Below are 230,686 nucleotides of genomic sequence, written 5' to 3' on the forward strand. Positions count from 1 at the left end.
CACCATATTGCTTTATTTACCCTTATTCTCACAGGGTTGGGACAATTGCTCGTGTATGTTATTTCCAATCCTCTTTTACAATGGCCCTTAGCAGTAGTGATTGCAACTTTTGATATTATGGCATTTGCCTGCTTACTTACTTTATTTTCTAATGCTGTCGATGCGCAATCGCAAGGATGGGTAATGGGAATATCCGGTGCGGTAATGGCATTTGCCTGGATGGTCACAGGTTTTGGTTCCAACTTATTATCCATTCTTTCCAGTGCCGGGTTGATCGCTATGGGTGGAATGTTGCTGATTGCTTCAGCGTTACTTTTGCTAAAAAACAAAACCATGAAATGAGCGTAGTGACCACTTGAGGTAAGGAAGAATGAAAGCATTTGCTTATAAAACACTGCCTTTTGGAACATCATGACTACGATGCCTTTTGAACACGCTTCTTATCGAGCACAGGCCAGGAGATTAAGGGCTTTGGCCATAGAAGCGCTGAAGCACTATCCATTGATTCCCCATAACATTGAATTGATAAAATACAGTGCTAACGCAATTTTTAGAATTACAGACAGCCAAAATAAACGTTATGCATTAAGAGTTAATCCCCATGGCCATCATCAACATGCTGCGATTCAGGAAGAAATACAGTGGATAAATCATATTCTTGCAACTACAGACCTTGTTGTGGCTGCACCTGTAAAAACAATTTCTGAGCGCTACTTCATTGAGGTGCACCATCAGGTGATACCTTCAAACCGATTTTGTCTCTTATTTGAATGGTTACCCGGTAAGACAAAATGGAGAAGTATCAACGAACAATATGCCAGGAATTTAGGGAAATTGATTGGTACCTTACATCAGAGTGGACAAAGTCTCTCGATGAAACACCGTGATTACTGGCGAGCAGATGGCTTGATTGGCGCGCAAACAGCAAAATTTTATAATATTGAACAACTCTCTGATGTATCTGCTCATGAACAACAGCTTCTCACTGCAGCGAGAAGAATGGTTTATGAGCTTTTAAAAGATTTGGAAAGTAAACATCCGGACAAAACCGGCGTGATCCATTCAGATACCCAGCCTAATAATATTCTGGTGCATCAAGGCCAATTTGCGATTATTGACTTTGATGACTGTGGGCTTGGATTTTATAACGATGATTTGGCTGTAGCTTTGTGTGCATTTGAACATGTATCCGAAGGCAATCAGCATAAGTCGTTTAATCAATTAAAAGATGCTTTATTGGATGGCTACAATGAATCCATGCCCGTGTCAGCAGACGATATTCGATTACTCCCGTATTTTATGCTGGCAAGAAAACTCGTAACGATTGCCTGGCTGGAAGCACGCAAAACCAATCCCGGGATTCATTATTATTTTCCAATAGCGATTGAGCGAGCCATCCAGTTTTATCAACACCTTGTTTGCAAATAAATCATTGTAGGCAATGAGGTGAAATTTTTTATCCTACGTGCGAAAAAAACAGTTACTGTAATTTAGGTGCAGGCGATGCATTGTCTAAATGTTTTGCGGGTTTACGCGAAAAAAAAGCGCCCAGATAACCCGAAAGAGAACGATTAGACCCTGTTTCAGAGTGCTCCTCACCGTCTGTTATTTCTGGTTCTGGTTGAGGATACAAACTATCTCGAACCATTCCAAAACCCGAAAAAACACTCTTGAGAACCAAAGGTAATAAGCTCAACATAATGAGCATGCTGGTTAAATTGGTAGATTCACCACACAGCGCGTAATTGGCCAAGGATTGCAAGACCGCAATAATCAAAGAAATTCCTATGGTATTTGAAATCAGTCTTGAAGCATTAATATTTCGATTATCCATGGGTAAATCTGTGCTTTGATTGATTTCATAAAATGCAATCCATAGCCACAATAAGTCAAAAGCAACGCTATACCAATGTTGCTGATTCATTTCTTTGACGTCAGCACCTACCGCTTTAGCCAAATCAAAAGTCATTTTTCCACTTTTAAACGCTAAGGCCATGCTGGATTTTTCCTGGGTATTTGCTAAAGGAGCAAGTTGCTGTACAAATAAGCTTTTGGGAAGATGAATATCAAAAAGTTCATAAAAGGTTTTCTCGGAACCAAATAATCGTCGCAGTTGCTCTTCACTGATATTCGATAAAGCATCTACCCCAGGAGCAAAAGTGCCATCATCTGAATGATGGGCAATGACTACATTTGAATTTTTCATCATCATGACATCATTTGTACCATCCCCGTTTGCGACAATAAAATAATGTTGGTCCTTGAGATAACGGGCAAGGACCCCTTTTCCTTCGGTACTCATTTCTGCAAAAATAATGACTGGACGCTTTGTTTTGTTTCTATCCATTAATTGCTGAAAGTAGGTGAGTATCGTTTCATTGACACCGGCAAATATAACTGTGGAATCAGCGGGGCAATTTTCTTCACTTAAAACGACACGATCATCGCTTTCAGCCTGATTGGCACGAAGGGTAATGATGTTTTTTGCATTTTCCGGACATAATACTTTGGCAATATTCACCGCAGCTTTCGTGGTATCGCCTGTTGCTACAAATACCGGAACTGATATTTCCCGACATTGAGCGATGAATTTTTCAGCTCCTTTTTTTACTGGGTTATCAATAATAAAAGTTCCGTAATATTCTAAGCTTTTAAGTAATATGGCGTGTTTTATAAGAAAATTCTCAATCTCCTTTTTATCATCCTTATCAAATAATTCTCTTAAAGTCGCAAACTCAAATTCATTGACCTTGGTGCGTGCAATACACCAATCGCGTGATAAGACTGCTGTACGACTTTGCATCATGGTATAGGCTTGCAATAAAGGAGTTTCTTGAAATGCGTCTGCTTTAGGCACCCCGCAAAAAACAAGAGAAGATTCTTCACCCTTCTGAACCAGAGTAAAGCGGCCACCAAACGTCCGATATAAGCCCAGGTGAAACGTCTCGATCTCTTGTTTCGCTTCTTTGATGGCAATTACTTTTTTAAAATGATTATTCCCTAGAGTGGTAACTTCCAAACACTGCTGATGACCTAATAAAGATTTGAAAAATTCCAAAATAGCATGTTCTTCTGGTTCTAATTCTTTTTTACTATGTGTAAAGGCATGACAAAATACTTCAAAGGATTTAAGCCATTGGGCTTCTTCAGGTAGAAGCAAACTTCCTTTTTTTTCTTCGAGTACGTGTTGTACCTTGGTAGGCATATTAGTAGTCCATAGACCAAGTACATCCATCCGGGTCGTAGTTAGGGTGCCGGTTTTATCGGAAATAATGGCAACTCCATTGGGGAATTTGTCACGATAATATCCTCCCAATGCATTACACAAATCCACAAGACGGAGCGCGTCAATTGTTTCAAAAGGCTGATCTCCCAAATTGCTGTTTAATTTTTTCATCAAGCGACTATTTACTGTTTCGCGTAAAAAAGCTTCAGAAAAGGGAATCAATGTTTGAAAAAGCGTGAACATGAGCCTGAGTGTTTCGGCAGGCATTAGAGTAATGTCTCTTTGTAAAAAAGCCGCCATAATAATGGAGCCCAAAATCGAATATAAAACATTTTTTTGCTTACGTTTGGCAATTATTTCATTAATGACTGCTTTTTTCTCGTAATTACTATTTAATAAAAGCTCTTTCTCAGGTTTAATCTGAATAAAAATGTTGTTGTGGCCATATATGTTTAACTTATCACCAACCAATACGCCCGCCTGTTTGCCATCCCTTACTGCATATAAGTCCACTTTTTTGTAATTGGACGTAAAATTAGGTTTGGTATGATGTTCGATCCAGACGTCTTCACCATTTTGTGCTTTAAGATTGACGCTAAATTTTTTTCGTTCCAAGGTTTGGGTAAAAGTACTATCTACATTACGTTGTAGGGCAATCAACTCTCCAGAGATTGGCACACAATCCAAATTGATGCTTTCATCGCAAAGAACCAAATCTCCAGTACGAAGCTGATACCGAGGAACATGAACAAACAGCGGACCTGTAGTTGTAAATTTTAAAACCTGATGTAACTTATGGTTGTATTCATAATCATGATCCAGTTTTTCTTGCTGGACACGCATTTTTTTTATGGTTGATGGAGTTAAATCAGCCAATAATGCAGGGAGGTTACGAAATTTCTGTACTATCTTGTCAGCATAACGAATATTGTGCGCAATCAATCCCAACTGAAAGGCACGCGAACTGACCATAAGCTCACTGGCGATAAAGTGATTGATTTGAAAATACAGATTGGATAATGGGGTTAGCCCACTGGAAATCACTGCAGTGTCTGAACGCTGTGCTCCTCGACTGTATTGGAAGCGGACCAGTAACTCTTGAACTTTTTGCGTGAGGTAAGAAATTCCACTCGGAACAACCAATGCACTGGCTCCTAAACTAGCAATTAATGAATATTCATCAGGAATTTGGTCATTGAGTAAAAAAGTAGTCCCTTTAAAAACAGAATGGTACATATAAATTATTGCAGTCACTTCACTGGCTACTGCAACAGACAGTGCTGCTTTAGAATCAAGTTTTTTATCCGTAATTCGGTTTAATGCGCAATATCCTAATACTGCTGCGCCAAAAAGAAATTGGACCACAAAATCATATTCAGCGCTTCCTGTTAAGAATTCACTGAGGTATGGCGTGAGATAATTTCCCACAAGTAATGCAGCTCCGGAAGAGATCGTAGGCCAAACGTATTTTTTAAACGTACTCCAATCCATAGAGTCCAATGAAAAGGTCCAGGCTAGGGTGTTATATAGTTCTTTGACGCGCAGCGAAAAGAAGTTGCTTATTCCTTTTGCCGTGCTTCTTAAATAATAAGTTCGATCCGGTTCGGCATATTGTATTAATTGAAAGGGTAAGGCTCTGCTGTCTTCTGGATTTGGATTTTTTTCTTTTTTTTGTGTCGGTATCTTTGTCTTCATGTCGAAAATCCTTTTTTGCGCACCAATAAACTCCATTGGATATTTAGGGTCCATCTTGATAATTAACTTATCTCTATAAAAGGTTCAAGAGGATTTGCTAAAAAAATAAAGAGAAAGTGGTAAAACATATAAGATCGAATTCAATGTGATTTTGAATTTAAGTTAAAAATCGCTTTGAGAAATAAAAAGCCGGCATAAGTTTGGTCTTATCCCGGCTACTTCATATTTTTATTTAGGGTTGCATATCCTCAAAACGGAGAGTTTGCTCTTTTACAGTAGGCTGTGACTGTGGTTGTGCGGAGTGCAAAGAATCCTCTTTCACCAACAAAAAGTCTCTGTGTTTGAGGAACTTCTTTTTCCCCGCGATGAAAGGTAACATCCTCAATGCTTTTGGCTTGATTGATACGCTTCAGATCAACAAGAGTCTGCTCTTGCAAAACACTCAGGAGATCGCTGGAAACTTCCTTTATCTTATAAGCGTTGTCTTTATCAAACTGAGAGAGTTCGCCGTTGTCATTGATGCCATAACGTGTAAAAACAATTCCTTTATTAGTATCGTATACAGTGGTAAATGTGATCATTCCTTCTACCGTGGCACTACTTTTACGTACCGCAAAGGGAAAATGGGGATTTTTGTTCAGAATTTTGGTAACTTGTTCTGCATCCTCAACAAAATAAGGACTCCCTGTAATTTGCTGGTATAAAGCTTGGCCTGTTGACACTTTTATAAGCTGGGGTTCGGGTGAGCAATGAGCTCGTCCAAGTTCTCTTCTTCGACTAGTTGTGTCGCCTGTTCCGCATACATTGTCAGGGTAGCTACTAATCGAAGATTGATTATCAAGAAAAACAAGCCATAATAATTAAAGGAACACTAGGGATGTAAGTTAATGAATACTTTTGATAGCATAGCAATTGAATTTGATTTAACCCATCACAGCATCAAGCACGTTGCTCTTGAGGAGTTGAGGATCGATACTCAAGAGAAAAACAAAATTTATTGGATCCATAGTAATTTAAATCAAGAGGATGCTTTTAAGCAATTAGTAAGAAAACTGAAATTACCTGCAGACGTAATTCAGTTATGTACTGAAGAAAATAATTTATCCAATCTTATTGATAATGACAATGCATTAACATTGCAAATTAAGTGTTTGGCTTCACTTGAGTTAAATGAGAATAATGAAATAAATTTAGATAATCTTGTGGTTCACCTTACGCCGAATTATTGTTTTACTGCTGCAGACAAACCTTTGCCTGTTCTATTTGAGTTTTTCAATAGTTGTTCGAAATCAGTTCATTATGCTAAAACGCCTTGCTTCATCTTATTTTTATTCCTTGAGGGTATTATTAATGATTATGCTAGGGTTCTTTTTCATTATGAAGAAATTGCAGAGCAGTTTGATTCTTTAATCCAAAAAACACAGGAAAATATTTATAAAGAGGTTGCAGAGGTAAAGCACCAAACGTTGCAAATTAAACGTGATATGATTGCAATAAGAGAAATTTTAATGCGGATCACCAGTCGAAATATCTTGGTTATCTCAGAAAAATGCCGTTCTTCCTTATACAACTTATCAAATCATAGTCATCTCATAATCAATGAAGTGGATTCGATTCGCGAGTTATTAAATAGCCTATTAGGACAAATCGATAATGAGTTGATGCAAAAAATAAGTGAGACTATGGCTGTGCTTGCAGCATTTGCGGCTATTTTTTTGCCGTTAAATTTAATTACTGGAATTTACGGAATGAATTTTGAGTGGATTCCTGAATTGCGCTGGAAATACGGATATTTTGGTGCGCTCGGTTTAATAATTGTCTGCGCCATATGTCTCTATCTTCTTTTTAAAAAGAAGAAATGGATGTAATCAAATGAGAGTTAAGATGAAGAAGTCTGCCAGGTTAACCTAATGAATGACTTGATTATTCAATTCATTTTGTGGCTTCTTTATCATGGATTCAAATGCAATGACCGGTCGGAATCTCCCAAGTAACGGATCAAAAAATATCGCTAAGCTGGGGTGCTACCCATTTATCGCAAGTATCCTTTACATTAAGGTAATCCTGTTTACTGAATCAGCGCATTCCGACGTGGTGTTAAACAAGCCAAGATAATTGCGATGAGAAATAAAGCAGGAACATCTCCATATAAATGAGCAAAATGCTGTGGATAGTAAAATGATTGAATCGCCATAATGCCACCATGCACGATACTGGACCAAACAGTAAACCAAATTAAACTTAAATGCTGTATCGGATTTTTTGCCGCCAAGAGCAAGAATACTCCTAATGTTGCATAAACCCCGATTATCATTTGCAAATAGACGTTTTGTCCCGCAGGATGCCAAGCCCAGCCAGATGGCCACACAATGGTTAAAGGATATACGGCAAAGATAAAAACCAGTCCAAAAATAACCAATGCTATTCGAAGCAAGGTGTACTCTTTTTTAGCGTCCATAATATAAGCTCCGTTCGAAAATATCCTATCTCTTTTTAATTATAGTAACGAACCCGGTAGAATACGGGGAAACCCGGGTTTCAGCCCTGAATGCTTGCATTCGGGCTACATTTTTAGACGTAGAGAGATTTAAATGAAAAACTGGCGATCCCTCAGGGGTAATTATCTAATTGAATTTTTACAAGTTTGGTCATTGCATCCATCATTTGGTGGCATGCTTCAGGACTTTCTGGAAATTGTTTATAGATGATATTGGCCAAAAATGCAGATAAAGCTTGAGAGATAACGTTACTGTTACGCAAATGGGGGGGAAGCTTTTCCAAGGATTGAACTAAGGCTGACAATAAATTTTGGCCTATAAAATTCATCGCTTTGGAATAATCTTCATTGGTTAATGTTTCGGCTGTCTTGGTGTTTTCATCGAGTTTCATGTTTGTTCCTGTAATTTTTGATTTTAAGCGAAATTATAGAGTCTGCCCCAACTCACTTCAATGTTTGTAGAGATATAGGAGACTTTCTATCATTTTTTAGGAATTAATGCGATAAACTTCTGACTTTTTCTTTTTAGATACAGTCTGAAAGCGAGGAAAACCCATATTATGCTCGGTAAATATGGGTTGCACTTTTTGGCAGATTTGAATTTACAATTTACTCATAATAAATTGGTTCATATAAGGGAAATCATTATCTAGAATTGCATCTGAAATTTGTTTTTCAATCGTTGTACTTAATTCTGAATCGTCTAAATTATTAACCGGAGAATAGACTCCATGTCCTGCTCTTGGCAGTTTGGATTCACTACCTTCATTTAATCGCCCTAGAGGGTCTAATACGATTAAATCCCCTTTTCCCGTTAAGTTAAAAGCGACACTACTGCCAAATAATAGATTGGGTTTAGCCCCTTTTTGAGTCAATAGTTTAAATGTTTGCTTATAGCACAAACTGGGTTCATCGGTGCTGCTTCCAGGACCCACTAATGTTACTTGTTCCGCTAAGTCGGACCATTTAAGTTTTTTGTCTGTAAGTCTTTGCACGTCAGCAAGAGTTCTATCAAGCTCTTCTTTTACTGTTACATAAGTTTCACGTTCGCCGAATATATGGCCTACATAATAACAAAGTTTTCCTTGTTCATCCTCTGTAGCGACCAAAATACCAGTACAGTGTAAGAGACCCTCAGTTCCTAAAACGTCTAGATCGCCTTCTTTAAATCCTGCACCTGCATCAGCTCCTACTCGATAACAACTTAGACTTTTCATGCTTGAAAGTTGTTCCGAATTGGGTATATAGGATGTTGAAAAATCATTGCACTGTTCTATGAGTGAATGGATTTCTTGTTCTTCAGCATCGGCTTTCTTCTTGATTAGGCTTTTAAGGAGTATTGCTGCCCGCCAATACTTTTTTTCATCAAGACTCGAGAGTAATTTTAAAGCTTCATCAAGTTTCTTGTAGTGTGACAGGTTTTTATAATATGTAGACATTTCGCCTAACCTGATGTTTTCTGTATCCAACAGAACCAGTTCATGATTACCTTCAGTTACAATTATTTTTGCCATTGATGTTGCCTTTCTTACATATTGGCACGACATTATACATTTGCGGTGCTTAAATTGCAAAAAAATAAATCACTATGGTCTGTTTAAGGCCTCTTGGGTGGATAGGACAATAGGCAATAGGTCTGTGGTAATTTTTTGTCTTAGACAAGCCGAAGCTTTTATCCTGAGTTGTCAATCACAACTCCATTGATTATGATTTGAATCAATTTAAGTGAATCACCTAGTTTCTTATAAACTAAATAATGGTCTAAATTCAGTGGATTATCCAATACTTTATACCTTCAGACGCTGCCCTTACGCGATTAGAGCAAGAATGACGCTCGCCTATTCTAAGATTAAAGTAGAACCGCGTGAGGTCGAACTTAAAAATAAGCCTCAGGAAATGCTTCTTGCCTCTCCAAAAGGGACTGTTCCTGTACTAATTTTAGAAAATGGTCGTGTGATTGATGAAAGCATTGAGATTATGATTTGGGCCTTAACACAATCTGATCCTGATGGTTGGCTATCTGTCGGACACAAAGATAAGTGTCATGAATTAATTCACTTGAATGATATAAAATTTAAACCCATTTTGGATAATTATAAATACCCACAAAAATCAGAGAAAAAAGATCCGCTTTATTATAGAGAGAAAGCCCAAGAATACCTCTATAAATTAAATTCGCTACTAATGAAAAATCACTTCCTTTTAGGAAACCATATCAATATGGCCGATGTTGCTTTATTTCCCTTCATAAGGCAATTTTACATGGTTGACCCACAGTGGTTTGCACAAAGTGGCTATAAGTATCTACATGCATGGTTGCAATTTTTTCTAGATTCAGAATTGTTTCTTACTGTGATGAAAAAACGTTAAATAACCCTAGGTTCCGTGAACCAATTTTTTTAATTACTTGAAAAGTAGGCAGTTTTTATAGTGAAATTCGATTGCGATCGTTAACAACACTAATGGAACTGCCTACATGTATAATAATATATCAGAACGAGTCTGGGATACAATTTATTCTTTTCTGCAAGGAGTAAAAGGATTGCACATTAAGAATAATGAGAAGACAAGATGCTTTGTGGAAGGAGTCTGGTATGTATTACGTACAGGCTGTCAATGGCGCCTGCTCCCGCCCTATTACGGACATTGGCGTAAAATTCACAAGCGATATAAAATGTGGTCAGATCGCGGCATTTGGACTGGCTTAATGTCTTCAGTTAGCGATGTTGATGATCAAGCCGTCATGATTGATGCCACCATAGTGCGCGCGCATGCGTGTGCATCTGGTTACGACAAGGAAGGGAATGATGCTCAGGCATTGGGGCGCAGTAAAGGAGGTTTTACCACTAAAATTCACGCTTTGGTGGATGGACTGGGGAATCCGATTAAGTTTATCCTGACCGGGGGACATCGAAACGATATTACTCAAGCAGCAGAGCTATTGAAGGAGCAGCGTGACACGATAGTTCTTGCAGATAAAGGATATGATTCACAGGCACTTGTTGACACACTGGAGAGTCAAGGCTGTATTGCAACCATTCCGTCAAAAAAGAATGCGAAGAACCCAAGAAAAATCGATAAAGAGCAGTACAAAGAGCGGTTTTTAGTTGAAGCTTTTTTCTCCAAAATCAAACACTTTCGGCGTGTTTTTTCTCGTTTTGATAAAACAACGACCGCTTTTTCCGGGTTCTTACATTTGGCCGGAGCGCTTATATGGATGCGCTAGAAAATTGGTTCACGGAACCTAGGGTCTGTCTCCTATCTTGGGCAATCTGTATTCGCATACAGCATGTATGCTGAGCCTCGGTACTCGAAAATCAGGCCATTTTGATTCAAGCTAGCGAAGGCCCTAAAGGATAATGATTTTTACTCCATCTCAGGATGAGCGTTTTGTATAATTACAGCCATTGCTTGTATGCTCGCAAGGTTTGTTTTCAAACTGCAGTGTGGTGTGATAAACCGAAAATTTGGTGGCAAGCATTTCTTGAAGCACGGGTAATAACTCTTCTGAATGATTATAAGCACTATCATAAACCACATGGGCAGTAAGGCTGGATTTCCCGCTGGTTAGTGCCCAAAGATGGAAATCATGTACACTCAAAATCCCGGAAACTCGGCACATTTCAGATTTTATTTCCTCAACATCCATACCTTCCGGAACTCCCTCAAGAAGGATGTTAATTGTTTCCTTTAATAAGATCCAGGTCCGAGGCAAAACCCATAAACCAATTGCGATAGCAATGACAGAGTCTACCCATGCATAACCAGTCCAGTAAATAATTAGAGCACCAATCAATACACCAATAGAACCCAGCATATCGCTCCATACTTCAAGATAAGCACTTTTAACATTGAGGCTTTTGTCTTTTCCACTTGCAAGCAGTTGCATGCTGATTAGGTTAATCAACAATCCAATTGCTGCAATCACAAACATGCCTACCGTCTGAATGCTCGCAGGTGCATACAGGCGTTGATACGCTTCATATAAAATGTAAATGGCAACAAAAAAAAGTAAAATTGCATTAAAAGCAGCGGCAAGAATTTCGAAACGGTGATAGCCAAATGTTTTTCGTAAATTGGCAGGGCGGTCGGCTAGATAGACTGCTGTCAGAGAGATGACCAGTGCACTGGCATCGGTCAACATGTGTGCTGCATCCGAAAGAAGCGCTAAGCTGCCAGTAATAAGTCCTCCAACTACTTCAACAATTAAATAAGTCGATGTGAGAATCAAGGCCAACCAAAGATATTTTTTATTCTGATTGGTTGGAATTGCATGACTATGGTCGTGAGACATCCACTTGCTCCTGTTCTTAAAACGTTTTTTCTTAGTAATAGACTAGATGAACTATCGTATTTGACATCTGAAGTGGAATTGTAACACACAGGATCCTTGTTATGTTGCTTAGGCTGTAAAACCCTAGTCAAATTGTTTCCTTGACAATAGTTTCCTAGGAAACTAAAATTGAAATCCTTGGGAGACACAAATGCTGAAAGTTAAAAAAAGAAAAGAAGTAAGTAAGCTGACGGATCATATCGGTTATTGGATGCGGCTGGTTTCCAATGAGGTGTCGCATGCATTTGCAAGGAAGCTGGAGCAAACAGGCGTTACAGTTGCCGAATGGGTGGTACTCAGAAAAATGTATGACTGCAATAACATCATATCTCCGAGTAAGGTTGCTCATATTACAGGACTCACTCGCGGCGCGGTTTCAAAATTGATTTCACGACTCCTTGAAAAAGGTCTGGTAAATCGTAAAGAATCTGCTGAGGATCGACGTTATCAAGACATAGAGCTTACCGCAACAGCTGTTGTGCTCATACCTAAACTGGCAGATCTTGCAGATCAAAATGATGAAGAATTTTTCTCAATACTTACCTACGCACAGCGAGAACAATTCGTGAAACTTTTGAAAAAACTTGTTTACTCCCATCAAATTAAAACGGCACCAATTGAATAGACTTCTTTTGAAACGCTACTGCAGCGAGTTTCGAAAGAAGTCTAATAAAAAAATGGAGATTAAACGTGAGTGAAGCAATTGATAATTTAATGAATGCAATCCAATCTGCGGTGGCAATTCGTCCTAGAGTAGGAGGGTTTCCTGTTTTAGCAGAAGTGATGCGTCAAGCAGGAGTGAAACATAATCTTTGGTATTTACCGTCTTGTCAGAGTGTCTATATCACCAAAAAAGGGAATGTTGTTTCTCAAGAATCTTCTTTAGTTACAGGACAAGTCGATATTCCTGAGTTTAATAAGGCTGCACTTATAAAAGCTATTCGTATTGATCAAGCGGGTGAAAGTACCTTTCCGGAGTTTCTTCGCGCATCTTGGGAGGCTGGAGTAGTCCATTATCATGTTGATTTAGAGAAGCGCACCGTCACTTATTATGGTGTACTTGGTGAGTCGTATGTTGAAGTTTATCCTGCTGTAGAAGTGAATTAATAAAGTTTTATTTTAATTGGACGTAGCTGCACTCAGTTTAGGAGTGCAACCATTGAGCTAAAGCATGGATTCCTGCTGTTAAATCCTCTTCACTCCCCCCAAAGGATAAGCGCACATAACCTTCTTTGCCAAATGCGATTCCTGGTACAAGAGCTACATGTGCTTCTTCCAATGCTTGTTTACAAAACTCTGCAGAACTCTGTTTTTTAAAACCTAGGCTGCTTAAGGAAATAAATACATAAAGAGATGAAACGGGTGGCTTTATGGTGAGATCAAAATATTGATGCAAGGCATTAATGAGTGTATCTCTTCTTTTTTGCATGCATTGTTTCACCCAGGAACTGACATGATCTACTTCATTTAATGCAGCAACAGCCGCCCATTGACTTAAAGTAGTCACGCCGCTGGTGCTTTGACTAATTAATGCGCTGAGTGGCTGGATAATATATTGAGGAGCAAACACAAAACCAATTCGCCACCCGGTCATGGCAAAATTTTTTGAGCAACTTTGAATAATAATGACGTGATCCTGAAATTGGGTAAAAGAACCACAAGAAACATAATTGTGCTCATTGTAGGTCAGGGCGCTATATACCTCATCAGCAATTACTAAAAGTCCCTGCTCATGAGCAATTTGCAATAATTCGGCAAGCTCGGATTCAGTATATAAAGCACCGGTTGGATTCGTGGCATTATTCAGAATAAGGAGTTTACTTTTAGGAGTACATGCGTTTTTGAGTGCTTGAGGGGTCAGCTTCCAACCTTCAGTTTCGTTCGTTTCAACCATAACGGGCACACCACCAAACAATTTGCTCATGGCTGGATAGGAAACCCAATAGGGGGAGGGGATAATGAGTTCATCGTGCTCTTGTACTAATAATTGCATCAGTAAGTAGATTCCAAATTTTCCACCATTTACTACAAGACAGTTCTCTTTTTGGAATGAACATCCATACACTTCATTCATCCATTCACTTGCCAAAATCCGTAGTTCTGGAATTCCTGATACTGGAGGATAAAAAGTATGTCCTTGTTCTAAAGCCTGTGTCACCGCAGTGACAATTGATGGATGGGGTGGGAGTTTGGGTTCACCAGCGCTTAGATTATAAATTTTAATGCCTGCATTGATTTTCTGCTGAGCTAATGAATTGATCACAACTGTGGCTGAATCTTCAGGTAAAATTTTCATTATTTTTGTACCTTTCTTGAGTTTGATATGATTATTTTGAATAAACGATTGATAAATTCTTCTGGTAAATGATACTGCTTGGATAAATGCTCATAAAACTCAAACAATTGTTTTTCACGCGAACGGTCTACTATTTTTTTCCCTTCTTTGGATTTTAAAACGCCAATTTGTTTCGATAATTCTTGACGCTTTGCTAAGATTTCAATGATGCACGCATCTGTTTGTTCAATTTGTTTTCTCAATTCTTCGAGTGTATGCATGATTTTCTCCTTACTTGAGAAGACTTGCGTTATCGCGATACTTTTTTACCAGGATAAAAGCGGTTCGATTCGGATGGCCGTCTTGAATGTTTTCCGCTTTTATTTCTAAACCATAGAGTTCGGCGCACCGTGCCGGGGCAATGACTGCCGCATGAAAAGGCAGTATTCCTTCCGCTAAATCCTTTGCTGCTTTTGCTGTGTCAATCCACTCTAATTGTTCGGTGCCTTTAAATTTATTTTGTAGAAATTGGTTGCATTGAGCTAATCCTTGCGGATGGGACACGATGTGAGTAATTTGATCCTGTTGAATTCCAGGATTTACAAGCAAGCATTGATTAATTTCATGCCATAATTCATCAACGGGAGTAAATAAATGTTTTCCCATCGCTTGGAATGTAGGTTTTACTAATCCCCCTAAGAGATTAACAACAGGCACGATGCCCAGATCAATGGAGCCGTTTTCAATGGCATTGAGAACTCCTTCCATATCCAGCAAATGAATAAGAGTGGGATCAATTCCTTTTTGTCTGGCATAAATTAGGGCTGCTTCTTCAGAAAACGAGCCTACATCACCGGAAATACCAAATAAAGTGCTCATACGAGTTCCTCCATGCGTAATTCCTTTTTCTCTAAAGACCTCAACTTGGCTAATTCCAATAGAAAAGATTCTGTTTGCTCCCAGCTTAAGCAGGGGTCGGTGACAGATAGCCCGTTTAAATCAAGGGATTGTGGGGCCATCGGATCTACTTTTTGACTCCCCTCTTTGATAAAGCTTTCAACCATGAACCCTTTGACCAATGACTTTAAATCAGGATGCCTTTTCAGGCTATCCAAAACACTTAAAGCAATGGAGGGCTGTAAGTGATGATTTTTTTTGCCATCGACCAGACAATTATCATGGCTGACATCAACAATGACTGAAGGGTTGGCTATCTTATGGAGATCCATATAGCACTTCACTTCTTTAAGGTGCGCAATAGAATAATTAGGGGCATGGTTTGAGCCACGTAACACCAGATGAGCGTGCTGATTACCATGCGTTTGCACTTCGTAGCCATCAAATACAGCGACATGATCATGCTGTGAGGCAACAATACTATTTACCCCCACAGCTAACGAACCGTGTGTGGGATTTTTTAATCCTACAGCGCAATCTAGAGCGGAAGCAAAAATCCGATGCTCTTGATCCTCTGAACTGCGAGCACCGATTGCTACCCATGAGAGAAGCTCAAGAAATCCTTTGGCATTATGGGTAAATAAAGCTTCATCGGCAATTGGAAGTCCCATTTCGATGACTTTAATCATCATATCGCGTGTGTATTTTATTCCAGCTGCGATATCTGGGGGAGAAAATAAATCGGGTTGGTTTACAGGTCCGGTCCATCCCTTAGTTGTACGGGGTTTTTGAATGTATACCCTCATGATTAATTTTAATTCGTGTTTTACTTGCTCATTGAGTTTCACTAAACGTTTGGCGTATTCCAAAACAGCTTTTTTAGGCCAGGCAGAACAAGGCCCCACGATCATTAAAAGACGATGATCACGACCTTCTAAAATTGCTTTGATTTCTTCTCTATCGTGAGCAATTTGCAAAGAGGCAGCACTTGATAAAGGGATTTCCTGAATGATTTCTTCTACGGGAGGTAGTTTTTTTAAAACGGAGTAGCTCATAATCCCCTCCTGCAACCGGTGGGTATTACTTTGGATAGGTCATGAGAACGATGTCGCGATTGATGTTGCATAATGTACACTCCTCTTTGGTTCTATCCAACCCCCATGCTTTTTATTGTCTGGGAATTCGGGTACCAAAACCCCCAGACTATGCTGGGGGTTGGAGTGTTAGTTAATTCTACCTACCCACCAGCGCCGGGCTAAAAAAGCTAAAATAAAAAAAGCAAGCAACGGCTTGTGTAAAAGCTGCTTTTCTATTTAACTTGTGGTGTACGGTAGAATGAGACATGAAAAAATCATAAAAATTTATCTGTACTATTAATATACAGTTTAGTGAGGGGGCTGTCAATACCCTAAGCGCATTGAAATTATTTGCGAGCAGAACTTATAAACCTCTTTGTGATTACGGTACATCTCATTTTGCTGCCGTTTTCTATGACTTGCCAGCGACGTGCAATAGGGCTATATTTTTTACTTCTCTTCCTAAAATAGTAAAAAATGACCAAAATCGCGCTTTACTTAGCTGGTGGCGGGGCCCGTGGAGCCTATCAGGCAGGGGTGCTTAAAGCGATCAGCACCATTCTGGATACAAAAAAAATTCCTTTCCATATGATTAGTGGGGTGAGTGTTGGTAGTATTAATGCTGCCGTAGTCGCTGAAAATGCACTGGATTTTACTGCGGGTACGAACAAATTAAATGAATTATGGAATAATATCACCTGTCAGCATATTTTCAAGTCCAGCAATTATGCGTTGAGCATATCGGCTATGCGGAATATGAGCAGCATGCTGACCAAGCAACGTCTTTTAGGCCATATTCTTGATACCTCGCCTTTGCGTCAATTTATTAATAACATTATTAATTTTGAGGTTCTGGAAGGTGTTATCAGGGATAAGCACTTAGAAATGATGGAAATCATCAGTAACTGTTATGAAATGCAAAAAACCATCTCCTTTTATCAACATCATGCAGAAGATTTTGAGGATTGGGATGATCCCCTTCATAGCAGCCAGCGGGTTACCCTGCAAATGAAGTATTTTCTGGCGTCGACCTCGTTACCTTTATTCTTTCCGCCTGCAAAAATCGATGGACTGCATTATGGAGATGGTCATGTGGGGTTAGCGGCTCCTCTACGTGGCGCTATCCGTTGCCAGGTAGATAAAATTTTAATTATTGGTACGCGTACCTTACCGAGTATAAGTGACCCAGAAAAATTACGAGGCGGTGACATTGATTTTTCGCGTGTTTTGGGGGGGATGGTTAATGGGTTGTTTTTAGATAATCTTGAGCGTGATCTTGAGATGGTGAGTCATATGAACCATATGGCGTACATGGTTCCCACGCGGGAACGTTCTCATTGGCGACCCATCCAAACCTTACATCTGCGCCCCAGTGTGGATGTAGCCAATCTGGCTCAATCTCAATACAATAATATACCGATGCTCTTGCGTGTTCTGCTTAATTTTCTTGGTGCCAAGCGTCATTCCGGTGATTTACTCAGCTTTCTTTTATTTGAAAAAGCATTTACCCGCGAATTAATAAAATTAGGCTTTGACGATACGATGGCAGCACATGACTCTGTTTTAGATTTTTTTAATGAATAACCACTATATGCTTAAATCGATTTGGCTCTCATGTTCATGTTGAGGAGGTGGGCTTGTCATCTGCTCATACGAAGTCATGTTAACTTTGCCCTGTTGATGAAGTGATTCTACTGTTAATATTAAAGCGATATGAGCGTGTTTAAATTATTGGGTCAAAATGCCCTGAGGAATCGTCAGTTTTTTGATGAGAAACCTCCACTAATTTTTTCGCCTTGGTACCACGCATAAAGCGCGGTACCAAAAATGACTCAATTACTAACCCCAAAAAAGCAGAATCACTTTATGATCATGAGCCATTTTGAGGATGGATCAATCTTTTGATTATTATTAGGGTTTCCCGCCGTATAATGTTTGCTCATTAAAGTGCTGGTGGCGCTATCAAATTTATTTCTACCAAGGTGTTTTTTGAGACAATTACTTACTGTTTCAGTAGAAGTACCTGAACAGAATGCTTGGTTGAAATCATAATATTGATTGAGTTGGCTTTTACCCGCACTAGTTCCAATAAAATGGTAGGTTATATAATCTTTTAATTGCCATGGGGCACTTTCATTCTGCCTCGATAAAACTAAGGTTTTAAAGGAAGACGCATTGCCGTGATCCGGTCCAAGAGACGCTGAATAAACGATAGGAATGACATCACCTTTATTTTCAATCTTAATCGCATGGATTTCATCAAAATGAGTATGGGCGGCGACCATACCGATAATAATGTCTGGATAAGTTTTTATGATTTTTTTGAATGGCTCTTTGTATTTTGACTCCCAGCTCTGAGGTGGGATGTGCATGGCTAAAATAACTTGCTCATGCTTTGCTTTACTTGTTTTCAGTTCTTCTTCTAACCATTGCAGTTCTTCCGGAGCTCCTTCCCTAGAGGGGGAAAATTGAGGTCTTGAGACAAATACAACACTATTTAATGAAATAAGCTTGAGATGATCTCCTAGATAAGCAGTGTAATAGCCATATTTTGGGTTTTGATTCTGAATACACGTTTCTCCATTAAAGGGACATTGGCGTCCAGTGGATAAAAATCCATCATTATTACCTGTTATCGCTTTTAACAAATCGGAAACAGATTCATCACCATAGGTGAATTGACCATAATCTCTTTGCAACGAATCATTATTACCAAACACATATAAGTAAGGGGATGGATTTATTTTTTCAAACAGTTGTTCAAAAACTAAATTAATATTCTCTCTGGTTTTCTTACGTTTATATGCATTATGGGCGGGTAGGTCACCAAGCAATAGAACTGCATGACGTCTTTCTTGATGTAAGTCGATTTGTTCGCCAATTTTCGCGATTAATGTTTTGAAACTTTGTGGATCCAATTCTTCGGAAGTATTAGGTAGCGGATTTATATGAGCCGTTTGCCGTTTTGTAATATCCACATGAGGGTCAGAAATTAAAAGCACATCCATTTGATTTTGATTGCTTTCGCTTGCTGCCATTGAAGAGAACGAAACCCAACAGAGTAATGCTGTGGCCCAAGCCATTATGAATTTATTGAAGGACATCTTTTATCTCCTTGTTTTTGATTTAAAGTGACTTACTGCATTTGAAAAATGCTGCAAGTTTTCATTTTCTCCACAATGATAGTGCCGTTGATCTCGGTGGCGATTAAAATAATGCAAAATTTTCTGTAAATTACTATTTATTTACAGGGATATGTTCAAAAATTGTAAAAATTAAGTGATGATTCATATATCAGACTTTTTTGAAAACTCCTCCATAGGCATTGATTATAGTTTTTGAGGAGCGTTCGGTTCCAGTTAGTTCTCAATCAAGCATGTTGTAACGAAAGAAGATTTAACTCTATTCGACTCCATTGAAGTGTTTTACAATCGATAGGAGTATAGGTGATTAACTATTTGGGTAATTTTGAGTTGGCAGTATAAAGGACTCCAGCTTTGTGAACCCGGAATTTTCCTATAACGAAAATTCAATTTGAATCATCAAAACAATTCATCGTAAATAAATCTCGGAGGAATAAGAGCAATGGAGGGTGTGTTCATTTGTTTAGTACTTCTTTTTCTGATGGTGATCTCTGGGGTAATTACACGTTTTGTTTCTTTCCTGCCGACCCCATTAATCCAAATTACTCTAGGGGCACTTATAGCAATATTGTTTCCCACCTTTGATGTAGGATTTAATCCGGAAGTATTTATGTTGTTGTTTATTCCTCCTTTATTATTTAATGACAGTTGGCATTTTCCGAAACGGGAGTTTTTACTTTATACCCGACCTATTATTATGCTGTCCATTGGCTTAGTATTTTTTACTGTGGCGGGAATTGGTTATTTGGTTCATTGGTTAATTCCTCTCATCCCCTTGCCTGCTGCTTTTGCATTGGCTGCAGCTCTTTCTCCGACAGATGCTGTATCGCTCCGCTCCATGACCGCTGGAACGCGAATACCTGAACGAATTATGCACATCTTGCAAGGAGAAGCACTTTTAAATGATGCCTCAGCCTTGGTTTCATTTAAACTGGCTGTTGTTGCCATGTTAACTGGCGTGTTTTCACTCAAGGAGGCAGTAGGGAGCTTGTTATTTATTAGTGCAGGAGGAATTGCTGTTGGTGTTATTCTTACCTATATTTTTATTTCACTTTTAGGAAAGTTAAGCAAGCACAGTGCTCATGAGACAACCACTGAAAATTTATTATTGCTGCTTTTACCTTTTACTGTATATCTTGTTGCAGAAAAATTAGGTTTTTCAGGAGTACTGGCCGCTGTTGCTGCAGGCTTCACTATTGATAGAGCTGGATTTTTAGACCGAACAATGGCCAAAATGCGTATCGAAGGTCATTTTGTTTGGGGAGTACTCGATCTTACATTAAATGGAATTATCTTTATTCTTTTGGGGTTATACTTGCCTCATTCGATTAAATTCTTTGCGACAACAGGTTACAGTTTCTCCGAATATGCACTGATAGTCGTTTTTATTACTGCAACCTTAATTTTACTTCGCACGGCATGGATTTATTTAACGCTGCCTTTTGAGGCATTAATTTCCAGACGCAATCGTAGTTCCTGGCGTTTCCCTAACATCCAAATAATGAGTACTTTTTCACTCGGAGGTGTACGCGGGGCAATTGCTTTGGCTGCGATTTTATCTTTACCCCATATGATCCATGGAGAGCCTTTTCCTGCACGAAAACTTTTAATTATTCTTGTCATTGGTGTTGTTCTTTGTTCTCTATTAATTAGCAGTCTGCTCTTGCCGTTAATTACACCGGGTTTGAAAAACTTAATCCATAGGCACACACAAGAGGAAGAAAATGAAGCCGTGCTTGCATTATCCAAGGCTGCAGTTGAAGCAATTAAAATAAAAATGAAGAGTTTATGTGACGATGTAAATGAGCGGGATAGGGCTGTGTGTATCGAAGTTGCAGATAAATTAATGGCCACGTTTAATCAATTTATTGTATCAAATCAGGGTACTGAGAGTGAAAAACTCGAGGGCATATTAGCTTTAACCTTCGAACGCCAATTACGGTATGCTGCTTTAGAAGGAGCCCATCAGGAGTTGCGTACATTGAGGAAAGAAAGAAAAATCAACAATACGACAATGATGAAAATTATTTCTAGATTGGATTTGCGACAAATTACTTTATATTCGGAACATCAAACAATTTCCAGTTTAGGAAAAACAATACAAGGCGCAAAAAATATTATTGGCACAAGTTGAATAAGCGAATAGAGTGGGATTCTCCCAATGCTTTTTGTAGTTTCTGCTACACTCTATTTATATAAGAGTAGAAGAATAGCAAATGTAGTCTATATTAATTGAGCGTCAGATCTTTTTCGGATTGTGTTCGTGAAGTTAATAGTTGTATCTATTTTTTGCAGACAGACTCTAAGTCAGTTTCATTTGAAGTGCAGGGTATCGTATGGCTAAGAAATTAAAAACAATAGTTAAAAAAGGCACCACAACAACCACTAAAGAACAAAGTCTTCACTCAGATCATCATCCCCAACTATTCGGTAAAACATTAATCTGGAACATAGATAAAGATAATGCCAATGATGATTTGGAAATGAAAGCTTTTGCCATCGCCCAAAAAATTAACAAAGGAGAGGTTACGAGTGGCATGTTGCAGGAAGTACCTCATGATTCCCAAGAAAAATTAATCGCTAATATCCAGAAGTATTTAGATCCCAAGCAAAAATTGAGCATGAGGTACAATCAAAATGGTACTCATCCTTTTGGAAATCTCACGTTCAGTTGTAATCCAGTTACACCTACCCCTAATCAAGCATTAGAAAAAGATGTCAAAAAGCTACAACAAAAATATGAAGATTCAGGTGCATCTAAGGGACAGGTTTTAATCACATTAGTCGAAGATGAGAATGGCAAAAAAAGACTTTTGGTCAATGTGCATGCTGAAAGCCCTCCAAAACCTGGAGCTCCTCTAAGAACGCGTCATCCTCCAACTCCTCGAGTCGATCTTAATCAAGTGATGAAAGACATGGAGCAGTTCAGAAAAAATCATAGGGACATCGATGTGGTTGTGGGTGGCGATATGAATAAAGGACGTAAGAGTTTGCCTAAGGAAATGCCCAACTATCAATCGAATCCCAATTTTAGATATCAACACAGTGAACCGAATACGGCCTTTAAACAAGACGGTGCAGGTGTTGCCGTGGACGCTGTTTTCTCCACGGAACAAGGAGTTGATTTAAAAACACAAAAGGATATGAATTTTTTTAATAGAGATTTTGAGAAAGCATTTGATAAAAGCAAAAAAGAAAAAGAAAAATTAGCACAACAAGAAAAAATGAAGCCCGTGGTTGATTTACAAAAAAATCTTAAAAGCAGTCCTGCTTTTACTACTGCAACTGTGCATACGGGTAATTATCAGCAAAAAATTAAGCAAGATACCCAACAGGATTTTCCTGTAAAATTAGTTTTTCAAGATGCACGCCAAGCGCGACAATTTACCAATCACGTTGCATTAAGAGATAAGAAAAATTTATTTCAAAATGAAAATGAAATTTATCTCACTCAGGGAGCAGTTGCCAAGATATTAACCCTTGATATTAATCAACCAAAACTTGTATTTACTCATGTGCATCAAGGTGAAAAACTTTCTACACAAAGAAAAGAAGAGTTACAGCAAAGTTGTGTGGAACAAATAAAAGCAGTTACAGGGAAACAAATTTCTGCAGCACCCACTGTTCAATATGAAAATACTAAAATACGTCAAGATACACGTGGAGAAATAGACTATTCCATGAAACTGACCTTTGCGAATAAGGAGGAAGCTCGCGCGTTTAGTGATGCAATGGGTTATAAAAATAAAACTCTATTATTTCAAAAGGGTGATACAGTATATATCGCAAAAGAAGCTGAAGCTGATTTTCTTAAAAAGATGTGTAAAACGGAAAATACCGCAAGTTTCAAAACACATTTGGCAACGCTCAAATCATCCTCGCCACCACAATTATCTCAACCTAAAGAATCACCAGAAGAGATTGTGATGAGCGCACCTAAAAGTGCTAAGGGACCTCTATAAAATGAACTTTATTTTTATGGGTTTTCTTTTTCTTGTCGGAAGTGGTAATTCAATACCTAATGCTTCGAGAGGAAGGCTGTAGCTTTCTGGCGAAACCACTATCCGCTTCCTTTGGAAAACACTTCCATCATGCTGTTGCTCAGAATATAATTTTTTACTTCCCCCCGAAACAAGCAGCAAGCGTTACTGCATTCCTTGCAGGAAGCCAATGACCGTAATTTTCTCCATGCCAACGAAGGGTTTCCTTAAGTTTGGCGCGCACAACTTGCTGTGTAAGGCCTTCACGGCTAATCCACTGAGCACAGCGTTTTTTAATTTGCCTACGAATTTGGTTTCGGTTAAAAGAGTATCGGCAAGGGTTATACGCTTCATTTAAATTATCTGAGATATAGGGCTTGAGTAGATTTTCCCTAGTGACGTGCTTGGAAAACTCCCATTGATTTCCATTCAAAACCAGGATTGGAGGAAGTGTGCGTTTGCCAATTTTTACGCTATGGCCAAGATTCATATAAAATTTCCATCCAGCATAATTCGCTGATAAGTCTCCGTTGGAATAAACGCCATTAGCTAATGTGCCTAAATAAGTTTGTTCTAGGATTTGACCATATAAAACAATCGCAGCATGGGCTTGTTCCGCAGATTTTCCATGATCAAGATAATACATATAAATTTTGTAGTAGGTATGGCCCATCATGAAAAAATGGCCTAGCTTATCCGTACCAAAATAATAGCCATACATATTGATTGTGGGGGCAAGTCCAATTAAAAATACGGGAGACTGGGAAAAAACCAGCCAATAAACCGTTTTCCAAGGCAAGGCTTCTTTATAGAGTAGCGGTTTGGATTCTTTAGGTAAACGGCGCAACCAACGTGGAAAACCAGGACCAGTATATTTATATACCAAATCGGCGAGGTAGTTATCGTTACGACGTGATGCCAATTGTGATGCGGCATGTCGGCTACGTTGAGCCCTTGGTAGGAGCATTCGTATTTCAGAATTGGTTTGAGCAATCACTTTTTCAAGCACTTCATAAAGTCTGTAGCTTGCCGCCGGCCCGATGTCTTGCAGTTCGCCAGGTGGAAGGGTAAATTGATCGGTTTCTTCTGCTTGCGTTTGCTGTATTCCAAAAATGCTAATTAATACAATTAAAAAGAAAATCCTTGTAAACGCCATAGTTTCTTCCCTTTCCTAAATCATTAGGACATTAGAATACAAAAGCTTTCCCACTGTCTAGAAAAATTGATTATGTCATATAATTTTCAATGAATGGAGGATGAATAGCAGGACTTAACTTTAAGTTAAGGTTAAAGGTTTAATATATTAGTTATATAAAAGAAGATTGACTAATTTAGATAAATAAAACGAGTTATCTAATTAAAAGAATTTCAGCATTTATAATGCTATTGAGGTACCAATGTCAAAAAAGCAAAAAGTAAATACTGGGCAACATCTAGTTATCCCGAATCTCAATAAATACCTCAAATATCATAATTTGCCAATCAAGTTAGATGAAGATGGAATTTGCAATGCCTTGGCTACTTTATACATTCAATATGTATTAGAAGGAAAAGAAAAGGAATTTGTGACGCTTTTATCGGTTATTGCCCAAAAGATTCCTCCAACAAGTGATCTCGATGCAAAATTATTTAGTTTGGTAGAAAAAATAATTGCATTGCAAGTAAGCGATAGTCAAAGTACCCGCAATAAATACAGCCAATCTAACTCGCATGAGCAGATAGAAGTAAAAGGTAAAGAATTGCAATCGATTTTCCAAATAGGACTTAAAACAAGTTACAAAAATTGGGCTGAAATAATAAAACAAATTGATTTAAAACCAAATGAGGCAATGCGTGTTTGTTCTTTAGATCACGCTATTGCTATTGTACGTGACGGCAATGGATATAAAGTATATGACCCTAATAATTCGATAGTAAGTAAGCAATTCAATGATGTAACCAAGATGACGAAGTGGTTATCAAGTACAGCATATAATTTTTCGATACTTCCTTTTGGGCATACGACGCTTGATATGCATATAGATGTCATAAGCACTGATCTTCAAAGTGATAGAACATTTCCAGATAAGAAAACACTGTTGGATAAGTATTTAACACCAGTACAAAAAAAATTAAATCATAAGGTTGGTGGCGGCTTACACTTTGCTATGCGATATGATGACGCTGAGACTACTGAATATATTTTCAATGACAGTAAAACCCGATTATCGGATAGTGAACTTTCGAATGCCGGAGTGGTGGCAATCAGGTATGATTCAGCAAAGGCTCTTGAGAAACTCATACATAAACTACAAAAAGAGAATAAAGCTGAATTACTAGGGCCTTTGTTCATGGTTTCTTGTCAAGAGGGTAGTTATAGATGCTTTGAGAAGTTATTGCAAATAGAAGAAATAAGAGATCTGTACCATGAGCTTATTTCTGATGCTCATGAAATGATATTAAAAAGAGCTTTTGAAGGCCTGAATGAGTACTTAATAAGTAGAGTAGTGGATGACGTTCTAAATAAACATACTGCCAGTGTTTTTACTCCGGAATTCCTATCTGAGTTGATTGATATCTCTATTAAGGAGAAAAATTATCAAGGTGTCAAACTTCTTGCGGAAAAAATTAATGGTTTGGATAAAAAAATTGATGATCCAGAGGAGCGATTAAGATTTTTAAAGCACGCAATAAAGCAAAATGATCCTTTAATGGTTCGAGTATTAATCGAAAAGCTTAAAATGACAAAAGAAGAGTTAAATTGTCTGAGTATAAGCATGACCATGATAAATAAACAAAATGTTGAAATATTCACCATATTAAAAGGGAAGGGTTATGAGTTTTCGTCTCAAGCTGCTGATTTAATCGAAAGAAAACAAAAGAACAGTATTGGTTTTTTGAAGAGTTTGGGCATGGCATTGGTTTGTTTTTCAGAGTTCCTTTTACAGCAGAACAAAATTAAAATAGATGAGAAAAAAATCGAATTGTTTTCTTTTTTCAAAAAGCAATTTGGAGGGATCGTAAAACCTACTGAAGGGATATCAGAAAAAAATCATGTTGATTTATCGATTAAAACATCGTAGATCGTAATAGCCTTCTATGAAACAGTTTTATTTAAAGTGGGTTGGGGTTGGCGCATAAAAGTCAAGGAAGGCTCTGATCTTAGGCAGTTCCGACCCGTGAGGCTGATAAAAAGTAAAAATTTCATATCGTTTAAATTCGATTTCTGGAAGAACTTGGATTAGCGTTTTTTCCTTAAGTGCATGTTCAACCAACCGCTCACCTGTTAAAAAGAGACCTATTCCGTTTTTACATGCCTGGTTTAGCGCATTAAAATCATCCATAAAAAGTATTGGTTTGGGACAGGGTAGGTGCATTCCATTTTCTAGCGGGAGTTCTGTGGCTGGTTTCCTTAAGCTATGCGAAATAAAAGGAAATGACATGAGATCAGAGGCCTGAGTCGGCATGCCATATTTTTCAATTAAGCATGGGGCTGCACAAAGGATATTAGTAACAGGGCGCATCTTTCTATATTTTAACTGATCGGTAAAAGGTGGAATCTCGGGAAAGCCAACCATTACATCGATGTCTTTTCGTGCCAAATCATTGTCGTGCTCAGAAAATAAAAACTCACACTCAAGTAAGGGGTATCGCTCCATAAAATCAGTAAGCCGGTCTAAAATTAACTCACGTGCAAGAATGGTCGAAACCAAAATAGTAATTTGTCCCTGAGGAACTGTGTGTCGTGATTCAACAAACTGCTCGATGCGTTGGGTTTCTTGAAGCAATCGCTGACATTTTTCCAGAAGCAGGATACCAAATAAAGTCAGCTGAACCTTACGTGTATCTCGAATAAAGAGTTTGTCATCCAATTGATATTCCAGATTTTTAATTTGCTTGCTCACAGCGGTTGCCGTGATACCCAGCTCCTCTGCGGCGCGATTGTAATTGAGATACTCTGCAACTTTTATGAAACATCTTAATTGAGAAAGATTAAACACAATAAATAATTAGCTGTTAAACATATGTATTATTATAAACTAATAGTTCATAATTGCGGAAATAATGTTGATTAATATTGGAACAATTAATGTGTAGAATATAAATAAATCAAAGCACTTAGAGGTTTATTATGAAATATCAATATCATCATGTGGGAATACCGGTCACTGAACCTCGTCCAGGCGAGCGTTATAGTTCGGTTATGGACATGTACACCTCAGGAGGAGAGTTACCTGGTCGAATTCAATATCATCGGTTTGGCCCTAATTGTCCCTTACATGAATTGATTCAAACTCAACCGCATATAGCGTATAAGGTTGATAGCATTAATGAAGCGATAAAAGGAAAACATGTTCTTCTGGAACCCTATGTTCCGTTAAAAAATTTTAAAGTGGCTATGGTCGAGGAACATGGGGCCATCATTGAGTTCATTGAAACAAGCTTGTCTGAAGATGAAATATGGGATGACTCAAAGCACCAGGATTCAATGTTGTACCCTAAAGAATAAGCCTGGCTGCTTGCAGCCAGGATCTATTGGGATTCATCCTAAGCGCATCTTGGTTGCCTCCAGTTCATCGTATTTTAAATGAAAATCAAATAATATCAGTAATGTTAAAAACTGATAAAATGTTTACATTATCATACCCAATGATTTAAAATGCGCCAATTTGATCAATGTTGAGGTTGTTTTATGTTTGGTAAATTGTTAGAAAGTTCAATAAGGCTAAGTATGCGGTATTACTCCAACCAAGTGTATGAAACTGCAGTAAGTCTTTTCCATCAAGTTGAACGATTTGGATTGGGTTATACTAGGGAATTTATCCAAGATCCTAAAGCGATGCTCCAAACATTAATCACTGAAGCACGAAGCAGTAAAGAAGGTTATAGTGTGATTAGCTTGGGATATTTGGGTGGAAACTATGCAGTAATTACCCCAAGGTCTCAGCCTCAGCTGGTTGAACTAATCAATCAATTTGACAAAGAACAATCGAGCCGCAAGGGGCATGCCTCGTTTAAATTTTTTTCTGGGAACGATTTTTTTATTATTTCAGATATTGGACATGATGCGATGGTATCGAGAAAAAACCTCTCTCGTTTTCTTACCCCATCACGACTTGCTTATCCCACGATCACAGAAATTGAAAAAACGGTAGCTGTTGATGCAGACATTCCAACCAGGCATACAGTCTGCGGCATTGTTCGGGCTGTTATGGTAGAAAATATGCTCGGTATCAAACGATTACCGGACGATACTTATGATGTAATGGAGTCATATAGAAATGATGTAAAGCGGTGGGGCGCATTTCCCTTTCCTGAATTACTTAATTTTATGCCAAGTTTAAGAAAAAAACGGGATGTTTACCGTGCTTTTTCAAGCAGTATTTTAGAGCATGAATTCAAAAATGTGGTTGAAGTACTTCATCAAGATGCTCATCCAGGAAATGCTAATTTAATTGCTGCCTCTATAGTTAGTTTATTTAAAGAAGAAAATTCAGGGTTTACCGAGGAAGAGCTGGCATCAGCTTTAAAATCTTTGAGTACTCAGGAGATTAGAAGATATTTTGAAAACCCCATTGTTCAATCCTTACCGATGATTCTAAAAGCTGCAGATAACCTCACTGATGCAATTGTACTCTGTCTCGAACAAATTGCAGCAGACCCTAAAAAATTTGAAATGCTTCATGATGAAATTGAAAGATCCCATTTTGTGCTGGATGAACAGTTAGATATTAGAGCTCTTAAATCATTGCCTGTGTTAGATGCTTTTTATAAAGAGTCAGTTCGGTTTGATGCACCTGCGGCAGTACCCAGATATACCCAAAAAGGATATTCATCTGATTCAATGACCATCCCTCCCAATACAATGATTATATTTGATTTGCATGCTTTAGCTAAAGGAGAGCAATACTGGACTAATCCAAATGAATTTGACCCGACACGTTTTTTGCAAGCGGAGCAACAACACGTTGATGAAGAGGGGGAAATGAGCGTTAAAAACAACCATCATACAATAGGCCAATTCCCATTTGTCCCTTTTTCGGTGGGCATGCGTAATTGTCCAGCATTTGCAGTGACCGAGGTTTTATTTAAAGTGGCTATTGCGAAATTTGTTTCAGACTACCAACTTCAATTTGTTAAAAAAGGCAGTGATGATTCAACCTTGCATATTACCTCCCAAGATAAATCTTTTAAATTAACACAATAGAACCTTGAACGAGTAAGTTTAGGATGGAGCAGGACCCGACCCTAAACTTGCCGAACTGACATTAGCGATTTGTTTATAATGGGATTTAAGCAATTCATCGAGCGTGTTTAACTCATTGAGAGGTTTTTTTGCTGATTCTGTGAGTGCACTGAATTTTTTTGTTCCTTCGGGGGATAACTGATGTAAATCTCCCAAAGTCAGGTATAGAGGGCTATGTACTTCAGTAATCGTACAATAAACTATTGATTCAGAGGTGTTAGGCTTTTTTACGGTTAATTGATAGATGTGCACAGCGGCTGATTTTTCAGCCGTATTCATCTTGTTTTTTGCAATCTCAGGTAATTCAGTAATGCCAAAATATACATCTTCTTTTGCCAGATCAATTCCATCGTCTTTAATTGTTTGTCCAATAGTGCTTCCACTGACAATTTTATTATGTGTCTCTTTCAACCAAAGGGGAACTGGTAAAGAGAAATGAACAACTGCAAGAGTTCGCATGACACCATTTGAATTTAAATTGGATATACGAACATTGTTTTCTTGTAAAATGAGCTCTACTCCATAGTTGCCAAATATGAGTTTAATTCGTTGACTGTTTAGCAAACCCTGCATCTTCTCAAGTTCATCGAGTTTCCTACACGTCATGTGTTGATTTACTTTCTTACCTGGCTGGAAAAAAGTGTCAATTTTGGAAGTTGAGGTAGTTACTTTGGAATACATTTAAAAATCCGTAAGCTTAAAATATTTCAGAGACTGGATGTTTTACCCTTTGGGATAGTGCAAGTCAATATATGGATGGTGAAGAGGCTACCTTGTTTTGAAGAAAGTACAATCAAAATAAACGGAACCTGGTTGCAAGCAACCAGGTTCCTTAAATATGGGATGACTAAAAGAACCAGGAATTCAATGGTGTATCCTAAAGAATAAGCTTAGCCAGGGGCCGTATTACGGTCAGTTATATATGAAAATAGCAAGATCATATATAATTTCTAATGTGAGGACGACCTCACCCATTATGGTTGCATGCGGGACGGCCCGATTTTGAAAGGAGGGCTGTATGGCATGGGTTCTATTGGTTTTCGCTGGTGTATTTGAAGTAGTCTGGGCTTTTTCCTTGAAGCAATCCCTTGGTTTTACCAGGATTTTGCCTAGTATCATCACCATTATAACAATGATTGCGAGTTTTGTTCTCTTATCAATATCCATGAAAACTCTTTCATTGGGAACAGCTTACACGATTTGGACCGGTATCGGGGCTGTTGGTGCGTTCCTGGTTGGTCTCATCATTTTGGGTGAACCTGTAAATACCATGCGAGTTGTTGCAGCAGTACTGATTGTATCTGGCGTATTGATGATGAAGTTGTCTTCATAGATAGAAGGCGTAGCCAGCATAGTTTGAGTACCAAACAGGTAAAACCAATTAACAGAAAATCTGTTAATTGGTTGGAGTATGTAAATTAAATCAAGTATACATCGTGTATTGGATTTCTTTGAATCGAGCTTCATCCTCTTCTTGCATTTTTTTAGCAGCTTGCAACTCCTCTTGCTCTTGTTCTTGCTGGGTTTTTAGTTTCATGAGTTCAATCATATTTTGAGTTTTTAATTCCTGCAAAATACCAGCTAATAAAAGGTCGGTAGTCGTTTGCAAACTGATTTCTTGAGGTTGTTGTGTTTTTTGTGCTCCTTGCATTTCTGAGGAGGGGATAATGTGTTTTTGATTAAAAAAACGTTGAGAACTCGAGTTAGAATCAGGTTGTTTTGATTTATTGTTTCCATTTTTTAGACGAGATTTTTCTTTTTTATCCATGGTGATCTCCTTTTCCTTGTGAGTCCCCTTCAGATTAATATAAATATTGACTTAAATGCAAATGTTTTTTTCAATGTTAATAAATTTTGTTGTATTGTTGCCAATATTATTCATATTGATGTTATATGTCCTACTTGGTTTAATTTTTAGTAATGCATGTCATTGGAACAATGAACTGAAAATAATACGTAAAGTTAATGAACTGAATAACACTATTCCTATTTGTCCGAAATATAATGTAAATTTGCACAATTAAATTAAAATTAAATGTCAGAATCGATTAAATTTGTTGTAACCGGAGAAAGCGCCGGAATGGTTGAAGTGATTATTGATAATACTTCATCAGAACTTACCGCAACATTCATCTATAAGCCAGATCCAGAAACGCCTATCCCAAAAGAAATGTTATTAGGTTATCGCGATTCATCTGGGAAAGGTCATATGATTTCCATGACAGAGGAGCATGGTCAATGGGTCGCAAGAAGGTCCATCGATCCAAATGAAAGCAGCGATTTTTTCATGCATCCCAATGTGAAACCAGGAGAATTGGCCCAAAAACCTAATATTATCAATAAAATTGCCTTATCCGATGGAAAAATTGTCACATCTGTGTACGAAAATCCTGAATTGGCCAAGAAAAATAAAGGAATCATGCAAAAACGTGTGCTTAATGCACAAGGGACTTTAAGCGATCCAGGAGACGAACATTATCCATTAGGGTTTGGCGAGCAGTGGGTAGAAGTTTATTTTCCAGCGGGTTATAGGGCTTCAGACACTAAAGAATACAACATTCAAGTAATGCTGGATGGGGAGATGCACTTATCCCAGGATGCTTTTGGAAATAGCATGGGGACCAGGGATATTTTAGATAATTTAATTGCTGAAGGAAAAATGGAGCCCGTCATTGCTGTATTTGTATCGCCTACACAACCTACCATGGAAATGGGGAAATGGGTATCAATGCCGCGACTTAAAGAATATGGTTGTGACCTGCAAACGGATGCGATGCTTACTAAAATTCCAGGCGCACTTAGAGATGCGGGTATCCCAGTTACACGGGATCCTCAAAAAATAGGTATATGTGGCCAAAGTATGGGGGGGCTTCAAGCACTGTATACTGCTAAAATGCATCCTGATATTTATGGACAAGTGATTGCTCAATCGCCTGCGGTTTGGTGGGGACCGTCCTCTCTGCGATTGATGGGTGAAGAAGTGGTTGTTCCTGTACGATATGAGGATGAGCAAACTTGGCGTGCCCCTTTAGCAAATAAGCAAGAGCAACAATATTTATTGCATATGTTACAGACGGGTTATGATGTGCTTTCCATGCGAGAAGTACCGAAAGGAGAACCCCATATTTATCTTCAAGCGGGAACCAATGAAACAGGTGACCGTGGCTTAGGTGAGGAACCCTTGACTCAAGCAACTATGTCATTAGCTCAAGCGTTACATATTGAATGCAGACTGCACAATGGGGGACATACTGCAGAATCCTGGGCAACCGGACTTGCCATACAGCTGCCTCAGGCACATCCTAAACTGACTGCTTTGCAGGATAATCCGCTTGATTCAGTACCAAAGACCGAATCAGGAGCAATTGATTTAACTAAAGCGGAGCGTATTGCTGAAGGAGGCACTCATATACTTTATCGATTCCCAGAAGCTCCTTTTGTTATTAAAGTAATGAAACAAAATCCCAACCCTAAAGAGCTTGAAGAGTTAGAGAAAAAATATGCTGTTTTATATGCGTGTTTTGACAAAGAGGGAAAACAGCGATGCATTCGCGAGCAGCATATTACCCTTCCAGTACAGCTTCCAGGAAAAGAGCCTAGAGATATCGCGTTATCAATCGTTCCCTACGAAAAATGCTTCAAATCTAAAATAAAATTTGATTTTAAAATAGAACCTGCTGAACTGGACCCTTACTTAACAGAGCACAATAAAGAGTTGTTCGGCAAAGTAAATAAAACGCTGATACATAAAAATGACTCTGAATCCAGTTTTGATCTTAATGATTATCCGATCATTGATGAACGAATCGGTGCAATTTTGCAACGTTTAGAACGTGATCCTACGCTCAGAGACGTAATGGTTGAGTTTCTAACTCACTATCGGGATTTTTATCAAAAGACAGGGATTATCATGGATGCTATGGGATTTGAAAATATCCTATTCTTCAAAGATGACCGTGGTGATTGGCAATTTAAAGTAGGCAGCGTAATCAAACACGATACTGGGAAATACACGAACGAATTATTTGATGCACTACATCATGGAATGAATGTTGATTTGGATAATTTTGTTAACTTTACTCATGCTTATTTTTCACCTGCAAATATTAGGGCTGTTAATGTATGTGCAATGAAACTTGGACTGGAGCCTGTTATTCATGATGTGATAATTGATTCACAGGATTTATTTAAAGTATCCCAGGCACTATCGATACCAGAACGGATGCTTGCTTATGCGCGACATGGTGATTTTGAAAAAATAAAACAAATTCTCCAGGAACATAAAGGCGAGCTAAGCTTTAGTAGCAGGGATTTCTGGGCATATTCTTTAATCGCTGATGAATACATCAAACATGCGCAGCCACCTGAAGCCCTGCAGACTTATCTCACTATTGTGAGTCAATTACCCGTGATTTTGCCTGAAAATAAAGAGGATGCAAAACAGGTGTGTGATACAAAAATAGCAATTACTGAGCGTAAAAACGTGCATGATAAGAAAATAGCTCTCCATGAAGAATTCACAAAGTGCATGCCTGATTTTAAATTTAGGCGCTCAATTTCAGGGGAAAGGACCTACGAGATAGAGACCGTAACCCACAATTATAAAAAACAATTGCAACAAACAAAATCTGCGGACGCTCATGATAGCCCGCTTTTCACTCTGGAGCAGTAACAGCAATAGGGCCTATTTATGAATATGAGTTGTAGAACTCCTAAAAATAGGTCAGTATTCCATTAATTTTTTAAAATATCCCATATAATGCTGTTTGAAAAAAAATTAACGCAGGGAGAGCGAGGGATGAGTGGCGCAAGGTGTCCAAAGGTACAACCAAAGGAGCAGGATCCCCAATTAACTTATAAACAAAAGTTTAATATTGATGTTGCCAGTGGGTTAATTGCAGGGGTATCCAACTCAGGGCTTTTTAATCCATGGGATCGTGCTTTGTATTTATCCGTGAAATATAACCGTCCTTTTCTATCAATGCAAAATTTTAAATCCCCATATCAGGGGTTATCTCAGGCATTAGTGCAACGCGCATTTCTTGGAAGTATTTACTATATTGCTCAGGGAGAACTTAAAGCGTACCTTTTTCCTTATCTGCATCATAATTTAGGTTTTAGTCAAACAGCCGCCCAATTTTATGTAGGCATGGCTGCAGGAAGCATTGGAGGAGCATTAACCAACAGTATTTCTGCTGTCAAATATCATACATGGGGGCAAGAAAGCGCATCCTTTCGTTCCAGCGTTTGTGACATGTGGACTCTTGGAGGTCTTAAACCTTTTTTAAAGGGAACTTCGGCAACAATGACACGCGACATGGTCTTTGGAAGTACTTACGAAATGTTACGTAGTTTGATGCAAACAACCAGTAAAAAATCAGAAAATAAAATACCCGGATCGAATCAGTCGTATGTTGATTTTCTCTATAATGCAAGCGCAGCTGCAGTCGCTACCATTGCATCAAGTCCATTCAATTACGTTCGCAACATGCAATATGCAACGTCTCCAAATCTCAAACCGCCCTCTGCATGTGAGGCATTCACTAAAGTGTGGAATGAATCAAAAACACCACCACAATCCTTCTTAAGTCAATTGAGTTTTTTGCAGCAACGATTCAGAATTGGATGGGGTACAGCGCGAGTTGCATTTGGAATGGCTGTTGGTCAAAAATTGTTTGATTACACTCAAGCACGCTTGAGTAACTTATTCTCAGATACCGCAGAGAACAGTTTGAAAAAATAATCAACTACGAAAATGTAGCTAGGGTTAGCCAGATAAATCAAAATTATTCCCCTGCTTTTTTATCCAATATTTACTTAAAAATAGGAGAGATTTTAAATGAATCGATATACGGGAGAATGTTTATGTGGGACATGCCGCTATGTGATTACCGGGCAAAAGCCCGCAGCAATGTATTTATGTCATTGCAGTCGATGTAGAAAAGAAACTGGCTCGATTCATGGGGCTAGTGTTTTTTTTGATGATGCTCAATTAACTTGGGAGAGTGGTGAAAAAAATATCGGCTATTTCAAACTGAAAGATACCAGAAAAGAACGTATGTTTTGCAAGACGTGTGGATGCCCGCTCCCTAGACAAGATAAAAAAGGCAATGTTGTTTTACCCGCAGGGACACTGGATAATGATACTTATCTAGAACCAACCGCTCATATTTTCTATACAAGTCGGTCCTCCTGGGAAGACAAACTAATGCATTTGCCGCGATTTGATGAGTTGCCAAAATGAGACTGAAGTATATAAATGAAGCCAGTCCAGAGCTGAGTGAAAAAGATGATTCGCTTAAGGAAGATGCATGGGTGGATTTAAATAGTCCATTCTGATTTCAAATATACCTGTTTGCATATTGTTTACTATAATATGATTAATTTAATATCATTTTATAGGAGAGCAGATATGTGGAAAAAAGGCGCCTCATTAAAGGGCGGAAGCAGCTTTTTTATACAGAACTCCTCCCGCCGATTCTCTACTGCTGTAGATTACATTTTTAAACTCGATTCCAACATGTGGTCGACATCAAGAAGCAAAAGAGGGCAACTTTCTTATCTCCCAATGTCTTATGGCGGGAGTGTGTTAACACCATCAAATGCTCTATGGAAATTAAGAACGCTTGCAGCAACAAATTGTTTGGCAAGAACAATGAGTGTCAGCGAATTTGACCTGGACTTTCCACTTTTTGAAGGGACTTCAGCTAAAGTTCCTACAGGATTGCGTGGTCATTCTCAATTAGTGAAATTTCTGGAGGATGGAACTGTAGATGAAAAAAAAACAACAAGCGCTTTTAAGGGGCATCATAAACAGACTGGTGAAGGATTTGAAGGCTCTGCACTGTCTTTTTCCCATCAATGGACTATCTATCATTTTTGTACGCTTGTTTCCGGAAAAACAAGTATTGTTTTGGCCGATCAAACAGTGATCCCTGATAATTTTATGTTTGTCCAAGGAGCTGAAGAAGAAGCAACAGGATATGATCCCTCAGGTAGTCCAGATACATTTACTTTCGAGCATGAGGTAACGGTGCAAGATGTGCCATTAATCGCTATTCCAGGAAGATTACATCGACAAGGAATAAATCTGGTATTTTCTGCTAATCCCTATTTTATTGATCTGAAGAACAATGTAATACCAGAAGAAATAAAATCACTTGCAAGACAAGCCACCCAAAGTTATCTAATAGCAAGTGCAATACAAAGAACGGGAAAACCAATACCAGGCCATCCTTATATCACTATGGAAGAGGCTGCGATGCAACAAAAAAAAGTAATAGCTCAAAATATTAGCGTACTAGTTGAAACATTCGATATGACCTCTAAGGAAAAGGATACCTATTATGTACTGCTTCAGGAAGCGAGGGGGCAAAGACAGACAGTCCATTATACCCGTATTGAAGTTGAAGAAGAGCCAAAGGAGCAGTCATTGGAAGCAGGTGAAAGCACAGTAAAAATAGAAGAGATTACAGATGAGGAAGCTGAAGCACTAGAAAAGAGCATGTTAGATGAAGATACTGGACCAAAAATTAAGAGTTGAATAAATATTTATACTCAAAATGATTTCAAAATCTTGAGAATAGAATGTGGTTTTTGAAAGTAAATTTGCTAACTTGAGTAAATTTTATTAAAATCATTCTGCTTTATTGGGTATTCTATTAATTTTAGATGAGTATATTTATGATGATGAAGTCAATGATTAGGCCATTTGCGTCTCGAAGTTCTACTTTTTTTCAATCTTCTTTACAGAGATATGGTCGATCATACAGTGAAGCTGCGTATAAAGTTCGCTTAATGGAAAAAAATGGCGATAGAATTGGGGTAATCACCTCAAAAGAAAATGATATTGAAAAACTATCAAAATTAAAAGAAGAATTAGCAGCGAAAGATTACGAAGTTTACTCTGTAAAACCAGATGAAATTATGGTTGTACAAAATAAAGGTAAATTTCTAAAAGACATTGATGAGGCTGCAAAATTGGTTGAAGAGAATACCTCTAAATTTCAACCTTAGTTTTTAGAGCAGTTATTTCCACGTTAATTTTTAAAACTCTTGGAATGTTGGTGAGCCCTGAACCGTTCACCAATCACCTGGATTTTTTCGATATTCGTCATTTTATATTTTAATTCCAACCCACAAAAAATATTTTTAAACTAAGGAAGCATGCAATATTCACGGTGATCAATATATATTCTATAATGTCAAACTTGGAGCACTTGAGAGAATAGGAATATGACGAAACCCATTATTGTCGCTACTAAAAAAAGCGAATTTTTTATAACTATTGCTAAAAACGGTATTCATAGTTTTGTCATGCTGGGGGTTATGGTAGATGGAAAACCTGAACTTTTAGCGAAGGTAGGTAAAGGGAATGTTATCGATGAAGACTTCGGAATAAGTTGTACTCACCTGTATGGAAAAATTTTGGGAAGTCATTCTGATGCGTCATTAATGGATGAAAGGAGGAATAGAAGAGACGCAGCCATTAGTTATCAAGCATACTCCATAACGTATGAGCACTATTTAGAATTTTTAGCGATAACAAGAGATATTCATCAGAATCAGCTTGAATACTATAAAGAAAGAAAAGTTCGAAACGTCCCATTGGAGCAATTAACCTATCCAGAAAAAGGTGTACATTATCTTAGACGTGGCATCAAATGTTATATTCCAGAAGAAGAACCTTCAGGACGAATCACATTCAGACATCAAAAAGTTGTTACTTTTGGCAAGGCAAGCACTTTTAGTAATGCGCAAATTCGTCAAGGTATCATTGAAGGGGCAAGAGAAATTAATGCATCGAACACATGTCGTACTACAGCATGTGATATTCTTAATTACACCTTACAATATTCTCCTAATGTTCCTTCTTTATTTGTTTTTGGGTTTGATTACAAAATAAATTTGGTAGGAGGACAACTACCTCAAAATGGATTTTATATTCTTCCACCACCACCAAATTGTTTTAAGGTAAATCCTACTCAAAGAGAAGTGCTCAACGAACTGTATCAAAAACTTCTGGATCTTCCCACGAATCATCCCAATTTAGGGGTTACACGACAAAAATTTGACAAATTAAAACACCTGTATCAAGAAATAGCAGGTGAACCTCAATTATCATTGAATGAACTTTTAACTAAAATTACGGATCACAGAACATGCAATTACTCCTTGTTTAATGTTCGTAGAAGTCGAAGTATTTTTAGCGGCTTGGTTGAAGCACTTGGGTTTAAAACAGGCACCCAACAAGCTTATGACCGAATGACAAAAACGGTAACTGAAGAAATCGAAAAGGAACATAGTGCGACGCCATAACATATAAAAGAGAAAATGCCCCTCAGATGATTTTCTGCTTATTCAATGGACACCAAGTCGGCTCTAAAGCCGACTAATCGCAACTATTCTTGCGCTGTGGATGCAGCAACCAAGTGGGTGCTCTTTATTTTCATGAACTATTTCATTAAAAACGGATATGCAAATAAATAATTTATTTCATTTGTACAAGTTCATAATAGTATGGAGATATGGGTTTCCCCCTTCCCTGGCTATGCGACCAGAGTTTCTTCGGAGGGTCAAGCACTGCTATTCTGCTACTGATGTAAGGTAAATTAAAATCACTGGGATCTGTAGCAATTAAAATTAAAATCTTTCCAGAGGGCATTGTTGCACTTGACCAATATTGATACATCAAACTATTCATGCCAAAAATATGTCTTCCGATAACAGGATAAATGTTTTGGATTTTTCCATGTTCCAATAGTTTTTTTTGATAAAATGCAAGCTCACTCCCTATATTATATGCATCTAATGGAACAAGAATAGGCTCGTTATTTCTTGTATCGCTCACATTTTTTGCTAAATCATGGAACTGTTCCGTCATATTTTCCCAGGAAATCATTTTTTGAAAAAACGTTTTTGAAGCTTTTTCAGAGACTCCAAATGCTATCATGCTGATTAAGAGAGCATAGCAAGGCAATAAAAAAAATGAGATTAGATGCCATTCCTTGTGGAATTTGTTTTTAGAAATCAGTAGTGCAAGCCAAGGAATAATAGCGATTAGTCCGGGGCCTATCCAATCCAGTCTAATAGAATGATTAAGACTATATACTCCAAAAAAACCCAGAGGAAACAGCGTGAATATTTGCAGAAAGCGTTTTGTCTTTACTTCAATGTTGATCGATTTTTTATTCCATAAGAGATAAAGGCCCATTACGCCCGAAGGCAATAAAAACAGGAATACCAAACCAATAAAATGATGGAAGGAAAAACGATGGGCCGGCTTAAATCGACGTACGCTTTGAAATACAAATGAAGCCCATTCATGCATGAAATTCCAATAAATTACTGGGGTAAAAATGAGTAGGGCAATCAATGCGCAAAGATAAGGTTCTTTCTTGATAAACCAATATCGGGTTGAAGGTACTGTGATTAAATAAATAAGTACAGCAGGGCCAAGTAATACAATTGTATATTTGGACAACATTCCTAAACCAAGCCATATACCTGCTTTGTACCAGGATTTAGATTCATCGAAAATAAATATGCGATAAAAATAATAGAGTGCGGCTGACCAACAAACCAGAACCGGTTGATCAGGTGTTATTATGGTAGACTGTATAAAATAAAATGGCATGAGTGAGAGTAATAATACTGCGTACAGTCCGGAGCCTCGATGAATTAATTCAGTTAATTTGAAACTGAAAAAGGCGGCTCCTGCCCAACAAAGCAGTGCAGGAATACGAACAGCAAATTCACTGGTACCAAAAATCAAAGTAGAAATTTTGATAAGCAAAGCGACCATGGGAGGATGGTCCAGATAACCAAAATCGAGATGTTGTGAATAATTCCAGTAATAGGTTTCTTCAACAAACAAGTTGTGTGAACCAATGCCTAAAAAACGGACGGCCAGGGAAACCAAAATAATTGAAAAAGTGAATAATATGCTCATATTTTGGCTTACTCCATTACGAGTAAGAGCAATATTTTCGGATTTAAGTATGGAAGTCATTATCCCTGTACTGAAAACTTAAACAGGTCACATCTTATCCTTTTTAAGGACACTAAGCAAAGTAATAATTCTTAATTATTTGATTTTATTTGGATGATAAAATCAGGAAGAATGGCAGCTTAAAGGGGTGGATAAATTTGGTGTTGGGTCTAAAGGCCTGAGGTATCGTCAGTTTTTGATAAGAAACCTCCACTAATTTTTTCGCCTGCATATCGCGCTTAATTTTCTCGCCTACGTACCGCGCTTTATGCGCGGTACGTAGAGAAATTTAAGCGGTACGTAGATATTAAAGCGGTACGTAGATATTCTGATTTAAAAACTGACAAATTGTCCGGAAAATGAGAATATCCCTCAGGTCATGTTGACCCAATACTTTTGAATGAATTTTTATATTTATATTTGCTTTTTTGAATTTGATCTATGTAACAAAAAGCGCACTCCTAGTTGGCATTAAAAATTTTTATCGCAAGAGTACTTTGAGGATATTCCGTTTTCTTTCGTATATCTTCCAAACTCGTAAAGAAATTAAATGTCCAATTGCGATCTTGATACGAAGCAGTATTGCGTCCTGATGTTTTACCTGCATCTCGCTCAAGAAATCCTTTTTCCAAGTCAGAATCTGCAATGTTAACCATGGCATGAATTGGATTGGATGCATCCCTCTTAACCAAACAAACGCCTTGATTTAAACCGATATCTTCAAAATCACAATCAACGATCTTATATTTTGTTTTGCTGGTCAGTGCTTGAATAAGTACTTGAATGTCTGCAACTTGTGTACTCACCTTAATTTCAAAAATAGCTTTTTCCTTATTGTAGGTAATACTTACATTATTTCTATTTAAAGTATTATCATATTTGTGCAAGAGCTTTAAAATTTCACTTTTCTCATTTCGGATATTTACTTTTTTGGTACCGCACGATAATGAAATGAGATACATTACATTCTGTTTTGTCTTGGGTTCAGATTCTGATATAAAATCTTTAACGTCTCCCTGCATGGCTACGACATGCTCTGTTGAAGCCAAACACGAAACCGGTAAGGTAGGCGCTTTAGGCGCCCTTGAAATAAGATAATGCTCTTTATCTACCTTGCGTTTTTTTACCATGGAAGTATTTACTTCAACTGTTCTCCCATGGAACATATAAGCTGAATAACCTGATTCACGCGATGTATGCAGGGGAGTTTCTGAGTGATGTTTCTTCATGAACTCATCGATTTTCTTTTGCTCATCCTCATCTTCTACAGGAACAATTTTTTTGCCAACTTCTTTATAATAGTGCTGTTCACGTTGGCTTGACATGCGTTTTCTTTTCATGGGCCTTGTTGATCTAAATGATTCAATTAGAAAAATAATTGAGCGATATTATATTAGAATAAAATTAAGAAATTATTAAGTCCAGGCTTTAAAAAGGGTAATTATGGTCCACACAAGATCCTCAATTGATTACTACACATGGATTCTTTTTTAAAGTTGATGTGTCGTGCTATGATCATATTGGGCATTAATGTCTACCCCATAGGTATCTTGCCCAAATTTTCTTAGCGTTTCCCAGGAGTTTGGAAATTTATAAGGATCAAAAAAGTGGAAGAAGCGATACATTGTTGAACCGTAGCTAATTACCTCTCCTTTGGAATTGGTTGTTAGGTTGAAATGAAGTTGTAACGGTTTTTTAAATTCTTCTATTCGTTCTATAAAATTTTGCACTGACGTACTCTCTTTAACATAGTCCACGAGGGATTTTTTAAGAGCCTGCCAGTTGCCTTGATTATGTTGCACTCTCGCATTGATTAATTCAGACTCGAATGTCTGTGAATCAAATTCATCGGGTGATGCAGTAGACTTAGTTGCTGCAATTGACTTTTGTTTTTGCAAAGTCCATTGGGAGATTTTTTCTACATTAGGAAGACCCGAATACGGTAACGCCTTTTCTCCAGCTAAAACACGTTCCAGATTTCTGAATTGATGAAATTTTTTATGCAGCTGGGTTTGTTCTTCCTTGGTTTTGTATTGAATATGCTTTAAAAATTCATTTTCATCTTGATACGTTTTAATTAAAAAAGCATCCTGGCTATAATGATAACGACCGATGATTTTATCGGCGATTTTTCTAGCATATTCTGCTGCGGTAAGCTGGATGTTTGTCTGGACTTTTTGGGTTCTATAGGACGACCCGTCGGGTTCATTTTTAGTCAAGGTATAAGTGGCTTTTGCATTAGGATTTGTTCCATTTGCAATAAGAGCTTGAATTATTGCAATATGGTGATCCATCGTTTGAAATGGATCATCCATGAGGTGAGTCATATTTTCGAGGTAGAAATGCAACAAAGACAAGCCTGTTACAGATACCTCCCTTCCGTCGCTATATGAATCATCTCCGAAGGGATCTGCATAGGTAATAGTTCGGGCAATGGTTTTATCAAATTCCGTTCCCTTTTCTTTTAACTCAGGCAATAGTTTTAGAAAATCTAAGCCTCTTAATTTATTATCATACTTATCAAATAATTGAAAGATTAGATAATATGGTGACATTGTGGCTTGATGATTTAACGTTTTTGGGTCTGCTTTGCCTAGAAAGAAATCAAACAGGTTTTTATAGCCCATTTTTAGCGCGGACATTAAGGGGGTAAAACCATTATTGGGGTTGGTTACATCAAGAGTGGCACCATGGTCAAGCAGTAATTTTACTACGCGAAATACTGACTCTTCCCTTACATGGGTGATATATAAAACTCCGGCAGAGATCGCTTGTATTATTGCAGGTAAGTTGAACGCATCTGATGTTTGGGTACTGGCCCCTTGTTCCAGTAAATACGTTAACATTGCCAGAGCATGTTCCTTGCCTTTAAGAACAGCCAAAATAGCCGGGTTGAGAATACTCATGTGACTGAGATCACCCGCTTTTTGAATGCTGCCCGCAGCGCTTATCACATTCTGCACCAAATCCATTCGACCGGCTTCAATGGCTACATGGATGGGTAACACATTGATATACTGCTTCTCAGGGATTAAACCTGCTTTTTTAAACGCTTCAAACAGATTCGCATGTTCTTTTAGCTTTGCCCAGGTAAACACTGGACTTTCTTTATCTTTTAGCACCCATTCGAAGAGCTGGTTTTTCTCGTGGGTAGAAAATGGAGAAAAATAGTTATTTGCAAGAATCTCTAGTGCAGATGGCATATCAGGTTTAGGCTTGAAGAATAAGTCTGCCCCGAGTTTAATTAATAATTGAAACCCTTTGAGCGAAGCTGTATGTATCGCCGCCTCAAGGGGAGTATGTACAAAATAAGAATGTTCATAGAATAGATCGAGGGTGTGATGTTCTTTAAGGACTGCACGAGCTTTGTTTTCGATGTCTTTTAATTGCTTCTCTATTTTTTTTCGATGTCTTATATCTGGATTAATTGCTTTAAATAATTGTTTTATGGACTTGCTCATGAGTTTTCCTAACATCAAGTGAATAAAAAGCAAGATTAATGAGAGTTCTGATATAAAAAACGCAATTTTTAATCTCGGTGTGCATTTTATCATCGCGCCTTATAATGCTCAAATAGATTCTGGCTGCAAGCAGCCAGGCTACCTTACTATCTCTTGAACACATCTCTGCTACGCCTGTGGCTTGTCCGCCGGGATCCAGCATTCTAGAGCAGATCTTCTGGATTCCCCCGTACAACCCCGCGAACACGTCGTGGGGGCGGGATGTAGGGGTAGAGCGAGACAGGTTTTCCAGTACGATAGTTAGCGGATTCAGTTGCTGCAACCCGGGTTAGTCTGAGGCAGCTATCACAGGAACCCATGTCTACTATTCAAGAAGCAAGGGCATGCCATGGTGAGTAAGAGCTAAGTATTAGTATCATCATTTCCCCCTGGTGAAGGGGAAAATGTTTTTACATTTCTTGATTCAGGTTGAATTACTGGCACATTAGTTGATGGTTGGAACATTCGATAGACATTGGTATCACTGGGAGGTTCCTGCTGTATTTTTGCCGCTTCTTTTACCTTCGAGGTTGCCCCCTCAATATATTCCTTAATCATAAGATAATCTTTTTCATCTTCAGCTTGCATGAGTTGTCCAATTGCGTCAACGAAACTATCAACATCATTAGAAGAAATATTTACTTCATATTTTCCTATACATTCATGCAAAAAAGAAAGTGAAGGCACTATTTCTGCTTTTACTTTTTCTTGAATGGCTTTCGATTTAAATAGTGGAGTATCACTCTCCATTGAAAGAAGATTATTTAAAATATGGAGGGTAAATTTTGGATCTGAAACTGCTTTGAGCATCGGTAATACGAGATTGATATGCTGTTTTTTTAACTCCAGCTCGATTAGCTGTTTCAGCTGATCTTGATTATTTGCTGAACCCTTGATAATTGCCTTTAGCAATTCGCTTGTAGTCTCTTCATTTGGTGAGCAATCAAAAATGGTTTTCTCGTCACTTCTTACATAAAGAGGATCGTATTTTAATAAAATTTTAAAAATATCTATTCGACTATTTTGGGCTGCAAGCATTAAGGGTGTCATTCCAGCACCATTTATTGTATTGAGTAATTGTTTATTTTCATAAAGAATAATTTTTATCGTTTCTTTTAAGACAGATGCATCCATGGTTTCATCTCCTGGACTTTTACAAAGAAGATGAAATGCATTATTGCCCATCTTGTCTACCAGATTAATATCTGCTTTACATTGTAAGAACAGGTTTACAAGTACAGGATTATTAAATACGATGGCAAACATGAGAGGAGTCTGTCCTTTTGCATTTCTTAGTTCAGCCATTTTTTTTATTTCAGCGATTGTTTCTTCAGGGTGACTCTCTGCACGTTGTGTAAGTATGTGCGATAAAGTCACACTCGTATTAGAAATACAAGCATAGTGTATTGCTGTATTCAAATCTTTATCTACCGCATAAATATCAGCGCCTTGTTCAATTAAATAAGCTGCAACAGTTGGGTCATCTAAACCAATAGATAAAAACAACGGTGTTTTACCCTCTGGTTGGGGAGTCTCTAAGACGCTGCGGTCTTTTTCGACAAGGAATTTGACCAGCTCGATCTTCCCTGTTGTGCATGCATGATGAATCGCACTGTAGCCTTTGGAATTAGGCACTTTTATATCAACTTGGTATTTATTTACAAGTAATTCTAAAAGAGGTAAATGTCCCTCTGCAGTAACAAGTGCAAGCCATTGAGGATCATTTTTTATAGAGAGATTGAAATTAGGACAACAATCCAACAAATATTCAGCAACATTTTTATGCCCACGTTGAAGCGCAAAATACAAACCAGTGTCATTTTGATCTTCAAGTGTCTCTATATATTCAGGACCTAGTTTTTCTACAAATAATTTAACGATATTCAAATCCCCTGCAATGCAGGCATTTAAGAAAGCAATCTTAGCTCCTTTTAAAACCTCAGGGTGTTTTTCGGCAAAGATGCGAGCAATATCAGCATTTCCATTTTTGCACGCTACTCTAAATAATTGGAGCGGATCATAGTCAATTTTATGTTCAGGAATTGTAGGTTCCGTGAACCAATTTTCTAGCGCATCCATATAAGCGCTCCGGCCAAATGTAAGAACCCGGAAAAAGCGGTCGTTGTTTTATCAAAACGAGAAAAAACACGCCGAAAGTGTTTGATTTTGGAGAAAAAAGCTTCAACTAAAAACCGCTCTTTGTACTGCTCTTTATCGATTTTTCTTGGGTTCTTCGCATTCTTTTTTGACGGAATGGTTGCAATACAGCCTTGACTCTCCAGTGTGTCAACAAGTGCCTGTGAATCATATCCTTTATCTGCAAGAACTATCGTGTCACGCTGCTCCTTCAATAGCTCTGCTGCTTGAGTAATATCGTTTCGATGTCCCCCGGTCAGGATAAACTTAATCGGATTCCCCAGTCCATCCACCAAAGCGTGAATTTTAGTGGTAAAACCTCCTTTACTGCGCCCCAATGCCTGAGCATCATTCCCTTCCTTGTCGTAACCAGATGCACACGCATGCGCGCGCACTATGGTGGCATCAATCATGACGGCTTGATCATCAACATCGCTAACTGAAGACATTAAGCCAGTCCAAATGCCGCGATCTGACCACATTTTATATCGCTTGTGAATTTTACGCCAATGTCCGTAATAGGGCGGGAGCAGGCGCCATTGACAGCCTGTACGTAATACATACCAGACTCCTTCCACAAAGCATCTTGTCTTCTCATTATTCTTAATGTGCAATCCTTTTACTCCTTGCAGAAAAGAATAAATTGTATCCCAGACTCGTTCTGATATATTATTATACATGTAGGCAGTTCCATTAGTGTTGTTAACGATCGCAATCGAATTTCACTATAAAAACTGCCTACTTTTCAAGTAATTAAAAAAATTGGTTCACGGAACCTAGGTTCAAGAAGAAATTTTACTAATTTTTCGTTGCCGCTGTTGACGGCGGCTAAAATGAAACGGGAGTCATTTTTTAAAATACCTGGATCATGTTCAAGCAAAACTTCAACCGCGCCTAGACGGCCTTTAACACAAGCAAGATATAAGCTGGCAAAGTTAGCTTCAGCCTTGTTAGTTAATAATAATTTTGGCAATTCTACATCATCGCGCAATGAAATTGCATAAATCAAAGGCGAAATCTTCTCAGTATTTGGTATATTAACTAACTTGGGATTACTGGTTATTATTTGCTGAGCTATGCCAGCTTTTCCTTCGATGCATGCATGATGTAATACAGTATTTCCTTTCTTATCTGTTAAATCAGAGTTTGCGCCGTGGTCTAACAAAATTTGGACAATCTCATTAAATCCATGCTTACACGCCAACATGAGTGGGGTTAATCCTTGCTTATTAGGTATATTAAGGTCAACTCCTTTTTCTATAAGTTTATTTATAAGTTCAACATTTCTTGATTTAACAGCAGAAAGTAGTAATGTTGTTGTAGAAGTTATATGTAGGTCACTTCGTCTAATTTCTTTGTGTATTGCACCTAGGGTAATAGATCCTACTGAGCCAAATTGCAATTTGTCTATTTCTTGCATTACCTCACTTGATGGATTTTTTAATGAATTGAGTTGCCATTTGTTTTCTTTTGATAAGCCATATATCATTACCGTATTGCCTTGCTTTATCAAAATTGGAATATTTCCGTGCTCTGCCGATGCCCTGCTCAATTGTTCTTCTTTCAGAGTTACCCCCCTATTTATTTCTACTAAGAGCATGGGATAAGGTTTTTGTTTTTGATTTTGAAGATGTTTTGCAAAAGTAGCATTTAGGAGACGTTCATATGCTTGTATGTTGTGTCCGCTTAATGCATTTTCTCCTTTTAAGGCATCAAGTTTTTGTATTTGATCCAGTGCTAATTCCGGTTTTTCACATACAAGGGCACATTCCAGGAGTTTTAATTCACGGGCTGGTGACTTCAATTGGAGTATATCATCCAACAAATACTCCATAACCAATTGATTGTTGTTTGAAACGGAATCGGCTAAACAATGCTCTAAGGTAAGCGGTAACTGTTCTTGACTCAATTTCGGCGATAGTTGCTGATATAATTGTTTAAAATCATTTAAAGGTTGTGAAGTAAACTCAGCTAGAAGGGTATCGATATCCCGTTCACCTAAATGGGTTAATTCAAGTCCATATTCTTTAAGCTTATCGATAAAATAATCATATACCTCTCTTGTTTTCCTTCTTATACTTAGAGAGGTAGAGATAGAGGGAGTAAGATTGTCCAGTATTAATTTAATGACGTCGTCGTGATCCCCAAGACCCGCCACAATTTTTTTTATGGCGACTAGATTATCTGTTTTTGCTGCGATTTCTGCCCATGTTTTACCATCAGCATCAATTCTACGTATATCACCAAAACTAGTTTTATGAATATCAGAATTTACTTGTATCGAAGCCATTGCTTCTTTTACTTTAAGGGCTTGCTCTTTACTATTTACAGAGGCAGCAAAAGATATGCCAATGTATTCACCTTTATTATCTTTAGCATGAGGCTTATATGCGCTTGTTATTAATGTTGCTATTTCTTTTGCAGAGGAAGGATCATTATTAAAAAATTTGAATTTACGATTTGGATCAAATACGATCCATTGGTTATTCACATAAGTAAGCTCAATTGCATGGCTGCATGCAGTTAGGCTAAATGAAATAGGTTGATATTGCGGCGCAATTTCCGCAAAAGACTGAATTAGTTTTTCAAGTGATTCATTATTATAAACACCACATACATCCCCTGCCGGGAAAATGTTTTTTTTCTGAAAATATTCTGGATTAATTTGATGGCCATTTTTTTTCTCGATTAAATTGATAACTTTTTTAAACGATTCATTTAATATTTTGAATGGCTGTTCACCGGATTTAAATACGGTGTTTAGATCTTCTGCAAGAAGAGTTCCTCTAACCTCATCTCCTTTTGGATTTATGAAAACATAGTCAAGACCTTCTGGAGTAAACTTAGCATAGAATTTGCCTTTTTCTGGTACTTGATTTGATAGTTCTTCAATGCCATATTCATTATTCCACGTGTCCAAACCCAATAAAGAAAGTGTTTCTTCTACGTTCTGTGATTTAATCGCGAGTTCATTAGGAAACAATCGTGAGTAATGTCTTGGTTGTTGTAGGATCTCGACCATTTCACAGAAACTAGCGGCCTCAAGCAACTGTTTTTCCGTTTCGGTGAGTTCTTCCTGTGGATTTTTTGCAATCCTTGCCCTTAATGCATCAATCTCCTCTTTTTTGACGAGGTGACGGTTTTCATTGATAAAATCTAACATCGTAAAGAATGAATCGGTCTTGTTATTGAGACAATAAACCATAAACAAGCTGGCTAATCCACGACATACTCCACCACGACTGCTTCTGTATCCCAGCCTTCTCATGCTATCAATAAACCATCTTTGCCCATCAGGTAGATTTTCCATTCTGGATTGCATAAGATCACCTAGGTTTGTATTTTGATTATACGTTTAATTATAGACCATTTGATGTGGCTAAAATGTGAGAGATTAAAGCAATTTTCCAATCTGTAGCGGCATCAAAGTGATTGGGATTTATTAGGAAATGCAACAATGAAAAATTCAATGCAATGAAGGTATTATGATAATTTTTGCTGCAAAATTTTCTCGCAATGAAAGACCAATTAGGTGATGATTTTTTCCCAGCTAAGTGCCATGTAATTGTACGATTAAAAACCCTTGTGGTTAATGTTTTTCAATCTTGTTCTTGACAGGCTCATCCTGAATCACAATAATTCGACTGATTTTTTGAAAATCCCTTCGCTGCAAGGACTGCCGGCCCTAACTAGGAAAAGAATATGAAAAATAAAATAGTTATGTTGGCTTTAACTCCCTTAGCTTTTACTTTCACGCTTGATGCTTATGCTGTTGATTACCGTTCGAATGGCTTATCGTTAAGTACTTCTGTAGGAATCCTATCCGGTAAGGCTAATGAATATGTTTATAACCAAGAAACAGACACTAAGTTAAGCCAGCTCAATTGGCGCATAAAGAATGCAGTAATAATAAACGGGGAACTAAATTATGATTTCCTAACCTGGCTCAGTATTAATGGCAAGGGGTGGATCACCTTGGCAAAAAATAAAGCTGCCATGGATGATTATGACTGGCTCAATCCTTATCAAGAAACCTGGACTGACTGGTCACATCATGAAAATACACATCTTAATTATGCCAATGAAGTGGATCTGAATTTAAGAACTTGGTTGATGCAAAATGAATATTATAAGCTGGGCGTGGTAGCAGGTTATCAATGGAGCTCCTTCAGCTGGCGAGCAATTGGTGGTTGCTACCAATATAACAGTGGTTCCAATACAGGTTGTTTCCCTGGTAATCAGCTTGGAATTGGATACCAACAAAAATTTAGAACTCCTTATGTTGGTTTGGCAGGGAAGTATTTCATCAATAATTTTGAATTCAATGCTCTTTTAAAATACAGTGATTGGGTTTCAGCACGAGATCATGATGAACATTATGCGCGCAACTTAACGTTTAAAGAGCAGGGAAATAACTCCAGATATTATGCTGCAACAATTAATTCTGGCTATCATGTCACGCGCAATGCGAAAATTTTTGTTGAAGCGTCCTACAATCATTATTCGAATGGGCGTGCTGATACCGAAATAATCGACAACGATACCGGTGCGCATTTCTATGAGAGCGATTCAGCTGGTTTATCTAATAAAAACTACAGTGTCGCGCTCGGCCTGCAGTATCTTTTTTAGAATAAGCACGCAATTTATGTGTGCAGGAAAATACTACCTCATAAAGTAGCCTGGGTGAAGCGAAGCGGAACCCGGGTTACGGCTTCGCCGGCATCCAGGCTTTAACGAGCAGGTTAAGTCATATTAGCGTTGGGTTCATTGCTAAATTTTGCTTTTCGTGCTTTCCTGCTCGACATATTTAAAATAAATATTTATCCGTTTGGGCCCCTGTTAGAGAATGCAGTAGTTATTTCATCATGTATTGCACCTCCGCCATTGATTATATTTCTTAAGGCATTATCCACTTCACCAACATGATCATTCGATGAATTTTGAGCAAAAAACATGCCTGAGAAATAAGTTCTTCCCTGATTGAGCAGATTGGAGCCTGGCCTTCTTTTTTTCCCTATTTCATGGAGTTGTGAAATTAACAATCCATTGACTATCAAACCTGCGGTCAATGCAAGGCGGGAGTCAATTAGGAGCAGGGGTGATAGAATCAAATTTACTACTCCAAGTACCTGTAAGGTCTTTTGCATTTTGACTTCAGGAGGATCGTTTCTAGGCATGGTAAATCTCCTTATAATTATTTTTTTGAGTGGTTGGAAAGGCATAGAATGAGCCGAATATATGCCCGATTGTAACACAGAGTGCTCAAGTGGCAAGTAATTGATATTAATATTATTATTGCTTTATTCACTCTTTTAAATGTACTTATCTGCTTCTCATCTCGCGCCATAATTGACTTCAAAGCAAAATATTTTATACTAAAAAATCTCATGCGGTACCATCTCAGTTCAGGAAGAACGCCGATGCTTTTCCACCGGTTACCTTTAAAGTCTCTGTCTTATTTCCACAAGGCTCCTATTCGTTTCATGGCCCAAGTCGCTCATTCCCATGGTGATGTCGCTGCTTTTCAGTGTCTGCATCAGCGCTTATGGGTACTTCGTCAACCTGATTTGGCGGATGCTCTAGTGAAACATAGCTGTTTTGCCAAGTCTTCTTTTGTGTTTAAACAGCTTATCCCTATTACGGGCCGCCAAGGGTTGGTCCAGTTAGATGATAATGATTGGAAACATAGAGTGCCTGCAATTAAGCCACAGTTCTCTATTCAAGGATTGAATGACTCATTGCCTTTGATAACCACTAATATCGATAACGTATTGCAAGAATTTAATAAGGGGCTCATTGATATTCACCCAATCATTATGAAGTTGACCATGGGCAACATATTAGCCTTAATGGGTATTGAAGGTGTGGGAGATGTAACACCAATCATTAATGATATGTTGGTATTAAATCAATACTGTGGCCAACGCATGCGGCAATTGCTGCGGTTGCCTTTATTTTTGCCATTGCCCCCGCATCGATTGATTCATAAGAAGGCTTCTGAGTTGAGGATAAAATTAGACTTCCTATTACAAACAGCCAGCGTCCGTAGCAGTTCACCATTGCATCAACTTCAACTACACTGGCCTAGGAGGGAATGCATCGATCACTTAAGTACGTTTTTATTTGCTGGTTTTGAAACGACAGCGAGTTCTATTACCACCGCGCTGCATTATCTGGCTAATAATCCAGAATGGCAGCAGGCTATATTAGAAGAAAGCTCCGACAAGGCGCAGTTGTCCGTGCAATTAATGAGGCAATGGTCTTGGACTCAAGCACTTTATTGTGAAACACTTCGTCTCTATCCCCCGGCATATATGCTCGTTCGTCAACCAACGGTTGATGTGAGTTTGTACAATCTGAATTTCCGTTCTAATGATTTGGTGATCATCAATGTCTATGGTATGCAAAGACATAAAAAATACTGGTCAAATCCAATGTCATTTGATATCAGGCGGCATCTGAATGGCTCTCCATTTGCCAATAAAGCGTTCATGCCCTTTGGTTTAGGAAAGCGTATTTGCACCGGACATCAGTTGGCTATGACTGAAAGCATGCTGATTTTATCTGCAATGTGTCGGCGTTTTCGATTATCAACACCAAGCAGTATCAAACCAATAATGAATGCTGAAATTACGCTACATCCAAGGAGCCATATATGGTTGAATTGCCAGCCACGCTAAACCGTTGGTTAAGTGAGTACCTAAGACTGGATATGGGACGTGATGAACGTTTATTTACTCAGTTTTTGTCTTTTGGTTATGCAAAGACTACTTTATCCAGTGTCAGCACTCTTTTTTATGAACACTGTCAACTGGCAAAGTGGATGCTGGGCTCGCTCATTACTTTGACAGATGATTTCACCGATCATCCTTCATTCAAGAGCATGCAATGGGTAACAAGCTTTATTGCGGCAATCCAGGGTGGTCATCAAGTAGCTTCTCTATCTGTTCATCAGCAACAAGCACTAAATCTGGCTTGTCAATTGTACGGATGGTTACACCAGTCTATACATAAAATGACCCTTCAACCAAGACTTATTGCACTCATTGAGTTTGACTTGCAGCAGTACTTCCTCAATATGCGTTTTAGTACCCTTCTCAACAGCGACCCTTTATTAATCTGCAAACGAGAGTATCTGTGGCACGCTCCGCATAACATGGGTATGGTTATTGCGGGAATGATGGATTTGGCGTGCAGTGACCGCATTGAATGGCAAGAAATGGCCGCCATGCGAGAAATTTTTTACTGTGCTCAACGCAGTGGACATATCTGTAACACATTAACTACCCTGGATAGAGAAACAGAAGAAGGGTGTATCAGCAATGAAATTCAATTAAGAAAAATGCATGGGAAGAATGGAAGCGAAGAACGCATTGTTGAGTTTCTGCGACAAGAAAGAGCGGATCTGTATAAAAAAATAGGTGAGGAATCTTTAAAAACATTCTCGGCCCAAGATTATGCGCAGGGACTTAAACAACTGCAAACTTTACATGAAGACATGCAAGGCGTGATATGAAATCATCGCTAACCATCCTTGGTGCAGGTGCGAGTGGATTATTCTCAGCACTGGCTTTATCGCCGTACTATGAAGAGATTTTACTCATCGACCGATATTGGCCTGATGAACTGGGTCTCAGTCAAGGGGCCCCCCAAAGCCATCATTTGCACGTACTGTTAGCAGAAGGGCAGCGATTATTGAGCTCCTTATTGCCAGATGTTTGGCGGCAATTAACCATTAGGTCACTCCCGGTTGTTGATTGGGGCAAAGATACCTGGTGGAAAACCCCATATGGCATACTTGCACCTAATGATTGCGAAGTGAGAACCCACCTATTTAGTCGGCACTACTTAAACCAGGTTTTATGGTCTCAATGTCAACAACGGAAAAACATCAGAACCTTAACCGCTACAGTAGGGCAATGGCTGATTGCGGAAAGAAAGATAAAACAACTGCACTTTAAAGAAAGAGAATCTCTGGCTATAACAGGACACGTTATTGATGCGCGGGGTAGGGCGTCTGATTTGCAAAAGCAATTAGGGCTGGAAAGTTTACACGTGAACAATCAATATCGATATTTTTCTACTCGGTTGGAGCAAAATGATTGGTTAACCGATTTAAAGGCCAAACAGGTTTATATTCAAGCCTGCCCTAAAAGACAACCTATTGGTTTGGTTTTGTCGCCAATAGAAGGAAATGCACTGATTTTAACGTTGATTGATACTACAGGGACAATCAAAACTGATGAGCAAAAACAAGCAGCAGTAAGCTGCTTATTTGAAGAAAACCAACTGGGCCATATCCATTGTCTGGGCAAGTCCTGGATTCCTTACGCTAATTTGAATAATAAGCGTTTAATTATTGAGCGTCAGCGTTGGCCCTTGAACTTATGGGCTGTTGGAGACTGTATTGGATATCAAAATCCAGTATATGGACAAGGCTTAACCGTTATTCTTAAGCAAGTGGAGCTGTTAAAGAAGCGTGGGAGAGTTAATTGGGTGAAGCAAAAACAGCTACACCGCTGCAGTTGGATACCTTGGTTATTGGCCTCTAATCAGGACATGGTTCGTGACAAGAGTAATGCTTTTCAATGGGGGATGCAAAAATTATTGCGGCGGGCGTCCAATGATCCGTCTGTTGGGAAAACATTTATTCAGCTTTTGCACCAAATCAAGTCTCCCTGGGTTTTATCGAATCCGAGATTAATCCTCAAACTGACTCGCAGAGGTAATTATGATTAAGCTATACCAGTATCCTGGTGTTTGGGGTATGCCCAGTTTATCGCCATTTTGCAGTAAGGTATTTTATTTTTTAATCTGGGCAAAGATTCCCTTTGAGGTCGTCCAGGTTTTCAATCCCCGTCAAGGTCCCAAAGGTAAATTTCCTGTGATCGATGATGATGGTGTTGTGGTTGCTGATTCCGAATTTATTATTAAGCATTGTCAGGAAAAATATAGGCTGAACATTGAAGATCCCGTTGAAGATTTGCCCATCAGACGATTATTAGAAGAGCATCTCTACTTCATTATTTTATATTCTCGCTGGATTGATCCAGAAAATAAAGAGCAGATTGACAGGGCATTCAGACATTTTTTTCCCAAAGGCATGGGCAAACTCGTGTTATCTCTAATTCGTCGCCAACTACGAAAGCAAGGCCATTTTCAAGGCGTTTCCCGGCACAGCAGACAGCAAATTTATCAGAAAGGCGTTGATGATTTGCAGGCAGTGGAGTATTTCATAGTCCAGAGTCAACAAGATGAGTGCCGTGTGATTGACATGTCGTTGTATGCCTTTTTGCAAGTCATCCAACAAACCCCACTGGATATTCCTATTCGTTCTTACCTGATTGAGTCAAAAGCTATCCAGAATTATTTAGTTCAGAAGAGAAATCTATTCGAGCATTAAATTAATCTATAGTTGATAAGTTTTGTTTTTAAGTATTTCTTATATCTTTTTATTTTGATGAAATTCTTTTTTTTAATTCTATAAAAATTTTGACAAGCCCAAATCTATTATTGCCCACTTTATTAGCGTGGAGTAGAATTTCTGCGGCTGCAGTTTAGCGAAAGCAGAAAACTCAAATACATTATAAGGAAGCAATAAAGTGGAACGAAGTTCTCATCCTCCTGTGCACCAACATTTCAAGTATCGTGCAGACATTGATGGCTTAAGAGCTATTGCTGTTTTATCGGTAGTGGCTTTCCATGCTTTCCCCCAATGGGTGAAAGGAGGATTTGTTGGCGTAGACATTTTTTTCGTAATTTCCGGCTTTTTGATTTCCACAATTATTTTTGAAGGCCTTGAAAAAAATAGTTTTAGTTTTGTAGATTTTTACAAAAAAAGAATCAAGCGCATATTTCCTGCATTGGTGTTTGTGCTGCTCTTTTGCTTAATATTAGGATGGTTTGCCCTATTTCCTCAGGAGTACAAACAACTGGGGAAGCACATTATGGGGGGAGCTGGTTTTATATCTAATTTTTTACTTTGGTTTGAGACCGGGTATTTTGATAATGCAGCGGAAACCAAACCATTGTTGCATTTATGGAGTTTAGGTATAGAGGAACAGTTTTACATTATCTGGCCCTTCCTCATTTGGTTCGTATGGAAAAAACGATTAAATCTATTCTCTGTAACGGTACTGGTAGTCCTTATATCGTTCCTCATCAACGTAAAAAGAGTTAGCTTAGATGCTACCGCTGCCTTTTATTCACCGCAAACCCGTTTTTGGGAGTTATTATGCGGAAGCTTATTAGCTTATATTACTTTTTATAATATTAATTTTTTCAATAAGATAGGAAAAAGAATAGATGCAGTACTCGCCAAAATTATTTACCAAAAAGGTAGAGCGTCTAACGGGGAGATATTAAAAAATACGCTTTCTTTCTTCGGAATTATGATCATTGCATACTGCCTTTATACTTTTTCAAAAAATACAACCTTTCCTGGCGCTTGGGCATTACTTCCTGTACTGGGGGCCATATTTCTCTTGGCAGGGAACAATTCATGGATAAATCGCGCCATTCTTTCCAATCGTATTATGGTATGGTTTGGTTTAATTAGTTATCCACTCTATTTATGGCATTGGCCTTTACTTTCTTTTGTAAGAATTATGGAAGAAGATCTTCCTAGTAGAACTATTCGATTAATCGTGGTTGGAATTTCAATTGTTTTGGCTTGGCTTACTTATAAATTAATCGAAAAACCCATACGACATGGAATTGGGCGGGACAGGACTAAAGTAGCTTTTCTTGTAGGGTTAATGTCCATTATGGCGAGTTTCGGTTTATTCCTGCAAAAATATAACGGCCTCGACTTTAGAATTAAAAATCTGAACAATTTGAATAGCGTACACGATATTGTTGCTCTTCCCTTGCTTCCGCTAGAAAATACCACTCCTTGCGAAAAGATAATTCCTGAGTTCAAGGATTTTAAATTTGCTGGGGATGGTGTTTGTGTTTTATCAAAAAATCAAGAACCAGATATTATGTTTCTTGGTGATTCTCATACTTGGCATTATCAAAACGCATTATGGAAGCAATTCCCTTCGCAATCGGTTTTGATGCTGGTATCAACTTCCTGCCTTCCCTTTTCCAGTAATCACTTTTTAAAAGGCGAGTGTAGAAAAAAATACGATGAAATACTTGCATTTTTGGAGACGAATAAATCGATTAAAACAGTCGTTTTAGGAGGTTATTGGGCTTATTTAATGACAGGGGGGTTTGAGACACAAGGAACCAACTGGCGTACCGCAAAAGCTTTAGATCCGGAAGGTACGAAGAGTTTTCTGGAGAATGGGCGCTATTTTCTGAGCAAAGCCATTAAGGGAAATAAGGAGATTGTTTTTATAAAGGATATACCTGATTTAAATTTCAATATAAATACCTGCTTTAAAACAAGACCACTCCAACTGCCTCATAAAGTAACTTTTAATAAAGAGTGCTCCATGGATAGGGCCAGTTATGAACAGAGGGCTAATGGTTATGACAATGTTGTAAACCAATTGTTAGCAGAATTTCCGCAAGTAAAAATTTATGACCCCAGGCCTTTATTTTGTAAAGACGAGAAATGTATAGCGCGCGGAGAGGTGCTGCCTTATTACTTTAATGGCGATCATTTAAACTATTATGGTGCGAATATTGTCATTGAGGATTTAAAACATAAAGAACATTTAGATGAAAAAACCGACTTGGCCATGATAGAGCCTAAGAAAGGTAAAGGATAATAGGTTGGATTCAATACCTGAAGTATTGTCAACTTTTTTGATTAGAGATCTTTATTCAAGAAATATTTTACTTACTACGTCCCGCGGACAAGCCCTGAGAGTTGGTCACAATAAGTGACCAACTCTCAGGCATAAAGCGCGGTACGTAGAGAAATTTAAAGCAGTACGTAGAGAAACTTAAGTGGTACATGATAAATTTAAAAAACTGACGATCGTTCAGGGTCTGTTTACCTGAGGTATCGTCAGTTTTGAGAAACCTCCACTAAATTTTTCGCCTACCTCTACCGCGCTTAATTTCTTCGTCTACGTCCCGCGCTTTATGCGCGGTATCCAGGGGATCTTGCTATAGAAATGCTCAGCGGCATCTTAAAATATCGTTCTGGATACCGCGCATAAAGCGCGGTACGTAGGAAAGCAGTACGTAGAGAAATTTAAGCGGTACGTAGAGAAACTTAAGTGGTACATGATAAATTTAAAAAACTGACGATCGTTCAGGGACAAGCCGCGGGACGTAGAAACAAAAGATAATGAACGTGACGTTCCCTAAGTCTTAAAGGCCCCAACTTACCATACTGCGGCTGCAGTTTAGAGTAAGCAGAAACTCAATACATTATAAGGAAGCAATAAAGTGGAACGAAGTTCTCATTCGCTTGGGCACCAACATTTCAAATATCGTGCAGACATTGATGGCTTAAGAGCTATTGCTGTTTTATCAGTGGTAGTCTTTCATGCTTTTCCTAAATTGATGAAAGGAGGATTTGTTGGCGTAGACATTTTTTTTGTAATTTCCGGTTTTTTGATTTCCACTATTATTTTGGAAGGCCTTGAAAAAAATAGTTTCAGTTTCGTAGATTTTTACAAAAAAAGAATCAAGCGCATATTTCCGGCATTGGTGTTCGTACTGCTCTTTTGCTTAATATTAGGATGGTTCGCCTTATTTCCTCAGGAGTACAAACAACTGGGCAAGCACGTTATGGGGGGAGCTGGTTTCATATCTAATTTCATACTTTGGTTTGAGACCGGGTATTTTGATAATGCAGCGGAAACCAAACCATTGTTGCACTTATGGAGTTTAGGTATAGAGGAGCAGTTTTATATTATCTGGCCCTTTCTCATTTGGTTCGCATGGAGAAAAAAATTAAATCTATTCTCTATAACCGTATTGGTAGTCCTCATATCGTTCCTCCTCAACGTAAAAAGAGTTAGCGTAGATGCCACAGCCGCATTTTATTCACCGCAAACCCGTTTTTGGGAGTTATTATGCGGAAGCGTATTAGCCTATATTACTGTTTATAATATTAATCTATTGAGTGAGGTACGAAAAAAAATAGATGCCGCACTGACCAAAATTATTTATCGAAATCGAAGAGAGTCTAATGGGGTGCTATTAAAAAATATCCTTTCTTTTTCTGGGCTTCTCATCATTATCTGCTCCTTTTTTACCTTTTCAAAAGCTACGGTTTTTCCTGGGGCCTGGGCTCTAATTCCTGTGCTAGGGGCTTTACTTCTCGTGTCAGGCAAAAACTCATGGACAAATCGTGTCATTCTTTCTAATCGTATTTTAGTGTGGTTTGGTTTAATCAGTTATCCACTTTATTTATGGCATTGGCCTTTGCTCTCCTTTGTAAAAATTATGGAAGGAGGTTTTCATCATAAAATTTTTCAATGGGTGGCCGTTGGACTCTCTATTGTTTTAGCCTGGCTCACTTATAAATTAATCGAAAGACCAATACGGCATGGGTTTGGGCAGGATAGGACTAAAGTAGTTTTTCTTGTAAGTTTCATGTCCATTATGGCGAGTTTCGGTTTCTACATAGAAAAAAATAACGGCCTCGACTTTAGGATTAAAAATCTAAACGATTTAAACAGCTTAAACGCGATCATTAATCTTCCCCTCCTTCCGATAGAGCCAGCTTTTGGATGTGCATTGAAAATTCCTGAGTTTAAGAATTTTAAATTTGCAGGTGATGGGGTTTGTTATTTATCAAAAAATCAAGAACCAGATATTATGTTTCTTGGCGATTCTCATATTTGGCATTATCAGAATGCATTATGGAAGCAATTTCCGTCGCAATCGGTTTTGATGGTTGTATCAAGCTCCTGCCTGCCTTTTTCCAGTAATTATTTTTTAAAAGACGAGTGCAGGAAAAAATACGATGAAATTCTATCATTTTTGGAAACGAATAAATCCATTAAAACAGTCGTTTTAGGTGGTTATTGGGCTTATTTAATGACTGGGGGTTTTGAGAAACAAGGATCACACTGGCGTATGGCAAAAGCTTTAGATCCGGAAAGAACTAAGAGTTTTCTAGAAAATGGGCGCTATTTTTTTACTAAAGCGCTTAAGGGAAACAAGGATATTGTTTTTATAAAGGATATACCTAGCTTAAATTTCAATATAAAAACCTGTTTTAAATCAAGACCGCTTCAGCTGCCTCATAAAGGGGGTATTAATAAAGAGTGCTCCATGGATAGGGCCAGTTTTGAACAGCGGAACAGTAGTTACGACAATGTTGTGAACCAATTATTGGCAGAATTCCCGCAAGTAAAAATTTATGACCCCAGGCCTTTATTTTGTAAAGACGAGAAATGTACTGCTCGTGGTGAGGCGCTGCCTTATTATTTTAATGGCGATCATTTAAACTATTATGGTGCAAATATTGTCATTGAAGATTTAAAACATAAAGAACATTTAGAGCAAAAAACAGACTTGGCCATGATGGAACCTAAGAAAACCAAGGGACAATAGATTGGTACAAGCGGACAGGTCAACCCACAATTACAGTTATGCCTATGCAGGGATAATAGCCTTTAATGTAGCCTGGGTGCAGGCGAAGCCGTAACTCGGGTTTCGCTTCGCCACGGCTCGAGTATCGATTTGCAACACGCCGACTTGTCCGCAATTTTATGCAATCGTTCTAGATCCCACGGACAAGCCGTGGGATCTGGAAATATAAGGATTCTGTTCTCGCGATGTATGACAGTTTAATCTTATACAATTGCAACGAATTATATCTATGTTAATTACAATTAATACTTTTTGATTTTATTGTGATTAAAAAGTATTGAATAAATCATTATGATCCAGTAGATTACATTTTAGATTAAATAATTACTAAAGGAATAAGATTATGCCAACCTATTTTGATCCAATCATGCTGGAAGACACACTACTGAACGAAGATACACATGTTTATTTAGTTAAAATTGGGGAGAATAAATTCTGTATTAAAGGAGTATCTTCAGGGTTAGAGAGACTGCCGGGCGACCCCACTACGAAGGCAACGGAATATTGGCCTATTCACATTAAAACTTTAATGAGCCTTTCAAGTAATGACGTTCTCTTTGAGGGAGATAAGTTAACAACCAAGCCACTCACAACGGAACAAATTAAAGAATTTTTTGCTTTTGATCCTAATGAACTACCTCCTGAACAGTTTAATAGTTCCATGAAACAAGAATTAACAGATGAATGGGCAGAACATTTGATGCAAAACACATTTGGACAATCTGCACAAAACCCTCACTCTTTCTTTTTCCAACCTATTTTTTTACCTGCACATCATGAAAACCATAATCCCAACGTGGAGAGTGGTCCTAATCTGATAAATCCATCTATCTTAATATTTTGTTTGATGCCAGTGCCGGAAAATAATGAAGAAGGAGCCGTACCCTTAATTTTAAACATGTTGATGTTGATGATGGATCACGAAGATCAAGCAGCAGAAGAGGAAGAAGAAAATGAGCAAAGTAGTTCCAATAATTTAAGCTAAACTCGCTAATCACAGGGTTTTAGAGTAAAAGGCAGACCTTGGGGTTGGAAGTTCACCAACAATCTGTATCGACTAACTAATAATACTTTGAGATTTTCGGTGGAATTATTCTATACTGTTATACACGTAAAATGAAAGGTAGTGAAAATATGACACATGGAAGATCTGAATCCGAATCAATTGATGATGCAATTATTAAAATTCTAAATGCATTATTAGAGCTTGAGATGGCAGGTGTGGTGCGTTATACCCACTACTCTTTTATGGTCTTTGGCTTTAATCGCATCCCTATCTGTAAATGGATGCGTGATCAGGCGCAAGAGAGCTTAAATCATGCTCATTCAATCGGTGAACTGATCACCCATTTTTCCTATCACCCTACACTTAAGATTGGTAAATTATTAGAGACCCATGAACATAATATCAGTAATATTTTAGAAGAGTCTCTTGAGCATGAAAAACAAGGTTTGAGTTTGTATTATCAATTATTACAGCTTTCAGAAAAAAAATCGGTGTTAGCCGAAGAATTTGCTAGAAAAATGATTCAAGAAGAAGAAATGCATATAGGCGAGATTCAAAAAATGCTTAAAGATCCTAAAACTTTGAAAAATTAAGCACAGAACTTTTAGCTCTTGTTTATGTAGCATGGTGGCATGCAACTGAAAGTTCTCCACAACCGAAAGACCGATCCAGTACTATCCTGACGTTCCGCCCCGCAAACGTAGGGCTCGAGACGAGTTATCGTCAGTTTTTCATTCTAAATTTCTCTATGTACTGTTTAAATTTCTCTATGTACTGCTTAAATTTCTCTACGTACCGCGCTTTATGCGCGGTATCCAGAACGAATTTAAAAATGCCGCTGAGCATTTCTATAGCAAGATCCCCTGGATACCGCGCATAAAGCGCGGTACGTAGGCGAAAAATATAGTGCGGTACGTAGGCGAAAAAAATTAAGCGCGGTATGTATGCGAAAAAATTAGTGGAGGTTTCTCTTCAAAAAACTGACGATACCTCAGGTCATTTTGACCCAATAAGGAGTGAAACCAACTCAAGGCTTGCTATCCACTGATGCACAAAGTAAAAATATGGTCAAATCTGATCTAAAATATCAGTTTTTATTTAATTAATTGAATTTAAAATGTAACTTATTGTGTTTATTATGACCAAATATAAATTTGAACTTACGATACAAAACGAAAATATTCAGATATCAGCCAAAGAAAGATTAACAGGGGTAATACAGGGGTATGTTCAATTAAGTTCTTCTATTACCTTGGAAAATAAAAAATTAATAGAAATAACCCAGCTCTACGTTAATAAAAATATGAGAGGTTTTGGATTGGGGGGGGAGCTTGCATCAAGAGCAATCGAGTATGCACTTAAAAAGAATAAAGGCATTCAAATGATGATACAACCTGGATCAGAAGGGTTTTGGAGGAAATATTTTAATAACCGTTTTGATGGGAGGCGTATGACCTTATTTGGTGGAGAAGTTTTAAATACAAAACTATCTGACGGAGTGGTATTTGAAATATCTATGATTAGCTTAATTAAAAACTATAAGTTTCCTTTGGATAAAAATTTACGATCTCCTGGAATTGAACGAATATGTCAGCATGTAAGTGGGAGCATTTTGACCACACAATTTTAAAGCGTATAAAATAACAGCGAACCCTATAATTTTAATAAAATTTATAGGGTTCGCTGTTATTCCAAGCCTATTAGAAATTAAAATAGCTTCTTTCATAGCAGTATAAGGTATGTTCCTTCTCTCTTATCATGACAGTGACAGTTTTTGGTGTTGAGAGAACTTTTACTTTTGTGATTTTACTGAGACTGCAAACACGTTCTGTGGAGTCAATACTTAAGAAATAAAAACCGTTTACAGGAGTTACGGTATCTGATAAGTAGTACACGTTGTTACGCAACTCTACATTAGTAAAAGTAGGAGCAGTTGTTACTCCAGTAATACTCACTTTGTTATTGACTTCTGTTACATTGGCATTTACATCCACGTTTGTAGCATCCACGTTGCTGGTGCTTTGGTTAATATTTGTGTTGGAAGTTCCTTGCCCATTGCTTGAAGGCGTACTTGTGTCAGTAGAGGAAGGCGTACTTGTGTCAGTAGAGGAAGGCGTACTTGTGTCAGTAGAGGAAGGCGTACTTGTGTCAGTAGAGGAAGGCGTACTTGTGTCAGTAGAGGAAGGCGTACTTGTGTCAGTAGAGGAAGGCGTACTTGTGTCAGTAGAGGAAGGCGTACTTGTATCAGTAGAGGAAGGCGTACTTGTGTCAGTAGAGGAAGGCGTACTTGTGTCAGTGGAGGAAGGGGTACTTGTGTCACTAGATGGAGTGGACGTGGTCGAGTTTTGACCATTAGAGTTGGTATTTGCGCCATTAGGTTGCATGCCCGTATCAGCAAAAGCCATAGCGCTGCTTAAAAGCAGAGTTGTACATAAAATAGATCCTTTTTTGTTCATTTTCTTTCTCCTTAAAGTTTGGGAACAATAATAATATTAGACCATAGCCAGAATTTTGTTGGAAAGAAGGAGTTTATCAAGAACAATTATGCTATTTAATAATGACATACCTTTAATAAATCATGATTCCTCCCATGATTTCATTTAACGAATGAAATTGCATAGTGTGCAGCAAATGTAGATCTGGTACGAAGAGAGCTAAAAAATGAGAAATCATACACTTATTCTCAAATGGCCGAACTTATAGCCCTGATCTCTAAAGGATATTCCTACTGCATTCACCGAAATTATGCTGGAAACCCCTTGGTCTAATGCGATTGGCTTTTCAACTCCGAGGGAGCTGGATTGTTTTCTATTTCATACTTAAATCCAATTCAGATTGGTTTGGCATTTCTTTGAAAATTTTACTCACCAAACCATCCATTTCTACTGATTCAGCCATTTTTCTAAAGAGCATATTAACAAAATCCCCTGCTTCAAGCGGCCAATGATCCTCAGGATTGGATTCGTTACTATTTTCTTTATTGATAAGGTGTTCATTTTCTTCTAACAAATCATTTACTGCTTTTTCATCATATGCTACAAGGGCTCCTGAACGAATACTTAAAAAGCCACCTTTGGGAATTACTTTGTATTCTGCACTATCTACTATATGTATGTATTTTTTTTTGCTTGCATTATAAGCATACATCTCTTCGGGAAGCGGGTTAGGAATAATAAAGAATTTTAGCCCAGCTTTTTTCAATAACAGAGTCACTTGAAATAACTCAAAGCCAGAATTACGAATCTGCTCTAATGGCAAATATCCCAGTGCTTTTGATTTTCCAACCTGAGCCAAATCGCTCATTTGGGGATGGGAAAAAAAATCGCTGGGGATTTGATTTGGAGAAAACAAGGGCTTACTCTGAACGGGTTTTTCTTCAGGATTAATGATTGTTGTTTTACTGGAATCACTTTTTGATGGAGTTTTTTGTTTAATTAGCCTTTTAAATGCTTTCATAGGCATCAACTTGAATAATATTTATTCAAATTATAGGCAGAAAACTCGGGTACTTCAAAGAAATGGGTGACTTACAATCTGCAGAGCAATAAATATGCATAAAAAAGGGAGATATAAGTGGAAATGCTGGTTGTAATCAGCTGAATCTTCTAAACAATTCACTGAATGCACCCCTTGGGGACCCAACCTGTACTCTGATTTTTCCCAAGATCCTTAACGTGTGATTAAGAAACAGTTGTAAACAGCAAATGACGCTTGTTTTTTCATAGAGACTCGGAAAGACTGTTCGAACAGAGTAAAATCGTGGCATCCTTGCTATTATTTGCGAATACTATCAATTGGGCTAATCTTTAGATAGAAGCAGAAAGGAGCAAATGTTGGAGGGATACAAAATGAAAAAATTAGTGATATCTTCTTTACTTACTGTATTGAGCACAGTAGCCCTGGCTGATAGCGTCATCGTAACAAAAACGCACACATGGAAAAGCGTACCCATTACAGTAAATGCTGAAAAACATATTTATACTGTTGATCAGGGCAGCATCGTAGTACCTGGAAGTGAGTTTTATTATACTTATTCTGGTTATCGATGCCTAACTGAGAAAACAAATATTGTTGGTGTGAATGCAGTTGTATACCATGCAGGTATCACTGGCGGAAGTGATATCTATTGCTATCCCGAATAAGTGTTAAGTAAAGTAGATTGTTCTAGTGAATAATCTGATTTAAGAATGTAATTGGGGCAGTTTGACTTGCGTTTTTATTAAATCAAGATAATTATTTGCGCATTTTTTTATTTATATAATAACTGATGAATAGTTCCAAAAAACTGATCAGATTCTTTGTTTTTCCTAATTTCTTTGAGCTAAGGCGCACCACAAGCTGCATGAATATAAAATGGAGTAGTTTGACACGAAAGTAATTTAAAAGTAATCGATAAAACATTAAAATTCCTGGAAGGATAATACCTACTAAAATTATAGTCTATTTAAACTATATCGGATGTTGAACATGCCATTACGCAAGAGTAGGTTGGTTCTGACCAATGATACAAACTGATATAAAGAGAATACTCAATATAATAATTGAACCATATTCATTCGTCCGTAGTCTCTTATCAACCTGATGTTCAGACTCTTTTGCATTGGTTTCTTTTTGTATGTCAGCCATTTTTTTTGCAACAAGTTCCATGCGGCTTTCTTGTACGGTTTCATAAGAAGCACGAACCAGCATGGATTCTGGGAGAGATTTGGACGCAATAATTTATGTTGGGATGCCACAAATATAAATTTTTGCGTCGCAAATGAGCGAGTTTTAGATGCACTTATTGTATGGAACACTTTTCTTCGTTTTGTGGTTCAAGTACCGCCTCTTGTGTCTTTTTATGCTCTGATTGTAAGCTTTGTTTCAGCTCAGCCAATACGATTATGAGGTTATTTTTTCTTGCTTGCTTTGATTCGTCGGGCATCATGTTGTTATATGCATTATCTGCACTTAAGTTATTACAGACGATAAATGTGTCGCCTCTTTTCTGGATTTGGATTCCAGGAGTGTTTGGGCCACTATTGATAGCCAAAGTCGTATCATTGACTTTATACATTCCGTACTTGGTGTTCAGCGGAATGTTTTGTCTCAGAGGAAGTTCAGCAAACCATATTTTAAAAGGCTCATAAGTCGTTAAGGCGATGTGCGTACCAGTACTTTGCGAAAAGGCTACATTATTTTCTTCAAATGAGAAAAGCTGAATCTTGTTATAAAAAGCATGTGCTTTTTGCAATTCCTCTTTCATTTTCGTAGATGCATCGATTAAAGAAAGGTGCGGTTCAAGAAAACTAGCGAGCATATTGAGACAATCTTCAGGCAATTTTCCAAAAAAACTATCACGTGACGTTCTGCTTGTTTGGGCAAGAAGAGGTGCAAATTTCTTTATTTCGGGTTTAAATAAAAATCCATTTTGTTTAAGTTCATCCATAAATTCCAAAAACTTAGGATGATTTGCGGCTTCGACTTTTGACTTGTCCCATTCAAAGCCATAAGCTGCTCTTAGCTCATAAGAATATTTATTAACTAAGGCTGTAAATTGTTCATTTACTTTAATGGATAAGTGGCCGGGAAACGTTTTCTCAAAATTTTCAATGAGTAAATTTGCATAGAAATTATTTTGAAAGCCATGTCGTCCTGAATTGTTTTTTTCGAGATATTTAACATATTTTTCTTTCCAGGCAGAATAACTGATATTAATTTCTAAATTGTTTTGCATGACATACTCCTGCGAATAAATATTAGGTGCGCCAGATTAGGATTGGTCTGTCAAAGAATATCGTGCCTGTATTAAGGTATAATTAAGTAACTACAGTAAATAGTGCAGGGTTCAATTAAAATCTATTGGTTCCGACTATGTTGCGTAACCATCAATTCAAAATAGTTTTAGCTCTACTAAATAGATGACCATAGAATAAAGTACGCTAATAACTAAAAATACGATTAATAAAGTCGTTAAAGTTGATTTAATATCAATAGACGTTTTCGGTTTTAAGAAAAAGGAATATGCCCCGAGGAAACCGCAAGCAGCACCGAGCAGCGCACCACCTATTACATCGGTTAGCCAATGAACTTGCAGGACTATGCGAGCCATTGATTCGATTATAACTATAAGGCATGCAATGATTATACCAAGCCAACGGGACGATATTTGTGGAATAATGAGGGCAGACAGAAAAGTAACATATGCGGAGCATAAAGTTACATGCCTACTTGGAAAAGCATAACTTGGTAGCGCGCTCGTTGATATTTCGGGTCTGGGATATGCTATAGCATTTTTTAGGACGTGCGCTAGAAAAGCTGCAATTAAAACGACACCGATTAAATGTAAAGCAAGCCACTGTTCCTTTTTTCCAAAAAGCATAACACTTGTAATGACAAAAGTTGGAATAACGATATATCTATCGCCGAATAACGAGAAAAAAATGCTCATCCAATATAAATAATCATTTTGTAATTTTTTGATTAATAAATAGAAATCCATGTTAATTGATAAATAGGGGCTTTGAAGAAAAAGTGATCTTATGAGTAAAAAAAATAAAAGAACACATACTAAGGCACTGATTAATAAATAGAGTTTGTTATTTTTTATTTTATCTAATTCCATTTTTTTTCCTAGAAGTAATATGCATTGTGTAATTTCCTTGTTGATATAATATTCAGGGATATTTTTATCAGCAGGAGAGTATTTTAATTTTTATCTATTTTTTTCCTTCTTTTAAAAATTATAGCTAAAGAAATTCCTTAAAAAATCTAAGCGATATAAAATTCTTTAAATTGATCATTAATTTAAATTGCCGATTCTAGAATTTTTAATAAGGCAGGCGGGTGGTTTGCTTGGGAATTGAGATTGTTCATAGCGCTCGGATAGTGATCAAAGTGGTGCTAAACAAATATTTGTATTAGTCTTAATATAGGATGTTCTTTTATCTGAAGGAATAGATATGACGATGCAAAATTTAGGGCAATTTTATAATGGATTGAGTGATCGCCTGGCTAATAAAAACTATACTGAAGTGAGGCCAGTGCCCCCTTTAGATTTGGCGTTTTTAAAGCAATCAATGGGTGGTTTAATTCCTAAAGTAATTGGCGTAACAAACTCAATCAATTCTACGGACTCTCCAGCAACTACTTTTCAATACGCTACACCATGGTTTAAAAAATTGCTTGGAAATGGCGGCGCAGGCGCCTTGGTATATATTTATTGGCAACCAACAGCTACAACTGTAGATGAAGTAATGAAATTGGGCAGTGGTATGTTGGGTTATGGCCAGGTTATTGCTGGGGTTTATGATCTTTTCAGCAATCATTATTGGATGTCAGATCATATGAATTGGCCTCAAGAAATTTTTCACTAGACATGGGTCAGGCCTTGGATCAGGGAATGCAGATTGATAGATGGATTCAATATATACTAAGACCGTATCTTATTCTTATTTTTATATTAACAGCACTAGGAAGCTGGCAAGCATTTTTAACCCATAGTAGATGGCATATGGGTGATTGGCTTATCAATTACCAAGGAGGATTTATTCGAAGGGGACTTTTAGGAGAAGTTCTTTATCAACTGTCGGTATATTCGTCTGTTAGCCTCGGTTTTTACGTATTCATATGTCTCATTTTTTTTAATGCTCTCTTTTTGTTGTTTTCATTTCTTTTATTAAAAAGGCAACCCTTTTTATCTCCTTATATCTTGCTTATTTTTTCTCCATTTATATTTGCTTTTCCCATTAATAGCGTTGATCATTTTGAAAGTATAGGTGGCTATTTTAAAGACTGTATTTATTATTGTGTACTGGCTTTTATTGGTTGGTCTGCTGTGAGGTATCAAGAAAAGACATTTGAAAAAATTTATTATTTTACTTTGCTGTGTTATCCCTTGCTCATTTTAACTCATGAAGTTTTTGCTGTTTTTTTGCCCTACCTTGTTGTGGTGTATTTGACAAAAGTGAAGCTTGACAGGAAACGAGTTCTCCTAAATTTAAGTCTGCTCAGTTTATCTATCATTAGTTTTGTTTTGTGTATTGTGTTTAAAGGAAATGATATACAAGTCACCGCGATTTATAACTCTCTGCTCACTCGATACCCAGTACCAATTAATGGTTCTATAGGGTGGTTAGGCGCACCAATGAAAATTGCTATGGAGCGAGTGCTTATTCAAATTCAATCCAATTCTTATTTTAAAATTTATGGCTTCATTCTATTGTTTTCATCTATTGCATTTTTACCTGTTATGCAGCAATTAAAATTTATTTTTAAAAATAAAATATCTCTTTTTTTGTGTTTGGTTGCATTAATAGGCACTCTTGCATTATGTTGTATTGCTATTGATTGGGGGCGCTTTATTCGCTTTAATCTTGTTTCCTTATTTATTTTATCATTAGTGGGAGGGGCGTTAATGCCCAGGAAAAATGAGGAGATCCAATCAAGCCATAGATTTCATTCCTATAGAATATACTCCCTTTTTTATATAGGTATATTTCTATTCACTTTAAGTTATGCCTTTTTGTGGCGTATTCCCAGTTGCTGTAATTATCGTCCGCCCATTTCTGATTTTGCCACCAATAATTTAATTTGGGCTTATCAAACCTATAAAAAAATAATTTACGAGATCGTTTCATCATTTTAGATTGTGCATGCAGATGCCGAAAAAAATCCCGAAGCGGACTTTAAGGGAAGTTAAGTAATGGTGAAATCAGCAAGGTAGCCCGTTTGCAAGCAAACGGACTGTATTTCCATTTAGATGAAAAACTCAAGGTTTTTGCCAAATGGGGGCTCCGGTATGTCTGTTAAGGCAGGTAATGTAAGTTTTTGTCCCTTTACGGTCTTTAGAAAAAATAAAAACAAAATCACCTGCAATTTGCCATGATAATATTTTGGCATGGAAGGGAACATTCCATAAACGCACCCCGGCATAAGTGTAGGCAGTGACGTGATCCTCACTATCGAAAGTTGAAATAACCATCACCGAATCAGGGGTGAGCTTCATTCGCTCTTGCTGGAAATCATAATCCTCTGTCGGAACAGTCGACGCTTGAGTGATTAGAGCAGTGGAAAATAACAAGCCAAGCAACACCATACGAAACAATTTCATATTAAACCTCTTGAATGTAAATGAAGATATACCCTCTATAGTCAACTTTCCCAGGGCGGACAGGATAATTCGATTCAAGTATCGTAAGAATCCCTGCGGACAATACAATTATTCTGCATCTTTGTAAACTGCTTGGGATTGCTGATAATTTAAGAGATTGGAAAAAGCATAGGCTCGATAAATTTGAAACGCTTTACTTCAAAGTATGATGCTATGAGCCAGCATTTGAACTGATTGACGTTCGAATCAATTTATAATAGCGTATTCAAGTTGCAGGATATAAGGGATGAGATCGATAAGGAATAATTATGGGCACCTTTTTAGTTTTGTTTATTCTGCAGGAACTAAGGGTAATGTAGGTCTTTCTATGCCCGAGTCAGCAGCGATTCAATACCCCTCAATCACTTAACTACTGGTGATGCCCTATGCTGATGCACTTGTATGGGCGATAACTAGATAATTCATTTATTCAATTAGGACTCTACATGATTAAAAGACTCATGATAAAAAAGATATGGAGTATTGTTTTTCTCGTTTTCATCCATCAAGTTGTTTCTGCAGCTCCCGGACGTTTTTTTACAATTATAGGCAATGGAGCTCCTGTTGATGTCAATGTTACCTTATGTCTCAATGCAAAAGGACCTGTAAGTTGCCAAGATTATAATGTTCCCACTGCCAATTTAAGTTTACTGACTACGGTGCCAAATCATACCTATCCCTTTGCTGGAATTAAGATTAACTCTCCTTATTATTCAATAGGTGCAGGGTGTACGCAGTTAAGCAATGGATTTTGTATGTTTTCGGTTAGCAACACGGCTCCTGCAATGATTCAGATTCAAGTTCCTGACTACATTATTATTGGTGCAGGTACCGCGGGTGCAGTTTTAGCTAAAAAACTCAGTGATGACTTTAACACTTCAGTAGTTGCCTTGCATAACGGACCTAATCTAAATCAAGACCCCCTTATAAATCTCTCAAAAAACTCTATGATCACGGTATTATTAGGATTAATTGGTCCTCCACTTTATGCACTCACTGAAACGCTTCCCCAACAATTCGATAATAAGCGGATGTTAAATTGGGTTTATGCATTACCGCTAGGTGGCGCATCATCGATCAATGCAGGGGCGTGGGTTCGTGGCACCAATCAAGTTTATTCCCAATGGGAAGGGCTAGCAGGACCAAACTGGTCTGTGGCGAGTATTCAGAATACTTATGTTGAATTAGAACGTTATATGGGGTTAACGACGAATCCTGCTGCCCGCGGATTTAACGGGCCGCTCCCGGTCAGGCAAGAAACAGTTCCTACGCAAGTGTCCCTTAAATTTTCACAAGCAATTATGAATGCTACTCATGTGGGTTTTGTTCCGGATTATAATGATCCCAATACCCCTATAGGAGTTTCTTCTCAATTGCAATACACGCAAATGGGGGCCGATGGTACTTTTCGAGCAAGTAGTGCGATTACTTTTTTAAACAATAATGTAATGGATCAGAATGGCAATGGAGTTTATGGACGTAAATTGCGCGTGCTATTTAATGCTACTGCAGATAATGTGATTTGGAGTGGTAATAAGGCAGTAGGAGTGAATTATTTCCAAAACGGTACCCCCAAAAAACTTTATGCTGCAAAAGGAGTTATTGTAAGTGCCGGGATTAAGAGCAGTGCGTTTTTAATGCGCTCTGGAGTGGGGCCTGCAGCTCTATTACAGGCACTCAATATTCCTGTGGTTTACAATAACCCTAATGTAGGCCAGGGATTAGCTGATCAACCCCATGTCATACTGATTTATACTTCTAATCCCAATGATACTCCTTCATCGCTCGTGCTTCAGATTGCAGGCAATATTATTTCTGCTTTAGCAAATACCTCTATTGGTCAACAATTTATTAAATATATTGGTACCCAGGTGAATGCGCCAAATGGTTTATTTTCGCAAATTGCATTTTTGCCGGATCCAAGTGGAGCGAATCCTGGAGTACGTGCTGTGCGATGGGCTTCAATTAATCCGATTCCAGGCATCACTGTTGTTTTATTAGATTTAGTACAACCAGCGAGTACTGGTTTTATTATGATTAAAAGCAGTAATCCTTTTGTAGAACCCAATATGGACTTGGGTGAATTTAAAAACCAATCTGATCTAACGCTTTATATCAATGCATTTCAAAATTACATTAAGAATATCAATGCCCAATTACACGTTATTGATCCGAGTTATCAGATGATTTTCCCTGACCCATCGGTGTTAGACGATGTGTCGCAATTAACTGATTTTATAAAGCAAGAAGTGGGGAGTAACATGGTGTTCCAAAGCCATTGCCGTATGGCACCCTTAAATCAAGGGGGTGTTGTTGACGGTACAGGGCATGTATATGGAGTGCAACAGCTTCTTGTTGCAGACGCATCCATTGCCCCTGTTCCCATGGATGGTACTCCTATGGCCACAGCATATTTGGTTGCAACAAAGATAGCAAATATTTTGCAGGGACAATAATATTGGAGCTCCCAAACGTAGGTCGGGCCTTTGGCCCGACAATTTGGTGATTAAATAAAAAAATTTGTTTAAACATGCAAGGTTTTTTTTATCTCACCTACGCCCCGCGGCTTGTCCGCGGGGTCTAGCCAGCGTAGGTCGAGCCCTTGGCCCGACAATTTGGTGATTAAATAAAAAAATTTATTTAAACATGCGCATTTTTTTATCTCACCTACGCCCCGCGGCTTGTCCGCGGGGTCTAGCCAGCGTAGGTCGAGCCCTTGGCCCGAGAATTTGGTGATTAAATAAAAAAATTTGTTTAATCATGCAAGTTTCTTTCAACGATGTGTAGAACATTCAGCTGCTTTTATGGCTTTTTGTTCCGTTAATCACACTAACTAAGCAAGGATTGGTTTGTTGGATCATTAGCCACATCTTTCTCAGCCCCATCCTTAATTGCCTTAAATGCATTTTTGCGTTCAACAAAATTTTCTCTAAGGGTTTGTAGCTCATTTTGAGTGGAGGTTAAGGCCGCATCGGTTGTTTCTACCATCGCCGCTTTGTACTCTTTAAAGAAATTTTTCACCCATGCAATAAATCCTAACTCGAGTAAACCAGGGCGGTTATTTTCAATAACTTTAGTATTATTTTCTAAATAGACTAGCGTCTCTTCAGGTGTCCTTAGATTAGAAGTTGTAACCGCAATAAGCATATTTTTAGCAGCACTTTTACGAGCATTATAAGCGTTTAACAATATTGAGTATTTACTAGGACGGTTGTTTTCTAAAAAGTCTATATAGGATTTAATTTGTTGGTGTAGGCTTTGTAAAGACTCTTCGATAGGTACCCCTGATAAAGCCTCATTTAATGAAATTTCTTCACGCTTTTCTGGGTTAGCGATCAAAAACGAAAGTTGATTTTCTGTCGCAAGTTTACGAACGTAGGCATTCCTTCTTAATCCGTCCGGTAATCGTTTTATATTGTCTAAGCGGTCTTGATTTAAATGAATATTTTTTTCTAATTCCTCTTTTCGAGCAGAGAAATCTTTTTCTTTAGGAAGTTGGTCAATAAGCTGTTTCAAATCATTTTCTAATTCATCCCTCTCCTTATCTAAAGCTTCTATCTCGGCCTCTATACTATCGAGGTAATCACTAAGTAGTTTTCCCGTTTCACGCATTGGTTCCACATTTTTTTTTATTAAATGATTCGCAGCATAAGCAAATACCAGCTGGAATGCCTTTTTTTTCTCAACCACAATTACCATTTCTTTATCCATTTCTATTATAGTTGTGTTTACTACTTTCTTGGCTCCCTCTTTTTTTGGATCTTCACACCCTTTAATTGCTTCAGCAACTTCATCCCTTACCATTTGGCGAATTTCTTGGGGAGATTTGTCTTGATTATCTTCTTGCTTCATTAAATATGCCTCATGGCTTAAAAGCGTTGTGGCGGCAGACATCAGTTGAGTCAAATAATATTGCTGTTGCGAACCCGCTTGTGCAGATAAAATTCCGTGCTGAATCTTTACTATGTCATCCAAAGTAATGTTCGTTTCTGCAATTAAACTTGCCATTAAAGGAGTGACATCGTCAGCACCTAACACTTTATTATCATTTAGTGGTTTATACCTGGCATATACTAACTTTCCTAAATTTAAGACAGATGAGTAATCTCCCCTTCTTAACGCATCAATACACTTTTGGGGCGTATCTAATCTTTTAAACATATTTGATTTCCAAAAAAATCACTTGGTTTAATTATAGAACACATAGGTCGCAAAACAGCAGAGGTGCTATTCACTGGAAATAAACATCAGTAAGTACCGCGCTTTATGCGCGATATCTGGTAGTTTTTTACTTTTGAAATAGAATTCAATAATACATCAAAGCATCATTCTGGATACCGCGCATAAAGCGCGGTACGTAGGAAGTGGGAAAATTTTTGAGGAGCTTCGGGGCATAAAGCATAATACTACGTATTGCTGCAGTGCTATGACGAAATGCAAATGATCCTACCTACGCTTGCTATGTGCTAACTCGAAGCGGTACGGAAGGTAGAATTTAGCAAGCGTAGGTCGGGCCTTGGTCCGACAATAATCATCTATAATTTAATTTAAATAGCATATAGGATTTTTTTATGTCACATGTATTAGATTTATATAAAAGATATAAGTCACTGCTTTTAGACCTAGATGTAGCTTTAGACAATTTAGATAGATTAGCAAAAGATAATGCGAAGTTTATTAGTAATGAAAACAATTACTTTGAAAATTATAAAACAAGTGAATTGCAACTATTAGGATTACCTCTGAAATTAAAAGGATTAGATGAGGAATTAGAAAAGATTAATACAAAATTGGGAAATCCAGATCTTGATTCCGCAGAAAGAGAAAAACTTCTGGAGGCAAAACAAGAAAAAAATAAGCAAATAAGTTCGATAAAAAATGAAATAAAGCAATATCAAATACGAGCCCCTGAAATAGCAGAACAAGTACCTTGGAAAGCAAAAAAGCAACAATTAACTACTGAATATCTTAGTGCTCATGGTGCGGATCCGGAACGATTTCACAAATACATGAACTGTTATCATGCTTTTTCTAAAATCAGTATGGAGTTAGAAAACATTCAAGGAGACTTAGATGTCGCGCTTCGTCTGGCTAATTCTGAAGAAAAAAAAGAAGCTACAGCTTGGAGTAAAATAAATTTAATTCCACTTCGGCAAAAGATATTTGCAAAAGAGAATCAGCCCAAATATAAAGGAGCATTTATATCTAGTTTATATGATAAATACCAAGCTACATGTATGGAGCACGCGAACTATTTAAAAAAACCAGAGCTGATTGAAAAAGTACAACAAGGAAAAATCTCTTTATCTAAATTAGAAGGTTTAGTAGCGATTCGCAAGGAGAAACAAGATTTTTATCGCTCTTTATTACCAGATTATGTAGTTACTGAAATTAGCCCTGATACGCATATTCAAGGAAAAAGAACACTAGGAATTCTAAAAACTGATACTGAAGCTAAAGTAAGGACAATTTGCTCTTTTCTAAATACCCATTTACTGGAAGCAAATCAACAAACAGATAAAGAGAAAATGAAAGAATTATTTGCCGATATTAAGGTGCATTTTAACGATTCTCAAATCTCAAGAATTTATAATGAAGCGAAACAAAAACAGAGTGCCGTCGAAGTAGAACAGATCTTCGATCAGCTGTCCAACTTATGATTAAGAGGAGAAACATCTTGTGTGATAAGAACCCCTTTGAATCGCTCTTTATTAAACCTAGAGTTAATTTAAATTTGATTCCTCGTTTAAAAAAGATATTACTAGAATATCCAGATAATCAGATTGTAAAAGAGGAATATATAGAAGCCCTATTAGATTATGCTAGCGAATTAATGGATATGCAAAATTATAAAGAGGCAGAAAACTATTTGAAAATAGCTGATCAATACACTGATAGAAGACACCATTTAAAATTTCTTATTTCTGACTTGTTACTCCAAATTAAAGAAAATGACTTATGATTAAACCAATCACGGTTACCCTAAATTAGGACTTTACCCATAAATTGGGTTTGTGAGCATGATTTTAGAAACAATCAATTAGGAGAGTAATGGAGATTGGATTTGTTGGGTCTAAAGACCCAAACTTGCTAGCTAGAAGCGGTACGTAATGTAGAATTGAGTTGTATAATCCCCAAATCACCAGTGTTTTTCCGGCCTATAGTTAAATCAATATTAAGTAATTGTATTACATTACCATTTTCAAATTGATAGTTAATTTTTAAAGGAAGGGTGAGTGTCCATTGGTTATCTCGAGATTCAATGAGTCGAGGCACCCCATCTATTTGGCTTATTGCACTGAGTTTTCGGGTCTTAAACGTTTTAATGTTGCCTGATTTTTCAAAAGCATTTATAAATTTGTCCCATCCTTGTTGCGTGTAGCACGATTGCAATTTTTTCAATTGTTCATCTATGGATTGAGAATCAAAATTAAACGATTTAATTGCAGCGTGCTCAGCCCAAGCTAAGATAATATCTTGATTAATGTTTTTAATTTCAACAGGAGTTTTATAATCACAGTCGATAAGGGCTGCTATTCTTTGTTGAGCCGAGGTGGATTGTTGGGTATTTTGTAACACGTGTTCATTAGATTGTATTATTGGAGTCTTGCTCGGTGTTACTGTATTGGGGTTAACTGGATCCTTAAGCGCAGCAATAATTCGCATAATTCCAAACTCGCCTGTCAGTTCACGTCCCATAGTTAAACTAACATTTAGAAATTGAGTTACTTTGACTTGTTTGTTTTGATAAACAACTTGTAAGGGTAATTCGATGCTCCATTGGTTATTTCTAGTTCTGATCAGTTTTATTTGACCATCCACTTTACTGCTCATCATAAAATCTTGTGTTTTAATTGCTTCAATATTGCCTGATTTTTCTAAAGCACTCTTAAAATTCGCCCAACCTTTTGCAGTATAACAAGACTCCAATTTCTGTAACTGAGTCTCTAGAGATGCCGAATTAAAATCAAAAGATTGTGTTGCGGCATATTCTGCCCATTTTATCACCAGGTCTTCGTCAATCTCTGTTATCTCGCTGGGAATTTTGTAATTGCAATTAATTGTCTCTGGCCTCTCTTCAGAACGTCTATTAAATGTAATTTTCGGAAGTTGCGATGATTGCGACATTTCAACATTTTGAGCTAATTGTATTTTATTATTCTGTTGCTGACTGAGTGATTTTAGCGTATTAAGTCCTTTTATTTTATCTAACTTGGGTAATGCGGCATAAAAACTCACTGTGCCCTTTTCTTTGAAATAGGATAATAATTTAGGCAATTTATTAGCAAAAATATCTGATTTAACGGCAAGAAACTGATTTTTAGTCCATTCCAACCAAGGTTCTTCAATCTCATTTTTATAATAAGAAGTTAAGTTTGCTATGAGGGCTTTTATTGCTTTCTCATGTTCTAGTACTTGTTCCTCAATAAGGTTTTGGAGCTGGCTGGTAATATTATACTCTAATTTTAGGCACAATTCGGGATGACTTTGGATTCTATCTGTCTCAGAAAGGGATTTATTTGAAGCAATGAATAAAGAAGTCAGAAACGAAGTAACTGTTTTTTTCAGATTCTCCGCGCTATTTATTTGATGCGTCACGCTCAAGGATACACCTTCCAGCGCCTCCCTTATTGCAGTTGCTTTTTGAGATATCGGAGCAGCACGTGGTGTTGCAACTATTTGAACTATGCCGAGTTTAAATGCGTTCCTCCAGCTGATAATCATGTACACATTAAGAAAATGTGTTATTTCTTCTTGATTATTTTTATAAAAAACTTTAATAGGCACATTTATTTTCCATTGATTTTCCTGAGCATCAATCAGTTGAACTTTTCCATCCAAAATGCTGCTTACCATTAGATTTTGGGTTTTTATTGAATTAATATTTCCCGAATCGGTTAATGCATTAATGAAGCTAACCCATCCATTTTTGGTATAGCATGTTCTTAAATTCTTCAACTGAGTGTCAAAGGACGGCAAATCAAAATTAAAAGAATGGAGTACAGCATATTTTGCCCAGCTTACAATTAAGGCATTATCAATATTTTGAGCTTCAGGAGAAATCCTATAATCACAATTTATTTCGATTGATTGTTGCTTTTTCGTTGTAGTGTTCGCCTTTTGATGAGTTGTCCCTGCATGTTGTACCCCCTTATAGGATTTAGCACGCGTAGATATTTTTTCAGAAATAGAATCCGGGGTTTGTACGGCATATACTTGAATACAGATTAAATTAAATAATACCCCGCAAGCTATATGTCTTTTCATGAGATAACATTCCTTATTAATATCTAACCATTCTTTGTTCACTTCCTGTTATGGGTAGTTTTATTCTTGATTAAAACTTTTCTTATTAAGTGTATGAAATAGTAGAAAAATTTCAACATGGAATTGAGGACTTGTTTGAAGCAGACAAGGTAAATTTTAAGCATTCATTGAGTAATGATTGACACTGTATCGGTATCTATACCCTCAATAAAACAAAATACGTCATTTCAATAACCATATAAAAATATAACGGCTTTTTTGTAATTAAGCCAGTTAAGTGGTCCATTAGTGCTTGAACCTAGCCCGTAGCTCGGGCATGGTTCAGACCTACGTTTATAAACATTACTTATCTCATCATCCGGTTGTCAACATACCACAAGAGATGCCTGTAACTGTTTTTCTTAAAAGAGGTAAATCTTTTCTTTTCATGGCTTCAATCTGAATGAGATTCAAAGGATGAACCATGGTTGATCTTAATTGAATGCTTTCCCCAAGCCATGGTTGATGAAAACAAAAATCGTTCTCACCTGTTATTTGATAGAAGAATAGGATGGTTGACTCGAGTTCTGATTGAAAAGGCTTGAGGTATTCATTGGAGCCAGTCAGTTGGTACAAGTATTGCTCCCAGATAGGGAGGTAAACTTTAGATAGAGTGACGCCTAGTTGTTTGATAAAGGAAGCAAAAAGAGCATTTTCCCTATAGAGAACCTTAAGCCTATTTTTTCCAGGATCATTTAACTCTAGCCAAGTGGAACCAAGCCCCCACCAGGTTGGGAAAAGAAGCCGTGTTTGAGTCCAGCATAAAATCCAGGGGATGGCCCGAAGTTTTCTTTGATCAGGTCCTGATTTTCGTTTGGTCGGACGAGAGCCAATCTTCAGTTCCCTCAAAAAATGATAGGGCGAGGCCTGTTCAATGACGGACCAAAACCATTCGCTTTGTATAAGCGCTTTATATTTCTGACTGACTTTTGTAGAAAATAATAACAATTCTTCAGGATAGCTATCCTCAGTGTTTTTATCTTTTTGTGAATAGATATCAAGGAATTTGTCAATCTGGCTTTTGAGTATGGAACTCGAACTAAAAAGTCTTGCGACCATTTCCCCCTGAACAGTTACTTTATAATTATCCATCATTTCTTTGGACCAGGAAGCAGTCTGTTCTTTGATATCTCCACCTCCTCGTTCGATACTTCCTCCTGACCCATGAAAAAAAATGGGCCGAAGGTTCTTATTTTCCAGTATAGACTGAATACTTCTTAAGCTTTTCGCAATCATGAGCCGGGAAGGCAATACGCCATTTTCTTTAGACGAATCGGAATAACCCAGCATGACTTCATAGTTTCCGTCCCACTGTGTAAGATGCTTCTGTCTAATCTCTTCAGTGATTGAATGATTTAAAATTGTATCAGCACTGGTGAGAGCAAGTTGATTTTCAAACAAAGGCACCACAGGTAGGGCATAGCTTCTAAAAATTTGTTTAACCAGGTTAATTCCATTTTTTATGTCCTCAGCAGATTCAACCATGCTGAGGATAAAACCGCGTATATAGTTTTTGGGGTCACTACCATGAGTTATGGAGTAGACATGTTCAAGCATTTTGGTAATCGTTGTTTTTTTTATGCTTGTTAAACTCTCTTTTACAACGGCTGAATCTTCTCTGAGTTCTATAGGTATAACCAGAGCAGGATAAAGCTGCAAAATGCTGGAGATGATGGAGAATTGTTCAAGCTCGAAATTTAAAAACTTTAGAGTATCTGTCTGTACAGCAGTTAATTCATTTTTGAAGCCAGCTACTTTCTTGTAATCTCTTGGTTGTATTTTTCTAAGATCGTGAGTTTTTTTAATAAGCTGATTGATCTGATTTTCCAATACTTTGTTTTTATTTAGTGCGGTTGAGAGCTTAACTATTTCTAGTACTTCTTTTAGGTATTCCTGAATGCAGGCAATAAAAAATGATCGGGAAAGCTCGAGACTTTTAACCATGATTTTTTCATTAACACCTGAGTGTCCATCTTTATCACCCCCTACCCAAGTACGTAATTGAACAGGAACGCCTTTGGTTAAAAGGGAATGATAAAGTTTGATATTGAGTGGATTGAGTGCGTATTGATAGATGTAGCGTGCCTCGTCCTCTACGCTTGGTTTTTTATGATAGGAAATATTAATCTGAAGTGCGATTTTAAGCATTTGATCAAGATGGGATTCATTCTTCAGATAGGGGGATTTTAGAATCTCGACAAGAGAGTCACGAATTGCTTTAAACAGCGTTAAAAACTCATTTGTGCGCGCTTCTGTTGGATGCGCCGTTAAGACATAATGAATACCCTGAGGCTTGTCAGAATAGAATTTTTCTTCTCTTTGATTGATACGAAAAATACGGTAAGCACCTTCACAGGCATTAATGAGTTCCATCATGAGAGAAAACCCATGAGCAATTTGATAAAGCTGATTTCTATCAAGCTGGGAAAGCTCAGTTTGAAGACCAAGAAGCGCATTTCTAAGTGCAAATGGTTCGCTGCCAATCGTATCTTGCATGGATAGTCGGATTTGCTCAATTCGCTCATATGTTTCTTCCCCATAAACTTCTGCAATGGCGTTCCCTAAACGAGTAAGGGACCAGGAAACCATACGGCTGAGTTCTCTTGGCAGATGGGAGACATTTTGTTTCATTGAAAACTCCGATTTCTAAGAGGGAGAAAGTCCTTTATTGAGTACGCCCCCATATGACTTTCTCCAACTGACTCGCAAACGATTCTGATGCAATGATACTCTTTAAAAAAATAAATTAACGAGGCATAATATCGCTCGTAAAAATATCAAGCGGTAGAGCAAGGGTACAACACGCATTGGGTATATCTACGATTCCACTAATGCGTCCTTCGATAGGAGCAGCACTTAATAAAAGATACGCTTGTTCTCCACTGAGGCCCATTTTTGTTTTTAAATATTCAATTGCATTCAAGCATGCTTGTTTATACGCAATAGTAGCATCTAAATAATATTGTTTTCCTTTTTCATCAACCGATATCCCTTCAAATATTAAGTAGCGCGAATAATGTGGTTCTAACGAAGGGGTATAAAACAGTGGATTTTTAAGTGAATACTTTTTGCATCCTTGAGGGATAAGATCTACTTTTAAGACGATCCATCCTGCCATTTCAATTCCTCCGCAAAAACTAATTTCACCATCTCCTTGAGAAAAATGAATATCACCTACCGAAAGATGAGCATCTTCTATAAATACTGGAAAGAAAATACGCGACCCTTTTGTTAAATTTTTAATATCACAATTTCCACCATTTTCCCGCGGAGGAATAGTTCGAGCCGCTTGATGAGCAATTTTTTCATAATTATTATGAGCACATGTTCCTAATAATGCTCCTTTTTTCTGTGGCAATTCAGCATAAGGAGGAATCCGTGTAGGATCTTTCATTTTAAGTGCCTCTTCACGTTGATTCCATTGAGCTAAAAGTTCATGAGAAGGAGCACAGCCAATTAGGCCGGGGTGAAGTATGCCAGGGAAGCGAACACCTGGAATGTGCCGAGAAGAGGTATATGCACCTTCGAAATCCCAAATAGCTTTTGCAGCATTGGGAAAATGGTCAGTTAAAAACCCACCCCCATTTTCATGAGCAAAAATTCCACTAAACCCCCATTCCGCTCCTTCAAGTGCACCTATGTCGAGAATTTCTACTACCAAAATGTCGCCTGGCCGTGCTCCTTGAACTGCGATAGGACCACTTAAATAATGCACCTGGGTTAAATCAACAAATTTAATATCATCCGCATTGTCATTATTTTTTATTTGTCCTCCTGTCCAATCAAGACACTCTACACGAAAAATATCTCCAGGTTTTACAGTTGCTACGGCAGGAATATCGGGATGCCATCGATTATGAAGCGGATACGGCTGCTCGTGAGGTTTTTTATTGAGATCTACTGTAATAATCGTTTTTGGCATGCCTTCTCCTTTTTATTTACTATCCTTTATTAGGTACAAAAAATAATACCATAGGAAATATGGCTAAACAGCTAGCAAATATAAAAACTCACTTTAATGAATGAGTCTATGAATGCTGAGCATCTATTTGCCTCGCTTAATTTTTATAAATTTAATATATGGAGTGGTTAATTTAAATACTATAATTCGATCAAACACATTAGGATGGAGACTAATATGTTAGCAGTACGTATGCATGAGTATAATAAGCCTTTGGTTCTTGAAGAAGTTCCTGTTCCTGATATTAAACCTGATGAAATCCTTGTAAAAGTTACAGCAGCCGGTATGTGTCGAACTGATGTGCAATTACTTGATGGTTATTTTCAAAAATATGCGAATCTACCTTTACCACTCACCCCAGGCCATGAGATAGCAGGTATGATACAAAAGATAGGTAGCTTGGTTCCTGGTTCTGCTGGGTTTGAGAAAGGCGATCAGGTAGTTGTCGTGGGCGGTTGGGGTGATGAGATGTGTCGTCACTGTCATGAAGGCAATACGCAAATTTGTAGCCATGGGCAGTGGCCAGGGTTTGGTCCTTATGGTGGCTATTCGGAATTTGTTCCGGTCCCTGCGAGATATCTTATCAAGGTGGATAAAGCTCTAAAGGCCGAAGAACTAGCTCCTCTTACTGATGCAGGTTTAACTCCCTATCGAGGCATTAAAAAACTTCGCGATGCCGGAGCTTTGGGGCCAAATCGAGTACTTGGAGTACTAGGTATTGGGGGACTTGGTACTTATGCTGTGCAATATGCAAAGCTCTTGGGCGCTGGAGCGACAGTGGTTGCTTTTGCTCGTCATCCCGACAAACTTACTGTTGCCAAGAAATATGGAGCTGATCATGTTATTAGCACTAAAGGTAAATCAATAGATGATATTAGAAATGAGTTAAGAAAGGCTACTCACCAAGGTGAACTTGATGCGGTTATTGACTGTGTAGGAGCCGAAGAGATGATCATTATGGGGTTCGGGCTCTTATCGATTGGGGGACACTATGCCTCAGTTGGCCTAGTTGGAGACAAGATTAATATTCCTCTCTTTCCTTTTGTATCTCGTGAATATACTTATCATGGCTCATTCTGGGGTAATTACAATGATCTCACCGAAATAATAACGCTTGCATCACAAGGTCGAATCCAACATACGCTTAAACTAATTCATCCTGAGCAAATTAATGAACACCTCAATCTACTGAGGGCTGGTGAAATTATTGGCCGTGTTGTAATTAAGTTTTGAACATTAAAGAATGTGGGGTTTTATTGATGTCATTCCCGCCGCGCGGGAATGGCACGAAACAAATTGATCATTAGAAGCCCGATAAATTGTTTAAAAAAGTGACGATATCTTGGGCCCCGACCTTCGCAATGACAGTTCCCTCTTAATGAAGTATAAATACATGAGACAAAGTTACTTTTGTCGTTAAATTTAGGAGCTCCTAGATATTATGGAAAAATTCTTTTGGTTTTCTCTCCCTATTACCTTGATGATTGTCTATTTAGTTGTACGTGCTTTCACTAAGAAACCCGTGAAAAGAAGAGACATCAATATGATCTCGGCAATCTATTTGATTTTTTATGTACTCATTACTGCCGGGCTGGGGCTATTCTGGGTAGCACGCATGGATTTGCCTGCCTTTGATTTACATTATTTGTTTGGCTATTGTTTACTATTTTTAGTTTCTGTCCATCTTTGGTTTCAACTTCCCCTGGTTTTTCACTGGCTAAAAAAAAATAGCCCCTCTGTTCTGCTTGATGAAACACAGACTCAATGGAAGCCATGGGCTAAAAAAATCTGTTTAATTATCATCACGCTAATTGCTTTTCTTGTGATAACAACGATCGTATATGAATTTATTAGCCCAGCAACAACCCCCCTTATCGAGAATAACCCGGAATCACCGAGTGGTCATCGAATCTGGTTTACCACCGGAGAAAAGAAAGTAGACTCTATTCGTTATATCCACCATCACGGGGATCTCACTCGCAGTACTGTGTTTGGCCTGAAGTTTAATATTGCCAAGCCTGAGGAATTTAAAAATTATCCTAATTATCCAGTGACAACACTGCCGATACCTGGCAATCGTTCTGGCACTTCGCTGAGTCAAAGTTTATCCCCAGTGCAATCAAATTCTGTAACTTCTTTGAGTTTACAGAATTTATCGAATGTTCTTTATTACTCAAACGGGATAACAGATAAGTTAAATTACCCTGGAGTACATTTATTGCTGCGCGCTGCCGCATCAGCAGGTGCACTCTATCCCAATGATTTATACGTTGCTGCGATCAATGTAAAAGGACTTAATCCTGGCATTTATTATTACCACCCTGCAAATCATAATTTAACGCAAATTGGTAACCAGCAATCACTTCAAGCTCTTTCCCTGGCAAGTCCTTATCCTGACATACAAAAAAATGCCTCAGCCATTATTATTATCACCGCCAATTTTGACCGTACTATTTGGAAATACCGGGAGCGTTCTTTTCGCTATATAGTGCCAGATGCCGGGCATATTTTGGGCAATCTTGGCGTTGTGGCCTCATCTATACAGCTACCATATGTAAGCACATCTTTTTTTGATGATGAAAAAATGAAGATGGTCTTGGGACTGTCACCACAAGATGAGGGCGTTTTATCAATGGTCGTGCTCGGAAAGAATAAGCTCACTGAACGCGTGGTAATACCTCAATTCACCCCAGCTGCTCTGCCCAAAAAGATTCAAGATATCGAACTGACGCGTCTTTCTTATAAGCTAACCTCGGTACACTGGACAAAAGGATTAATGAAAATTCCCAAAATTGACTTGGCACAACATCAGGATGATTTTCCCACTACAGATGCGCTTATTCAATTACCACTTGGATCCATAGCTGAAGAAGATACCTTTACCGTTATTAAAAGTCGCCGATCATTTCGGCAGTTTTCCGACCAAGAGGTTAGCCTTGACGATTTTGCAGGTGTAATCCGCCAGTCCTTTGCCCCTCTTAGAAATCCACATAATGTTGAAGATGGGCGTCGCGTTGAACTGTTCGTAATAGTTTCTAAAGTAAAAGACTTAGCCAAAGGTGTTTACCGGTATATTCCTGAAGAAGCCGCTTTAGAGAAAATCAGGGAGGGTAATTTTTCAAAAAGAATATATCAAGCTGGTCTTTCTCAGGAGCTTCTTGAACGAGCAGCTTTTGTTATTGCCTGGAGTGTTGATCTCAGTCAGATAGGAAAGCTCCATGGAGAAAGAGATTACCGGTATGCCAATTTAGAATCGGGCATAGGCGGAGAAACAACCTATCTCGCCGCCCAAGCCCGTGGATTAGGAGCTTGCTCGGTAGGCGCATTTTATGATGATGAATTACGAGATCTCCTTAATATTAGGGAAACTGCGAAACATGTGCTCTTGTTAACTGCCGTGGGTAATAGATAGGTTCTTAAGGATGGGACCGAGATAGCTCGGTTCTGATACCTGAGGTATCGTCAGTTTTGAGAAACCTCCACTAAATTTTTCGCCTACCTACCGCGCTTAATTTCTTCGTCTACGTACCGCGCTTTATGCGCGGTATCCAGGAAATCTTGCTGTAGAAATGTTCAGCGGCATCTTAAAATATCGTTCTGGATACCGCGCATAAAGCGCGGTACGTAGGAAAGCAGTACGTAGAGAAATTTAAGCGGTACGTAGAGAAATTTAAAAAACTGACGATCTCTCAGGTTCTGATACCGACTGCGAATTTTTACTACCCAATTCTATTGAGTTTATCGTTGTTACGAAGCTCAGAAATTTTATTGTTAATTTCTTCTGCAGTAGTAAGTGTAAGCTCATAAGAAACTTCAGGGCCTTTAAAAAATGGTATTTCTTTTCGATTTGTCGTCGTATCTATATCATGCTCTTTAAATATCTTAGTAATATCCGCTACACTGTCAAACATGCTGGCAGGTACGGAATAAGTATCCACGAAAGATCGCCTAACACTATAATCTATTTCACTGAGCCATTTTTTTTGTATAAATGCCTTTTCTAAATAGTTACCCTCAAACTTTTTTTCTTTAGGATTATCACGACTATCGGATGAAATGAATTGAACGTTATTTCCTACAAGTTTAATACGAATCATCTCTGCTCCTCTTTGAAATATTGGTTTTGATGAAATTATGATCATCATGGGCATATTTAATTATAGAAGCATCTCGAAATTTTTGATTTGTTTTAGATTATTCTGTCCTTATAAAGGTCAGTTTGAAATTGACATAGCGATACTACACAAATGCGACTACAGGCAAATGAGTTGTAATCATCATTTCAATAAGTTACAAAAAAAGGGGTTGGGGTTGAGTAAATAACAAGGCTGAGGTGGCAGCTACAATAGAGTCGTCATCTTTAAAAAACAAGAATTTTTCTTAATAGATTGATGATGTTATATTTTTTCCCGTACTCAAAGTATAACCGAGAGCAAGGATTTTTATTTTTCGTGCTAAAGGAAATAAAAATTTAAAACAATATGGCAAAGGAGATGACTGTGTTTCGAATTTTTTTAAAATTAAATAAATTATTTCTAAGTCTCATGTTTATTTCCCTGTCATGCCAGGCAGCCCAATCTCCCTTTATAATCGGTGCAGGTATTTACGACATTACAGGAGCAGCTGCTGAAATCAACATGTTAGGGTATGCACAGCTGCAACAATACGCCCAAGGGATACACTCTCGTCTCTGGTCTCGAGCGTTTATCATTATGTCACCCGACACAGGAAAGCGGGTGGTATTTGTGAGTGCAGACCTAGGTATGATTTTCCAATCGGTAAAGCAGGGGGTTATCAAAGAACTCCAAGATCAATATGGAGACTTATATGACGATAAAAATGTCATGATTAGTGCCACACATACCCACTCAGGCACGGGAGGATATGCATTTGAGACTTTGTATAACTTTACAGTCCGTGGATTTTATAAAAAAAATTATAACGCGGTTGTGAATGGAATTGTGCAATCCATCATTCGCGCTCACCAGAATCTTGAACCCGGTACTATTTATATTGAAGCTTCTGAACTTACTAACACGAGCAAAAATCGCTCTATAAGCGCCTATTTAAAAAACTCCGAAGAAGAACGCAATCAATATGAACATAACACCGATAAATCATTCACATTGATTAAGCTTGTTAATGAAAAAGAGGAGCCTATAGGAACTATCAATTGGCATGCTGTACATGGTGTGTCAATGAGCAATAAAAATGTACTTATTAGTGGGGATAATAAAGGGTATGCATCCTATCTTTTTGAAAAAAGCATGCATAGTGATTACCTGCAAACTAAAACCTTTGTGGCCGCATTTGCTCAAGCCAATGAAGGTGATAACAGTCCAAATATCTTTGATGGTTTGTCGGATGGTGACTGCGATAAAATGACTTGCCATGATATTCAACATACGTTCATCATTGGCGAGCGGCAATACAGAAAAGCCAAAGAATTATTTAATGCAGCGAATACGCCTATTGGCAAAGGCGTTGATTATCGTCATCAATATCTCGACATGGAAAATACCTTTGTGGCACCAGAGTTTACCGGTGGAACCGAAGAACATACGTGCCAGGCATCTCTGGGCTATTCTTTTGGTGCAGGCACCACAGATGGCCCAGGTTTAGAGATTTTCTTTCACCAAGGGGAATTAGAAACCGATCCTTTCTTTGTTTTTTTACGCGATCTTATAAAGCAACCAACTCCCTCGATGATTCGCTGTCAGCAACCAAAGCCCATTCTTCTTGCTGTTGGCCTCAACGAACCTGCATGGGTACCCCATAATATGCCTGTGCAAATCTTTAAAATCGGGGATTTAGTGATTGCGGGTGTTCCTGGCGAATTTACTACCATGTCCGGCCGCAGAATAAAAAATTTATTACATGAGACCTTTCAAGTGCCAGCAAAACACGTGGTTATTGCTGGGCTGAGTAATTCTTATGCTGGTTATATCACTACACCCGAAGAATACCTGCAACAAAATTACGAAGGTGGTTTTACAGTATTTGGCCCATGGACTTTACCTGCCTACCTGCAGGGATTAAAACAAATCGCCCTTGATATGATTTACCAACGAGAAAGTGATCCAGGCCCCTTACCTGAAGATCTAAGCGGTCATACTGGGAACATAATCCCTTCTGTAGTATTCGACGATGTTCCCCCAACGCTAAAATTTGGAAGTGTGCACTTAGAACCAGAGGAAGAGTATCAGCGCGGAGAGCTTGTGCATGTCATTTTCTGGGCCGGTCATCCAAGGAATAATCTTGAAACCATGAGGGGTTTTCTAGAGGTACAACTAAATTCTGGTGGGGAATGGCAAACAATAGCTCATGATTGGGATTTTAATACGATTTACCGATGGGAACGAATCTTTATTGCCTATGCCTATGGTCATGTGTATTGGAAAATTCCACCTGATGCAATACCAGGCACCTATAGGATTAAACATTCAGGTCATTATAAATACGGTTGGAATCAACAAATCTATCCTTATGAAGGGATATCAAAACCGTTCAAGGTGATTTGACCGCTCGCGAAGCCCGTATTTAGCGAAAGCATAATAGGGGACTCTTACATCCCGGGAAGATGAGATTTAACCATGAGGTCCTTTAGTGACAATGGCTCCAACCTTTTGCGAAGCTGGTAATCGTTTCCCTGTATGTTCTTTAGCTGTTTGCTTGCAAGCAGAGTTTTTCTCCATTCGAGGAATTTAATACACTAATATGGAAGTCCATTCAAATAGAGCCTGGATGCAAGCAATCAGGGTATTCTGGTTGTACTTAAATTAATCTCATTGCGTCCAAAGTTGGTTCTTCCAGTTTCGCTTCATCTTTCTTTAAGTTTAAGAGTTGCTTTCCTAATTCATCTTGTTTGACTTTATTATTCCAAATTAGGAGATGAGTTTTATTAGATATTTCTGTTTTAATCGTACTAATTTGTTCTGGAGTAAGTTCCTTTGTATGGCGATAATAAGCATAAAGTTGAGCACATATCTCCTCAATTTTTTTCTCTTCGCTTAGCTCCTCATTCTCCGGCTGCAGGTGAAAATCTATCACACAACATAATGTGGCGTGTACATTATTCATATGAAATGCAGAAAAAAATGCACGATAATAAGCACTGTTGCGCACAAAAACAGGAATAATCGGATTTTGTAAACTCCAGAAACCATCAAGTCGAACAACATGAATAGGAATTTTATTCATCAATGCCAGCTTGGCTGCTCCAGCATAAACTCTAGGCGGTTCTTGCCCTAATCGTGCAAAATTACCTTGAGGGAATAGTGCGACACAGCCGTGTTCATCAAGGGCTTTACTCGCTTGTTCTAATGCGCCGGCATTAGCAGAGCGCCCATTATCACTTTTAGTTGAATGTGCATCTACCGGTATCGCTTTAAACATCTTCAGAAAAGAAGAAACACCGGGCATCGCATTATAAGCAGTTGTGGCAAGAAACCGGGGTGGCGTGCCTTTTATTTTTGAGGCAATAACAACTGCTTCCCAGCCAGTTCGATGCGGACCTACTGCAATGAGTTTATTTTCGTTTTCTGCATTAGTAATCTCTAAATCGCCGCTTTTTGTATGCATCATACGTGTCATAAACAGCAAAAGACCTGCTATTATGCGGGCAAAACGACTTTCATAGTTAAGGCGATTGTTAGACTCAGCGAAACGTGCAATCATCAACGTCATTACAGCAAGACCAGCAAGTAGCAACAATATAGTATTAGCACTCGACACAGAATCATCATTATTTAGCGGATCTAAATGGGGATCAATTTTGCCGTACATGTTAATTACTCCTTTAAAGACTAAATAGATTAGGATTGTATTTCCGTGATTAGTAAATTTAATCACATTCCTTTAAATTTTTGGCTTCGCTGAGTGGACCTTTAATACTTTTTTGAACCTTGAGTTCATTAAAAATACACACAAGAACAATACCTTATTGCTTAGCGTAAAAATAAATCAAGAGCAAAGCCATAGCGAAGACTTGCTATAGTACTTTTAAAATGGTTGTTGTCAATTCGGTGCATCAAAAGAAAGTCTAAAACATCACCAATATATAAAAGGGGAGCAAGCATTGATCGGAACCCGAACAAATCCACATTACTCTCGCTTGCTACGATCCAATATAAAATTTTTAGGTGATGCCCAAAAAGATTGTTGTGAATTGTTTTCTTTTGGGGTTTCTAGCGGGTAGCTACGATTTTCGACAATCCGATTTTTACCTCGTCATGTTCAGGTATTTTTTTAGGGCCGTGAAAAATATTGCTCCTCGATTTATTCAAAGTAAATGGAATAGGTAATTCTGTTTGGGAGCTATTTAGTGTAGTTAAAATTTTAATGGCCTGACTCTGGGTAAAGTTTTTAAATAATTGAGTGTTAATAAAGACAATAGCCCTTTTCTCAATGATAGGATATTCTTTCTTAAATTCGATAGCACCTCGGAGCATTAAGGTTAGAGTTTCCCTTTTATAAATACTAAAATAAATGTTTTTTATTTTATTGTGGCTCTCATGGAGCTGGGTACATGCATTATTAAAATCAATGATAGCTTTTGGGATTTTATTATTTTGCCTAAGTCTTTTATATTGTCTTTTCGTGGGTACAATGCTTTGTTCTGCTAGTATTTTTAAAGAATAAGCATAATTGCTATTTTCATTACTTGCGTATTTTTCAGCGGGTGCATCTTTTTGCTGATTTCTTGGGGGAAGTAATAGTTTTTGAAGTTGGTTTTCCAGTATATCCAAAGTGGGCCTTTGTTCTGGTTTGGGGTCTAGACATAATTGAATGAGACGTTTGATATCTGGGGATGGCTTTAATACAGATTGCATCATAGAACCTAGAGCATAAACATCCATGCTTTTTTTGGCAAGTGTCGGTGTGTGTGACCAGCATTCTGGGGCAATTTGCGGATATTTCATTTTTTTTGATATCCGCTCTTCGTTAGTGCCTACCAAAAAGATATCAGGATCGAGTGGTTTATTTTCTTTTACAGAAATCCCTCCGTCAAGCAAATAACTTTTACCAGAGCTCATATCATAATGGATATTATCCGCTTTTAAATCCAGCACAATATATCCCTTATTATGACAATCTTTTAATGCCGCAATCGCAGAAATGAAAAGTTTTATTTGTTGGCTTTTGTTCATAAAACTCAGCTTCTCATAGGGTATGCCAACAATATAAGGAAGCACCAGGCGATAAGTATCCTCTTGTTCTATTAATGCAATATTCTGTCTGGGGTAAAGAGTTTTGAAAAAGTTATATTTATTATAAACTTCTTTAAAATCAATATCATCCTGATCCTTAGGCTTAAGTACTGCGCGTGCTCGTTGGCCATCAGCGGATTGAAATTTTCTGGCATTGGCGTACGTCCCAGAACCAATGTTTTTTTCTGGATAATATTCTGTTTCTCCTTCACTTTCGTAACAGGATTCTTCAGAATTATTATCATCTTGGAATTTATAGTGTTTTGGCATAATCCTTTGCCCTTCTTTTCTGAATTCCCTAATCAATTCTGCTTATTTTATAGAGTAAAGTCCATTAAGTGACAAAAAAATACTCTAATTTTTTTCATCGAACCCAGGCAAATTATTTCGGGATGGTTCAAAAACCAGTTCTTGCCCGACGTTTCTTCTTTCCCAAAAAACGAATAGGCTAAATTCATCATTGTTTTTTAAGGATGCCTTTTCGAGAATACTAGGTAGTACAAACCTCTCTGTATTAAATCAGAGGGTATCGATTAATTCGACATGTAAATGAGATTTTAAAATCATCAGTGCAATGCGTGATTGTGAATTGAATTTGTTGGGGGCGAATGGCCCTGAGGGATTGTCAGTTTTCATTTTAAATTTCTCTACATACCGCTTAAATTTCTCTACGTACCGCGCTTTATGCGCGGTATCCAGAACGATATTTTAAGATGCCGCTGAACATTTCTACAGCAAGATTTCCTGGATACCGCGCATAAAACGCGGTACGCAGGAGAAAAAATTAGTGGAGGTTTCTCATCAAAATACTGGCGATACCTCAGGTCATCTGAACCCCAAAAAATTAAAACTCAGCCCTCCAATTACAGTTCTTCATAAATCAGTACTTTTTGGAGTGCCAGATGTTTCAGAACATGCTCATTAACCTCAATTCCAAGACCTGGTTTTTTAAAAGGTACTCTCATGCCCTGAATATAAGGAGACTGAGTAAAAATGGGGGTTTTTAAATCCTGAAATAAGAATAAATCACTATCTAAATCGGTAAAGGCGATATTGGGCATTGATGCGGCAAAATGAATCCCTGCTGCAATGCTTAAAGGTCCTTCCATCATACTGCCAACCATTACTTTTAATCCCGCCTCATGGGCTCTTTGCGCCAGCAGCCTTGCCTTCCAAATTCCACCTGCTTTTTGGATCTTGATATTAACGCCATTTACAGCGTTCATACGAATCAATTCGTCTAACTCATCCATGCCCACCATGCTCTCATCAGCATAAATAGTGATCCCTTCAAGCTGGCTTTTAATGTCAACTAATCCTTGATAATCATGCTTTGCCACGGGTTGCTCAATCGCAATAACCGTTCCCAAAATCGATTGTATTTCTTTTAAAACTTCAATTGCTTGATGTGAGTCTTTAAAGGATTGATTTGGATCGATGACATAAGCCACTTTTTCGGCAAATACGTCTTTAATTACTCTTGCAATTTCAGGACTAATTTTATCATTATCCAGTTTAATCTTAATTAAGTGCACTTGAGGATGATTTTGAAGAATACTCAACGCATACTCTTTAGTTTCTTTTAAACCTAAGACCGGTATAGTCAAGCTATTAGGTGAAAGATTCTTCTCATTACCAAAAAGCCCATATACAGGTTTATTTTTGATCTTACCTAGTAAGTCGTGAAAGGCGCTGTCCACAGCAGCAGCCGCATGAAAACTGTTCATATTGTCTTGGAGGAGCTTATAAAAAACTTGTGGCGCGTCGTTAGGATTGATCGCGTAACGTTGAAACTCGCGTAACTGAGAAACCACATAATCATAAGTTTCCCCAGTAGAAAGTGCAAACGGCGCTGCTTCACCAATACCAATAAAATCATCATAGTGAAGTTGAACTAAAATAGTTTCTAAATGAGTCCAGGTATGTGTTGCAATAGAAAATGGTTGCGGCAATTTATATTTAAGCCGGTACATTTTTAATGAAGCTAAATCCATATACAGCACTCCTTATAAGAAATACTATAAAGACACTCAATAGTGGTTATAACACAATATTATAGACTTCCTTTAAGAGAACGCGTTGATGTGTAGGCGCGCATCATTCAGCAAGCGTGCCTGACAATTTTTCAATTAAAAAAAAGCCTTATTCCAATCCTTTGCTTAAGCTAGATTTGGGAGGCGTTTGATTTTCTTTCTCATCATGAATCTTAAAAAAAGATGTTGTAGCTCTTCTTAGTTTCCTTGTATCTGTATCTTTTCTTCCTTCGGGGAGTATAAATGAATTATTTTTTTTAAGAACAGGCCTATCCTGATCTACACCTTTTTTTCCGAAGAATCGTTCCAATAGACCAGGTGCTTTTTCTTTGGGTGGCATTTGCTGCGGCGTATGCGTTAGACGCGGGGAATGAGTTGGGCTGTATTCTGATGGTTCTGAAATGGTCTCAGTTCGCTCTCGACCTGTATTGTTAGAAAGTGGTAGTTCGTCTTCCTCAGATTTATCATACAACGTTACAGTGTCCTTTTTTGTATCGCATAAAATTAATAAGTCGTTACACTGTTTCTTGATATTTTTATTTTCTATAGTACTTAACAAGTGTATCGTACTTGCATATTCAGAGAAATTAACCCCATCAATACGCTGTATAAGATTATTTTTAATATCCTCCAATATCCCTCTTGCTGCACTTTCAATTACCAATTTGCCTTTTTGCGACGTAACACCCATTAATTTAGTAACAAAAACCCGCAGCGCATTTTGTAGTTTTCCTTCATTAACGCCTTCACCAAGATTTCGGTATCCTTTTCCTTGCCTTGCACTATTAATGACAGCAGCTAAACTGCTTACTGCTTCTTCTTTTTTCGACCCTTTTTTCATTTGTACTATTTGGGCGATGTGAGTTTCCAGGCCCCTTTCCAAGGTTCTCATCTCATCATTAAAATCAAAATAAATAGTTCCCTTTTCTGGGTTACTTTCTGAGCCTAAAAAATGTTCCAGCGTATTCCAGGCATTATTAATTATCGTAGCAAACACAGCAACTTTAGCAGTCAAGAGGTTTCTTCTTACTAAGATTTCAGCACGTTCAGATTCAGTCAATTCACCTGCGAAATCATCAGTAATTTTTTTGTTTTTTCTGCTTAGCCAACTTTGTTGTATTCTATAAATTATGGCGCTGGCGATTTGATCATGTACCTTTTGGATTTCTTTACTTATCTCTTCTTCTGTTGCCCCGTCATTTTCAGACTTAACCCGCTGTGCTATTAATTGCACTTGCCTTTCCCAAAAGATATGCCATGCTTTACTCTCTTGAATAGGCTCGAAAAAAGATTTATAAAAAGCTGCTTTGGTATGCCTTAGGTTAGTTTCATTCACTCGCGGCTGCCATTTATCGAAGAGTTCGCCAAATGATTCGAGTACTTTATCCCCACATAATATTTCTAACAGCTCCGTAGGTTCTTTTATCTGAATATTTGCCAGGGATGGGGTAAAAAATAACCTTCCATTTAATTTATTTAACAGTTCACCTACATCTTTACCACTAGCTGGTGTGAATTTCAGAGCATCTGATACATACTCTAAATATTCGACTATCATCTCAGCAGCCTTTTTCATTGCAAGCTCCCTACTTTTAGTTCATGTTGTTTTATAGTTGGCGCCATAGTATCAGTTTATTCCAGCAAAAGGGAGCAATCTCTGCCCCAAACCAGACCAACCTATCCAAGATAAAAATGATTTGAGGAAACTTAAATTCATTCCAGGATTTACTACGAGACGCATTTGGTTTTATACCATGATTGACAAGTGTTTCTGCTGCTTTGGGATGCACACTTCCAGTCGGAGCGCTACCTGCACTGAAAGCCAGATAGCGTCCATTGGAGTAATAATTGGTCATAGCTTCAGCCATAATAGACCGACAGGAATTACCAGTACAAAGAAATAATAATCTTATCGGTTGGGTATTCATCAGCCACAACATCCAGTTGTTTTTGTATCACAGCCAGCGGTTGCTGTGCTTTTTTCTGGTATGCAACAAGAGCTTTCTGTTGTCTAGGGATAGTATCTTTGGATGCCCTAATTATTAATACAAAGCTTAATAATCGAAAGAAAGATTTTCATGGAGGACATTGCAACAATTTTTCTTATTTAAGAAAATAACTTTATATGTCTCTTAAAAGATCAACTAATAAATTGATTGAATTAGCAAGAGCTATTTGTTCTTCCACAGTTAAAACCTGAAGGTTCTCGTTCAATCTATTATGCAGAAGATAAGGAGCAGCAGAAACAAACTCTTTTCCTTTTCCTGTAATATCAATATAAATAATGCGACGATCGTGAATATCACGTGTTCGATTAACAAATTGTTTTTCTTCTAGACGGTCAATTACCCCTACAATAGTGCTCATTGATAAATAAATTTTTTTTGAAAGAGCAGATATGGTCACTCTTCCATTTTCATAAATTTCATACAAACAGACTATTTGAGGAACAGTTATACCATAGCATTTGTTTAATCTTCTGGAGTGATAATCCATCTGCTGCATAATTTTTCGTAAGGCAAGAATGATGCTTTTGGAGCGCTGCTCTGACTGTTGAGCAGTTGTTATTTTGTCGTCAGGCGATTTTTTATCGATATCACTCATGGAGGATTCTATACCTATTAACGGTTGCAATGAACTAATTTACCTATTACCATGACAAATACTTTGTGTACAAATCATATCAACTGATATAGATCTTTAAGGGCATTAACTATTGTATCCAAGTATTCAATATAACTATAGAAGTATCCTCAAAAATAATATTGGAATTAATTTTCAATACACCAATCACTTTAGTAATGCTCGAGTATCATCAACAAAGGGAGGATTATCGAATGGATAATCAAATTAACAAACTCTTAAAATCAACCAAGAATGCTTCGCAATCGAGCTGCGCTCCAACAGAAGAAGAAATTTATTTTAATAGTAATGGAGTATTAACATTAGGAGTAGAAATTGAGCTGCAGCTCATTGACTCTAAAAACTATAATTTATGCTCAAGAGCAACTGATGTACTTAATGCTACAGCCCATCTAGAAAAAATTAAACAAGAGTTTTATTTAAGTACTATAGAAGTGAATACAGATAAATGCATCACTGCTCAGGAAGTTGAAGATGATCTTTATAAAACACTCGCTTCATTACAACTGGCAACAAAGGATTTGGGTATTTTATTTTCCACAACCGGCTCCCACCCGTTCTCTAAATACTCCGATTGGGTAGTCTCTCCTACGACTCGTTATCAAGAGCTCATTGATCGTAATCAATGGCTTACCCGACGTATGAGTGTATATGGCTTACATGTTCACATTGGCATGTCCAGTGGTGAAGACTGCATTCGGTTCAACAATTTTTTTATGTATTTTTTGCCTCATTTATTAGCGCTGTCTTCAAGCTCTCCATTTTGGCAAGGAATCGATACAGGGCTTGCTTCTTGTAGACCAACTACGTATGAAGCGTTACCAACTGCAGGACAACCCTATCATGTCCGAACATGGCAAGATTTTGAGCATCTATATAAGTCATTAAAATTATGCGGTTCGATTAAATCACTTAAAGACTTATGGTGGGATTTAAGACCAAGTCCTGGTTTTGGAACATTAGAAATTCGTGTTTGTGATGGAGCAGCCACTTTATCAGAGACTCTTGCTTTAGTTGCCTTGATTCATACACTTGCCCATTGGTTTGCTGATAATGGAAGTTGGCTTGAATCAGTCGCCTATCCTCCTTATTGGCTTTCTCGTGAAAACAAATGGAGAGCCATTCGTTATGGTTTGGATGCTGAACTAGTAATGAATACTGAAGGTAAAACCAAATTGATGCGCGAAGACATCCATGAATGGTTTGAGAAATTAAAACCATATATCAAACAATTGAACTATCAAACTTATTTTTCTACTCTTAAAATGATTATGAATTCGGGTACTAGTTCCGAACGTCAACGCAAGGTATTTGCCCAAAATCGTTGTCTTAAAGATATTGTGAAGCACAACGTAAGCGAATTTTTACTTCAAACTCCTTTATACAGACGTGAATCTATTATTCCATACCCTTGATGGGGGTTAATCACTATTTAATAAAAACTAATTCGAGGAAGATCTTAATGAAGCAAGTAACCTATAAATCAAAAAAATTGGGCGAAATAATCATTAAAAGCAAATCCAATCAGTATACAATTCTTTCGAACAGGTTGGAGGCGAGATCCCTTAACCAAGATGAATCGTTTTTTTTAGTCGATAAATACACTCATCTTTTAGAGAATCCTGAAAATACACGGTTGTTTGGTGCCGGGGGCCCCTGGACGCCTTCAGCAGTAGAAGAATTCATCCAAGATGAAAAGAAATGTTGGAACTCCGGTAACAAGTTCTCTGTGTTTTCAATTTACCTTCCTGCTACTCAAGAGTTTATTGGTTATCTTCATATAAAACATTCTTTGAAAGATTTCTCGAATGTAGGAATTGGTCATCCCAATGTTGGGGAGATCATTTACATTATTGATCAAGCGTTTTGGGGAAAGGGCTATGGAACTGAAATCGCAATCTTAGGAAAAAAATTTATTAAACACATTATTTCTGAAAGTGCCAATGAAACCTTAGAAAAGAGTATTAAAGAAATTGTTGCTACAGCGCATCCCTCCAATGAAGGCTCAAAAAAAATTTTACAAAAAACACTGAAAAATCAGGACCCACACGAATTTACTAAATTTAATGGGCAGCCGCGCCTATTATTTTTTAAACCCTTAAAAACCGATGTTACCTTGGTAGATGAATCGAACGCGTTAACAGCAAAATTATAAAAAGGAGGGTTTATGTGTGGTATTGCTGGTGAATTCCAATTCAATAAAAAGAATATTTCTCTTTTAAATCTAGAAAAGGCTTTGCTTAAGCAGTTCAACCGTGGCCCTGATGATGGTCAAATATACCTTACGAAAGGCATGGCGCTTGGACATAGAAGGCTGAAAATATTTGACCTGTCTCATCGTGGAATGCAACCTATGGTCGATTCGGATTTAGGTCTGGCATTGGTTTTTAATGGAGCAATCTATAATTTTGTGGCGTTACGTGAAGAATTAAAATCTAAAGGATACTCTTTTATTTCAAATAGTGATACCGAAGTACTTCTCAAAGCCTATCATGCCTGGGGGAAGGATTGTGTGCATCGTTTTTCTGGTATGTTTGCTTTTGCAATCTGGGAACAAGATACGGGTAAATTGATACTTGCCCGTGATCGTCTAGGCATTAAACCTCTTTATTATAGCGCAGATGCAAATTATGGATTTAAATTCGCATCCACCTTACCTGCATTAATTGAATTTAGTGATATCGATACATCAATTGATAAAATTGCACTTCATTATTATCTTACATTTCATGCAGTCCCTGAGCCACTTACTATTTTATCTGGTGTAAAAAAACTTCCTCCAGGCTCTATAATGACTATTCATCCTGAGGGTAAAATTGAAGAAGAGGTTTATTGGGACTTAAATTTTGATAATACAAAAACAGATCATTATCGTAATGAACATTATTGGATAAAAGAAACCTACGAAGTATTAAAATCAGTAACGCAACGCCAATTAGCAGCAGACGTTCCTGTTGGTATTCTACTTTCTGGAGGGTTGGATTCTTCATTACTTGTGGCGATGGCTTCCAAACTCGGACATGAAGAAATGCAAACATTCTCTATTGGGTTTGATGGTTTAAATGGAGAGCAAGGTGATGAATTCTTCTACTCGAATCTAATTGCTTCAAAATTTAATACACAGCATCAGCAAATGTTTATTTCAAATAAGCAGTTAGCTTATTCATTAGGAAATTGTATTTCTGCAATGTCAGAACCTATGTTGAGTCATGACAATATTGGCTTTTATCTTCTTTCTCATGAGGTATCCAAACATGTTAAAGTAGTTCTTTCAGGCCAAGGCGCAGACGAGATTTTTGCGGGTTATCATTGGTTTCAAAATATACATGTAAATCAAGCTTTACCCTCACAATCAGCGCAAATCATTTTTAACAAGGTAGCTGATCGTTCTTTTAAAGAATATCAGCAACTGGTAATGCCAGACTTCCAAACGACATTTCATGCTTCGGATTTTTTAGTTAAGCTGTGTGAAAGAAATAATTCTAAAAACCCAATTGATAATTTACTTAAATATGAAAGTACCTTTGCATTAGCAAATGGCCCTTTAAGCCGAGTTGATAATATGACAATGGCAGCAAGCCTCGAAGCAAGAGTACCTTTTTTGGATGAAAAGATGCTCCAACTTGCAACTTCTATGCCCCTTCAATATAAATTGCCCCAAAGAGGTAAATATATTTTAAAACAGCTTGGAAGAAAAATGCTTCCTAAACCAATTGTAGATCGCCCTAAAGGATATTTTCCTGTTCCAGCGTTGAAATATTTAGAGGGGAGTACTTTGGAGTTAATGCGTGAGGTACTTTCTCCTGAAAACATAAAACAAAGAGGTATTTTTAATTTACAAGCGGTTCAAAACTTATTTACAAACTCAGCAAAGAATTTTACGCCTTCTGGAATTTCTAAGCTGTGGCAAATTGGTTTGCTTGAGTATTGGCTGCAACAACATAATTTATAACCCTACATACAATAAGGAGGTGTCGTTTAGCCTATAAAGCGACATTGCAGACATTATTAATATTAATACTTTTCAGATGTGGACTGTTGAAGGAATTTTGAAAAAACCAAATAAACACCATTCGTCCAACCAAACCCAATTTCATTGGTAGCATAACTGTATTTAATTTTGTTATCTGTACGGGTGCTTAATGTATTAACATCATATTTTTCAAAAATCGCGTGATTCTTTTGAAACCCTCTATTTACGGTATTAATGAATTTACTAGCTACTTCAATTGCAAACTTTTTGTAGCCATATTTTTCAAGACCAAGCACAGTAAAATATTGCATTGGAGCCCATCCAAAAGGAGCATCCCATTGTAATCCAGAGTTATTAACGCTTGTTACAATTCCCCCTCTCTTTAATAAATCGGGTAGATGTCTCACTACTTCTGCAGCCTGTTCTTTTGAGGCAATACCAGCCCACAAAGGATAAAAAGTGGTGGCAAACGGATAAAACTTTCGTTGTTTCTTTTTAAAGTCGTAGTCCAAATAATAACCTGTAGGCTCATCCCATAAATAGCGATTTATATTACTAATCCGAATTTTGGCTCGATTTTGCCATTTCATAGCCTCTTGAGAATCACCTAATATCTCATAGATTTCCTGTGTATCGCGCTCCATTTGATATAACAATACATTTAAATCTACGGGAGCATAATCTAATATTCCAATACCAAAAGGCCCATATTTTGCGGTAATATCAAAACCAGACTCACGTATTGTACGATCAGCAATATAAAAAAAACTGGTTAACTTATTATTTTGGTTGTCATAAAAGCGCGTCTTGTCATAATCAACTATTGAATGGGTTTTAAAATAATTTAATACTTTTTCATAATATAATGGTGATTCTTCGGGTGTGCGTCCTTTTCCAGCCGAGTAATATCGAGATAAGCCAATGTTAGGTATTGCATGAGGCGGAGATGTCCAAAAATGGTATAATTTTTTAATTGCGGGCAAAGTAGATTTTAACCAAAGTTTATCAGAATCTTCTTGATAATAAGCCAATATCATTTCCGTTAAGACAGGTGGCTGTGTTCTCCCTAAATAATAGGTGCGGTTAGCATTTAGAATGGTCCCATAATTTATTACTTCATAAATTAAATTATCCACCATACCCTTTGCAAGGGTAAATCGATTATTTTTGAGAAGCCCCAATTCAATAAAAAAGCTGTCCCAAGCATACATCTCATTAAACCGACCTCCAGGGACTACATAGGGGTATGGCAAAAAAAGCAGGCCATGTTTTTTTATTTGAGTATAATCTTTAGGTAAATACTTAAACTTAATTTCGGTTAACTTTATATTTTTTTGCCTAACTGCTTCTATATTTTCATCTTTTGGTAAATACACTATCAATTCATCGATTGATAATTTTGGATCCACACTGGATTGAACCCAATTATCACGTGTTAATAAATCCCAGCTTTTATTAATATATTGGGTGACTTGTAAGTTAATATTATCAACTTCACTAGAAAATGCATTTTGCAAAAGAAAAATCAATATTAATAAAGACTTATATAAATATTGACCTTTTAAAACTATGCGCAATTTTATATCCTTATGTATTACATTCCAAACTTGCTAATCTTATTACGTTATATTTAGTTTATTAGTTGTAACGTGAAAGCAGACTTGCATCTATTTCAAATCAAGTTGCCAGCAATATATTGTCAATCATACCCAATGGTACCAATACAAATAATTGAAGAAATGAAATGGTCCCATCAACTTAAAATACGATATCCTAATGTGCCAAAATAGAACTAAGCATTTAAGACTCAATATAAATAGTACAATATTGAGTATTGATTTAGCAAAAATATATTTCAGCCGATTGTGGTTCGTGACCGATGTGAAAGAGATTTGGCTAATTTCTGACGTTATTGCGAATTAGCTAAAAATTGGGGAATATAGTTTCTTCATTGGCCTTGTTTTTTTAAATATAACTTCCGGTTGCCATGAAATAAAACCACTATAATCATATAATCAAGAGAAAAGGGAGTTTAACCATGTTTATCGAGCAATTTTATGATGAAGGACTCGCACATCTATCTTATATGATTGGTGATGAAGACAAAGCAATCGTAATCGATCCTCATCAGGATGTAGGAGATTACCTTGACCTTGCGCTTAGGAAAAAGGTAAAAATAACACATATTTTTGAAACACATCGAAATGAAGATTATGTTATTGGCTCGTGCTCGCTAGCCAAGAAAACCAACGCAAAAATTTATCATGGTAACCAGTTGAATTTTAAATATGGTTCCTCGGTTAAGGAAAATGATGAATTTCAATTTTTAAATATTCTAATTAAAGTCTTAGAAACACCAGGACATACGCCTGAAAGCATTTCTCTAGTTCTTTACGATACGGCCTCTAGTGATTCACCCTTTGCTGTATTTACAGGGGATACTTTATTCGTAGGAGCCGTAGGTCGTACTGATTTATGGAAGTCTCGTAAAGAAGCCGCTGGATTCCTTTATGATAGTATTTACCAAAAGCTTTTGCCGCTCGGCGATCATGTTTTAATCTATCCTGCTCATGGTGCTGGTTCAGTGTGTGGGGAAGGGATAGGGACACATAATTTCTCTACGATAGGCTATGAAAAAAGTTATAATAAATCGTTACAAAACCTGAGCAAAGAAGAGTTTATAAAAGCTCAATGTCACAGGAAATTTGACCATCCACCCTATTTCGAGGAAATGGAAAAAAGAAATCTACAGGGGCCTGAAATATTAAATGCTGTTCCACACCCAAGCCGATTAAAAGTTGAAGAAGTGGCAAAAAATAAGTCGGCTCAAATTGTTGATGTTCGGCCACCTGAAGCGTATGCCGGTGTCTCAATACCAAATAGCATAGCAATCCCGCATGATATGATCTCAAAATTTGCTGGATGGTTTTTAGATTATGGAAAGGACATCATTTTAATTGCTGAAAACGAAGAAGATATGGAATCAGCAGTCATTCAGCTTATTCGTTTGGGTTATACAGGAATAAAAGGCTGGTTGCCTGGTATCCATGCTTGGGAAATAACAGGCAAAGAATATTGGCATTTCCCAGTTGTGCACGCACAGGAAATTAAAAAACGTCTCGCGAAAAATAAGCAATTCATACTTCTTGATGTGCGCGCGGACAATGAATGGAACGAAGGGCATTTACCTGGTGCAAAACATATCTTCATAGGTGATTTACCAGAACATATAAAAGAATTGCCCGAAGATACAGTGATTACAACTTTTTGCGGTAGTGGCAGCAGAGCTACGATTGCTGCTTCTTTATTAAAGCAAAGAAACTTTAACCACGTGGAAATTTGCTTCGGTTCCATGGCTGCTTGTAAAGCAATCGGATGCCCAATTGAATAAATTAGATTCCATAAGGTGACAAAGAGAGATGAATTTACTTTTTTGGATAATCAAATATCAGCCAATAAATGAAAGATCCTAACAACATTCCAATTACAAAATAAAGCGGATCCATATTAAATGTGGATAGTGCAGTTATGGATGGTCCTGGACAGTAACCCGTTGCTCCCCAGCCTATGCCAAAGAGCTGCCAAAAACAAGTTGTTTTGCTTATTTTCGTTTTTTCTGGAATGTAAAAAGTTTCAGCCAATTTGAGCTTTTTCGCCTGAAGAACAATTTTGTATCCAATAAAAGTTGTTAGTACAGCAGACACCATAACTATAAGTAACGTTGGATCCCATGGTCCAAAAAAATCTAAAATCTTGTAGGGATGAGTAGACTTTTTTCACCGGGTTGCCCCAAATAAACGGAACTGTCAAAAACATGCACCGCAGGAGGGTTAAGTAGGCCATAACGCGGGTACAATTCAGTGAACAACGGCGTTTCGTTTGGCCGCATGTAAATTAGAGGGTCAGAAGCATTGGCAGAGGCAGTGACAAATACAAACAATAAAAAAATCCTAGGCTTTAATATTGCCTTCAAAAAATTCGCTCTAAGCATCAACCAATCTCCTATAAATTAGCTCCTTTTACACATGGTTACAATTAGACCACCTAGGGTCAAGCTTTTTATTTATTAGATCGACACCAACTATTTTTACTTTATCTGCAACGTCGAACCGTTGCAGATATCGGCTAGCTGCAGTCCCGAAAGCGGGGGGCATGCCTTGAATTTTGAATCATCAATGTAATCTTCAAGCCCTGACCCCATGAAGCTCTATTCTTTTATTAATGCTTCAAGGATGATTGGATCTGGGTTAACATAGAGCAATCACCTGATGAAGGAAGCATTGATATGGGTAATAAATTATTGGTTTTATTGATGGGAATTGTTTCTATTGCTTGCCATGCGGCTGGTGGGTATCCCTGTACCCCAAACAATGTCAAAGAAATAAATCACGCAATTAAGAATTATATCGTCAAAACCGCTATATCTTCAAAAGAAGTGACTATTTCCGCAAAAAAATGTGTGGGAAACTACGCTTATGCGGAAGTGGCCCCCAATAAACCCATTACTGATACTGCTATGGTATATTTGCATAAAGAAGGTAAAGGCTGGAAGGTTATGAATTGGGGGACAAGTTTTGATGAAACGTTCTTAGCTAAATTGCCTAAAGAATTGCGAAATCCTTAAATTGCCATGCCCGCATCAAAAAATTGCTACAGCTACTGTTTTTAGTACGAACTTGGTCGATTTGAGTGATGAACAACTTCCGATACATATAGGCAAACAACAAGCGCTACACGTGCTTGTTGAACTACGTAATTACCAATGCATGGAATTATAAAAAGCTATATGCTAAATTGTGTGAATTTCCCTCCAAGAATCATTCTATCATGACTCGATTTTTTAAAATGAATCCCCAGAAAACAAAGCTTGAGGAATGTGATAATCCTGAGAGTGCGGAATTTATAGAAATTTATTGGAATTGGGAAGCTTTTGCCGTTCCAATGGTGTTAGGGTTAGAGGAGGCTGTAAGAAGGTTTAATAATCGGTTTAAGGTTGATGATGATTCTTACTCCGTGATCAGTCCGTCAACTTGGTTTGCGTTATTCGAGCACAATGCAAAATATTGCCTGCCTCAAGAAGCAGAGCTACTGTCTAAAGCAACCTTAGCTATGCGTCCATCCTAGATAGATTAAGAGCTCATATTTTTTTTGGGCACTGCCTCACTGCATTGATGTTTCTTTTTTACCAGCAAGTGTAGCCTTGATAAAGGTAGCGTAATCAAGGTTTATATATTTAAATCTATGGATTCAATTTGCTAATCAAGGCGTTGTCTCAAAAGCAAAATATTGCGTCACTTCCTTAAGCGGCTTCCCGAATGCAGCTGAAGGTGCGGTAATTTGCAATATGGCCGCTAATGTAGGAGCTATATCCGTAGTTTTGGTTAAATTCATGAGCCGTTTAGGTTGAAATGCTGGATGAGCAAATAATAAAGGAACATAACTATCATATTGCCAAGGGGAGCCGTGATCGACATCTGTTTGATCGGGGACAAGGGTATTGGGGGGAAAAACAAGGTAAAGATCACCTACTCGATTTAGAAAAACCATCCTGTTTACTTTATCACTTAACCAATCTTGAGATGTAGACTTTACAGGTAAACTATAGGCTTGAAAAATACCTTTTTGTTGACGTAAAACATTAAGCAACACGTTACTCACATCTTGATAAGCAACACGCTGCTCATCAATGAGGGCTTGGTTAAGATAAATGTAAGGTAACTCAATGGATTGGATAGTCTCTTCGGGTAAATTAAATTTTTCTGCTAAAGTATTTGCAATGAGTATGCGTAGGTCTTTAAGCGTTAAAGGGGAAGCGGTCTTAAAATGATTGGCTTTTAAGTAAGGAGAGGAATTAGCTACTCCATGATCGGCAGTTAAAACAATTAAAGTATTTTTAAGACCGACTTGCTTATCAACTGCTTGCAGAAGTTTTGCCATAGTATTATCAAGACGGATTAAATTATCTTCTGACTCCAGGCTGTTAGGACCAAATTCATGTCCCACTCCATCTACTGCCGAAAAACTGATAGCCAAATAATCTGTTTGCTTATTATTGGTACCGAGCTTTTCTTCTTGTAGTAATTTTATAGCAAAATCGGCAGTTAATTCATCAATCTTTGGCATTGCTTCTAAAATTTCAAAATAACGAGGATCAGTAGGTTCTCCTGTATGATGAGGAAAGTTTTGTTGAAATTCTTTAAAGCGATAACTCGTTATTTTATTACTTAAAGACCAGGTTTCTTTTTGGGGGGAATAATGTTTATTCCAGTCGACAACCCAGCTTGGATAAGCGGAATAATAATAGGAGCTGGTAATAAATCCCCCATTTTTTTGATCAAACCAAAATGCTTTACCTGCATGACCCGCTAAAGTAATGGCAGCGCGATCTTTATACGAAATGCCAAAAGCACGTCCTTTTTTGGCTAATACGATCTCATCACTTAATGTTGAGGCCATTAAGTTCTGAGGAGAACGGCCTGACATGGGTTTTTTCGTGTGAATGGTGGGGAGAATTTGACTCTTTAAGTCTTTTACACAATATTCTGTTTTTTGAGTTTCTCGATTAAACCAACTATTTGCTATGATGCCGTGGAAAACCGGATCCGTACCGGTAGCCAGGGTAGCATGGCCAACACAGGTTACTGTATTCGCATGAGCATGATAAGTATTTTGAAAATTTATCCCATGAGCAAAAAGATAATTAAAGCCATTGGCACTAAATTTATCTTGATATTGTTGGAGCAAATCGCCACGCAATTGATCAATAACCACCTGTATAACGAGCAAAGGTGGGCTGGCATTTGCCAATAAACTGGTTAATGAGAGGAGTAAACTCATTATTTTTTTCATCACTAAATCCCTTTACCAACATTCTCTATACTAGGATCTGTTGACAATTTATCAAAAACACCCTACGTGCCGCGCTTTATGCGCGGTATCCAGAAGATCTCAAGATATAAGAGAATATTTGTTCCATGAAAAGGGACGTAGGTGTGGGAATGAATGGTAAACACACCCTAAAAATCCCTTTAAAAAAAGCGAGAGTATCATTTTGTTATAGAGACAACAAGTTTTGATTTTACTAATATTTTTCATACTTATGATTAGGTCTGTTGACCCTAGGCTTGGAAAAAAATAATCAACACATTATGATAAATGCCGTTCCACCTAATATTACTCAAGGCAAAAAATAATGAAGGATCTGGTTGAAAAAAAGGATTTTTTTAATTCCATAAGTATCGAAGAAAGTCTCTCTGACCAATTAGAGAGGCAATCAACACGGTTAAATGCTTTGGATTTGCAACGCGGTTTCATTATGTTATTGATGTCCTTTTCACATTTCCGGGATTATTTTCAACCACTTTATTACGTTAATAATGACTGGAATATATCACCTGTCTGGCGTGGCACCAATTGGGTTGATTTAATTCAGCAAATGTTTATTTCCACAGTAGTTGCCGGTGGATTTTATATGATGATGGGAATAGGAGTTTATTTACTTTGGCAGAATCGAATTCGCAATGGAGCCTCCGCAAAACAAGTATTTTACTATCTGCTTAAGCGAGGTGGATTGTTAATCGTGTTGCAGCTTACTTTATTACAGGCTTTTGAAATAGTGAGCTTCGGAAGAATTTATTTTTATGTGGGTGTTTTGTTAACTCTAGGGATCTGTATGATCGTCGCCGCAGGCTGCATGTGGTTAACTCAAACTTTAAAATCAGTGCCACAATTAAAAAATTGGTCTTGGGAGTACTGCATTCCTTTGTTATTTATTGTAATTATTCCATTAAATATGCAGTTATATCTTGGAACTTATCATTCTGATTCTCAAGTTTCTTTGCTTCCCGCTTTCTTTTTTATTAGCGGAGAATATCATTTTGGATTGGATGTCGATATTAATTTCACGCCCATACCTTGGTTTCCTGCAGTAGCCTTTGGGTTAATGATAGGTCATCTGTTGCAAACAAAAGGAAAAGACGCCTATAAGACAATTGGCCAAATTGCCGTGGTACTGCTTGGTGTATGGTTTACTTTGCGTACTGGAAATTTATTGGGTTGGTTTTCTTTTGGTGATTACAAGCCGATTGCGAGCACAGATGCCATAACATGGGCTTCTTATTTTTGTCTCTCAAAATATCCACCAAGTTTCGAGTATTTTTTATGGTCATGTGGCTTAAATCTTTTGGGTATACTGGCATGGCATAAAGCAGAGTTTTTTTCCCCAAGATTAATAGAGTTTGCGCAACCGTTAAAAGTATTTGGTCAATGCGCCTTGTTTTTCTATATGATGCACTGGTTTGTATTTTATGGATTATCCTTGTTCTTTCAAGATAGCTCTTCCACTCCTGTTGTCATCAGCTGTTGGTTATTGGGGATAGTTATTCTTTATCTGTCATGTATAAGGTATCGTAAATTCAAGTTACAAAAGCCGAAAAATTCTTTATGGCGTATGTTTTAAATTGCCTTGATGAAGCGTAGCATAATCAAGGCTACACTTGCTGATAATATTTTCTTACGTTGAATAATCCTGATTGCAAGCAAGGCTTTCCAGGTTTATATATCTCCAATGAAGCAGCACGCTATTTTGGGATATTGAGTTAAATAAGCTTATTCGCTTAAGATAACTATTTAGCAGTATTAAAATACCAAACGTTTATTGTTCAACAAGTGGATTTATAATGCAATCAGAAGAAATATCAAATGAAGAGAAGCCAATCCTCTCTGATAAAGAACTACATGCTCAAGCTCATCAGTATATAAGCGAATTTAATCAACTGATTTTTCAAAATCTTCCCTCCGTAATGTCACAGATTATTGAACGGGAAGTTTGGAAAAAAAGAAATAATCCCTATAAAAATTTTGGGGAGTATGCCCTTGATAAATCACCAGAAGGCCTGGGTATTACTAACAATGAGATGTTGTGGTTATTGCGGTCTGCTATGGATATAAATACGCAGCATGTAGCTCAATGGGGTGATGTTCTTAGTATGGTGGATAACAGTGTCAGGGTATATGCAAAGGAAAATAAAATTTCTATTAAAGATTTGAATAATGACCTTAGGGAGCAAGATAATACGAATCCTAATCTGTATCAGGAAAACAATATTACGTATTTACCCTCTCGTTCCAGATCGATTGATGGGCAACTTTTGAAGTTAAAAAAGAAAGATCCTCTAGCCTATGAAAATGTGATACAGGGAAAAATAAATATAAACGATGCTTGGGTCAAAGTTCCCAGAAAACAACAACAGCCTATTGAAACAATTAAAAATAAATTTTTTAACTTGTCTAAATCAGAGCGTGAAACTTTTTTGGAGTGGCTTGAACAAGAAAAAGAGAACCTTCTAAGTTAGAATTCGCACAAGGCGCCGAGTACTGCAATTTTGCGAAGGAAAAATCGGATAATATTTTTTCTGTTAAAATTTCTCTACATACTATGCTTTATGCTCGGTATCCAGAACGATCTTTTAAGATACTGCTGAGTTTCTCTAAAGCAAGACCCCTGGATACCGCACTAAAACGCGGTACCTAGGCGAAAAAATTTATTGGAGGCTCTTGTAAAAAAGTGACGCTCCTCAGGTCATTTGGGACCCAACAACTTAAAAGTGATTGCAAGGACACTCCGCACTCATACTTTAATGACCATGCAATCCAATGCCAGAGCAATGCTTTGCCCGCCTCCAATACATCATTTATGGCCAGCAGGAACTCAACACTGTTCCTTCATCTAAAGTAGGGCTACAATTGGGCTTAAGAATATCCTCGTCACTCGAGCTCGTATCAAAAAATCTTAGCCCACCTTGCCTCATTTTAGAGTTATCAGGTTTGGGAGATTTTTCTGATTTGGGTAATAGAGTATTTTGAAGTGTATCTGGAGTATGGCTTTGATTCATTTTTTCTATCAATGGCTTCTCCATCAGTGAAGATTGAGTGGATTTTTTTCTTTGAAAAACGGTAGGCCAAGTAAACGCTATCGATACGAATACTAAAACGATGGGAGACAATATTGCCATGGTAATGGTTAATGCAAGTTGTGCCCCTATTGCTTCTCCCAGCGTTTCGCCAATATGAATTCCGCTTCGGATTCCACCGGCAACAGAATATGCAAGAGAATCACCTATCAAAGCAAATAATTTGAGCATATTGAGGGCTCCATGCTTTATTTTTTGTGCTTTTGTTTGGTTTTCTTCCGGTGGTTGATATATTGATTCAAATTTTTCTTTCAGATCGACATAGGTTTTCGGGTTAAAGACTTTATATACTTGTGAAAAAGTATTAACAACCATCGTTGTCGAAGTACATATCATAGCAATAAAATGTGCTAAAAGAGTATCAGGAGTCACCCCTAAAGCATTAAAAAGCTTATTAACCCCTGATACAGTAGTAAACCAAGTTAGCGTCGCATAAACAGCTAAAAAGATTGTACTTACGGCTCCTAATAAGACACATCGCAAAAGACCATAGGGTTTTTTATAATCTTCAATAAAAAGATTTTTAAATTTTGCATAATTTTCACGTATGCCTACAGCTTGAAACGAATAAAAAGAAATCGCTGCAATCACAGATAACCCAATCGTAACTGCCAAAACCAGAGGGTTAGAGATGAGCAGACCTGCCCCCAAAAAAGTGAGAAGGCCTACGAGACCAGCATATCCAGAAATGCCCGCAGAAATACATGCCAACAAGGTCACGATGCCAAAAAATAATTTCTGTCCTCTATCGACTATCGTTTTTTCTTTTTCATTTTCTTCAAGGGTCTGGAATGTTTTTTGTTTACTGGGTTGAAAGCCAGCACTATCCAGCATTGCTTTCCCCCGACTTAATAAACACACTATTCCGTTACAAAAGGAAAGAACTATTGAAAAAGCGAGGCTAGCCCCAAAGGGAGCTCCTAAAGTACTTAATAATCCCAGGCAAAAAACCATACACAGAGCCATGGAGGTAACGACTTTGCCAGTGACTAATGGCACTCCTTTAAGTAACCTATTTCTATTTTGATCTGGGGTTCTTGTAAATTCCTGGCCATTGCTTGAGTAGGTAGAAATTTGTAAGACCTCTTGCTTCGATAATCTTTTCCCACCCGAAAGTATTTCTCCCCACTTAAAAGTTAGGAAACTCCAAAAAAAATGGGAAAAAGGGCGGATAAGGATATCTGTTATTCGCAAATCGCCATTGAGAATGGCTTGTTGAACTATTTTCGATTCCTTATCAGTAAATTGATATTGGTTGAACGAAGCAACAATCCAATCTTTTTGAGTACGAAATTTTCTTTCTAAAACCTTTAAGATTTTAGAATGCTTATGATTCGTGATAACGATCTGATCTTGAGCTAATAGATTTATTATTTCTATCATTGCGATAAATTCCTTCTAATGCAAAATGATGAAGCTTATTTATAATTTCATAAGAATTCCATTTATATTTTTAAATTATTTTCAATTGATATAATCTGCAATTTTTTTAACTAGAAAGATTTGACATCCTTTGCGAGTTACATTCTAATCGTATTTTTTTCATGATATGGAAAATCATGGCATTTTTGAATTTTCTAAAACCGGCACCTTATCTACATGAAATACAGGATAAAACTGTTGTTGAACGGCAATATCGTTATTGGCGTATTCGCACCTTTTATGCAATGTATATAGGTTATGTTTTGTTTTATTTTACGCGAAAAAGTTTTACTTTCGCGATGCCTGCATTACAAAGCGCCTTGGGGATGAGCAAAACTGAACTGGGTCTGATTGCGAGCATTTTGAGCTTGAGTTATGGCATCAGCAAATTTTTGAGCGGGATCCTTGGCGATAAATCAAATCCTCGTTATTTAATGGCGATTGGACTCATTTTGACAGGTGTGGTCAATATTTTGTTTGGCTTGTCCTCCACCTGGTGGTTATTTGCAATTTTTTGGGGCTTGAATGGTTGGTTTCAAGGGTGGGGATGGCCAGGGTGTACCAAACTATTAACCCACTGGTATTCTCAATCCGAACGTGGCCGCTGGTGGAGTATTTGGAATACATCACATAACGTTGGGGGCGCATTAATTCCCTTGATTGTTGCTATGTGCGCGCAATATTACGGCTGGCGTTCCGCTATGTATGTACCTGGCGTCATCTGCATTCTAGGAGGATTTTTTTTAATCAATCGTTTAAGAGATACTCCGCAGTCGCTTGGTTTACCTGCGATTGAGCAACATCGACAGGATTTTTCCGGTATATCAAGTCACCACCCAGAAAAAACAGAACTCTCAGTCAAAGAAATTCTTTGGAATTATGTGCTAAGCAACCCCTATATTTGGATACTGTCGATTTCTTATGTGTTTGTTTATATTGTCCGAACAGCCATTAATGATTGGAGCATGCTGTACTTAACCGAAGTGAAGGATTATTCCCTAATTACAGCAGGTAGTTGCGTCATATGGTTTGAGGTTGGCGGCTTTTTTGGAAGTCTGGCGGCCGGCTGGCTCTCGGATAAAGTATTTAAGGGCAAACGCAACCCAATCAATGTTCTCTTTACTGCAGGCGTATTTGCCACTTTGTTGCTTTTTGGGTTGACCAGGGGATATACACCATTCCTCGATTCCTTGTTTCTTTTTTTCTTTGGTTTTTTTATCTTCGGACCCCAAATGATGATTGGTATGGCCTGTGCGGAGTTATCACATAAAAAAGCTGCGGCGACTGCAACTGGTTTTGCCGGATTTTTTGCCTATTGTTTGGGTGCTGTTTTGGCTGGTGCTCCATTGGGTGCAATTATCAAAAACTACGGCTGGGATAATTTCTTTCTGACCTTGTTCATTTGCTGCTTGATTCCATTACTCTTGATGCTGCCACTCTGGAATGTGAAATCCCATCGAAGATCTCGTAAACCAGAATTTACAGGCAAATCAGAGTTTGCGTAGTACAGGTTGGGTCGTATTCGACCCAACACAAAAATTTTGAATTACCCCCAAAAGCAAGCTTAGGTCGAGCTCATGCTCCAACATTTTCTTAGCCTTCTCTCCCTAAAAATCCACCGCATACTAAATTCATCATGACCTACCGAATGTTAAGAAATGGCTTTTTGAATAAATCGATAAATACTGAGGATCTTGCCAGTCTGATGGTTTTGCTTCATTAAGTCGGAATATAGCTCTGCATCTTTGGCTATACTTAATCATAAGGGCTAGTAAGTAACATAGGCACTAAACCATGGATGAAAATGTTTTAGAAAATTTTATGAGGCAATCTCATCTTATCAATGATTTGTGTGAACCATTGTTATTGAAGTATGGAGTGAATTTTTTCAGGTACATGGAAATCCACGAAAGTGGAGATTTCATTGGTTTAATCAATAATCTCAAATATTACGAATATGCAGCTTCTCAAATGCAAAAAAATGATCTCTTTCTTTCTGCCCCGTTATGGTCGATAAAGCAATATCCTCAAAGTGGGACCTACTTGTCTTATCTGCGTGCTTCAAATGGTCCTGAGATTTTACAAGAAGTTGCTAGAAAATTTGTAATTGGCAATCTTCTGACGATAGTTAACAAGGAAGTAACTAAGGAAGGGATTTTAATTAAGATTTTTGTTTATGGAACAGATATCAATAATATCAATATTAATCAACGTTATTTAAGAGACCTTAAATTATTTCAGGAATTCAGTCAGTATTTTAATAAACGTATGCTGCGTTTATTAAGTACTATGGACAGGGCTTCTCCCAGTGGGCTTTTGACTACCGATATTAAGGAAGCGGTATATCATTTTGACTGGGATAAGGAGACATTAGAGACAATAAACGTCAAGGATAAAATAATAAAAATTAAACAAGACATCAGGACATTGAATTTAACGAAAAGAGAGCAGCAGATTATTGCAGAATACATGAAAGGCTTAAATCATAGAGAGACAGCAGACAAATTATTCATTGCGAAAAAAACAGTTGAAAGACATTTTGAGAATATTAGAACTAAATTAAATTGTAGCTCCAAAGATGAAATTGTATCTACATTAATGGACAAGGGGTATTTTTATATAGAAGACTCGAATCATATCACCTAACCACGCGAAGTAACTATTGACTCTGGAGCCTTTCCAGGAAGATTTGAAAACCTATTAGGTAAAAGCAAAATCAACAAGCAGTTATAATAAGCAGAAGTTATAATCTCAAATTTAATTTAAATTGGGTAGATCTACCCACGCGTCGTTTATAGTTCATTTAATAATGCATTCGTAAAATAAACTACCAATTTATAAGTTTATTTAAGGGTATTATTATGAAAACTAATTCAGATATTGAGCAAATATTAAATGAAGATAAAGATAAATTTGAGTTTGATAATTTACCTTCTGAGCTGCAACTTAAAATAGCACAGACTTTATCTAACCCTGATTTGTTAAATTTTGCTATGGTTTCACAGGGTCATTGGTCTTTTTTTAAAGAAGAGGAAGTTGATGTTCGTAAATTATTACACCATGTTGTACGCGGTGAGCATGATTTGGTTCAATCGATGCTAAGAAATAATATAGATTTAATCTTTAAAAGAGGGAAAGTGACGGATTGTTCCGGACGAACCTTTGATAACATTAGTGCTTTTGAGTACGCGCTTTGGGCCCTGGATAAACACATGTGGGATGCCATGCTGGCTTGCATACCTGAAAATGAAGATCGTAGGCCGATATTAGCCAAATTACACTCTCGATATGACCAAGTCAACATAAAGGGAGTCACTTACAGGCTCAATGGAAATACAATCACGGAACAGCATTTTGATTTTGCAAATACCATTATTAAAGAATTGCGACATCACACAAAAATAAGCCGAGCAGCCTCGTGGTTTTGTTATCAAGATCTGGCTGCTCTGCAAAAGCATTGGGTAGAGGGGGTTGGTGGTACACAAAAGCTCTTGCCGATGCATGTTGTTCATGAGTACTGCTCTCCTGAACCCTTTTATCCTGTGCCAAATTTTACCTCCAAACCACAATCATTCAAACAATTTTGGAAAGCTGATAACACTCAAAATTGGTTCGGGCCTTCGTCTGAGTTGGCGCTTGAGTTGGCAATACTTAAAGGAACATTTGGGAGAGCCTATGCGATGCTTCCGCCGCTCACGCTTGCCTTTATAATTAAAGAGGATATAGATGCCTTAGAGAAATTATGTGAAGTAAGAACAATTGACTTTATTCGCCTCGAATCGCAACTTGAAGAACAGTTAACAACTGATAAAACCCCAGGTTTAAATATTGGCTGATTCAGTCGCAATCTAAAAAACCGGCAGCCTAAGCTGCCGGATATACCTCCCTAAAAATACCTCAAAAAACATAAAGAAAAATCTTGGTATAACCAGTTATTCTCATTAACCACGTAACCTACAAAAAATTGGGTATGTCTACCTAACCTACTTGTTGCAATTAGTGTAGAAGCACCGTTCTAAAAGTATAAATAATTATCGCATTTAAAGAATGTTCCATCCAGAATTTCTCGTAAGTATTTGGTTTTATTTAGCTTGCAAAAGGACAGAATGAATCAATGCCTCGAAAGATTATTGGGTTTATTCAAATTGGGTATATCTACCCATACACAATCTAAAATTCATTTAATATTAATTTCTTATCATAAAGTTTATTTCATAAAACTTTAGGAGATATTAAATGCAAAGTCCAGAAGAAATCCGTGAAGCCTTAAGACAACAAATGGCACAAAACAATGAATCAGGGACTGGAGTAGATTCTTCATTTTCAGATGCTGAACTTGATGCAATTGCGGCCAAAAAATTAAAGTCTAGAGAGCACGATAACGATGCTTCTTTAGGTTGGGAAATTTCTAAGAAAAAGGCAAAAAAAATCTTTAAACTGGAAGATAAAGGGCCAATTCTTATTTTTAAAAGACAAATTACACCTGATGCTGAAAATATTCTGCTTTCATTTGAAAACATGTTGCGCAATAAACCGGATGGATATTGGCTTATTCGAGAAAGTAGACAATTTGGAATGATTAGCGTCACCTATAAGCAAGCAGGAAAAATCAATCATGCTCGATTTGCTTTTGTGGGTGAGAATTGGAAAGAAGTGGGTGGAGATGACCTTGTCAATTACTCAAGACCTGATAGCTATCAACGGATCATGAGAGAAAACATAAAAGAAAAGTGCGAGGAACTTCTTAAGCAAATATTTACCACCATAGGACTAGAAAAAACGAACATTCTCATTCCTACAGCAAAACAGGCCTCTACGGCACCTGAATATTCTGGTTATTGCGACATTTATCAGGTATATGTGAAAGTTGGCTCTGGAAGAGAAGTCGTTTATGGTAACCCACTTGAAGCCCTAAATAATGTTGAACTGATATTAAATACTATTTTAGCGGACTTAAAAGGTCCCAGAGCAGAAGAAAATGAATCTAATAGCGCTCTAGCTTTTTTGAAAGAATATAATCTACCCAATATAACGCCAGAAGAGCTGACTCAACATTTTCGCCAACCCAAACCTTTTAAGAGTGGAGACCATCTCCAGGAAGTAATACAATTAAAAGACCAATTTGCTGAATGGTTAGAGAAGTGTGGTCTACGAGATAATCTTTTCTGTCCTGTCACACAGGAATTATTTCTAGAACCCTATTACTTAACAGAAACAGGCCAAGTTTATGATGCAGATGGTATTTTTCATCATGATAAATTACTGGATAAATGCCCGTTAACTCAAACTCCCATCGATGAATATCCTACGCATTGCAAGGGTTATCGGAGCAAATTGAAGCTTTGTCTTTTTAAATTTTTGGAAGCAGTGCAATTGGTTCAAGATCCAGAGCAACAGCAACAGATAGAACAGGCATCTAAAGAAGAGCAAGAAGCCCTTTCAGAAAGAGCCATTGCGGGGACAACAAGAAACTCAAACTTTTCCCCAGCTTTTTTTACCAGCACTCCAAGTTTGAGAGAAGGCAATAGCACGGAGACATCGTGTGCTGAAACTGATAACACTGATCAAAAGCATGGAACCTTCGGTCTTTAGCTTAACTAGGTAGATTGGGAGCCGAATAAGAGGACTTGAAGGGCTCTCAATGTGCCCTTATTGAGGCATAAGTAACAAAATATTTCGGCCATAGGCTACACTCAAAGGTATTTCTGAGGTGTATAACAGTTTTGAGTGTGCAAGAAGAAAAGGAAATGTCGGGCGAAGCGCCCGACCTACGCTTGCTAATCCTTCTTCTAAGGGGAGATTCCTTCGTAGCTGTGCCTTTTCAATTCATAAAGTAATTGAATACCAGATAGACCATATAGTATCCTTTCAATGATTATGTTTTCCATACTATAACTCCTTCAAAAACGGGCACTTTTAGTTCGAATCTAATAGTAGATTGGAATTTCAAAATAAAAACTATCAGATCCATATACCACATCCGAATACGGTCTGATTTTGTTTGATTAGTCTATAATTTAAACTAGAAATTAGAAATTAGAAATTGGAATATTATCATGTGGTCCAAGTCAAAAAAAAATTCTTCTAATCATCAAAATGAACTCTATACTAAATTTCTTAGGGCACATAAGGATCTTGATAATCATGTAAGCGGGGATATATTGGTTAATTTAGATAGGGCCCAAACTGAATTAAAAAAGATAGAAAAAGTTTTTAAAATTATTGAGGATCATAAACGTCAACCGCTAGGTAATCTTGAGGAAAAATTAAAAGAAGCAATGGGGCATGAAACTCTGGTGGAGCAACTGAAACTAGAGAAATCTCTACTGGATGAAGCAACTAAGGATGTAGAGAGGCTTGCTTTCTCATTCGAAGAGATGAAATTCTTATTAAGCCTTTTTGGACACGAAGGAGGGGGAATTTCAAAATTTTCTTTGGAAAAAGTTTTGGATACATTAGAAAAGCTGCCAACAAGTACAAAAGAAGAGGATAAACAAATTCTTGCTAAACTTGGCCAAGGTAACCCAGATAAGGCAAATGCAGTATTAATGGGGCTCATAGATGAAATTAAAACTCGTTCAGAAAACCCCGACATCGGGTGGGATTATCTAAAAGATATATTATCCAAGGGGGTTGGGAAGGTAGCTCACTATAATGATAAAAAAAATATATACAATGAAACGCTTATATTGAAAACCAAGTTGGAAGAACAAATCACAGATTTAACAAAGCCCAAAACGCTTCAAAGAGGTTTAGAGAAATTAAAACAAAAGCAAGCAGCTATTTCTAAGTATGTTCAGGAGCTCAAAGGCGTTAAAGCAATTCACGAAAAATATTATGTTGTTCTAGGTACCACTATAGACAGGGATACATATGATTTAAAGAGCGATCTCAAAGGTGTCGAAAAAAATTTAAGCTCTGTTAAGAATAAGGAAAAGAAAGAGGGATCCAGTGAATATAGCCGCCGGAAAGTCCAAGAGCTTGAACGATCTGTAAAAGTCTTATCATGTTTAACCAAAAAAGGAAGGCTAACTCAAGCTATTAGTGAGATAGAAGACGCTTTTAGCAGAGAAGTAAAACGCTTTGATGATGTTTTAAAAGAACTAGATAAAGAATCCACAATGAGAGAACATCAAAAAATTTTATTCATGCCTGGCACTCCTTCAAGCAGTAAGGATAAACAAGCAAAATATGAAGAAAATAAACTGGAGATTGCACGATTAATGGCCTTATTAGATGGAATAAAGGTAGAAGGTAAAACACTTACAGAAGACGAGAGAAAAAGATGGGAAAAAATAGAAAAGCAAATCGAAATGTTAGAGTATGAAAATGACGCACTCCAGCCAGATAGATCTTCAAAAAGTAATCAAGAAATCATTAGTTACTTAAAGGATGGCATGCGATTAACGTTAGAAATTGAAAAAAACAAAAACAAAGCGACCTCGTACTTTAAAGATACAAAAGAATTGATAAGAAAATTGAGGGAAGAAGATAATCCTCCAGAAAAGGATGACTCTTATTCTTTATAAAGAAAAATGCAACTAACTAGTAAAACATAGTTACGTACCAAAATCAGAGAGAAAAACCCGTATTACGCTTCGCTAATACGGCTAGGCGTGCTAAGTGTATTGGGTAGGCACCTTCACAAGAAACTTAAATATGCCGGTTTTGTGTTATCTATTTTTTCCAACCATTACGCCTTTACAAACTCACAGTATAGTCTGTGGTTACAGGGGTATTTAAGGTCAGTTTGTTCTATAATTTAACAATAATTATAGGAACAAACCTGGGAGTCTTGTTATGGAAAATCAACCTTATGATCAAGAAAAGGCTGAAGCATTTGCCGATAATTTACTGAGTACTTTTAACAGTGCCGCATCAACCCTGATGATTTCGTTGGGGCATCGAACCGGTATTTTTGACATTATGCAAGACATGCCACCTAGTACTTCAGCTGAAATAGCCAAGGCTGCATCACTTAATGAGCGATATGTTAGAGAATGGTTAAATGCGTTGGTGACAAGTCATATTATTATTTATGACAAAGATAGGGCAACTTACAAACTACCTTTGGAACACGCTGCTTTTTTAACACGTCAATCTTCACCAAATAATATGGCAGTGATTGCTCAATTTATCCCGGTATTGGCTTATGTTGAAAATGAAATTGTTCAGGCCTTTAAAGAAGGCGGGGGGGTTCCATACGAAGCGTATAATCGCTTTCACGAAGTGATGTCTGAAGAAAGCGGTCAGACTGTCGTTTCATCTCTTTTAGACAGTATACTGCCTTTAGTTGATGGTTTGATAGAGCGGTTAGAATCCGGTATAACTGTATTGGATATCGGATGTGGTTACGGTAAAGCAATAAATATGATGGCAGAAAAGTTTGTAAATAGTACTTTTTATGGCTACGATATCTGTCCAGAAACCATCGAAAAGGCCCAGATGGAGGCTGAATCAAAAGAGATAAGCAATGTCTTTTTTCAACGTCAGGATCTTGCTCAATGGCAAGATGAAGAAAAATTTGATTTCATCACGGCTTTTGATGTCATTCATGATCAGGCCCATCCTGAGGTTGTATTAAAGAATGTTTATCATGCTTTAAAAGCAAACGGTGTTTTTTTAGCTCAGGATATTAAAACCTCCACTTTTGTTGAAAATAATATTGATCATATTTTAGGACCATTAATATACACAATTTCTTGTATGCATTGTATGACAGTATCACTTGCCCAAAATGGCGCTGGCCTGGGAGCGGCATGGGGAGAAGAGTTGGCAGAAGAAATGTTCAAAAAAGCCGGCTTTAAAAGCATTGAAAAGTGTTATTTAAAGCACGATATTGTGAACACTTATTATATATTAAAAAAGAATAATATACGATGAATCTCAATATTAAAGTTTGATACCAAGAAGCTTCCTTAGATATGCTTTTATTGGTGGGGCCCACTAGGACTTGAACCTAGGGTCAGATTATGAGCCCCCAGTTAAAAATAAAAAAGCAGCGGTGACTGCAACAGGCTTTGCCGGATTTTTTGCTTATTGTTTAGGAGCTGTTCTGGCTGGGGCTCCTTTGGGTGCAATTATCAAAAATTACGGCTAGGATAATTTCTTCCTCACATTGTTTATTTGCTGCTTGATTCCATTTTTTATGATGCTGCCACTCTGGCATGTGAAAGACCGTCGAGGGCATCGTAAATCAGAATTTTCAGGCAAATCTGAGTTTGCTTAGTGATTGACTTCCCTAGGTGATCCAGTATAAATAAAGGGTGGTGCAAGCAAGGCGGCGAAAGACAAACGCGCTGTCATGCGATTAGGGTAGAAATCGAATGTTGGTATCATGCAATTAATCTAAACTACTTTTACTGCCCAAGGCCAATTATAACTGCTTTACAAGGTGTGTCCTCGTGGATTGTCATTGGTTTCATAAATCCGTGGTTTTCATCCGGGGTAATTGGTATTAAATAGCCTTTAACTTCAACGTTACTCCGGCTACTATTGATAATTAAAGCCGCCCTTTCAGCTAAATTAGAGTTGTGAATTTTTTTATTATCAAATTTAAATAAACCACACGAGAGTGCGGGAACATTTTTTTTCCGATTTCTCCATTCTTCTCTTGATTGTACATTGCCTACGGTAGCGCCTCTATGTAAGTAGGGGTTATTTACACCATTTATTTTCGCGGAATTTGTTTTATCATAAATGTTCTTTAAGATACTATCTGGTATGTAGGGGATGTCATTTTTATTGCAAACCGCTAGCACCATATAGTTATTTTTGAGTTTTCTTTGCTTATTAATCTTAATCATTTCTCCAAAGGTTTCTTCTTTGTATTGCTCATTATAATAATGGAGCTGATATTGCCCTTGTGACATTGTAAGTACAAAACAAGGGAAGCTTAGTATTTTTTCCCTATCTGGGGTAGCAGCGTTATTTTTTTCACATTGGTATACATATAACATTGCAGAAGATGATTTGGTTTCAACCTCGGGGGTTTTTATATCCGCTGTGTCGCAGCCTAAAATGGTAAACCGCTTGAGTCGCGGATATTGCTTCTCATGCCTCAGTTCGTTGGCAACATTATCAACTAGCTCCCTCGTGCTGTTGTAGGATGTTCTATTTTTCCTGGACCAGTGACAATTAACCGTGACTTCACTAACATATTTCATTAATTCCTGATTGACTACGGGTGTGTCTGTGGCTATCACGATGCCCTTTTTATAAAACTCTTTTTTCTTGAGGTTACTAGCCATTTCAAGTTCAACTATATTTTGTGTCGTATCCTTATTTGTAATTATCAGTTTCAAATTGATATCATTTTTTTGGATGAACTGACCTAAATCTTCCACAATTCCTCTTGCAAGATTATGATGTTTTAATTTTTTTAGTTCATTCAGTTCGCTATTGAATTCTGCAAAAATGGTACTGGAATTTTCGAAATCCCATTCTGTCTTGAATTTTTGAGCTTTGACTTCCCTCTTAAACTCTTTTAATAATTTAACCATGTTATTCAAGTGCTTCGTTGCTTCATCAATATCCGCGCTCATGATAATTGGTCTATAGTTTGATGCTCTCTTATAATTATACTATTTGGCCTTCAAGTGGGCCACCAGATTATTTCAAGGGCTCATTTTTAGAAATCACTGGCTTTGTAAGATTTCTCCATATATAGACCTAACTATGGCAATTCACGGGGAGACGCCAGGGCCATTATTTTTTTCAAAAATAAAAATGACTGTCCCTTTTTAACAAAGCCTAAAAAAGCATCTGCTTTTGCATTAGGCAGTTTTCCAGGATTGTAATGATAGAGCCATATTTTTTTCTTCAGTTTTTTGAGGATAGTGATCAATTCTGAATAATGCATGAACACCACTACTATTTTCTGTTGTTTCGCAATCATGAAAAATAATAGTTGCTTCTAAAAGCTGCTTGGGAACAAAACTCGCTCAAACTGAGGGCGTTGAATTGTATTTTTTTAAACTGTAGCAAAATCAAGTCTCTTGAACTGAACGTTGAAGATATTCTTTAATTTCTATTCTGGAATTTTAATCGTATTAAGCAAAGGAGTGAATGATGTTAAAGGGGTTTTTATCTTCCGGAGTGGTGTTAGGCCTATATATGAGCACTGCCTTTGCGAACATGTTTACAAATAGTGAGCAGTTTAGGTTTATAGGGGTGATCTTGGTCTTAATTCTGTAATAAATAAATCTACCGAAACCCTAATTGGACAGCAACAAAAGGGTTCGGGTCTTGCTTTTTGCCTATTGCCTAGAAATCGGCAAAAAGCAAGACCTGACCCCAGATATATGACCCCAGATATGCTTAATTTTTATCGCAGTAATCCACTACAAATGTCCTGCGATGTATAACAGTGTCGTACTCAAATACGCAAATTCCCCACAATAAATTTTTACCCCATATCGATTCTTTCATTATAACCAACATCATTGCTATCGGGGTAGCGGATAGACGAAATTTACAATAGTTCCATTAAAGCTGCCAAGTTAGCTAAAAGGAAATGCATGTATTAATGATCTATCTATCAAAGAACTTTACTACCAAAACGACCATTTTCTCCTGTGTTGACCTTACTTATAACACTTATTCTTAAGCGAAGTTGCTTTTCAATTTCAATAATAGCAAAAAATATTGCGCCAGTAAGAACGATTAGCACACCATCCCAAAAGGGGATAGCTTCAGTAATAAATAGTGTCTGCAAAGGAGGAAAATAAGTGATTGCAAACTGTGCCACAGTAATCACGATGACTGCCATCCATACCATTTTGGTCCCTTGTACCCCTTTCCATGTAAGTGAGGTGGTATAAATGTTGCGAATATAAAACAAATGAAAAATTTCAAGTACAACCAGAGTATTTAACGCGATGGTGCGGGCCAGCTCAAGTGAATAACCACGATCTAGGGCATAAAAATAGATGCCAAAAACCCCGCAGATAAATAGAATGGAAACCAAAATAATATGCCATACCAAACTTCCAGTGAGCAAAGGTTCACTTCGAGGGCGAGGCGGGCGATGCATGGTTCCTTCTTCTGTAGGCTCAAAGGCTAGAGCAAGACCAAGCGTCACCGCAGTAATCAAATTAATCCATAAAATTTGAATGGGCGTTACGGGTAAACTTAAGTCTAAGAGCAGTGCCAGAATAATAGTCATTGCTTCACCCGCATTAGTAGGCAGGGTCCAGCTAATTACTTTTTTAAGATTGTCATAAACGGTACGGCCCTCCCGAACAGCCGCCACAATAGAGGCAAAATTATCATCTGTCAGTATGAACTCAGAAGCTTCTTTAGCAACTTCACTGCCTTTTTTCCCCATGGCGATTCCAGCATCTGCCCGTTTTAATGCAGGAGCATCATTCACCCCATCGCCGGTCATGGCTACAGTCATGCCATGCGATTGCAATGCCATGACCAGTCTTAATTTATGTTCAGGACTGGTGCGGGCAAAAATATCGGTATCCAATACCGCATTTCGGAGTATCGCATCATTCATGCTATCCAAATCAACACCCGTTAATACCTTGTCCAAATTTTTAAGCCCTATTTGCCGACCAATGGCAAGTGCGGTACTGGCATGATCTCCTGTAATCATTTTGACTACGATACCTGCGGCATGGCATTGTGCCACCGCCGTAATGGACTCAGGCCTTGGAGGATCAATTAAGCCAACCATTCCAAGTAACGTCAAACTGCCCTCAACATCAGAAAACTCCAAAACGGTATGTTCTGGCTTTGCTTTTTTGATTGCAAACGCCAGTACACGCTGTCCACGGGCCGCGATTTGCTCCATTTGCTCTTTCCAATACATTTCATTTAAAGCTTGTATTTCGCCCCAATTGGTTTGTTGATTTTGGCACATCTTCAAAACTTGTTCAGGAGCACCTTTTATAAGGATCATCGCATGTTTTAAATGGTTATGATTTAAGGTAGCCATGAAGCGATGTCTGGCATCGAAAGGAATCACATCGGTACGTACCCACGATGCGTTTTCTTCTTTTAGAATCAGTCCTGTTTTACCGGCAAATGCGAGTAAAGCACCCTCCATCGGATCGCCCTCTACAGTCCAGCGCCCTTCTTGTTCATGAAGTGTGGCATCATTACAAAGCATTGCAGCGCGTGCGAGATTCTTAAGTAGAGGATGCTCGTTGCTATCAATCACTTCTTCGTTAAAGCTAATCATTCCTTGAGGTTCATAACCAATGCCATCCAAAATAAATAAGTGATTACTGGTTAAGACCGAAGAGACGGTCATCTCATTTTGGGTCAGCGTACCGGTTTTATCGGTACAGATAACCGATACTGAGCCTAAGGTTTCAATGGCAGGTAGTCGGCGTACAATGGTGTGTCGTCGCGCCATGGCTTGCACGCCAATGGCTAAAGTAATTGAAAGGACCGCGGGAAGACCTTCAGGGATTGCCGCAACCGACAAACCAACCATGACCATAAACAATTCACCAAACGGATGATGCTGGACAAAATAACTATAAGCAAGAAGAATTGCGGCAATTAATAAAATAAATAAAGTGAGCCATTTTGCAAACAGCCCCATTTGTAGGACTAATGGCGTAGTTAATGATTCTACTCGTGACAATAATCCACTAATACATCCAATTTGAGTCGTGGAGCCTGTTTCTACAACAATCCCTTTGCCTTGACCAGCAGTCACCAGTGTCCCGCTAAATGCCATGCACGACCGGTCTCCTAGTACAGCATTCCTTGAAACAGAATGGATGTGTTTTTCAACAGGGACGGATTCGCCAGTAAGTATGGCTTCCTGAATAGTAAGACCATGAGATTTTATTAAACGTACATCAGCAGGAACTTTATCTCCTGCTTCCAGTACAATAATATCGCCTGGAGCAAGCTTCTCGCTGGCAATGCGCACTCGCTCACCATCTCGTATTACCGTAGCGGTAGGGGAGAGCATTTTTCGAATCGCATCCAGTGCTTTTTCTGCTTTTCCTTCCTGGATGAATCCGATTAGTGCATTGATGATAACAACGGCTAAAATAACTGCAGTATCTACCCAGTGTTGTAAGAAAGAAGTCACCAGGGCAGCCACTAATAATACATAGATGAGTATGTTATGAAACTGAAGTAAAAATCGGAAAAAAGTGCTTGTTCTTTTGGGCTCTGGTAAGCGATTGAAGCCATAAACCTTTAATCTGCTTTGAGACTCCTCCTCGCTTAGACCAAGCTCTGTAGTATTTAATGTCGCGAGAATTGTTTCTTTGGATTGCTCATGCCAGCATCGTTCTGAGAGGATGTTGGGTTGTTCTGCCATGATACTTTTTTCCCTGATTAATACGCTTTTACCGGCGAAACAAATCCGAGAGGCTTTAATGCCAGTAATGAACAATCAATTTTCTGCAAAATGTTCTCTGCGGTATTGCCAATGATAAATCCCGATATACCAGTGCGGGCGACTGTACCCATTACCAAAATGTCGATTTTTTTATGAGTTATGATCTCTGGGATGACCTCCTCCGGTTGCCCTTTGGGATATTCTATATGGTATTCTGCAGGAATTTGCGCTCGATTAATTAATTCTCGCAGCAGCAATCCATGATCCTTTTGTTCTTCAACGACCATTTTCTCGAGCTCATCTTCAGAGACTTTTATCCAGACACTGTCTCGTAAATAATTTTCCAATTCGAACTCCCAGCAAGAAAGGATGCTTAATTTCCCCTGATAAAAGGTGTTCAATGAATGCGAAAGGGCCAATAAACGAAGCGACAAATCTTGTGCGGCAGGCTCTTCATCTTTGGGATCGATAGCAACTGCAATGCGAAGGTCTTGTAGGGTGTGTTTCAGCGGGCGATAAAGAAACAAGGCACAAGGGCATTTGCGCAATAGTTCCATATCCAGGGCATTAAATCCTTTCATACCCTCTGGTGTTTCCGCTGCTTTAATAAGAAGGTCATGAGAATTTTTAAGGACATGGCGAATGATTCGGATATCGGGTGTCGTGCCACAATCTACTTCAATATCGATGGGTATTTTCTTTTTAGGAAAGCCAAGCCCTGATTTTGCCGATTGAATGGTTTTATTCATTTTATCAATTAGAGACTCTTCATAAGAAGTTTTATACTCACTCAGTGTGTCAGGAAAAGGAGGGCAGGTAATTAAGATACGCAGTTGAGCTTCATTTTTAGAAGCTAATTTTAGTGCCAACTGTAAGGCTTCTGTTTCATCCTTCACTCCATGACTAACGAATAAAATATTATGAAATCGTTGCATTACTTATTCCTCCTTGAAACGATTTTTTGAGAAAGCAACGATTCAGCGTCGTGTTTGAAGCATTGCTTTTGAGCCTCTTACATGTACTGGCCGCCATTCACATCCAGATTGGCCCCGGTGATAAAACCTGAAGCAGGGGATGCTAAAAAGACAACGGTTTCTGCAACATCTTGTGGGAGGCCTAAACGCCCAACCGGTATTGCTGAAATTATAGTATTTAATACCTCTTCTCGCATGGTGCTCAGCATGGGGGTTTCAATATAGCCAGGGGAGATGGTGTTTACCGTAATGCCCTTGCTGGCTACCTCAAGCGCCAAGCTTTTGGTAAAGCCAAATAAAGCCGCTTTAGTCGCTGCGTAATTACATTGTCCAAACTGACCTTTACGTCCGTTAATGGAGGAAATGGAGATAATCCGTCCATATCCTTTTTCAAGCATTGCGGGTAAGGTATTGCGTGTCATGTTAAATACACTGGTTAAATTCGCATCCAATACAGATTGCCACTGCTCTGGCATCATCTTTTTTAAACTGGAATCTTGGGTCACCCCTGCATTGTTGACCAGGACATCGATTTGACCATAGCGCTCCATAATCAGTGAAACCAGCTGTTCACAATCATTAAACTGTGAAATATCCGCATACAGTATATCAATCTCAAACCCTGCTTTTTGTTGTGCTTTTTGCCATTGAATGGCCTCTTCATGATTGCCATTTTTGAAGTAGCAGGCAATGACACAATAGTCCGTTGCTAAGCGTTGACAAATTGCGGTCCCAATCCCGCCAGTACCACCAGTAACAATTGCTATCTTTTTCTCCATGATTATCTTCCTTAATCAAATCAGTTTGTCCGTATAAAAAAGTACTTTACAGCTAACGTTTGATGGATGCCTTTTTTAGCATTAAAAATCCCGCTAATCCTGATATAAAAGAACCAAGAACCACCCCAATTTTAACCATAGGCATTAAACTTGAATCATTATTTTGGTACGCTAAAGTGCCAATAAAAAGACTCATGGTAAAGCCAACGCCACAAATGAGTGCAATGCCATAGACTTGAGTCAGGTTCACCTTATCCGTTTTTAGAATTTGCTTGAATTTAACAAAATAACCTAAAGAGATGAAGATGCCGAATTGTTTTCCAAGAAACAATCCTAAGCCAACTCCCAGCACGATAGGATGAGTAAACATTGATAAATCAAGTCCAATAAAGGTAACGCCTGCATTAGCAAATGCGAACAGAGGAAGAATTAAAAAGACAACCCAATGATGTAGTCCATCTTCCAAACGAGACAGCATGGATTGTTTCCCCTCATCAGGAATCGTCATGGCAATCACAATCCCGGCAAGGGTGGCATGAACTCCTGATTTTAATACCGCAATCCACAAAGCGGCTCCAAAAAGCATGAAGACCGAGATATGACGACATTTGAAATAATTTAAGCCAATCAAAATCAAAGTAAACAATAAAGCGAGTGAAAGCGAGAGTAACGATAAGTTCTCGGTATAAAATAATGCAATAATAATAATGGCTGCAATATCATCAAAAATAGCGATTGCGGTGAGTAAAATTTTAAGTGAAAAAGGAACGCGGGTGCCTAAAAGAGACACAATGCCTAAGGTAAAGGCAATGTCGGTGGCGGTGGGGATAGCCCACCCTTTAAGGTACACTGGATTATGAGCATTAAAGAAAACAAAGATTAATGCAGGAAATATCAATCCGCTTAATGCCGTAAGGGCAGGAACTAAAAGATTTGTTTTGTTACTTAAAATTCCGCGATTAATTTCCCGTTTTATTTCAAGTCCTATCAATAAGAAATATATCGCCATTAATCCATCATTAACCCACAAAAGGAGCGGTTTTTTTATAGACAGGCTTCCAACAGAGACATTGCCACTAATACTTAAAAAATGTTCATAACCAATACGATAAGGGGAGTTAGCAACAATTATTGCAAGTACTGCAGCAATAAATAATAAAATGCCTCCTATGGTTTCTAAGTTATAAAAGGAATCCGATTTTTTCATGAATTTATTTTACAAGTGACTAAAAAAGTAAGTGTACTTTGTGTTTGAGACTGATACAAATTTTTATTTTAGATTAGAAACTTCTAAATTTAGAGAAGATTACATAAATCCTAGGAAAGACATCCTCTACTTTACCCCCTATATTAATAAATGGAAAGGCAATCAGAACAATGGGATTACTATTATAAAGCCACTTAATTATTATGTTTAAAGAAGTGAAAAATAAGTATTGATAGCAATGCAGTCATAATGAAAGGTATTGCAATTGGTAGTTGATTCTGGTCCTGAGAGAGTGCAACCAGACTGCTTGAACCTGCTCCTCCCAAAATTTGCATAAAACCAAATAAAGCTCCTGCTGTTCCCGCTATTTTAGGAAAAGGTGTAAGTGCACCTGCAGATGAGTTGGGAAAGACCAAACTTGAACCCATCATAAAAAGAAGAATCGGCATAACAATGACGACCGTATTAATATATCCAATCAGATAAAAGAGTAACAAGTTGCGATAAAAAACCAATATTCATCATACGTTCTAAATTGATTGTTCTGAAAACAAACGTTTTCTTAACCAAAATGCAACATTCACAAGTAAAATAAGAACGGGTACTTCAACCAATGGGCCAATGACTGTTGTAAAAGCAATGGCAGAGTTGAGTCCGAACGTGCCAATTGCTACAGCAATAGCCAATTCAAAATTATTGCTTGCTGCGGTGAATGAAGTAGCTGTTGTTTTTTCGTAGTTCGCACCTATAACTTTTCCCATTACAAAACTGATAAAAAACATAATTACAAAATAAATCGTCAGTGGAATAGCAATGCGAATTACATCAAATGGAAGTTGTAAAACCATAGATCCTTTCAAAGAAAACATCGCCAGAATTGTAAACAGCAGGGCAACCAGGGTGATAGGAGAAATTTTTGGTAAAAAATTGGTTTCATACCAATACAGCCCTTTTTGCTTTATCAATACAAAGCGAGTCAGAAATCCAGCAAAAAAGGGAATCCCAAGATAAATAAAGACACTTTCTGCAATAGTCATGAAATTGATATGAACTATTTGCCCAGCTAAGCCCACTAGTGGTGGTAGGACTGAGAGAAAGAACCAGGCATAGATACTAAAAAACAACAGTTGAAAAATGCTGTTAAAGGCCACCAAGGCTGCAACATACTGATTATCTCCCTCAGCAAGCTGATTCCAGACAATCACCATGGCAATGCACCGTGCCAAACCAATGAGAATAAGTCCCGTCATGTATTCGGGATAACCATGCAAGAACAATACAGCAAGCCCAAACATGAGAAATGGACCAATAAGCCAATTTTGAATTAAAGACAACAACAGAATGCGCCAATCTTTAAATACCAGCGGTAATTCTTCATATTTCACCCGAGCCAAGGGAGGGTACATCATTAAAATCAGCCCGAGCGCAATGGGAATATTGGTGGAACCAATAGACAAGGAATTGATAAATTGTGGTGCTCCAGTAAAGAGTGAACCGATCCCAACACCTGTGACCATGGTTAGGAAAATCCAGAATGTTAAATACCTGTCTAAAAAAGAAAGACGTCTGGTGCTGCACGTGCTCATGACAGCAACTCCTTTTCTATCCGTTGTTTCAGTTGCCTAAATACTTCTTCAAATGCGGTATTAATTTGAATTTCAGAGTCTTTTATTTTAGCTGGATCAGGAATACTCCAATGGAGTTTTTTGGGATGCCTAGGGAAAATGGGACAATTTTCGCGAGCTGCCTGGTCACATACTGTAATCACTAAATCAATAGACTCTGACTTAAATTCATTCCAGGATTTACTACGAGGCGCATTTGGTTTTATACCATGATTGGCAAGTGTTTCTGCTGTTTTGGGATGTACGCTTCCAGTCGGATCGCTACCTGCACTGAAAGCCAGATAGCGTCCATTGGAGTAATGATTGGTTATAGCTTCAGCCATAATAGACCGACAGGAATTACCAGTACAAAGAAATAATAATCTTAACGGTTGGGTATTCATCAGCCACAACATCCAGTTGTTTTTGTATCACAGCAAGAGGTTGCTGTGCTTTTTTCTGGCATGCAACAAGAGCTTTCTGTTGCTGTTCCACCAGAAAAAAATTGGGCATCTTCCATAGTATGATAGGCTTCCCATGCAATTCCACTTGGATCATTGACCCATGATTTTTCTGATTTAGCATAGCAACAGGTTGTTTCACCATCGCTATGAGTTGAAATATTGGCTTCTGAAAATTGTTTTCTTAATGTCTCTAATTCAGCGGCATCATCTACTTGAATACCCAAGTGTTCTACCCCACGCTTGCCAGCACGTGTTGAGATTGCAAAATTGATGCGCGGATCGTCCAACATCCATTTGGCATAATCCGATTTCTCTTTGACAGGCTTGGCTCCAAACAAAGCATTATAGAAACGGATGCTATCAGCGAGGTTATTCACGCCAATATGAATATGAAAACGTTTCATGATTTACTCCTTAGTAGAAGGACAACAACTATTTAATTCAATAACCAGACAATTTTGTGTATCAGGTTGTTGAATTTTGACTTGTTGTTTACTGCAGCAATCCTGAACCATAAAGGCGATAAAATCGCGCATTAATTCAAAATTAGCTGAATAAAAAACATAACGCCCCTTACGGCATGAGTTTACAAGTCCAGCATTCGATAAATGGCTTAAATGAAATGACAAGGTATTGTGTAAAATACCCAATTCATCACCAATTGCGCTTGCTGATAACCCTTCAGGCCCAGCTTGAACAAGTAGTCGAAATACTTGTAAACGGGTTTCTTGTGATAGGGTGTCAAATATTTTTAGAGATTCTTTTATGTCCATAATTCTAGAATAGTAGAATTATTTGATTTGATCAAGTGATCTTTGTGTCAAGTTTTATTCTGCCTGGTGCTGTTCTCATGCATTTAGCGCAATTTTTCTTTTTATTTGACAAGTAAAACTATTTTTTATAACTTAGACAATAACGCTTTTCCTGAGCGAGCCCCCTTCCAGTGCAAAACTCTTAGAGAGTAGGAAATTCGATTTTTATATTTAGAAAAATAAATATTAGGAAGGGAGTGTTTATTTTTCGCTAATATGAGGATCGAAATGATATCTTTTTCTAAAAGTATTCCTTCAATAAAATCCCTTAAATTATCAGCAAAAAAAATAGCTTCAACGAAGAATATTCCACTAAGCCAAGCGCTTGATCTTGTTGCCAATGAATACGGATTTACTCATTGGATTTTGCTGCATAAATATTTTAAATCAGTGCGCATGAATAATGTTGAATCCATTTGGCAATCATTTCTTCCTGGAGAAATGTTATTGCTATCCGCGGCTGAGGGTGCAGGAAAACTCTCTTTTGCTCTTAATCTGGCTTTGTATGCAGCACAAATAAAATTACCAGTTAAATATTACTCTATGCATGTTAATGCATCCTTCATTTTTGAGCGTTTAAATAAAATTTCATGTCAAAATTTAGAGTGTGATTTGCAACAAGAACAATATATGGAGGTAGAAGTAAATTGTTTTGATCAAAATACTTTAATAGAAAAAATTAAAAAAGATAAACCTGGTTCTTTATTAATTATTGACTATTTACAAGCCATTGTATCCCATAGAGAAATAGATCCATACCATGATTTTGTGCGTGAATTGAAATTAATTGCTCAACAGCATACTTTGAGAGTATTAATACTCAGCCAAGTCAATCAAGAAATTAATTTTGAATCTCTGGATTATATTGCTGGCGGATGTTCAATCAGTAGATATTTCGCCCACGTGATTCATATAGAGCCACAGCAACGTGAAATTGAAGGCGAGCGAGAAATCGTTTTGGTTAAATCAATACATTACCAAAAGCAAAAATCGCTCTTGCAGTTTAATAAAGATAATTATCGCTTCGTTTAATCATTTTCACAAAGGGTAGCCAAGATTTATCTTTAATAAAAACAATCCATGGTCTGTCGTACTCAAATACGCAAACTCTCACAATGGATTTTTACGGGATTTTTTTAATATTGAAACCCGTTATTGGGTTTTAATATTAAAATTATAGGTATGAAACTAAATAATGAACTTACATTGAAAGATCAGTTTACAAGACCAGTCGTTTACGCCGCAGAGGCACGTGAAGCACGTATTCACCCCAGCCGACTCAGCTATTATGTTAAAACTAATCGGATTGAACGCATTGGTCATGGTGTTTATCGGGGGGTAGAATCCTCTGTTGATGCGGATTTTCAATGGGAAGATCTGATTATTATCACCAAAAGTATACCGCAAGGTGTGGTCTGTCTCGTTTCAGCTTTGGCTCTGTATGAACTGACGGATGAAATGCCTCGAGAACATTGGATAGCTGTTCCTCATTCTACTACGGCGCCAAAACGAGAGCATACTCGTATTGTTAGAATGCGTGATATGGAAACAGGTAAAACACTGTATACAGTAGGACGAGAAACAGTAGTCATTTTTGACAGAGAAAGAACAATAATAGACGCTTTTCGTTATCTCAGTAAAGAAATTGCCATTAAAGCGCTTAAAGCTGCAGTGAGTGGTAGAGCATTCAAAAAATTGGATATTAAAAAACTTCAGCAGTATGCGAGACAATTTGGACTTAATCTTGAGCCTTATATTTTGACGGTGACAACATGAATGAACAAGCCTTAAAAGCACGCTTAAAACATATTGGCAAAGAAAAAGGTAAAAATTTTAATGAAGTTTGGAAGCTATTACTTCTAGAGCGATTTTTAGCCAGACTTTCTCGTTCTGAATATTCTGATAAATTCATATTCAAAGGCGGGTTGCTATTATCCTATTATCTGACTATTGGCAGTGAGAACAGGGGTCAAATCTTTTGATTATCGTATTAGTTTTCAATTTACCCTTAATCAAAAGACTTGACCCCTAAATTTTTAGACTTGTTTAAATTTTTACAAGGTTACCTTTTAATGTGATGCAACACGACGTACACACTAAGCCAAATAAAAAATTAGCTCCAATCAAAAAATGATAAAATTAAGATGTGGATATATGGAAATAAATTACTCAATATGGAACTATTATGAAACAACATCTCTATCATTATTGGCTTAGGTGTGCCTGCGTTTTAACCATGGTAACAGGACTGATAAGCTTGCTTGCAAGTTATCCCGATACAGATTTTTTATGGCGTTATTTGTTTAATGCTCTGAGTGGGTTTCAATCTGATATCCAGTTTAGTGCAGTGGCCCGGACCCTCAGTGCTGTTTTAGGTGGAGTCATGATTGGCTGGGGATGGATGATGTTTTATCTGGTTCATCCATCTGTATTTAATCAATTTATTCGCAATGCCCTATTATCCGGAATAATTGTTTGGTTTCTTACGGACTCTATAGGATCCTATGTATCTGATTTGCCTATGAATATTGTTTTGAATATCATCTTTCTAATAATTTTTCTGATTCCTCTTATATCTTTAAAGAAATCGAAGTGAAATGGATGCAGCGGAAATTTTATTAGCATGCAATAGATTCATATATCGATCTTTCAAGTTATTGGGATTATTAGTATCAATATCTGAAAGGTCAACATATGAGGCGAGTTGTTTTAGTGGTTTTTTTGAATTTAAAGCTTCATTTATTGCAGGACGATACTCTTCGCCCAAAAGTTGGGCTAAGTCTTTAGAATGTTGACTTATGCTTGTATTGGGCTTTGATTTACCAAAATCAATTAGCTTAACATCCATATTGTGTATATCGCTGATTATATTGTCTGACTTAATATCATTGTGCTCTATACCTTTACGATGCAGCTTATCTAACTTTAAAATGATATTTTCCGCGATATTAAGTTTCATTGCTTGCGATAAACCGTTTTTTAAAAGATATCTTAATAAAATTCCTGATTCATAAGGCATAAAAAATTCACGGACAACACCTTTCCCACTTGGGTCTTGTGCTTTCCATATAGTAGATTCTCTTTCATAATATTGGACGGCTTTAGGCTGAGTTTTATGTGTTCTTGCTTTAAGGATGCCAAGTTCATTTTGAATTTCTGTATGGGACGAAAAAGAACACCAGGGCTGCAAAAGCGTGACAGCGTCTGGTGTATTGACAAAAAGTCTTCGGACGACGACTTTGCGAAAGCACTGGTCCTGACAATTTCGAAGAGGCGGAAAAGTATCTCGCAAGGCGACTCGAAGAGATAAGATTGGCAAGTCTCGTGGTTGCTCAATATAAGCAGCTGTAACAGCTGGCACTTTTAGAATTAGTTCAGCCAGCACGTTCCATAGTGATCCCAAAGGAATCGAATTCGAATTATAATTTAAATTTAGGAGAAAAACATGAAAGTTGTAATAATTGAACAATTTGGACCTTCAAGCGTGATGAAGCTTATGGATCAGCCAACGCCCAATCCAGGTTACGACGAAGTTCTTGTCAGAGTGAAAGCTGCTTCCGTAAACCCTGTCGATATACAAACCAGAAGGGGGGACTACAACAATTCGATTACATTACCAGCTAGGCTCGGAGTTGATTGTGCAGGTATCATTGAGAAGGTTGGAAAAGGTGTTCATGGTTTTCAGATTGGGGATGAGGTGTTCTATGTCCCGAGGCTACTCGAAAACGAGGGGAGTTATGCAACGCATCATGTCGAGAAAGCAACCATAGTCGCAAAAAAACCTGAAACGATTTCTTTCGAACAAGCTGCTACGTTACCGTTATCCGCTGGTACCGCATGGGAGTGTTTGATTGAGAGGGGGCGCCTAAAGTCGGGTGATAAAGTTCTCATTCATGGCGGAGCAGGAGGCGTCGGTGTGTATGCAATCCAGATTGCAAAATTTTTTGGAGCACATGTTGTAACTACATCTGGCCTACATAACAAAGATTTTGTAGAAATGCTAGGAGCTGATGTCAGTTATGATTATCGCAAAGAGTCATTGTATCAAGAACTTCGTCAAGACTATCCCGCTGGTTTTGATATTATCCTAGATACCGTGGGTCAAAAAACAATAGAAAATAGTCTTTCATTACTGGCAACCTCAGGGAGGTTAGTGTCAATTGTCGATATATCTGAACCTCAAAACTTGATTAGTGGCTGGCTAGTTAATGCAGAGATCCATTTTGTTTTTACAACTCAATCCGCGAAAAGGCTTGCTGAAATTGCAAAAGTGGTCGATGCGGGCGGTATAAAGCCTATTATTGAACGTGTTATGAAGTTAAGTGAAATAGTGTTAGCTCATGATCTAATCGAGGCTGGAAACAGAAAAGGTAAGATTGCAATCTCAATAGATTAGTGCGTGTGTGTGGATTAAAAGTAGTCTAGCCGAATCTATCTATAGTGCAAACAGCGCCATCAATGCCTTTTGGCTCTAGTAACGGCAACACCTAATGTAAGCTTGGAACGTTCTATGGATTTTGATTCAGTTGAGTTTAAAACAATACGACGCCTTTTATAGCCCTCAAATATAAAAACTTCATCACCAACTGCTTCAAGTGCTTCTGCAATTTGTAATCAAAGTGGAAGATGAAAATTCGGTCATCACCCTTTTCTGACTTAATAAGCAAAACAACCACAACCCAGTGCCCATGGATTGTCAAAATTAGGCCTATGATGGGCTGTCTTATTCAATCCGAGCCAGCGTGATAATTTTCCATCATGTCCATGAACCATACAGGAAGACCCATGCCAATGCGGTACTGCATAGCCACCATAATGTGCTACAGGGGACCATTCCGGTGAAGGTGGAGGCATAGGTGGGTCAAAGGATTTGAATTCTTCAGCAGCATATACGATTTTGCCTCCGACCACAGTGAGTACTGAAGTAATCGCTTTAATTGCTTCGTCAGCCACATGCATAAAATCGTCGGAGAGTACGGCTAAATCAGCATATTGACCAACAGATAAGGCGCCTTTTACTGTTTCTTCATTTGATTTATAGGCACTACCTTGCGTCCACAAGCGCAGTGCTTCTTCACGTTCTAGCCGATTGTTGTCATGATATAGCGAAAGTCCCCCAACTGTTTTTCCTGTAATTAACCAGTAGAGAGAAACAAAAGGATTGTAGCTTGCTACACGAGTAGCATCAGTTCCACCTCCTACAGGAATTCCCATATCGAGCATTTTACGAATGGGTGGGGCATTTTGTGCTGCTTCCTTGCCATATCGCTCAACAAAATATTCACCCTGGAATGCCATGCGGTGTTGTACTGCAATACCACCTCCAAGCTTTTTAATACGTTCCATATTGTGTTCATCTACTGTTTCTGCATGATCAAAGAACCAGCGCAAACCATCAAATGCTGTATCCTTGTTTACTGATTCAAATACAGTTAGTGCACGATCAATGGTTTCATTATAGGTTGCATGCAATCGGAAGGGCCAACGTTGGTCAACAAGAAAACGTACTACATCTTTTAATTCGTCTTCCATTTTTCCAGGCATATCCGGACGTGGTTGCAAGAAATCTTCAAAATCTGCTGCGGAAAAGACTAGCATTTCACCAGCACCGTTGTGACGATAAAAGCCATCGCCACTATAAGGACTAATCTGTTTAGTCCATTGTTGAAAATCAGCTAATTCCCTACCTGGATTTTGAGTAAAAAGATTATAGGCAATACGCACGGTCATTAAACCTTCTTGATGCAGTTTTTCAATCACTTGATAATCTTCGGGATAGTTTTGAAATCCACCACCGGCATCAATACAGCTGGTAATCCCTAAGCGGTTTAATTCGCGCATGAAATGGCGGGTAGAATTAACTTGATGTTCAAAGGGCAGTTTGGGACCTTTAGCTAGGGTGGAATAAAGAATCATTGCATTTGGTTCAGCAATCAGCATACCAGTTGGATTACCTTTTTGATCACGTTCAATTCGACCACCTATTGGATCAGGTGATTCACGAGTAATTCCTGCTGCTTTAAGTGCTGCGCCATTGAGCAACGCGCGGTCGTACAAATGCAGAATAAATACAGGCGTGTTAGGTGCTGCGTGGTTGATTTCAGCAAGGGTTGGCATCCGGCGTTCTTTGAATTGGAACTCGCTCCATCCACCTACGACACGAACCCATTGTGGATTTGGTGTTCGTTCTGCTTGTTCTTTCAATATCATTAGTGCATCAGCTAGTCTGACTACTCCATCCCAGCGTAGCTCCATATTATAATTAAGACCGCCACGAATAAGATGTAGATGTGAATCATTAAGTCCTGGAATGACTCGCTTACCCTGAAGGTTGATTTGCTGTGTTCCTTGTCCTGCGAGTTTCAGGATTTCTGCATCGTTACCAATCGCCGTGACTACCCCATCCGATAAAGCAATGGCCGATACTTCTGATTTTTGTTTATCTAACGTTGTGACTTTTCCATGATAAAGGATAAGTTCGGGATGTCCTTTTGACATAATAGTTTTCTCCTGAAACATAGCCAGATCAATAGCTTCCATTACCGTCCGTAATTTAAGCAACTACAAATTAAGCTTTCTTTTGGGATTGTATGACCTTATGGAGATATTTTGCTCGTTGCCCGTAGTCATGCACCATGCTTGCTGCATACTCAATACCCATTCCATAGGCACCGAAATGATCACGCACAATATTGGTTATACCTTCGTAAGTCTCCTTACGACTCCAGTCACGTTGTAATTCCAGGGTTAACTGTACTGTAGAGATTGACTCGGCACCATGTTTTTCACAACGACGAATCGCGGCGTCATGAGCTTCTTTCGATGTACCTCCAGAGGCATCAATATTCATGATGACCTCATATCCTTCATCCAAAGCACATAGCGTGGGAAAAATTAAACAGGCTTCTGTCCATAGTGCTGCAATAACCAGTTTTTTTCGCCCCGTTTTTTTTACCGCATCCACAAAAACCTTATCTTCCCAACTGTTCATGCTGGTACGCTCAATGGGGTCTTGTTGCAGCACATCCATCAACTCAGGCCAAATGTAACCACTGAATGATTCTGTTTCGACCGCGGTTAGGAGGGTGGGGATATTGAATAATTTGGCGGTTTTTGCCATGGCGACCACGTTATTCTTAAGCAGCTGACGATCAATGCTGGTGACACCAAATGACATTTGCGGTTGGTGATCAATAAAAACAAAAACGCAGTTTTGTGGGGTGAGTAATTGTTCGGTTGCTGCAGACATTGCCTTCTCCTGGAGTGTGTTAATAATTCCATTTCATACTGCATTTATACTATAGCTCAAAGCAAAATTACTGCAACCATGCGGGGTCATCTTATTTGCTTTCTCTAGAATCATGTATGGTTATCGTTTCGGTTTGTGTGATTTCCGGTGCCCATCACCTTGGTTGAGCTCAATCCTGTTAATCAACAATTGCCCTTCGCAAGATAAGCATAATTTTTGCAAATGGTATGAGATGTATTTATTTTGGCCTAAATTGGCCGCAAAATTCCTACATTCTTAGACATGCTTACTGAATTAAAGCAAAGTGCATTTAAAGCCTTAGCTTCATTGGGTAAGACACTGGGGGCTTGGAAAGATGAGTTTCCAGAATGTGGCGTTTTAGTAAATCTAAATGGAATCACAGAAGGCTTTCATCGCAAAATGAAACTCATTCAGTGAAGAGCTTATGGTTTTAGAAATTTTGAAAATTACAGGGTGCGTGTTAAGGTGTTCTGCGGGTGATTATAGCTGCCCCCCTTAAATGGGAAAGAGCCTTAAATAAATGAGAACGTTATTTGCAGCAACAGCCTGTCATTGCGGCTATCTATTTAAACAACGATTACATCGGCTGCTCATGAGGAAACATCGCACTGCAAAGCAGTGTACGCGTTTAATACCTCTCCTTCTTCAACTGGTTGCCAGTCTGAAAGAAAGTCCTTTTGAGTCACTAAAGACTCTAGGTAAAACTTTATATCAATGGCGGGAAGAAGTGGTTAGAATATTGGTGAGTCCGTACGCTCACGTTTGAAGAATATAGCTGTTAAAGAAGGTTCTGATTTTAATGCGGTATTGACTCGTTATGGTCTAGAGCGTTTGTTATATCGAATTGGAGAATCAGAATATTCTAAACAGTTTTTGTTAAAAGGTGCCTTACTATTTAACTTATGGTATGACATGCCCCATCGCCCAACTAAAGATATTGATTTATTGGGGTTTGGGCCAATAGAAGCCCATTACCCTGTGCTTCTTAATGATCTTCCTGCCCCTAAGATCCGTACTTATCCAATTTATACGGTAATCGCAGAAAAATTGCATGCTATTGCATTATTGGGTATGACGAATAGTCGATTAAAAGACTACTTGGATCTTTATGTATTATTAAGTAATGAGCAGATAGATAATCAAGTCTTGGCTAAAGCCATACAGGCTACATTTACTCGTCGAGGTATGACTCTTCCTGAAGTGCTGCCTTTTGGCCTGACCGATGAGTTTGCTAATGACCCAAGCAGGGAGTCAATGTGGAAAGCCTTTTTGAGAAAAAATGAACTAGAGCAGAAACCATTAACCGAAGTTATTGCTGTGATCAGAAATTTGATTCAAGTACCATATTCTTTGGCAAAGTAAAATATTATTTTTGCGCTGATGAATGCCAGATAACTGCAGCGATAATTATGCAGATTAATTTACCCAATAAAAGATGCACAACATAGAGGATCAGGCCTTGTGCACAACATAGAGGGTCAGGCCTTGAGTTTTGAATTTTCAATTGTATGGTTATTAAACCATTCACATTTCAAAGCCTGACCTCGAGATTTTTCAAGTCTTTTGGCCTTATTTCACCAGTTTTATTCATTGATTTAATTCATAAAAATAATTGAGTGCCTTATCAATTAATTCTGCTTTGGAGAAAACACCTAATTTGAATTTGATATTATTCAGATGCTCTTCAACCGTACGTTGAGAAATTCCCAATTCGATAGCGACTTGCTTTGCTGGTTTACCTCGGACAGTTAGGTGCAAACATTGTGATTCGCGTTGTGAAAAATAAGGAAATGTGTAGTCATTTTTAGACGGAAAGTTAGTTTGAGTAACGCCAGTTTCATTGATATTCAATAAATCTAGGCTAATTAATTTAGATAAAAATTCGGCTAAGTTATGCTTGCCAATAATGCTTCCGCATCCAAAGGTGCCAATTATTTTATTTTCGTCATTATACCAAGGGAGTTTGAAGAGAAGACATTGATGAGACGACCCATCAAAGCGAATAAGGTCAAATTCAGTAATTTCTAACTTCTTTTTTATCATTATCTGTTCATCATGGTTGGTAGCGATAACGGCTTGTTTCTGAACCATAAAGTCAACTGGCCTTTTGCCAACGGATGCTTTCACAGATTCTAATCCGCATATATTCGCACATCCATCATTTAAAGTAACAAAAGCACATTCAGTATTACTAAACCAAATGTTAAAAGGTTGTTCAAGAAAATCTGCGACTGTGTGACGATATTGTTCTTTAAAATGATGCTCCTTCGAGTTTGGCTTGATTAACTTAATACCCTGACCGATACGTTGGATCAAGAACTCGTTACTGATGGCAATATTATTTTTCATGTGCCTTTGGTCAAAAACAATTGTCCGATAATTGTACAAATATTTGTGACGAAAGTAAATGCTATATAAACCCTTAGGTACCATTGACTATGTCATAAAGACCCTCCTCTGTTCGCGGCTAGATTGTAAGTATCACGAATAGCAGGGCAGATTAAAACAAAGGGAGTGGAGCGCTGTTAACAAAAATTAACCAATAATACCCGTAAAATTTACGGGTTATCATCGGTTAATCCTGTGCATATAATGACCATTCTTTTATTTTTTAATTGCTTTGGTTATCAATTAATTTTTTTAATCGATCAAAATTTCTCTTCTGAAAATTATATCAAGGTGTAATCGTGAAACAATTTGAAGTCCTAAGAAGTACAACAATTTCTGTTCGTAATATCACTTTAACTACTAAAGGCGGACATCGGTTTTCTTTTGATATTACTCTTGACGCAACTAGTAAATTTGGCACCTATTTTTTACAACGTGTCATGACACCTATGGGAGCAGCAACAGTAATAGGCGTGTATAATGATAATTTATGGTTTTGGGTTGATGGTGACAAAGGTATAACCTACTGGGATAACATTCATGGCAATATTTTTGATGCTCCTGTTTTGATTACTGGATATAACGATAACGATTATCCCGAAGAAGTTAAAAAAGCAATCCAATTTGCTCTTGGTGTAATTCAATTCAATTTTGATGGAAAATTTGATCTTTTATATATATTATCCAAAATAAATATCTTATCTCCCGAATTTATTTGCGTATTAGTTATAAACGTTTTAACAATCAATCCTCAAGAAATGAATCAACAACTTGATTTATTTTTTAAAGAATTTGAAAGTTTAACTGCTCTTGACATAGAACGACTTGCTGAACTAGGTAATTTAATCCATGGTCAAGAAAATAAATTCAATACCCATTTTATAACCGATACACCACTTGATACACTTTCAGAAAAACATGTAGAGAATATTCGTAGAGCAGCTTTGGATTGTCAAACATATATTGATGTGATTAATGGACAAATCAAACTATTGGATAAAAGCAACGTTCCGCTACTCTATGCTGACTTAAACTCACTCAAATTAAATCTGGAAAAAAGCCTCAACAATTTAGAACAGGGTTCTCGGGAAATAAAAGCGGTATCCTCAGATATTGCTCGCCTAAAAAAAGTGTATAACTTCCAACATTTCAATTCGCTATTGGAATTGATAATGAATGCTTTTTTTGAGTTTCAAATAAATAAGCAAATGGCTACCCCTAGAGTTAAATTCTATCTTGAAGCTGCGGCTAAAATCACCCAGTTTTTATACAATCACGGACATCATTTCTTTGAGGAAAGCGGAGAAGAACTTACCCATGATAAGGGCAAGCAAGAAAGTTCTGGGTCTTTAAACTTGCTTGAATTAATGTACCTCTTTTTACTATTAAGTGGAACTTCTGCCTCATCAAATTTAAAAGCATGTGTCTATCTCAAATTATTAAAGGCATTGAACATAAAACTCAATGAACATGAAAACATGCCCAACTCTTTTGATTTATTAAATTTCGTTACTGGAAATCCAGATGGGTTTATCACGTTATATCAACATTTCTTTACCACAGAGGGACCATTGAAACAAAAAGTTGAAGAGCTTTTAAAAAAGCAACATCCTATTTTATTAACTGAATTCGGTAAATTGACCTATTATTATGCCATCGCTTTAAAAACAAGAAGTGAGGAACGCTTTTTTGCTCATGCACAATTTGCGATTAAATTAAATTTTATTAAAGGAACATATTACTTACGCCAAGCACTAAGTCAAGGTAATCCATTTGCAGCTGAAGAAATGATTACCTTCTTATCAAGCCAATATAGATTTCAAATAGATACTTTTGAAATGGAAAAAGATCTGGCTTTGTATTTTTTGAATAGAAAAGAATTAGTTAAAGCACGTTCTTATTTAGAGCGTGCGCTTCTATCTTTTAAAGATAAGAGAGGCAAGAACATATTAGACCAGTATGAATTGGACAAGAACTTTTGGGAAGAGGAGGAATTGCATTTAATACAGATTAAGATTGATATACTGCAAAAAAGCGGAAATGAACAAAAACAAGCAATTGAAGAATTAATACAACGCTCCAGACTGGAAGAGGATAATCCAGCGCGCGATCTATTGAATGAACTGAGTACCCAATTACCAGTTGTTGCCTTTGCTGCAGTTGTAGAATGGCATAAAACAGACCTCAATAAACTCTCACTCAAATTATTACAACTGGCAGCAAAGGAAAATCATGGAATAATCGCATGGTACCAGAATGATTACCAAGTGGTGTATTTAAATCAAAATCCTGATCTTGGTTTAATCTTAAAAGCAGTAAAAGTTAACTTTGCTCCTGCCATTATTGATTTCAATACATTACTCAAGAGCTCCTCTAGTTACGCCCGAGATTATAAAGATGAAATACTTCCTCTTTTGTCTGACTTTGAGATGTGGCAACACATTGATCCAAATAATCTCACTTCGCTTCTTTTAACCTATATCGACACAAATTTATCGAGAACTGATTTAAGTAAATTCATACAATCCTTAGCTCATGCCTCCTTTAATAATCCAGAAAAGCACCTGGAATACCTTACAGCGGTACTTAAGAACTTAAGTGCTTTAATAGATACTGGAGATCTAATGTCCATTTTGTATGCAATTAAAAGAGTCGGATCATTTGCTAAAATGGATACCGAGGTACGGCAAGCAATAGCCTTCAACCTGGTTGGAAGTCAATTCGATAGGGATAAGTCGATATTATGTGAGATGGCGAATGCTTTTCCAGGGTTGATACTGGCTTTATATGAAGATCCCAAAGCCTGGAATATTATAAAATCAAATCACCCCTTAGTAGCTCTTTTTGATAAAACCTTGGATCATAATCCCCATGATCAAGATACAGTGGTAACTTATGAGGGAACTGCATTGACTAACCTTTCTCTATTTAAACCTTCTAGTCATGATCCTGTAAACTCAACTCAGCCTCAGGAAATGCCTATGGAATCAAGTGATATAACTACACCCCAATAAACTCTAAAATGACATAGTCAGGGAAGAGTACTTAACTGATAATCGTGAAGAGAAGATAAGCAGACCTCATTAAAAACAACGATACACATACTGTCGAATGCCAGACTACATCTAAGTTAAGCTATAATTATACAGGAATAGAGGGTCAGGCCTTGAATTTTGAATTTTCAATTGTATGGTTATCAAACCATTCACATTTCAAGGCCAGACCCTCGAGGTTTATATTCTTCACACTTTTTATTGGTTAAGTCTGGTAATTTATTTATATGTATATAGTTTTTAACCATCTTTTGTCATCCATGCCAAAGATATTCTGATATTAATAATTATATATTAGATTAAGATATGAAAACTAACATGATAAGTCTTGAATGAATCTGTCTACATTGCGTCTACACGACTTTTTCAAACTTTCTAAAACTACTCGTAACTACTTGATTTTATTGGTGGGCCCACTAGGACTTGAACCTAGGACCAACGGATTATGAGCCCCCAGCTTTAAAATTAACTCGTTGATTTTAAATTAATAATTTGCAACGGGATACCACTACAAATGTCGTACAGAGTATAACAGTGTCGTACTCAAACACGCAAATCTCACGCAAGGATATTTTAGCACTTTATTGGTATTTTACTGGAAAAGCCATTTGGTTTTCATAAAAATGACTATTTGAGACGTAATGAAGAATAAGATAAAATGTAGGTCATTTGATACAAATATTCGTTATTTATTTGTAATTAACGAAATTATGTATCATAATTTAAATATGAAGACAGAAGCTACCTATAAACAAAAAGTACTCCAGATGGCTAGTAAAACGGGCATTGTTCGAATGTCCGATCTAACCGAAAGGGGGATCACTAGAGCGACCATTTCGAGGCTTGTTAGCGAAAACAAACTTGAAAAACTCGCTTCTGGGCTCTATTGCTTGCCTGAGGCTGAGTTTTCAGAAAAAGAAAGCCTGGTTATTATAGCAAGCCGAGTACCTCAAGCAGTGTTTTGCCTGCTAACTGCTTTGCAGATTCATGATCTAACAACACAGCTACCTCGAAAAGTATGGATAGCTATGCCAAAAGGGAGTCATGCGCCAAAAATGGATTATCCTCCGCTAAAAATGGTGCAATATTCAGATGAAGCCTTTAGTGAAGGAGTTGAAATTATAGAATCAGATAATATTAAACTAAGGGTGTATAACCGTGCCAAGACAATTGCAGATTGTTTCAAGCATCGCAATAAAATTGGACTTGATGTGGCCATTGAAGCGCTCAAAGAGGCTTATACAAAAAATAAAGTCACAGTTGATGAACTATGGCATTATGCGAAAATTTGTCGCGTTGCAAACGTAATGCGTCCTTATATTGAGGCAATTCAATGACAAAAAATATTGGTGAGTCTATACGCTCGCGTTTAAAGAATATAGCTGTTAAAGAAGGTTCTGATTTTAATGCGGTATTGATTCGTTATGGTCTAGAGCGTTTGTTATATCGAATTGGAGAATCAGAATATTCTAAACAGTTTTTGTTGAAAGGTGCCTTACTATTTAACCTATGGTATGACATGCCTCATCGCCCAACTAAAGATATTGATTTATTGGGGTTTGGTGATAATGATCTAGCGTATATTAAACAAACGTTCAGTAATATTTGCAGCATATCTGCAGATGATGGAATAAGTTTTCTGTCTGAATCAGTGACGGTTGACACTATCAAAAAAGATGGGGGGTATACTGGAGCAAGAGTTGAGTTATTTGGGGAACTGGCGAAAGCAAAGATTAAAATACAAATTGATATTGGTTATGGTGATGCAGTTACTCCTGGGCCAATAGATGCCCATTATCCCGTACTTCTTACTGATCTTCCTGCTCCTAAAATCCGTACTTATCCAATTTATACAGTAATTGCAGAAAAGCTGCACGCAATTGCATTATTGGGCATGGCGAATAGTCGATTAAAAGACTACTTGGATCTTTATGTATTATTAGGTAATGAACAGATAGATAATCAAGTCTTGGCTAAAGCTATACAGGCTACATTTAATCGTCGCGGTATGGATCTTCTTGAAGCGCTGCCTATTGGCCTGACCGATGAGTTTGCTAACGACCCAAGCAGGGAGTCAATGTGGAAAGCCTTTTTGAGAAAAAATGAACTAGAGCAGAAACCATTAAGTGAAGTTATTGCTGTGATCAGAAATTTGATTCAAGTGCCATATTCTTTGGCAAAGTAAAATATTATTTTGCTAATGAATGTCAGATAGCTGCAGCTATAATTGTGCAGATTAATTAATTGACCCAACAAATAGATGAATATTTAAGTTTGTAGCATGTCCTGCCATGCCTCAACGATCATTACCATGGCCAATGTATCTAATTCACAGTATCTCAATAAAGCATTTCTAAGTTCCTCTCGCTCATAATCACTCATATTTGTAAACTGTAATTTTGCATAAGCTATTGTTGCGGCACCACCTTCTTTTAAGTCTTCACTATCAAATAAAAATTGAGCATCTTCATCAGAGATATCTTTATTAATTGGTGGTAACAAATGATAGGGGTCTTTTATTCGATTATTTTCTTTAACTATCCAGCATTGATTTATAAAGTTATGGCTTTGAATTCCATTTACGGCTCCATAGATTGGTTGGATATATTTTTCTTGTAGGAAATCTGATCGATTTAAAATAGCAGGAAATACTTGTTTAATTGAATTAGAACCATTAGTTAGTGGATCATAATAAAAACGTTTAACTAATTCCAAAATATCAACCATACAACGCGGTCCTTCCCATTTTACCTTGCTATCAGATGGTGACTTTGTGATGGAACGTATAAAAGAGCATAAATCTTCTTTATCATTAGGAGGTTCAATCATTTGTTCTAGTCGTTCAAGAATAGAGTTGAGATAGGTATTTTCATGGTTACTATATCGAAATATTGTCCCATCATCATTTTCTAATTCCTTTTTTAGATGGCGAACAAATTCGATGCTTGGATCAACTCCAAGCTCAGAATTCAGATACTGACCAACATGAGAAACTTGACCGTTTTCATTAAGTGTATGATGTGAGAATTGAAAGGCGATACCTTGATAAGGATGAGAACCTTTATTAAAAGGAATTGGTAGCATAGCTGTTTCAAAGTCTATAAAGTGGAAGGGATATTTCCATGAGTCCATTTCAGCCTTTAGGTTTTCTTTATCAATCCAGACACTATTATCTTGAGTTTTAACTTTTTCTATCTGAAGCCATTGCCTTTCTGTCCTGGAAATACCAGGTTTATCTGATTCGGTAATTTTGAATTCTGTTTCGTCAATGTCTTCTAGCTTGATCAGCCCTTGCTGAAAGTATTTAGGTTTGTCTCGGAAATCCCATAAATTGAGAATGGTAGGATCATTAAAATCTGCTTCGTTGTACCCTAATGCTTCACTCCAACATTCTCTAAAACCAGATAAGAGCTTGTCTGATTCATTTGTATTAAACTGGCAATTACTGCATTCGCCTTTTGCTTTAGGCGGGAATTTCTGTCCACTAAAATATATTTTGCTGAGATGGTGAAACTGGTCTTTTACTGTTTGTCCTTCGTCATTTTTTACTTGCCAAAGTAAACTTATATGATTGTCAACATTAACTTCTTTTAGGATTTTTATCGATAAATCTTCGTCAGTTAATTGTGATATTAATGTGACAATAGCTTTACCATTGCTATCCTTTTGAACTAGAAACTTTTGATTTAAGCCGTCAGTTGGACAAATAGCATCAGTATCGACAAGCATTAAATAACTACTTATGGTGAAGGAGGGATATAGCTGCTCAAGCACCCATTTTTGAAAAGCGATATCAGCAATATATGATCGCCATTTTTTAGTTGTCATCTTAGCTTCTTTTTCTTTGCTTATGGATTTTGCTTTAACTTCGATTATTTTGATATGACCTGGTCTTTTCTGCAGGATATCAGCACGCAGGAAATAGTTTTGATATTGAAAGGAGGCTTCAAATAGGGTGATCGAATCACTCTTAATTAACTCTTGAGTTTTTTCTAACGCTTCCTTTGTACTTGGGGCATCAATTGATATCCCTTCTGGATAATAATATCTTGCCAATGCTTCTACTTGAGCACCGCCTTCAGCCAATGCTTTTAGAAATGAGTCTTCATCCTGTTTGTTTATATATTCATCAGGTCGATCATAATACCAGAGCTTTGTTGGGCATTCTAAAGCCATCTTAAACTTTGATTTAGTTAGTAGCATTCCTATCCCTGTCCCTACAAGTATCAGTTTAATATCTATGCTATTAATTTTAGTTGATAAAAATGGGAAGCCCCAATCTGGGGCTTAATAACAGAAGAAGCTCATTTACAAAACAATATAAGAATCATACAAGAAGCAGTAAACAATGTGGCCGAAGATACCAATGCAAATCGACTGAATTTATATGTCTTTTGTGTGAAGGAGTGAGCCTCAATCAATGAATCAGAGATCAATTTCTGCATAGCTTGAACCGATTCTTTAGTAGATTCATGCAGCAATCTGGTTATAGCTTCTTTACTACTAACTAATGCTGCATTGAGAACTTTTTCAGCTTTTTCCTTGGCATCATCTTTCCATTGTGAGGAAATGCCTTCCATTTCCTCTCGGAACTGCAGCAGTAAATCCTGTTGGGCTTTTCGATTTTCCTCAACCAGTTGTTCATTCATAGTTTGAAGCATGAGGATTGGATCATCTTTACCCAAAAGTACACCATGTTTGACAGTGATGTCTTGAACGATTTTATCAAGTTTCTCTGACATTAGATCACCCTGGCGCTATCCAGCTGTCCAAAAAGTTGATCGCGAACGATTTTTAAACGTTGACGGGTCATAATGCTTTTCTCTGGCGTCCCCAGGACTTCATCGAAGGTCAGCTTTTGTTGAAGCATTTCAGTTAAATCTCGGCCGTAGGTTTCTTTCTTCAGGTCGGGGATTTGAATTAAGGCTGATATTCTGTCTTTATTATCTCGGTAGGCTTTCAGTTGTTCAAATGCTTTTCCTTCATGCTCTATAGCTCCCCAATAGGGATTAAGCCAGACAACAAATTGTGCTTCATTTGCAAACTGGTCAATTAGCTGTGCAAAACCATTAATGGTATCGAATAGGGCTTGGCCACCGGTGATGACCGTATGAATCACCATTTCATGACCTAATTCCTTTAACAATGCGGGAACTTGGTTGCTGATGAGGTAATGAGATAGCGGTACGAAAGAACTGGCGCCGTTGTCAATGACGACATCATTAGTTGTTGCGGCAATTTTTTCGATGAGGGCATCAAAAAGACGGGGGTTAATTTCATCACCACTCATGACTTGAATATGATCCACGCTGAGGGCTTTAAAGCCATGAAAGGTTGAATTGATGGGGTCGGTGTCAATGCATAGCGGGGTGTGGCCTTTGTGTTGTTTATATTGTGCAGTTGTTGCTGAAATAAATGATTTGCCGACACCGCCTTTTCCCTGCAGTGTGATATGTATTTTTGCCATTACAAGAGTTCCTCCAAGTTGGGTTTTGGATTAAAAGTAAAGCCGCGAATTTCGGTTTTTGCCTTATTTTTAGCCTTTTCATCATCCTTGGTGTTTTCCTGCATAGATGGCTTTGTTTCTGCAGCAATCAAACGTGCTACATAGCCACAAAAAGTTTTATATGAAAATGAGATTTTGCCTTCCTCAACTAATGTTTCCCAGACAAGCTTTATAGACCAGCCGTCAGCTAACGCTGAAGCGATATCATTTTTTAAAGCAAGAAATGCGGCTTTATTTACAGATTTAGCAGAGGTTTTTTTTACCATTTGCTTTGCTGCGATTCGTTCGCTAAGGGAGTTTCCCATCTTATACCATCAACTTATTATTGTTCTCTTTCTGATAGTACAAACTATTTTGTTGCTGTGCAATGAGTTAAGTTATTTTCTTTCCTTTTGGCGTAATTAAACATCTTCTTAAACCTATAAATATGTAATTTATCGTAATAATTAGTAATTATTAGAAATTAATTTGGTTTTAAAACAAATAGCCTTGAAATTACATAAAATTACCTGATAGTATGCTACTAGATGAACTTAAAACGCAGGGCAAGATAGGTGAAGTTAGCTAACCAGCAAGCTGGCTACCAAACCTCACAAGTCTTATTCGCACCTTCGGTGCTCAACGAAAAACCGGTGTTTTGAGATCAAATCAATACCCAAAGGATTGCATAACCACTTTATTAAGAGGTCGGCATCCTTATGGACGAGAAACTTAAAACACCTACCAGAAAAAATGGTCGTCATCTTCGCGTACCTGTTTTGCCTTCTGAAGAAATTCAAATCAAATCGAATGCAGCCACTGCCGGTCTTTCAATTGCCGAATACTTAAGACGGATAAGTCTTGGTTATCAAATTCAAAGTAGTGTTGATAAAGATCATATACTGCAGCTAGCCAAAATTAATGGGGATTTAGGACGGCTTGGGGGACTATTAAAACTATGGTTGACTCAGGATAAACGCGTTGCGCATTTTGACCTCCAAACAGTAAAAGCATTATTAAATCGTATTCAAACCACCCAGGATGCAATGTTGGAAGTGGTGAAAAAACTATGATTATTCGCCATATCCCTATGAAGAAAACTAGACTTAGTAGTTTTTCGGGTCTTGTTCAATACCTGTGTAATCAACAAAACAAACAGGAGCGAGTGGGTGAAGTCAGATTATTAAACTGTAATAGCCTCGATCCCATTTGGGCTGTTCAGGAAGTATTAGCAACACAAGCTAAAAATCAAAGAGCCACTGGGGATAAAACCTATCATATGCTTATTTCTTTCGCTCCAGGAGAAAACCCTTCCCCTCAAGTTTTACAGGAAATTGAAGAAAGGGTGGCATTGTCTATTGGATTTAAAGAACACCAAAGAATTTCAGTTGTTCATCATGACACAGACAATCTTCATATTCATGTTGCGATTAATAAAATTCATCCTCAAACCTTTAATATGATTGAACCTTACAGGGCTTATAAGACCTTTGCTGAGGTTGCATCCATGCTCGAAATTGAATTAGGTCTTCAAATAACCAATCATCAAACTCGGAAAAACCGTTCGGAAAATCTTGCAGATGATATGGAGCGCCATTCAGGTATTGAAAGCTTGATTAATTGGATGAAGCGTCATTGTAAAGAAAAAATAGAGGCAGCTACAAGCTGGAAGGAGATTCATAGTATTTTGGCAGAACATGGGTTGAAGATACGTGCTAAAGCCAATGGTTTTGTTTTCTGCAATGAGCAAGGGATGACTGTTAAAGCTAGTTCAATTTCCAGAAGCTTTTCTAAAAAAAATCTCGAATCCAAGCTAGGTTCCTTCGTACCATCCTACTCAGAGGGTGATGCACCTGCACCCAATGTTTACCGTTATGAACCATTAAATAAAAAAGTACTTGGTTCCGCTCTGTATGACAAATATAAGCACGAAAAATCACATAATAAACACTTTATCTCATACCAACTTAAAAATTTGCGAGAGGCCAGAGCCAAACTTATTGAAAAGGCTAAAAAGCGAGGTCGAATTAAACGAGCAGCTTTGAAATTTATGAACCTTTCTAAAGTACAGAAAAAGTTCCTATATAGTTACATCAACAAAACGCTGCTTAATGAAATTGATAACATAAGGAAAAATTACGTCAAAGAACGTAGCCGGTTATTAGATTCCTACCAAAACAAAACCTGGGCTGATTGGCTGAAACAAAAAGCACAAAGTGGCGACCAGGATGCCTTAGTGGCAATGCGTTATCGTAATCGTAAAAATAAGCATGATTACACCATTTCAGGTGCAGACTCAGTTTTTACTACTTTAAATTTTGGACAAATCGATTCTGTTACTAAAGAAGGCACTGAGATTTATAAAAAAGATAACAGTGTTATTAGAGACAATGGAAAAGAAATTATCATTTCTAAAGGTGGGTCTATTTCTGCACTTAAAAGAGCATTGGAGATGGCTAGGCAGCGTTATGGCGGCTGTATTTGTGTGAACGGGTCTCCACTATTTAAAAAGATTATTTTGCAAATCGTCATTCAATATCAAATGCCAATCACTTTTGCTGATTTGGATTTGGAAAATCAACGTCAAAAACTAAATTTTGAACAGGAGAAATCTCATGAACAATCAAGATCAAACTGGCAATACTATCGAAGAGGAACTGCAAGAAGCCATGAAGCTATTGGAACAACCACTGGAATTTGGCCCACGAAGCCCGACTCTTTCAGCCTTGGACAAGGCTCGCCAGCCAAAGATCACAACGGCTTGCGAAACTTGTCCCAATGCGATCTGGTTCAGTTCACCAGAAGAAGTCAAGTGTTATTGCAGGATGATGCACATGATCACCTGGAGCGGCAAGGATTCAAACTTGATAACCATGTGCGACGGAAAACTTATCGATTAAAGAAGAAGAGTAAGGGTTATAGGAATTGAGATCTTTGCTGAAAATTTGAAACCAGCAACTTCCTTTATGGCGGCGATCATTACCCGAATATATAAGCATTCCTAATTTGTCGAGATGATTACAATATTCCCTCAGGGTTTTCCATGATGAGGGCATATTTCTTGAAATATCGGTGGGAATAAGCTGAGGAAAGCGTCTTCCGTATTTCCCTACAACCTGAGCACAAGGAGGGACTTTACACCTGGCTGCATTTTGAAGCCAATCATCTACCTGCTTAATGGAGAAATAATTTTTTTTGTTCTCATTCAGAATGAAAAAATTATAATAAAAAGCGGTTTGCCATATACTTTTATGGCAACCGAAAATCCAATCACCGTCAGAGACATCTACATTCAGGAAATTTGGCAATTCGCCAGCAGAAAGCTGAAGATATTTACTGTAAAAGACCCCTGCAGGATGCTTTTCTGTTTCTTGTTCATGCTGCACTCCATATTTCTTAGTACGAAGTATCTTTAATTCCTCCAGAGCCTTTTCAAGTGTTGGTTTTGCTTCTTGCTCCTGTTTCAATCTCTTAATTTCTTCCTTCTCATATTCTTTTTCAATTCCCTGAAGCTTTTTTCTCAGTTGTTTTTCAAGTTCTATACTTTCACTAGCTGCTCTGGCGTTATGTAGCCATTGAACTCGATTAGGATCATTGATGCATGACCAAAAAGCTTCCCAATCCTTCACGTCGTCCGGGGTAAGATCAGATAGGTCAATTTCAATGGTAGATATATTAGCTACCTTAATTTTTTCAATTTTTAGATCGTCTACTTTGTGTCGATAAAAAATTTCTATAATGAGCTTATGGTTGCGTGTTATTGCCAATATATCGGCTCGCATTTCACTTATCTCTTGTTCTTCTCCCACTGAGTCAAAGGTAATAATTTTTCCTTTCTCGACAATGGTTTTGCGTTTGGGGTGTATTTTTCCTTTCGAGTCGAAGACTTCTTTTGTGATGATATATTCAGGGAGCTTTATTTGTTTTCGTTCTTTTATAATCTGCTTAGCAGCCATATGGATGGCGCTTTCCAATCCTCCTTCACATTCAATGGTAGTTGCATGTTTGAAGTGGTGCTGATTTTTAATGCCTTTTGCTGCGATCAGGGGAGAGTGGCAAGATGGACAAATACAATTGCAATTCTTACCACTATCAACATTAGAAATGTGAACGATGATATTATTTTCATTTAAGCCAAAAGGAAGTTTTATTTTTAAAGATTTCATTATGTTTCCTAATTTAAAGAGCTGGTGACTAGAAATATCAAATTAAGGAGATTTCTGGTTTTGCATAACCAAAATGGCCAGCAATACGCTTCAGTTTGATTGTTAGGACAACATCGATAGGTTGAAAATTTACATGGCTTGAACCGTAGTATCTGTTAGATACCGTTATTTTTACGTCATTATTTGTAGTTTCTATATCAGGATTAAAGTCATATAGAGGTTTGTTAAAAATATTGCCTGCCTTTTCAAAAGGACCAAAATTTCTTGGCAATATTAAATGGCCATTCTTTTGCAAATATTCTTTGGTGATTGCTTTAGAAAGATGTACCCATGATGGAAACGAATTAGCTACAAGCATTTTTTGAGCTGCCAGGAAAGTAAAGATTTCCTCGCCTAATCTGTAGGTGTCTGGTAGGTCAGATGGTAAATCCACAAGGCATTTCCGACGTTCTTCTATAAAATCGGATGGAATGAGAACAAAAATTTTTGCTTGCCCAATATTCTCTATGGATGCGAGGGTATCTGATAACAAGGCTGCCTTTGATTTATACCCAAAAAATGCAGCAACGAGCTCATGAGCATGGCTTGATTTTAGTTTAACACCATAATTATTGGAAATAGCACGAAGTTGATCTGCGCATAGTTTTGCAATAGACATTTGTAGATTCCTTATTAAATACGCTGGGCTTAATTTTGTTTTCATAAGTGTTTAAGGAAAACTGCCCACAGTTAATAAAGATTAACTACAAAACAGATTACGTTTTTGAAAATCGTTTTTTGGCCACTTATAACCAGGGATGTCGACAAACCTGGTGGAAGTATACATTGAGAAATTTAGAAATTACAAGATAAAAAGGAGGTTTAGATATTGGCAGCATTTGACCCCGTCAATTGCTGCCATATTCAATTGAATCTAGGCGATACGAACCACATTCGACTTTTGCGTTAATTGCAAGCGACTGTTTTTCTTAGCAACACTATCAATTTTTGATTTTAACTGCCGTTTCACTCCCGCGATTCCAAGCTGACTGTTGTTAGCCAGATCATTAAAATCGCTAAACTGTCGAGGGTTTGATAACTGCTCGCCTGGAGCAAAAGTCGGTATAATCATGAAACCATTAACTGAATTTGCCGCTTCACTACCTTTTTCCTTTCCAGGATTGATGCCCTTTGTTAACTCAAGATGTTTGTCATCATCTGCAGCCACAATAATTGGTGTATTAGGAAATTTATCACGTAAAGCTTTAGCGACTGGCTTGAGGTTACCGGAATCAAAGGCGGAGACGACAGCTGGTAATTTGGTTGCATCTTTTATTGTTGCTGCAGTAGCGTAACCCTCCGTAATCAAAATAACAGGTGTTTCTGCTAGTTTTTCTAAACCACCCAATACATGAAAACATTCCTCTTTTTTTGAGTCTTTCGCAAAACGCTTGGTTCCATCTTCAGCAATATACTGAATAGTCCAAAGAGTTCCTTCGCAATCTGTTGCAGGGATGCAGGTTAGTCGTTTCTCACTATCGGTATATACTCCGTAATGATTCTGAATACCCTTAGCCTGCATATAAGGTGTGGGTTCCACAACTTCCGTCATCATGGATAATTTTTGCTGGAGTTTTAATGCAGTACTTTTTTGTTTTGCTTCAAGCTCACGTTGGCGAGTTTGTTGATGTTCCAGCGCTTCTGCTTTAAGCGTCGCCTTCTGTTCATCAGTTAAAATGTAGCCCTTACATTTCCAGCTAAGCTCAGTGCCTGTCCGGTTGTTTTTAATATATCCCGCTGGGATACCGTCTAAATGGGCTACATAAAATCCTGCCTTCTCACCATTTTTATCACCATCCGTGGAAATGCGATGGGGTTTCCCATCCATAATTGGATGCTCACCTGAAACGATAGCACCGAGGCTTATCAATGCTGCTTTAAATTCATCCTCAGGTATAAGCGCTTTTTCTTGAGGTTGTACTTGATGTTCAGGAAGCCAGGCTTTGATTTTCTCAAAAGCAACACCAGGCTTTGCATACCAACATTTTTGCACTTTATCCCAAGAGATACCTGGTGTTCCATCAGGTAGTTTTCCTATTGTGGATTTGGCAATCTCTTTTTGTTTGAAGGGGATGCTTAGCCAGATCTTTTCATAAGTGGTGTTGTCAGTCGCCATATAGACTTCCTCTTTTAGTTTATCAACCTTGATTTCAATAAATTCTGACAGTTGAAGATTTTGGGTTTGCTCTAAAGCACACAAGTGATTCACTATTTTCTCTGCATCTGCGGAAGCTCTGAATATTTCTAATGGTTCATCTTCCAAAACACGAATCCATGATTTGATATAAGCAGTGTGTTGCGAGGGGTCATGGCCTATACCCAGCTCGGCACCTAAAAGCATGCTTGCAATTTCTGCTCTTAATTCTTCTTTTGCATAGGCATCTGAACCATAAGGATGGCCTAAATCTCTATCCAGTCTTGAGGGATGACCGCTCCAATGCCCTAGTTCATGCAGGGCAGTAGCATAGTAGTTCGCTGCGGATTTAAATTGCTCCTTTGGTGGAAGATGAATGCTATCAGTCGATAACCTGTAAAAAGCTCTGTCTGCTTCAGAATGCTCAATGTTAGCACCTGAGTTATATAGCAGTTTTTCTGCTCTTTCAATTAAGGACCAATCTGGCTCTTTTGCAATGAGTTCTGGCATATTATCAATTTGCGAAGCATGAAATACCGTTGCATAAAATACCTTGGGTCGTTCAAGATTCACCTGTACTTTTAATGGATTACCATGCTCATCAAGCACAGGTTTACCAGCATCATCGTGTTTGGTTTGTTCTTCATGAAATTTCCAATATTGGATTGTGGTGCCTTTTTCTCCTTTGCGAACTTGCGCATCCATACTTTGTGCTTGTTTATAGGTTAACCAACGGTTGTCATCATTTTGGTTCAGCATTAAATACAATGCATTAATCCCTCTATAACGCTTTCCTGTGATCGGATTATATGGAACTTGGCCATTGCCTATCCCTGGCTCCCATGGTTTCAACCAGGGAGCGGTTCCTGCTTTCAGGCTTTCAATAATTTGATTGGCAACAACTTGATGGTAGGGCATTTTAGTCATACATGGCCTCCATCGCATCTTCTTCATTTAGTGCATCTTCAAAAAATGCGCCCATGAAATCAGCTTCAATCGGACTAACTTCGACAAGAAAGCCAGGGATTACTAAATCCTCGTATTTTTCTGAAATCACATCCATTATCTCGGTTTCATGATTCATGTAGTTTTCTCCCGTTTATTAATTACCCATATGGGTGTGATCATTCCTTTGATTTGTCTTGTGTGAACAAGACCATAATATCGACCATCAAATGACCATTCGCTTTGACTGGTCATAGTCATAACTTCATCTTCTTGGAGTTGGTAATTCATTACTTGCCATTGAGGTAAGTTGCGCTTCATCCCATCCTGTAGTTTTGGTTTTGAATAGGGGGTTAGTATGTGATTAACAAATACCCCTCTGTTGGTCACAGAGAGGATATCGCCAGAAACAGCCACCACTTTTTTCATTAAGTAACCATATCCATCACAGTAAAGACCATGGTCTATATAACCTCTATCCCTCGCTAATCTAAATGACTCTCTGTTATCAGGACAAAAAATCACATAAGTATTTTTGATAGGGGCTTCGCTGGTGATGCGATACAAGCCTATAGGAATGGATTCAGTCAGGTTTATTCTAAAACCCATGGCATGAAATAGTGCGCTTACAACAATAAGGCTTATCAATAAAGTAGAGATGATGGCTGACAGTTTTTTCATAATCTGATGACCTCATCCTCACTTAAACGAGTACGTAAAATATCTGAGTGGACAGGAGCCTCAACTGATGCTCTTGCCATAAAGATCGGATCTTTAAAGTAAAGAGGTTGTTTACCATAAATAGCAGGGAAACCCGCTGCATATACGACCATATCCCCAGCTTCAACAATCAGGCCATTAGCATCTTTTTTAGGTCCTGGCATACGCAGACACTCATCAACAGTTAAGAGCGGTCTCGATATTTCCTGAACGGTTTTTGATATTTGATTTAAGAACGTAGAAAAGCGTTTTCCACTGGTGGTGATGTGTTCTTTAACAATAGTTGTTTGGCCTGTTAGCTTGGAAAGATGTTCTGCGGTTTCAATTCTGTTAGGTGGATAAGCATTTTGGATATGACAATTTGAAGTGATGGTTTCATCAGGGCCATAGCCTCGTTCACGGCTTTTAAGCTGATTAATGTCCTGACAAATTAAGTAAAACTTTAAACCATAGCCGGCAACAAAAGCCAATGACTCTTGCAGTATGTCGAGTTTTCCAAGACTTGGAAATTCATCAATCATGCAAAGCAGTCGATGTTTATACGTTTTTTTAGCACTCACATATGATAATCCTTTGTCATCGGACACACGCTCAAACTCCATTCTGTCGGCCAATAACCTCACTATCATATTAATCATGACTCTAATCAGAGGTTGAAGCCTTGCCTTGTCATTAGGTTGAGTAACGATATAAAGGCTCACAGGATTTTCATGGTTCATTAAATCGCGGATGCAAAAATCTGAGGTAGAGACGTTATACGCAACCACTGGATCACGATATAGCGCCAGATAAGATTTTAATGTAGATAACACAGAACCTGCTTCTTCTTCGGGCCTATCAATCATGTCACGAGCAGAGGCTGATATAACAGGATGGGTTTTTCCCTCAACATGCGGGTATTGGGTCATTTCAATGAGCAGGTCAGCAATATTAATATTGGGATCAACCAGCATGCGGTCAATGTTGGGAAATGTGGCTGGTTCTCCCTGGGTTTTCAATTTATAAATCGCATGTAGAATAAAACCAACCAAAAGGGCTTGGGAGGTTTTCTGCCAGTGGGTTTCCAAACCCTTACCATCGGGATCAACCACCAGCGTTGCTAAATTTTGTACGTCACCCACCTCTGATTCCGTACCTACTCTTATTTCATCCAGAGGGTTCCAGCGAGCGCTTCCTTTTAACGTGGCAGGCTCAAATCGAATGACCTTGTTAGCAGCATGTTTCTGTCGCCATCCAGCCGTCATTGCCCAGAGCTCGCCTTTTAAATCAGTGATGACGCAAGAATGTTTCCACGATAGAAGGGTTGGAATCACAAGGCCAACACCTTTGCCTGAGCGCGTTGGTGCATAAGTTAAAACATGCTCAGGCCCATTATGGCGTAGATAATGAATTGCTCCTTTGTCATCTTTAAACGCGCCAACATAAACTCCTTCATCATGTCCAATGAGGCTTGCATTGTTTAAGTCCTCCCAATTAGCCCACCTGGCTGAACCATGGAGGTAGTCACTCACATTGTTGTTTTTAAAATATTTGGAAGCCAACACGATCATCATTAAAAAGAGACAACCCATCATAACGATAAGACCAAAGGCAGCATTAAAAGAATCAGGATAATAGGATTGATATTTAATAGCCCAGATAAAAATCTGCCAAGGCATATAAATAGGTGCGAATTCCCCTCCAAGGGCATCAGCATAGTGAAATTGATGCGCGAAAAACTGAGTTCCAATTTGCATGCTGATTAAGAAAGAACAAATCACTAACAAGACTAAGGTTTTATTTATCTTGCCGTGATTTTTTTCTCTGACTTGAGGACCAATGGCTTTATTAGGCTTGTTTTGGCTCATTGGCTTTCTCCTGATGCCTTTTGGTTCACAAATTGACTCACCTCATCTGATGCCTCAAATCCTGAACTAAAACTACCCTCAGGGGCACCCATAGATAAAATATTTTGGGCATTGGATTCTTGCGATTCAGAAGTGGATGAATTCGCCTTGCTTTGAATTGCTTCGGCAATTTTTCCACCCGTTGTATCAGCGATTTTCTCAGCAATTGATTCTTTAATCGAATTCGCTTTCTCACGAGCAACATCCATAGTGCCTGAGGCTAAATGTGATCCAAATGAACCTGCAAATTTGGCAGCAGTTCCCATTGCTTCGGCTAAACCACCAGTTTTGGAACCTTTATCCATTCCAGGCAGTGTACTTGTTTCACCAGAGTTGGTTGATTGACTGGCTGCTTTAAACGCGGCATTAAGCGCGGATAATCCACCACCACTTTGGGCAAGTGCGGCGCCTGCTGCACCTGCCATGGCAGCACCTGCAATTCCTGCAGCTCCCATAGCTCCACCAAGACCGAGTCCACCGCCACCACCAGAACCACCTCCTGACACAATGCCAGCTAAAGCAGGCGGAATTTTGTCAATAAGAACTAATAACAGTACGGCAACAACCAGCATGACAAACATTTCTTTAAGCATAATGTTTTCAGACATCGCTGCGTAATATTGATCTACAAAAGATTTACCGATACCAATAATCAAAATCATGGCAAAAGCTTGCAATGCGATACCCAATACGGTTTTGTAGTAGTTAATCGCAATATCCTGCGTCCAACGGCCACCACCAAACCCTAATAAAACAATGCCACCATAGGTTAATATCCAGGCGGTGATTAAGATAATCAACATGTTAATACTTACTAAAGCTAGAATAATCAGAATGACCCCTGCAACGAGCAAACCAACTGTAGTTGCTGCAGGTGACCAGATGGATGAACTGTCTATAGCTTTTGAAACAATATCAAACCCAACATCCACAATATCAGAAGGAGAGACATGCTCATTAATTCCAGAAGCCTTTGCTGCAAGTTGTCGCATGGAGTCTATGATTGCTTTTGCAATTGCGGGTCCATTGTCTAAAATCCAATAGAAAAAACCGACAACCACAAAAAATCGTACCGTTTCGCTCAAGAATTCTTGAATGTCTGCTTTACGCAATGCCATCAAGCCGTATGTCCACACCATACTAATTGAGGCTAAGGACCAAAAAAGATATCTGGCGTAACTCAACATAGTTTTGCTCCATAGTGCGGATGTGCTAGCAAAACGCTGTAAAATATTATCCAGTAAATCACGACTATCCATGCCATGCCCTTTAGCATGGCAGCAAGCAGAAAACCCAAATAAACCAAACGCAATTACATAGGGGATTAGTTTTTTATTCATGGCATTACCACTTCTTGCCAGAGCTTTTGGAGTAACTACCCCCTCGAAAACACGCATCACCAATAGCCTGCAGTTCTTCTTGAGTTCGACCCTCTCTTGGGCTGCTACAGGTGAGTGTTGCTAAGTGCTCAGCTTTTTTCTGAGCCTTGGATTCAGCACTGTCGCAACCTGATAAAACACAAGCAACGACCATAATTGATAAATATAAGATCTTCATTTTCCTCTCCTTTTTATGATGGATTACCACTTTTTTCCTGAACTTTTATGGTATGCGCCTGATCTGAAATGCTCATCTCCTGCAGTCTGTATCGCTTCCTTGTTGGCACTCGCTGCATCTTTGACTGCCTGAGCATTCTGCTGCGCTAATAACACGCCTCTGATTTGAAGCAATTGATGGGATTGATTACTGGCTAATTGAGAAGCGGCTTGAAGAGCCTGTTTTTGGCCTGCAGCACTTTGTGCCTGAGATTGCAAAGTACGCAGCTTTGCAGAATCATTTTTTAAGCTCTGTTGTTGTTTATCAATCCCTTTAAGCATGGCGTCATTGGATCGCTTTTCAGCAACAGAAGCCGCTAATCTGCTTTGTTTGATTTTTCTAAGTTCTTCAGCAGAACACTGACCTGTGCCATTAAAACACGGGGTCTTTTGGTAGTATTCCTGACTTTGGAATCGGTCAAGGTACCCTTGGAGGCTGCCAGCTTCCTGCTTGTAATAATCAATGGTATCAGTCGATTCAAGCAAATTATTAATAACTGAGTTGGCATTATCCCATTCAAACGAAGTCAGTGACTTGGTGTTGTCTAACATATTTTGATATTGGTCCATCTGATTCTTGTATTGATCGACCTGCGTTTTGTACTCGCTAAGTTGCGTTGCAATCATTTTTCCATTTTGAATCCAATTCGCAACGTCAAATACAGGGGCATTTGCAAATGCCGGCAAAACAAAGCAATAAATAATCATGGATTTAAATTTCATAATGCTCTCCTTCATTAATAAACAAATTGCCTATAGGGCTGGTTAAACGTTAAGTCCTTCACCACGATGATATTGAAACGATAACCTGGGCGAACATTGATGGTGGGAGACACATTTAGGTTTTTCGAAACCAGTTGCGAAGTGACTTCGCCCAATTGTTGCCCCAAAGCCTGACTCATGACGCTGCCCGCTGTGGGCTGGGCATAACCGAATTGGTTTGATTGATTGGTATTTTGGCTATAAGTAATCCCAGCAATAATGCCTGACATTAAAAGTGCTGAACCATAAATTCGTCCATAATGATGATCTACCTGATCACGAAATCCGGCATATCCAGCACTATCAGCGCCAGGCATAGAGCCAATATCCAGGGCCTTACTATCTGGAAAAACCAGACGTTGCCATGCGACTAATACAGAGTTCTGACCAAAAGGGACATCACTGGAATAAAGCCCCAATATCTTGGTACCTTGAGGTATTAAAAGATATTTTCCGGTAGCGGTGTCATATACGTTTTGTGAGACCTGAGCTATGATTTGGCCTGGTAATTCTGAGGAAATGCCACTAATCATTACCCCTGGAATTACACTACCAGCTCTTAATTCGTATCTGCTGTTTGGGCTCTGAAGTGTTGAATTTAAATGCCAGCGCATTTCATTTTCTTCACCACCTAAAGTTTGTGGCATGGGTTTGGCTTGCCTTCCTTGTAATAATGCAAGCTGCTCTTTAAACGCTAATGAGGGGTCGATGTTTAATGCCATCTCATTGCTATTCATGGACGTTTTGGTTGTGTCGCGATTATTCAATCGTAGGTTATCGACCATTACGGATGTCTTAGCTTTGACTGCCTCCTCAAATTCTTGAGTTTTTTCCTGACGAATGCGCTCGATTTCAGCTTCAGATACATCTTGTGTCAGAGTATCTTCTTTACGTGGAAGTTGTTCAGGAATGAGCAAAGGGGTTTTTTCACTGTCAGCTATCGCGACACTCTGGGGCGGAATTACTGCTGATTTATGGTTTCCTACCACGTCATTGGCAAGGCTCATGGTATTTTTCTTTGAGTTTTTAACCTTCACTATTTCTGGTGGCTGGTTTTGCGCATTAGCTCGTTTATTGGCAACCAATGCGATGAGCACCACAAAAAGAGTTAGAATACCAATTGCAATCATGAGTGGTATATTATTCACTCGTTTTACACCTGTGGTTTGAAGCTTTTGGGGTGAATTGTCTGGTGACAAATAATCATTATTTTGATTCATAGCTCTTACTCCTTATGAGTCCATGCGCTGACAGGGATGATATTTTCATGGCTTTTTGCATACACACGGCTCAATGTTTGCATTCCCACAAAAAGGCTTATTCGATAGCTTTGAGGTTTAAGCTCATCAAGCACGTAGAAAAAATTAGCTTTATTCCTAGGGCATCGATTTTCATTGATGCCATAACCCTTTTTTCTCAGGTTTTGAATAAGACTTAAGCCAAAGCCATCGTTGACTGCCTGACCAATACAAAATGTATTTTGAGCAGGTGGATAGACTCGCGTTAATTGAGTGGCTGCATCTGCCGCCAGATAAGCATCGCGGCCCACAGACATTTGAGTGAAATTGCCATAACGCATGCTGGCACAGCTTGATAACAAGACGGCAGCCAATAAAACACTTAATTTTTTCATCTTCAGCACCTTGTAATCGTAATTTTTTCTTGAGAGGAACCGCTGCCAATAACTAAGATGGCTTTATCAAAAACCCCATCTACGATGTAACGACAACCCTGGAGACGATAATTGACCATGACTGACTCTGATTTTTTAAATAACCCTCGACTTCTTAAAACCAGCAGCGCAGGCGCTTCACTTTGAGCCATGGTTGTTGGCATCTCAATAATCGTTTTGACACCATTGTTATAAACTCTAACTGGCTTAAATCGGGCATTGCCTTGAATTCGATAATTGAAGTTAAGGGAGCCAAGATATTCATTGGTTTCAGGTAAGGTATCTACTTTTCTTCTTTCAGCCTGAATGCGTTGTAGTAACTGCCATTTTGCTTTGGCTTCATCAGGATAAGTAAACGAAATGTAAGGCATAAATTCGGTTCTATCTGACTTTAATCTAAAGTGATATGTTCTTCTGTCTGTGGTGACTACCAAAGAAGAATCAAGCCCTACATCTTTAGGTTTTATTAGCAGATGGATTTGTTGCATAGCCCCAGACCCTGTGAGAGATGGTTCAACAACAAAGCGTGGGTCACCGACATTCATGTCGTTAAACTGCTCACCTGGTTGAAGGGCAATATCACACACTTGTAAAGGGGCACAAACTACTCTGATTTGCCCTGAACCATAAATAAAACTGACTGAACCATCGCTTGATGCAAAGGGTATACTTGTTTTTTCTCCTTGTTGTGTACGCTCTGCAATATCTAAACCTTGTTTTTCCTGACTCGATAGTTTGGGTACAGTATCCGAAAAATAATGCTCGGCCAGAATCGTGTTATCCAATGCAAAACTGGTGAGCGGTGTTAATAAACAAAATAGCTGCATTATTCTTTTCATTGCTGTTCTCCATGCTTTAATTCGTATGACCAGTTAAAATCACGCACATAAATCAGGTGGGGATTTTTTAAAATAGACTCACTGGTGGCATCGTTGATTTCATTCTCTTGATACAGAGCAATCATCGCTTTCATCATGCGAGGCTTTTCTTTGAGTGAACCATCACGATTTCTAATGGTTTCAATCCAAGCTACTTGCCAGGTCTCATCAGATTCTTTAAGCACTGAACGAATGTCTATGCTCACAATTTCAAAGGCAGCTCTTTCAAAGGGATTAGATTGCTGTTTGTCGCTGTAGAATTCTTGAACCTTGGCAAGGGCTGCATCATTGGCATTTAAATAGGAATACACTTGAAAAACAGCTTTCTTTTGTAGTTCTACATCAAGGCTTACCATGCGTATGTTTTCAATAAAATGGGCAGCTGCAGCACGATAATCATCAATGCTTGCCTCACCAACTCTATCAGCACGAGTAACCGATAAGGTATTGCCATTGGCATCTTGTTGAAACACCAAAGGGATAAACTTAGACTGACTACCTATTGCGATGAGTCCACCAACTGCCGCTAATGCGATTAAGAGGCTACTTAAACCCACTAATTGCCAAACTTGGAGTGATTTCATAAGTCCTGCGGTATGAACATTCCATGCCCGTCGGGCATTAAGGTAAGGGTTATTCGTTACAATTTTTTTCATGCTGCTTCTCCGTATTGATTCATGCGAATACCTTTTTCTGAAAGCCATTGAGAGACCCATGTATCCCCATGCTTAAACTCCAGTTGCTTCATTCTTGCTATAGAATCGGGATCAGTTGCTCCAACAAACGCCAGGACGTAAGGTCCTAATGCCAGTTGATAAAGACGCTGACCTTTTTCACTGACATAGTAGTAATCCCGTTTTGGTTGAGCTGCTGCAATGATGTCAATCTGGCGTGGATTTAAACCCATGCGCTCATAAATGAGGCGGGTTTCTGGATCTCTTGCATACAGATTTGGTAAAAAGATTTTGGTGGCGGTTGATTCAACAATAATATCCAGGATTCCAGAGTTGGCTGCATGTGATAAATGTTGGGTTGCCATAAACACCACACAGTTTTTCTTAGCCATGGAATCAAGCCATTCAGCAATCTTGTTTTTAAACACTGGATGAGCCAGCATCAACCATGCTTCATCAAGCAAGATTAGGGTAGGGCGACCATCTAACGAGGTTTCAATACGCCTAAAGAGATAGAGCAATACCGGTAATGCAAATTTCTCACCTAGACCCATTAAATGTTCGATTTCGAATGTCATAAAAGAGGACAAGCCTAAACCATCACTTTCAGCATCTACTAAATGGCCCATCAATCCATCAATGGTGTATTGCTTTAATGTCTCTCTAATAGGCTCATCTTGAATAGTCATGACAAATTCAGATACGGTTTTAGATCCACTTTGATGCATGCTTAAAATGGCATGGCCGATTTCATTGCGCTGAGCTGGTGTGGTATTCAAACCATTCAAAGCTAAAATCGTGTCAATCCACTCCATAGCCCAAGCTCTATCTGCTTTAGTTTCTAAGAACTGTAAGGGTGCAAAGGCAAGACGAGAGTCTTTATCAGCAATGGCGAAATGTTCCCCACCTGTTGCCTTACAGGTTGGATACATAGACATGCCCTTATCAAAAGAATAAATACGTGCATCTTTATAACGACGCCAGGACAATGCCAACAAACCAAGATGAGTTGACTTACCAGAGCGTGTGGGCCCAAACATAATGCCATGCCCTAAATCTCTCACATGAAGATTCAAACGAAATGGCGCATTGCCGCTGGTGACGCAGTGCATCAAAGGTGGTGAAAGTGGTGGGAACAGTGGACAGGGAGCTTTATTTTCTCCGGTCCAAATGCTGGATGTAGGTAACAAGTCCGCCAGATTCATGGTATTCATCAGCGGTCTTCTGATGTTTTCAACGCCATGGCCTGGCAGGCTGCCCATATAGGCATCCATGGTATTAATGGTTTCTGTTCGTGCGCTAAACCCTAATGCATTGATATTCTTTTCGATGAATAGGGCTGCTTTCTCAACGTTCGCTCTATCCTCGTTCATTAACACCACAACTGATGTATAGTAACCCTGACCCACCATTCCTGAATTGGTTTCAGCAATGGCTGCTTGCGCATCATTAACCATGCCGAGCGCGTCTTCATCAACGACACCCGAGTTGGTATTAAACATTTGGTCAAAAAAGCCTCTGACCTTTTGTTTCCATTTTTTACGGAATTTAGTGAAATGAGCTACAGCTTCATGGGGATCCATGAATATAAAGCGAGAGTTCCAGCGATATTCCACGGGCAGTTGAGTTAACAGTGTTAAAATACCGGGGTAAGACTCCATGGGGAATCCTTCAATAGCAACACACTGAATGAAATTTCGGCCAATTTTAGGTGTAATCCCTGGAGTTAATTCCTGACCGCCAATTAAAGCATCCAGATAAATTGGATTTTTAGGCAGATTCACTGGGTGGTTAATTCCTGTGACACAATATTGAATATGCCTTAGAAAATTATCCTGAGTGACTTTATTGTTTTCATTGATGAATATTTCTGAGCCTAACCTTTCGAGTTGAAGTGCAGCACTCATACGAGACTCAAAGTTTCTGCACGATTGCTTGAAGGTTTCAATCAGTTGATGGGTTTTAGCTTTGTGGTTTAATTTTTCCCCTGAATCATCAAACATCAATTCTATAAAACGCTTTTGTGCCAATACAGGTGGATACCAGGTGAGTGTGATAACAAAATAACCTTCATACAATGCTCCTATACTTTCAAAGTATTGCCGTCTTTCTTCATCAACAGCCTTTGATACAGGATCTGGGAAGTATGAAGCACTCTGCTCACTGTAACCTGGAGCTGCACGTCTTATGGCATCGACATGAATCATCCAACCATTACCCAATGAGGACATTGCCTGATTGATTCGAAAAGCTATCATTTCACGGGCTTCATCTGTAGTGTTGGCTATGTCTTCCCCTTGATACAACCAGGCTGCCATAAAAGAGCCATTTTTACCTACAATCACACCATCATCGACTACTGCTGCGTAATTCAGTAAATCTACCAGTCCAGCTGTATGACTTCGATGTCTTCTGACATGGTGCTTACGGTTTTTTATTTGAGTGGCGTGAAACAATGTACCTAACAACAAAAGCCCAGTAATACTGATTAAAAAGGTAATGAATCCAATCATAGATAACTCCCTTTATTATTACGAAAAGGGGTAGAACGTGCTGGATAATAAGCCTGATAGCCTCTTTGTCTCAGATAGACTGCTCTCATATAAGGATCAGCTTTTGCCATGAGCCTTAGACCTTTTAGGGATAAAAACCAAAGGGCAAAGCCAAAAAGTGCAGCAAGCCAATCTTGAGCTGCGAATATCAAGATTGCTGAGAGTAAACCTGAAAACATAACCAGCTCGCGGTCACCACCCATGAAAAGGCTTGGGCGGTTACCACATCTGCGTATAGGAATGGTGCGGAGGCTCATAGCTGCGACTCCATAGCGCTCGTTAAAACTGAGGGTTTAGCAATTTCGGCTCCCTTGCCTGTTATCGCTGTCATGGTATTTTGTGCTGCAACCAGGAATGAAAGCACCAACACAATAAAGAGAAGGGTTCGCAAAAAACCATTCATTTCACCACCAAATATCAGCGTGGCTCCTGCACCAACCAAACCAATAATGGCAGCAGTAAAGGCAAATGGACCGGTAATGGATTTTTGTATTTTGGTGAGATAGGAATCAAAAGGTAAACCTCCACCTGCACTGGAAGCACATGCAGGATCGGTTATAAACAGAAGCAATAAAACAATCGCTCCCATCATCCATATACTTCGATAATTTATATTGACTGCTTGGTTCATACCTATTCTCCTTAAATAAGTTGTTCGATGTTGTAATGACCGTTTTCATATCCTTTAACCGATATGATTTCTTCAACTCTGCGTCCTTGCGGGGTTCTTGCGATATGCACCACACAATGAACTGTCTCACCTATCAAAGGTTCTATTTCAGTAGGCGCTGCGGGGTTACGGGTAATAAGTGATTTCAAACGATGAAGTCCTGCAAGGCAGTTATTGGCATGCAAAGTAGCAGCACCGCCCTCATGGCCCGTATTCCAGGCATCAAGTAAATCCAGCGCTTCACTGCCTCTAACTTCACCAACAAGGATTCGGTCTGGCCTCATCCTAAGCGTGGTTTTCAAAAGCTGGGTCATATTGACATCAATGGTGGTGTGATATTGAACGCAGTTCTCAGCAGCACATTGAATTTCACCAGTATCTTCAATGATGAAGACACGCTCGGCTGGTGAGCTACAAACCATTTCATTGATAATGGCGTTAACTAAAGTAGTTTTACCAGAACCTGTACCACCAATGACGAGAATGTTTCGATGTGCGATAACAGTCTTCTTAATCACCGCACATTGTGCTTCAGTCATAATTCCTGATTTTACATAGTCATCCAGTGTAAAAACCGAAATGGCCTTTTTACGAATCGCAAAGGTTGGTTTTGATACCACTGGTGGCAGCTGCCCTGCAAAACGTGAACCATCCAGTGGCAGCTCACCTTCCAGTATCGGATTAAAACGGGTTACTTCCTTGCCATGAAAGCCTGCAACAGTTTTAATGATGGATTCAGCACGCGCGTCATTGATACTACCTATACAACGCATGGTTTCTCCAAGTCTTTCCTGCCAAAGTTTGCCATCTGCATTGAGCATGATTTCAATGGTTTTAGGATCACTTAGCGCTTGTTCAATCGTGCCACCCAAGTCACGCCTTAGCTTTTCACGGGCGCGGTCTTTAACTGTGCTTCCTTGTTCTTCTTGTGCATTCATACGATATAATCCTCGATTACTGATGCTTTTAAGCTGACTTCAATCCGTTTTTGAATTTGCTAATTAAACGATCAACAATGCTTTCCTTATTGGAGGAAGAGTCGCTGAACCATTGATCTTTTTGGCGTTCCCGATAAATGCGTCTTTGAATTTCATCACGGTGAACCGGGATTGATTGAGGGGCATCGAAGGCTAGACGAACCTCACCATCTCGATAACCCACCACAGTGCAGTAAACTTCCTCACTGATAACAACTGATTCACCAACTTTTCTTGTTAAAACCAACATAATGCGTCTCCTTTAAGTTATTTAAATAAATAGGCCTTACACTGCCTGATATTCTCTTCAACCACTTCTTTGCTGGCTGGTTGATATTTTTCTGATGTGACATAAAAAGCACTTCGTCTTTTGATATCACGACAAAAGCCAATCATTTGCGGCAGGGTAGGAGGCATTTCGCAATGATCGCGGCAATCAATAATGACCTGATTCAAAATCTCATCACTGAATTGACCTAATCCTTCCAACCACTCTTTCTTGGCAAATTCCAAAAAACCATCACTCTTAAACTGACTTCGCCACAAATGTCCGTAGTAAACTGCAAATCGGGTAAACAAGTTTTCAATACATTTTTTTCTACTGTCGGTAGCATTGCAGGTTGATGACGTTTGACTGCTTGTATTCGCTTTCATCGGTGATTGCTGCGTCTCCTGTTTCTGGGTTCCAGAATGGATCAGTGGCTCCGCTCTTAGTATTTGTGCCGCGCTTCTCATTCCTTTTCTCCTGCGTTAATTCGATTTTGACTTCATCTTCCCAACATTTTTGAGACAACCAGTTGGCTGGAAATTTCCATGCTGGAGTCCACTCACCATGCGCTTCTTTCGCTTTACGGGCTTTAATTTGCTGATCAAGGGCTTGCAGCATGCTTTGCAGCAAAAGCTCATCTGGATTGATTTGTGTAAAGATTTCAAAGGCACGTTCACGTGACTTTTTTTCGGGGTACATACGCCAGAAATGGTCGAAGCGTTGTAATAAATAAATATAATTATTTTCTTTTATTAGAGGTGTGTCGGCTTTTAGGATTTCATCTGTGTCGGCTTTTTCCCATACACCTTCGGAATACCCTGTATTTACAGGGAGTTTTGCATGTGCTTTTATGTCGGCTTGCTGTGTCGGGTTTGTGCCGGGTTTATTTTGGACACAATAACTGATATCCGCTAAAAGGCATTTTAAAATAAGATGTTTATCGAAAGATTGAATGACAATAAGCCCTGATCGTTCAAGACCTTTTATAGCTCGGCGAATTTGCTGACGGCTAGGACTTCCTGACTCAGTAATGCCTTGATGCGGTTCAATATAAAGTGCCTCAGCCAGCGATTGATAACTAATACGTCGTTTAATCCCTACTATGAAAGTATTGCGATCCATGTAAGGTCGAATACCTCTTAAGTAGGTTATTTGCTGGATATATGAAAGCCCACAGAGCGCATCCAATTCATTGTCATTCACTGTAAAGTACATAAATAGTCCGTTATTCCTTAACTAAAAGTCTTAGCACCCTAGGAAACTTGTGGTACCATTTTGAGAACTTAAGGCGTAAAATAGCTCTAAATGAGCTTAACTACTCAAAACGAGTAGTTTGTAAATCTCAAAATAACACAAATTGAGTTATAGTCAATATATAAATGGATTAATTTATTAACCAAACACCGTGGAATAGGTATGAACATCAAAGAGAAAATCGGCCAAAGAATCATGAATGAAAGAAAGGCCAAAGGATTGACGAGAAAAGCATTGGCTGAGTTGACCAGTGAACTGAAAATTTCACGTATTAATAATTATGAAAGAGGGGACCGCACCCCTGGTCCAACAGAAATTAAACTGCTCGCTGACGCTCTGGAGGTTTCTGCCTCTTATTTGATGTGTTTAACCGATAACCGTGAAGGGAAGATGACAAAATCTCTTGGAATGGGGGCATTGATTCCAGTCTTAGATTACAAACAAGCAATTGATGCAGCTGCTTTTATACAGAAAATCAAAGATAATGTTGATTCTAAAGTTGAGTTTATTCCTGTCAGCACAGCAGTCAGTGAAAACATTGGAAAAAATGCTTTTGCACTCCAGATTAAGGATGAAAGCATGGTTCCAGAGTTTAGAATTAATGATGTCATCATTGTAGATCCTGATACAAGTCCTAAGCCTGGTGATTTTGTAGTGGCCTTGATTGAAGGGGAGCAGGAAGTTATTATTCGCAAATATAAGCAATTATCGGCTTCTAAAGAAGCGCGGGAATATGAGTTAATTGCTCTTAATGAGGACTGGGCTGACATTCGTATTGGTTCTAACGAAATACAAGCCCAGATTATTGGATGTGGGGTTAGTTTAGCTCGAGAGTTGAGAAGTTAAGTTTGTTGAAAAAGTAAAGTCTTTCAAAATTACATAAATACATAACCAACATACGTAATGCGCTTGTCCTGATTTTAATTCTTCGATGCTGGATAATCCATGGCAGATTTTGTTTCGATAATTTCCAAATCGTTTATCCAATAATAAAAAATAAAGATTGCAATAAATATCGTGGCCATATGTGCTTAATATATATTCAGAAATGATTTCATTATTAAACATTTGATTTAAAGTGATTTGTTCCAGATTATTTTCATTGGTCATATTGGATATCTGTATAGAATTTTTGCCTAATATAAATCTAAGGTGCGATTCTAATTGAGGAATAATTAGATGTATTGCTATTTCTATTTTGCCTTGAAATAAATACTTTATTGCATCAAAGGTTAATTCCAGAATATCAGCAGAGATCAAGGATTTATTATTTCTTATTAGCTTGTCTTTGAGCATAAAAAACATTGAATCCCATTGAAGATTAAATGGGTTGTAACTATTGTTTTTTAGCATTTCTCCAAACAAGGATATATTTGCTTTATGTAGAAGTAATATGTGATTTATTTCATCGTCATTGAATCTGATGTGATGTGGTTTTTTATCAAATGTTAAATTACCATTTTCATTGGAATGTGCAACGTGGACTGTTTGGATTAATCCTCCTGGCATGTTTAGATAATCAATAAGATTTAGGCCTTCAAGCTGACGGAAAATTTTACTAATATAGTACTCAATGTCAGTAAAAAGACTGTTGCTCCAAGTAAAAGGCATACTTGGAATTTGTATCGAAAATCGTTGAAATGTCATATTGTCTGGTAATTTATTATACTCTTGCTTTCTTTTATTAATTTCTATCCTCAAATTATTTTTTATTGATTTTTCAATATTTAATTCATTGATTTCTTGAGTTGCAGAAATTAATTGTTCAAACGCTAAAGGATATTGCCCTTTTTCTGCATATTGGTCTGATATATTAACTCGATATTTTATCTTATTTATTTTGATTAATACTTGTTTATCTTTGTCTTTTGTAATCATTAAAGATAAATCATAATATTTGATAGTCAAATTTGGATTGATTCTTTCATCTAGTAAAATTTTATTAGTTTTATTTAGTATATAATCTGCCTTATTACTATCTATCCAGCTTAAAGCTATCAGCAGGTGGTATCTTAGGCCGACTGAGATTTTTATGTCTTCAATTTTTTCTATCAGAATAGATTTGAGTTCATCAAAAAAATCTTCTTCCTTGAAGATGTTATTTAAATAAACACAAATGTAAGCTGATCTTAAAATGATTTTGGCGGATTCCCTGTCATCTAGCTGTTTTGACTGGATGATGTAATTTTTTACAGCCATTTCGGCTATTTTTCTTTGGTTTATGTTTAAATTTCTACTTTTATTATAGATGCACCATAGTAAATCATTGATTCTTGCTGAGAGAGCGTAATGATTGGGATCTAATTGATTACTAATATTTTGTAACATTGAAATTTCGTCATCTGAAAATACTGAGTTTAAGAAATCAGGTAGATTTGTATCTTTCTTTAAAAATGCTATTGGTTTAAGTAAAGGTTTCGATCTGGGCTTAGTATCTTCAAGATCAATATACCAAAACAATATTTTTTGTATTAGTTTGATTTCATCTTCATTAAGTGATAACAAATTGTTTGCTAGCATATCTTTATAGCTATCAACATAGCTATAAAAGCAATTTTTCTTACTCTTATGGGTAATTGCTATAAGATTGGTACATATATTTTCTACGTTCAGTTCAATAGTAGATATTTCATTCATTTTTTATAATTTCTAATAAGTTCATTAAATGTATCCTCGCTAAAAAGCGTCTCACTTCTCGGATTAATCCTATTTTTTTTCGCAGTTCTGTTTGATTTATCGTACAGCATAAATTAAATCCATGAATTATTAGGATGAGCCAATAACTTCCATCAGTCTCGAAAAGCTATCCACCACATCATATTTCACTCTGTTTTCATTTAGATTCTTATTTAAGCAATAAAAAAACCTTCTGGCGCATTCGATTTTATGCTGTTCAATTTCCCGCAGTTGCAGTGAAGACATGGTGCCTTTGGTTTCAGCAACAAAATAAATGTGTTTGACAGCCCCCTCTTTAAATGCGATCGCCCAGTCCGGGTTATAATCACCTACTGGAGTTGGTATGGAAAAACCTCTCGGTAATTTTGCATAAACCACAACCTCAGAGCTTGTATCTAACTCTTCAACAAAGTTTCTTTCTATATCTGAATCTGTAATAACATAATCATAGATATGACTACGCAAGGTTGTTCCAGCAAGACTGAAATCCTCCTTGATTTGAGCGCCAGTAAAAATATCCAAACCATGTTTGTCATTTAAAGTATCGTATGCGAGATGCTCAATGACCTGGGATGCTTTTTGCTCGTTGATTATCCTTGATGTTTGGCTGATAAATTCTTCAGGGTTTTGTTTAAACTTAGCAAAAGTTTTCTGATCTATCTTAGATAAGATCGTGGCAATTGTCTTTCGGGTTAATTGGGTGTTATCAACCACGCTCCCAACCAAATCGTAGCGAACCTTTGATTCGATATCTCTGTTTTCATAATGTGATGATGTTTCTTTAAGAATAAAACCTTTTTGCTGTTTTAATTCATCGGTACTGTATGTGTCTAGCTGCTCTCCAGTTTGAATTGTATAGGATAAGGGGCTCACCTTTAGATTTTTATCCAGTTCAGCCACACATTTTTGGACAAGCTCATTTGAATCAAAATGTACATTGTACGCTACTTTTTGATTTATTCTATTCCAGAGCTCTTTGAATTCTTTTTTGTGAAAATTTTCGTTTAACGGATTAATTTTAAACCTACGATCGTTGACGATAGAGGGTAGTGCATCGCTATATACCCCTTTAATTAATTCAACGACCTGATCAACGATGACACTTAGTGACTCAGGAAACTCTACTAATTTGCCACACTCCAAATCATCATGAAATTTTTGAGTAATGATATCATCGGTATCAATATAATCATGCTTAATTAAATAGTGATAAATATCCTTGGCTTCAGAAAGAGATAATTCGTGTTGTTGATTATTTTGTATAATCACTTTACCAGTAAAATAATCAATATCTGCCTTCCTTGCTCTTTCTGTTAATGACGCGCTGATATCTTTTTGTAATTCACTCACAAATTCTTTATAGCTTTCACTTGCAATCACAGTGAGTATATTGGTTTGGTGAACTGTTGAAGGATTGTCTTGGCGTTCACCATGCTGGTTGACTGATAATCTGAGGCCTCTACCAACCTCTTGTCTACGAGATATCTGGTTGTCACTATGTTTTAAAGCACAAATGACAAAAACATTGGGGTTATCCCAACCTTCTCTTAAAGCCGAATGCGAAAATATAAAACGAACAGGTTCTTCAAATGATAACAACCTTTCTTTATCTTTAAGTATCAAATCGTAAGCATCGACATCATCAGTTTCCTTGTCACGGTTTGTTTTGGAATTAATATACTGTTTGGTTTTTTTATCAATAGAAAAATAACCATTATGCATTCTATTGACATCATGTTGTTTAAGGTATTTCTGGTATTCATGTTTGTCAGACAAATCAATATTGTTAAGACAGGCTTCATATTCTTCAGTAAACATTTTGGCATATTCACCATTAGCCTGACCATGTTGATCATATTGGCGATATTTGGCTACTTCATCGATAAAAAATAAGGATAGCACTTTAATGCCTTGATAAAACAAAGCTTGTTCTTTCTCAAAATGAGCTCTAATTGCTTCTCTTATTTGTATGCGACGTAAGGTGCTTTCGTCGACATTTCCAATTGCTACTCCGACATCTAGCTCTATTCCATTAGTAAATATGACTTTCCCAATGTGGCCATTAAATTCTGCATTGATCTCACTAATCACGTAACCTGCATACTCTGGAAGACCGTTAGAATGGTCGAATAAATTATCACCTTTTTTGAGTTTTTTAATGATACGTTTGATAAGGCCTGTTTTTTGTTTTACTTCAAATTCAATTCTTGCTATGGGAGCTGACGTTGATAGTTCAATTGACTCAAGATACAAATAGGCATTGGTTCCACTCAATCCATTTACGGTAATACCTCTAACGGATATTTTCTTAACTAGTTTTTGATTATAAGCGTCTAAAGCATCAAGACGGTATATTTTATTATGTGTGGTTTTATGGGTAGCAGAATATCGCAAAACCATTAAGGCGTTGAATTTTTCTAAGGAGTTTAATGTTTTTCCACCTTCCATTTTTTGTGGCTCATCTAATATTAAAATAGGGCGGTTTGCTTTGATAACATCAATGGGTCTTCTGCTTTGAAAATCATCCAGTTCTTCATATATACGACGGTTATCTTTACCTGTTGCATTAAACGCCTGCACATTGATAACCATCACATTAATCCCTGCATCGGAGGAAAAACTTTCTATATTGTGAAGCTCCTTGGAATTGTAGATAAAAAACTTTGCTTTTTTACTATATTGTTCAAGAAAATGCTCGCTGGTAACCTGTAAACTTTTATATACACCTTCACGAATAGCAATACTTGGTACGATAATGATAAACTTAGACCAGCCATACTGCTTGTACATTTCAAAGATCGTTTTAATGTAGCAATAAGTTTTACCTGTTCCAGTTTCCATTTCTATATCAAGATTTACCGGCGCAATTGCATTTTTACTAAGGTGTGCCGATACTGGGATATTTTGCTTTTTTTGTATCGCTTGGATATTCTTTAAAATTTGAGCTTCATCGATATCTAAATCAGCGTTTTTAAAACCAGACTCATCAAACATATCCATTTGGCTATTGGATTGAATGCCAGGATCGACTCGATACATAATTCCTTCATGTCTTTTCTGGCCTTTAAAACACTCGAGCACTGCATAAACTGCTTCTGCCTGATAAGCTTGATGTTTAAATTTTAACTTCATCATTTAACTTAAAATCCTTAAATGGTTTTAACCTCAGTATGCGGAGATAGCTGTTTAAATATTTGCGCCACATTGATTTTTACACTGTCTGAAGCAAAACCTGCATCTCGGAATACGACTCTGATAGGGCTATATTGAGTTAGCTCTTTGACGAATTCTTCTGTGATTTTTCCGTTGCTATCAAAGCAAGCAACCAAAGCATCTTCATCGACAAAAAACACTTCATGATTGTGGATGGTTTTTTTTGTGATTGGCAGGGTTAAATCAACACCCCAGTCAAGTAGAATTTGGAATAGTAAATCTTCTGATGTTCGATCGGGCTTTACATTATCAGTGTGTTGCGTTAAGAGGTCTTGGTCAACAGTGTTAATGGTGTAAAACACATCTGCCATACTACTAGAGTCGATTTTCAAGACTCGGAATCCTACGTCTAGTTCGTCAATGCCTTCTTTATCTTTATGTTCTGTCTTGATCCTTTTTCCGACACGGCGTATTCGTTCTTTACCGATTTCAGCAATATTTGAATATCCTAATTTGTAAGCTTCCGACTTAAATTCACAACGTTCAGGAAGTTGGATCATTATAAATTGTCGTTTTCCCTTATCTTCTGCATTCAATTGTAAAACAGCATCAGCTGTTGAGGATGAACCTGAAAAAAAATCTAAAATCAGTGCCTCTTTATCTTCACTACAAGCAATTTGAATTAACTGATATATCAGTTTAGATGGTTTTGGAAAACTAAATATTTGTGCACTTCCAAATAATTCGATTATCTCATTGGTTCCATGCTGAGTATAAATATTATCAATTAATGAAAATGGTTTTCCTTGCCTAATAGTACCATTTTCATCTTGTAAATATTGCTTTGTATGAACACTCCAATCACCATTTTTATCCTTTAAAAAGGCTAACTCATTATTGCTTAAAGCAATTTCAACTCGTTCTTTACTCCAAAGCCATTGTCTTTTAGGAGAAACCTTTGAACCATCCGGAGCTTGTATTTCAAAAACTAAATTTGCTCTATCACCCATACTTTTTGTAGCTTCTAATGGATGAGTTCGGTAAGGTCCCCTTATAGAATAATTTTCATCCTTTAATTTGTAATATCTCTGAATTGATTCATCGGTTAAAGGAATAAATAAATTATCCAATTTCTCAATATTCTTTGCATAAACCAATACATATTCATGGACTGTAATTAAAAATTTTTCCTTAGCACCTCCGCCATATCTTTTTTTCCAAATAATACAATCTACAAAGTTATCCTCGCCAAATAATTCATCCAAAACTCGGCGAATATTTACTATCTCGTTATCGTCAATAGAAATAAATATTAACCCTTTGTCATTTAATAAATTTCTAGCCAATTTTAATCTTGAATAAAGCATTGACAACCAGCACGAGTGAAATCTTCCATGCGTATTAGTATTAGGGATAAGCCTATTACCTTCCTCGTCTATCTGGCTAGATTTTATAAGATAACTAAGAGAGGTTTCTGAAAAATCATCATTATAAACAAAATCATTTCCAGTATTATAAGGCGGATCAATATAAATCATTTTTACCTTTTCTAAATACGTTTCCTGTAGCAGTTTTAACGCATCAAGATTATCACCCTCAACAAACAAATTCTGAGTGTTATCAAAGTCAACACTTTCCTCTCGGCATGGACGAAGCGTCTTTGCTATAGGTGAGTTAGCATTTAATAATGCCTGACGTTTACCCGGCCAATTTAATTGATAACGCTCCTGAGGTCCTTCTACAATTTCTCGAGACAATTCCTGCCGTAGCAAATCAAAGTCAATTTTCTTTCTTAACCGTCCTTGCTCATCTGTCGCTTCAGTAATGCAATTAGGAAATAACGATGATATTTTTCCAATATTCTCTTCTGTAATATCTTTACTGTGCATCTTCAAAGAATCCATGCGTATTCAACCTCTTTATTTAATTTCTTAATTGTTCAATTTGTTTTTTTACATCGCGCAACTGCGCATTAATTTCAACTTTATAATTAAACTGTTTCTCTTGATGCAATTTCTTTTGCAATTGCTCTGATTTTCGTTCTAATTGATTCAGAGCCTGATAACGACTTAACAGCTGCTCAATGGACTCATCTTGACGTTTAGTTAGGGGAATTAACTTTTGTAAGAGAGAATGATAAAGGCTTTTCAAATCCAATGCTTGTGGTAAATCGGACTTTTGATATCGCTTGGCTATCCAGGCACTTTCAAAGTAATCCCCGACTACCCACGTGGTTGAATCAGCATCGCTAACCCGTTTATATGCTGCTCGGTACTGAATACTTTGGTCCTCATAAATCACAAATAAAATGGGGGACGGTATGGCCTTGTCAATGGTTTTTAAGAGTTCATTGTTAAGTTCGCTGCCCTTAAGAAAAAGCTCAAAGATTTGAATTTCTTCAACACCCTCTTTTGAGGATAAATTGATCGTTTCAGGAGAAAGTTTATAAGCCCAAATCATTCGTTCAACTTGTGCTGTGAATAGATTTTTAATGGTTGTATTAGCTTGAACCGATTCAAATAATTTTTTTTTGGTTATCTGTCTATTTACAGCCGCTTTATCAGGAAAAGCCAGCAAATCAAGCACGATTTTCTCCTTCTATTACGATAAAGCTAAGAAGTTCAAAATCATCTAATCCTTTGATTGAATCGACTAATGCAGTGGTTTTCCGTTGAGTAAACAAACTATCAATATCTTTTTCTTCTTTGACCTGAATGATCGATTGGATGGTTTTACTCAATAAATCTGAATAAAAGCCCATATTACGGCCATCATCTGTTTTCTTATTAAAGTTCTCGCAAATGTCTAATATAGGTTCATCGTATCCTTTACAGTTAGCCCTGAGCAGATCCAATATTTGTTTAACCGCCGTATGATCAGTAATAACCCCGCCATTTTTGCTGATATAGACCAAATAATAGGGATGCAAACGATTATGTTGGTTTATGTTTATGCCTTGTTGTCTGTTTCTTAAAGTAAATACAACACCAGGATATAATCCCTTATCAGGACATGCTGGTAACACAGCATGCATACCACCCGGTAGGTGGTCTAAATCTCCATGATGTTTAACATAATTCACTAAATCCATTCGAAAGTCATTTAATCCTAAATCGGTAATATTGACTCCTGTTTTTAAATCTTCCATTTCAATCACTTCGTCCTGTAAACGCTGTAATTGCTCTTTTCTGTATGAAACATCATTAGCCTGTGCTGATAAAACATTATCATCGCCCGTTGCTGTAACATCGACAATGACCATGCGGTTTTCTACACGTTCTTTTAGGTTAATATACTCATCTAAAGAGATGTCAGGCCAATAATTAACCAACTGTATTACTTTATTTTTGGAGCCTATTCGATCAACTCGACCAAAACGCTGTATGATGCGTACAGGGTTCCAGTGAATATCATAATTAATCAGGTAATCACAATCCTGTAAGTTTTGGCCTTCTGAAATACAATCAGTGCCAATTAATACATCAATCTCTTCAGGTTCGTCTGGTACTACTTGTTCTTTTTGTAGGGAAAGAGGGGAGAACAACGTCAAGATAGTTTGAAAATCATATCCTTTTTTTAAGGTAGTAATCGCACCGTTACTTCCTGTTACTTTTGCACAATGTATACCCTGATCTTTTAATATGGGTGACAAATAACCATATAAATAATCAGCGGTATCAGCAAAAGCTGTGAAAATTAATATTTTTTTGTTTCCTGGATTAATAGGATTAGCAATTTTATTAGCGATATGTTGATTGAGGCTTTGAAGTTTTTCATCATCTTTAGGAATGATTTTTTCCATCACATTGAGTAATTCACTAATAACCTTTAGATCCGCTTTTAGATCAAATTCCCAAGAGGGTAGATCCATATCAGCAAAATTAATTTGAACTTTACCACCTGTTCTGAAGTCACCCAGATCGGAAAAGTCCTCATCCTCTGCTTCTAATTTATCTAATGAATCTGCTAAATCATGTATAGATGAAACTTCTCCATTGCTTTTAAATAACTCAATTTTGTTCAAAATATATGTGTGGTTGTTTTTTAATGATTTTAAAGTTAAACGAAATGCTTCAACTGAGCTTTCCAATCGTTTGAGCAAATTTGTAGTCATTAATGACTGTAAACTTCTTTCACGATCAACTTGTCGTAGTTTTCCTTTACCGCCTTCAACAGTGGTATCATATAAATCTTCATATTTCTTTATTCGACTCGGCAATATATAGCTTACAGGTGCATAGACGGACAATTTCAGTCGTAAAAGTTCTTGATAAATTTCATTAAAATCAGGAGTATCTTTGCGAGTAGTTAGAGGGCTGCGATAAGAAATTGGTTTTAACCGAGTTGGGAATGACCCAATTTCTGACGTATCATAGAATGTTTCAATATGTTTTCTCGAACGTGCAATTGTAACGCTATCCAGTAACTCAAAGAAATCAAAATCAAGCACATCTAAAATAGCTTTAGCGGTGCGTTGCTCAATTGGTAATTTGCTCCAGGCGTTAAAAGCGGCTTGAGCTTGCTTAAAAATTTCTTCAATACTTTTCCCTGTCTTTAATTTATCCCTGAGCGTTTCTGACTCCCCTTCATAAGCTAGGGCCAATTGATTTCGCAAATCATTAAATCGGTTATTTACTGGTGTCGCGGATAACATGAGAACTTTGGTTTTTACGCCATCCTTGATAACTGCATTCATAAGTTTTTGATAACGGGTCTCTTTATCCTTATAAGCCTCATTGTTTCTAAAGTTATGTGACTCATCAATGACAACCAGATCGTAATTACCCCAATTTATTCTATCCAATTGGATGCCAAATGATTCTCCAGATGTTCGTTGTAAGTCGGTGTGACATAGGACGTCGTAGTTCAAGCGATCTTTTGCTAACAAATTAGTCTTAAGGTTTTTATTATAGTTAAGCCAATTATTTGCAAGCTTTTTGGGGCAGAGCACTAGAACAGATCGGTTTCTGAGTTCGTAATATTTGATGACAGCCAGTGCGGTAAAGGTTTTACCAAGTCCAACACTATCAGCCAAAATACAGCCATTGAATTTTTCAAGTTTATTGATAATGCCAGTTGCTGCATCTTTCTGAAAATTAAATAGCTTATTCCAGACAACCGTATTTTGATAGCCAGTCAAGTCATTAGGTAGAATATCTTCATTTAAATCTTCCAAAAACTCATTGAAAATGTTGTATAAAATAAAAAAATACATTTTTTCTGGAGAGTTTTCTTGATACACAGATTCTATGTGGTAACAGACTGTTTCAGTAACATCTTGAACTTTTGAGGTATCATTCCAAATTTGATCAAACATTTGCAAGAAGGCTGAAGTGTTCTGAGAAGTATTATCTTTACTGATGAAATTAGAGATCGCATCACCTTTTTGATAACCTAAATCAACTGCAGTAAAACCATTTATCATGGTATAAAGGCATTGTTCTGGGTTCGAATCTACGCAAGCAAACTGCTGCATAGGTGACTTGGTTGAATTAGAACGAAATTTAACCTTTTCCCTTATCCATGCAGCACACTCTTTAGCAATCGCTCGCTGATTAAGTTTATTCTTTAATTGTATTTCAAACTCAGTTCCATAAAGGTTTTTTTCTCGCATCTTTTTGGGAATATAAAATTCTCTATGCTCTTTCCTCAGTTTGTCAGTTACATCATTGGGAACAAACGCTGGTTTTGTAAAAATAAATTGTAATGATTCAATTTGGCTTAATTCTTTTTTTAGTGCTTCAAATGCATAAATAGAAAAATACGATGCAGCTATTTTTAATTTAGATCCGGGGTGTAGTGATTTTTTAAGTTCATCACCCCATAAATTATAGGTGTTATCTATCAGCTGCATAGGTTGTATTTCTCATTCAGTATTAACTCAAGAAGTACTCAAACTTTCATTGTTTGAGGCATTTGCTTCACCTTGTTTTACCCAACTGTCAACATCTTCTTTCTTAAACTTCCAAAGTCGTCCAATTTTATGGGCTGGCATTCCTTTATCATTAATCCATTTATAGACAGTATCTCTTTTCACCCCGAGATACTCCCCAATTTCATCAACCGATAACCACCTATCATTCATTGCTTTTCTCTTATGATTATTTTTGCAATATAAAAACAAGTATAGCCAATGAAAAACTAGATTACATTAGGCTAAAGAGGTTTAAAACCGGCTTATGCTAATGAATTTATTTTGATTAATCAATTTACAGGCATGAATATAGTCAGAGTGTACCAATATTGATTTATTTGATGGGGGGATCTGTTCTTTAAAGTCTCAAAAATCATAGAACAGATCTGGTGTTACAGAATTAAAAGAGTTAATGACCAATCAACATGGTGAAATAATGAAATAGGTTGTGTGCCTTCGAAGGTCCTAAAAACTCCTTTCCAGCCAATACCTGGCTGAGCATCAATGGGCTAGCTTCAAGTATTTGAGCCAGCTCTTTGCAGTCCAATTTACTGTATGACAGAATATAATCAATCAAATATTTCTGAGTATCTTTTTTTAATTGAAACTTAACATCAATAACAGGTTCCGAAACTTCGATAAAACATTCCATGTAAAACATCCTCGCTTTCATATTAATACGGCATAGTCCAGTCAAAAAACAGTAAACCATAGCAGTGATATCGATAAAATTAGTTTTTTTCCTAGAAAAGATCAGAGGCAAAATGCAATTTTGATCAATTTATTACCTGTCTGGTCTTTTCTCTTAAGTAGCCGCTACAATCTCGGAGAGTTCGGAATCTTTTGTTTGCTCTATAACAGGTCTGATTCTTTTTGCGATTAAGTAAAGGAAAACAGCACCTAGTATTGCCCACATACCCAGCTGGTTAAATACATGCAGGTAATCACTATTGGATAGTAATGGATTAGTGGTTTCACCTTGGGTCATAGCATTGGAAAAGTAATGTGATAAAGATGCTGATACCCCTGATACCATCATCCAGGTGCCCATAAGCACGCCTTGTAAATGCGGAGGGGAAATTTTGCCAATCATGGCATAGCCGACTGGTCCTATCAGTAACTCTGCAATTGCTTGCGTGGTGAAATGGAGCATTACCCAATAAACACTAACATATCCATACTTATTAGAAGAGAGGATACCGCTGGATAGGCAGAAGAAAGAACCTGCTAATATCAGAAATGCCCAAACAAATTGTTTGGTTGTTGATACATTATATCCTTTTGCTTGCAGTCTTGTTAGCGCAAGTGATAACAAAGGAGCACCGATAATGACCACCATAGCATTAATATTCACAAGCCATTGGGTTGCCATTTCATAATGGAATAAATGTTTATCGACATTGTTTTTAATAAACAGGGTTATGCCCATTGGGCCTGTGAAGTAGATCATCCAGAATAAGATTGATGTTACTGTAAGTATTAGAAAAGCTGTAATCTTTTGCTTATCCAAAATCGACTTTTGTTGGTGGCCAAGATATAAAATGACAAAAAACATAATGACGCTCAGGCCCACTACAACTCCATTACTGAATTGAGCTTTATGAAAACAAAGTAGGGTGAATGGAATAAGAGATAATGTAATTCCCAAGCCAATTGTTTTTTTGAAGTTTAGTGACGCTTTGTTTTTTACTTTGAACAACGGTGTGTCTCGATCATTCAAGTCTGTCCAGTAACCCCACACGAGTAAAATGGTAATTAAGTTTGGAGTTATGCTGGCATAGAGTAGAGTTTGATATTGGTTGGAGTAATCAAAAAATCCGCTAATGATGTAGCCTGCGCAAAAGCCTACATTCATGTAGGAATAACTCAAGAAAAAGGCTTTATCCCTGCGGTTATCATCAGGCGCGAAGCGTTGTGTCAGTATACTGTTGTATGCGGTGGTGTTTAAGCCACATCCTACCAGAAATAAACTCAGTCCAAGATAAAGCAAAGACTTAACTGAAAGCGCCAAAAATAAAATACCGATCGTTTGTATGGCTGTGGTAATCAAAAATAAGGATCTGTTACTTAGATATCTTCCACCAACCACTCCGCCAAGTAAATGCAGAACATAGTTAAAGGCTAGAAATAAACCAACAATGCTGTTTGAAAGGGCATTGGATAATCCTAATTGTTTAGTGAGAAATAGCGATAATGAGGAATATAGAATCGCGTAGGAAAAGGTTGAAAAAGCCTGTATTAGATATAGTGGCATGATTCCTTTTGGCATTTCTTTTGATAACAGCATATTTTTTCCCTAAAGCTATTTTGGAAGGTGACTCTATCATTAAAAATGGATAAACTTAATCCCTTTTTGCAATTATCCTGAGTTTCAATGGACGATAATTGAAATTGCTGTATAGGTGTTTAGGAATGAACAAAATTAGTAGAGTTTCATGGGATGAAGTTAAGCCTCAAGTAAAGCAAGTCAACGAATCGATATATCGTGTCATTGAAGAAATTAAACCTGCTAAAGAAATTCCATTCTTTGTGGCTCGTTATAAATTTGGTGAACATTTCGGTATTAAAAATCATGCTTATCTGCCAACTAGCAGTGGTCAAATGGAAAAAATTGACAGCAAGCACACAGATAACGAGTTATTCAATCATCTAGGTTATGGCAAAAATAGCCTACCTTTGGGATTAATACTGGATAAGTTTTGCGAGTGGCATTATTTTGGTGAAGATGAACGTATCTTTCCAGACTGTGTTCAAGGACCTGGTGCAATTTTTAATATGCAGGTTATTTTTGATGAAGATCAGACAGTAGATAATAATGTGCTCTCTGTCTCATCAGGGGCGCTTTCATCCTTTTTATTACCGAGTATCGGTTGTAAAAGAAAGCATGCACGAATTCAGAAGTATTTTAATGTTGCTGTTCCAGCGCCCAAGTCTCCGTATGAACATTACCTAGTATTCAAAGAGATATTAAGGGATAAAAATACTATCGATAACTGGCATAGTGAGATTCTTTATTTTTCAGAGCAGTTTATTAATGAAGTGAAACATAATGATAAATGGCTTAAGCTGAAACTATACTTCTCGGAGTCATTAAGGAAAAAGCTGACCCAAAATACTTACGATGCTTCTTGTAACGATTTATTTCTCAGTGCCAAAAGCATTAACCGTTTCAGACCTACACCATTTATCATGGATACGGCAAAATATATTTTTAATATTTGCATGGGCTCAGGTATTGGTGTGAAGCCAGCTATTGACGAGCAATACTTTCCGGTTAAGACAATCCAGAAAATTTATAATGAATGTTATGACTTAGAATACACCGCGACAGTTATGGTTCCATCAGCCATGAATGGACGGTCCGATAGTGTTTACTATCCTTTACAGTGTCCCTTCGCCAAAATTAATACATTTAAAACCAATCAAAGTAATAGTGCCTATAGTGAACTGGAAATGCTAAAAAATGTACTATTGGCTTATCAGTCGGAGTTTACCGCAGATAATAGTTCTGCTTTTGGAAGTATGCTTTACCATGTAAGCAAACAAACGGAATTTTCTTTTTACCACTATAAATCCTCTAGTAATAAGAGCATTAATAGTTCTGAAGAATTAGAGGATACGGATAACAGATTTGCTTTTTCTTATTGCAGTGATAAAACGCAATTTGCCAGTGATGCAAAGTTATTTAGAGGTTGCGTTAGATTAAGAAAACTATAAGGTATTTATCATTTCAGTATGAAATCATCTACTGTCAGATTGAGCAATCTCAAGTATTTGTTGCTAATTGCTTTTTTTTCGATTGGAGGAATATACACTGTCGTTATTGAAGAAATAACCACTTGATCAAGATAGCTGAGTTTAATCCACTCTAGTCTTGGGGAGCAAGTGGGCAGGGAGGGTGCCTCATAAAGACAGATGGAGAAGTCTGCTGGATAATAACCACTTAGATAATCTTTTAGTATTGATAGATTTTTAGTTTTTTTCCCATCAACTCTACCGAAGTTTGCAACCTGACAAAGTATTAAATGCGCATGGACATCGATGCATCGTTCAAATAATACCAACTCTGTAGCTTCTATCGAAAAACAACCCTGATCACCTGGGTCAATTTCAAGATCACTAAACAAGCAGTCCTGGGCTGATACTGCAGGTAAAATAATGGCTTCACCACCATTTTTTTTAATTTGTCTTACTGCATTAAGTGCCGAGTCTGCAAAGAAAGTAGGATGACCGTAAAAAACAACGCATAAAATTGAAACCTTCTTATATTGTTCAATAATGTGATTTGTCAGAGACTGATATGCTTCAATTCTTTTTTCGCTGCTAAAATAGATAGAATCCAACGATTCAGAGTTTTTAGCTTCTCGTTGAATCCATTGTTTTAGGTTATCTTCATTTACAAGATAAAGTACCTTATCCGCATTTTGGATAACACGTTTTGTTTCTTCGGTTAGATGGGAAATCGATTTTATTCCCGATCCTACTACTATAAGTTTATGCATTAATTCGTTTTTGATTCTCTATGATATTGCTATCAACTTTGTAGGAATTTTGTATTGAAACTATTTTATTGGCATTAGCCTGTCTTTGTTTATTTTGATTGATATTTAAGAGTAAGTCTTTGTGGCTTATCAAATACTCATTCCCTACAGCATATTCAAGTTTGTCCATTAAACTCATTTGATATTCCTTATATTGAATTTGATAGCCATTGTACAAATAAAATTCTTATAGGTATAGCTTAAAAAAATATTTGCAGTGATGTGCTCAATATGCTCTAATAAATACTCGAAACGAGTATTTTGATTTATGAGTTACAGGAGTTGAGAAATCATGGGCAATATTCACCTAATCCCCCGACTAATTCGCTTAAGAGATGCACCAACCTATGTAGGTATGGATCGCCATCGATTTAATAAAGATGTCAGACCTAATTTAGTTGAAATTCCAATGGGAGTTCAGGGAGTTGCTTTTGATCGACTTGATTTAGATGCTTGGGTAGACGATTATATACAGTGTAGTGGTCGTCCCGCGGCAGTTGAACGTAGGAGTTTGGAGTTATGGGACGAAAAAGAACGCCAGGGCTGCAAAAGCGTGGCAGCGTCTGGTGTATTGACAAAAAGGTCTTCGGACGACGACTTTGCGAAAGCACTAGTACTGACAACCTCGAAGAGGCGGAAAAGTATCTCGCAAGGCGTCTTGAAGAGATAAGACTCGCAACAGTTTACGGTGTTCGCCCAAAGAGAACATTCAAAGAAGCTGCTACTAAATTTCTGATGGAAAACCAACACAAGCGTAGTATCAGTGATGATGCTGGACGTTTACGAGAATTGGTGAAGTACATTGGTGATACGTCTATTGAAGCAATTCATATTGGTAGTTTGCAATCCTTTATTGAAGGTCGAAAAAAGGATGGCGTGAGTATGAGAACTATTAATCATGGTTTGAAAATAGTTAGGCGTATATTAAATTTAGCAGCTAGTGAATGGATGGATGAATTCGGCTTAACCTGGTTAAACTCAGCGCCAAAGATAAAACTTTTACCTGAGCCAGATTTAAGGAAACCTTATCCATTAAGTTGGGATGAACAGCATAAGCTATTTCAGCAGTTACCGGAACATCTGAAAAATATGGCTTTGTTTGCCGTAAATACAGGGTGTCGGGATCGTGAAATATGTGAATTGCGCTGGGATTGGGAAATACAAATTCCAGAATTGCCACACATCATCGTTTTTATTGTACCAGGTGAACTGGTCAAAAATGGAGAAGAACGGCTGATTGTTTGTAATGAAACAGTTCGGGAAGTGATAGAAGGGGAGAGAGGTAAACATCCTACTCATGTCTTTAGTTTTAAAGGTCGACCATTAAGTCGTATGTTATCGACTGGTTGGCGACAGGCTAGAGAAAAGGCGAAATTGCCTGAAGTAAGAGTGCATGATTTAAAGCATACCTTTGGTAGACGATTGAGAGCTGCAGGGGTAAGTTTTGAAGACAGGCAAGATTTACTTGGGCATCGTTCAGGTAGGATTACAACTCACTATTCTTCAGCTGAGCTGCAAAGTTTATATCAAGCTGCGAATAAGGTTTGTGAAAATCGTAAAAGCGGAGTGATATTAACGTTATTGCGAAACCCAAAGAGTAGACCTGCCAGTCAAAATACTCTAAGGGAAAATCACGTAAGTTTGTAATTGCGTGATCTAGGTCACGCAAAAGTCACGCAAGAACTTTTGTATTAAAACAGGTAATCAACGTAACTTATTGATTTTAAAGGTCTAAATTGGTGGGCCCACTAGGACTTGAACCTAGGACCAACGGATTATGAGTCCGCTGCTCTGACCAACTGAGCTATGGGCCCGGAGAGGGGGTCATTTTAAACTTAATTTGTTTAATGTTCTAGTTTTTTTTGTGATTTTTTTAGGGATTTTCCTCTCCCATTCGGGAGAGGGTAGGAAAGGGTAAAGAGGTCACAAATCCTTTTTATCCTTCCTCTTTATTTGAATCATTAACCTTCATCACCTTCAAGGAAACTTCTCAGTTTTTCTGAACGAGAGGGGTGACGCAGTTTGCGGAGGGCTTTGGCTTCGATTTGACGAATTCGCTCACGAGTTACGTCAAATTGTTTGCCTACTTCTTCCAGAGTATGGTCGGTGTTCATTTCGATACCAAAACGCATACGAAGTACTTTGGCTTCTCTTGGGGTTAAAGTTTCCAGGATTTCCAGAGTTGCCTCGCGCAGGCCCTCAGCAGTGGCCATGTCGATTGGTGATTCAATGTTATTGTCTTCAATAAAGTCACCTAAGTGTGAATCATCATCATCACCCACCGGGGTTTCCATGGAAATAGGTTCTTTAGCAATTTTTAAGACTTTGCGAATCTTGTCTTCGCTCAATTCCATTTTTTCAGCCAATTCTTCGGGGGTGGCTTCACGGCCAGTTTCCTGAAGTATTTGTCTGGAAATTCGGTTGAGCTTGTTAATTGTTTCGATCATGTGTACCGGAATACGGATAGTACGCGCTTGATCGGCAATCGAACGGGTAATTGCCTGTCGAATCCACCAGGTTGCATAGGTAGAGAACTTGTAACCGCGACGGTATTCAAATTTATCTACTGCTTTCATCAAACCGATGTTCCCTTCCTGAATTAAATCAAGGAATTGCAAGCCACGATTGGTATATTTTTTCGCGATGGAAATAACCAGACGTAAGTTGGCTTCAACCATTTCCTTTTTGGCGCGCCGTGCTTTAGCTTCGCCAATGGACATTTTACGGTTGATGTCCTTAATTTCGGCAATCGTCAAACCATATTCGGCTTCGAATGCGACCAATCGAGATTGGATACGCAGAATTTCCTCGGCATATTCCTGGATACGGTCCACGTCGAGTTTTTTACCGTGTTTACTGGTAAGTGTGTTGAGCCATTCCATGTCCGTTTCTTGGCCTGGGAATGTATCAATAAACAGCTTTCGCGGAATACGCGCTTTTTCAATGCAAAGGCGCATAATACCACGCTCGAATTCTCTTATGTGGTTACGTAGTTGACGGAAATGACGTGTTAAACGATCAACCTGTCTGGAGGTCAGCTTGAGCTTTAAGAACGAGTCAGACATGGCTTCCAATGCTTTCAACGCCTTAGCGTGTTCTCTTCCAAACTCTTTTAATACAGCGGTTGCTTCTTGATAGGTATCGCGTAATTCATCAAAATAAATTTTTGCTTGCTCTGGGTTTGGACCATCATCGACTTCCCCAATGCCCCCTTCACCGTCTTCATCTTCTTCATCATCAGAAAGAAGTAGATCATCTTGTCGATCTTCATCCAGCATGGAGCCAATGCTCGCAGCAGGAGCTATTTCATCTTCAACATCGGAGAAGCCACTAATAATTTCATTCAGACGAATTTCTTGAGCATTGAAACGATCATAATCGTCAAGCACTAACTGGACAGTTTCCGGGTAATTAGCCAAAGATTTAAGTACTTGGTAAATACCTTCTTCAATGCGTTTTGCAATGCGAATCTCGCCTTCACGGGTCAACAGTTCGACTGTACCCATTTCACGCATGTACATGCGGACCGGATCGGTTGTACGGCCAGTTTCCTTGTCCACAGAAGCAAGGACCATTGCAGCTTCTTCGATATCTGGAACTTCTTCTGTATTGAGCAGAAGCGCCAGTTCATCATCGCCAGGCGGCAATTCAAATACTTTGATGTTCATACCTTCCAGCATGCTGATAATGACATCAAAATGTTCAGTATCGACTATATTAGGCAGCAAGTCATTGATCTGACTGTAAGTCAAATAACCTTGCTCCTTACCTAGGCTAATGACTTTGGTTATCTGTGAGCTTTGCTGTTCTTGATCATTTATGGTCATAGGCACTTCTCTAGGGACAATTGGACATTATCCTAAAAAACAATGAAATCTACAGCAGCACATACACTAATTGGATTGCTTGCTTCTTTAGGATTACAAAATCTTATAATTATAAACCGGGAGGCTGCAACATACCAGTAGTTTTTCATTGCTTTTTTCTGGACATCTTCTTTACAAGAGTCTAGCACATGATGGGACACTGCATGAGCTAAGGTTAATACCAATTGCATTATCCAAACTCGGGCTGCTCCAGAACTTAGCTAGGTACCAGTTTAACAAGGAGTTCTTTTAGTATGTTTTGTAACTTTATTACTAACTCTTATTCAGGAACCCGATATTCCCAAGCAACGAGAGCAAAGCCACAGCAACACGCATTGGTGTAAGTGCTGTTCCTAGTAAGTCCACGATAACTAAACTGACTTAAACGATGCATTTCGATATGACTCAAACGAGTAACCTCTCCTACAAGTAATTGCATGTCTGAGTGGTTAATTCATTTTTTATACAAAATGTTCAAATAAAGCTATAATTACACTTGTCTATCGAATAAGTTTATTTGTCCTTTGCGGATTAAGAAGTATTAATGTGAAAAATAGACCTAAACATTTTGTCGAGAAAATTAATCGTGCTTATGAACTGGTTACAAGTATGAAGGAAGGATATGTTTGGCGAGGTTCTAGCGATTATAGTTTTAGCTATCCAGATGGAGTGCAGTTAAACACCAAAAAAATTATCGAGAAAGCGTCTCTTGAGGGGGATATTACTATATTGGATATTGGAACCTCAAATGGAGTATTTATTTCTGCGAACGATACGGAAATAAACAAAGGGCTCAAACACAAGCATAGAGTGACAGTATACGGCATTTCGGCAACTGATGAACGTACTCCTGTTGATAATAATATACCTAATGAAAAATATTTTACTGGGAATGCAGAACATTTAGGAGATCCAAATTATAAAGAATTTAGAGGAATTGCCTCGCAGCAATTCGATTATATTTTTTCCAGCAAAACATTTATGCATTTGGTGGATCCAGTTTCTGCAATAATTGATGCTTACAATAAATTGAAGCCAGGCGGTACATTGGTAATCGATGAATTTACTCTCAAAGGGTGTGAAGGGCGTTTACAAGATATTATCACGCACCTAAGGCAACAAGGTCATTGTGTTGCCGTATCGTTAGATAATCAGACAGGCGTCATACACCAATTTTGCATAAAAAAGACCGACAAGTCCCTCGAGTTTCCTCTTGAATACGATGAGCATCGGATTGGTTATGTACCATTCCCTCAGCTAGAAAAGGACAACCGCAGTAATCTTGAAAAGATCGCTGCTGCACGAACTCTTCTTGAAAGTACGTTAGAGAAAGCCGAGTTATCTGCATTCAAGGAATTTGCTTCCCTTGAAGCCTTATTGAAAAGCAAACAATATCTCGCTCTCCCTCATAAACAGCAGGAATATTGCATACTCTACGTTGTTGCAAAAGAACTTAGTGCTTCTGCATCAAAACATCCATCACAATTGAGTTCGACAAACAATTTTTTTACGAGTAATCCCATTTCATTACAAAAGATTCTTAATCTGAAACAATTATGTTTTGACAAGGGTGTTGAAGGTGGGCGTATTCTTTCTGGAGATTTATTTGGCGTGGGTTTAGGGAATATCTTAATTAACAGCAAATATCTTCCATTAGCAACCAGATTGAATTTGATCCGCTTAACCGCCTGTCAAAATATGTTAAGCATGGATCTTGAAAATTCCGTAGAAAATGCAAAGGCGTTTGCTCAAATGAATGTTCGACTTAGTAAAGTAGACTATTTGCATAACGAGAGTCTTTTTAGCGCAATATGCGACACTTTATCTCAGCCCAGACCATCACAACCCATGAACGTGGTTATGGGTAGAAAATTTACTGAAAATTCGCAATTTTCTGAATTAAGTCCTCATTTCAATGAGACATTAAAATTTCTTTATCAATACAAAGAGCATTTTTGTAATCAGTTACAAATAAAACTGGAAAATTCTTCTTATAACTTCACGAAGATTACATGTATTGGTACTCCAGGTCATTATTCCTTCAATCTACTTGCAGAAAGCCATTATTCCGGGGACACGCCTGAAGAATTTATAATTCCAGCTTCCCAATTTCTTGCCATTATGAATCAGGCGTACAGTACTATCCATCGGCAAGAACTGGTCGCAGAAAAATTGCCTCTTATTTTTGATTCATCCACTTTGGTTGCTTATCTAAATAGTAATCTAGGAATCACAGGCATTACTACGCTTGATAGTTTGAGCCAGAATTGTATGGTAGAAGAAATAAGCGGCACGGAGGATCATGATAGCTATAAAATTAGCGTCAAAATGGAACATTCAGAAGATGTTGAAGAGATTATGATTTCCAAAGAGGAACTCTCTGAATTAATACAGCAGCAGCAAAGTGCGTCAATGGAGAGCGGTTTTTTCTAATTTCAAATATGACGCTCTTTTAACATCTCCTGTAACTTTATTTTCTCTGCTTCATCCAAGCCTTGTTGACGCGATTTATTAATCAGTTGACGTATGGTTAATTCACGATTTTGTTTTTGTAAAAACACCATAATATCAATAAATTCTTTGACCAATTCTTGTTCAGGAACACAATGCTCCCAGGCTGCGAGTTTGTTTATGGAGTCAAAATAAGGATGGTTACGCCATGATTCAATGAGTGTTGCGGTAGTGGCTTGTGGATTTGTTGCGAGTTGGTGTAACAGGTGTATTAAAATTTCATGTTCTTTAGCATCCAAAAGCTCGAGATTAATGTGCTGTTTGATCTGCGTATAAATTTCTGGATGTTGTAAGAGTAAGGCAACAGCAACACGCATTGGTGTACGCGCTATAGTCATTGCTTGTTCATGCGGGGCTGTATTCGATCCCTCGGTAACCATCTGGCTTAAGCGATGTGTTTCAATATGAGTTAATCGGGCAAGATCTTCGATAAGTAATTGCTTGTACGAGCCCTCATTCATTTTTTGTAAAAAAGGTTTGGCCAAATTAATTAATTGAGTCTTTCCTGCAGGACGAAGCAAATTGAGGTCTTTGGCTAAGCCATCAAAGAGAAATCGATGCAGTGGAATGGCTTGCTTAAGCTGATTTAAAAAATGGTCTTTGCCCTCATTGCGGACCATACTGTCCGGATCATGTCCATCGGGTAAAAACATAAAACTGGCATCGAGTCCCAGGTTCAAATGCGGCAAGCTGCTTTCAAGTGCGCGCCATGCAGCTTGTTTTCCCGCATTATCGCCATCGAAACAAAAAATCAGCGATTTTGTATGTTTGGCAAGAAGTTGAATGTGATAAGTACTGGTTGCGGTACCTAAAGTGGCTACTGCATTCATAATGCCATGTTGGGCTAATGCAATCACATCCATATAGCCTTCAACCACAATAATGTAATCTATGGTTTTTTGTTGGCTTAGAATTTGGTGTAAACCATATAATTCTCTGCTTTTTTGGAAAATGACCGTTTCAGGTGAATTAAGGTATTTAGGTTTTTGTGCAGCGTCCAGGACACGCCCACCAAATCCTATGATGCGTCCATGGCGGTCATGAATAGGGAACATGACGCGGTTTCGGTACCGATCATAAATTTTTCCCTCTTCGTTTTTAATTAACATCCCGGTTGCAAGCAACTCACGTTGGTTGCGAGGAAATGCTTTTTCAAGATGATGCCATCCTTCAGTAGCATATCCTAATTGATACCGTTTCGCGATCTCTCCACTTAAGCCTCGGCCACGTAAATAATCGATGGCAAGTTGCCCTTCATGTTTTAATTTTTTTTGATAATAAAGGCTTACGGAAGACAAGAGTTTATACAGATCCTGGGCTGGATTATTTTTTTCAGTTTGTTTGTCTCGAGGAATTGCTAAACCCAGGCGAGTAGCCAGCGTTTCAACCGCATCAACAAATCCCTGATTGAGGTAATTCATGACAAAGCTGATGGCATTGCCTGAAGCGCCACAACCAAAGCAGTGATAAAACTGCTTTTTAGCAACGACATTAAACGAAGGAGATTTTTCATTATGAAAAGGACAGCACGCAATATGACTGTTCCCTCTTTTTTTCAAGGGAACATAGCTGTCAATTAATTCAACCAGATCTGTTCGGAGAAGAAGATCATCAATGAATGGCTGCGGGATTAAGCCAGACATATTGATCCTTAACTTAACTTAACCTTTATCATGGCACTCACTTGGGCCATATCAGCACGTCCTTGCAAGCTTGGCTTTAAGAGTGCCATTACTTTACCCATGTCAGCCATTTTTTCAGCGCCAGTTGACGTAATGGCGTCTTGAACCATTTGTTCAATTTCTGCAGCAGATAAAGGCTCAGGCAAATATTTCTTCAGGACTTCCAATTCATATTGCTCCTGAGCGACCAAATCGTCTCGATTCGCTTTTTCGTATTGGGCTATGGATTCTTTGCGTTGTTTGCTCATTTTATCCAAAATTACCAACATCCGCTCATCATCCACTTCGATGCGCTCATCTACTTCGACCTGTTTTACTGCGGCAGTGATTAAACGAAGCGTGGATAAAAGTTCTTTATCCTTAGCCCGCATTGCATCTTTGACATCATTATTGAGGCGTTCTTTAATCGTCATTTTTATTCCTTAAAGTCTAATAAGCAGCTCGGCCCTTAATGTACTCTGAAAAGCAAAAGGCCACGAAATACGACACCATAATCATAAAGCAATTGTGACTATGCGAAGTATATGTGGCCTTGGTAAAAAATACAGGAACAGACAGATCCTATTTACGTCGGCGTTTTCCGCCTTGTTGTTTTGCTGTCATATCACGAGAAATTTTCTTCAGATGACGTTTTACTGCAGCAGCTTGTTTACGCTTACGCTCAGCAGTTGGCTTTTCATAAAATTCACGACGGCGTAATTCGGTTAAAATACCGGCTTTTTCACAAGAGCGCTTGAAACGGCGCAGTGCGTATTCTGGGTTTTCGCCTTCTTTGACGCGAACGGTAGGCATTAACTAGTCCTCTGGTTATTTGATCTTAATAGGTGGGCAATTCTAGTGCTAGTTGAAGCACTCGTCAAGTTTTAAACTATAAATTTTATGAATTCCTAGTGGATTTGATACTTGGATAATAAATTAAGGGTTAAATATTAAATAGATGAATGTCACTACACTGTCCTAATTGATCAAAGACTCTCGATATTTTACCGAAATCGCCAGGTAAGCCTTGGGCGAGTACTCCTTATGCTGTGTTTTCTTCATGAGGGGGGTAAGGCTTACTTAAATGCGCAATAAACTCTTTGGTAAAGGCGTATATAAAGCGTTGATCAACTTTTGTGTACGCCATTTTAATGCTCCAAAGTTGAGTAACCAAGGGCTTGAATTGCTTCTGTTAGGCAAACAAATGTATCCAACTCGTGCTAGCTATTATTGTTTGATTAATGATCAAATTATTCGTTAGATGCATTGAGAATCTACTCCCCCGATTAATGTGTTACAATTCTGGCTTTGATAATACTCTTAGATTAGGTTTTGTATGTTGATTTTGGGCATTGAATCTTCTTGTGATGAAACCGGAATAGCGATTTATGATTCAGATGCTGGTTTGTTGGCGCATGCCTTACATTCGCAAATAGATACGCACCGAGTGCATGGTGGTGTGGTTCCTGAGCTTGCTTCACGTGATCATATTAATTATTTAATTCCTTTGCTTGATAAAGTATTGCAACAAACAGGAATTGATAAAAAAGCATTGGATGGCATTGCCTACACTGCAGGTCCAGGTTTGATTGGTGCATTACTGGTAGGTGCTTGTTTTGCAAAAAGCTTAGCATATGCATTACAAATCCCAACTTTGGCCATTCATCACCTGGAAGCGCACCTTTTAGCTGCAAAAATGGAAACCCCATCACTCGAATTCCCCTTTATCGCACTTTTGGTATCTGGTGGTCATTGCCAATTAGTTGAAGTTAAGGATTTAGGAGAATACCGTCTCCTTGGAGATACTCTGGATGATGCAGTAGGTGAAGCTTTTGATAAAACCGCGAAACTCATGGGCATACCTTACCCCGGGGGTCCGGTACTTGCCGCCCTTGCCGATCAATGTGAAGCTACGCCTTATCGGTTTCCCCGCCCCATGACCGATAGGCCGGGTCTGGATTTTAGTTTCAGCGGGTTAAAAACCTTTGCATTAAACACTTGGAACCAAAGCACAAAAGATGAGCGGGCACGTGCTGAAATTGCCAAGGCGTTTCAAGAAGCAGTAGTTGAAACCCTAATGATTAAATGCAAGCGGGCTGTGCAAGAATCGGGATACAAGCAATTGGTTGTGGCGGGTGGAGTCGGGGCAAATAAAGCATTGCGTTTAGGCTTGCGCGAATGGATTGAGGGTATTGGCGGCACAATTTATTTCCCTGCTTTGGAATATTGTACCGATAATGGAGCGATGATTGCTTATGCTGGATGTTTACGGATGTTAAGGGGTGAAAAGGATTTAAGTAGTGGGGTAGAGGTTAAGGCAAGATGGCCTTTGGCTTGATTTTTGCAATCCCTGAAAATCTTTGAAAATAGATCATTCAGGGATTTCTAGACTTTAAAATCTGTGCTTGTTTTATTTTATTTCTCTTCAGGCTTCTTTGTTTTTGCTTTCGGTGCAGCAGTTTTTTTAGCTCTGGTCTTTTTTTCAGATTCCTCGGCTTTTTTACTGGTCTTTTTGGTGGCTTTAGTTGTTTGCGTTGGTTCAGGCTCAGCCACTACCGTTTCAGTGATGATGACTTCTTCTATCTCAATTATTGTTTCTTTGGGCATCGTTTCAGTTTTTTTGGGAGGAACGGCGTTCTCCACTTTGGCCTCCATCATAGTATCAAGAACATCTTCCTTTAATTTAATGTGAGGTTCTTTTTTATCAATAAGACGCACAATGTTTTCTTTATGTTTATAGACGACTAATAAGGCCATAATGAATATAGGCAGGAAAATATCCAGACGCTGGATAAGTAATAGCGAATAAAATGGAGCAAAACCAATCGCTGTTATAGAAGCTAAAGAGGCATAACGTGAAAATTTGGCGACGATTAACCAGGTTGCCGCAACTAAAATGCCAACAATGAAATGAAAACCTAAGAGCGCACCAATCGCTGTAGCAACTCCCTTTCCGCCTTTGAAGTCAAAAAAAACAGGGTACATATGGCCGATAACTGCAGCCAAAGCAGTAAAGCCTACGGTCGCCGGTCCTGCACCCAAGAGTTTGGCGATGAGTACAGGAATAGTACCTTTCAACAGATCGGCAGCCATAACCATCGCCGCATATTGCTTTCCTGCAATGCGCAAGACATTGGTAGCGCCAGGATTTTTTGAACCCTCTGTGCGTGGGTCGGGCAAAGAGCAAGCCTTGCAGACGATGACTGCAGAGCAGATAGATCCCATTAAATAAGCAAGAACTACCAAAAATATAAATAATATCACCGATTGCTCCTTTTCCGGAAAGTAACTTATTATCAATTAATCTTTATTTGCAAGCAAGAGGCTGGAAATTTAAGGGTAATCGACCACTGCTCACATGCGATGAGTTGTGATTGTAATCGGTTGACCTCCTCCTACGTCCCGTGGCTTGTCCGCGGGATCCAGATTTAGCGATCACTCATGGATACTGCGCATAAAGCCTGAGAGATCCTCACAAAATCGAAACAGGAAAATACCTATTCTACATCTACAGTGATGCCTGAAATACTGTCATCTCTGCCTACGCAGGGATGAAAGCCTTTTTGACTTCGATAGGGTGTCCATCCCTTAGACTGGATGGATTCAAGTAACCAATGATTTCTACCTTTTCGATTTTGTGAGGATCTCTCAGGCATAAAGCGCGGAATGTATTTTTTTGATTTGGAGTTTATAAATATAGGGCTTGTAAGTCGTTGGTGTAACGTCTGCCAAAAGCAGTAACTTGCCAGTATGTATCCGTGAGGGTTATTAGTTTTTTTTGCTCTGCTGTTTTGAGTTTAGGGAGTAAATAATTCAATGGCAAGCTTGTAGTTTGCGTGAAGAGTTCTAACGGGATGGCTTGCTCCAATCGGGTGGCGTTGAGCATAAATTCAAAAAGAAGATCTTGGGGGTTAACTGTCTCTATACTCGCCAAAAAAGGTTTGCCGTAATCAAGATATTCTTTAGGCTGACGATGTTTGCGTGTTCTTAGTATTCCATTTTGGGTGGTGATTTTGCCATGAGCACCTGCCCCTATGCCCAGGTAATCACCGAATAACCAGTAATTTAAATTATGTTGGGCTTGTCGCGCAGGTTTGGAAAAGGCGGAAATTTCGTAGCGTTCAAAACCGGCTTCTTTAAGTAAAGCGAGTCCTTCTTCTTCCAGAATCCAGGCTTCGTCTTCAGAAGGTAATGGAGGTTTTTCTTTATAAAATACTGTATTGGGTTCTATGGTTAATTGATACCAGGACAAATGCTCTGGTTGGTGCGCTATCGCAGCACGTAAATCCTCAAGTCCCTGCGCTACACTTTGCTTGGGCAAACTGTGCATGATATCCAGATTTAAGTTGTTGAAACCGGCATTACGTGCGGAGTCGATGGCACGATGTGCCTGTTGTGCGTCATGGATGCGCCCCAGAGTGTAAAGATGCTCCGGATTAAAGCTTTGAATACCCAAGGAAAGCCGATTAATACCAATTTGCCGATACTCAGTAAAGCGTTGCTGTTCTACTGTCCCTGGATTTGCCTCCATAGTGATTTCAATATCTTGGGCAAAGGACAAAAGATACTTTAGTTCAGTGAATAAGGTATCGTAGGCTTGAGCAGAAAAAAGGCTTGGGGTACCTCCGCCAATAAAAATGGAACAAATTTCACGGGTTTCAACGTGCTGCAAATCAGTTTTTAAATCAGCAATTAGGGCTTGAACATAATTTTGTTCCGGTAAAATCTCAGGACTTTTATGGGAGTTAAAGTCACAGTAAGGACATTTGCGAATGCACCATGGAATGTGGATGTACAACGATAAAGGAATCATTACTCTTTTTAGACTGGCTTGTTTGAGAATGCAATAGTATCATGTTGCGAGTTTTCAAACAAAAAATGTAATCATTCATGTTGTGTTCTTCCCGCTTAGCGAGAGAGAGTTTTCGATGATTACCTGAAAAACAAGAGGAAATCACATGACAAATAAACGAGTTAGAGTTGCTGTTACTGGAGCAGCTGGACAAATTGGTTATGCATTATTGTTTCGGATCGCTTCGGGACAAATGTTTGGTGCAAATACTGAAGTGGAATTAAATTTGCTTGAGCTTGAAGCCGCACTCCCTTCTTTGGAAGGAGTTGCTATGGAGTTGGACGATTGTGCCTTCCCCTTATTGAAGCGTGTGATTTGTACTTCGGATATGAATAAGGCAATGGACGGGATAAACTGGGCGTTATTGGTAGGCTCTGTGCCTCGCAAGCAAGGTATGGAACGTTCTGATTTATTGCAAATTAACGGTGGAATATTCACCAAACAAGGCCAGGCGATAAATGATTATGCAAGTGATGATGTGCGCGTATTTGTAGTCGGTAATCCATGTAATACAAACTGTTTAATCGCCATGAATAACGCTAAAGACATACCTAATGATCGTTTTTATGCTATGACTACCTTGGATGAATTAAGATCACGCACGCAATTGGCAAAGAAAGCAGGGGTCGATATTACTGCGGTCACGCAAATGACTATTTGGGGAAATCATTCTTCCACTCAATATCCTGATTTTTATAATGCGAAAATCAATGGAGTTTCTGCAGCTAAGGCTATTGATGAGTCTTGGTTGAAAGAAACTTTTGTTTCGACTGTACAACAGCGTGGTGCTGCAGTAATTAAAGCACGAGGTTCATCTTCAGCCGCTTCCGCTGCCAATGCCGTTATCACTGGTGTCAATCATTTAGTTACTGATACTCCTGCTGGAGAATCATTCTCCATGTGCCGTAGTTCTAAAGGGGAGTATGGTGTGGATGAAGGTTTAATCTTCTCCTTCCCTTGCCGACGTGAACATGGTGAATTAAAAGTAGTTGAGGGTTTGCCTTTTAACGATTATGGCCGTGAAATGTTTGACAGAACTTTAGATGAGCTAAGACAAGAGCATGATACAGTGAAGTCTTTAGGCTTATTGGATTAAGGATAATTTCTTTATGTAGCCTGGGTGAAGCATCGCTGTGGAACCTGGGTTCCTGCTATTTTTATCAATTAAATTTGTGGCTTGGAATACTCATCTTCTGCCAATGAAGGATGCTCTTGATGATTTTTATATTCTTCACTTTGGTATATTTGAAAAAATTCAGAATCATCTAAAGTTTCTTTAGCTTTGGAATTACGTAGAAGCGTAGAAATTGAGCGCCCATTAGATAATATTCCGTTCAGCCTCTCTACGAGTTGTTCCACCTGGACGAATGGATTCGGATCTTCTGGCAGTAATTCAGGCAAATATTGGATTATTGCATGAGCTATTTGCTCATCAGTTAAGTAAAAAATTAAGCGTGTGCCCGAGATCTGGATAAAATTTTCTTTGGACTCCATAATTAAACGCGATAAAAAATCTGGATCTTTTTTCAAATGTGAAATAAGTCTTTGACTAAATCCAAGTTGTTCTCGATGAGCGATTAACTGAGAATGCAGGCTGGGGTCTTGCTCCGTAAAGGTTTTTTCGGACATTGCATTTAACCAGGGGACAAAGTCGACATCTTGTAGATGGTTGTGGAATGGGAACCTTGGTGAGGTTTTAGATTGAACAAGGTACATATCCCAATCAATAGCAGGCATGTGATGTTGTGCAGCCAAAGAATTCATTGAATTTTTTATAGGCTCAAAATTTATACCCCATTTCAAAAAGAGAGACAAGGCGGCACCTACTGTTTTTACCAGCTCAATGAAAGTAGCCTTTTCATTGGGCTGATAATTTTCGATTGCTTCCTTGAGCTCCTGGATTTCAAAAAAAGTATATTTTCCGCTATTTCTTGGTCTTACCAAATAAAAAACGGATTCAACGGCATTTTTTAGCGCAGAAAAAGGGTCATCCATAGATTTGCCCTCAACCGGAGTAGGCCCTTCTTTAAAAGTAGATTATAAAAAAAGAAAATGCCAAGTTTTTTACATATTGCCTTTAATAAAATTGAATTTTGCAAAAAAAGCGCTTTAATTCCGGTGTTTTCTGGTGCGGTGCAGCATGATTTGAGTTTCAGATTGATTCCGAAAAATTATCGAGTTAACGGTATGCTGCGTGGGTATCCGTGATTGTTTCGAGCCATTCTGATACAATAGTTTGCAATTTTTTCTTTATGTGGTGGAGATATGCAGTCTTTCAAAGTGAGCTGTGTGGTTACTATTGCCATTGTATTATGGGCTTCAGCATTCGTTGGAATACGCATTGGATTATCCGCCTATTCCCCAGGAGCACTTGCCCTTTTACGCTTTATAATCGCTTCACTGTGTATGTTGATAATCTACTATGGCTTAGGCATTAAAAAACGAGTGGTATGGAAAGATCGGCTTCAATTACTTCTTACTGGCATGGCTGGTATAGGTATTTATAATATTTGCTTGAATTATGGCGAGTTGAGTGTTTCTGCTGGCATAGCCAGTTTTGTTCTTGGGTTAATGCCGGTGTTGACTGTTATTTTATCGTTGATTTTTTTACAGGAGAAGCTGGCTCGTGGCGTTTGGGTCGGTATGATTATCAGTATATTAGGGCTGGCTTTATTGGCAATTGACAACAATTCAGAACCTGGAATGCAGCAGGGAATTTTGGCGATCCTGGTTTCTGCCTTGATGGGTGCGATTTTAACAATTATTCAAAAGCGCTTCGTGAGTGTTTATCATCCTGTTGCGATTATTGCTTGGGTGATGTGGGGGGGAACGCTGTTGTTATCCATATTTCTGCCTGACATGCTTCAGCAAATTCAAATTGCAGATTTTCAAACTACCGCAGCTGTTGTTTATATGGGTATTTTCCCCGCGGCGATTGCTTATTTGGCATGGGCTTATGCGCTGAAATATTTATCTGCTTCTAATGCATCCATCATGCTCTACGCCCTTCCTGTTGTATCAACCTTAATGGGATTTCTCTTGCTGGATGAACAACCTTCATTACTTTCTCTTGTTGGCTGCAGCATTACTTTGGCAGGCGCTTTTATCGCCAATCGCTTTCAAACACGCTTTTCTTTTGTTCAAGAAAATGCAACTTTTTAATTGATTAAAGAGCAATCAAAACGCGAGTCCCGTTTCGCTGCACCATAACCTAGTCATCTCTCTGAGTCCAGCAATAATCCAACGTCCCAGCCCCCACACTTGTTCGTGGGGTTGTCCGCGAAATCCAGAGGCTCGGTGCTAAACCACTGGATTCGCGGACAAGCCGCGCGGTGAGGCAGCGATGTACCCTGGAGGCAGTTCGCTGCGCCCAGGTTAAAGATTCTTACTTATTCTCTGTGAAAAGATAGAAACAGGGTTTATACTTTTGATTTTGATGTCATTTGTGAGAGTACTCATGGAATTGAGAATTGATAATACCCCGTTTAAAGCGTTATTTCAGCCTTTAGATTTAGGCTTCACTCAATTAAAAAATCGCTTGTTAATGGGGTCCATGCATACTGGACTTGAAGAAGATAAGGACAGTTTAAATCGTTTGGCGCAATTTTATCGAGAAAGAGCACTTGGGGGGGTAGGATTAATCACAACAGGTGGTTTTGCACCGGATAGAGCCGGACGTTTAGCCCCGTTTGCCGCCAAATTGACAAACAGTAAAGAGCAGCACAAACATGAATTAATCACTCATACAGTACATGAAGCAGGTGGCAAAATTATTCTGCAAGCGTTGCACGCAGGTCGTTATGGTTATCATCCATTTATTGTCGCACCCAGCGGCATCAAATCACCTATTAGTCCTTTTAAACCTTGGGTAATGAGTCAATATCGCATTAAAAAAACCATTAAACATTTTGCGCGATGCGCCCGACTTGCCCAATTAGCCGGCTATGATGGCATCGAAATCATGGGCAGTGAAGGGTATTTAATTAACCAGTTTATTGTCACGCATACCAATCAGCGTCAGGATGAATGGGGCGGTAGTTATACGAATCGTATCCGCTTTCCTATTGAGGTAGTTCGAAGTGTTCGTGAAGCAGTAGGTGAGAAATTTATTATCATTTTCCGTTTGTCGATGCTCGATTTGATTGCAGAGGGAAGCAACTGGGAAGAAGTAGTCATTCTGGCCAAGGCAATTGAAGAAGCAGGTGCTACGTTGATTAATACAGGTATTGGTTGGCATGAAGCACGAATTCCAACGATTGCTACCATGGTTCCTGCAGCAGCATTTACTCATCTAACCCAACATCTGAAACCCGAAGTTAACATTCCGGTAATTACCTCAAATCGCATTAATACACCTGAATTAGCCAATCAACTAATTGAGTCCGGGGTTGCAGATATGGTCTCTATGGCGAGACCCTTTTTAGCCGATCCCTTATTTGCAGAAAAAGCCAAAAAAGGGGAAAGTGAAGCGATAAATGTGTGTATTGCCTGCAATCAGGCGTGTCTTGATCGAGTCTTTGTGAATAAAACAGCTTCCTGTTTGGTGAATCCGCGTGCATGCAACGAAACTGAATTGATTTATGAGGTGACCCCCACACCTAAATCCATTGCTGTAGTGGGTTCAGGGCCTGCCGGGCTTGCTTTTGCTACGGTTGCGGCAGAACGTGGGCATAAAGTGACTTTATTCGAAAAAAGTGCTCAACTCGGCGGGCAATTTAATCTGGCAAAAAGAATTCCGGGGAAGGAGATTTTTCAACATACTCTGGATTATTTTAATTATCAATTGCAGAAATTTAAGGTAACTATTCTTTTAAATACTGAAGCAACGCTTGAACAATTGCAGGATTTCGATGAAATAGTTTTAGCCAGTGGAATTAAACCACGTATTCCCGATATCAATGGCATCAATCATCCTAAAGTGGCAAGTTACATCGATGTGATTACTGGAAAAAAAGAAGTCGGTCAACGAGTAGCTATTATTGGTGCAGGTGGAATTGGTTTTGATGTGGCCGAATTTTTAACACATGAGCATCCAGTTCCCAAGGAGCAGTTTTATAATGAGTGGGGGATTGATATCTATGGAAAATATCGGGGTGGAATTAAACCTCCTGAAATTACCCCTAGCCCTCGCGAAGTCTATTTATTACAACGTAAAAAAGAAAAAATGGGCAAACGTCTGGGTAAAACAACAGGATGGATTCATCGTTCAAGTTTGAAACATAAACACGTTCAGATGATTTCAGGGGTGAATTATGATGCGATCGATGATGAAGGATTACATGTACAAATCAATGAAAAAGCACAGGTTCTCCCCGTAGATACAGTAGTGATTTGTGCGGGACAAATCGAATTGACTGAATTGTTCACGCCTTTGAAAGAGGCAGGAAAAACTGTGCATTTAGTGGGCGGTGCTTATAAAGCATTGGAGCTTGATGCACGCCACGCAATTGATCAGGCATGTCGTTTAGCGGCTCTAATTTAAAAAATAGCCTTGATGTTCCCAAATAAAAGATGTAACCTGTTGCTTGCAACCAAGATTATCTTATAGAATATGTACCAATAAATCCTGGCTGCGAGCAGCCAGGCTACGGCAGTAAGGTGGGGGACGCAATTTAGAAAAAGTCGTGTTATAGTTACTTCACTCCAATTATCGCTTTGGACTTCATAGCTTATATTTCAGTTGATGCTTTCCCTAATCATTTCATAAATATAGTGCATTATTCTGTTTATTTTGTTATTATACTGTTCAATTTTATATCACTCGGCCTTTTGTAGGTTATTTTTTAATCGATCAGGATTTTTATGTCTCAAGAAATCACAAGCTTCATATCCTTCAATTTTTCAGATGCTTTAAACAAAGCACTAGAGGATATGAAGTTTACCACTCCTTCGCCAATTCAAGTTCAAACGATTCCTTTGCTTCTGGAAGGTCGGGATGCGATTGCTCTAGCACAAACAGGAACAGGAAAAACTGCTGCTTTTGCCTTGCCTATATTGCAAAATTTAACCCCTAATGTACAGAGTACTCAAGCTTTAATTTTAGCCCCTACTCGTGAATTAGCGATTCAGGTTGCAGAACAGTTTGAATTATTAAGTGCCAAGCAACGTGGAACCACTGTTGCTGTTCTATGCGGCGGACAAGATTACGGTCGTCAATTAAAACAATTAAGAGCAGGTGCTCAGGTCGTGGTTGGAACTCCAGGGCGCATTTTAGATCATATCGATAGACGTACTTTGCAATTAGATAATTTGCGTACATTCATTCTGGATGAAGCAGATGAAATGTTACGTATGGGGTTTATTGAAGATATTGAAACCATTATGGCAAAACTGCCGGAAAAGAAACAAATAGGTCTCTTTTCAGCAACTATGCCCCATCGTATACGCCAAATTGCCAATACTTATTTGCATAATCCTGCTTCTATCGAGATACGCGGAGAAACAGCTACAGTAAAAAGTATTGAGCAGCGCTTTTTATTTGCTTCAGGGCATCAAAAGCCTGATGCATTATTGCGAGTACTGGCTGTAGAAGAATATCAGGGTGTTATTGTATTTGTGCGCACTAAAAGCAGTACTGAAGAAGTTGCCGAAGTATTACAACAACAAGGGCTACGAGCCATGGCCATTCATGGTGATATTACCCAGGCCTTACGTGAACGCATTATCGCACAGTTCAGACAAGGAGCAATTGATATCCTGGTCGCTACAGACGTTGCTGCTCGTGGTCTGGATGTGGAGCGGGTAACTCATGTGATTAACTATGATTTACCGCATGATAATGAGACCTATGTACATCGCATTGGAAGAACAGGTAGAGCTGGGCGTTCCGGAGTGGCTGTTTTATTTGTAACCCCTAAGGAATCACGTTTAATTACAAGTATTGAGCGACATACACGTCAGCGTATTTCCAAGGTAACTGTACCCAATGACCATACGATTCAGGTTGCACGCCAGCAACGTTTTATGGCGAGCATCACAGCACGTTTAGAACATGAAAACTTACCTTCATACAAACGAATTATTGAAGAATATATTAAAGAAAATGATGTTTCTGCAGTAGATGTTGCTGCCACACTTGCTTTATTGTTAAACAAAGATTTACCTTGGCAAAAAGAGCAAGCTTTGCCGAAATCACCACGTCCAATTAAAGAAAGTCGTGAGCATGGTGGTAAATTTGAGCGCTCTCGCGATGAGCGAAAAGGGTTTGCTGCAGACAAGAAAGGTTTTCGCGAAGGACGTAAAAAAATCAATGACGAATTTATAGGTCAAGATTTATTCCGAATCGATGTAGGTAAAATTCATGGAGTAAAACCAGGCAATATTGTTGGCGCGATTGCTAATGAAGCGGGTTTGCAAAGTAAACACATTACTGGCCTTAAAATTCATGAAGATCATTCAACGGTGCGTTTACCTAAAGGTATGCCTAAAGAAGTAATGAGTGATTTAACCAAAGCTTGGGTTTGTGGACGCCAGTTAAAAATAACTTTGATTGGTAGTGGAGCATAAAGGAAGGTCGAGGAAAGAATCGGCTAATCCGGGTTCTGCTTCGTGGGACCGAATCTTCTATATTCGCTGCAAAACCAGTCCAGCGCTACTCCGACGTCCCGCAGCTTGTCCGCGGGATCCAGGGAATATGCTAAAATAACGGATCCTGCGGACAAGCCGCGGGGTGTAGGCAGGGATTTGATCAAGAGACAATTCGCTGCATCTGGGTCGGTTAGATTTCTACGCTTTATAAGACAATAATGCTATTGTTGTTGCAGCTGCAGCCATGACAACCAAACCAGCAGTCACCGGAGTAAAAAAGGAATAGGGATTTTCATTGTTTTCTATTTTGTTTTTAAGCTCCGTTTTAATTTGCTCGATATTTTTTTTTACTGAATCAATCCTGTTATTTGAATTGGTATTTTCAGTCATCCTAGGTAGGTATTTATCCAGAAATGCCTCATTGGCAGCATTTACTTCCTGAGCACGCTTATCACTTTCCGAGTAAAATGATAAAGAGCTACGCGCAATTGCTTCAAAAACAGTGGCGCTCAAGCTGAGCTTGTCTTGTTCATTCCATTGCGATGCATCCGTTATTTTGGTGTTAAGTTGGTAGCGCGAAGTAGGAACTTTATTTTCAGTATAATGATGAACTGCTTCTGCTAACTCCTCATCGTGAGCAAGAATTTGTTCCATACACTCAAGACATTTGAGGATAAATTTTTGTTTAAAAGTCATTACTTAAGCCTCCCAGCAAAAATATTAATATAAATTTCTTTTGATTGGGGAGCAATCGAAAAACCCCAAAGGTTGTTTTTTTGTTTATGAAATAAGCATGATTTTGACCTGGAGGGCTATTTTTATGGAGTTTGATTTTATTTAACCCATTGATAAATATATAAAAATAATAAAATATAGGTTTATGCAAAAAAATTGCTTATGAACGATTTTTCATACTATAATGCGGATTGACTTTGTTTTTAAAATAACCAGATACACTCTTCAAAATTCAGTGCAGTAGCCATTTGTGATAAGATGTCACTGCTTTTTTTAGGATTAGAACTTAAGGGTATTCATGAAACTGTTAGCAACTATAGGGGCATTTTTATTTTCTGGAATTGTTTGGGCTACACCTCTTCATAATATAGTTGTATTTGGTGATAGTTTGTCTGATAACGGTAATTTATATAAATTTATGAAACATCAATTACCTCCATCCCCTCCATACTTTGAAGGACGTTTCTCTAATGGCCCCGTCTGGATTGAGCATGTAATTGCCTCTTATTTTCCTGAAAACCCTACTGAGCATCTATTAGATTATGCATATGGTGGCGCTGGTGTGTCTGAGGAAGAAGGAGATGATGAAGTATTGTTTACTTTGAGAAGAGAAGTAAAAAATTATTTATTAGAACATAATGACAAAGCGAGTGAAGACAGTCTTTTTGTTATATGGATAGGCGCAAATAACTATCTTGCATTTCCCGCAGAAATTGAAAAAACACTTCACGATGTGCATGCAGGTATTGTGCATAGCATTCAGCGTTTGGTAGAAAAAGGTGCAAAACATATTTTGGTGGTTAACTTACCCGATTTAGGACGAACTCCCGCTGCAATTGAATTTGATTCAGTTGATGCGATGACCTATTTTGCCAAGGAACATAATAATTTATTAAGGAAATCAATGGATGATTTTCAGCAAGAATACCCGGATGTAGAGTGGCTGTATTATGATCTGCATAAAGCCTTTGAAGAAGTCATGACGGTTCCTGAAAATTATGGTTTTACAAATATAACAGGTACCTGCGTTAATTCTGTAGTTGAGGATATAACAAAAACATCGGTCTTAAAAATGGTGACCTCTGTGAAACATGAAATGAATGCGGATGGTTGTACTGGGTTTCTATTTTTTGATTTAGTACATCCAACTGCATTGGCGCATAAGATCCTGGGCGATAGAGCCAGAGAAATGTTGGATCAAGCAGGTATCGAGTTGACGGATTAGATGAAGTACTATCCTTCAATGTAGCCTGGGTGCAGCGTAGCGGAACCCCGGGCAGAGATGGTTAAATTTTTCCGGGTTCCGCTACGCTGCACCCAGGCTACAGTTCATTTTCAATCGATTCAGGCTCATTTATTAGGATGATATGAAATATATTACAAGGACAGTCCTAATCTTTTTTTTCGTATGCTCAACTTTATTTGCAGACACATTGGTGATCAAAGTTGACGGTAAAAACATCGATTTACCTTACTGGTCTCCAAAAAAAGAAAAATATGGGGCAGTTCTCTTAGTCAATGGTGGTTCACAAGCACATTCCTCTCTATTGTTGGATAATCTGGCAAATGAATTAGCTCAAAGTGGATGGCAGGTTGTATTGCTCAATAACGACAGCAGCATTACTGTACCCTGGATCAAACAATTTCCCGAGGTGGTTGCTGCTTTACGCAAACAAAAAAATATACGGGTTGTGATGGTGCACTATGGAGAACAATTAAAACAAACATTCGAATATTTGGGAAAACCTCCCGTGCCCCAAATTGAAGGTTTGATTCTCTTGTCTGCCTACAACACTCCTCCAACTGCAGATAAAAAACTTGAATTAAATATGCCTGTTTTTGATATTGTTGGTCAGTTTGATTATGACCTAATCAAGCAAGAAATGGCAGCAAGAAAAAAGGAATTTGCAAAAAATAAAAACAATTATTTAGCTATAGAAATACCGGGAGCCCATCACGATTATGAATACAGTAGACAACTTCTTTTTTCATTTATCCATGGTTGGATGGTAAAGCTCCCTATGCTTCAACCTAAATCTCCGCCGCGGATGTACTCTTATCTAGTTCCAATCGCTGCTTTTTTCAAGAATCAAGTGGCAGAAAATAAGAAGTCAAGTTGGAGCGGTTATCTTGAGGAAGTTCCTGAACTGTAAAGATCAACGCCTACTGAGGAAAAATTTAATTTTGCATACTTTTAACGAAAAGCGACCTAAAAAATACTTACAGACCCATCTATACTCCGTATAGTTGCCTGCTGGGTGCAGCGTTGCGGAACCCGGGTTTCGCTGCGCTCACCCAGGCTACAATGAAGCAAAACAATGTGAACGATCTCTTTGTGGCCTGTGACGTTTACCAGCCTTTACTGGTGCAAATTAATTCATATGCTTTTACAATTTTCTGGGTTTTTTCATTTGCCATTTTTATCATTTCTTGCGGTAAGCCCTGGGAGATTAATTTATCCGGATGATTACGGCTTAATAAACGTCTATAGGCTTTTTTCACTTCTTGTTTGCTCGCATCGGAGGGTACTTCCAAAAGCGCATAAGCATAGTCCAGGTTTGTTTTTGTGGGTTGATAAGTATATCTGCTGTAGGATGAATACGACTGCGAAGACGAATCGGATTGTCGCGATTGTTCTGATTGTTGCTTGGCATCATTTTGCGGCTCTGATGAGTAACTTGCGTCGCCAAAATCTTCATAAAAGCGATATTGTTTGTGAAGTGGTGCAAAACCCAGCTTGGAAAAAATCTTATCCAGGACTTTGATTTTTTTTGAATCCAGTCCATCAGTCTGGGCTGCTCGATATTGAATATCAATAAACAGCCGTAACAAGTCACGGTTTTCTTCACAGATTTTTTTTAAATTTTCGAGGGCGGCATCTAAGTTAAACTGAGGTTGCTTTCCCTCATTAAAGAAATGTTTCGCCAATGTTTTTTGTTCGCTGCTTAAGCGCATTTCATCCATGAATAAACGTGCCATATTCAGTTCTTGTTCACTGACACGACCATCGGCCTTAGCTAAATGCCCCATAATGGAAAAGGTGGCTTCAAAAAAGACTTTTTGGATTGCTTTGCGTTTTTCGGTGTAATATATCCAATGAGGATTAGAAAAATAACTATATAAACCACGATCAAAAAAATTACCTACTAAAAGACCAAAAATTGCCCCTATAGGACCATCGATTAAATAGCCAAAAAATGCGCCAATAATCTTTCCCCACCAAGTCGATACAATAAAAAATTCCCGAAAAGACATTAAAAAGGATCCCTTAAAATTAAGTCATTAAATTTGATTTTATCGCTTATACCACATTTTAAGTATATACTGTCGATTTTTGGGTTTGGTTTTATATGCGATTTCTTTACTCTTTTTTAATGTATTTGCTGACTCCTTTTTTACTAATTCGCTTGTGGTGGAAAGGGAGAAGCTTACCTGCATACAGGGAGCGCATATCAGAACGTTTTTTTCTTTGTAAACATGAGTATAAACCTTTTGACGTATGGATTCATGCTGTATCTTTAGGCGAGGTTATTGCGGCTATTCCCCTCATTGATGCCATGTTGGAGAAAAATTGGTCTTTAATGGTTACTACCATGACGCCAACCGGTTCTGAACGAGTGCAAGCACGCTTTGGTAACAAGGTGGCTCATCAATATCTACCCTATGATCTTCCCGGCGTACTTAAACGTTTTTTTAAACAAATTCGACCGCGTGTGGGTGTTATTATGGAAACTGAATTATGGCCGAATTTAATTTATCAGGCTCGGGCAGCAAACGTCCCTTTATTGCTTGCTAATGCACGGATATCTGATGATTCTTTGAATGGGTATAAAAAGATTAAATTTTTAATTAAACCGATTCTGAATCAATTTTTTGCCATTTTAGCGCAGGGAGAAGAGGACGCGCGACGTTATATCGTGTTAGGGGCAAGAAAGGAGATAGTCCATATTTTGGGAAATATGAAATTTGATTTACAGACTAATACGATAGACAGTAAGCGCTTTAGCGATTTAAAAAGTCATTGGGGAGCCGAACGTGTGGCAGTTATTGCAGCAAGCACTCATGAGAATGAAGAGGCACAGATTTTATCTCATCTAAAACGGTTGCAACAAGCGATTCCTGGCGTTGTCTTATTAATTGCTCCACGCCATCCTGAACGATTCCAGGCGGTTTATCAATTATGTATGCAATCAGGATTTAAGACCGGCTTACGCTCTAATTTAAATACCCTAAGCTCTGAAAATGAGATTGTGGTATTAGATTGCCTGGGCGAGCTTTTAGGGTTATATCAGATTAGTGATTATGCTTTTGTAGGAGGTAGTTTGGTTCCGGTAGGGGGACATAATGTCTTGGAACCAATTGCAATGAATGTTCCCGTGTTAAGTGGAAGTCTGGTGCATAATTTTAAAGCCATTTGCAACGACTTACAGGCTGCTCAGGGTATTTTATTGGTACGCCAGGCAAACGAAGTAATCGATGGGATTATTAAATTGCATTCTGATCCCAAGTTTCGTCAGCAGATGATTCACAATGCTGCTGCTGTTTTTGAAAAAAATAAAGGATCTGTGATACGCCACTTACAGCAAATTGAAGGGGTAATTTAGGGATTTATACTGCCGCTACTTTATATTACCTTCTATTATGTACCGCGCTTAATTTCTTCGTCTACGTACCAGGGGATCTTGCTCTAGAAATGCTCAGCGGCATCTTAAAATATCGTTCTGGATACCGCGCATAAAGCGCGCTACGTAGGAAAGCAGTACGTAGAGAAATTTAAAGCAGTACGTAGAGAAACTTAAGTGGTACATGATAAATTTAAAAAACTGACGATCGTTCAGGCATAAAGCGCGGTAGGTAGGCGAAAAAATTAGTGGATGTTTCTTATCAAAAAACTGACGATCCCTCAGGTCATTTTGACCCTACAATTGAAACACAGGTTTAAATTAGAGGCGTCGAGATTTTAAAATTATCAATGCAATGAGTGATTGTGGAATGTACTTGTTGGGTCGAAACGACCCAACCTACTCGATCATTTCTGTCTATGCAGGGATGACCGTTTTTTTAGGTATAACTGAAATTTTTACTAGGAACCTTGATTTTGTTTTTCTTTGATCTCGGACAAAGTCTTGCAATCAATACACAAAGTCGCAGTAGGTCTTGCTTCCAAACGTTTGAGGCCGATTTCGATACCACAGGCTTCGCAATAGCCGAAATCTTCATTTCGCAAACGTTCTAAGGCATCCTCAATTTTCTTAATTAGTTTACGCTCACGATCACGAGTACGTAATTCAATACTGAATTCTTCCTCTTGACTGGCTCTATCTGAGGGATCTGGAAAATTAGCCGCTTCATCTTTCATGTGCGTCACAGTTCGATCGACTTCTTCCATCAATGATTGACGCCAAGCTAGCAATATTTTTTCAATATGTGCTAACTGCTTTTCATTCATATATTCTTCCCCTGGGGCTTCCTTGTAAGGGGTGATTCCCATACTACCTATTGCGTCGTTTTTCACGTTGTGTCGTCTCTCATTGGTTTTATCAATTAATTGTTCGGTCATTTTAGCTCCCGTCCCCAACTCGTGTACAACCTGGGTTTACAGAAAGCGGATAGGTATACCAAAAAACCATTGTATCATCAATAAATTTATCGCCAACCCCCACTTACTCTGTCATTTCCCTGAATGTCTTGCCAACACTGTACGTTTTTATACTGTAACTTATTAAGTATAGTCTGTACTTTTAATTTTTGATTATAACCATGTTCTAGCAAGATCAGGCCGCCAGGTAGAAGGTGCTCATAACCTTGTTTAATAATACATTGTAGATCAGCTAAGCCTTCTTGACTACTCACCAAAGCATTTCGTGGTTCAAAACGCAAATCACCTTGGTGTAAATGGGGATCGTATTCTGAAATATATGGCGGATTAGCAACAAGAGCATGGTATTGCCGGTGTGGAATGTTACTAAACCAATTGGATTGATAAAAGCTTACATTCTTTATCCTATGGTTTTGCGCGTTTTCTTTAGCAATATTTAAGGCTTCTTGGCTGATATCACCAGCAATAATGTGCCAGTGCGGTCTTTCTTTAGCAAGTGCTAAGGCGATGGCTCCGCTTCCTGTACCTAATTCCAATATGTACATATCCGGTTGATTGGGGATAAGTTCCAGGGCGAGTTCGACTATTCGTTCTGTTTCATGGCGTGGAATTAAAGTATGTTCATTGACTTTTAAAGTAAGTGACCAAAATTCACGCTCACCGATGAGATAGGCAATGGGAACCCCTTGAGCTCTTCGTGACATCAAATGTTGAAAGGTTTCCCATTGTTTTGAAGTTAATAAAGCTTCAGGATGTGCAAAGAGATAAGCCCTGGTTTTGTGTAAAGTGTGGCAGAGTAAAATTTCTGTTTCCCGATCCGGATTTTTTCCCAGAGCTTCACGAATACTAATCATTTCGTCCTAGCTCTGCGAGCAACTCTGCATGATATTCACGTTTTAAGGGTTCAATTACCAAGGACAAATTGCCTTCCATCACATCGGCAAGTTGATAGATTGTCAAATTAATCCGATGATCCGTGAGTCGTCCTTGTGGGTAATTATAAGTACGAATTCGTTCAGAACGATCACCAGAACCTACCAGTGACTTACGTGTTTGTGCTTGTTCTTTTTTCTGCTTGCTTTGTTCTGCATCCAGCAAGCGTGTTTTAAGTAAAGACATGGCTTTGGCACGGTTTTTATGTTGTGAACGTTCATCTTGACATTCCACTACAACGCCAGTTGGAATATGCGTGATGCGTATGGCTGAGTCTGTTTTGTTAACGTGCTGCCCTCCAGCGCCTGAAGAACGGTACGTATCGATTCGCAAATCATCAGGATTAATTTGAATATCATCAATTTCATCCACCTCTGGCATAATCGCTACCGTACATGCAGAAGTATGGACACGTCCTTGAGATTCAGTTTCAGGAACACGTTGTACGCGATGAGCACCCGATTCAAATTTAAGTTGTGAATAAACTGCGTTACCGCTAATGCGCACGATAATTTCTTTATATCCACCATGCTCGCCATGACTTGCACTAATTAACTCTTGCTGCCAGCCCTGATCTTCTGCATATCGACTGTACATGCGATAAAGATCTCCGGCAAAAATTGCGGCTTCATCGCCTCCTGTTCCTGCTCTGACTTCAAGATAAATATTACGCTCATCATCCGGATCTTTAGGAATCAAATGCCACTGTAATTGTTCGTCAAGTTCTTCTACTTCTTGTTGCGCAACTTCCAATTCTTCTGCAGCCATTGACGCCAGCTCCGGGTCCTCACTTTCGAGTAGCTCCTGCAGTGAAGACAAATTATTTTTGGCTTCGATATAGGTTTCATAGCATGTTGCTACAGGCTCCAGTTGTGCGTATTCTTTGGAAAGAGTCTTAAACTGATTTTGATCGGCAATAACCGATGCTTCAGATAATAAGCGACCAACTTCCTGATATCGCTCAAGCATTTGCTGCAGTTTGAGTTCAAGAGATTTCTTCATAGGATGATTGATGTGTTGTTGTATTAAAAAGATATTGTGCCAAGGTAAATAAATCTTCTCGGCCATCTTTAGCGATTTGCCTTAAACCAGCAGTAGGATTATGTGTGAGTTTATTGACCAGGCGTTCACTAAATTCATTTAAAACGATCTGCTGGCATTGACCGGCAGAAAGTTTTTTCAAGGCTCGTTGTAATTCTTTTTGCGCCAGGTCTTGCATTTGGCTGCGGTAATCGCAAATGACTTTCTTCGCTTTAAGCGAGCGATGCTTGCGAATGTATTTATTCAGTTCTTCATCGATTAATTGTTCTGCATGTAATGCAGCATAGCGTCTTTCTTCCATACCTTTATCGATCATGGTTTGCAAATCATCAATGTTATAAAGTTGTATTTTTCCTAATTCCTTAATGTTTTCTTCTACATCTCGAGGAACAGATAAATCCAAAAAGAACATTGGATTATGATGTCTTTGATTTAATGCCTGTTCGACAAGGCTTTTATTAATAAAATGGATAGGACAATTTGTAGCAGAAACAATGACGTCTGCTTGAGGTAAATATTCGGCAATGTCAGTAATTGGAATGGTTTGCCCATTAAACGAACTGGCAAGTTTCTCCGCATTTTCCAGTGTTCTGCTTGCTATCATAAAGCGTTCAACACCTTGCTGGCGCAAGTATTTTGCAACCAAAGAAGCGGTTTCCCCGGAACCAATGAGGAAAACATTTAACGATTTGTAGTCGGTAAAAAGTTGGCTTATTAATTGGACTGCTGCATAGGCAATTGAAACGGGATTCGAACCAACACCACTTTGGTTGCGCACCCGTTTTGAAGCACTGAAAACATATTCAAAAATTGGACGTAATTGAGTTTTTATTGCACCAAGGTTGCATGCATGTTGGTACGCCTGTTTCATTTGCCCAAGAATTTGAGGTTCACCAATCATCATGGAATCTAAACCGCTGGCAACACGTAAAAGATGTTTGATTCCCTGGTTGCCTTTATGAACATAAAAAAATGGGGACAATGAGTCCAATGGTAATTGATGTTCTCTAGTAAGCCAATGTGCAATGACCTGAGAATCGTGAGCATCACAATAAATTTCTGTGCGATTACAGGTAGACAAAATAGCAGCTTCATTCACTTCTGGCAGAGTTAACAGGCTATGGAGCAAGGAATCCTGGGTAGCCGGAGATAAGGCGACTTTTTCACGCACGTTTATTGGAGCAGTTTTGTGATTCAATCCGCAAGCAACAAACACCATAAAATATAAATTATTTGAATATGAATTATTGAGTTAATCGTGGGATTGTAAACGATTAGTCATTAAATTTGTAGTGCAAGCAGTCTTATTTCTTTATTCTGATTCAAGAAAAATGATTCTATAATCTAATAAATAAACAGCAGAAGCCAAATTATCACTTTGACTCTACTTAGACTTCAAAAAAATAATTGTAAAATTAAAGTACATTTTTATTCGGCCGCTAACAATAGTAGAGGGTTTTATACAAAATCCCAAGTTATGGGGAGATCGTCATGGATATAATCCTGCAAGGTGAGCATAGCGGCGAAGAAGCAGCACAAAGTTTGGCGCGTGTATTAGAATTATTTAAAGAACGATATCATATCGCTGGATTTCGAGAAATTCATTTAACAGTGACGTTAATTGATGAGCAAGGTGATGATGTCGAGTTAGTTGATAGTGAATCGAATCAGGCGTATCGGGTTTTTGAAGTGTATCGTCAAGGTTATGAATTGAATGGTAAGAAAGGAACACCCTTATTGCAATTGATCGTTGATAACACGCGGCCCCGGTGAAGGAGTAGCTTATGTTTTTGGCAATTATCGCCATAATTCTTACATTGATTTTGGTAGTGGGGATCCATGAGAGCGGACATGCAATAGCAGCGCGCATTTTTGGAGTAAAAATCAAAAAAATTTCCATAGGTTTTGGCAAGCCGCTGTTGCGCTGGCAAAGTCCAAGCGGTTGTGAATGGGTTTGGGCATTTTTTCCTTTAGGGGGCTACGTTCAATTAGAAAATACACGGATTAGTCCAGTAAAGCCTGCACAATACTCCGGATGCTTTGATAAAAAACCTATTTGGCAACGCATTTGTATTTTATTGGCCGGGGCTGTTGCAAATCTAATTGTTGCTTGGGTTGCTTTGGTTTTGGTGTACAGCATAGGTCTTAGATACACGTTACCAGAAATCAAGGAAGTGCTTCCTAATAGCGCCGCTTCCCAGGCGGGAATGCTTCCTGGTGATAAATTCATCTCCATGAATGGTTCAGCGATTCCAACATGGAATGATGTAGGCATGCGGTTAGTTATTCTTTGGGGAAAGAAAGATATTCCGGTTACACTTATTCGTCCCGATGGCAAAGAGGCAAAAGCAACGCTTGATTTAAGCCATGAGCAATTTCATGGAGTAAAAGGATCGTTATTGACCCAATTGGGGATTAAACCTAATTTATCTGCGGCAAAAAGTACCCTGCAGGCTTCATCTTTTATGGATGCAATCCAGAAAACAAATGAATTTATGGCCAATATGGTTTATTTTTTCCTGATGATCTTGAAACAATTATTTACTGGAGTAATCCCTTTTTCAGCCTTGTTAGGTCCTATAGGCATTTTTGCCGCTTCCGTGGCTTCACTTACACAAGGGGTAGTTGTTTTTCTATTTTTTATAGCCACCTTAAGTCTGGCTGTTGCCGTGATTAACCTGTTTCCTATTCCAGGATTGGATGGAGGTTCTATAGTTTATGCAATTATTGAAAAAGTCCGCGGCAAAGCAGTATCTGTTCCCATGGAGCTTTTATTGCATCGGTTGGTAGTTATTGTGTTTTGTGTGCTCTTGGTTCACTTATTAATGAATGATCTGCAACGAATCTAGGCTTTCTACTGTCTTGGCTAAAATGGTCTGAGAGATAGTTAGTTCTTTGGTAAGGAAAACTCACAAATCACTTAGACATTTTGACTCAATTTAGCGAAATGAAAACAGGCCTTTCTAAATTTAGGATGATTTACTTCTGTTTCAATACGGATTTGCTTAACGCTTGAAAAGTAATTACAATCGCGCGCAGTTTATGCAAAAAAGGGACAAATTATGTATCGAAAACTAGAGCAACTACAAGAGCGAACCGCGCGACAAGGACAAGGTTATGCTCAATTCTTTTCAAAAGAAGAAAAGAAACCAGTAGAAAAAAATATGATCCACATTAAGATTAAAAATACTCAATTAAATATCAATAAAGGTCATTTTGAAGGCAGTTTAGGGGCAGCTGAAGAAGCAATCCAATCTTTTGCAGATCAGAATGAGATAACCTATAAATCTCTTGGGCATGGATATGGAACTTTGACTGTTCAAGGCGTGAATCACCAGATTACTCCTTATGGCATTGATATTTCTATGATGTTGGAATACTGTAACATTGACGAATCCGAACTCACCCAAAAGCTCGAGATACCTTAACAATAAAATCGTAGCCTGGGTGAAGCACACACCCATAACCTGGGTTCCGCTGCGCATCACCCAGGCTACAATTTATAATTTACCCACGGCTCGGGCGCAACACCATACATCTACTTTTTTTACCCCCGATTTCTTTAAAGTGAATGCCAGCTCATTGGCTGTGCTGCCCGTAGTTAAGAGATCATCAACAATTGCTACATGGTGCCAGGGAATTTTTTTGACGTTAAATGCATGACGTAAATTTTTTTGTCTTTGTTCGCCGTCAAGACTTGCTTGGGGCTCCGTATTAAGGATTTTTTGACAACTGGTTAAGTCGTAAGGTAACTGTAATTTTTTTGCGAGTAATCGAACTAAAACTGCTGCTTGGTTAAATCCGCGCGACTTAATGCGTTGTGGATGCATAGGGACGGGGATTAAACATTGAGGCATAACTTCATCCTTTGGCAGTGAGTGAACCATTAATTGACTTAAAAAAGATCCTAGATAAAGACCATTGCGGTATTTAAATTGATGCAAAAGATTGCGTAGAGGCTCTTCAAAGACGTAATTAATGAGTGCGCGATCAAAATAAGGTGTTTTTTTAATACAACGCCCACAGACAAACAGATGAATATCGGGCAAAGGATATGCGCAGTAGTGGCAGGCGGGACCTAAGCGGGTCATGAACTCAATACACGAGGTGCATACTGCCATTTTGCTGTGATGAAACTGATTGCATAAAACACATATTGAGTACAAGCGTAAACTTTGTGTTAAACTCCATATTTTCTGGCGCACGCGTGTTGGATTCCTTTAATTTTTCCTGGTTTTATAATGGCTGTTATCTACGAAATTAGCAAGGCATTTAATCAACATGCCACTGAATATGAATTTGCTGCCAAGGTACAAAAAGAGATTGGATTGCGGTTATTGGATCGATTGCAGTATTTGAGTATGAAGCCACAACGCATTCTTGACCTTGGATGCGGCCCAGGTTTATTTTCTTATGAATTGACGCAGATGTATCCAAAGGCACAGGTTGTTGGTTTGGATTTGGCTCAGTTCATGTTGATGCAGGCACAAAAAAAGCAAAGTTGGCGACGAAAGTGGTCTTTAGTGGCTGCAGATATGCGGCAAATGCCTTTTGCTACAGGTACGTTTGATTTAGTTTTTGCCAATCAAGTGATTCATTGGGGCGGTCCTTTGACGCCAGTTTTTCGTGAGTTGAATCGTGTCATGCAAGCGAATGGTTGTTTGATGTTTACTACTTTGGGCCCGGATACATTTAAAGAATTAAAGTATGCTTGGTCTGAGGTAAATCATTATGCCCATGTCAATGAATTTGCTGACATGCATGATATCGGTGATTGCTTGATGTCAGAACATTTTTTAGAGCCGGTAATGGATATGGAATTATTGGCCGTGCATTATGAAACCCTACCCAAGTTATTACATGCTTTAAAAGCCCAAGGAGTAAAAAATATTAATCCTCAAAGAAACCAAGGATTAACTGGGAAAATGGCTTGGCGACAATTTGAGCAAAACTACTCTGCCCTGCAAACCGAGAAGGGGAAATATCCGTTGACATATGAAGTGGTTTACGGACATGCCTGGAAAGGCGAGCAAAGAAAAACCGAGCTTGGGATAGAAACAATGATCCCTGTTTCGCAGATAATAAGACGTCGAAGTTAGTCCATTCATTTTTTAATTGCCGCATAATATTGCAAAGCCCTTTTCCGTGCCAGATTATGATCGACTAATGGGAAAGAATATTCTGCTCCTAAGGTAATAGGCAAAGCATTTGCTGGAGCTTCCCAAGGCTTATGAATCCACTCATTAGGTACTTGCGCCAATTCGGGTACCCATGTTTTAACATATTTACCTAGAGGATCAAATTTTTCTCCCTGGAGCACGGGATTAAAAATGCGAAAGTATGGAGCGGAGTCTACCCCAGTGCCGGCTACCCATTGCCAACCAGCGGAATTATTTGCCAAATCGGCATCAAGAAGTGTATACCAGAACCATTTTGCTCCTTCTCGCCAGTCAATTAATAAATCTTTAATTAGAAATGAAGCAGCAATCATCCGTACTCTATTGTGCATGTAGCCAGTTTCCCATAATTCACGCATTCCAGCATCCACAATGGGAAAACCCGTTAGACCTTTTTGCCACTTTTTGAGCGTTTCATGGTCTGTTTGCCATGAAAAAGCATCGAATTCCTGGCGAAAATTTCTATAGGGTAAATCCGGAACGTGATAAAGCTGATAGTAAGAAAATTCCCGCCACCCTAATTCAGCGAGGAAACATTCTGACGAGCTCATATTGCCGTTTGGTTGCACTTGGAACTGTTCGATTGCACGCCATATTTGCCAGGGACTAATTTCACCGAAATGTAAATGGGGCGACAGCCGAGAGGTAGCTATTTTACTTGGTTTATCACGGCATGCTTTATAGTTTTGTAGATGATGTTGAACAAAAAAATCCAGTTTTTTCAGTGCCCCGATTTCACCAGGTTCCCAAAACTCAGGAAATCTTTTGGCCCAATTAGGTTTTTCAGGTAAAAGGCTCCACTCCGCAATAGGTTCTGAAGTAACTGTAGGACTATCAGGCCAATTATGAATAGTCAGTGCATTAGGTATTTCCATGTGCTGTAAGCACTGTTTCCAAAACGGGGTAAACACTTTAAAGTACTCACCGCTTTTATTTTTGATTGTCCATGGTTCGTTTAACAAGCTCCCGTTGAAGGAGTTTACTTTTATTCCTAGGCTGCTCAACTCTTTAGTAATGTGTTTATCACGCTCAATACTCGCCGGTTCATAACAGCGATTCCAATAAATTTCGGTAATTTCATAATATTCGATGATTTTTTTTAAAATCGGTAATGGTTCTCCTTTTTTAAGGAGCAGATCCAGGCCGTGTTTTTTCAGTGTTTTTTGCAAGCAAGATAGACTATGATGGAGCCACCAACCCTGAGCACCACCAAGCAATTCGCCGGGATTTTCCAAAATATAAAGGGGGATAATGGATGGATGCGTTTTGCACGCTGTAAATAGGGCAGGATTATCACCACAACGCAAGTCCTGACGAAACCATACAATTGCAGTTGACACAGGCTTCTCCTTTTCAAGTAGGGATTGGAGGCGGGCTAAGCATTCTTTAATTGTAGCCCGGGTTCTGCTTTGCTTCACCAGGCTACCGATCTAGCCAGTCAATTGGCTACGTTTTTGTAATTTCTTAGTTAAGTCAATTAATGGAAGTGCTTTTTGAGCAAATATTTCTAATGCGTCGAGGGCAATTTGATAATGCTTATTGATCTCTTCTTCCAATTTTTTTGGGGAAAATAGAGTCGCAAACGTTATTTTTTGGTTTGCCAAATCAGAGGAGCGACCTTTACCCAGTACCTCGGTAGGAGCATAACGGTCCAAGTAATCATCTTGCATTTGAAAAACCAGACCTAGATGGCTGGCATAGGTTCGTAAAGCTTCTTTATATGTTTCCGGTGCTGAGTGGGCATTCAAAACCATTTCTATGCACGCTAAAATAAGCCGTCCCGTTTTAAGGTAGTGAATTTCTCTTAGCTGTTCTTCATTCGTAGATGATTTTGCCAATTCAGACAAATCCAGACTTTGCCCGCTTACCATGCCGCTGATACCGCTTGCTTTAACAAGCTCAAGAGTGATCGCAATGACTTGTTGGGGGTGGAGCAAGGGAGAAAGATGGGTTAAGAGTACTTCAATGGCCAAGGCCTGCATGCCATCGCCTACTAAAATTGCTGTTGCCTCATCAAAAGCTTTATGACAACTGGGTTTACCACGGCGTAGATCATCATTGTCCATGGCAGGGAGGTCATCATGAATTAACGAATAACAATGCGTTAATTCGATTGCAGCAGCAATAACATCCAGAATTTTGAGATCAAGATCAAGTAAGTTCCCAGTTAAATAGACCAAAATAGGTCTGATTCTCTTTCCTCCAGGGAATAGAGAATAATTTATTGCAGAATATATCGTTGTCGCAGGTACAGAAGAGTCATTAATTATTTGTTTGAGAAATTCTTCGTGCCGTTTTATGTAGTTACTTATCACTTAATTATTCATCCGAGCTGGGTTCTGCAGAAGTTAAAGTTTCTATTTTTTGTTCTGCCTTTTGTAATACATCCTGACATTGTCTCGCCAGACTAATTCCTTTTTCAAATTGTTTCAGGGAGTCTTCTAAAGAGAGTTCTCCTTTTTCCAGTTGCCTGACAATTTCTTCTAGTTCTGTGATTGACTGTTCAAAATGCATACCTTGGCTCATAGATTTTGTCCTGATTGTGCAAAATGTACTGATTATACTGGGTTGTTCCCAGGATTCAATGTAGTAAATTAATTTTTAATGTTCATCCGCGTTTATCTCTATGTCACGTGGATAACCCCGTGAACAAGTCCCGGGCGGAATGGAGTAGGCAAGTAACTGATTTCTTGAATAATGGTTCAATACATCGATAGGATAAATCGTGTATATTAGAGCTCTTGCATGGTTATGCAAGAACGCTTTCAATTGAAACTGAATCGGATGGATAAGAATGAAAACAAAGACCCAATTTGTCTGCAGTCAATGTGCCGCAATTTCTAAGCAATGGGCCGGGCAATGCACCCATTGTGGCGCATGGAATTCGATTGCAGAAGAGGGGATGCCAGTGAATCGTAATTCACGCAGCGGGTCATGGGCGAATCAACGTTCGGTAATCACTGCTGTAGAAGATGTAGTCATGGATAATGAACTACGCATGGATTGTGGTTTATCTGAACTTAATAGAGTACTTGGCGGTGGTTTGGTGTATGGTTCTGTAGTTCTGATTGGAGGGGATCCTGGCATTGGTAAGTCCACTTTGTTATTGCAGACTCTGGCTAATCTTTCCATGCAGGAAACTGTTTTATATGTAACGGGAGAGGAATCTTTGCAGCAAGTAGCTATGCGAGCCAAACGTCTGGGTTTGCCTTTGGCAGGTTTAAGACTTTTAGCTGAGACACAAGTTGAATCAATTATTGCTCAAGCACAAAAGGAAAACCCTAAAGTGATAGTGATTGACTCGATTCAAACTATTTTCACGGAAACCATAAGTTCTGCTCCGGGGGGAGTAAGTCAAGTACGTGAATCAGCAGCACAATTAGTTCGCTTTGCCAAACTGACCCAAACAGCAGTATTTCTGGTGGGGCATGTAACGAAAGAGGGCGCCCTGGCTGGGCCACGGGTTTTAGAGCATATGGTGGATAGTGTTTTATATTTTGAAGGTCAAAGTGACAGCCGTTTTAGAGTGATTCGTGCCATTAAAAACCGTTTTGGTGCAGTCAATGAATTGGGTGTATTTGCCATGACCGATAAGGGATTAAAAGAAGTGGCCAACCCCTCAGCGATTTTTTTATCGCGTCAACCAGAGCCTACTTCAGGTAGTGCGGTAATGGTGACCTGGGAAGGATCACGTCCCATGTTGGTTGAAGTACAAGCACTGGTTGATGAAGCACACGGACAACAATCCAAACGTGTTACCGTTGGTCTTGAGTCAAATCGTTTGGCCATTTTACTTGCTGTCTTACATCGACATGGAGGAATTGCTACTTATGATCAAGATATTTTCATTAATGTAGTGGGCGGTGTAAAGGTCACAGAAACAGGTTCCGATTTGGCATTATTAGCTGCTGTGGTATCCAGCTTACGCAATCGGATCTTTGACCGGGAAACCATTATTTTTGGCGAAGTGGGTCTTGCTGGTGAAATTAGACCGGTACAAAGTGGGCAAGAGCGACTAAAAGAAGCAGCAAAACATGGGTTTAAGCGTGCTATAGTGCCTTTTGCCAATGCCCCCAAGCAACATAATTCTTCAATGGTTATCGAGCCAGTTAAATATTTGCATGAAGTTCTGGAAAAAATGTAGTTCTTGATTGTAAGCTGGATAAAGCGAAATATACCTGGATGTTTTTTCTGCTTTTCCGGTTGCACTTCGTTTAACCCAGTCTACACTGAGTCGTGTTATAACGCTTCAAAATTTTATGACATGATAATACAAAGTCTTTACCTTTTTGCTGTTAATCAACAATAGGAGCAATGATGACTTTTCCAGCCGAGCTAAAATTTGCATTTATGGATATGCTAACTCGCAACAAAATTTCATACACCCAAGGTTGGTCGAACTTTATGGGAAATGTACGTAATCCCTCCGCCGTGGTTATTGATGTAGAAAATGAAGCGCAGGTCCAATGGGTCATGAAAGAAGTAAAACGAATGAATGAGAATCGGACTCCAAAAGATAAAATTACCTTAAGAGCTACTGCAGGGTGGGAAAATAAAGAGAAACCTGAAGGTTGTTGCTTATTTCCCTGGTTTAAAGTTCAAGACGACAAATATGGTAAAGGGAGCTTTTCTTTTTCAGAAGTAGTTGGTGGCAGAACCTCATCTCAAGGTGAAGGCACAGACATTATTATCCGTTTCAAAAAGAAATATCACAAGGCGAAAGTTCTTGGGCCGCTTAATACGAAACCGGCATGGTTTAATCCAGACAATCCAATTCATCAGCTTCCTGCATCACTGGTTGAAGTAAACGCAGGAATGCAGGTAGACGACTATGCAGAATTTTTGCGTAAACATAATCTCTCTTCAACAACGCTAAGCATGCTCAGTTGGGCAAGTCTGGTGGGATTAGTGGGTACTGGTGGTCATGGCACAGGCCGTGATGAATCGGCTGTTAGTGGCTTGATTGAATCAATAAAAGTGTGTGATATGGATGGAAACATTCGTGAATTGACTCCTGAGCATCCTGATTTTGAAACGTTACGCGCGGCACACAGCGGCTTTTTAGGGGTTGTTCTTAGTGTGAAGATGCGTGCTGTGCAAGCTTACAATTTACGTGAAACGATCGCTGTATTTCATAACACTGAAGAAATGAAAGGAAAATTGGGAGACATATTAAAGAATAATCACTACGTGAGTGTTATGGGAATGCCCAGCTCTTCCAAGTCAGAGCTTAGTGAACACATTCACCAGTGGCAAGTGCGTATGTGGAATTTCACGACGGAAAAACCAACTCAAAATAGTAAGCCTACTTATGCGCCAACAATTACTTCGTTTATTCAGGAACTGGGAGCACGGTTAGGTGAGGATATAATGGATTTTCTAGTTAATTCGGACTTAAAGGTTTTGTTGCCGGAATTTATGTTAATTGCTGCTGCTCAATCAATTGAAGCGCGTGGAACAAAACCTATAGTTGATTTTGAAAACCATATCACGCACCCGCAAGTCGCTTTCCCTGAAGAACTCCGTGATGTAGATTATTTTATCCCTGTAAAAGATGACAAGGCAGGGGAGCATTTGGAACATATTTTGCGACAAATTGAAATGCAGGTAAACACGTCGGCAAAGCGTGGGGAATACCCATTAACTTATGCAGTGTATGTCCGCTATTTGAAAGGAACTAATGGTGGATTGTCTACAACCAGTACAAGTACCCAAGATGAACATGTTATTGCTTTGGATGTGGTGACTCATCCTCAAGCACAGGGTATTGTTCGTTTTGAAAAAGAGTTTTTAGAGTTTTTAAAAGAACAAAAATTAGAAGTAAGAAACCACTTAGGTAAAAATTTTCCAGCCGGCGTGGTTCGTTATGCCCAATTTTTGGACTCTAAAAATATGAAGCAATTTATAGAAGCGGCGGAACGCTGGAATGCAACACCCAACAAGGATGATGGCGCAGAGCGTTTGGCTATGGCTCCTTATTACACAAATTATTTCCAGGAAATGCTTGATCTGCGTCCAAGTTTGGAAAGTGAGTTGGAAAAAAAGAGCATCATAGGAGAAAATCGTTCACCAAAAACGGAGCCAATAGAATATACTAAAGAAGAATATGTAACATTTTTAACCCGTTTATGTGACGTAGTTGATTTAATGCCAATGCAGAGCGATGCTGCAAAAAGTGCCAAGGCGACTTTTTTAAAGACTTGCCAGCATGAATTGGAAAATCGAAGGCTACGTGATTTGATTATTGCGTAAATTTGTTGTGGCTGTAAATTAATGCCTGCGTACTGCGCTTTAGGCGCGGTATCGAGAAACATGTTTGGGATACTCCAGAGTTCTGTTTCAAGGGCAAGAGACTCTGGATACCGCGCCTAAAGCGCGGTACGTAGGGTAAAAATTTGTGAGGATCTCTCAGAGCTTGCCCGCCAGATCCAGTAATGGTGAGCAATGTGGTGAGCCCGCGAACAAGTCGCGGGAGGTAGAAAGATAATTTCCTTAACTTAATAGGTAGCAGTGAGGCTAAAGCAAGGTGATATATGGACATAACTCCTTTTTTTAAATTAATGGTAGATCGCGGTGCTTCCGACTTATTTTTTAGTGTGGGAGCACCGCCTAATATTAAAATCGAAGGAGTTATTTCACCTGTAGGGCATGCTCCGCTCAAAGCACAGCAAATGGCTGAAATTGCTTTATCGCTAATGAGTGATGATCAGCGTAAAGAATTTGAGGCTACTTTGGAACTTAATATGGGGCTTTCTATTTCCGGAGTTGGGCGTTTTAGAATTAACTTATTTCGCCAACGCGGTGATATCTCCATGGTTGTGCGTTATATCCAGAACAAGATTCCCTCGATTGAGCAATTAAATTTACCTCCACTTTTAAAATCGATTGTCATGGAGTTGCGCGGCCTGGTTTTAGTAGTAGGTTCCACGGGATCAGGAAAGTCAACCACCTTGGCAGCAATGATTGATTACCGTAATGAAAATCAAAGCGGACATATTTTAACAATTGAAGACCCCATAGAATTTATTCATCAACATAAAAAATCCATAGTGGATCAACGTGAAGTGGGCATTGATACAATGAGCTATGATAATGCATTAATCAATGCAATGCGCGAAGCCCCAGATGTGATTCTAATCGGTGAGATTCGCGAACGTAACTCCATGAAACATGCCATTGCCTATGCAGAAACTGGACATTTATGTATTTCAACGCTGCATGCTAATAATGCGAATCAGGCTATGGACCGGGTTATTAATTTTTTCCCTGAAGATGCACGAAAGCAAATATTGATGGATCTGTCGCTTAATTTGCGAGCTATTATTTCAATGCGCCTCATTCCAGGCTTAAATACGCAACGCATCGCAGCCGTAGAGTTGTTACTTAATACACCCTATATTTCTGATTTGATTGAAAAAGGAAAAATTGATGACATTAAAGAAGCCATGGAACGAAGTACGGAGCAAGGCATGCAAACTTTTGATCAGGCTTTATTAAAATTATATCGAAGTGGATTAATTTCCAAGGAAAATGCTATTAAATATGCTGATTCAAAAAATAATGTTGGTTTGCAAATTCGGTTAAATAGCAGCGCAGACTTTGACTCACAAGATGATAATCTGACTATAGAAGGAGATTGATTTTTTTGATCTTTGTGTTAAAATTTGAATCAATTTGATTCCGCTTTATAATTCATGCCTTCTTCATTCCTCCAGATCAACGATATTGAATTAGGCCCTGCTTCCCATGCAACGGGCCATGAAACGTATCTCCGTGCGGTATATACTCCTCCCGATAAAAGAACTCCCCCTTATCGAATCATTTATAAGAAAAATAAATATGGTCGAGCTGAACTTTCGCGTTTGGAAGTGATGTTCGGTCAATTAGCCCGTCTGTTTTTATTATCTAATTTAACGCCTCTTAATAATTTGGTAGTAGATGCTAACGGTAATATTGATGGTTTGGCAGTTGAGCATCTTTGCTATGTCATAACAAACAAGGAAGGCAAAGACACGCTTTTTTATACCTTCAAAGACCCAGAAACAGGGTGTGACTATGCTCCTCCGGCACGATACGTTGATCCTACCCAAATACCTATTTACTTTATGGATAAAGTGCCTCAGGGCTTTTATGCGCGTTTAGTCGAAGCGGAGATAGACGGGCGTTTAACCATTGATTATGAATCCTTAGCCAGTATTCTCGCTACTTCTTATACGTTAGAGGAGGATGATTTACATAAAGGCAACTATGGATTTTATCTGGTAGAACGAGAGGGCAAGCCCCACGTCGTGTTTTTCAAAATTGATCATGATTTGATGTTTGTAGACAGCATCATGGGGTTTCTTACCCGTCGCCCTTTCCATTTACTACATGGTGCTCATGCTTTTGATATCATAAAAGATGATCTCAAGTCTCTGGTGTGCTTAACCAATTCCTCGAATTCATATTGGCCAACAAAATTTGGTTATATTTCTAATCCTTTTGACAATAAAGAATGCCATAACTATGCCGATATTAATGCTTTTTCCCGCTTACTCCATAATCCTCAGTTTATCCGAGCGAAATGGAAGTCTTTTTTTAAGCATATTTTAATTCCGAATGAGCTTATTGTGCGGACATTAGAGGACTGTGCTGATATGACGAAAGCCCAGGATCGGGCGGAAGTCGCTTTAATAACTCAAACTACCGTAGCAAGGCTTGCGCGTTTGCGGGCAGCACTGTTTTCGATAAAAGAATTTCGTACGTATGTGCGGGAATTGGATCCAGAGCAAATCCAGGCTTTATTGAGAGAAATCATTCCGCCGAATTTGACTGAGAC

At 38.3% G+C, this 230,686-nt stretch carries 196 protein-coding genes, 1 tRNA gene and 2 pseudogenes (2 of these 199 running past the window's edge); 89 read left to right on the plus strand and 110 right to left on the minus strand.

What is annotated here, in order from left to right; all coding sequences use genetic code 11:
- Together FOLKNPGA_RS02205 and FOLKNPGA_RS02210 are read left to right on the plus strand one after the other, a co-directional pair.
- Window positions 1-342, plus strand: partial view of an MFS transporter gene (locus FOLKNPGA_RS02205; protein ID WP_182351547.1) — the final stretch only. 870 nt of this gene lie to the left of the window's left edge; the window shows 342 of its 1,212 coding nt (coding positions 871-1,212); the start codon falls outside the window, past its left edge; it ends in the stop codon at window positions 340-342.
- 69 nt (window positions 343-411) lie between these two features.
- Window positions 412-1,428 carry a phosphotransferase enzyme family protein gene (locus tag FOLKNPGA_RS02210; RefSeq protein ID WP_182351548.1) on the plus strand — a complete coding sequence of 339 codons (1,017 nt, stop codon included), beginning with the start codon at window positions 412-414 and terminating at the stop codon, window positions 1,426-1,428.
- A gap of 52 nt (window positions 1,429-1,480) precedes the next feature.
- Here the strand turns inward: FOLKNPGA_RS02210 and FOLKNPGA_RS02215 are convergent, their stop codons facing one another.
- Both FOLKNPGA_RS02215 and FOLKNPGA_RS02220 read right to left on the minus strand, forming a co-directional pair.
- Window positions 1,481-4,921, minus strand: a complete 3,441-nt coding sequence (locus tag FOLKNPGA_RS02215) for an HAD family hydrolase (protein ID WP_182351549.1) — start codon at window positions 4,919-4,921, stop codon at window positions 1,481-1,483.
- Between the two features lie 248 nt (window positions 4,922-5,169).
- Complete coding sequence (locus tag FOLKNPGA_RS02220) at window positions 5,170-5,643, minus strand: hypothetical protein (RefSeq protein WP_182351550.1); 474 nt, start codon at window positions 5,641-5,643, stop codon at window positions 5,170-5,172.
- A 165-nt stretch (window positions 5,644-5,808) separates the two neighbouring features.
- On the opposite strand from FOLKNPGA_RS02220, the gene FOLKNPGA_RS02225 reads away from it, so the two are divergent.
- Complete coding sequence (locus tag FOLKNPGA_RS02225; protein ID WP_182351551.1) at window positions 5,809-6,789, plus strand: magnesium transporter CorA family protein; 981 nt, start codon at window positions 5,809-5,811, stop codon at window positions 6,787-6,789.
- Window positions 6,790-6,989: 200 nt separating this feature from the next.
- Here FOLKNPGA_RS02225 and FOLKNPGA_RS02230 read toward each other — a convergent pair whose 3' ends face one another.
- From FOLKNPGA_RS02230 to FOLKNPGA_RS02240, 3 genes are all read right to left on the minus strand, one after another.
- Window positions 6,990-7,379, minus strand: a complete 390-nt coding sequence (locus tag FOLKNPGA_RS02230) for a DUF6632 domain-containing protein (RefSeq protein ID WP_182351552.1) — start codon at window positions 7,377-7,379, stop codon at window positions 6,990-6,992.
- A gap of 152 nt (window positions 7,380-7,531) precedes the next feature.
- The gene (locus FOLKNPGA_RS02235; RefSeq protein WP_182351553.1) at window positions 7,532-7,810 is read right to left on the minus strand and encodes a hypothetical protein; all 279 of its coding nucleotides are present in this window, start codon (window positions 7,808-7,810) and stop codon (window positions 7,532-7,534) included.
- Between the two features lie 210 nt (window positions 7,811-8,020).
- Window positions 8,021-8,932 (minus strand): hypothetical protein, encoded by a 912-nt coding sequence (locus FOLKNPGA_RS02240; RefSeq protein WP_182351554.1) that lies wholly within the window; start codon window positions 8,930-8,932, stop codon window positions 8,021-8,023.
- A 313-nt stretch (window positions 8,933-9,245) separates the two neighbouring features.
- Between FOLKNPGA_RS02240 and FOLKNPGA_RS02245 the strand changes: the two genes are divergently transcribed.
- Window positions 9,246-9,788 carry a glutathione S-transferase gene (locus FOLKNPGA_RS02245; RefSeq protein WP_370529174.1) on the plus strand — a complete coding sequence of 181 codons (543 nt, stop codon included), beginning with the start codon at window positions 9,246-9,248 and terminating at the stop codon, window positions 9,786-9,788.
- 106 nt (window positions 9,789-9,894) lie between these two features.
- Window positions 9,895-10,644 (plus strand): IS5 family transposase, encoded by a 750-nt coding sequence (locus FOLKNPGA_RS02250; RefSeq protein WP_058441825.1) that lies wholly within the window; start codon window positions 9,895-9,897, stop codon window positions 10,642-10,644.
- A gap of 150 nt (window positions 10,645-10,794) precedes the next feature.
- Here the strand turns inward: FOLKNPGA_RS02250 and FOLKNPGA_RS02255 are convergent, their stop codons facing one another.
- Window positions 10,795-11,712, minus strand: coding sequence for a cation diffusion facilitator family transporter (locus FOLKNPGA_RS02255; protein WP_182351556.1), 918 nt, complete (start codon window positions 11,710-11,712; stop codon window positions 10,795-10,797).
- 190 nt (window positions 11,713-11,902) lie between these two features.
- Here FOLKNPGA_RS02255 and FOLKNPGA_RS02260 point away from each other — a divergent pair, with 190 nt between their 5' ends.
- Entirely contained in the window at window positions 11,903-12,376 is a 474-nt protein-coding gene (locus tag FOLKNPGA_RS02260) for a MarR family winged helix-turn-helix transcriptional regulator (RefSeq protein WP_182351557.1), read from the plus strand.
- Between the two features lie 65 nt (window positions 12,377-12,441).
- Complete coding sequence (locus tag FOLKNPGA_RS02265) at window positions 12,442-12,858, plus strand: DUF1398 domain-containing protein (RefSeq protein WP_182351558.1); 417 nt, start codon at window positions 12,442-12,444, stop codon at window positions 12,856-12,858.
- A gap of 37 nt (window positions 12,859-12,895) precedes the next feature.
- Here FOLKNPGA_RS02265 and FOLKNPGA_RS02270 read toward each other — a convergent pair whose 3' ends face one another.
- The 4 genes from FOLKNPGA_RS02270 to FOLKNPGA_RS02285 are packed head-to-tail and all read right to left on the minus strand — an operon-like array spanning window position 12,896 to window position 15,978.
- The gene (locus FOLKNPGA_RS02270; RefSeq protein WP_182351559.1) at window positions 12,896-14,047 is read right to left on the minus strand and encodes a pyridoxal phosphate-dependent aminotransferase; all 1,152 of its coding nucleotides are present in this window, start codon (window positions 14,045-14,047) and stop codon (window positions 12,896-12,898) included.
- Complete coding sequence (locus tag FOLKNPGA_RS02275; RefSeq protein ID WP_182351560.1) at window positions 14,047-14,307, minus strand: chorismate mutase; 261 nt, start codon at window positions 14,305-14,307, stop codon at window positions 14,047-14,049. Before FOLKNPGA_RS02275 ends, FOLKNPGA_RS02270 begins: the two co-directional genes overlap by 1 nt.
- Before the next feature lie 10 nt (window positions 14,308-14,317).
- Entirely contained in the window at window positions 14,318-14,905 is a 588-nt protein-coding gene (locus FOLKNPGA_RS02280) for a prephenate dehydratase domain-containing protein (RefSeq protein ID WP_182351561.1), read from the minus strand.
- Window positions 14,902-15,978, minus strand: coding sequence for a 3-deoxy-7-phosphoheptulonate synthase (locus tag FOLKNPGA_RS02285; RefSeq protein WP_182351562.1), 1,077 nt, complete (start codon window positions 15,976-15,978; stop codon window positions 14,902-14,904). The genes FOLKNPGA_RS02280 and FOLKNPGA_RS02285 overlap by 4 nt, the downstream gene beginning before the upstream one ends.
- 498 nt (window positions 15,979-16,476) lie before the next feature.
- Here FOLKNPGA_RS02285 and FOLKNPGA_RS02290 point away from each other — a divergent pair, with 498 nt between their 5' ends.
- Window positions 16,477-17,583, plus strand: a complete 1,107-nt coding sequence (locus FOLKNPGA_RS02290; protein ID WP_182351563.1) for a patatin-like phospholipase family protein — start codon at window positions 16,477-16,479, stop codon at window positions 17,581-17,583.
- 275 nt (window positions 17,584-17,858) lie between these two features.
- Here the strand turns inward: FOLKNPGA_RS02290 and FOLKNPGA_RS02295 are convergent, their stop codons facing one another.
- Entirely contained in the window at window positions 17,859-19,103 is a 1,245-nt protein-coding gene (locus tag FOLKNPGA_RS02295) for a metallophosphoesterase (RefSeq protein ID WP_182351564.1), read from the minus strand.
- Window positions 19,104-19,584: 481 nt separating this feature from the next.
- Between FOLKNPGA_RS02295 and FOLKNPGA_RS02300 the strand changes: the two genes are divergently transcribed.
- Both FOLKNPGA_RS02300 and FOLKNPGA_RS02305 read left to right on the plus strand, forming a co-directional pair.
- Window positions 19,585-21,276: a Na+/H+ antiporter gene (locus FOLKNPGA_RS02300; protein ID WP_182351565.1), complete on the plus strand. Its 1,692-nt coding sequence runs from the start codon at window positions 19,585-19,587 to the stop codon at window positions 21,274-21,276.
- 202 nt (window positions 21,277-21,478) lie between these two features.
- Window positions 21,479-23,104, plus strand: a complete 1,626-nt coding sequence (locus tag FOLKNPGA_RS02305) for a hypothetical protein (RefSeq protein WP_182351566.1) — start codon at window positions 21,479-21,481, stop codon at window positions 23,102-23,104.
- Between the two features lie 154 nt (window positions 23,105-23,258).
- On the opposite strand, the gene FOLKNPGA_RS02310 is transcribed toward FOLKNPGA_RS02305, so the two are convergent.
- A complete protein-coding gene (locus tag FOLKNPGA_RS02310) occupies window positions 23,259-24,278 on the minus strand; it encodes a hypothetical protein (protein ID WP_182351567.1) in 1,020 nt (339 codons plus the stop codon).
- A 241-nt stretch (window positions 24,279-24,519) separates the two neighbouring features.
- Here FOLKNPGA_RS02310 and FOLKNPGA_RS02315 point away from each other — a divergent pair, with 241 nt between their 5' ends.
- Complete coding sequence (locus FOLKNPGA_RS02315; protein WP_182351568.1) at window positions 24,520-26,184, plus strand: hypothetical protein; 1,665 nt, start codon at window positions 24,520-24,522, stop codon at window positions 26,182-26,184.
- A gap of 27 nt (window positions 26,185-26,211) precedes the next feature.
- Here the strand turns inward: FOLKNPGA_RS02315 and FOLKNPGA_RS02320 are convergent, their stop codons facing one another.
- Window positions 26,212-27,102 carry a LysR family transcriptional regulator gene (locus FOLKNPGA_RS02320; RefSeq protein ID WP_182351569.1) on the minus strand — a complete coding sequence of 297 codons (891 nt, stop codon included), beginning with the start codon at window positions 27,100-27,102 and terminating at the stop codon, window positions 26,212-26,214.
- A gap of 131 nt (window positions 27,103-27,233) precedes the next feature.
- Here FOLKNPGA_RS02320 and FOLKNPGA_RS02325 point away from each other — a divergent pair, with 131 nt between their 5' ends.
- On the plus strand, window positions 27,234-27,611 hold the full coding sequence (locus tag FOLKNPGA_RS02325) for a helicase (protein ID WP_182351570.1): 378 nt from the start codon (window positions 27,234-27,236) through the stop codon (window positions 27,609-27,611).
- Between the two features lie 183 nt (window positions 27,612-27,794).
- Complete coding sequence (locus tag FOLKNPGA_RS02330) at window positions 27,795-29,309, plus strand: cytochrome P450 (protein ID WP_182351571.1); 1,515 nt, start codon at window positions 27,795-27,797, stop codon at window positions 29,307-29,309.
- An 18-nt stretch (window positions 29,310-29,327) separates the two neighbouring features.
- On the opposite strand, the gene FOLKNPGA_RS02335 is transcribed toward FOLKNPGA_RS02330, so the two are convergent.
- Window positions 29,328-30,029 carry a hypothetical protein gene (locus FOLKNPGA_RS02335; protein WP_182351572.1) on the minus strand — a complete coding sequence of 234 codons (702 nt, stop codon included), beginning with the start codon at window positions 30,027-30,029 and terminating at the stop codon, window positions 29,328-29,330.
- Between the two features lie 337 nt (window positions 30,030-30,366).
- Here FOLKNPGA_RS02335 and FOLKNPGA_RS02340 point away from each other — a divergent pair, with 337 nt between their 5' ends.
- Window positions 30,367-30,681 carry a multidrug efflux SMR transporter gene (locus FOLKNPGA_RS02340; RefSeq protein WP_182351573.1) on the plus strand — a complete coding sequence of 105 codons (315 nt, stop codon included), beginning with the start codon at window positions 30,367-30,369 and terminating at the stop codon, window positions 30,679-30,681.
- A 90-nt stretch (window positions 30,682-30,771) separates the two neighbouring features.
- Here FOLKNPGA_RS02340 and FOLKNPGA_RS02345 read toward each other — a convergent pair whose 3' ends face one another.
- A complete protein-coding gene (locus tag FOLKNPGA_RS02345; protein WP_182351574.1) occupies window positions 30,772-31,116 on the minus strand; it encodes a hypothetical protein in 345 nt (114 codons plus the stop codon).
- 267 nt (window positions 31,117-31,383) lie between these two features.
- Here FOLKNPGA_RS02345 and FOLKNPGA_RS02350 point away from each other — a divergent pair, with 267 nt between their 5' ends.
- From FOLKNPGA_RS02350 to FOLKNPGA_RS02375, 6 genes are all read left to right on the plus strand, one after another.
- Window positions 31,384-34,020 carry an esterase family protein gene (locus FOLKNPGA_RS02350; RefSeq protein WP_182351575.1) on the plus strand — a complete coding sequence of 879 codons (2,637 nt, stop codon included), beginning with the start codon at window positions 31,384-31,386 and terminating at the stop codon, window positions 34,018-34,020.
- 126 nt (window positions 34,021-34,146) lie between these two features.
- On the plus strand, window positions 34,147-35,091 hold the full coding sequence (locus FOLKNPGA_RS02355) for a hypothetical protein (protein WP_182351576.1): 945 nt from the start codon (window positions 34,147-34,149) through the stop codon (window positions 35,089-35,091).
- 96 nt (window positions 35,092-35,187) lie between these two features.
- A complete protein-coding gene (locus FOLKNPGA_RS02360; RefSeq protein ID WP_182351577.1) occupies window positions 35,188-35,592 on the plus strand; it encodes a GFA family protein in 405 nt (134 codons plus the stop codon).
- Between the two features lie 168 nt (window positions 35,593-35,760).
- Window positions 35,761-36,891 (plus strand): hypothetical protein, encoded by a 1,131-nt coding sequence (locus FOLKNPGA_RS02365; protein WP_182351578.1) that lies wholly within the window; start codon window positions 35,761-35,763, stop codon window positions 36,889-36,891.
- Window positions 36,892-37,145: 254 nt separating this feature from the next.
- Complete coding sequence (locus FOLKNPGA_RS02370) at window positions 37,146-37,364, plus strand: hypothetical protein (protein ID WP_220471046.1); 219 nt, start codon at window positions 37,146-37,148, stop codon at window positions 37,362-37,364.
- A gap of 219 nt (window positions 37,365-37,583) precedes the next feature.
- Complete coding sequence (locus FOLKNPGA_RS02375; protein WP_182351580.1) at window positions 37,584-38,666, plus strand: hypothetical protein; 1,083 nt, start codon at window positions 37,584-37,586, stop codon at window positions 38,664-38,666.
- 172 nt (window positions 38,667-38,838) lie between these two features.
- Here FOLKNPGA_RS02375 and FOLKNPGA_RS02380 read toward each other — a convergent pair whose 3' ends face one another.
- The 6 genes from FOLKNPGA_RS02380 to FOLKNPGA_RS02405 all read right to left on the minus strand — a co-directional run bounded on the left by FOLKNPGA_RS02380 (window position 38,839) and on the right by FOLKNPGA_RS02405 (window position 49,296).
- Entirely contained in the window at window positions 38,839-40,299 is a 1,461-nt protein-coding gene (locus FOLKNPGA_RS02380) for a glycosyltransferase family 39 protein (RefSeq protein WP_182351581.1), read from the minus strand.
- A 500-nt stretch (window positions 40,300-40,799) separates the two neighbouring features.
- On the minus strand, window positions 40,800-41,663 hold the full coding sequence (locus FOLKNPGA_RS02385) for a hypothetical protein (protein WP_232890469.1): 864 nt from the start codon (window positions 41,661-41,663) through the stop codon (window positions 40,800-40,802).
- A gap of 165 nt (window positions 41,664-41,828) precedes the next feature.
- Complete coding sequence (locus FOLKNPGA_RS02390; protein ID WP_182351583.1) at window positions 41,829-43,799, minus strand: ankyrin repeat domain-containing protein; 1,971 nt, start codon at window positions 43,797-43,799, stop codon at window positions 41,829-41,831.
- Window positions 43,800-44,201: 402 nt separating this feature from the next.
- A complete protein-coding gene (locus FOLKNPGA_RS02395) occupies window positions 44,202-45,917 on the minus strand; it encodes an ankyrin repeat domain-containing protein (RefSeq protein ID WP_182351584.1) in 1,716 nt (571 codons plus the stop codon).
- Complete coding sequence (locus FOLKNPGA_RS02400) at window positions 45,905-46,654, minus strand: IS5 family transposase (protein WP_058441825.1); 750 nt, start codon at window positions 46,652-46,654, stop codon at window positions 45,905-45,907. The genes FOLKNPGA_RS02395 and FOLKNPGA_RS02400 overlap by 13 nt, the downstream gene beginning before the upstream one ends.
- Before the next feature lie 65 nt (window positions 46,655-46,719).
- Entirely contained in the window at window positions 46,720-49,296 is a 2,577-nt protein-coding gene (locus FOLKNPGA_RS02405) for an ankyrin repeat domain-containing protein (RefSeq protein ID WP_182351585.1), read from the minus strand.
- A 380-nt stretch (window positions 49,297-49,676) separates the two neighbouring features.
- Here FOLKNPGA_RS02405 and FOLKNPGA_RS02410 point away from each other — a divergent pair, with 380 nt between their 5' ends.
- Complete coding sequence (locus FOLKNPGA_RS02410) at window positions 49,677-50,603, plus strand: omptin family outer membrane protease (RefSeq protein ID WP_182351586.1); 927 nt, start codon at window positions 49,677-49,679, stop codon at window positions 50,601-50,603.
- Window positions 50,604-50,794: 191 nt separating this feature from the next.
- Here FOLKNPGA_RS02410 and FOLKNPGA_RS02415 read toward each other — a convergent pair whose 3' ends face one another.
- The gene (locus tag FOLKNPGA_RS02415) at window positions 50,795-51,151 is read right to left on the minus strand and encodes a hypothetical protein (protein WP_182351587.1); all 357 of its coding nucleotides are present in this window, start codon (window positions 51,149-51,151) and stop codon (window positions 50,795-50,797) included.
- A 306-nt stretch (window positions 51,152-51,457) separates the two neighbouring features.
- On the opposite strand from FOLKNPGA_RS02415, the gene FOLKNPGA_RS02420 reads away from it, so the two are divergent.
- The 10 genes from FOLKNPGA_RS02420 to FOLKNPGA_RS02465 all read left to right on the plus strand — a co-directional run bounded on the left by FOLKNPGA_RS02420 (window position 51,458) and on the right by FOLKNPGA_RS02465 (window position 63,837).
- On the plus strand, window positions 51,458-52,654 hold the full coding sequence (locus FOLKNPGA_RS02420; protein ID WP_182351588.1) for a cytochrome P450: 1,197 nt from the start codon (window positions 51,458-51,460) through the stop codon (window positions 52,652-52,654).
- Complete coding sequence (locus FOLKNPGA_RS02425; protein WP_182351589.1) at window positions 52,630-53,490, plus strand: hypothetical protein; 861 nt, start codon at window positions 52,630-52,632, stop codon at window positions 53,488-53,490. The genes FOLKNPGA_RS02420 and FOLKNPGA_RS02425 overlap by 25 nt, the downstream gene beginning before the upstream one ends.
- Window positions 53,487-54,713 carry a hypothetical protein gene (locus FOLKNPGA_RS02430; RefSeq protein ID WP_182351590.1) on the plus strand — a complete coding sequence of 409 codons (1,227 nt, stop codon included), beginning with the start codon at window positions 53,487-53,489 and terminating at the stop codon, window positions 54,711-54,713. Before FOLKNPGA_RS02425 ends, FOLKNPGA_RS02430 begins: the two co-directional genes overlap by 4 nt.
- Window positions 54,706-55,377: a Tom37 metaxin N-terminal-like domain-containing protein gene (locus FOLKNPGA_RS02435; protein WP_182351591.1), complete on the plus strand. Its 672-nt coding sequence runs from the start codon at window positions 54,706-54,708 to the stop codon at window positions 55,375-55,377. The genes FOLKNPGA_RS02430 and FOLKNPGA_RS02435 overlap by 8 nt, the downstream gene beginning before the upstream one ends.
- 199 nt (window positions 55,378-55,576) lie before the next feature.
- Window positions 55,577-57,694 (plus strand): acyltransferase family protein, encoded by a 2,118-nt coding sequence (locus FOLKNPGA_RS02440; protein ID WP_182351592.1) that lies wholly within the window; start codon window positions 55,577-55,579, stop codon window positions 57,692-57,694.
- Between the two features lie 628 nt (window positions 57,695-58,322).
- Complete coding sequence (locus FOLKNPGA_RS02445) at window positions 58,323-60,443, plus strand: acyltransferase family protein (protein WP_182351593.1); 2,121 nt, start codon at window positions 58,323-58,325, stop codon at window positions 60,441-60,443.
- Between the two features lie 382 nt (window positions 60,444-60,825).
- Entirely contained in the window at window positions 60,826-61,467 is a 642-nt protein-coding gene (locus FOLKNPGA_RS02450; RefSeq protein WP_182351594.1) for a hypothetical protein, read from the plus strand.
- A gap of 149 nt (window positions 61,468-61,616) precedes the next feature.
- Entirely contained in the window at window positions 61,617-62,081 is a 465-nt protein-coding gene (locus FOLKNPGA_RS02455; RefSeq protein ID WP_182351595.1) for a bacterioferritin, read from the plus strand.
- 545 nt (window positions 62,082-62,626) lie between these two features.
- Window positions 62,627-63,118 (plus strand): GNAT family N-acetyltransferase, encoded by a 492-nt coding sequence (locus FOLKNPGA_RS02460; RefSeq protein WP_182351596.1) that lies wholly within the window; start codon window positions 62,627-62,629, stop codon window positions 63,116-63,118.
- Window positions 63,119-63,522: 404 nt separating this feature from the next.
- Window positions 63,523-63,837: a hypothetical protein gene (locus tag FOLKNPGA_RS02465; RefSeq protein WP_182351597.1), complete on the plus strand. Its 315-nt coding sequence runs from the start codon at window positions 63,523-63,525 to the stop codon at window positions 63,835-63,837.
- A 459-nt stretch (window positions 63,838-64,296) separates the two neighbouring features.
- Here FOLKNPGA_RS02465 and FOLKNPGA_RS02470 read toward each other — a convergent pair whose 3' ends face one another.
- Window positions 64,297-64,944, minus strand: a complete 648-nt coding sequence (locus tag FOLKNPGA_RS02470; protein ID WP_182351598.1) for a hypothetical protein — start codon at window positions 64,942-64,944, stop codon at window positions 64,297-64,299.
- Between the two features lie 392 nt (window positions 64,945-65,336).
- On the opposite strand from FOLKNPGA_RS02470, the gene FOLKNPGA_RS02475 reads away from it, so the two are divergent.
- The gene (locus FOLKNPGA_RS02475; RefSeq protein ID WP_182351599.1) at window positions 65,337-65,630 is read left to right on the plus strand and encodes a hypothetical protein; all 294 of its coding nucleotides are present in this window, start codon (window positions 65,337-65,339) and stop codon (window positions 65,628-65,630) included.
- A 331-nt stretch (window positions 65,631-65,961) separates the two neighbouring features.
- On the opposite strand, the gene FOLKNPGA_RS02480 is transcribed toward FOLKNPGA_RS02475, so the two are convergent.
- The 3 genes from FOLKNPGA_RS02480 to FOLKNPGA_RS02490 all read right to left on the minus strand — a co-directional run bounded on the left by FOLKNPGA_RS02480 (window position 65,962) and on the right by FOLKNPGA_RS02490 (window position 68,092).
- Window positions 65,962-66,135, minus strand: coding sequence for a hypothetical protein (locus FOLKNPGA_RS02480; RefSeq protein ID WP_182351600.1), 174 nt, complete (start codon window positions 66,133-66,135; stop codon window positions 65,962-65,964).
- A 133-nt stretch (window positions 66,136-66,268) separates the two neighbouring features.
- The gene (locus FOLKNPGA_RS02485) at window positions 66,269-67,204 is read right to left on the minus strand and encodes a hypothetical protein (protein ID WP_182351601.1); all 936 of its coding nucleotides are present in this window, start codon (window positions 67,202-67,204) and stop codon (window positions 66,269-66,271) included.
- A gap of 156 nt (window positions 67,205-67,360) precedes the next feature.
- Window positions 67,361-68,092 carry a phosphatase PAP2 family protein gene (locus FOLKNPGA_RS02490; RefSeq protein ID WP_182351602.1) on the minus strand — a complete coding sequence of 244 codons (732 nt, stop codon included), beginning with the start codon at window positions 68,090-68,092 and terminating at the stop codon, window positions 67,361-67,363.
- Between the two features lie 337 nt (window positions 68,093-68,429).
- Between FOLKNPGA_RS02490 and FOLKNPGA_RS02495 the strand changes: the two genes are divergently transcribed.
- Window positions 68,430-68,843 carry a hypothetical protein gene (locus FOLKNPGA_RS02495; RefSeq protein WP_182351603.1) on the plus strand — a complete coding sequence of 138 codons (414 nt, stop codon included), beginning with the start codon at window positions 68,430-68,432 and terminating at the stop codon, window positions 68,841-68,843.
- Window positions 68,844-68,869: 26 nt separating this feature from the next.
- Window positions 68,870-70,114, plus strand: a complete 1,245-nt coding sequence (locus tag FOLKNPGA_RS02500) for a hypothetical protein (protein WP_182351604.1) — start codon at window positions 68,870-68,872, stop codon at window positions 70,112-70,114.
- A gap of 123 nt (window positions 70,115-70,237) precedes the next feature.
- On the opposite strand, the gene FOLKNPGA_RS02505 is transcribed toward FOLKNPGA_RS02500, so the two are convergent.
- Window positions 70,238-70,579 carry a hypothetical protein gene (locus tag FOLKNPGA_RS02505; RefSeq protein ID WP_182351605.1) on the minus strand — a complete coding sequence of 114 codons (342 nt, stop codon included), beginning with the start codon at window positions 70,577-70,579 and terminating at the stop codon, window positions 70,238-70,240.
- 485 nt (window positions 70,580-71,064) lie between these two features.
- Between FOLKNPGA_RS02505 and FOLKNPGA_RS02510 the strand changes: the two genes are divergently transcribed.
- Window positions 71,065-73,074, plus strand: coding sequence for a GMC family oxidoreductase (locus tag FOLKNPGA_RS02510; protein ID WP_182351606.1), 2,010 nt, complete (start codon window positions 71,065-71,067; stop codon window positions 73,072-73,074).
- 373 nt (window positions 73,075-73,447) lie between these two features.
- Here the strand turns inward: FOLKNPGA_RS02510 and FOLKNPGA_RS02515 are convergent, their stop codons facing one another.
- Complete coding sequence (locus FOLKNPGA_RS02515; RefSeq protein WP_182351607.1) at window positions 73,448-74,779, minus strand: hypothetical protein; 1,332 nt, start codon at window positions 74,777-74,779, stop codon at window positions 73,448-73,450.
- A 410-nt stretch (window positions 74,780-75,189) separates the two neighbouring features.
- Between FOLKNPGA_RS02515 and FOLKNPGA_RS02520 the strand changes: the two genes are divergently transcribed.
- Together FOLKNPGA_RS02520 and FOLKNPGA_RS02525 are read left to right on the plus strand one after the other, a co-directional pair.
- Window positions 75,190-76,278: a hypothetical protein gene (locus FOLKNPGA_RS02520; protein ID WP_182351608.1), complete on the plus strand. Its 1,089-nt coding sequence runs from the start codon at window positions 75,190-75,192 to the stop codon at window positions 76,276-76,278.
- Between the two features lie 17 nt (window positions 76,279-76,295).
- Window positions 76,296-76,580 carry a hypothetical protein gene (locus FOLKNPGA_RS02525; protein ID WP_182351609.1) on the plus strand — a complete coding sequence of 95 codons (285 nt, stop codon included), beginning with the start codon at window positions 76,296-76,298 and terminating at the stop codon, window positions 76,578-76,580.
- 128 nt (window positions 76,581-76,708) lie between these two features.
- Here the strand turns inward: FOLKNPGA_RS02525 and FOLKNPGA_RS02530 are convergent, their stop codons facing one another.
- From FOLKNPGA_RS02530 to fmdA, 3 genes are all read right to left on the minus strand, one after another.
- Window positions 76,709-78,886 (minus strand): DotI/IcmL family type IV secretion protein, encoded by a 2,178-nt coding sequence (locus FOLKNPGA_RS02530; protein WP_182351610.1) that lies wholly within the window; start codon window positions 78,884-78,886, stop codon window positions 76,709-76,711.
- Window positions 78,887-79,240: 354 nt separating this feature from the next.
- Complete coding sequence (locus tag FOLKNPGA_RS02535; RefSeq protein ID WP_182351611.1) at window positions 79,241-81,556, minus strand: phosphoenolpyruvate carboxylase; 2,316 nt, start codon at window positions 81,554-81,556, stop codon at window positions 79,241-79,243.
- 115 nt (window positions 81,557-81,671) lie between these two features.
- The gene (gene fmdA, locus FOLKNPGA_RS02540) at window positions 81,672-82,847 is read right to left on the minus strand and encodes a formamidase (protein ID WP_182351612.1); all 1,176 of its coding nucleotides are present in this window, start codon (window positions 82,845-82,847) and stop codon (window positions 81,672-81,674) included.
- A gap of 216 nt (window positions 82,848-83,063) precedes the next feature.
- On the opposite strand from fmdA, the gene FOLKNPGA_RS02545 reads away from it, so the two are divergent.
- The gene (locus tag FOLKNPGA_RS02545; RefSeq protein ID WP_182351613.1) at window positions 83,064-84,119 is read left to right on the plus strand and encodes an NAD(P)-dependent alcohol dehydrogenase; all 1,056 of its coding nucleotides are present in this window, start codon (window positions 83,064-83,066) and stop codon (window positions 84,117-84,119) included.
- A gap of 208 nt (window positions 84,120-84,327) precedes the next feature.
- Window positions 84,328-86,298 carry a SagB/ThcOx family dehydrogenase gene (locus tag FOLKNPGA_RS02550; RefSeq protein WP_182351614.1) on the plus strand — a complete coding sequence of 657 codons (1,971 nt, stop codon included), beginning with the start codon at window positions 84,328-84,330 and terminating at the stop codon, window positions 86,296-86,298.
- A gap of 307 nt (window positions 86,299-86,605) precedes the next feature.
- Here FOLKNPGA_RS02550 and FOLKNPGA_RS02555 read toward each other — a convergent pair whose 3' ends face one another.
- Complete coding sequence (locus tag FOLKNPGA_RS02555; RefSeq protein WP_182351615.1) at window positions 86,606-86,983, minus strand: hypothetical protein; 378 nt, start codon at window positions 86,981-86,983, stop codon at window positions 86,606-86,608.
- A 402-nt stretch (window positions 86,984-87,385) separates the two neighbouring features.
- On the opposite strand from FOLKNPGA_RS02555, the gene FOLKNPGA_RS02560 reads away from it, so the two are divergent.
- Window positions 87,386-89,407: a neutral/alkaline ceramidase gene (locus FOLKNPGA_RS02560; protein ID WP_182351616.1), complete on the plus strand. Its 2,022-nt coding sequence runs from the start codon at window positions 87,386-87,388 to the stop codon at window positions 89,405-89,407.
- Window positions 89,408-89,660: 253 nt separating this feature from the next.
- Here FOLKNPGA_RS02560 and FOLKNPGA_RS02565 read toward each other — a convergent pair whose 3' ends face one another.
- The 6 genes from FOLKNPGA_RS02565 to FOLKNPGA_RS02590 all read right to left on the minus strand — a co-directional run bounded on the left by FOLKNPGA_RS02565 (window position 89,661) and on the right by FOLKNPGA_RS02590 (window position 96,732).
- On the minus strand, window positions 89,661-90,671 hold the full coding sequence (locus tag FOLKNPGA_RS02565; RefSeq protein ID WP_182351617.1) for a 1-acyl-sn-glycerol-3-phosphate acyltransferase: 1,011 nt from the start codon (window positions 90,669-90,671) through the stop codon (window positions 89,661-89,663).
- Window positions 90,672-91,072: 401 nt separating this feature from the next.
- On the minus strand, window positions 91,073-92,365 hold the full coding sequence (locus FOLKNPGA_RS02570; protein WP_182351618.1) for a protein kinase family protein: 1,293 nt from the start codon (window positions 92,363-92,365) through the stop codon (window positions 91,073-91,075).
- A 593-nt stretch (window positions 92,366-92,958) separates the two neighbouring features.
- Window positions 92,959-94,089, minus strand: coding sequence for a mandelate racemase/muconate lactonizing enzyme family protein (locus FOLKNPGA_RS02575; protein ID WP_182351619.1), 1,131 nt, complete (start codon window positions 94,087-94,089; stop codon window positions 92,959-92,961).
- Between the two features lie 148 nt (window positions 94,090-94,237).
- Window positions 94,238-95,704 (minus strand): hypothetical protein, encoded by a 1,467-nt coding sequence (locus FOLKNPGA_RS02580; protein WP_182351620.1) that lies wholly within the window; start codon window positions 95,702-95,704, stop codon window positions 94,238-94,240.
- A gap of 31 nt (window positions 95,705-95,735) precedes the next feature.
- Entirely contained in the window at window positions 95,736-95,984 is a 249-nt protein-coding gene (locus FOLKNPGA_RS02585; RefSeq protein ID WP_370529175.1) for a hypothetical protein, read from the minus strand.
- 265 nt (window positions 95,985-96,249) lie between these two features.
- Complete coding sequence (locus tag FOLKNPGA_RS02590) at window positions 96,250-96,732, minus strand: MarR family winged helix-turn-helix transcriptional regulator (RefSeq protein WP_182351622.1); 483 nt, start codon at window positions 96,730-96,732, stop codon at window positions 96,250-96,252.
- Window positions 96,733-96,965: 233 nt separating this feature from the next.
- Between FOLKNPGA_RS02590 and FOLKNPGA_RS02595 the strand changes: the two genes are divergently transcribed.
- Genes FOLKNPGA_RS02595 through FOLKNPGA_RS02605 form a run of 3 tightly spaced genes read left to right on the plus strand, consistent with a single transcriptional unit; the run spans window position 96,966 to window position 100,723 of the window.
- Window positions 96,966-98,186 (plus strand): YbdK family carboxylate-amine ligase, encoded by a 1,221-nt coding sequence (locus tag FOLKNPGA_RS02595; protein ID WP_182351623.1) that lies wholly within the window; start codon window positions 96,966-96,968, stop codon window positions 98,184-98,186.
- 47 nt (window positions 98,187-98,233) lie between these two features.
- Entirely contained in the window at window positions 98,234-98,926 is a 693-nt protein-coding gene (locus FOLKNPGA_RS02600; protein ID WP_182351624.1) for a GNAT family N-acetyltransferase, read from the plus strand.
- Window positions 98,927-98,938: 12 nt separating this feature from the next.
- Entirely contained in the window at window positions 98,939-100,723 is a 1,785-nt protein-coding gene (locus tag FOLKNPGA_RS02605) for an N-acetylglutaminylglutamine amidotransferase (RefSeq protein WP_182351625.1), read from the plus strand.
- 62 nt (window positions 100,724-100,785) lie between these two features.
- Here the strand turns inward: FOLKNPGA_RS02605 and FOLKNPGA_RS02610 are convergent, their stop codons facing one another.
- Complete coding sequence (locus FOLKNPGA_RS02610) at window positions 100,786-102,315, minus strand: trehalase family glycosidase (protein WP_370529198.1); 1,530 nt, start codon at window positions 102,313-102,315, stop codon at window positions 100,786-100,788.
- 467 nt (window positions 102,316-102,782) lie between these two features.
- Here FOLKNPGA_RS02610 and FOLKNPGA_RS02615 point away from each other — a divergent pair, with 467 nt between their 5' ends.
- Window positions 102,783-104,135: a rhodanese-like domain-containing protein gene (locus FOLKNPGA_RS02615; RefSeq protein ID WP_182351626.1), complete on the plus strand. Its 1,353-nt coding sequence runs from the start codon at window positions 102,783-102,785 to the stop codon at window positions 104,133-104,135.
- A gap of 34 nt (window positions 104,136-104,169) precedes the next feature.
- Here the strand turns inward: FOLKNPGA_RS02615 and FOLKNPGA_RS19160 are convergent, their stop codons facing one another.
- Window positions 104,170-104,451 (minus strand): DUF6691 family protein, encoded by a 282-nt coding sequence (locus FOLKNPGA_RS19160; protein WP_370529176.1) that lies wholly within the window; start codon window positions 104,449-104,451, stop codon window positions 104,170-104,172.
- Window positions 104,452-105,029: 578 nt separating this feature from the next.
- On the opposite strand from FOLKNPGA_RS19160, the gene FOLKNPGA_RS02620 reads away from it, so the two are divergent.
- On the plus strand, window positions 105,030-105,368 hold the full coding sequence (locus FOLKNPGA_RS02620) for a hypothetical protein (protein ID WP_182351627.1): 339 nt from the start codon (window positions 105,030-105,032) through the stop codon (window positions 105,366-105,368).
- Window positions 105,369-105,571: 203 nt separating this feature from the next.
- Window positions 105,572-105,868, plus strand: a complete 297-nt coding sequence (locus FOLKNPGA_RS02625; RefSeq protein ID WP_182351628.1) for a hypothetical protein — start codon at window positions 105,572-105,574, stop codon at window positions 105,866-105,868.
- 135 nt (window positions 105,869-106,003) lie between these two features.
- On the opposite strand, the gene FOLKNPGA_RS02630 is transcribed toward FOLKNPGA_RS02625, so the two are convergent.
- Window positions 106,004-107,593, minus strand: a complete 1,590-nt coding sequence (locus tag FOLKNPGA_RS02630) for an alkaline phosphatase family protein (protein WP_182351629.1) — start codon at window positions 107,591-107,593, stop codon at window positions 106,004-106,006.
- A gap of 343 nt (window positions 107,594-107,936) precedes the next feature.
- On the opposite strand from FOLKNPGA_RS02630, the gene FOLKNPGA_RS02635 reads away from it, so the two are divergent.
- Together FOLKNPGA_RS02635 and FOLKNPGA_RS02640 are read left to right on the plus strand one after the other, a co-directional pair.
- The gene (locus FOLKNPGA_RS02635; RefSeq protein WP_182351630.1) at window positions 107,937-109,202 is read left to right on the plus strand and encodes a heparan-alpha-glucosaminide N-acetyltransferase domain-containing protein; all 1,266 of its coding nucleotides are present in this window, start codon (window positions 107,937-107,939) and stop codon (window positions 109,200-109,202) included.
- A gap of 220 nt (window positions 109,203-109,422) precedes the next feature.
- Window positions 109,423-110,097, plus strand: a complete 675-nt coding sequence (locus FOLKNPGA_RS02640) for a hypothetical protein (protein ID WP_182351631.1) — start codon at window positions 109,423-109,425, stop codon at window positions 110,095-110,097.
- 339 nt (window positions 110,098-110,436) lie between these two features.
- Here the strand turns inward: FOLKNPGA_RS02640 and FOLKNPGA_RS02645 are convergent, their stop codons facing one another.
- The gene (locus FOLKNPGA_RS02645) at window positions 110,437-112,098 is read right to left on the minus strand and encodes a hypothetical protein (RefSeq protein WP_182351632.1); all 1,662 of its coding nucleotides are present in this window, start codon (window positions 112,096-112,098) and stop codon (window positions 110,437-110,439) included.
- A gap of 176 nt (window positions 112,099-112,274) precedes the next feature.
- Here FOLKNPGA_RS02645 and uhpC point away from each other — a divergent pair, with 176 nt between their 5' ends.
- The 7 genes and pseudogenes from uhpC to FOLKNPGA_RS19165 form a co-directional block, all read left to right on the plus strand.
- Complete coding sequence (gene uhpC / locus FOLKNPGA_RS02650) at window positions 112,275-113,642, plus strand: MFS transporter (RefSeq protein WP_182351633.1); 1,368 nt, start codon at window positions 112,275-112,277, stop codon at window positions 113,640-113,642.
- Between the two features lie 289 nt (window positions 113,643-113,931).
- Window positions 113,932-114,783: a LuxR C-terminal-related transcriptional regulator gene (locus FOLKNPGA_RS02655; RefSeq protein WP_182351634.1), complete on the plus strand. Its 852-nt coding sequence runs from the start codon at window positions 113,932-113,934 to the stop codon at window positions 114,781-114,783.
- A 215-nt stretch (window positions 114,784-114,998) separates the two neighbouring features.
- A complete protein-coding gene (locus tag FOLKNPGA_RS02660; RefSeq protein ID WP_182351635.1) occupies window positions 114,999-115,973 on the plus strand; it encodes an F-box protein in 975 nt (324 codons plus the stop codon).
- Window positions 115,974-116,373: 400 nt separating this feature from the next.
- On the plus strand, window positions 116,374-117,729 hold the full coding sequence (locus tag FOLKNPGA_RS02665) for a hypothetical protein (protein WP_182351636.1): 1,356 nt from the start codon (window positions 116,374-116,376) through the stop codon (window positions 117,727-117,729).
- A 464-nt stretch (window positions 117,730-118,193) separates the two neighbouring features.
- Complete coding sequence (locus FOLKNPGA_RS02670) at window positions 118,194-119,666, plus strand: hypothetical protein (protein WP_182351637.1); 1,473 nt, start codon at window positions 118,194-118,196, stop codon at window positions 119,664-119,666.
- Between the two features lie 271 nt (window positions 119,667-119,937).
- Window positions 119,938-121,020 carry a class I SAM-dependent methyltransferase gene (locus FOLKNPGA_RS02675; protein WP_182351638.1) on the plus strand — a complete coding sequence of 361 codons (1,083 nt, stop codon included), beginning with the start codon at window positions 119,938-119,940 and terminating at the stop codon, window positions 121,018-121,020.
- A gap of 106 nt (window positions 121,021-121,126) precedes the next feature.
- Window positions 121,127-121,366 (plus strand): annotated as a pseudogene (locus FOLKNPGA_RS19165) (MFS transporter family glucose-6-phosphate receptor UhpC); the annotation flags it as partial.
- Window positions 121,367-121,496: 130 nt separating this feature from the next.
- Here FOLKNPGA_RS19165 and FOLKNPGA_RS02685 read toward each other — a convergent pair.
- The 11 genes from FOLKNPGA_RS02685 to FOLKNPGA_RS02735 form a co-directional block, all read right to left on the minus strand.
- On the minus strand, window positions 121,497-122,681 hold the full coding sequence (locus tag FOLKNPGA_RS02685; RefSeq protein WP_182351639.1) for a hypothetical protein: 1,185 nt from the start codon (window positions 122,679-122,681) through the stop codon (window positions 121,497-121,499).
- Between the two features lie 131 nt (window positions 122,682-122,812).
- Window positions 122,813-123,034, minus strand: a complete 222-nt coding sequence (locus tag FOLKNPGA_RS02690; protein ID WP_232890501.1) for a hypothetical protein — start codon at window positions 123,032-123,034, stop codon at window positions 122,813-122,815.
- A 642-nt stretch (window positions 123,035-123,676) separates the two neighbouring features.
- Window positions 123,677-126,433 carry a cation-transporting P-type ATPase gene (locus FOLKNPGA_RS02695; RefSeq protein WP_182351640.1) on the minus strand — a complete coding sequence of 919 codons (2,757 nt, stop codon included), beginning with the start codon at window positions 126,431-126,433 and terminating at the stop codon, window positions 123,677-123,679.
- 17 nt (window positions 126,434-126,450) lie between these two features.
- Window positions 126,451-127,389 (minus strand): universal stress protein, encoded by a 939-nt coding sequence (locus FOLKNPGA_RS02700; RefSeq protein WP_182351641.1) that lies wholly within the window; start codon window positions 127,387-127,389, stop codon window positions 126,451-126,453.
- Between the two features lie 77 nt (window positions 127,390-127,466).
- A complete protein-coding gene (phbB, locus tag FOLKNPGA_RS02705) occupies window positions 127,467-128,207 on the minus strand; it encodes an acetoacetyl-CoA reductase (protein ID WP_182351642.1) in 741 nt (246 codons plus the stop codon).
- A gap of 52 nt (window positions 128,208-128,259) precedes the next feature.
- Window positions 128,260-129,414, minus strand: coding sequence for a Na+/H+ antiporter NhaA (nhaA, locus tag FOLKNPGA_RS02710; RefSeq protein ID WP_182351643.1), 1,155 nt, complete (start codon window positions 129,412-129,414; stop codon window positions 128,260-128,262).
- A 194-nt stretch (window positions 129,415-129,608) separates the two neighbouring features.
- The gene (locus FOLKNPGA_RS02715) at window positions 129,609-129,929 is read right to left on the minus strand and encodes a hypothetical protein (RefSeq protein ID WP_182351644.1); all 321 of its coding nucleotides are present in this window, start codon (window positions 129,927-129,929) and stop codon (window positions 129,609-129,611) included.
- A gap of 15 nt (window positions 129,930-129,944) precedes the next feature.
- Window positions 129,945-131,000 (minus strand): ACR3 family arsenite efflux transporter, encoded by a 1,056-nt coding sequence (gene arsB, locus FOLKNPGA_RS02720; RefSeq protein ID WP_182351645.1) that lies wholly within the window; start codon window positions 130,998-131,000, stop codon window positions 129,945-129,947.
- Window positions 130,997-131,422 (minus strand): arsenate reductase ArsC, encoded by a 426-nt coding sequence (locus FOLKNPGA_RS02725; protein WP_182351646.1) that lies wholly within the window; start codon window positions 131,420-131,422, stop codon window positions 130,997-130,999. The genes arsB and FOLKNPGA_RS02725 overlap by 4 nt, the downstream gene beginning before the upstream one ends.
- On the minus strand, window positions 131,422-131,886 hold the full coding sequence (locus FOLKNPGA_RS02730) for an ArsI/CadI family heavy metal resistance metalloenzyme (protein WP_182351647.1): 465 nt from the start codon (window positions 131,884-131,886) through the stop codon (window positions 131,422-131,424). Before FOLKNPGA_RS02730 ends, FOLKNPGA_RS02725 begins: the two co-directional genes overlap by 1 nt.
- Before the next feature lie 3 nt (window positions 131,887-131,889).
- Window positions 131,890-132,255: a helix-turn-helix transcriptional regulator gene (locus tag FOLKNPGA_RS02735; protein WP_182351648.1), complete on the minus strand. Its 366-nt coding sequence runs from the start codon at window positions 132,253-132,255 to the stop codon at window positions 131,890-131,892.
- Between the two features lie 267 nt (window positions 132,256-132,522).
- Between FOLKNPGA_RS02735 and FOLKNPGA_RS02740 the strand changes: the two genes are divergently transcribed.
- The 4 genes from FOLKNPGA_RS02740 to FOLKNPGA_RS02755 all read left to right on the plus strand — a co-directional run bounded on the left by FOLKNPGA_RS02740 (window position 132,523) and on the right by FOLKNPGA_RS02755 (window position 134,890).
- Window positions 132,523-133,326, plus strand: coding sequence for a hypothetical protein (locus tag FOLKNPGA_RS02740; protein ID WP_182351649.1), 804 nt, complete (start codon window positions 132,523-132,525; stop codon window positions 133,324-133,326).
- Between the two features lie 150 nt (window positions 133,327-133,476).
- Window positions 133,477-134,070: a type IV toxin-antitoxin system AbiEi family antitoxin domain-containing protein gene (locus FOLKNPGA_RS02745; protein ID WP_182351650.1), complete on the plus strand. Its 594-nt coding sequence runs from the start codon at window positions 133,477-133,479 to the stop codon at window positions 134,068-134,070.
- Complete coding sequence (locus FOLKNPGA_RS02750) at window positions 134,067-134,276, plus strand: nucleotidyl transferase AbiEii/AbiGii toxin family protein (protein WP_182351651.1); 210 nt, start codon at window positions 134,067-134,069, stop codon at window positions 134,274-134,276. Before FOLKNPGA_RS02745 ends, FOLKNPGA_RS02750 begins: the two co-directional genes overlap by 4 nt.
- Before the next feature lie 203 nt (window positions 134,277-134,479).
- The gene (locus tag FOLKNPGA_RS02755) at window positions 134,480-134,890 is read left to right on the plus strand and encodes a hypothetical protein (RefSeq protein WP_182351652.1); all 411 of its coding nucleotides are present in this window, start codon (window positions 134,480-134,482) and stop codon (window positions 134,888-134,890) included.
- Here the strand turns inward: FOLKNPGA_RS02755 and FOLKNPGA_RS02760 are convergent.
- Window positions 134,873-135,679, minus strand: coding sequence for a lipopolysaccharide kinase InaA family protein (locus FOLKNPGA_RS02760; protein WP_182351653.1), 807 nt, complete (start codon window positions 135,677-135,679; stop codon window positions 134,873-134,875). The genes FOLKNPGA_RS02755 and FOLKNPGA_RS02760 overlap by 18 nt on opposite strands.
- Before the next feature lie 60 nt (window positions 135,680-135,739).
- On the opposite strand from FOLKNPGA_RS02760, the gene FOLKNPGA_RS02765 reads away from it, so the two are divergent.
- A complete protein-coding gene (locus FOLKNPGA_RS02765; RefSeq protein ID WP_220471047.1) occupies window positions 135,740-136,690 on the plus strand; it encodes a zinc-binding dehydrogenase in 951 nt (316 codons plus the stop codon).
- 260 nt (window positions 136,691-136,950) lie between these two features.
- Here the strand turns inward: FOLKNPGA_RS02765 and FOLKNPGA_RS02770 are convergent, their stop codons facing one another.
- The gene (locus FOLKNPGA_RS02770; RefSeq protein WP_182351654.1) at window positions 136,951-138,792 is read right to left on the minus strand and encodes an amidohydrolase; all 1,842 of its coding nucleotides are present in this window, start codon (window positions 138,790-138,792) and stop codon (window positions 136,951-136,953) included.
- A 70-nt stretch (window positions 138,793-138,862) separates the two neighbouring features.
- Entirely contained in the window at window positions 138,863-139,543 is a 681-nt protein-coding gene (locus tag FOLKNPGA_RS02775) for a hydrolase (protein WP_182351655.1), read from the minus strand.
- Window positions 139,544-139,825: 282 nt separating this feature from the next.
- Between FOLKNPGA_RS02775 and FOLKNPGA_RS02780 the strand changes: the two genes are divergently transcribed.
- The 3 genes and pseudogenes from FOLKNPGA_RS02780 to FOLKNPGA_RS02790 all read left to right on the plus strand — a co-directional run bounded on the left by FOLKNPGA_RS02780 (window position 139,826) and on the right by FOLKNPGA_RS02790 (window position 140,926).
- Window positions 139,826-139,981: a hypothetical protein gene (locus FOLKNPGA_RS02780; RefSeq protein ID WP_370529177.1), complete on the plus strand. Its 156-nt coding sequence runs from the start codon at window positions 139,826-139,828 to the stop codon at window positions 139,979-139,981.
- A gap of 107 nt (window positions 139,982-140,088) precedes the next feature.
- Window positions 140,089-140,303: pseudogene (locus tag FOLKNPGA_RS02785) on the plus strand (ISL3 family transposase); the annotation flags it as partial.
- A 23-nt stretch (window positions 140,304-140,326) separates the two neighbouring features.
- Window positions 140,327-140,926: a nucleotidyl transferase AbiEii/AbiGii toxin family protein gene (locus FOLKNPGA_RS02790; protein WP_255466043.1), complete on the plus strand. Its 600-nt coding sequence runs from the start codon at window positions 140,327-140,329 to the stop codon at window positions 140,924-140,926.
- Between the two features lie 225 nt (window positions 140,927-141,151).
- Here the strand turns inward: FOLKNPGA_RS02790 and FOLKNPGA_RS02795 are convergent, their stop codons facing one another.
- The gene (locus FOLKNPGA_RS02795) at window positions 141,152-141,913 is read right to left on the minus strand and encodes a helix-turn-helix transcriptional regulator (protein ID WP_182351656.1); all 762 of its coding nucleotides are present in this window, start codon (window positions 141,911-141,913) and stop codon (window positions 141,152-141,154) included.
- A 338-nt stretch (window positions 141,914-142,251) separates the two neighbouring features.
- Here FOLKNPGA_RS02795 and FOLKNPGA_RS02800 point away from each other — a divergent pair, with 338 nt between their 5' ends.
- The 3 genes from FOLKNPGA_RS02800 to FOLKNPGA_RS02810 all read left to right on the plus strand — a co-directional run bounded on the left by FOLKNPGA_RS02800 (window position 142,252) and on the right by FOLKNPGA_RS02810 (window position 147,190).
- The gene (locus FOLKNPGA_RS02800) at window positions 142,252-144,966 is read left to right on the plus strand and encodes a hypothetical protein (protein ID WP_182351657.1); all 2,715 of its coding nucleotides are present in this window, start codon (window positions 142,252-142,254) and stop codon (window positions 144,964-144,966) included.
- A 680-nt stretch (window positions 144,967-145,646) separates the two neighbouring features.
- Window positions 145,647-146,342 (plus strand): AbiEi antitoxin N-terminal domain-containing protein, encoded by a 696-nt coding sequence (locus tag FOLKNPGA_RS02805; protein ID WP_255466044.1) that lies wholly within the window; start codon window positions 145,647-145,649, stop codon window positions 146,340-146,342.
- Window positions 146,339-147,190: a nucleotidyl transferase AbiEii/AbiGii toxin family protein gene (locus tag FOLKNPGA_RS02810; RefSeq protein WP_182351658.1), complete on the plus strand. Its 852-nt coding sequence runs from the start codon at window positions 146,339-146,341 to the stop codon at window positions 147,188-147,190. Before FOLKNPGA_RS02805 ends, FOLKNPGA_RS02810 begins: the two co-directional genes overlap by 4 nt.
- 83 nt (window positions 147,191-147,273) lie before the next feature.
- On the opposite strand, the gene FOLKNPGA_RS02815 is transcribed toward FOLKNPGA_RS02810, so the two are convergent.
- From FOLKNPGA_RS02815 to FOLKNPGA_RS02830, 4 genes are all read right to left on the minus strand, one after another.
- A complete protein-coding gene (locus FOLKNPGA_RS02815) occupies window positions 147,274-149,208 on the minus strand; it encodes a DUF2779 domain-containing protein (RefSeq protein WP_255466045.1) in 1,935 nt (644 codons plus the stop codon).
- 101 nt (window positions 149,209-149,309) lie between these two features.
- Window positions 149,310-149,747 carry a conjugal transfer protein TraM gene (locus FOLKNPGA_RS02820; protein ID WP_182351659.1) on the minus strand — a complete coding sequence of 146 codons (438 nt, stop codon included), beginning with the start codon at window positions 149,745-149,747 and terminating at the stop codon, window positions 149,310-149,312.
- Entirely contained in the window at window positions 149,747-150,472 is a 726-nt protein-coding gene (locus FOLKNPGA_RS02825) for an ArsA-related P-loop ATPase (RefSeq protein ID WP_182351660.1), read from the minus strand. The genes FOLKNPGA_RS02820 and FOLKNPGA_RS02825 overlap by 1 nt, the downstream gene beginning before the upstream one ends.
- Entirely contained in the window at window positions 150,472-150,816 is a 345-nt protein-coding gene (locus tag FOLKNPGA_RS02830) for a TraK family protein (protein WP_182351661.1), read from the minus strand. Before FOLKNPGA_RS02830 ends, FOLKNPGA_RS02825 begins: the two co-directional genes overlap by 1 nt.
- 393 nt (window positions 150,817-151,209) lie before the next feature.
- On the opposite strand from FOLKNPGA_RS02830, the gene traJ reads away from it, so the two are divergent.
- The gene (traJ, locus tag FOLKNPGA_RS02835; protein WP_182351662.1) at window positions 151,210-151,563 is read left to right on the plus strand and encodes a conjugal transfer transcriptional regulator TraJ; all 354 of its coding nucleotides are present in this window, start codon (window positions 151,210-151,212) and stop codon (window positions 151,561-151,563) included.
- Window positions 151,560-153,419 (plus strand): TraI/MobA(P) family conjugative relaxase, encoded by a 1,860-nt coding sequence (gene traI / locus FOLKNPGA_RS02840; RefSeq protein WP_182351663.1) that lies wholly within the window; start codon window positions 151,560-151,562, stop codon window positions 153,417-153,419. Before traJ ends, traI begins: the two co-directional genes overlap by 4 nt.
- On the opposite strand, the gene FOLKNPGA_RS02845 is transcribed toward traI, so the two are convergent.
- The 20 genes from FOLKNPGA_RS02845 to FOLKNPGA_RS02940 all read right to left on the minus strand — a co-directional run bounded on the left by FOLKNPGA_RS02845 (window position 153,349) and on the right by FOLKNPGA_RS02940 (window position 171,643).
- Window positions 153,349-154,656, minus strand: coding sequence for a competence protein CoiA family protein (locus FOLKNPGA_RS02845; RefSeq protein WP_182351664.1), 1,308 nt, complete (start codon window positions 154,654-154,656; stop codon window positions 153,349-153,351). The two genes, traI and FOLKNPGA_RS02845, sit on opposite strands and share 71 nt — an antisense overlap.
- Window positions 154,657-154,693: 37 nt before the next feature.
- Window positions 154,694-155,314: a hypothetical protein gene (locus FOLKNPGA_RS02850; protein ID WP_182351665.1), complete on the minus strand. Its 621-nt coding sequence runs from the start codon at window positions 155,312-155,314 to the stop codon at window positions 154,694-154,696.
- A 255-nt stretch (window positions 155,315-155,569) separates the two neighbouring features.
- On the minus strand, window positions 155,570-157,756 hold the full coding sequence (locus FOLKNPGA_RS02855) for a zincin-like metallopeptidase domain-containing protein (RefSeq protein WP_182351666.1): 2,187 nt from the start codon (window positions 157,754-157,756) through the stop codon (window positions 155,570-155,572).
- Window positions 157,749-157,913, minus strand: coding sequence for a hypothetical protein (locus tag FOLKNPGA_RS02860; RefSeq protein WP_182351667.1), 165 nt, complete (start codon window positions 157,911-157,913; stop codon window positions 157,749-157,751). Before FOLKNPGA_RS02860 ends, FOLKNPGA_RS02855 begins: the two co-directional genes overlap by 8 nt.
- Window positions 157,910-158,455: a conjugative transfer signal peptidase TraF gene (gene traF, locus FOLKNPGA_RS02865; RefSeq protein ID WP_182351668.1), complete on the minus strand. Its 546-nt coding sequence runs from the start codon at window positions 158,453-158,455 to the stop codon at window positions 157,910-157,912. The genes FOLKNPGA_RS02860 and traF overlap by 4 nt, the downstream gene beginning before the upstream one ends.
- Window positions 158,452-160,341 carry a type IV secretory system conjugative DNA transfer family protein gene (locus FOLKNPGA_RS02870; protein ID WP_182351669.1) on the minus strand — a complete coding sequence of 630 codons (1,890 nt, stop codon included), beginning with the start codon at window positions 160,339-160,341 and terminating at the stop codon, window positions 158,452-158,454. The genes traF and FOLKNPGA_RS02870 overlap by 4 nt, the downstream gene beginning before the upstream one ends.
- A complete protein-coding gene (gene trbL / locus FOLKNPGA_RS02875) occupies window positions 160,338-161,720 on the minus strand; it encodes a P-type conjugative transfer protein TrbL (protein ID WP_182351670.1) in 1,383 nt (460 codons plus the stop codon). The genes FOLKNPGA_RS02870 and trbL overlap by 4 nt, the downstream gene beginning before the upstream one ends.
- Window positions 161,721-161,724: 4 nt before the next feature.
- Entirely contained in the window at window positions 161,725-161,937 is a 213-nt protein-coding gene (locus FOLKNPGA_RS02880; RefSeq protein WP_182351671.1) for a hypothetical protein, read from the minus strand.
- A 23-nt stretch (window positions 161,938-161,960) separates the two neighbouring features.
- Window positions 161,961-162,698 carry a P-type conjugative transfer protein TrbJ gene (gene trbJ, locus FOLKNPGA_RS02885; protein ID WP_182351672.1) on the minus strand — a complete coding sequence of 246 codons (738 nt, stop codon included), beginning with the start codon at window positions 162,696-162,698 and terminating at the stop codon, window positions 161,961-161,963.
- A 14-nt stretch (window positions 162,699-162,712) separates the two neighbouring features.
- Window positions 162,713-163,957 (minus strand): TrbI/VirB10 family protein, encoded by a 1,245-nt coding sequence (locus tag FOLKNPGA_RS02890; RefSeq protein WP_182351673.1) that lies wholly within the window; start codon window positions 163,955-163,957, stop codon window positions 162,713-162,715.
- Window positions 163,958-163,962: 5 nt separating this feature from the next.
- Window positions 163,963-164,370 (minus strand): conjugal transfer protein TrbH, encoded by a 408-nt coding sequence (locus FOLKNPGA_RS02895; protein WP_182351674.1) that lies wholly within the window; start codon window positions 164,368-164,370, stop codon window positions 163,963-163,965.
- Window positions 164,371-164,372: 2 nt separating this feature from the next.
- Window positions 164,373-165,248: a P-type conjugative transfer protein TrbG gene (trbG, locus tag FOLKNPGA_RS02900; RefSeq protein WP_182351675.1), complete on the minus strand. Its 876-nt coding sequence runs from the start codon at window positions 165,246-165,248 to the stop codon at window positions 164,373-164,375.
- Complete coding sequence (locus FOLKNPGA_RS02905) at window positions 165,245-165,943, minus strand: conjugal transfer protein TrbF (RefSeq protein ID WP_255466046.1); 699 nt, start codon at window positions 165,941-165,943, stop codon at window positions 165,245-165,247. Before FOLKNPGA_RS02905 ends, trbG begins: the two co-directional genes overlap by 4 nt.
- Window positions 165,940-168,474, minus strand: a complete 2,535-nt coding sequence (locus tag FOLKNPGA_RS02910; protein WP_182351677.1) for a conjugal transfer protein TrbE — start codon at window positions 168,472-168,474, stop codon at window positions 165,940-165,942. The genes FOLKNPGA_RS02905 and FOLKNPGA_RS02910 overlap by 4 nt, the downstream gene beginning before the upstream one ends.
- Window positions 168,471-168,770, minus strand: a complete 300-nt coding sequence (locus tag FOLKNPGA_RS02915) for a conjugal transfer protein TrbD (protein WP_182351678.1) — start codon at window positions 168,768-168,770, stop codon at window positions 168,471-168,473. The genes FOLKNPGA_RS02910 and FOLKNPGA_RS02915 overlap by 4 nt, the downstream gene beginning before the upstream one ends.
- Window positions 168,767-169,144 carry a TrbC/VirB2 family protein gene (locus FOLKNPGA_RS02920; RefSeq protein ID WP_015444274.1) on the minus strand — a complete coding sequence of 126 codons (378 nt, stop codon included), beginning with the start codon at window positions 169,142-169,144 and terminating at the stop codon, window positions 168,767-168,769. Before FOLKNPGA_RS02920 ends, FOLKNPGA_RS02915 begins: the two co-directional genes overlap by 4 nt.
- An 11-nt stretch (window positions 169,145-169,155) precedes the next feature.
- Window positions 169,156-170,121, minus strand: coding sequence for a P-type conjugative transfer ATPase TrbB (gene trbB / locus FOLKNPGA_RS02925; RefSeq protein ID WP_182351679.1), 966 nt, complete (start codon window positions 170,119-170,121; stop codon window positions 169,156-169,158).
- 28 nt (window positions 170,122-170,149) lie between these two features.
- A complete protein-coding gene (gene csrA, locus FOLKNPGA_RS02930) occupies window positions 170,150-170,410 on the minus strand; it encodes a carbon storage regulator CsrA (protein ID WP_027265149.1) in 261 nt (86 codons plus the stop codon).
- Between the two features lie 17 nt (window positions 170,411-170,427).
- Window positions 170,428-170,739, minus strand: coding sequence for a Vir protein (locus FOLKNPGA_RS02935; RefSeq protein ID WP_182352739.1), 312 nt, complete (start codon window positions 170,737-170,739; stop codon window positions 170,428-170,430).
- Window positions 170,740-170,758: 19 nt separating this feature from the next.
- Window positions 170,759-171,643 (minus strand): hypothetical protein, encoded by an 885-nt coding sequence (locus tag FOLKNPGA_RS02940; protein WP_182351680.1) that lies wholly within the window; start codon window positions 171,641-171,643, stop codon window positions 170,759-170,761.
- 201 nt (window positions 171,644-171,844) lie between these two features.
- Here FOLKNPGA_RS02940 and FOLKNPGA_RS02945 point away from each other — a divergent pair, with 201 nt between their 5' ends.
- A complete protein-coding gene (locus FOLKNPGA_RS02945; RefSeq protein WP_182351681.1) occupies window positions 171,845-172,528 on the plus strand; it encodes a S24 family peptidase in 684 nt (227 codons plus the stop codon).
- Here FOLKNPGA_RS02945 and FOLKNPGA_RS02950 read toward each other — a convergent pair.
- The 8 genes from FOLKNPGA_RS02950 to FOLKNPGA_RS02985 all read right to left on the minus strand — a co-directional run bounded on the left by FOLKNPGA_RS02950 (window position 172,505) and on the right by FOLKNPGA_RS02985 (window position 185,712).
- Window positions 172,505-174,319 carry a DUF4209 domain-containing protein gene (locus tag FOLKNPGA_RS02950; protein WP_182351682.1) on the minus strand — a complete coding sequence of 605 codons (1,815 nt, stop codon included), beginning with the start codon at window positions 174,317-174,319 and terminating at the stop codon, window positions 172,505-172,507. The genes FOLKNPGA_RS02945 and FOLKNPGA_RS02950 overlap by 24 nt on opposite strands.
- Before the next feature lie 129 nt (window positions 174,320-174,448).
- Complete coding sequence (locus FOLKNPGA_RS02955; RefSeq protein WP_220471048.1) at window positions 174,449-177,493, minus strand: type III restriction-modification system endonuclease; 3,045 nt, start codon at window positions 177,491-177,493, stop codon at window positions 174,449-174,451.
- Window positions 177,494-177,507: 14 nt separating this feature from the next.
- The gene (locus tag FOLKNPGA_RS02960; protein ID WP_220471049.1) at window positions 177,508-179,400 is read right to left on the minus strand and encodes a site-specific DNA-methyltransferase; all 1,893 of its coding nucleotides are present in this window, start codon (window positions 179,398-179,400) and stop codon (window positions 177,508-177,510) included.
- 34 nt (window positions 179,401-179,434) lie between these two features.
- Entirely contained in the window at window positions 179,435-180,097 is a 663-nt protein-coding gene (locus FOLKNPGA_RS02965) for a DUF4391 domain-containing protein (RefSeq protein WP_182351684.1), read from the minus strand.
- Complete coding sequence (locus FOLKNPGA_RS02970) at window positions 180,090-183,365, minus strand: helicase-related protein (RefSeq protein ID WP_182351685.1); 3,276 nt, start codon at window positions 183,363-183,365, stop codon at window positions 180,090-180,092. Before FOLKNPGA_RS02970 ends, FOLKNPGA_RS02965 begins: the two co-directional genes overlap by 8 nt.
- 27 nt (window positions 183,366-183,392) lie before the next feature.
- Complete coding sequence (locus tag FOLKNPGA_RS02975; RefSeq protein WP_058468137.1) at window positions 183,393-183,596, minus strand: helix-turn-helix domain-containing protein; 204 nt, start codon at window positions 183,594-183,596, stop codon at window positions 183,393-183,395.
- Window positions 183,597-183,834: 238 nt separating this feature from the next.
- The gene (locus FOLKNPGA_RS02980) at window positions 183,835-184,077 is read right to left on the minus strand and encodes a hypothetical protein (RefSeq protein WP_182351686.1); all 243 of its coding nucleotides are present in this window, start codon (window positions 184,075-184,077) and stop codon (window positions 183,835-183,837) included.
- Window positions 184,078-184,230: 153 nt separating this feature from the next.
- Window positions 184,231-185,712 carry a peptide MFS transporter gene (locus tag FOLKNPGA_RS02985; protein ID WP_182351687.1) on the minus strand — a complete coding sequence of 494 codons (1,482 nt, stop codon included), beginning with the start codon at window positions 185,710-185,712 and terminating at the stop codon, window positions 184,231-184,233.
- Window positions 185,713-185,837: 125 nt separating this feature from the next.
- Here FOLKNPGA_RS02985 and FOLKNPGA_RS02990 point away from each other — a divergent pair, with 125 nt between their 5' ends.
- Complete coding sequence (locus FOLKNPGA_RS02990) at window positions 185,838-187,142, plus strand: hypothetical protein (RefSeq protein ID WP_182351688.1); 1,305 nt, start codon at window positions 185,838-185,840, stop codon at window positions 187,140-187,142.
- 8 nt (window positions 187,143-187,150) lie between these two features.
- Here the strand turns inward: FOLKNPGA_RS02990 and FOLKNPGA_RS02995 are convergent, their stop codons facing one another.
- Both FOLKNPGA_RS02995 and FOLKNPGA_RS03000 read right to left on the minus strand, forming a co-directional pair.
- Entirely contained in the window at window positions 187,151-187,927 is a 777-nt protein-coding gene (locus FOLKNPGA_RS02995) for an SAM-dependent methyltransferase (protein WP_182351689.1), read from the minus strand.
- A complete protein-coding gene (locus FOLKNPGA_RS03000) occupies window positions 187,920-188,105 on the minus strand; it encodes a hypothetical protein (RefSeq protein ID WP_061636226.1) in 186 nt (61 codons plus the stop codon). The genes FOLKNPGA_RS02995 and FOLKNPGA_RS03000 overlap by 8 nt, the downstream gene beginning before the upstream one ends.
- A 380-nt stretch (window positions 188,106-188,485) precedes the next feature.
- On the opposite strand from FOLKNPGA_RS03000, the gene FOLKNPGA_RS03005 reads away from it, so the two are divergent.
- On the plus strand, window positions 188,486-189,613 hold the full coding sequence (locus FOLKNPGA_RS03005; protein WP_370529178.1) for a tyrosine-type recombinase/integrase: 1,128 nt from the start codon (window positions 188,486-188,488) through the stop codon (window positions 189,611-189,613).
- A 90-nt stretch (window positions 189,614-189,703) separates the two neighbouring features.
- Here FOLKNPGA_RS03005 and FOLKNPGA_RS03010 read toward each other — a convergent pair.
- From FOLKNPGA_RS03010 to FOLKNPGA_RS03020, 3 genes are all read right to left on the minus strand, one after another.
- Window positions 189,704-189,780 (minus strand) — tRNA-Ile (locus tag FOLKNPGA_RS03010).
- 147 nt (window positions 189,781-189,927) lie between these two features.
- Window positions 189,928-191,793, minus strand: coding sequence for an RNA polymerase sigma factor RpoD (gene rpoD / locus FOLKNPGA_RS03015; protein ID WP_182351690.1), 1,866 nt, complete (start codon window positions 191,791-191,793; stop codon window positions 189,928-189,930).
- 319 nt (window positions 191,794-192,112) lie between these two features.
- Window positions 192,113-192,271: a hypothetical protein gene (locus FOLKNPGA_RS03020; protein ID WP_182351691.1), complete on the minus strand. Its 159-nt coding sequence runs from the start codon at window positions 192,269-192,271 to the stop codon at window positions 192,113-192,115.
- Window positions 192,272-192,378: 107 nt separating this feature from the next.
- Between FOLKNPGA_RS03020 and FOLKNPGA_RS03025 the strand changes: the two genes are divergently transcribed.
- Window positions 192,379-194,265: a class I SAM-dependent methyltransferase gene (locus tag FOLKNPGA_RS03025; RefSeq protein ID WP_182351692.1), complete on the plus strand. Its 1,887-nt coding sequence runs from the start codon at window positions 192,379-192,381 to the stop codon at window positions 194,263-194,265.
- A 2-nt stretch (window positions 194,266-194,267) separates the two neighbouring features.
- Here the strand turns inward: FOLKNPGA_RS03025 and dnaG are convergent, their stop codons facing one another.
- The 3 genes from dnaG to rpsU all read right to left on the minus strand — a co-directional run bounded on the left by dnaG (window position 194,268) and on the right by rpsU (window position 196,817).
- Window positions 194,268-195,986: a DNA primase gene (dnaG, locus tag FOLKNPGA_RS03030; protein WP_182351693.1), complete on the minus strand. Its 1,719-nt coding sequence runs from the start codon at window positions 195,984-195,986 to the stop codon at window positions 194,268-194,270.
- An 8-nt stretch (window positions 195,987-195,994) separates the two neighbouring features.
- Window positions 195,995-196,438: a GatB/YqeY domain-containing protein gene (locus FOLKNPGA_RS03035; protein WP_182351694.1), complete on the minus strand. Its 444-nt coding sequence runs from the start codon at window positions 196,436-196,438 to the stop codon at window positions 195,995-195,997.
- A 148-nt stretch (window positions 196,439-196,586) separates the two neighbouring features.
- Entirely contained in the window at window positions 196,587-196,817 is a 231-nt protein-coding gene (rpsU, locus tag FOLKNPGA_RS03040; protein WP_010652681.1) for a 30S ribosomal protein S21, read from the minus strand.
- A 271-nt stretch (window positions 196,818-197,088) separates the two neighbouring features.
- Here rpsU and FOLKNPGA_RS03045 point away from each other — a divergent pair, with 271 nt between their 5' ends.
- Entirely contained in the window at window positions 197,089-197,265 is a 177-nt protein-coding gene (locus FOLKNPGA_RS03045) for a hypothetical protein (protein WP_182351695.1), read from the plus strand.
- 75 nt (window positions 197,266-197,340) lie between these two features.
- On the plus strand, window positions 197,341-198,342 hold the full coding sequence (tsaD, locus tag FOLKNPGA_RS03050) for a tRNA (adenosine(37)-N6)-threonylcarbamoyltransferase complex transferase subunit TsaD (protein WP_182351696.1): 1,002 nt from the start codon (window positions 197,341-197,343) through the stop codon (window positions 198,340-198,342).
- A gap of 77 nt (window positions 198,343-198,419) precedes the next feature.
- On the opposite strand, the gene plsY is transcribed toward tsaD, so the two are convergent.
- Window positions 198,420-199,268 carry a glycerol-3-phosphate 1-O-acyltransferase PlsY gene (plsY, locus tag FOLKNPGA_RS03055; RefSeq protein WP_182351697.1) on the minus strand — a complete coding sequence of 283 codons (849 nt, stop codon included), beginning with the start codon at window positions 199,266-199,268 and terminating at the stop codon, window positions 198,420-198,422.
- A 424-nt stretch (window positions 199,269-199,692) separates the two neighbouring features.
- Window positions 199,693-200,817, minus strand: coding sequence for a radical SAM family heme chaperone HemW (gene hemW, locus FOLKNPGA_RS03060; RefSeq protein ID WP_182351698.1), 1,125 nt, complete (start codon window positions 200,815-200,817; stop codon window positions 199,693-199,695).
- A gap of 145 nt (window positions 200,818-200,962) precedes the next feature.
- Between hemW and FOLKNPGA_RS03065 the strand changes: the two genes are divergently transcribed.
- Window positions 200,963-201,952: a malate dehydrogenase gene (locus FOLKNPGA_RS03065; protein WP_182351699.1), complete on the plus strand. Its 990-nt coding sequence runs from the start codon at window positions 200,963-200,965 to the stop codon at window positions 201,950-201,952.
- Window positions 201,953-202,020: 68 nt separating this feature from the next.
- Here the strand turns inward: FOLKNPGA_RS03065 and FOLKNPGA_RS03070 are convergent, their stop codons facing one another.
- The gene (locus tag FOLKNPGA_RS03070; RefSeq protein WP_182351700.1) at window positions 202,021-202,851 is read right to left on the minus strand and encodes a hypothetical protein; all 831 of its coding nucleotides are present in this window, start codon (window positions 202,849-202,851) and stop codon (window positions 202,021-202,023) included.
- Window positions 202,852-203,121: 270 nt separating this feature from the next.
- Between FOLKNPGA_RS03070 and FOLKNPGA_RS03075 the strand changes: the two genes are divergently transcribed.
- The 3 genes from FOLKNPGA_RS03075 to FOLKNPGA_RS03085 all read left to right on the plus strand — a co-directional run bounded on the left by FOLKNPGA_RS03075 (window position 203,122) and on the right by FOLKNPGA_RS03085 (window position 208,362).
- The gene (locus FOLKNPGA_RS03075) at window positions 203,122-204,018 is read left to right on the plus strand and encodes a DMT family transporter (RefSeq protein WP_182351701.1); all 897 of its coding nucleotides are present in this window, start codon (window positions 203,122-203,124) and stop codon (window positions 204,016-204,018) included.
- Between the two features lie 295 nt (window positions 204,019-204,313).
- Window positions 204,314-206,338, plus strand: a complete 2,025-nt coding sequence (locus tag FOLKNPGA_RS03080; protein ID WP_182351702.1) for an NADPH-dependent 2,4-dienoyl-CoA reductase — start codon at window positions 204,314-204,316, stop codon at window positions 206,336-206,338.
- Window positions 206,339-206,658: 320 nt separating this feature from the next.
- On the plus strand, window positions 206,659-208,362 hold the full coding sequence (locus FOLKNPGA_RS03085; RefSeq protein ID WP_182351703.1) for a DEAD/DEAH box helicase: 1,704 nt from the start codon (window positions 206,659-206,661) through the stop codon (window positions 208,360-208,362).
- 219 nt (window positions 208,363-208,581) lie between these two features.
- Here FOLKNPGA_RS03085 and FOLKNPGA_RS03090 read toward each other — a convergent pair whose 3' ends face one another.
- A complete protein-coding gene (locus FOLKNPGA_RS03090; RefSeq protein ID WP_182351704.1) occupies window positions 208,582-209,079 on the minus strand; it encodes a hypothetical protein in 498 nt (165 codons plus the stop codon).
- Between the two features lie 337 nt (window positions 209,080-209,416).
- Between FOLKNPGA_RS03090 and plaA the strand changes: the two genes are divergently transcribed.
- Both plaA and FOLKNPGA_RS03100 read left to right on the plus strand, forming a co-directional pair.
- Window positions 209,417-210,343 carry a GDSL family lysophospholipase PlaA gene (plaA, locus tag FOLKNPGA_RS03095; RefSeq protein ID WP_182351705.1) on the plus strand — a complete coding sequence of 309 codons (927 nt, stop codon included), beginning with the start codon at window positions 209,417-209,419 and terminating at the stop codon, window positions 210,341-210,343.
- Between the two features lie 142 nt (window positions 210,344-210,485).
- Entirely contained in the window at window positions 210,486-211,271 is a 786-nt protein-coding gene (locus tag FOLKNPGA_RS03100; RefSeq protein ID WP_182351706.1) for an alpha/beta hydrolase, read from the plus strand.
- A 196-nt stretch (window positions 211,272-211,467) separates the two neighbouring features.
- Here FOLKNPGA_RS03100 and djlA read toward each other — a convergent pair whose 3' ends face one another.
- Entirely contained in the window at window positions 211,468-212,373 is a 906-nt protein-coding gene (gene djlA, locus FOLKNPGA_RS03105; RefSeq protein WP_182351707.1) for a co-chaperone DjlA, read from the minus strand.
- A gap of 95 nt (window positions 212,374-212,468) precedes the next feature.
- On the opposite strand from djlA, the gene waaA reads away from it, so the two are divergent.
- A complete protein-coding gene (waaA, locus tag FOLKNPGA_RS03110; protein ID WP_182351708.1) occupies window positions 212,469-213,722 on the plus strand; it encodes a lipid IV(A) 3-deoxy-D-manno-octulosonic acid transferase in 1,254 nt (417 codons plus the stop codon).
- Window positions 213,723-214,201: 479 nt separating this feature from the next.
- On the opposite strand, the gene dksA is transcribed toward waaA, so the two are convergent.
- From dksA to hemA, 4 genes are all read right to left on the minus strand, one after another.
- Window positions 214,202-214,678: an RNA polymerase-binding protein DksA gene (gene dksA / locus FOLKNPGA_RS03115; protein ID WP_031562609.1), complete on the minus strand. Its 477-nt coding sequence runs from the start codon at window positions 214,676-214,678 to the stop codon at window positions 214,202-214,204.
- 86 nt (window positions 214,679-214,764) lie between these two features.
- Window positions 214,765-215,571 (minus strand): peptide chain release factor N(5)-glutamine methyltransferase, encoded by an 807-nt coding sequence (gene prmC, locus FOLKNPGA_RS03120; protein ID WP_182351709.1) that lies wholly within the window; start codon window positions 215,569-215,571, stop codon window positions 214,765-214,767.
- Window positions 215,564-216,652 (minus strand): peptide chain release factor 1, encoded by a 1,089-nt coding sequence (gene prfA, locus FOLKNPGA_RS03125; protein WP_182351710.1) that lies wholly within the window; start codon window positions 216,650-216,652, stop codon window positions 215,564-215,566. Before prfA ends, prmC begins: the two co-directional genes overlap by 8 nt.
- On the minus strand, window positions 216,636-217,910 hold the full coding sequence (gene hemA / locus FOLKNPGA_RS03130) for a glutamyl-tRNA reductase (protein WP_182351711.1): 1,275 nt from the start codon (window positions 217,908-217,910) through the stop codon (window positions 216,636-216,638). The genes prfA and hemA overlap by 17 nt, the downstream gene beginning before the upstream one ends.
- Window positions 217,911-218,182: 272 nt before the next feature.
- Between hemA and FOLKNPGA_RS03135 the strand changes: the two genes are divergently transcribed.
- The 3 genes from FOLKNPGA_RS03135 to FOLKNPGA_RS03145 all read left to right on the plus strand — a co-directional run bounded on the left by FOLKNPGA_RS03135 (window position 218,183) and on the right by FOLKNPGA_RS03145 (window position 220,119).
- Window positions 218,183-218,464, plus strand: coding sequence for a hypothetical protein (locus FOLKNPGA_RS03135; protein WP_182351712.1), 282 nt, complete (start codon window positions 218,183-218,185; stop codon window positions 218,462-218,464).
- 11 nt (window positions 218,465-218,475) lie between these two features.
- On the plus strand, window positions 218,476-219,540 hold the full coding sequence (locus tag FOLKNPGA_RS03140) for an RIP metalloprotease (protein ID WP_182351713.1): 1,065 nt from the start codon (window positions 218,476-218,478) through the stop codon (window positions 219,538-219,540).
- A 213-nt stretch (window positions 219,541-219,753) separates the two neighbouring features.
- The gene (locus FOLKNPGA_RS03145; RefSeq protein WP_182351714.1) at window positions 219,754-220,119 is read left to right on the plus strand and encodes a hypothetical protein; all 366 of its coding nucleotides are present in this window, start codon (window positions 219,754-219,756) and stop codon (window positions 220,117-220,119) included.
- 72 nt (window positions 220,120-220,191) lie between these two features.
- On the opposite strand, the gene FOLKNPGA_RS03150 is transcribed toward FOLKNPGA_RS03145, so the two are convergent.
- Window positions 220,192-220,896: a ComF family protein gene (locus FOLKNPGA_RS03150; protein ID WP_370529179.1), complete on the minus strand. Its 705-nt coding sequence runs from the start codon at window positions 220,894-220,896 to the stop codon at window positions 220,192-220,194.
- 36 nt (window positions 220,897-220,932) lie between these two features.
- Between FOLKNPGA_RS03150 and bioC the strand changes: the two genes are divergently transcribed.
- Entirely contained in the window at window positions 220,933-221,790 is an 858-nt protein-coding gene (bioC, locus tag FOLKNPGA_RS03155; RefSeq protein WP_182351715.1) for a malonyl-ACP O-methyltransferase BioC, read from the plus strand.
- A gap of 5 nt (window positions 221,791-221,795) precedes the next feature.
- On the opposite strand, the gene FOLKNPGA_RS03160 is transcribed toward bioC, so the two are convergent.
- The 3 genes from FOLKNPGA_RS03160 to FOLKNPGA_RS03170 all read right to left on the minus strand — a co-directional run bounded on the left by FOLKNPGA_RS03160 (window position 221,796) and on the right by FOLKNPGA_RS03170 (window position 224,394).
- Entirely contained in the window at window positions 221,796-223,208 is a 1,413-nt protein-coding gene (locus FOLKNPGA_RS03160; protein ID WP_182351716.1) for a deoxyribodipyrimidine photo-lyase, read from the minus strand.
- 90 nt (window positions 223,209-223,298) lie between these two features.
- On the minus strand, window positions 223,299-224,183 hold the full coding sequence (locus FOLKNPGA_RS03165) for a polyprenyl synthetase family protein (RefSeq protein WP_182351717.1): 885 nt from the start codon (window positions 224,181-224,183) through the stop codon (window positions 223,299-223,301).
- Window positions 224,184-224,187: 4 nt separating this feature from the next.
- Complete coding sequence (locus tag FOLKNPGA_RS03170) at window positions 224,188-224,394, minus strand: exodeoxyribonuclease VII small subunit (RefSeq protein WP_182351718.1); 207 nt, start codon at window positions 224,392-224,394, stop codon at window positions 224,188-224,190.
- 268 nt (window positions 224,395-224,662) lie between these two features.
- On the opposite strand from FOLKNPGA_RS03170, the gene radA reads away from it, so the two are divergent.
- From radA to ankK, 4 genes are all read left to right on the plus strand, one after another.
- The gene (gene radA, locus FOLKNPGA_RS03175; protein ID WP_182351719.1) at window positions 224,663-226,012 is read left to right on the plus strand and encodes a DNA repair protein RadA; all 1,350 of its coding nucleotides are present in this window, start codon (window positions 224,663-224,665) and stop codon (window positions 226,010-226,012) included.
- A gap of 173 nt (window positions 226,013-226,185) precedes the next feature.
- Window positions 226,186-228,120, plus strand: a complete 1,935-nt coding sequence (locus FOLKNPGA_RS03180; protein WP_182352743.1) for an FAD-binding protein — start codon at window positions 226,186-226,188, stop codon at window positions 228,118-228,120.
- Between the two features lie 281 nt (window positions 228,121-228,401).
- Entirely contained in the window at window positions 228,402-229,508 is a 1,107-nt protein-coding gene (locus FOLKNPGA_RS03185) for a PilT/PilU family type 4a pilus ATPase (RefSeq protein ID WP_182351720.1), read from the plus strand.
- A 54-nt stretch (window positions 229,509-229,562) separates the two neighbouring features.
- Window positions 229,563-230,686: the 5' portion of a Dot/Icm T4SS effector AnkK/LegA5 gene (ankK, locus tag FOLKNPGA_RS03190; RefSeq protein WP_182351721.1), read on the plus strand. 787 nt of this gene lie beyond the right edge of the window; the window shows 1,124 of its 1,911 coding nt (coding positions 1-1,124); its start codon is at window positions 229,563-229,565; its stop codon lies off the right edge, out of view.

Origin of the sequence: Legionella sp. PC1000, assembly GCF_014109805.1 — a bacterium.
GTDB classification, from domain to species: Bacteria; Pseudomonadota; Gammaproteobacteria; order Legionellales; family Legionellaceae; genus Legionella; species Legionella resiliens.

Coding starts and splice junctions, on each gene's coding strand:
- FOLKNPGA_RS02210 (WP_182351548.1), top strand. CDS start 412: ATGACTACGATGCCTTTTGAACACGCTTCTTATCGAGCACAGGCCAGG.
- FOLKNPGA_RS02215 (WP_182351549.1), bottom strand. CDS start 4,921: ATGAAGACAAAGATACCGACACAAAAAAAAGAAAAAAATCCAAATCCA.
- FOLKNPGA_RS02225 (WP_182351551.1), top strand. CDS start 5,809: ATGAATACTTTTGATAGCATAGCAATTGAATTTGATTTAACCCATCAC.
- FOLKNPGA_RS02230 (WP_182351552.1), bottom strand. CDS start 7,379: ATGGACGCTAAAAAAGAGTACACCTTGCTTCGAATAGCATTGGTTATT.
- FOLKNPGA_RS02235 (WP_182351553.1), bottom strand. CDS start 7,810: ATGAAACTCGATGAAAACACCAAGACAGCCGAAACATTAACCAATGAA.
- FOLKNPGA_RS02240 (WP_182351554.1), bottom strand. CDS start 8,932: ATGGCAAAAATAATTGTAACTGAAGGTAATCATGAACTGGTTCTGTTG.
- FOLKNPGA_RS02245 (WP_370529174.1), top strand. CDS start 9,246: ATGACGCTCGCCTATTCTAAGATTAAAGTAGAACCGCGTGAGGTCGAA.
- FOLKNPGA_RS02250 (WP_058441825.1), top strand. CDS start 9,895: ATGTATAATAATATATCAGAACGAGTCTGGGATACAATTTATTCTTTT.
- FOLKNPGA_RS02255 (WP_182351556.1), bottom strand. CDS start 11,712: ATGTCTCACGACCATAGTCATGCAATTCCAACCAATCAGAATAAAAAA.
- FOLKNPGA_RS02260 (WP_182351557.1), top strand. CDS start 11,903: ATGCTGAAAGTTAAAAAAAGAAAAGAAGTAAGTAAGCTGACGGATCAT.
- FOLKNPGA_RS02270 (WP_182351559.1), bottom strand. CDS start 14,047: ATGAAAATTTTACCTGAAGATTCAGCCACAGTTGTGATCAATTCATTA.
- FOLKNPGA_RS02275 (WP_182351560.1), bottom strand. CDS start 14,307: ATGCATACACTCGAAGAATTGAGAAAACAAATTGAACAAACAGATGCG.
- FOLKNPGA_RS02280 (WP_182351561.1), bottom strand. CDS start 14,905: ATGAGCACTTTATTTGGTATTTCCGGTGATGTAGGCTCGTTTTCTGAA.
- FOLKNPGA_RS02285 (WP_182351562.1), bottom strand. CDS start 15,978: ATGAGCTACTCCGTTTTAAAAAAACTACCTCCCGTAGAAGAAATCATT.
- FOLKNPGA_RS02290 (WP_182351563.1), top strand. CDS start 16,477: ATGACCAAAATCGCGCTTTACTTAGCTGGTGGCGGGGCCCGTGGAGCC.
- FOLKNPGA_RS02295 (WP_182351564.1), bottom strand. CDS start 19,103: ATGTCCTTCAATAAATTCATAATGGCTTGGGCCACAGCATTACTCTGT.
- FOLKNPGA_RS02300 (WP_182351565.1), top strand. CDS start 19,585: ATGGAGGGTGTGTTCATTTGTTTAGTACTTCTTTTTCTGATGGTGATC.
- FOLKNPGA_RS02305 (WP_182351566.1), top strand. CDS start 21,479: ATGGCTAAGAAATTAAAAACAATAGTTAAAAAAGGCACCACAACAACC.
- FOLKNPGA_RS02310 (WP_182351567.1), bottom strand. CDS start 24,278: ATGGCGTTTACAAGGATTTTCTTTTTAATTGTATTAATTAGCATTTTT.
- FOLKNPGA_RS02315 (WP_182351568.1), top strand. CDS start 24,520: ATGTCAAAAAAGCAAAAAGTAAATACTGGGCAACATCTAGTTATCCCG.
- FOLKNPGA_RS02325 (WP_182351570.1), top strand. CDS start 27,234: ATGAAATATCAATATCATCATGTGGGAATACCGGTCACTGAACCTCGT.
- FOLKNPGA_RS02330 (WP_182351571.1), top strand. CDS start 27,795: ATGTTTGGTAAATTGTTAGAAAGTTCAATAAGGCTAAGTATGCGGTAT.
- FOLKNPGA_RS02335 (WP_182351572.1), bottom strand. CDS start 30,029: ATGTATTCCAAAGTAACTACCTCAACTTCCAAAATTGACACTTTTTTC.
- FOLKNPGA_RS02340 (WP_182351573.1), top strand. CDS start 30,367: ATGGCATGGGTTCTATTGGTTTTCGCTGGTGTATTTGAAGTAGTCTGG.
- FOLKNPGA_RS02345 (WP_182351574.1), bottom strand. CDS start 31,116: ATGGATAAAAAAGAAAAATCTCGTCTAAAAAATGGAAACAATAAATCA.
- FOLKNPGA_RS02350 (WP_182351575.1), top strand. CDS start 31,384: ATGTCAGAATCGATTAAATTTGTTGTAACCGGAGAAAGCGCCGGAATG.
- FOLKNPGA_RS02355 (WP_182351576.1), top strand. CDS start 34,147: ATGAGTGGCGCAAGGTGTCCAAAGGTACAACCAAAGGAGCAGGATCCC.
- FOLKNPGA_RS02360 (WP_182351577.1), top strand. CDS start 35,188: ATGAATCGATATACGGGAGAATGTTTATGTGGGACATGCCGCTATGTG.
- FOLKNPGA_RS02365 (WP_182351578.1), top strand. CDS start 35,761: ATGTGGAAAAAAGGCGCCTCATTAAAGGGCGGAAGCAGCTTTTTTATA.
- FOLKNPGA_RS02370 (WP_220471046.1), top strand. CDS start 37,146: ATGGAAAAAAATGGCGATAGAATTGGGGTAATCACCTCAAAAGAAAAT.
- FOLKNPGA_RS02375 (WP_182351580.1), top strand. CDS start 37,584: ATGACGAAACCCATTATTGTCGCTACTAAAAAAAGCGAATTTTTTATA.
- FOLKNPGA_RS02380 (WP_182351581.1), bottom strand. CDS start 40,299: ATGAGCATATTATTCACTTTTTCAATTATTTTGGTTTCCCTGGCCGTC.
- FOLKNPGA_RS02385 (WP_232890469.1), bottom strand. CDS start 41,663: ATGTCAAGCCAACGTGAACAGCACTATTATAAAGAAGTTGGCAAAAAA.
- FOLKNPGA_RS02390 (WP_182351583.1), bottom strand. CDS start 43,799: ATGAGCAAGTCCATAAAACAATTATTTAAAGCAATTAATCCAGATATA.
- FOLKNPGA_RS02395 (WP_182351584.1), bottom strand. CDS start 45,917: ATGGATGCGCTAGAAAATTGGTTCACGGAACCTACAATTCCTGAACAT.
- FOLKNPGA_RS02400 (WP_058441825.1), bottom strand. CDS start 46,654: ATGTATAATAATATATCAGAACGAGTCTGGGATACAATTTATTCTTTT.
- FOLKNPGA_RS02405 (WP_182351585.1), bottom strand. CDS start 49,296: ATGCAATCCAGAATGGAAAATCTACCTGATGGGCAAAGATGGTTTATT.
- FOLKNPGA_RS02410 (WP_182351586.1), top strand. CDS start 49,677: ATGAAAAATAAAATAGTTATGTTGGCTTTAACTCCCTTAGCTTTTACT.
- FOLKNPGA_RS02415 (WP_182351587.1), bottom strand. CDS start 51,151: ATGCCTAGAAACGATCCTCCTGAAGTCAAAATGCAAAAGACCTTACAG.
- FOLKNPGA_RS02420 (WP_182351588.1), top strand. CDS start 51,458: ATGGCCCAAGTCGCTCATTCCCATGGTGATGTCGCTGCTTTTCAGTGT.
- FOLKNPGA_RS02425 (WP_182351589.1), top strand. CDS start 52,630: ATGGTTGAATTGCCAGCCACGCTAAACCGTTGGTTAAGTGAGTACCTA.
- FOLKNPGA_RS02430 (WP_182351590.1), top strand. CDS start 53,487: ATGAAATCATCGCTAACCATCCTTGGTGCAGGTGCGAGTGGATTATTC.
- FOLKNPGA_RS02435 (WP_182351591.1), top strand. CDS start 54,706: ATGATTAAGCTATACCAGTATCCTGGTGTTTGGGGTATGCCCAGTTTA.
- FOLKNPGA_RS02450 (WP_182351594.1), top strand. CDS start 60,826: ATGCCAACCTATTTTGATCCAATCATGCTGGAAGACACACTACTGAAC.
- FOLKNPGA_RS02455 (WP_182351595.1), top strand. CDS start 61,617: ATGACACATGGAAGATCTGAATCCGAATCAATTGATGATGCAATTATT.
- FOLKNPGA_RS02460 (WP_182351596.1), top strand. CDS start 62,627: ATGACCAAATATAAATTTGAACTTACGATACAAAACGAAAATATTCAG.
- FOLKNPGA_RS02470 (WP_182351598.1), bottom strand. CDS start 64,944: ATGAAAGCATTTAAAAGGCTAATTAAACAAAAAACTCCATCAAAAAGT.
- FOLKNPGA_RS02475 (WP_182351599.1), top strand. CDS start 65,337: ATGAAAAAATTAGTGATATCTTCTTTACTTACTGTATTGAGCACAGTA.
- FOLKNPGA_RS02480 (WP_182351600.1), bottom strand. CDS start 66,135: ATGGAACTTGTTGCAAAAAAAATGGCTGACATACAAAAAGAAACCAAT.
- FOLKNPGA_RS02485 (WP_182351601.1), bottom strand. CDS start 67,204: ATGCAAAACAATTTAGAAATTAATATCAGTTATTCTGCCTGGAAAGAA.
- FOLKNPGA_RS02490 (WP_182351602.1), bottom strand. CDS start 68,092: ATGGAATTAGATAAAATAAAAAATAACAAACTCTATTTATTAATCAGT.
- FOLKNPGA_RS02495 (WP_182351603.1), top strand. CDS start 68,430: ATGACGATGCAAAATTTAGGGCAATTTTATAATGGATTGAGTGATCGC.
- FOLKNPGA_RS02500 (WP_182351604.1), top strand. CDS start 68,870: ATGCAGATTGATAGATGGATTCAATATATACTAAGACCGTATCTTATT.
- FOLKNPGA_RS02505 (WP_182351605.1), bottom strand. CDS start 70,579: ATGAAATTGTTTCGTATGGTGTTGCTTGGCTTGTTATTTTCCACTGCT.
- FOLKNPGA_RS02510 (WP_182351606.1), top strand. CDS start 71,065: ATGATTAAAAGACTCATGATAAAAAAGATATGGAGTATTGTTTTTCTC.
- FOLKNPGA_RS02515 (WP_182351607.1), bottom strand. CDS start 74,779: ATGTTTAAAAGATTAGATACGCCCCAAAAGTGTATTGATGCGTTAAGA.
- FOLKNPGA_RS02520 (WP_182351608.1), top strand. CDS start 75,190: ATGTCACATGTATTAGATTTATATAAAAGATATAAGTCACTGCTTTTA.
- FOLKNPGA_RS02530 (WP_182351610.1), bottom strand. CDS start 78,886: ATGAAAAGACATATAGCTTGCGGGGTATTATTTAATTTAATCTGTATT.
- FOLKNPGA_RS02535 (WP_182351611.1), bottom strand. CDS start 81,556: ATGAAACAAAATGTCTCCCATCTGCCAAGAGAACTCAGCCGTATGGTT.
- fmdA (WP_182351612.1), bottom strand. CDS start 82,847: ATGCCAAAAACGATTATTACAGTAGATCTCAATAAAAAACCTCACGAG.
- FOLKNPGA_RS02545 (WP_182351613.1), top strand. CDS start 83,064: ATGTTAGCAGTACGTATGCATGAGTATAATAAGCCTTTGGTTCTTGAA.
- FOLKNPGA_RS02550 (WP_182351614.1), top strand. CDS start 84,328: ATGGAAAAATTCTTTTGGTTTTCTCTCCCTATTACCTTGATGATTGTC.
- FOLKNPGA_RS02555 (WP_182351615.1), bottom strand. CDS start 86,983: ATGATTCGTATTAAACTTGTAGGAAATAACGTTCAATTCATTTCATCC.
- FOLKNPGA_RS02565 (WP_182351617.1), bottom strand. CDS start 90,671: ATGTACGGCAAAATTGATCCCCATTTAGATCCGCTAAATAATGATGAT.
- FOLKNPGA_RS02570 (WP_182351618.1), bottom strand. CDS start 92,365: ATGCCAAAACACTATAAATTCCAAGATGATAATAATTCTGAAGAATCC.
- FOLKNPGA_RS02575 (WP_182351619.1), bottom strand. CDS start 94,089: ATGGATTTAGCTTCATTAAAAATGTACCGGCTTAAATATAAATTGCCG.
- FOLKNPGA_RS02580 (WP_182351620.1), bottom strand. CDS start 95,704: ATGAAAAAGGCTGCTGAGATGATAGTCGAATATTTAGAGTATGTATCA.
- FOLKNPGA_RS02585 (WP_370529175.1), bottom strand. CDS start 95,984: ATGACCAATTATTACTCCAATGGACGCTATCTGGCTTTCAGTGCAGGT.
- FOLKNPGA_RS02590 (WP_182351622.1), bottom strand. CDS start 96,732: ATGAGTGATATCGATAAAAAATCGCCTGACGACAAAATAACAACTGCT.
- FOLKNPGA_RS02595 (WP_182351623.1), top strand. CDS start 96,966: ATGGATAATCAAATTAACAAACTCTTAAAATCAACCAAGAATGCTTCG.
- FOLKNPGA_RS02600 (WP_182351624.1), top strand. CDS start 98,234: ATGAAGCAAGTAACCTATAAATCAAAAAAATTGGGCGAAATAATCATT.
- FOLKNPGA_RS02605 (WP_182351625.1), top strand. CDS start 98,939: ATGTGTGGTATTGCTGGTGAATTCCAATTCAATAAAAAGAATATTTCT.
- FOLKNPGA_RS02615 (WP_182351626.1), top strand. CDS start 102,783: ATGTTTATCGAGCAATTTTATGATGAAGGACTCGCACATCTATCTTAT.
- FOLKNPGA_RS19160 (WP_370529176.1), bottom strand. CDS start 104,451: ATGGTGTCTGCTGTACTAACAACTTTTATTGGATACAAAATTGTTCTT.
- FOLKNPGA_RS02620 (WP_182351627.1), top strand. CDS start 105,030: ATGGGTAATAAATTATTGGTTTTATTGATGGGAATTGTTTCTATTGCT.
- FOLKNPGA_RS02625 (WP_182351628.1), top strand. CDS start 105,572: ATGACTCGATTTTTTAAAATGAATCCCCAGAAAACAAAGCTTGAGGAA.
- FOLKNPGA_RS02630 (WP_182351629.1), bottom strand. CDS start 107,593: ATGAAAAAAATAATGAGTTTACTCCTCTCATTAACCAGTTTATTGGCA.
- FOLKNPGA_RS02635 (WP_182351630.1), top strand. CDS start 107,937: ATGAAGGATCTGGTTGAAAAAAAGGATTTTTTTAATTCCATAAGTATC.
- FOLKNPGA_RS02640 (WP_182351631.1), top strand. CDS start 109,423: ATGCAATCAGAAGAAATATCAAATGAAGAGAAGCCAATCCTCTCTGAT.
- FOLKNPGA_RS02645 (WP_182351632.1), bottom strand. CDS start 112,098: ATGATAGAAATAATAAATCTATTAGCTCAAGATCAGATCGTTATCACG.
- uhpC (WP_182351633.1), top strand. CDS start 112,275: ATGGCATTTTTGAATTTTCTAAAACCGGCACCTTATCTACATGAAATA.
- FOLKNPGA_RS02655 (WP_182351634.1), top strand. CDS start 113,932: ATGGATGAAAATGTTTTAGAAAATTTTATGAGGCAATCTCATCTTATC.
- FOLKNPGA_RS02660 (WP_182351635.1), top strand. CDS start 114,999: ATGAAAACTAATTCAGATATTGAGCAAATATTAAATGAAGATAAAGAT.
- FOLKNPGA_RS02665 (WP_182351636.1), top strand. CDS start 116,374: ATGCAAAGTCCAGAAGAAATCCGTGAAGCCTTAAGACAACAAATGGCA.
- FOLKNPGA_RS02670 (WP_182351637.1), top strand. CDS start 118,194: ATGTGGTCCAAGTCAAAAAAAAATTCTTCTAATCATCAAAATGAACTC.
- FOLKNPGA_RS02675 (WP_182351638.1), top strand. CDS start 119,938: ATGGAAAATCAACCTTATGATCAAGAAAAGGCTGAAGCATTTGCCGAT.
- FOLKNPGA_RS02685 (WP_182351639.1), bottom strand. CDS start 122,681: ATGAGCGCGGATATTGATGAAGCAACGAAGCACTTGAATAACATGGTT.
- FOLKNPGA_RS02690 (WP_232890501.1), bottom strand. CDS start 123,034: ATGATTGCGAAACAACAGAAAATAGTAGTGGTGTTCATGCATTATTCA.
- FOLKNPGA_RS02695 (WP_182351640.1), bottom strand. CDS start 126,433: ATGGCAGAACAACCCAACATCCTCTCAGAACGATGCTGGCATGAGCAA.
- FOLKNPGA_RS02700 (WP_182351641.1), bottom strand. CDS start 127,389: ATGCAACGATTTCATAATATTTTATTCGTTAGTCATGGAGTGAAGGAT.
- phbB (WP_182351642.1), bottom strand. CDS start 128,207: ATGGAGAAAAAGATAGCAATTGTTACTGGTGGTACTGGCGGGATTGGG.
- nhaA (WP_182351643.1), bottom strand. CDS start 129,414: ATGAAAAAATCGGATTCCTTTTATAACTTAGAAACCATAGGAGGCATT.
- arsB (WP_182351645.1), bottom strand. CDS start 131,000: ATGAGCACGTGCAGCACCAGACGTCTTTCTTTTTTAGACAGGTATTTA.
- FOLKNPGA_RS02725 (WP_182351646.1), bottom strand. CDS start 131,422: ATGAATACCCAACCGTTAAGATTATTATTTCTTTGTACTGGTAATTCC.
- FOLKNPGA_RS02730 (WP_182351647.1), bottom strand. CDS start 131,886: ATGAAACGTTTTCATATTCATATTGGCGTGAATAACCTCGCTGATAGC.
- FOLKNPGA_RS02735 (WP_182351648.1), bottom strand. CDS start 132,255: ATGGACATAAAAGAATCTCTAAAAATATTTGACACCCTATCACAAGAA.
- FOLKNPGA_RS02740 (WP_182351649.1), top strand. CDS start 132,523: ATGATATCTTTTTCTAAAAGTATTCCTTCAATAAAATCCCTTAAATTA.
- FOLKNPGA_RS02745 (WP_182351650.1), top strand. CDS start 133,477: ATGAAACTAAATAATGAACTTACATTGAAAGATCAGTTTACAAGACCA.
- FOLKNPGA_RS02750 (WP_182351651.1), top strand. CDS start 134,067: ATGAATGAACAAGCCTTAAAAGCACGCTTAAAACATATTGGCAAAGAA.
- FOLKNPGA_RS02755 (WP_182351652.1), top strand. CDS start 134,480: ATGAAACAACATCTCTATCATTATTGGCTTAGGTGTGCCTGCGTTTTA.
- FOLKNPGA_RS02765 (WP_220471047.1), top strand. CDS start 135,740: ATGAAAGTTGTAATAATTGAACAATTTGGACCTTCAAGCGTGATGAAG.
- FOLKNPGA_RS02770 (WP_182351654.1), bottom strand. CDS start 138,792: ATGTCAAAAGGACATCCCGAACTTATCCTTTATCATGGAAAAGTCACA.
- FOLKNPGA_RS02775 (WP_182351655.1), bottom strand. CDS start 139,543: ATGTCTGCAGCAACCGAACAATTACTCACCCCACAAAACTGCGTTTTT.
- FOLKNPGA_RS02780 (WP_370529177.1), top strand. CDS start 139,826: ATGCTTACTGAATTAAAGCAAAGTGCATTTAAAGCCTTAGCTTCATTG.
- FOLKNPGA_RS02795 (WP_182351656.1), bottom strand. CDS start 141,913: ATGAAAAATAATATTGCCATCAGTAACGAGTTCTTGATCCAACGTATC.
- FOLKNPGA_RS02805 (WP_255466044.1), top strand. CDS start 145,647: ATGAAGAATAAGATAAAATGTAGGTCATTTGATACAAATATTCGTTAT.
- FOLKNPGA_RS02810 (WP_182351658.1), top strand. CDS start 146,339: ATGACAAAAAATATTGGTGAGTCTATACGCTCGCGTTTAAAGAATATA.
- FOLKNPGA_RS02815 (WP_255466045.1), bottom strand. CDS start 149,208: ATGCTACTAACTAAATCAAAGTTTAAGATGGCTTTAGAATGCCCAACA.
- FOLKNPGA_RS02820 (WP_182351659.1), bottom strand. CDS start 149,747: ATGTCAGAGAAACTTGATAAAATCGTTCAAGACATCACTGTCAAACAT.
- FOLKNPGA_RS02825 (WP_182351660.1), bottom strand. CDS start 150,472: ATGGCAAAAATACATATCACACTGCAGGGAAAAGGCGGTGTCGGCAAA.
- FOLKNPGA_RS02830 (WP_182351661.1), bottom strand. CDS start 150,816: ATGGGAAACTCCCTTAGCGAACGAATCGCAGCAAAGCAAATGGTAAAA.
- traJ (WP_182351662.1), top strand. CDS start 151,210: ATGGACGAGAAACTTAAAACACCTACCAGAAAAAATGGTCGTCATCTT.
- traI (WP_182351663.1), top strand. CDS start 151,560: ATGATTATTCGCCATATCCCTATGAAGAAAACTAGACTTAGTAGTTTT.
- FOLKNPGA_RS02845 (WP_182351664.1), bottom strand. CDS start 154,656: ATGAAATCTTTAAAAATAAAACTTCCTTTTGGCTTAAATGAAAATAAT.
- FOLKNPGA_RS02850 (WP_182351665.1), bottom strand. CDS start 155,314: ATGTCTATTGCAAAACTATGCGCAGATCAACTTCGTGCTATTTCCAAT.
- FOLKNPGA_RS02855 (WP_182351666.1), bottom strand. CDS start 157,756: ATGACTAAAATGCCCTACCATCAAGTTGTTGCCAATCAAATTATTGAA.
- FOLKNPGA_RS02860 (WP_182351667.1), bottom strand. CDS start 157,913: ATGAATCATGAAACCGAGATAATGGATGTGATTTCAGAAAAATACGAG.
- traF (WP_182351668.1), bottom strand. CDS start 158,455: ATGAAAAAACTGTCAGCCATCATCTCTACTTTATTGATAAGCCTTATT.
- FOLKNPGA_RS02870 (WP_182351669.1), bottom strand. CDS start 160,341: ATGAGCCAAAACAAGCCTAATAAAGCCATTGGTCCTCAAGTCAGAGAA.
- trbL (WP_182351670.1), bottom strand. CDS start 161,720: ATGAATAAAAAACTAATCCCCTATGTAATTGCGTTTGGTTTATTTGGG.
- FOLKNPGA_RS02880 (WP_182351671.1), bottom strand. CDS start 161,937: ATGAAGATCTTATATTTATCAATTATGGTCGTTGCTTGTGTTTTATCA.
- trbJ (WP_182351672.1), bottom strand. CDS start 162,698: ATGAAATTTAAATCCATGATTATTTATTGCTTTGTTTTGCCGGCATTT.
- FOLKNPGA_RS02890 (WP_182351673.1), bottom strand. CDS start 163,957: ATGAATCAAAATAATGATTATTTGTCACCAGACAATTCACCCCAAAAG.
- FOLKNPGA_RS02895 (WP_182351674.1), bottom strand. CDS start 164,370: ATGAAAAAATTAAGTGTTTTATTGGCTGCCGTCTTGTTATCAAGCTGT.
- trbG (WP_182351675.1), bottom strand. CDS start 165,248: ATGAAAAGAATAATGCAGCTATTTTGTTTATTAACACCGCTCACCAGT.
- FOLKNPGA_RS02905 (WP_255466046.1), bottom strand. CDS start 165,943: ATGAAAAAAATTGTAACGAATAACCCTTACCTTAATGCCCGACGGGCA.
- FOLKNPGA_RS02910 (WP_182351677.1), bottom strand. CDS start 168,474: ATGATTGGATTCATTACCTTTTTAATCAGTATTACTGGGCTTTTGTTG.
- FOLKNPGA_RS02915 (WP_182351678.1), bottom strand. CDS start 168,770: ATGAGCCTCCGCACCATTCCTATACGCAGATGTGGTAACCGCCCAAGC.
- FOLKNPGA_RS02920 (WP_015444274.1), bottom strand. CDS start 169,144: ATGAACCAAGCAGTCAATATAAATTATCGAAGTATATGGATGATGGGA.
- trbB (WP_182351679.1), bottom strand. CDS start 170,121: ATGAATGCACAAGAAGAACAAGGAAGCACAGTTAAAGACCGCGCCCGT.
- csrA (WP_027265149.1), bottom strand. CDS start 170,410: ATGTTGGTTTTAACAAGAAAAGTTGGTGAATCAGTTGTTATCAGTGAG.
- FOLKNPGA_RS02940 (WP_182351680.1), bottom strand. CDS start 171,643: ATGTACTTTACAGTGAATGACAATGAATTGGATGCGCTCTGTGGGCTT.
- FOLKNPGA_RS02945 (WP_182351681.1), top strand. CDS start 171,845: ATGAACATCAAAGAGAAAATCGGCCAAAGAATCATGAATGAAAGAAAG.
- FOLKNPGA_RS02950 (WP_182351682.1), bottom strand. CDS start 174,319: ATGAATGAAATATCTACTATTGAACTGAACGTAGAAAATATATGTACC.
- FOLKNPGA_RS02955 (WP_220471048.1), bottom strand. CDS start 177,493: ATGATGAAGTTAAAATTTAAACATCAAGCTTATCAGGCAGAAGCAGTT.
- FOLKNPGA_RS02960 (WP_220471049.1), bottom strand. CDS start 179,400: ATGCACAGTAAAGATATTACAGAAGAGAATATTGGAAAAATATCATCG.
- FOLKNPGA_RS02970 (WP_182351685.1), bottom strand. CDS start 183,365: ATGCAGCTGATAGATAACACCTATAATTTATGGGGTGATGAACTTAAA.
- FOLKNPGA_RS02975 (WP_058468137.1), bottom strand. CDS start 183,596: ATGAATGATAGGTGGTTATCGGTTGATGAAATTGGGGAGTATCTCGGG.
- FOLKNPGA_RS02980 (WP_182351686.1), bottom strand. CDS start 184,077: ATGGAATGTTTTATCGAAGTTTCGGAACCTGTTATTGATGTTAAGTTT.
- FOLKNPGA_RS02985 (WP_182351687.1), bottom strand. CDS start 185,712: ATGCTGTTATCAAAAGAAATGCCAAAAGGAATCATGCCACTATATCTA.
- FOLKNPGA_RS02990 (WP_182351688.1), top strand. CDS start 185,838: ATGAACAAAATTAGTAGAGTTTCATGGGATGAAGTTAAGCCTCAAGTA.
- FOLKNPGA_RS02995 (WP_182351689.1), bottom strand. CDS start 187,927: ATGCATAAACTTATAGTAGTAGGATCGGGAATAAAATCGATTTCCCAT.
- FOLKNPGA_RS03000 (WP_061636226.1), bottom strand. CDS start 188,105: ATGAGTTTAATGGACAAACTTGAATATGCTGTAGGGAATGAGTATTTG.
- FOLKNPGA_RS03005 (WP_370529178.1), top strand. CDS start 188,486: ATGGGACGAAAAAGAACGCCAGGGCTGCAAAAGCGTGGCAGCGTCTGG.
- rpoD (WP_182351690.1), bottom strand. CDS start 191,793: ATGACCATAAATGATCAAGAACAGCAAAGCTCACAGATAACCAAAGTC.
- FOLKNPGA_RS03020 (WP_182351691.1), bottom strand. CDS start 192,271: ATGCAATTACTTGTAGGAGAGGTTACTCGTTTGAGTCATATCGAAATG.
- dnaG (WP_182351693.1), bottom strand. CDS start 195,986: ATGTCTGGCTTAATCCCGCAGCCATTCATTGATGATCTTCTTCTCCGA.
- FOLKNPGA_RS03035 (WP_182351694.1), bottom strand. CDS start 196,438: ATGACGATTAAAGAACGCCTCAATAATGATGTCAAAGATGCAATGCGG.
- rpsU (WP_010652681.1), bottom strand. CDS start 196,817: ATGCCTACCGTTCGCGTCAAAGAAGGCGAAAACCCAGAATACGCACTG.
- FOLKNPGA_RS03045 (WP_182351695.1), top strand. CDS start 197,089: ATGCGCAATAAACTCTTTGGTAAAGGCGTATATAAAGCGTTGATCAAC.
- tsaD (WP_182351696.1), top strand. CDS start 197,341: ATGTTGATTTTGGGCATTGAATCTTCTTGTGATGAAACCGGAATAGCG.
- hemW (WP_182351698.1), bottom strand. CDS start 200,817: ATGATTCCTTTATCGTTGTACATCCACATTCCATGGTGCATTCGCAAA.
- FOLKNPGA_RS03065 (WP_182351699.1), top strand. CDS start 200,963: ATGACAAATAAACGAGTTAGAGTTGCTGTTACTGGAGCAGCTGGACAA.
- FOLKNPGA_RS03070 (WP_182351700.1), bottom strand. CDS start 202,851: ATGGATGACCCTTTTTCTGCGCTAAAAAATGCCGTTGAATCCGTTTTT.
- FOLKNPGA_RS03075 (WP_182351701.1), top strand. CDS start 203,122: ATGCAGTCTTTCAAAGTGAGCTGTGTGGTTACTATTGCCATTGTATTA.
- FOLKNPGA_RS03080 (WP_182351702.1), top strand. CDS start 204,314: ATGGAATTGAGAATTGATAATACCCCGTTTAAAGCGTTATTTCAGCCT.
- FOLKNPGA_RS03085 (WP_182351703.1), top strand. CDS start 206,659: ATGTCTCAAGAAATCACAAGCTTCATATCCTTCAATTTTTCAGATGCT.
- FOLKNPGA_RS03090 (WP_182351704.1), bottom strand. CDS start 209,079: ATGACTTTTAAACAAAAATTTATCCTCAAATGTCTTGAGTGTATGGAA.
- plaA (WP_182351705.1), top strand. CDS start 209,417: ATGAAACTGTTAGCAACTATAGGGGCATTTTTATTTTCTGGAATTGTT.
- FOLKNPGA_RS03100 (WP_182351706.1), top strand. CDS start 210,486: ATGAAATATATTACAAGGACAGTCCTAATCTTTTTTTTCGTATGCTCA.
- djlA (WP_182351707.1), bottom strand. CDS start 212,373: ATGTCTTTTCGGGAATTTTTTATTGTATCGACTTGGTGGGGAAAGATT.
- waaA (WP_182351708.1), top strand. CDS start 212,469: ATGCGATTTCTTTACTCTTTTTTAATGTATTTGCTGACTCCTTTTTTA.
- dksA (WP_031562609.1), bottom strand. CDS start 214,678: ATGACCGAACAATTAATTGATAAAACCAATGAGAGACGACACAACGTG.
- prmC (WP_182351709.1), bottom strand. CDS start 215,571: ATGATTAGTATTCGTGAAGCTCTGGGAAAAAATCCGGATCGGGAAACA.
- prfA (WP_182351710.1), bottom strand. CDS start 216,652: ATGAAGAAATCTCTTGAACTCAAACTGCAGCAAATGCTTGAGCGATAT.
- hemA (WP_182351711.1), bottom strand. CDS start 217,910: ATGGTGTTTGTTGCTTGCGGATTGAATCACAAAACTGCTCCAATAAAC.
- FOLKNPGA_RS03135 (WP_182351712.1), top strand. CDS start 218,183: ATGGATATAATCCTGCAAGGTGAGCATAGCGGCGAAGAAGCAGCACAA.
- FOLKNPGA_RS03140 (WP_182351713.1), top strand. CDS start 218,476: ATGTTTTTGGCAATTATCGCCATAATTCTTACATTGATTTTGGTAGTG.
- FOLKNPGA_RS03145 (WP_182351714.1), top strand. CDS start 219,754: ATGTATCGAAAACTAGAGCAACTACAAGAGCGAACCGCGCGACAAGGA.
- bioC (WP_182351715.1), top strand. CDS start 220,933: ATGGCTGTTATCTACGAAATTAGCAAGGCATTTAATCAACATGCCACT.
- FOLKNPGA_RS03170 (WP_182351718.1), bottom strand. CDS start 224,394: ATGAGCCAAGGTATGCATTTTGAACAGTCAATCACAGAACTAGAAGAA.
- radA (WP_182351719.1), top strand. CDS start 224,663: ATGAAAACAAAGACCCAATTTGTCTGCAGTCAATGTGCCGCAATTTCT.
- FOLKNPGA_RS03180 (WP_182352743.1), top strand. CDS start 226,186: ATGACTTTTCCAGCCGAGCTAAAATTTGCATTTATGGATATGCTAACT.
- FOLKNPGA_RS03185 (WP_182351720.1), top strand. CDS start 228,402: ATGGACATAACTCCTTTTTTTAAATTAATGGTAGATCGCGGTGCTTCC.